Here is a 230,686-nt window from a genome sequence, read left to right as displayed (position 1 = left end):
GGAGATAATTTCCAAGCAGTATTAATGAGTAACGGTATTCGTGAAATGAAACGCTTTATTAAAAAGGTTCATAAAATGAAACGTAATATTAATAATTCGGCTTATTTAGGTGATTTATTAGTTACAGGATACTCTGTTTTTAGTAGAAATAGAATGTTTGGTAACATGATTGGTAAAGGCTATACTGTAAAATCTGCACAAATGGAAATGAGTATGGTTGCTGAAGGATATTATGCAGCAAAAAGTGCTTATGAAATTAATCAAAAAAATGGTGCAAAAACACCTATTATCGATGCTGTTTATAATGTACTATACGACAAAAAAGAAGCGAAAGATGAGTTTTTAAAGTTAACAAATAGATTAGATTAGTTGTTGTTTGCATTTATACAAATAATCCTTCTTAATAAAAAGAAGTCAACCCATCAATCGCTTCTAAGATTGTGTTGTGTTAGGTTTTGTTAAAAACAATGCAATAGGAACAAATTTAATTTAAAAATCTGATTAGCAAAGGTTTTTGTAAGATATCTTACAAAATTTTAAAAATAGAAAAATTTTACTGTTCGTTATATTTTATTTACATTTGTTTAAAATTAAACAAAAAATGAAAACAATTCAAGAAGCTGTAGAAATAACGATAAGGAAAACTCCTTTTATTGAGGAAGCTTTAAATGAAAAGTTAATTAATGTATCTTCTTTAGCAAGGGTTGTGTTACCAGAAGTTTCTAAATTACTAAAAAAAGATATAAAAGTAGGCGCTGTTATGATGGCTATAAACAGGTTATCGCCAGCAAATGAATTAAGAGTACGTAAAAACATCAAAAAATTAGCGCTTGATCTTGGTGATGTTATAGTTCGTTCGGATTTATGTGATTTTACTTTTAAAAATACACCATCTTTATTAAAAGAAATTGCTAAAATTTTAAGTAAATCTGCCGATAGTAATGATTATTTTTTAACGGTTTCTCAAGGAATTTTTGAAACAAATATCGTAACGAGTAAAAATTTACAACATTTTGTTGAAGAAATTTTTAAGAAAGAAACGTTAATTAATAACGTAAACGATTTAGCTTCTATAACAATTAAGCTTCCAAAAGATAATTTGGAACAATCTGGAATATATTATTTTATTTTAAAACAATTTGCTTGGGCTAATATCGCTGTACAAGAAGTAATTTCTACTACTCATGAAATGACAATTGTAGTAAAAGAGCAAGATGTAAATGAAACTTTTGCCATTTTAATGGATTTAAAACTGAATTAATAAAACATCATGGAAAAGAAAGATCCATACGCTTCCTTAAGAATTAAAGAGTTTAATATTTTTCTTTTAGTGCGTTTTGCGTTAGTATTTGCATGGTCTATGCAGTTTATTATTATCGAATGGCAAGTATACAGTATTACAAAAAACCCGTTATCATTGGGTATAATTGGCTTGATGGAAGTAATTCCGGCAGTTTCTATGGCACTTTTTGCAGGTCATATTGTAGATCAAAAAGAAAAAAGAAATTTATTAGCACTTTGTATTGGCGCTTTTTCATTAATAAGTTTAGGCTTGTTTTTTTTAACCTTACCAAGTTTTATAAAAGGCTGGGAAATAAACACTGTTTTATATGCAATTTATGGATTGGTATTTTTTGGAGGACTTTTACGTTCGTTTTTTGGTCCAACTATTTTTTCATTAATAGCGTTGATAGTTCCAAAAAAACTATATCCTAATGCAGCAACTTGGAGTAGCTCTACTTGGCAAATGGCTTCAGTATTAGGGCCAGCTTTTGCCGGGTTTACCATTTCATGGATGGGAGTTCATTGGTCGCTTTGTATTGTTTTTGGTTTGGTATTATTTTCATTTTTGATGGTGTTTTTTGTGAAGAAAAAACCAATTTTAAATCCAAAAATTGGCGAGCCAGTATTAAAGAGTTTAAAAGAAGGAATCAGTTTTGTTTTTAAAACAAAAGCTATTTTAGGAGCCATTACTTTAGATATGATTTCGGTACTTTTTGGTGGTGCAGTAGCTTTGTTACCTATTTATGCACAAGATATTTTAAAAGTAGGCCCTGAAGGATTCGGAGCCTTACGTGCTGCACCCGCCATAGGTGCTTTTTTAACGATGTTAGTTACTGCTTACATACCTATTAGTAAAAATGCCGGAATGAAGTTGTTAGCGGCTATTTTTGGCTTTGGAGTTTGTATTATCGTATTCGGGTTATCTTCTGTATTTTGGATATCAATTGTAGCGTTATTTTTTAGTGGTGTTACCGATGGAGTTTCAATGGTAATTCGTCAAACAATTTTACAATTGAAAACACCCGATCATATGCGAGGTAGAGTAGCTTCGGTAAATTCGATGTTTGTAGGTTCTTCTAACGAATTAGGTGCTTTTGAAAGCGGCGTAACGGCAAAGTTAATGGGAACAGTTACTGCTGTTGTTTTCGGAGGAACGATGACTTTAATTACTGTTGTAACTACAGGAATTATAAATCCGACATTAAGAAAATTAGATTTAACAAAGGATTTAGAAGAACATGAAAATATGGAGTAATGATTTATATACTAAGATATAGATTGTGAGTCTAATATATAACTTAGTATATTTCTTTCTACTTAACGGTTTTTTTATGATTGTATATTTTTTTCTTAATAAATAATTATTTTCTAGCCTTTACTTTTTAAATATTTTTTATCTGATAAAATCAATTTTTAAGTAAAGCACTGATATATTATAAGTTATTTTTAAAAATGTTAAATAAATGTTAACGAAAATAGGGATAACCCTATCTTAATTAGGGTTATCCCTATTTCTAATTAGGGTTATTGGGTATTGTAAGTGTTATAGTAGACTACTATTTTTGCATTATTATTAACCCATTTAAAATTAATGCAAATGAAAAAATTAGCATGTATTGCATTATTTAGTTTTGCAATGTTGGCAAATGCCACAGAAGGAAACGAAGTTGAAACAAACAACTCTAAAGAAGTAAAAATTGAAAAAAGTGTTTCTAAAAAAGTAGAAAATACAAGTACTACGGAAGAAGAAGATTTGTCTCAAGGATTTGGAAGTCAAGCAAACGGATGGTACGCTAAATATAGAAATGATGGATATTCTCATAGAGAAGCTAGACCTTTAAGAAGAGTATGGGTTAGAAAGTGTAGAGGTAATGGACCTGGTGGAATGTGGCATATTTTTTAATATTTATACTTCAAACAATAAAAGAGGTTGGTTTGTTTTTTATATCCAACCTCTTTACTTATAATTTATAAATGAATTTCAAAACATTACAACTATTTTTAATTCTTTGTTTACTAAATATTACTGTTTTTTCGCAAACTAAAAAACAATATGCTAAAGCTAAAGTTAGTTATGGTATAAAGATGTTCATAGACAAAAATCTAAAAAAACATAAAGTGTTATTGCAGTCATTCCCTGAAATGGCTCAAAAAATAGAGACAATAGCTTCTGAATTTGACTTCTCATTAGTTTTCAATGATTCTATTTCTATATTCTATTTAGAAAAAAAAATATTTTCTGATAATAGTGCGGCTAGCTTAGCAATTATACATTCAGGTTATTTTGGTCGAATTAAACAACTACCTAATAATTACATAACGGAAAACTTGCAAGAAGATTTTGGGAAATTTTTGGTATCTCGCCCATATAAAAAATGGAAACTGCATGATGAAACTAAACAAATTGGAGAATATTTGTGTTTTAAAGCTACAACCTTTCATACTACTACCAACTCCAAAGGCAAGGTGTTTAAACGTAGTTTTACAGCATGGTACACGCCACAACTACCTTATAAATTTGGGCCTGTAGGGTATGGTAACTTACCTGGTTTAATTATAGAATTACAAGGTGAACGTGCTACTTACGGTGTTAAAAAAATTGAGTTTTATAATGATAATACGAAGAAAAACCAAATGCCAAGGTTGAAGAAAAAGAAACTTATTACAGAAAAAAAGTTTGAAGAATTGGCTGCAAAAGATGAAAAACGTTGGCTAGAACGCAATAAATAAACTTTTTTTCTTATAAATAATGAATTTAAAAAGAGTATTAGTTTACAGCTTTATAGTATTTAGTTGTTCAATTTTAGCGCAAAATAAGAATATAGTTGTTAGTGGCTTTGTAACAGATGATAGTTTACAAAGTCCGCTAACACATGTTACGTTAATTGCTAAAGCTAAACAAGAAAAAATAAAATATGCGATATCAGATGCTAAAGGTTATTATAAACTTCAATTAAAAAAAGGTGTTACTTACAATTTAAGCATTTCACATCTTGGGTATACATCAATAAAAAAAGAAGTTTTTTTTTTAGAAAATAAGAATGATTATAATATTAAGCTAAACGCTAAAAATGAAAGTTTAGATGAAGTAATAATTGATTATAATTACCAACCAATTGAAAAAAAGAAAGATACGATTACCTATAACTTAAAAGCATTTACCAATGGTAATGAATTTAAGATGAAAGATGTTCTTAGTAAGTTGCCTGGAATAAAAATAGACGAAAATGTTATTAAAGTACAAGGTAAAACGGTAACAAAACTATTGGTTGAAGGAAAACCTTTTTTTAACGGTAGTACTAAATTAGCTATTGAAAACATCCCTGCTGATGTTATGGAAAAAATTGAAATTATATCTGATTATAAGGAATCTGAATTATTAAGAGATTTAGCTGATAATGAAGATTTGGCTTTAAACGTAGTTTTAAAAGAAAATAAAAAAGATTTTGCCTTCGGAGACATAGAAGCAAGTGTTAGTGTTGGATTAGATGAGTTTTATAGTTTGCACACTGCTTTATTTAAGTACAATCCAAAATCGAATATTAGTTTTATCGGTGATATTAATAATTTTAATAATAGTAGTTTAAGTTTTAGTGATTTATCACGATTAATTGGTGGTGCAAGCAACTTGTTTAAGAAAAGTAACTTATCTAATAGCTTGTTAAATTTTACATCAAATAAAAAAGAGAGATACGCATCTGTTACAAGATTTTCTGCTTTAAATTTTCGAAAAGAATTTAATGATGCGTTTAATATTTCTGGTTATACTATTTATTCAAATAATGATATTGTAAATAAATCAGCATCAATAAGACACTATTTTGGTGATACACCTATTACAGAAATTAGAAATGATTTTGGGAATACAGATAACAGTGCTGCAATAGTGAATCTAAAACTTGATTATAACCCTAATAGTTCTCAAAAATGGATTTATAATATTAACTACTTGAATAATAATTCTGATTATACAAAAACATCGGTATCAAGTTCAGAAAACACAAATCAGTTTTTCACAAATGTAGGTGGTAAAAGTGATAGTTTTTCGCAGAATTTAGAAGGGTACTTAAAAGTAAATGATAAGCATACAATGGGATTGGCTTTTCATCATAGTATTGGCAACTCAAAATTTACAGAAAACTGGTCTAGTAATTCTCCCATTTTAGAAGAATATTTACCATTAACAGAAGCAACAAATTATAGAATTAATCAAAAAAATAAGATAACATCTCAAAGGGTTAATATTATTTTAAAAGATTATTGGTTAGCTAGTAAATTTTATCATCTATTTTATAATATTGGGTTTAATTATAAAGAATCAAAAATAAAAAGTGATTTAAGTCAAGTTTTAACTGATAATTCTATTATAAATTTCCCAGAAATTAGCAATAATAATTTTTTAACACTTTCTGATTTAAATTTTGGTTTCGGAATAAAATCTCAGTTAGGAAAAGTTGAACTTACCCTAGAAGCTAAACCACATTATTATAATTTTAAACGTGCACAAATTAAAAATACTAATTTGTTTGTTGAGCCTAAATTTACTGCTAACTATAAAATAAATGATGATATAAACTTCGATTTCGATTATACATTTACTAATAAATACTTAAATGATTTAAGTTATTTAGAAAACTTAAAAGTAACAGGGTTTAATTCTGTTATACAAGGTAATCCATACCTTATAGATGAACGGTCACATAATTTTGGTATTTATTATAGTAATTATAAAAATATTGATGACTATTTTTTAGATGCATCTGTAGATTATAGTATTAATAACCCAGTAAAAAACAATAGTATAATTCAAAGTGGAATAAATCAATTAAAGACCCCTATTGTACTTAAATTACCTGAAGAGAGCTTAGGTTTTAATACAAATTTTGGATTTATGTTTAGTAAATCTAGTTTAGAATTTTCGATGGGTTTAGATTGGCTTAAAACCAATCAAATAATTAATAAAGAAATAAGTGCTATAAGTTCTTTTGAATACAATTTAAGTAGTAAATGGTTATTAAAATTGAATAAAAAAACACAACTGAATTTAAAGTATGAACACTCTACATATCAAGTGAATTCTGATGAAAATTCTCGTTCTACAGAAAACATCTTATCTTTAAATTTTGATAGTAAATTTTTAAATAATTTTATTTTTAAAACAGACTTCTCTACACATTTTATAGATGATTTTAGTAGTAAAACTCAAAATTATACGTTACAAAATCTATATTTAGGGTACGCAAAACCTAATAGTAAATTTTCTTATGGTTTAAATTTTAAAAACATCTATAATAATGGAGTAGTTGTAAGAAACTCTTTTAATAATAATATACTTATTTCTAATCAAGTTTATACGCTACCTAGTATATTTTTAGTTGAATTAAAATATAAGTTTTAAACAAAATTAATAAATCGTCTAAAATTACTTTTTTAGACGATTTATTAATTATTATTTATAACAGATCCTTTTTTAAGACATATCCATATAACTAATCTTAGTAATAAGATTTGATGTTTGATCAAACTCAATATTTATAAAACTATCACAGTCCTCACAAGTTGAATACAAAATACTCTTAGCGCCATTTCTACCAACGCTAAAAACAATAGCACCTAGTTTACTAATATTGTCTCCAATGGTAATACTTATGTCTTTTATAGCTAAAGTAGTATCGCTACCATTTACTTCAAAAGATTCTATATAAGGTTTGCTTTTTCCTAATGTAGAAAAATCAATTTTAACACCTTTAAAAACAAAATAATAATAAGACTCGTTTTCATCAACTTTATAAGAAGTTACAGCGCCTAATAGTGCTTCAACTTTAGGTTGATTTCCTTTAGTTTTTTTTAAATCAAGTAATTTGGCGCTATTTATTTTAAGATTATCAAAATCAGTATCAGATATAATGTTTACTGATTGAGCTTTACTAATTAAGCTTACGAATAGGAATAATACAACGATAATTTTTAGTTTCATCTTACTGAAATTTAGGGGATAAAAATATTTTATATATAAAAAAATATATAAGGGGGTGCAAAGATACAATAATATTATTAGCTGTAAATTATTTAAAATTTACAGTTAAATCAATCATAGCTTCTAGTTCTTGTCGTTGTTTTTCTGTTGCTGTTTCTGACCAATTAAAGTAAGTAACAAACTCATTTATAATATCATTTTTATAGGTGTCAACACTTGGTTTATCAAAAAATAAACGGCCAGTTCTACGCATAAAAAAGTCGGTTGGTGTACAAGTCATTTCATGTTGAATGGTAAACCAAACTTCTGCTTTTAATAAACGTAATTCTATATTTTCTTCTTTGATTTCATCAAACTTATCTATTATTATGTCTGTTTGTTTTCCGTAATTATGTACTAAATAGGCGGCATCCGTTTTTGTAAATCCGTAAGTTGTTAAGTTTTTATATACTTGATTGATGTATATATTTACCGATTTATAATTTTGAAATGGTCCACCAGCTAATATAATTTCTTCTGTTTGAATTGTGTCAAAGGCTGTTTCAAAACGACGTTTCATTTTTTTAGAAACCATATCAACAATACGCTCAGCCATTTTACGATAACCTGTTAGTTTACCACCAGCAATTGAAATCAATTTTGTATCAGAAACAAAAATTTCATCTTTACGAGATAATTCCGAAGCCGATTTTCCTTCTTCATGAATTAATGGTCGTAAGCCTGCCCATGAAGATTGAATATCATCTAAGGTTAAAGTTATGTTGGTAAACATATTATTTACCGCTTCAATTAAATATAAAGCATCTACCATTGTTGTTTCTACGGAGTCTTTATCTTGCTGAAAATTGGTATCAGTAGTACCAAAATAAGTTACTTTACCACGCGGTATTGCAAACATCATTCGTCCGTCAGGTACATCAAAATATACCGATTGTTTTACTGGTAATTTTTCATGTGCAACAACCAAATGAACGCCTTTTGTTAAATGTAGTCTTTTACCAATTTTAGAGTTGTTAATTTGTCGTAACTCATCTACCCAAGGTCCTGCAGCATTAACTACATACTTTGCTTTTATAGCATAACTTTCATTGGTGAAATTGTCGGTAACTTTTGCGCCCACTACACGTTTATTTTCATAAATAAACTCGTTGGCTTTTGTGTAATTAAGTATTTGAGCAGTGTATTGGCTAGCGGTTTTTAATACTTCAATGGTTAAGCGCGCATCATCGGTACGATATTCGGCATAATAACCTGCACCATTTAAAATGTTTTCTGGCAATAAAGGTTCTTTATCTAACGCTTCTTGTTTATCGAGCATTTTACGCTTATCATCACCTTCTACGGCTGCTAAAACATCGTATACTTTTAATCCGATAGAAGTTAGCCAAGAACCATAAGTTCCTTCGTCAATTAAAGGTAAAATCATTTTTTCTGGTACGACTAAATGAGGTGCTAATTTATGTACAATTGCACGTTCGGTACCTACTTCTTTTACTAACCAAAAATCGAATTGTTTTAAGTAACGTAAACCTCCGTGAATTAATTTTGTGGATTTACTTGAAGTACCTGAAGCAAAATCATTTTTTTCAATTAAGGCAACTTTCATTCCACGTGATGCAGCATCTAAAGCGATTCCTGCACCAGTAATTCCGCCACCAATAATTAAAAGATCAAATTCCGTTTCTTGTAATTCTTTTTGAATGTTTTTTCGGTTAAAAAAAGAGAAATTATTCATAGGTAGGTTTTTGTCTAACAAAAGTAAGAATAAAAAGGTGTAATTTTTGCATAAAAAAAGAGCTGAATAAATTCAACTCCTTACAGTTGTCCCCACAACGAATAAATAATTTACTGATTTAAACTTAGCCAGTTTGTATCAGCTTGTTTTTTTAGTTTTTCAGCACCTTCTTCTTGCCAAAGTTTTAATGTATTGGTTCCCCATGAATTATAAAATAAGTATAATTTATCATTTCTGATTTCAAAAGTTTTAGGATCAATACTTACTCTTTTATTTGTTTTTCCTATTGCGTAAGCACAGTAGCCACCGTATTGTGGAGTGTATTTTTTAGGATTTTTTTGAAACAATTTTAAATTTTCGTGTGAAGAAAATAAAAAAGTAACTCCATCGTAGTTTGTAGTATTTTTTTTATTTCCCTTTATTGCTTGGTTAGAAAAATAAGCAACAACATCATATCCGTTAGCTATTGTACCTTTTTTAGTATTGTATTGTTGCCCGAAACTTATTGTTGAAATAAGTAAAAACAACGCATATAAATTTTTCATCTATTATTTCTTTTTATATTTTAATGCTACCCAATTTTTATCTCCTTTACCTTGAAGTTCTTTTGTGTTTCCACTTTTCCAATCATCAAGTTTACTTGAAATCCATGAACTATAAAACAGGTATAGTTTACCATCTCTTATCTCATAAGCTTCGGCATCAATATACATTTTAGTATTTTTTACAGCTATAGCATAAGCACAATATCCGCCGTATTGAGGAATATATTTTATCGGATTCTCTTTAAAAGTGACTAAGTTTTTTTCTGAATAAAACTTAAATTTAGCACCATCATAAGTAGTTTGAAACTTCTTTTTTCCTTCTAAAGGTTTTTTATTTACAAAATAAGATACCACATCATAACCTTCAGCAACAAAGCCATTTTTAGTATTATAATCTAGCTGCTGAGAAAAAATTGCTGTTGAAATTACTATAAATAGTACTGTAATTAATTGTTTCATTAAAATTAGTTTTACCAGTAGTCGATAAATTAGTTAGAAAATTACAGCGGTATATTAAATCATTTTCAAAACATTCTTTTTAAATAAAAGCACAGAAATTAATGTCATTATGAAGCCTATTGTAACTAATATTCCCATTTTTGGGAAAATATCTATTATAGGTAAATTTTATAATGTAAAAGTAATAGGAAATAAAAGTAGCGCAATTAATGAATAACTGAACTGTTAAATATTAAAGATGAATTGTAATTAAGTTTATAAAACCATCAAATTACAACCTCTAATATCCGAATTATCAAAACGACCAATAATTTCTACTTCGTTATTTTGATGTACTTTTCCTAAATCTTGCGTAGCAATAAATGAACAAGAATTATAATTTGCGAGGTCAATAATATTAATTCCGCCCGATTTTTCTTTCGGTAAAATAGTTAAAGCATCTTCGGTATCTCGAATTAAAATTTGCATCCAAGGAGGACAATTAAAAACGCCAATACCTTTAGAATATGCTTGACTTAACAACTCGGTCATCCCATATTCTGAGTGAATTTTATCAATACCAAAACCTTTACTTAAAATGGCATGTAGTTCACTTCTTATCAATTCTTTTCTACGTCCTTTCATACCACCAGTTTCCATAACGATGGTATTTTTAAGGTTAAATTGATGCATTTCAATTAAATCTAACAAAGCAAAAGAAACGCCAATAAGTAATACTTTTTGTCCTTTTTTATCTAATTTGATGAGTTTTTTTGTTAATTCATCTAAATTATCGAGATAAAATCCACTTTCAGGTTGTTTCGATTTTTTAATTAAATCATCCACCATATAAACTAATGAAGATCCTTTACGTTCTAAATAATTTGGTAACAACGCCAAAACAACATAATCTTCTATGTTTCCATAAAAATGATTAAAGCCTTTTAAATAACTAGTTTCATACCACGATAAATCAGTTACTAAATGCTTACTTGTTATACTACCTGTGGTACCAGAACTAGAAAATGTTTCTTGAATTTCATCCGAAGAAGAAAGTACTTTTTTACTCTTAAAAAACTGAATTGGTAAAAAAGGAATTTGTTTAATAGTTTTAACATCTGAAGGATGTACATATAATAAATCACAAAAAGAACGGTATACTTTATTGTTTTTAAATTGATGTTTAAAAACCTGTAAAGCTACTTTCGTAAATTCTTCTGATGTTTGTATGTTAAAAATTTCGTTTTGCATTGCTAAACAAAAGTACTTTAATCTTTGATAGTTTTTAATCAATAAATCATTTTTATCAATCCTATAATCCGAAAAATATTTGTTTACTTTTAAACAAATAGTATTGTTTTTGTTTAATTTATTAATTTATAAAATTATTCGTAGTTTTGATCTTTAAATTTTAAACAACTAAAATTACAATATAAAATGGCAGATTTTGGTATCAAAGAAGCTTTAGCTCAATTAGGAGTAAAAGATATAAACGAAGGAACTTCTACAGGTTCTAATAACTTTTCTAACGGAGAAATTATTGAAAGTTACTCACCAGTTGACGGTAAACTAATCGGTAAAGTAAAATCTACTACAAGAGAAGATTATGATAAAGTAATGGAAACTGCTACAGCGGCATTTTTATCTTTTAGAGATATGCCTGCTCCACAACGTGGAGAAATTGTTCGTCAGTTTGGTAATAAATTAAGAGATTTAAAAGAACCATTAGGGAAATTAGTTTCTTACGAAATGGGTAAATCTTTACAAGAAGGTTACGGTGAGGTTCAAGAAATGATTGACATCTGTGATTTTGCTGTTGGTTTATCACGTCAGTTAAACGGACAAACAATTCCTTCTGAACGCTCAGGACACGTAATGAGAGAGCAATGGCACCCAATTGGTGTTGTTGGTATTATTTCTGCATTTAATTTTCCTGTTGCCGTTTGGGCTTGGAATACAGCTTTAGCATGGATTTGTGGTGATGTATGTGTTTGGAAAGGTTCTGAAAAAGCACCTTTATGTTCTATCGCTTGTCAAAACATTATTGCTGATGTTTTAAAAGAAAATAATTTACCAGAAGGAATTTCTTCTATCATTAACGGAGATTACAAAGTTGGTGAAATGATGACTACCGATACTCGTATTCCTTTAGTTTCTGCTACAGGATCTACAAGAATGGGAAGAATTGTTGGTGCAACTGTTGCAGGACGTTTCGGAAAATCTTTATTAGAGTTAGGTGGAAACAACGCAATTATTATTACACCAACTGCCGATTTAAAAGTGGTGGTTCCTGGTGCAGTATTTGGTGCTGTTGGAACTTGTGGACAACGTTGTACTTCAACAAGAAGATTAATTATTCACGAATCGGTTTACGATAAAGTAAGAGATGCAATTGTTGGTGCTTACGGGCAATTAACTATTGGAAATCCTTTAGATGAAAAAAATCATATTGGGCCGTTAATCGATCACGATTCTGTAAATACGTATTTAGCTGCAATTGAAAAAGCAAAAGCTGAAGGTGGAAAAGTATTAGTTGAAGGTGGAGTTTTAGAAGGTGAAGGTTACGAAAGCGGATGCTACGTAAAACCAGCTATTATTGAAGCTGAGAATCATTTTGAAATTGTTCAGCATGAAACTTTTGCTCCGATTTTATACTTAATGAAATATTCTGGAGAAGTAGAAAATGCGATCGCAAAACAAAACGGTGTTGCACAAGGATTATCATCAGCAATTATGACGAATGAAATGAAAGAAGCTGAAAAGTTCTTATCATATGCAGGTTCTGATTGTGGTATTGCAAACGTAAATATTGGTACTTCTGGTGCTGAAATTGGTGGTGCTTTTGGTGGTGAAAAAGAAACTGGTGGTGGACGTGAGTCTGGATCAGATGCATGGAAAGTGTACATGAGAAGACAAACAAATACTGTAAATTATTCTGATGAATTGCCTTTAGCGCAAGGAATTAAGTTTGATTTATAAGTCGATAATCGACATTTAATTATATTGAAAAGGCTTCACAATTTGTGAAGCCTTTTTTTAAAATTCGGGGTACTTTATTTTTCTAAGGCAGAAGCAATTATTTTATAAGATTCATGTGCCTTAGACATTTTAGCGTATTCTAAAGCTGTAAAATTTCCTTTATCGGATTTTGTCTTTAGTTTAGCGCCTTTTTTAATTAGTAATTTAACGATTGCTACTTTGTTATATCTAGCAGCAAACATTAACGGAGTTAAGCCTGTTGATTTTCTGTTAATATTGGTTCCGTTTTCAATCATCGCTTTAACAGCTTCGTAATTACCAGCTGTAATTAACTTACAAAAAGTACTAACTTTATAATATTCGGTAGTAGTTTTTACTGTTGTTTTGTTTATTTCTGAAGCTGAAACAGTTCCAAAAGATAATGCGATTGCTAATACTGTAAATACAAATTTTTTCATGATATTATGTTTTTTAAGATTCGGTTTATATCTAAAAAGACGACGATTAAAAAAAAACGTTTCAGTAAAAAGAAAGGCTTAACAAATATTTATGATTACTTCTTAAAATTTTATTAAATTAAAAATCAGTTATTTAAGTTTGTGTAAATTAGTTGATATTAAATTTAGGCAGTTAAAAAACCTGCAATCAAATTAGTCTCTTGGGTTGTTTTTGGTGTTTTAAAATCGAAGTATTTATGTAAAGGAATTTCAAATCCTTTGTAATTTAAATAATTATTTAAAGCGGTATTTAATCCTTCGCTATATAGGTGATGTTCTGCACCTGTGGGATCTTCGTGATACAAATCATTTTCAGCAAAACCTTTAAATTCTGGCCCAGTAATATTAATTTTAAATTCATCCGGATTTTTACCAACCGGGCTATGACTAGTACAAGCAAACATGTGCCAAAAAGCAGACTGAATACAATTATTTTGAAATAGTTGACGAACAACTTCTAAAGAATCAATGGTTTCTTGCGCTGTTTCGGTAGGAAAACCGAACATTAAATAAGCATGTACCATGATGTTTTCATCAGAAAAAGCTTTGGTTACTCTAGCAACTTGTCCAATATCTACCCCTTTTTTCATTTTAGCCAATAACCTATCTGAAGCAACCTCTAAACCACCAGTAACGGCAATACATCCCGATTTAGATAGTAAAGCACACAATTCTGGCGTAAATGTTTTTTCGAATCGAATGTTAGTCCACCAAGTAATATAAACCTTTCTTTCTAGTAACTTATTTGCTAGAGCTCTCAACATTTTCGGCGGCGCAGCTTCATCAACAAAATGAAAACCTGTAATACCTGTTTCTGAGATTATTTTTTCAATTTTATTCACTAAATCATCAGCGGTTGTATTTTGATAATTCCCTATATAATCTAACGTAACATCACAAAAAGAACACTGTTTCCAATAGCATCCGTGAGAAATGGTCAATTTATTCCATTTTCCATCAGACCACATTCTGTGCATCGGATTCATAACATCTAAAAACGATAAATACTTATTTGTTGGAAGTCCTACATAACTAGGCGCAGGTAAGTTTTTATGATGAAAAATGGTGTTTGGTGTTTTATCAGCATAAATAACTTGGTTATTTTTACAGATAAAAGTTCTTTCTAAACCATCTTCTTTTATTTTACCATCTAAAAACTCTGTGATTTTTAATAACGGACCTTCACCATCATCCAAAGTAATAAAATCGATAAAATCAAAAATTCTTGGGTCAGATAAGCGTCTTAACTCGGTGTTACAATAACCACCACCCATACCTATTTTAATGGTGGGATATTGCCTTTTTATAAACTGAGCACAACGTAAAGCTGAAAATAAATTACCAGGAAAAGGTACTGTAAAACAAACTAAATCATAGTTGTTTTTTTGTAGTTTCTCTTCTAATAAATACAACATTTCATCTTCTATTAAGGAAGTTTCATATTGTAAAAACTCGTTAATAGTATCGAAACTAGAGGCAGATCTTCCTAGTTGTTCTGCATAGCGTGTAAAAGAAAAAAACTCATCGACATTGGCATTTATATAATCACCTAATTCTTCTACAAAGAGTGTTGCAATGTGTTTGGCTTTGTCTAAAATTCCTAATTTTCCGAATTCGGTAGTTAAATCTTTATTTAGTTTAATACGCCTATGTCCATGCGGTAAATAATCTTTATGTACCATCTGATACGCTGCTGTAACTTCTTGCACGCGCAAATAATCCATCACAGAATCTACCTTATTTATGTATTCTTCTTTTTGTTTATCAACTAAAGGAAAATCACTATTACCAAGCATTTCTGCTTGCTTAAAAATTGCCTCTATAAATTCTTTGGTAAACACTGCAGTAAACAGCTCGATACTTAAATCCATTTGCGTTGCTTTTACATCTTTAGATTCTAAAAAACCTTTAATGTATGCGGTTGCAGGATACGCAGTATTTAATTGTGTAAAAGGAGGTGTTACTAAAAGCGTGTTTATAGACATAAATAATAAATAAAGCACAAAGATACTTTTTAAGGCAGTACTTTTTAGCTGATTTATTAAAACAGTTTTAACGTTTATAAAAAGGGTCTCTTTAAGCACGATGTTTAAATTTAAACAATTAGATTAAAATTGTTTGAAATTATTATTTATTACTTTTTTAATATTTTTATTGTGAATTATAGAATTTATTTTGCGTAATTAGCATTATAAACCTATTTTTAGTAATAATATGAAAAAATATTTATCATTTTTAATGATTTTTAGCCTCTGTTTATTTGTGCTAAGTTGCAAACAAGAGTTAAAAGAAAATGTAATAACTCAAGTAGATGAAAAAGATTTTACAAAACATGTAAATCCTTTAATTGGAACTAGTAAAATGGGACATGTTTTTCCTGGAGCAACTGCTCCTTTTGGAATGGTACAGTTAAGTCCTCAAACTAATTTTGAGGTTATGTTTAATGAAAACGGTAGCTACAATAGTAAAACATATGAATATTGTGCGGGTTATCAACATAAAGATTCAACAATTATAGGTTTTGCTCACACTAATTTTAGTGGAACAGGACATGCTGATTTAGGGGATTTTTTAGTAATGCCAACTACAGGGAAACTAACATTAGACCCATTAAAAACAAAAGAAGGTACTAAAGGATTTTATTCAACGTTTTCACATGATACCGAAAAAGCATCTCCAGGTTACTACAAAGTTAATTTAGATAGTTACAACATAAAAGCAGAACTAACAGCTAGCGAGCGTGTTGGTTTTCATCAATATACATTTCCTAAATCTACCGATTCTCATGTTATTTTAGATTTAGTGTACAATATCTATCATCATGATAATAAAAATGTATGGACATTTATTCGTGTAGAAAATGATAGCTTAATAACAGGTTACAGACAAACAAAAGGGTGGGCAAGAACCAAAAAAGTGTTTTTTGCGATGGAATTTTCTAAACCATTTAAAAGTTATGGTCATAAAAAATACAATAAAGAAACGTATGATGGATTTTACAGACGTTTTAAACAAAATGAAAATTTTCCTGAAATGGCAGGAAAAGATATAAGAGCTTATTTTAATTTTGATACAGAAGAAGGTGAAAAAATAAATGTAAAATTTGCTTTATCACCAGTAAGTACCAATGGAGCTTTAAATAATTTAAAAGAAGAAATTCCGCATTGGAATTTTGATAAAACGAAACAAGAAACTAAAGATAAATGGAATAAAGAGTTAGGTAAAATTGATGTAGAAACAATTTCTGAAAAAGAGAAAACTACTTTTTATACGGCTTTATATCACACTAATTTATCACCTATTTTGTATGAAGATGTTGATGGGAAATACCGAGGACTAGATCAAAATATACATACTTCTGATGGTTTTACGAATTACACCATATTTTCTCTTTGGGATACTTACAGAGCATTGCACCCATTGTACAACATAACACAACCAAATCGAAACAACGACATGATAAAATCGATGTTAGCACATCACGACCAGAGTGTACATAATATGTTACCAATTTGGAGTCATTATGCTAATGAAAATTGGTGTATGATTGGGTATCATGCAACTTCAGTTATTGCAGATGCATTAGCAAAAAACGTAGGAGATTTTGATGTAAATCATGCACTTAAAGCATCAACAAACACAGCCACGGTTCGTTATTTTGATGGTATTGGGGATTATATTGATTATAAATATGTTCCAGAAGATAAAAGCCATTCATCAGTATCAAAAACATTAGAATATGCTTACAACGATTGGTGTATTGCTCAAATTGCAAAAAAAGTTGGAAAAGCTGATGTAGAAAAAGAGTATTTAACAAGAGCTGAATATTATAAAAACGTTTATGATCCAACAATCGGATTTATGCGACCTAAATTATCTGATGGTACTTTTAGAAAAAATTTTGACCCAATGGATACGCACGGACAAGGTTTTATTGAAGGAAATGCATGGAATTACGGATTGTATGTTCCGCAAAACATTGATAAAATGATTGAAATGATGGGAGGTAAAGAAAAATTTAGTAAGCAACTAGATGAATTATTTACCACAGAAATAGCTGATAAATACATAGCAAACCATGAAGATATTACTCGCGACGGAATTATAGGAAATTATGTGCATGGTAACGAGCCAGGACATCACATTCCGTATTTATATAATTGGACCGGACATCCTAAAAAAACACAGCAAAGAGTTCGTATGATTATGGATACCATGTACGGAGATACTGTTGATGGTTTGTGTGGTAATGACGATGCAGGTCAAATGAGTGCTTGGTATATATTTAGTAGTTTAGGTTTTTATCCTGTTACACCAGGCTCTCCAAATTATGCAATTGGAAGTCCAAATATTAAAGAAGCTACTATTTATTTAGAAAACGGAAAAACCTTAAAAATTACGGCTCAAAATCAAAGTAAAGAAAACGTATTTGTAAAAAGTATAACAATAAACGGTAAGAAAATAACAGACAATGTACTTTCTCATGCTGATATTATAAACGGAGGACAACTAATTTTTGAAATGAGTAAAGAGTAATAAAACGAAATTATTTTGCACAAACGGTTATAAAAAAAACAACACTCAAAAGGTGTTGTTTTTTACATCAAAAATTAAATTAATTGCTATTATAGCAGCAATATTTATTGTATATCATTAAAAAAGCTATTATAGTAGCAGTTTTTAAAGTATAATTGTTATATTAGTATTCTAAACTAAGAGTACGATATGTGGGGATATGGAGATGAAAAATCGCCTAAAGAAATAATGATTCTTTTATCAAAAAGAGCCAGAGTTTTAAGGAAACAAGAAAAAATGTCTCAGAAGGAATTATCAGAAAGATCAGGAGTATCTTACGCTAGTGTTCGAAAATTTGAATCAACAGGTGTCATTTCTCTAGAATCACTTTTAAAAATTTGTGAAACTCTTAAACGTTTAACAGATTTTGAATCAATATTACTGCCAAGTGATATGAAACGGAAAAAAGAGTTATTTAATTATTAACTATGGCAACAACTAAACTTAATGTATACATACAGTTTTCTAAAGAAGAAGAGCTTATTGGTGAACTTGTTTTAGATGGTAGAGATATATTATTTAAATATAGTGATGCTTATTTAGAAGTAGGAAAAAACCTGTCTCCTAATCAATTAATGTTTAATGATACTCCTCAAACAACCAAAGAAAAACCATTTAATGGTCTTTTTGGTGTGTTTGCTGATTCTTTACCAGATGCTTGGGGATATTTGTTAATAAAGAAACGCCTTAGTACAAATCGAGTTGCTATTGAATCTCTTAATGCGTTAGATCATTTAACATTTGCAGGGAAGAACAGTATGGGTGCACTACAGTACAGACCAAGTGTAGCGTTAGAGCAAGAAGCTGTAGAAATTAATCTAGACAAACTAAAGGATAATATTTCTGAGGTACTTAGTGGAGAGAGTAGTGCCATAATTGATGATATGTTTGGAAGAGGTGGTAGCCCAGGTGGAGCACGGCCAAAAATTTATGCAGGATATAATCCGAAGACAGATTCACTCATTAGTGTTGTGGCTAATCTTCCGGAAGAATATGAGCATTGGATTATTAAATTTGCTGCGGATGTAGATTCGAAAGATATCGCCAATATAGAGTTGGCTTATTATAAAATGGCCTTAGATTCAGGAATTGAAATGTCTGAATGCAGAGTGTTTACTAGTAATTCTGGAAATAGTTATTTTGGAACCAAACGATTTGACCGTATAGGAAATGATAAACTTCATATGTTGTCAGCTGCAGGACTTTTTCATGATGATTACGAGCATAGTACCCTTGATTATGGGAATTTAATTTACCAAGCAAAGAAGTTAACAAATAACGCACAAGCTGCTGAACAAATGTTCCGTAGGGCTGTTTTTAATATTTTAGTACATAATCGAGACGATCATTCTAAAAATTTTGCTTTTTTAATGAATGCTGAAGGAGAATGGTCACTAGCACCTGCTTACGATTTAACTTTTTCATCTTCTTCACAAGGGTATCACAGTACATCTTGTGCTAAAAATTATGTAGATCCAGGAAAGAAAGAATTATTAGAGTTGGCAAGTGCATTATCAATAAAAAAAGCAAAGATAATTATAGATGAAATAAAAGAAGTTACCAATCAATGGAAACGATATGCTGTATTGTATGGAGTTTCAGAAGCTTCAACAAAAACCATTGAAGCTAGTTTAAAAACCATTCGTACGAGGTTTTAATTATATTTCACTTTACGCAACACACGCATTGCTTCTTTGTATTTTATATAGGCAGTTTTATCTTCTAAATTTTTAATATAATTTTTTATTTTTTTTAGCTGTTGAGGTGCGTCTAAAACCCCGTTTAAATAGCATATTAAATAGGAGGTAGGTAGTTTGTAAACGTTTTCAGATTCAGTTATCGAAAGCTGTTTATTATTCTCAATTTTGGTAATAATAGCATTGTTATTGTTATAAATATGATGTAAAATAGTTTTATCGTATTGAGGAGCTTCAAACAAAAATTCGGTTATAATATCATGTTTACCATTACCTTTAAAATGAATAATTGTTTTTTCTAACGGATAATGTTTTTCAGCGCCATCGATTCCTAAAACAATATATTCGGTAATTATAAACGATTGTTCATTGTAGCTAATCTGAACATCATCTAAGGCAGAAAAAAACAAACGAACTTGTTCATTTATCAATTCAATATCTACTCTAGTATAAAATATTTCATGGTTAATTAGTTTCTTTTTTCCAGCCCAACACAATACAAACTGCTCGTTAAACACTTTGTATTGCGGATTATATTTAGGCTTGTGATTGTTGATAAAATCAAAAACACCATCGAGAGTTAATTGTATATTGTTGCTAGCGTTTTTTTCGATTGCAGCTACAATAGTAGTATTTGCATCATTTAAGGTAAAATTGCCTTCAGAAGGCATTGAGTTACTTCCTCTGCGAAAAAAAATAGTGTTTTTACGGTATTTCCAAATATTTTTTAAAAGTGATGTAATTTTACTATTAGGATAAATAGTTACTAAACCTATTACTTTATGACGCGGCAAACGTGGAAAAGGAACATTTTCATATTCTATTTTTGGAGGATTGTTTAAGTAAGCGTTTATTAAATTCTGAATTTTACTATCATCATAAAAATCAACTCCTAAAATCTTATTTTCTTCATCTTTAACCCCAATAACAATGTATGAGTTATTACTAGGGTTTGAGTTAGATAAGGCACAAACATGTTTTATAAATTTAGCTTTTCCTTCTTTTGAATTTAAGGATAATTTTTGTTTTTTATCATAAAAACTATTTTCATCGTTATGAGAAAGAAGGTTTTTAATTAAAAGACGTTTGTTAATCACAATTTATGCATTTTTATTTATAATTGATGCGGTAGCTTGCGCGGTAGGATACACCACTAAATCTTCAATATTTACATGGTAAGGCCTGCTAATAACAAAGTAAATAATATCGGCAATATCTTCGGGTTGTAATGCTTTGTAGCCTTGGTATACGGTTTTTGCTCTTTCGGTATCTCCTTTAAAACGAACATCTGAAAACTCGGTTTCTACCAATCCTGGATGAATAGCAGAAACTCTAATATTGTGTTTGTTTAAATCAATACGCATTCCTTTATTTAAAGCGTTTACAGCGAATTTAGAAGCACAATATACATTTCCGTTAGGATATACGTCTTTACCAGCAATAGAGCCGATATTAAGAATAAATCCGTTGTTTCTATCAACCATTTGCGGAATTATTGCTTTTGAAACATATAATAAACCTTTTACATTTCCATCAATCATGGCATCCCAATCATCAATACTTCCGTCTTGAATACTACTTAACCCGTGGGCATTTCCTGCATTATTAATCAAAATATCAATATGCTTAAATTCATCAGGTAAATTACCAATGGCTTGTTGCACTTGTTCTTTATAACGAACATCAAATTGTAAGGTATGTACTTTTGTTAAGGTTGATAATTCTTGTTGAAGTTCTTGTAGTTTTTCAGTACGTCTTCCACAAATAATAAGGTTGATATTATTTTTAGCAAAAAGACGAGCGGTTGCTTTACCAATACCTGAAGTTGCTCCAGTAATTAAGGCTGTTTGTTGCATTTTTTGTTTTTTTATAAAGGTAAAATATTTTATGTTAAGCATATATTATAAAACATAAAAACCGCTCTATTTCTAGAGCGGTTTCCTTTAGTTGGCTACTACCCCAACCAAAAATCAACTAACCAAACTTTATTTTAAATATTTTCTATCAACGGTTTTACGTTGTATTTTAGTACGTTTTCTACTGTTATTCCTTACAGAAGATTTTGTAATACTTTTATTTTCGTTTTTTAAATATTGTACAAATCCTCTACCAGAAAAAGTGTACGTTGTTTCAGAACTTAGGTGAAATAATTGTATCCTTTCATCATTTATAACGCTTAACTCAAATTTTTCAGTATCTCCACCATCATAATTAAGTGTTAAAAGTTTTAAGTTGTTAATACCGTTATAATTAGCAACTTCATAACCACCTACATAATCCCAACTAATATTATCAATATTTGTGCCAAAAGCATCGTGTGATGAATAGAAAGTTACATCATTTTCTGGTGTAAATTGCAAAAAGTGTTCGTCATCAAATACATTTGGAGAACCTCCAGAAGTAGCTGTTCTTTCCCAACCTATATATTCTTGTAAGAAATATTCGATGTTGTCGTAAAACAACTTATCGTAATTGAAATTGCTTCTTTGATATCCGATTAAATAATAACTTACATTTTGCGATAAATCATCAATTCTAATTTCATCATCTGCTAATTGCACTACTTCAAAATTATAATTACCATCTAAATCATGATAAGTTTCTAACACGGTTCCACGAGGAACATAGTCACCTACAGCAATTCCTAACCCGTTACCAGTTTTACCAATATCAACAATATTGTTATTTGCATACATGGTTCCGTTTAAAAAAGAAACTGTAAAAGCTTTTGATAAAAACGAAACATCGCCACTACCAGTAGTTCTGTGATAATCAATATACCATAAGTCATAGCTTGAAATGTATTCGTTTAAAGAAAAATCTGTATCCTGAACCACACAAGACGTTAAAGCTATACTTGCTATAATTGTAAATAAGAGTAATTTTATACGTTTCATAAGCATTGGTTTTATGGTTATGATTACTCAATTTCAAAATACGTGCCAAAAACAAAAAACCACCTCATTATGAGGTGGTTTTTGTTAGTTTTGAGGTTTTGCTGTGGGCATAAAAACTCTTTTCTCTTTTTTAATATTTTTTATTTTATAATAATGAATTTTCTCATCTACTTTATAAGTAACTACGGCTTCATTTTCTTTTAGTTCAAAAGGAATTTTTACTTCATTTTTAGTAGTATTTCCATATTCTTTTACAGGATCACCATTTAAAACTAAGTCTTTTTTATCTTCACCTGTTGAGGTTTTATAACGAGCAGCAATGTAATTTTTATCCTGTTTTTGTTCAATTACAGCGGTTATAACTTTATTTTGAAAATACACTTTTTGAAAATCGACAGATTGGTTTTCTGTAAACTCAATCATTAAATTAAGTGTGTTGTTACCAGGTAAACCACCAGTAATATGAGAGTAAGATGCGGTGTTAACCGTAAAAGGAGGATTTGATTCTAGTTTCATGCTTGCACACTGTGTAAAGCTTAGTGCCAAAATTAAGATTCCGAATAACTTCATAATATTACTTTTTATTGTTTAAATTTAAATATTCAAGTAGTGTGCCAAGGTACAAATATATATAGAAATTAAGATGTTGAATTACAGTTATTGGGAATTAAAGGAATGGTTTACAAATGTAGATTTTACCATTGTTGGTAGTGGAATTGTAGGTTTAAATTGTGCATTGAATTTAAGAAGAAAATATCCGAAAGCTAAAATTATAATTTTAGAAAAAGGGATGTTGCCACAAGGAGCAAGTAGTAAAAATGCAGGTTTTGCTTGTTTTGGTAGTTTATCTGAATTGATAGATGATTTAAAAACACATAGTGAAGAAGAGGTTTTTAATTTAGTAGAAAAACGTTGGAATGGATTACAATTACTTCGTAAAAATTTAGGTGATAAAAATATTGATTTCCAACAAAATAAAGGATATGAATTATTTAATGATTCAGCGTTTTATGAAGAATGCTTAGTTGAAAAAAATAAAATTAACCAATTACTAAAGCCACTTTTTTCTTCGGATGTTTTTACGATTGATAACAATTTTTTTGAGTTTCAAAATATTCATCAAAACTATATTACCAATCAGTTTGAAGGGCAAATTGATACAGGTAAAATGGTAACGAAGCTACTTCAAGTAATTCAGCAAAGTGATATAAAAATTTTAAATAATATTACCGTTAAAAATTTTGAAGAAATTGGGAATAAAGTAGCTATACAAACCAATCAAATTAGCTTTTCCAGCAATAAATTATGTATTGCTACAAACGGATTTGCAAACCAATTACTCAATGAAAATGTACAACCGGCAAGAGCACAAGTGTTAATTACAAAACCTATAAAAAATCTTCACATTAAAGGAACTTTTCATTTAGATAAAGGTTATTATTACTTCAGAAATATTGATGATAGAATTTTGTTTGGAGGCGGAAGAAATCTCGATTTTAAAGCCGAAGAAACCTCAGAATTTGGAGAAACAACAATCATTCAAAATAAATTAGAAGAAATTTTAAAAACGACAATTTTACCAAACACTAATTTTGAAATTGAACATCGATGGAGTGGAATTATGGGCGTTGGAAGTCAGAAAAAAGCAATTGTAAAACAACTATCTAATAATGTTTTTTGCGGAGTTCGTTTAGGCGGTATGGGAATTGCTATTGGTAGTTTGGTAGGAAAAGAATTAGCAGATTTATTATGAAGGTAAAAGAAGAGTTATACGCACAATGCGTTACATATGTAAATAAAAGACTGCAAACAGTTGAAGAAATTATTTCATCAAATCAAAAAGCATTACAATCTGAAACAAAAAGTTCAGCAGGAGATAAGCATGAAACAGGACGTGCAATGTTGCAATTAGAAATGGAAAAAGCAGGGCAACAACTTAGCGGAATTACAAAAATGAAAGAGATTCTTTCTAAAATAAATGTTGATAAAGTTTCTAAGGTAGCACATTTAGGAAGTGTAGTTAAAACAAGTAAAGCGTCTTTTTTTTTAAGTATTAGCTCAGGTAAACTTATGGTTAATAATGACGTTTATTTTGCAATTTCTGTTTCGTCTCCAATAGGACGTATTTTATTAGGTAAAACAACAGGCGATGTTTTTATTTTTAATAATATTCAGCAAACAATAAATGATGTTTTTTAATTTAAAAGTAGGGTAAAATAAACTTAATCTGTTTTTATTATAGGAAAGGTTGCTACACCCTTCAAATGAAAAAGAGTTTTTATAACACACTATTATTTATATAAATAATAGTGTGTTTTTTATTAAAAAACTGTCTCATTAAATTTTAATGAAACTATTTTTTTTATTTTAATAGTTGATGAGTGATTTAAAAAAATGGATGCACCATTATAACTCACTTCAATTAACCAATAATTACCTTTAAAATACGTGTTTTTAACAATTGCTTTTATTATTGAGCTTTCAACAATTTTTATTTGATGCGGATATAATAATACTTTTTTATTGTTGATGAGAACCTCATTTACATCATCAAATAAAGCGGCTATATATTTTAACTTCGGATTTTTATATAAGTTCATTGGTATATCATTCGCAATTATTTGATGGTCTTTAATAACAATCATTTTATCAGCAAAAGAAAGTGCGTCATTACCATCGTGAGTGGCTATAATACAAGCAATATTTTTTTTCTTTAAGTAGGTAAATAAGTTTCTACTTAGCGAATTTTTTTTAAAATTATCTATTTGTCCGAAAGGTTCATCGAGTAATAACAATTCAGGTTCTTTAGCTAAGGCACGAGCAATGGCAACGCGTTGTTGTTGACCACCGCTTAAGTTTTTTACTTTGATGTTGGCAAAGTCAGTCATTTCTATTACCCCTAATAACTCACTTGTTCTTTTTTCTGCTTCTTCTGGATAAAAACGAGATAGGAATTTTTTAATGTTTTCACTTACAGATGTAAATGGCATTAAGTCGAAATCTTGCGCAACGTATTTAAAAATATCGATACCGGGAACTAAATAATGCGCAGGCCCTAAGATTTTAAAATCATTCCAATAGATGTTTCCTTTGTCAACATCTAATAAGCCGTAAATAATTTTTAATAAAGTTGATTTTCCGCAGCCACTTTCGCCCATTATAGATACATGTTCTCCTTTTTGTAAAGAGAAATTGATGTTTGTAAGTGTTGTTTTTTCTTTAATATAAGAAAACGAAATATTGTTTACCTGTAGCATGATTGCAAAAATAGAGTTTCTATTGTTTTTGCGTTAGCGATTGAACGGTTTGTTTGAGCTCTTTTTTGAGGCACGAAAAAAAAGCGAGTAGTGAAAGCGCGACCGTTTACGGTAACGCCCAACTTGTCTATACAATTTTTTCGTGCCTCAAAAATCACTCGAAGTGAGAGGAATAAAAAAAACCGACACTTTCGTATCGGTTTTCTTTGATATAGTTTGTACAATTTTCCGTAAAGAAAATCATTACAGAAGACACTGCGTGTCTACCAGATTCTAACTCTTTCTTCTGGTTTTAAATACATTTTATCACCTTCTTTAACATTAAAAGCTTCATAGAAAGCATCAACGTTTTTAAGTGGCATATACGCTCTGTATTGGCCAGGAGCGTGTGTATTTGTCATGATTAAGTTCTTTAAAGCTTCATCACGCATTTTTGTTCTCCAGATTGTTCCCCAAGAAAGGAAAAAACGTTGGTTTGCAGTATAACCATCGATATCAGCTGGTTTTCCGTTCTTTTCTAAGAAAATTTGTAAACCTTCGTAAGCAGCTTGTACACCACCTAAATCACCAATATTTTCACCTAAAGTAAATTCACCATTTAAGTGCATGCTATCAATAGCAACAATATCGCTGTATTGTTTTACTAATTGCTTACCAATTACAGCAAATTTTTCAGAATCTGTATCAGTCCACCAGTTTTTAAGATTTCCATCGCCATCAAAACGAGCACCAGAATCATCAAAACTATGAGAGATTTCGTGACCAATTACTGCTCCGATACCACCATAATTTACAGCTTCATCTGCTTTGTAATCGTAGAATGGAGGTTGTAAAATTGCAGCTGGAAAAACGATTTCGTTGTTTACAGGATTAAAGTAAGCGTTAACAGTTTGAGGAGACATTCCCCATTCTGTTCTGTCTACAGCTTTTCCTAATTTCTCCATGTTTTTGTTATAATTCCACTTCGTAACGTTTTTAGCGTTTTCGAAATAAGAACCACCATTTTCTAATCCTTTTACTTGTAATTCAGAGTAGTCTTTCCAAACATCAGGATAGGCAATTTTAACCGTTAACTTGTGTAACTTTTCTAATGCTTTTGTTTTAGTCTCAGCACTCATCCATTCTAAACCAGCAATACGCTTTTCGAAACCTAACATTACATTGTCGATCATTTCTTTTGCTTTTGCTTTTGCTTCTGGTGGAAACATTTTATCAACATATAGTTTACCTAAAGCTTCACCAACAGCACCATTTAAATTACCTAAAGCACGTTCGTTTCTTGGGCGTTGTTGCTTTGCACCACGCATTTCTTTACTGTAAAATTCCCAATTAGCAGTTTCTAAATCGGTAGATAATAAACCAAGAGAATTGTTAATAGTATTCCAACGGAATAACAATTTAATATCTTCTACAGAACGAGCATCTAAAATTCCGCTTAATGCTTTAAAGTATCCAAGATCGGTAACAATTATTTTCTCAAGATCAGTAACACCAATACCTTCTAAATGTGCAGCCCAATCAATTGCAGGAGCTAATTCAGTTAATTCAGCAACCGTCATAGGGTTATACATTTTACGTGTATCTCTACGCTCTTCTTTTGTCATCATTGGCTCTGCTAAACTTTTTTCGAAAGCAACAATAGTAGCTGCGTTCTTTTTAGCGGTAGCTTCATCATCACCAAAAGTCATTAATGTTTTAGCAATAAACTCTTGATATTTAGCTAATTTGTCTGCAACCTTAGCATCCATATAATAATCACGAGATAAACCTAAACCACCAGCACCCATATAACCTGCGTATTGGCTACTGTTTTTTAAATCGTTATAAACGCCAAAACCATAAAAACCACCACCACCGTAAGGTGCCATGTTTGTAATGTAGTTTTCTACATCTTTTTTAGTTTTAATTTCTTCAATTTTAGCTAAAAAAGGCTTAATTGGCTCGGTACCTTGCTTGTTTCTAGCAACAGTATCCATTATAGTTTCGTAATAGTTTACTGCTTTTTCTTGATCAGAATCTATTTCATTTCCCTCAGCGTCTTTTACCTTCGGAAAATCTCTTTCTTGAATTGCATCATTTAAAATAACCAATACATCAGCATCCGTTTTTTTACGTAATTCACCAAAACCACCCCAAGAAGTTCTGTCAGCAGGAATCTCGGTTTTGTCCATCCAAGTTCCGTTTACATATCTAAAGAAATCATCTGTAGGTTTAACAGAAGTATCCATGTTTTCAATAATAATTCCCTGAGATTTTTTCTCTTCAGGTTTACTTTCTGTTTTACACGAAGCAATTGCTATGGAAGCAACTGCAGTAGTAAACAGCATTTTGTGAATGGTTTTCATTGTGTTTAATTTAGATTGATTTATGTATTAGTAGCTATAACCTTTTATCTGTTACAGTTTTTAACTCTTAATTTTAGATTTTGGTGGATTCGGTAACTGATCAAATCCCATATTAAATAGGGTAAATCCGAAAATATCAGCATACTGCTCTATTGTTTTTGCAACCGGTGTTCCGGCACCATGACCAGCATTTGTTTCGATACGAATTAATACCGGATTTTCTCCTTGTTGTTTGTCTTGTAACTCGGCAGCAAACTTAAAACTATGCGCTGGTACCACACGATCATCATGATCACCAGTAGTTACCATTGTTGCTGGGTAAGCTACATTTTTAACATTATGTACAGGAGAATATCCTTTTAAATAATCGAATATTTCTTTGCTTTGTTCTGCGGTTCCGTAATCGTACGCCCAACCTGCTCCCGCAGTAAATGTATGATAACGTAACATATCTAATACACCAACGGCTGGTAAAGCTACTTTCATTAAATCTGGTCGTTGGGTCATTGTTGCTCCGACTAATAATCCACCGTTTGATCCACCACGAACGGCAAGAAAATCTGATGAGGTATATTTTTGGTTGATTAAATATTCAGCTGCAGCAATAAAATCGTCAAATACATTTTGCTTTTTTAATTGTGTTCCGGCATCGTGCCATTTTTTACCGTATTCACCACCACCACGTAAATTAGGTACAGCATACACACCGCCTTGTTCCATCCAAACAGCGTTTGCTATACTAAAACTAGGAGTTAAACTCACGTTAAATCCGCCGTAACCATATAAGATAGTTGGATTTTTACCGTTTAATTCTAGTCCCTTTTTATAGGTGATAATCATCGGAACTTTTGTTCCGTCTTTCGAAGTATAAAATATTTGTTTGCTTTCATAAGCATCACCATTAAAAGAAATGGCAGGTTTCCAATAAACAGCATACGTTCCTTCTTTCGGATCGAATTTGTAAGAAGAACTTGGTGTGTTGTAGTTTGTAAATGAAAAATACAATTCTTTAGCAGTTGCTTTTCCGCCAAAACCACCGGCAGATCCTACGCCAGGTAATTTTACTTCACGAATTAATTTTCCGTCATAATCATATTGTACTACTTTAGAAACCGCATCTACCATATATTTAGCAAAGAAATAACCTGCCCCTGTTGACGGACTTAAGACGTTTTTTGTTTCAGGAATAAAATCTTTCCAATTTTCAGGAGTTGGATTAGAAATATCTACAGTAACTACTTTTTTATTAGGCGCATTAAGATTGGTTACCAAGTATATTTTAGAGCCAATATTATCTATCGGATAGGTATCACTATCTGTATGATCTAAAATTGTTATTAATGAACTATCAGGCTTAGAAAGCTCTTTAAAAAACAATTTATTTCCAGATGTTGATACACTTGCTGTAATTACAAGGTAATTGTCGTCTTCAGTAACACTACCACCAACATAACGATGTTTTTCTTGAGGAGTTGCTCCAAAAATAATAGCATCTTCTTTTTGTGCTGTTCCTAATTTATGATAGTATAATTTATGTTGATCTGTCTTAGCAGATAATTCACTTCCTTTTGGCTTATCGTAACTAGAATAATAGAAACCTTCGTTTTTGTACCAAGAAATTCCAGAGAACTTTACATCAATTAATGTATCACCAATAATTTCCTTACTCTTGGTATTCATAACAATTATTTTACGCCAATCGCTACCACCTTCAGAAATTGAATAAGCAACTGTTTCACTGTTTTTAGAAAAACTAACAGCGCCTAATGATGTTGTTGCATCTTCAGAAAACGTATTTGGATCTAAGAAAACCTCTTCCTTACCTTCTTTATCTTTTCTATATAAAACATATTGATTTTGTAATCCGTTGTTTTTATAAAAATAGGTGTATTCGCCTTCTTTAAAGGGAGTCCCTATTTTTTCGTAGTTCCATAATTCAGACAAACGATTTTTTAACTGCTCGCGATATGGTATTTTACTTAAATAATCAAAAGTTACTTCATTTTCAGCCTTAACCCAATTTTCAGTTTCTGTACTTCTGTCATCTTCTAACCAGCGATAGTTATCGGTTACTTTTGTTCCGAAAAAATCATCTACTACAGGTTTTTTAGTCGTTTCTGGGTACTTCACAGCAATTGTGTTTTTAGGTTGGTTTTCTTGTTTACAAGACACTAAAATAGCACTCGCACAAAGAATCGAAAAAAGGATTTTTTTCATGGTATAAAAATTAGTTAATTCTTTCAAAGTTAGCAGAAAAAAGTATGAGACTCCAATTTTTTAAGACGATTTTAACACTAAATAACCTTCTTGTAATTTATAAGGAATAAAAACGACTACCTTTAAGCTTGAGAATTTTCAAGTAAATAATTAATATAAACAGCATGACAGAGAATTTAACAAAAGCAACTTTTTTAGAAAAAGTATTTAATTTCGAAGAGAATAAAGAGTGGAAATTTGAAGGAGACAAACCAGCATTAATTGATTTTTATGCAGATTGGTGTGGACCTTGTAAAACTTTGGCTCCGATTTTAGAAGAATTGAGTAAAGAATACGAAGGTAAAATTGATATTTATAAAATTGATACAGAAGCAGAACAAGAATTATCTGCCGCTTTCGGAATTCGTAGTATTCCTTCAATGTTATTTTGTAAAGCGGGTGAACAGCCTCAAATGGCAAACGGAGCATTACCAAAAAAACAAATAGAAGAAATTATAAAAGATGTTTTAAAGGTAGAAAAATAAGCCTAAAAATAAATTGAAAAAGTGATGTGAAAACATCACTTTTTTTATGCAAAAAAACCAAAACAGGAAACTCAGTGATTATCACTACTCAAGCATATTTTTTAATTTTAAACTCTTGTTTTTAAACGATTTGTGCTTTTGTTGTAAAGACGCTCTTTTGTGCTTTTTTTTCAATTTGTTGAAAACTTCAAGGGATTTGTGAATAAGTAAGGCTTTCAGTTTTTAGTAATTTTTTGAATCTTTGTTAACCCTCTAGAAAATAAAAATAACATTAAAATTTAGCACAAATATATAATGGCTTTCATCGAACCAATTTTACAAGAAAACAAAGATAGATTTGTAATTTTTCCAATTCAACATGACGATTTATGGGAGTGGTATAAAAAACAACAAGCTTGTTTTTGGACCGCCGAAGAAATCGATTTATCTGTAGATGTTATAGATTGGGAAACGAAGTTAACTGACGATGAACGTTATTTTATTAAGCATGTTTTAGCTTTTTTCGCTGCTTCTGATGGAATAGTAAATGAAAATTTAGCAGAAAACTTTGTAAACGAAGTTCAATATTCTGAAGCAAAATTCTTTTATGGTTTTCAAATAATGATGGAAAACGTGCATTCTGAAACGTATTCGTTATTAATAGATACATATGTAAAGAATGATGCAGAAAAAGATAAATTGTTTAAGGCAATTGAAATTTTTCCAGCGATTAAAAAGAAAGCAGATTGGGCATTAAAATGGATAGAGTCTGATTCGTTTGCAGAACGATTAATTGCTTTTGCAGCGGTTGAAGGTATTTTCTTTTCTGGTTCATTTTGCTCTATTTTCTGGTTAAAGAAGAGAGGTTTATTACCAGGATTGGCATTTTCTAACGAATTAATTTCTCGTGATGAAGGAATGCATTGTGACTTTGCAGTTCATTTACACAATCATCACATGGTAAATAAAGTACCTAAAGATCGTATTCGTGAAATTATTTTAGATGCTTTAAATATTGAAAGAGAATTTATTACAGAATCTTTACCTGTAAGTTTAATTGGTATGAACGCTAAATTAATGACACAGTATTTAGAGTATGTAACTGATAGATTATTATTAGAATTTGGATGCGATAAAGAATATGAAGCTACAAATCCGTTTGATTTTATGGAGATGATTTCATTAGAAGGAAAAACAAATTTCTTCGAAAAAAGAGTTTCTGAATACCAAAAAGCAGGAGTATCATCAGGTGGTACTGGAGACATTAGTTTCGATGCTGATTTTTAAAAAGAATAACACTACTGCTAACCCCTACATGCGGTAAAATTTAACTAAAAACATGTAGGTGTTTTTAGTTAAATATAGTTTCCAAAAAGAAACAAAAATATTTTAACATGTAAGAATCACTTAAGTGTAAAACCTAGGTGACTCTATAAACCAAATTAAAACCAAGAGTAATAATATGTATGTAGCAAAAAGAGACGGTAAAAGAGAGCTTGTGATGTTTGATAAGATCACAGCGAGGGTTAGAAAAATGTGTTACGGATTAAATAAAATTGTTGATCCAGTAAAAGTTGCCATGCGTGTTATTGAAGGATTATATGACGGTGTAACAACATCAGAATTAGATAATTTAGCTGCTGAGGTTGCTGCGACACTAACTACTGCACATCCTGATTATGCAAAATTAGCTGCAAGAATTGCCGTATCTAATTTACATAAAAACACCAAAAAATCGTTTTCAGAAACGATGGTTGATTTGTACAAGTATGTAAATCCTCGTACAGAAAAAGAATCTCCTTTATTAGCAGATGATGTGTATGATATTATCATGAAAAATGCTGATAAATTAGACTCTACTATTATTTATAGTCGTGATTTTAATTATGATTATTTTGGATTTAAAACCTTAGAGCGTTCTTATTTATTAAAGTTAAACGGTAACATTGTTGAGCGTCCTCAGCACATGTTAATGCGTGTATCTATTGGTATTCATAAAGAAGATATTGACGAAGCAATCGCTACATACGAGTTAATGAGTAAAAAATATTTTACCCATGCTACGCCAACATTATTCAACGCAGGTACACCAAAACCACAAATGTCGTCTTGTTTTTTATTACAAATGCAAGATGATAGTATAGAAGGTATTTACGATACACTAAAACAAACTGCTAAAATTTCGCAATCTGCAGGAGGTATTGGTTTGTCTTTACATAATATTCGTGCAACAGGAAGTTATATTGCCGGTACCAATGGTACATCAAACGGAATTGTACCAATGTTAAAGGTATTTAATGATACTGCACGTTATGTAGATCAAGGAGGAGGAAAACGTAAAGGTTCTTTTGCGATGTATTTAGAGCCTTGGCATGCTGATATTTATGATTTTCTTGATTTAAAGAAAAATCATGGTAAAGAAGAAATGAGAGCGCGTGATTTATTTTACGCAATGTGGATTTCTGATTTATTTATGGAACGTGTGCAGCAAGATGCAGATTGGACGTTAATGTGTCCACATGAATGTCCGAATTTATTTGATACTTACGGAAAAGAATTTGAGCGTTTATATACAAGTTACGAAGCTGCCGGAAAAGGTAGAAAAGTAATTAAAGCACGTGATTTATGGGAGAAAATCTTAGAGTCGCAAATTGAAACAGGTACACCGTACATGTTATATAAAGATGCTGCTAACCGTAAATCGAATCAGAAGAATTTAGGAACTATTCGTTCTTCAAATTTATGTACTGAGATTATGGAATATACTGCCAAAGATGAGGTAGCAGTATGTAATTTAGCATCCATAGCAATACCAATGTTTGTTGGTGAAGATGAAAACGGAAACAAGTTTTTTGATCATAAAAAATTATTTAAAGTAACTAAAAAAGTAATTAGAAACTTAGATACGGTAATTGATCGTAACTATTATCCAGTAATTGAAGCAGAAAACTCTAATGTTCGTCACCGTCCTGTAGGATTGGGTATTCAAGGATTGGCAGATGCTTTTATTATGTTGCGTATGCCATTTACATCTGATGAAGCTAAAAAGTTGAATCAAGAAATATTCGAAACCTTATATTTTGCATCTGTAACTTCATCTATGGAGATTGCAAAAGCAAAAGAGCCATATTCAACATTTAAAGGTTCGCCAATGTCTCAAGGAGAATTTCAACACAATATGTGGGGAATTAAAGAAGACGATTTAAGTGGTCGTTGGGACTGGAATGCTTTGCGTAAAAAAGTGATGGAACACGGTGTTCGTAACTCATTATTAGTGGCACCAATGCCTACCGCATCTACCTCTCAAATATTAGGAAACAACGAAGCTTTCGAGCCTTATACATCTAATATTTATACACGTAGAGTATTATCTGGTGAGTTTATTGTAGTAAACAAGCACTTATTAGAAGACTTAGTAGAGTTGAATTTATGGGATAATAATATGAAAGAAGATATTATGCGTGCAAACGGATCTATCCAACATATTGATATTATTCCACAAGATTTAAAAGATTTATACAAAACAGTTTGGGAAATGAGCATGAAAGATATTATCGATATGGCGCGTCATAGAGGTTATTTTATCGATCAATCTCAGTCTTTAAACCTATTTATGAAAGACCCTGATTATGCAAAACTAACTTCAATGCATTTTTATGCTTGGAAAAGTGGTTTAAAAACAGGAATGTACTATTTACGTACAAAATCGGCAGTAAATGCAAAGCAATTCACCTTAAACATCCAAAAGAAAGATGCTGTAGTTGAAGAAGAAAAACCAATGAGTGCTACAGAATTTAAAGCCATGGTTGATGCTTCTAAAAACGGAGCACCAGACGATGATTGTTTAATGTGTGGGTCTTAAACCAAAATTAAATTAAAAGTTGATAAAGAGAAGTCGAAAAGGCTTCTCTTTTTTTTTGAAGCTATTTCCAGCTTTCTGCACTCGCTTTTTTTACCAGAAATTTGGCAAAAAAGAGCTCAAACAAATGCCTCAATCTGGGCTAAACACATTTAAATACTTTTCGTAAATTCGCCCAACTTGTCATTCCTACATAGGCAGTGATCTTATCTTAAATAAAGCACATAATGAACTGGGAACAACTCCTTTCTTTAAAACGTTTTGGTGATACACAAAAACGCGAACGCATATTACAAGACGAAACGCGCTTAGGCTTTGAAGTAGATTTTGATAGAATTATATTTTCATCAGCCTTTCGTAGCTTACAAGATAAAACACAGGTAATTCCGTTATCAAAAACCGACTTTGTTCATACCCGATTAACACATAGTTTAGAAGTGTCGGTTGTTGGTAGAACCTTAGGAAGACGCGTTGGTAAAGTGTTGTTAGAACGTCACCCCAATTTAGTAGAATTAGGATATACTTTTAATGATTTCGGAGCCATAGTTGCAGCAGCATCCGTAACACACGATATCGGAAATCCGCCTTTTGGGCATTCAGGAGAAAAAGCCATCGGAGAGTATTTTAAAACCGGTAACGGATTAAAATATAAAGAGCAACTTACCGAAAAAGAATATCAAGATTTAATAGATTTTGAAGGAAACGCTAACGGATTTAAGATTTTAACCGAAAATAATCATGGTAGCGAAGGTGGTTTGCGTTTAAGTTATGCAACTTTAGGAGCATTTATGAAATATCCTAAAGAATCATTGCCTAAAAAACCAACAAAACATATAGTTGATAAGAAATACGGTTTTTTTCAGTCTGAAACAGCCGCTTTTTTAGATGTAGCAACTGATTTAGGTTTACAGAAAAAAGAAAGTGACGGAATATCCTATTACCGTCATCCATTAGCATATTTAGTAGAAGCTGCTGATGATATTTGCTATACAATTATCGATTTTGAAGACGGAATTAATTTAGGGTTAATTGATGAGGATTATGCTTTAGAGTACATGATTAAGTTGGTTAAAAATACCATTGATAGTAAAAAATACCACTCATTAAAATATACAAAAGATCGTATTAGTTATTTAAGAGCCTTGGCAATAGGCGTTTTAATTAACGAAGCAGTTGACATCTTTTTAGAAAATGAAGCAGCTATTTTAAATGGTAGTTTCGAAAAATCATTATTAGATAAATGTAAATACGAAGCACAAATTAACGATATCATTAAAATAAGTGTAGAAAAAATATACCGTAGTAAAGATGTTATTGAAAAAGAAGTAGCTGGGTATAAAATTATTGCAGATTTATTAGATGTTTTTGTAACCGCATTAAACAATAAGTATAACGGAACACAATCTAACTACGATACACTGGTGTTGAATTTACTTCCTGATGAATATCAGCAAGAAAAAACCGCACTTTATGATAGAGTTATGCAAATTTGTAGTTATGTATCTGGTTTGTCAGATAGTTTTGCAATACGATTATTTAAAAAAACAAAAGGAAATATTGCGTAATTACGTGTTAAAAAGTGTTAAAATATGGATATAATCTATATTTTAGCTTTTTTTTTAAATTAGTTAGGGTAATTTTAACACTAACTGTTATATATCATAAATAACTTTATCATGAATAAAAAAATACTATTTGTTGGCTTACTTATTTTGTTAGTCGTAGGTGGTGTTGTTTTTAAATCGCTAGATACTAAAAGTATCAATGTCGAAGAATTAAGGAAACAACACGCAGAATTTTTAAGAAATCACCCTTTTCAGAAGACAGGAAGACTTCCTAAAAAAGAAAGAAAAGCACAAGGTTTACCTCCTAACGCATACTTTGAGCAAAAGTATTTAAATGAAATAAACCCAACTACAGGAAGAACTCATCAAGAAAATATTTTAAAAATTCAAAGAAGGTTAAATAGTTCGAGAACGAGTAGAAAAGCACCAGGAGAAATTGGTAATAATTGGGTTGAAAGAGGACCTGATAATGTAGGGGGGAGAACAAGGGCTTTATTGTTTGATCCAAATGACTCATCAAACGAAACTGTATTTGCAGGAGGAGTAAGTGGTGGTTTATGGAAAAACACTAAAATATCAGATTCAAATTCTAAATGGGTTCGGATAGGAATTCCAGAGAATTTAGCAGTTTCGTGTATTGCCGCAGATCCAAATAACTCACAAATTTTTTATGTAGGTACAGGAGAATCATATGTGAATGGAGATGCGAACGGAGATGGGTTATGGAAATCTATTGATGGAGGAGTAACCTGGTCTAAAGTTTTTGGAGGTATCACAGGAGATTCATTTTTAGATTCAAACTCTAAACTAACAATAACAATTCCTTCTAGTATTTCAGGAGAGTATAAAACAATTTTAACTTCAGCTTTTGGAGCTAATTTAACTTCACCAATAACGCAAAATTTAATTTTGGTTGATGATGGTGTAGCTACAAAAGAAGATGGCTGTGAGGCAATTACTAATTTTTCTGCCTTAGCAGGTAAAATTGCAGTAATACAAAGAGGAACGTGTAATTTTTCAAAAAAAGCTAAAAATGCGCAAGATGCAGGAGCAGTAGCGGTAATAGTTGTTAATAATCAAAATACAATTCCATTTAACATGTCGGGAGGAGATGAAGGTAATTTAGTGACAATTCCTTCTGTAATGATAAGTAAAAAAGATGGAGAAATTATAATTAATGCATTAGCTTCAACTGGAATTACAGGAACATTAACTAAAACAAATGAAAATGCTACAAATATTACAATTGTACCAGGTATCCAACATATTAATGACATTGTTGTTAGAAATAATGCTGGAAATTCAGAAGTTTATATTGCAGCCGGAGAATCAGCTTACGCAGGAGCTACATCTTTAGGAGGAGATAGTTATGGTGTTTACAAATCGATTGATGGGGCTAATTTTTCAAAACTAAGCATTCCAAAAACAGCATCTGGTAACGAGCATGAACCTAATAATATGGAAATATCGGCAGATAATTCTATTTATTTAAGTACAACAAAAAGTGATACTTTTGGTGATGGAGGAGGTGTTATATTTAAATCTACAGATGGTATTACTTTTGACGAAGTATATAAAGTTTCAGGTGGATTAAGAACTGAAATAGCAGTATCACCAACGAGCCCAAATACGGTATATGTATTGATTCAAATGATTTCATCAGGATCTCCTGTTAAAATATTTAAAACAATAGATAATTTTACAAGTATTTCCGTTTTACCATTACCAAAAGATGTTGATACTGGGATTAGCGAAAAAGATTTTACAAGAGGGCAAGCTTTTTATGATTTATTATTAAAAGTTGACCCTAATAATGAAAATGTATTATATGTTGGAGGAATTGATCTATTCAAATCTGTTGATGGAGGTGATTCATGGAGTCAAATATCAAAATGGTCGAATAATAATGATCTACGAAATTTAGCAGTATCTACTGTTCATGCAGATCAACACGGGTTAGCATTTGCATCCTCTAATAAGATGGTTTTTGGTAATGATGGAGGAGTTTATTTTTCAGACGATTCAGCAGTAAATATTTTAGCAAGAAATAATAATTATAATACTTTACAGTTTTATACAGTAGGAGTAGCTCCAACAACCGCGTTTAACGGAGATGAATACTTCATAGCAGGAGCACAAGATAACGGAACTCAATTAGTTCAAGAAGCTAGAATAGGAATAAACAGTTCTATTGAAGCAGCAGGAGGTGATGGAGCTGCTAGTTTTTTTGATACAGATGGAACAGATCAATATTTTATATCTAATTATGTTTACAATCAAAGTATTGTTTTGTATAATTATAAAACAAATAGTAGAATTACAATTAATAATGAAGATTTTGCATCTGGAGATTTTATCAATCAGGAAGAATTAGATTCAAACTTAAATATTTTGTTTTCTAATTATTCTAGCGGAGGTGAGTATATTGTAAGAAGATACTCAAATTTATTAGGAACAATTGCTAAGAATGATTTAACGAATTCGTTGTTAGATAATCCTCCGTCAACATTAAAGGTATCCCCTTATACAACAGGGTCAAGTAAGTTGTTTTTAGGATTAAAAAATGGAAAACTACTAAAAGTAACAAGTGCTAATATAAATGTTGGACTTTGGACAGAAATAACTGGCCCTGAATTTTTAGGTTCAGTTTCTGATATTGAGTTTGGTGAAAATGAAGATCAAATTTTTGTCACAATGCATAATTATGGAGTGATAAGTGTATGGTATACTGATAATGGAGGAGCTAATTGGGTTAGTAAAGAAGGTAATTTACCTGATTTACCTGTAAAAGCAATAATGCAAAATCCTTTAAGCCAAAATGAAGTAATTATAGGTACAGATTTAGGTGTTTGGAAAACAAAAAACTTCAATGCAACGTCACCTACCTGGAGTTTATCACAAAATGGAATGAGTAATGTACCTGTTTTAGATTTAGATTTAAGAGATGATAACATTGTTTTTGCAGCAACTTATGGTAGGGGTGTTTTTTCAGGTAAATTTACATTAGAGTTAGATCCTGAGGGAGATGATGATTTAGATGGTGTTTTAAACAAAAATGACAACTGCCCAACTACAGCGAATGCAGCTCAAACTGATACAGACCGTAATGGTGTTGGAGATGTTTGTCAAGATACAGATGGTGATGGGATTATCGATATCGATGATAATTGTCCATTAATAGCTAATCCAGATCAAAAAGATACCGATATGAATGGTGTTGGAGATACTTGTCAAGATTCAGATACTGATGGTGTTATGGATGATGTAGATAATTGTATTAATACTATGAATGCAGATCAAGCTGATACTAACAATAATGGGATTGGTGATATTTGTGATACTAGTTATTTAAATCAAGATAATATATCTATTCAAACTACATCAGAAACATGTGTTAATCAAAATGATGGTAAAGTTACTATAAATGTAAAGCAAACATTTGTAAGCTATACGCTAACTTTAATAGGAGATGGAATAAATGAAACAAAACAATTAACATCAACATCATATGCTTTTGAAAATTTAGCACCAGGTGATTACGAAGTATGTGTTGAAATTAATGATAAAAACCATAAGCAGTGTTTTGAAATAACAATTACTGAAGCAAATACTATTTCTTTAAGGTTAGCTAAAAATAATCAGTCTAAAGATTATACGATAAATGTAAATTCAGGAACTGCACCTTATAATGTCTTTTTAAATGGAGATTTAGTTAATACGTTTAATAAATCAACTTTTAATGTTAGCTTACAAGGAAAAGGGCTTATTGAAGTAACTACAGCAAAAGCTTGTGAAGGTAAATTTACCACAACCATCGATAATGTTTTCTTAAGAAATAACCCTGTTATAGAATCTATAGAGCTTTTAGTACCATTAGAAACAGCTTTAAATGTTAAAGTAACTGTATTTGATGTAACCGGTAAAGTTGTATTAAATCAGAAAATCGAAAGACAAGGAAATCAATTATCAATTCCGTTTAGTAATTATAAATCGGGTATTTATATCCTAAAATTAGGAAATGATAAGACGAACACTTTTAAAATATTAAAAAAATGAAAAAAGTAATAAAATCAATCATGTTATTTTCATTACCGTTATTCGTTGCTTGCGGTGGCGGAAGTAGTAAAAATGAAAAAATAGTAAATGATGCACCAAGCACGGTTAATTTAGAATATCCAACAGAAAATTTATTATGTATAGATAATACGATTGTTTTTGATTGGACAGATGCTACAGATGCAAATAATGATGCTATTCGATATAAAGTAGAGTTTTCTAATAGTAGAGACATGGCTATTATTGTTAAAACAGAAACAGCTAACTCTTCTACAAAATCAATTAATTTAGATAAAGGAGTTGCTTATTATTGGAGAGTAACAGCAGTAGATAGTAAAAACGAAGCAGGCCTACCATCGTCAGTAAATGCTTTTTATACAAAAGGCACAGGAGAAACCAATACAGCTCCTTTTATGGCAGAACAATTAAGTCCTGCTGAAGGAAGCTCTATAGATGCTGGAATCATTAATTTAACATGGAAAGGAGCTGATTCTAATACATCAGATACTTTAACATATGATGTGTTTTTTGACGAAAATACTGATCCAGAAAAAGTAACAACAAATTCAATTACTGAAGAATTATATGAAGTAACTGTTGAAACTGGTAAAACGTATTATTGGAAAATAAATACTATCGATAATTCAGGAGCCAAGTCTATCGGACAAGTTTGGAGTTTTACTGTAAACTAGGATTAACCTTTAAATAAAAAAACCTCAGATTATATATCAATCTGAGGTTTTTTTTATTTAAAACGGATATCTTTTAACGTCTTTATGTTGCCATAAAAGATTGATAATACTCCATTTGTCATCAAGTTTTATTAAGTGTAAATACTCTACCCAATTATCAGAGTATAATTTAACCGTTGCTATTCTGTGATAAACATCTAATATTTTAATTTGATTACTTGGGTTAGGAGGAAAACGAGTATTTGATTTATTCCAATTTGCAGCATTTTCAAGCATTCTTTTTTTAGGAATGGCTGTAACTACTTCTTTTCTTAATTCTCTACTATAACCTACCGTTACTTTATTTAAGCTATCATTCATAACCTCTTGCATTAAATTAGGTTTTAACTCTTGCAGAGCAATTAAATAACCCAAAGAAATTCTTTTAATTTCTAAGCTGTCTTTTTTTGAAGCTATTTTGCTTAACGATATGTGTTGATTACTAGCAATATCTCTTCCTCGTAAAAATTTCATATTAGGATCGTAATGACCTTGTTTAATATAATTTCCCAACTTATCATATTCTTTGACACCAATAGAAAGACCAAACTGATTCATTACCAGTTTGTTATTTTCATCATGATAAGTATACTTTATATGGTTGCCGTTTTTATCATAGGTGTCTTGATACGAAGCAACATCACCAGAATTATTTACAATTTCTAAATTTTCATTTAAATTATAATTACCTATTGGTGATCCGTCTTTTCTAAAGGTCATCCCTGTAACACCAAATTCAAAATAATTAGAAAGATTTCTTGGTTTATTATCTAAACCAAATCTTTTTTCAACTACCATTTTATGTTTTTTAAACCATTGGTAACGGGCTATTTGCCAATTAGATTCCATTGGTTTGTCGTTAATATCAAAAAACTCAAGTTTAGTATAATTCCCTTTTTTATCAACAGTAAAAACTTCTTTATAAACCTGACGATCATTGGTTATTCTTTTTCCGTTTTTATCTAAAAAAACTCTAGTTTCTGTATTATTTTGGTAAGTAATTATTGTTTTGTATGCACCGATTGAAGCTAACGGATGCCTTCTTTCAGTAAAATAATGATTGTTTGTTATTTCAACAAGTTGATTAGCATTATTGTATGTAAAAATATAATGCGATGTGTTTTTGGCTGTTACAGCATTAATGGGATAAGTTCCGGTTAATTTTATATAAGGCGAAACATGATTGTACCGTAAATGTCTAAAATAATTATTGGTGCTTTGGGCTAGTGTAATACTGGTAATACACAGTGTAAGTAACGAAATTGTTAATTTTTTTAAATTCATTTTTAATTGTTTTTTTGATTTAATGCTCTTTCCTTAGCTTCAAGTTTTGGCAATATTTTTAAATATGCTTCTACATCCCAGGTTAAGTTCCATCTGTTTAAATTTTCTTGCATAGAATTTAAACCCATTTCAGCTCTTCTTTTATCTACGTTTCTAGCATCGTCTAATGGTAAAACATATGGTTTTTTATTTTCTTTGCTCATTGCTAACTGCGTTCCATACAGTTGTTTTTTTCCTTGCCCTAAAACCAATCTATCATAAAACATCGCATACTGTCTTTTGGGTAGCCAGTTCTTTTTTAAAGCTTCCTGAATCATTGATAAATACTTAAGTTTTACTTCTTGATTTCCATGTTGAATAACAAGAAAAATTGTTAAAGTACCTCTTGCACCAATTTTTTCTTTGTTAGGCCATCCTTGTGTATCTAGTATTTTACTAACTTTAAGTAGATTGATGGAATCTTTGTGTAAAATTTCTTTCCAAAAAATACGCATTTCTTTAGAGTCTCTTCCATATTTTTCCTCTTTACTTCTAATTTGACTTCTTGTGCTTTGATCATCAAAATAAATTTTGTCTAAAATTGTAACCAACTCTTTATCATAATTTTTTTCAATTTTTTGTTTAGTTTTTTGCATTATAGTAATCAACTCATTCCATCTTTTATCGGCTCTAATATTCTTTAAATCATTATCGTTTTTTAAGTGATTAATGTCGTACCAGTTTAAAGTATTTACTGCAATAAATAAATGTTTATAGGCACCATTTAAATTGTTAGCTAAAGCATAAATACATGCTGCGTTGTATCTGTCATTTAAGGGCGCATTTGAATTAATTTTAAATGCTTTTTCATAAATTTTTGCCGAGGCTATAAAATCTTTATCTAAACAGAGTTTCCACCCTTTTTTAATCAATTCTGAATAAATTTTTTTATTTTTCTGGGCATTTAAATTCGAAAAATTTACTACTACAAACAGCAGTATTAAAGTATAGGTCTTCATTTTTTTATTTTTAAAAATCAAACGAATCTAGAAAAATGAATGGTTGTTTTATTTCTTTGTAGACTTAATGGGTAAAAACGTTGATAGAAACTTCTTTTTTATCTTTTAAACGATTAATTTGCTTTAAAAAACTATTTAACTCTACTTTATAGGCCTTTGTCTATTAAAAGAAGCAGCGATAATTTATTTTTTTAAGTTTGAAGTAAAATGTGGAGGTAGCAAAAACGTAATTTTAGCGTTCGCATAAATTGTATATTTAATATTGATGAAAAAAATTATATCTACAAGTATTCTACAAAAAACAATCTTTTGGGTTGTTATGTTTATCTACCTGTTAAGCACTTATTGGTTTAAACAACACGACAAGTTATTTGTGGTGCAGTATATTGCGTTTAAAGTATTTTTGCAGTTTTTATTTAGCATTTTTACCTTTTACCTTCTAATTCCGTATTTTTTAAATAAAAAACGAATTGCTTTATTTGTAGTTGGAGCTTTAATGGTTATTTACTTATTACGATTTTTTTATATCGTTGTTATTATCAATTATTTTGAAGTTTATTTTCCTGAAATTTATAAAATGCGACCACCTTTTTTATTGTGGGATCGATTACTTTCTTTCATTTCTTTTATCAATAATATAATGTGGATTGTTTTTCCTTCAATCATATTAATTGCTATAAAATATTATCAAGATCAAAAGGATATTATTGCTTTAAAGGAGCAAAAAAAATCGACCGAGCTTAATTTACTTAAGCATCAATTAAATCCACATTTTTTATTTAATACGTTAAATAATTTATATGCATTGGCATTAAAAAAATCAGATAAAACACCAGAAGTAATTGCCAAACTTTCTGAGATTTTAGATTATATATTGTATCAATGTAAAGATAAATATGTGCCTATTGATAAAGAAATAGATTTGTTAGAAAACTACATCGCTTTAGAAAAGGTTAGGTATGGAAATAGAGTAACAGTTGTTTTTGAAAAAAATAATATTCAAAATGTAAAAATAGCACCATTAATTTTACTGACTTTTGTTGAAAATGCTTTTAAACATGGTATAAGTCAAGAATTAAATAAAGGGACTATTGACTTATATTTATCAGCAACAACAAAAGAAATTACCTTTAAATTAAAGAATACAAAACCAAAATCATATCAAGGAAGAGAAGATGTTGAAAAGCATTCAATAGGTATGAAAAACACCCAAAAACAATTAAATTTATTGTACCCAAATAGTGGATATTCTTTGAAAATTAATAATCAAGAATTAAGTTATCATTTAGAATTAAAATTAACAGCACATGAAAAAGTATAAATGTTTAATTGTTGATGATGAAGAATTAGCGAGAGAGTTAATTACTACGCATTTAAATCAATTACCAGATTTTGAAATTGTGGCTGTTTGTGCATCTGCAATAGAAGCTAGTAGTGTGTTAAAAACAGAATCGGTAGATTTAATGTTTTTAGATATTGAAATGCCTGTTTTAAAAGGTATTGAATTTTTAAAAAACTTGGCCAACAAGCCTAAAGTAATATTTACAACCGCACACAGAGAATACGCTATTGAAAGTTACGAATTAAATGTGGTTGATTATTTATTAAAACCCATTGTTTTTACTCGATTTTTTAAGGCGATAGAAAAATTTTTAGATACACAAACGATAGAGAAACCTGTTAATAAAAAGGAAGAAACTACACACATGTTTGTTCAAAGTAATAAAAAAAACATCAAGGTTTTATTTGAAGATATTTTATATATAGAAAGTATAAAGGATTATATCAGAATACATACGTTAGCATCTAAGTTGGTAATTAAACATGGTATTTCTGCCTTTGAAGAAAAATTAGACAACCGTTTTATAAGAGTGCATCGTTCTTATATTGTAAACTCTCAAAAAGTAACTGCGTATACAAAACAAGATGTAGAAATAGATAAAATTGAAATTCCGATAGGTGATTTGTACAAAAAGAAAGCACTAGAAAGATTAAAACTATAAAAGGAATACTAAATTTAGTATTCCTTTTTTTACACTTTTTTATTCGGTCACCTTATAATTCCCTGGTGTAAATTGAAACACTTTCATTAAACGTGTCCATGTATTTATTTGAGATATAGCCAAGGTTAAGTAGCATATTTCTTCTTTTGAAAAGAATTTTAACAACGGATTATAAATTTCATCAGAAATAATGCCTCGTGACAATTTTGTTAAAGCATCAGTAAACTTTAAAACAGCTCTTTCTTTATCTGTAAAATACGGAGTTTCTTCCCAAACACATAATGATGATAATCGAAGTTCGGTTTCACCTGTTTTTTTGAGCTCTTTATAGTGCATGTCTACACAATATGCACAACCGTTTTTTTGTGCTACTCGTAATCTTATAATTTCAAGTAATTGCATGTCTAAGGTTGAACTTTCAATAAAGTTTTCAATTTCTCGTAAATTTTCAAACATTCCTTTTGGGATGTCTTTATAAGCTATTCGTTCCATAATATAAATTTGTTTTTTATTATAGTACAAAGGTATTTTACAAGCTAATGAAGTTTCCTTAAGGTATCTTAAGAAATTAATTTTGACTCCCTTTTTTTCTAATTTCACTCAAGTATTCTGGTGTAATGTCCAGATAAGAAGCAATCATATATTGCGGAACTCTTTGGGCAAAATCTGGTATTTGAGCTACTAAAATAAAGTAACGCTCTTTGCTGCTTTTTTTCATGTAAATTTCATCTTTACGTTGAAGCGCAATCAATGTGTTTTCTGCAATGATTCTAAAAACACGTTCTAGTTGAGGAACTTTTACATATAAATCTTCTAATTGCGTGTTTGTAATTTGAAGTACTGTAGTTTCTTCTATCGCTTGAATTGAGTTAATTGTAGGTGTTTTATTTACAAAGCTATCTAAATTGGTAATCCACCAGTTTTCAATTCCAAAAGCACTGATGTTTTCATTGCCATTTTCTTCCACTCTAAACTGACGTACAAGCCCTTTTAGGATAAAATACTTGTATTTACAAATATGATTTTGTTCGATTAGAAATTGTTTTTTCTGGTAGATTTGTTCAGTGCAAGTACTATAAATGAGTTCAATTTCATGGTCAGTAAATTCAGCATAACGTATTAAGTATTTTTGTAATTGCTCCTTCATTATAAATATTTACTATTACAAAGGTGCTTAAAATTTATTCAAACTCCATAACCTCACCATCTTTTGGTATAAAGGTTTTTTCAATAAGTTGATGTTTCGTTAATTCTGTTTCTAGTTGTTTTCTAGTAGTAGGGCAGTGGTTAACCGCTTCTAAATGATTAGCGATAACAAATTTGGGTGAATTTTTAACAAATTTAGCAATATCTTTTAAGGTCATTAAAAGCGGTTTAAAAATATCTAGTTGCGCTGTTCCGCTTGCTACAACACTAATATCTGGTTTGTATGTTTTCAACACTTTATCAACATCATTGGTATAAATAGTATCAGCACTTATATAAATTGATTTTTCATTTTTAAGATTGATAAAAAAACCCATAACGTTGCCCATAGGCTTGGCAACAAACCCATAACCGTGTTTTGCTGGAATACCTTCAATTGTTCCGCCAAGAAAATCGGATTGTTTCCAATATGCCACAGTTTGAGTTATATTTAAACCTCTTTTTACAAGTGTTTTTTTATCTTTTACACTACAAATTACTGGAATACTCCTTTCTTTTAAAAATGCTTCAGCCGCTTTATCTAAATGATCTGGATGTAGATGTGTAATTAAACAATGTGTGGTTTTGTTCACGATTTCCATCGCGTTATTTGGTAAATCGAGTATCGGGTTTCGTAATGGTTTAAATCTAAACAATGTAAATGGCGGACCAGCAGTTCCTTTTTTTCCTAACATTGGATCTACTAAAATAACTTTATCATTAGCTTCAATAACGAGTGTAGCATTTCTTACATGATGTATTTTCATAATTATATTATTTAAGACACAAAATTGAAAAAAGAAAGATCAGTATCCATTGATTCAAATCAAGAAATGCGTTTTCGTATTCTGCTTAAGGTTTCTGGAGAAATATTTAGATAAGAAGCGATGTGATATTGTGGAATTTTTTCTAACCAATCTGGCTTGTAAATAAACAATTCTTTATAAAGCTCATCAGCAGTTTTAGTAATTCTGTTATATTCTAAAAGCTCTTTGTGTTTTAATAATTTTTGAAAAGATAAATCGATAAAAGACTTTCCACATTCATATTTTTTTAAGAGATCTCCAAACGCATTTTTATCAACAACAAGAAGTGTTACTTCAGTTAATGTTTCTTGATTTTTTTTGGTTTTTAAATCGTTATTAAACGAAGATAAATCGGTAATAAATTGTGGTTTGGTATAAAAATTAATGTTCGTTTCTTTTTCTGAAGTAGCAAAATACTCTCTTATAACGCCAGAATTTAAAAAACGAAGTTGTTTTTCTTCAGTGTCAGCTTTTAATATTTGTGTACCTTTTTTTATAGTTTCTTTTTTAAATAAACAAAGCAACTCTTTTAATCCATTTTGATTTAAAGGATATTCTGTTTCAAAAAAATTAGATATTTCGTTAAAATCACTCATAGATACTGTTCTTCTTAAGTTTTCAATGTAGCAAATTTAGGTTTTCAAAAGTAAAAAATAATACAGGTTTTTACTTTTGAAAAATTAACTATTTTATTTGGAACAATCATTCTGTTATCTATATATTTGCAAACGGAACGATTGTTCTGGTATTGTTTAAAACATAAAAAAAATAGAAATTATGAGTAATTTAAATGGAAAAGTAGCTGTAGTAACTGGTGGAAATAGTGGTATTGGTTATGCGTCTGCTAAAGAATTAAAAAGCAAAGGTGCTACCGTAATTATTACAGGAAGAAATGCCGAAAAAGTAGCAACAGCAGCGCAAGAATTAGGAGTAAAAGGAATTGTTGCAGATGTAAACGCTATTGATAGCTTAGTGGCATCAGTAAAAAACGATTTTAATAAAGTAGATGTGCTATTTGTAAATGCAGGTATTTTTGCTCCGGCACCAGTTGGACAAATAACAGAAGAAATGTTTGATCATCAAATAGGAATTAATTTTAAAGGAGCCGTTTTTACTACTGAAAAGTTTTTACCTATTTTAAATGATGGGGCATCAATTATAAATTTGTCATCAATAAATGCCTATACAGGTATGCCAAATACTGCAATTTATGCAGCGTCAAAAGCAGCATTAAATTCATACACACGAACGGCAGCTACTGAGTTAGCACCAAGAAAAATCAGAATTAATTCGGTAAATCCAGGGCCAATAGCAACGCCAATTTTTGGAAAAACAGGCATGCCAGAGGAGCAATTAAACGGTTTTGCAGCAACCTTGCAAAATCGCATACCTTTAAAGCGATTTGGTCAACCAGAAGATGTTGCCAAATTAGTATCGTTTTTAGCAAGTGACGACGCATCATTTATTACAGGAAGTGAATATAATATTGATGGTGGAACGAATGTAAATCCGCTAGTGAGTTAAATTTTTTTATTATTTTTTGGAATGATGATTCCAATAATTTTATCTTTGTGGAAGTGTTTTACGCTTCCACATTTTTTATATATGCCAAGAGTTAAGTTATTTGATGAGAATGAAGTTTTAATCAAAGCAATGAATTTGTTTTGGAAACAAGGATATGCTGCAACTTCAATTAATGATTTAGTGAGCCATTTAGGTATTAACAGAGCTAGTTTGTACAGTACTTTTGGTGATAAGGATACGTTATTTAAAAAAGCGTTTCAGTATTACAGAAAAACAGGAATTGAAGGTTTAAGACAATTTTTTAAAAATCATGAAAATGTAAAAGAAGCATTTTCTAAATTATTTGAAATAGCCATTGATGAGGCAATTTGTGATGCTGATAAAAAAGGTTGTTTTGTAGTAAATACAACAACAGAATTGGTACCTGGAGACCCAAAAATTCTTAAAGTATTAGAAGAAAATAAAAAAGAATTAGAAACAGTATTTTTTGATTTTTTAAAAAAAGGAAAGGATGCAGGGCAATTAAAATCTAATCAAGATTTAAAAATATTAGCATCTCTATTATTTACTATTTATAGTGGACTTCGAGTAGTTTCTAAAATTAACCCTGATAAAAAAGAATTAATAAGCTCAATGAATTTAGCTTTAAGTTTATTGAATTAAAATATATATAATAAGAAACGCAAATCGATAATATTTGCGTTTCTTTAATTAAAAAATTACTCTTTCCAGTTTTTAAAACGATCAAGGAATAAATAAGATTCAACATATTTTCTATGTTCAGGGCTACTCATTTTTTCTACTAATTTTAGTGCTGAAATATAACTAACTAAGTTTCCGTTTGATGACAAAAATTTACCATCTTCAACATAAGCTATTTTAGTATCGTCTTGTACCAATAAATTAGGGTAATCCTTTTGTAATTGTGTTCCACCACCAATCCAAGTTACAATCTTTTTACCGTCTGCAATACCAGATTTTCCAATTAATTGTGCGCCACCGCAATTACTTACCGTATAGGTTGTTTCCTTGTTCTTTTCTATTATAAAATTTACAAGTTTTTCATTGCGTACTTGTGAGTACATATCGTAACCACTAGGAACTACTAAGGCAGTTAATTTTGGCACGTTATTAAAAGTATAATCAGGTAAAATTCTTAAACCTTCTTCTGTGGTAATGGCATTTTTAGTTTGTGCAATTGTAATTACATTAAAAAGTTGTTTGCCGTTTTGACTATGTTTTGCAAAAACATCTGAAGGAGCTGTTATTTCTGTTTGTAACACACCGCTATAAATTAAAAGACCAATGGTAGGTAATTCAGATTTAAATGGTTTTAAGTGTTTTGTTAAAGTATCAACATGTACTTCAGTTGTGTTCGAATTAACAATAGCTGTTTTTTTATTTAGGTTACAGCTACTTAAAACGATACTGCAAAGTAATATGAGTATTCCGAATTGTTTCATAGTTTAAAATTCTAAATCTGCAACTAAATCAAATTCATCGTAAATAGCTTTGTCTTTTAAATTATCGAAAAAACTTGTAGAACCGTATTTCACATTAAATTTTGAGCGATCAATTTTTAAAGATACACTAGCTTTATTTCCATAAACAGAAAGTGTAAATTTAACAGAGTTTGTTTTTCCTTTAATAGTAAGATCTCCAGTAACTTTGTAAGCATTTTTTCCAATACTTTTTACCTTTTTAAACTTTAAAGTTGCTGTTGGAAATTTTTTAACTCCAAAAAAATCATCTGATTTTAAATGCCCTTCCAATTTACCTTTGTATTCTCCGTCTAAGTCGGTATTATTAATAGATAACATATTAATAACAAATGCTCCTCCAGTTAATTTATTGTCATTAAAGTTTAAATGACCCGATTTTATTGCAATAGTTCCTTGGTGCGATCCGGTAACTTTGTAGCCTTTCCAGATTACATTACTTTTATTAACGTTAATTTCCTTTCTTTCTTTTTTTATAGTTGTAAAAGAAAAAGTTAAAAGAGCCATAAAGGCAATAGTTGCGATGTTTTTTATTGATTTATTCATTTTGTTTTTTTTAAATTGTTAGTGTTATAGTCTAAGCTCCGTAATAAAATTTTTCTTTAATTATTTTTCCGTCCCTCCAGTTTTGTACGGCAACTTGGGTGTAGTTTCTAATTCCCCAATCTTTGTGAGTATAATCAAAATGCCATTCAACCATGGTGGTGTTTTCGCCGATAGTTACTTTTAAAGGTTGTGCACCTCTAAAATCGGTAATTGCAGCAAAAAATTCTTCTTCGCGTTGTCTGTTAGCTGCTTTTCCTTTAACAATTGGGTTGTCGTTTTCTTGCATTACAACATCGTTATGATAAAATTCATCAAAAGCTTTTAAGGCTTTTCCTTGTAAAATCATATCGTTAATTGTGCTAATTTTTTCTAATAATGTATTCATCTTTTGTGTTTTAAATATGATGATACAAATGTCTAAAACAAAACATTTTTAGAAAATGAAGTAGTTTATGAAATGATGTTAAACTAGATTAACATTTATTGATTTTGAATAAGCTGACTTTTAATTTTACTTAAAAATTCTTTGGTGATTCCTAAATAAGAAGCAATCATATATTGCGGAACACGTTGTTCTATTTTAGGATAGGTTTCTTTAAAGAGAAGGTATCTTTCTTTTGCGGTAAGACTAAAGTTACTAACAATACGTTTTTGTGAAGCGACTAAGGAGCGTTCAATGATTTTTCTAAAAAACCGTTCTAACTTTGGAATTTCGATATAAAGTTCTTCAATAATATCGTAAGAAATCTGAAAAAGTTCAGTATTTTCAATACATTGTATATTATAATCGGCAGGGGTTTGGGTTATAAAACTACCCATATCAGAGGTCCACCAATCTTCAATAGCAAACATTACAATATGTTCTTGCCCTTCATCATCAACATAAAAAGTTTTGGTACATCCAGATAAAATAAAACATTCTGTTTTACAAACATCACCTTGTTGTACAATATATTGATCTTTAAGATATTTTCTGCGAACTATTTTAGAAAGTAACAAAGCTTCTTCATCCGAAGTTAAATCGATATATTTATTGATGTAACTTAATAAGGATGTAGTGTGCATTGTTTTCAATTAAAAAAAAGTAAAGATAGCATAGAAAAGAAAGTAATAATGAGATTGTAAAATATATTTTTACAAATGGCTGTAATAAATTTAAAAAGTAGCCACTAACCTATAAAACCTAACATTGAGCAGCGATTTTTATAACATATCAATTTTACCTTATGCAGGCATTATTATAAAGCTATGCAGAGCGTACACCAATTCGCAAGAAGATTTTGAAGATTATTATCAAGAAGTTTGCTTACAGATTTGGAGAAGCAAAGATAATTTTCGTGAAGAATCGCAGTGGAGTACTTGGGTATACCGAATTTCATTAAATGTTTGTTTGACATTATTAAAGAAAGACAAAAAGAAAGGACATCAGTTTACTTCGGATGCACTTCCGAATGAATTAACGGAAGATAATTTTGCTTTTTCTGATGAAAATCTAAATGAATTATACCGTGCAATACGACAATTATCTGAAATAGATAGAGGGGTTATCTTATTGTATTTAGAAGAAAAATCATATAAAGAAATTGCCGAAATTATGGGAACAACAACCAATAATATTGGTGTTAGAATTAAAAGAATAAAAGAACGCTTAAAAAAGATATTAGATGGAAAAATCAATTGAAAATATTTGGAAAGAAGGGTTTCTTAAAAAAGATGCATTAATAGCTCCAAAAATAAATAACCTTTACAATCAAAAATCAATTCATATTATTGATAAGTTTAAAAGAATGTTTAAGATAAACTTGATTGCAATTATTGTTTTTTCATCACTATTTTTAATAATATCTTTTTTTATAGGCATTCCGTTAATGGGTATTATTTTTTTTATGGCACTTAGTATACTCGTAGTTATAAATAAAAAATTATTAAACGAGTTAGAAGAAATAAATAAAGGTGTTAGTAGTTATGAGTACTTAAAAACGTTTAATAGTTGGATAAATAAACAAATAAGAATAAACGAAAAAATAGCTGCCTTTTTATATCCAATCATATTTATGTCATTCGTTATCGGATTTTGGTTTAAAGACGCCGATGGTATGTTTTTAGGAAAAAGATTGGTAAACGAAATCGTTTATGGTTTTCCAGATGTTTATCTTGTGTTCGGAATACCTTTATTAGGAATCGTAATTGTAATTATTATTTTAATTCTGCTAGCTACCTTTGGTGGTAGAATTTATAAGTGGGATTTAAATCTGGTGTACGGAAGAGTGTTTAAAAAACTAGAACAATTATTAGCAGATATGGAACATTTAAATAGTTAAAACGAAAAAATAATTACGATCTCCTGTAATAAATTTTGTTTTAAGCCACTAATTAAGAAAACATTAATTATTATGACTATTCAAGAAGCTTCAATTTTTTTAGAAAATTTATCTGTCAAATCTTCCAACAAATCAGAAATTAAAATTTATGAAAAGTTTCTTCATATTTTATCAAAATTAAAAGAAAGAACTTTTTCAGATGAAGAAATAAAATCGATAGAAAATAAACTAGCAAATTTAAAGTTGGCTTCAAATCCGCAGAATAAAAAAAAGTATTTTAAAACTGCGCTTAATACTTTCGAAAACTATTTAAAAGAAACATTTTCATTAACACCTAAAGGATATTACACGAACAGATACATGGGTTTAGGTTTGTCATTCGGATTTTTATTTGGAATTGCTATTTTATCAAATTTAGAACGCTCTTTAGGGATTTCTTTAGGATTAATTGGCGGAATGCTTGTTGGCTCAATTATGGGTAAACAAAAAGATACACAAGTAAAAGCAGCAGGAAAGATACTTTAAGATAGTATTAAAGTAAAGCTATCTTTTTCAAAAAAAACAAAATTATTTTTTAAACATATCACAGCTAAATTATACTTGGCTAGGATAATTACATTCAAAAACTTAACAATTATGAGACTATTTATTGCAATTATATTTTTTATTACGGTAACAATTACAAGTGTGTTTTCGCAAGACGTTTCGGGAACTTGGAACGGAATAGCAAAAAGAGGAACTAAAGAAATCACATTCGTTTTTAACATAACACAACACAATAACACCTATTCAACCACAATGAGTGTTCCTACATTTAGAGTTTCGGGTATTAAACCTACAAAAACAACTTTTGTAAATGAGAAGTTAATAATTAATGGTTCTAATGTTGGAATGTATTATGAAGGTATTTATAATAAAGAAGCAAAACAATTTGAAGGAACTTATAAAGAAGGTGGAATAGAGATGGCCTTACATTTAAAAAAAGGAGCCATAAAAATTGAAGATTCAAAAAGGCCACAAGAACCTGTTAAACCTTATCCTTATTATGAAGAAGTAGTAGTTTTTAATAATAAAGAAGCTAAGGTATCTTTAGCAGGTACACTAACTTTACCAAATAAAAATGGAAAATTTCCAGTGGTTATTTTAATTAGCGGAAGTGGCCCACAGGATAGAGACGAGAGTTTTATGGGACACAAACCTTTTTTAGTACTTTCAGACCATTTAACAAAACAAGGCATTGGTGTTTTACGTTTTGATGATCGTGGACACGGAAAATCTACAGGAGACTTTGGAAATGCAACAACTGAGGATTTTTCGAAAGATGTATTGAGCGCTATTACCTATTTAAAAACAAGAAAGGATATTGATGCGAAAAAAATTGGTTTAATTGGTCATAGTGAAGGTGGTATTATTGCACCTTTAGCGGCTAATAATTCCAAAGATGTTGCTTTTATGGTGTTGCTGGCTTCTACTGGTATTTCTGGTACAGAATTATCAGTAATGCAGTCTAAAACATTAAGACAGTTTCCTGTTAAAGATGAAGTGGCTTACGAAAAAAACACAAGAAAAGCCATTGCCATTGTAACGTCTAATAAAAGCACATCAGAAATTAAAAAAGAGTTAACGGCTCATTATAATAACTTTATACGACCAATATTAACGTCTTTAAATGTACCAGAAAAAAATATTAATGCATTTATAAAAAATCAATTAAAAACAAGTTTAAAGCCTTGGTCGCGTTACTTTTTACAATACAATCCAGCAGATGAAATTGAGAAATTAAAAATTCCAGTTTTATCCTTAAATGGAAGTAAAGATACTCAGGTAAATGCTAAGATAAATCAAGAAGGAATCCGAAAAGCATTAATTAAAGGAGGAAATAAAGCATATAAAATAGTAGAATTAGAAAATTTGAATCACTTTTTTCAAGAGTGCGAAACTGGGAGAATGGATGAGTATAGAAAAATAGAACAAACCATTTCACCAAAAGTATTAGAGCTTGTTTCAAGCTGGGTTTTAAATGTAGTGAAATAATATCTATATAAATTTATAAAACAATTGAGTTTTTACAAGGTATTATTGTATTGTTAAAGCTTAACAATAACTTTACGTAAGGTGTTTTTGTTAAAAATTTTAAAAAAAGTATATTCGCTTTGAAATCAATTACTAAAAACTTAAATTTTTATGAAAAAACTTACATTATTACCACTTCTTGTGGCGCTTTTATTTATTGGAGCTTGTGGAAGCGAGAAAAAATCGGAAGCAAAAGAAACAACAGCACCAGTAAAAGAACAAACAAGTACACAAGTTACAACTAAAACATCTGCAGCAACCTTTAATTACACGCCAACAAAACCAGTTAATGGTACTCTAAAAGGAGTTGTTGAATTAGGTGCTTCAGGCTTTAATTCTTTTATTGTAAATGTAGACAAAGACAATAATTACGAAGTAAAAAGTAAGGAGTTTGGTAATAGTCTTATTATCGAGGGAATGACAAATGTTAACGAAGTTACTAAGAAATTAAAGGATTATATTCAAAAAATTGTTGAGTTTGGTGTAAAAACAGACGATATTCATTTTGTGGTAAGTTCTGGAGCAAAAATATCTGATACTTCTAAAATTATCATAAGAGAGCTTAAAAATTTGGGGTACGTGGTAAATGAAGTTACAGCTGAAGAAGAAGGTATTTATGCTTTAAAAGCAGTTTTACCTAATGAATTTAAAAGTATTGCTTATGTAGTTGATATAGGTTCAGGAAATACTAAAGTTTCTTATTATGAAGGAAATGAAATTGTTGGAAAAGACTCATATGGAGCGAAATATTTTCAAAATGATACAGCAGATGAACTTGTTTATAAGGAAGTTAGATCAATTGCTGCTACAATTCCAAAAGGTAAAAAATCATTGTGTTTTATTATAGGAGGTGTGCCTTTTAATATGGCTAAATCTATAAGAAAAGAAGCAAATAGATTTACAATGTTATCAACAGATATCGATTCTTATAAAGATGTTGTAACAAAAAAAGGTAAAAAGGTAGAGAGCGGACTTAATATATTTAAAGCAATAGGAGATGAAACAGGTTGTAAAAGATTTGTATTTGATTGGGATGCTAATTTTACAATAGGATTTTTATTATCTTTAAATGATAAGGAATAATAAACATTATATATAAAAACAAAAAGACGCTTGATATCAAGCGTCTTTTTTTGTTTTTATTAACAAAAACTTTCGTTAAAATTCCGCATATTTGTAGCTATGCGAATTTATCCCATAGAAACAGGTAATTTTAAATTAGACGGTGGCGCTATGTTTGGCGTAGTTCCAAAATCAATTTGGCAAAAAACAAACCCTGCCGATGATAAAAACATGATATCAATGAGTATGCGTTGTATGCTTATTGAAGATGGAAATCGATTAACTTTAATTGATACAGGAATCGGAAACAAACAATCCGATAAATTCTTCGGATATTATTATTTGTTTGGCGATTTTTCTTTAGACGTTTCCTTGGCAAAACACGGTTTTCATAGAGATGATATTACCGATGTTTTTTTAACACATTTACATTTTGATCATTGCGGAGGGTCTATTCAATGGAATAAAGATAAAACAGGATACGAGCCAGCATTTAAAAATGCTCGTTTTTGGAGTAATCAACGTCATTGGGATTGGGCAGTAAACCCAAATCCACGAGAAAAAGCATCATTTTTACAAGAAAACATACAACCAATTAAAGAAAGCGGACAGCTTAATTTTTTACACTTAAATGCAAAAGATTATGTTGGTTTTGATGTATTGTTTAAAGATGGACATACCGAAAAACAAATGCTACCTAAAATACAATATCAAGATAAAACTATTGTTTTTATGGCCGATTTATTACCAACCGCAGGTCATTTACCTTTACCGTATGTGATGGGCTACGATACCAGGCCACTATTAACATTAAAAGAAAAAGAAGCCTTTTTAAATGAAGCAGCTGATAAAGAGTTTTACTTGTTCTTAGAGCACGATGCTTACAACGAGTTGATTACAGTAAAGCACACCGAAAAAGGAGTACGATTAAAAGAGAGTTATAAATTTACAGATATATTTAATTAAGATAAAGATTATGAGAGTTTTGAAACCCGTATTTTACTCAGCAATTGCAATTACTACATTAGTAGGTTGTTCATCAGTAAGTAAAGTGGCAGTACCAACAGGAAGTAATACTGTGGTAAATATTTCAGCAAAAAAAGCTGAATTAACAGCTTATGAAAAAGATAATTGGCAACATTTAGATTTAGCTACAGATACTATTCCAGGAATGAGTGTTAATAAAGCTTACGAGTTTTTAAAAGGAAAAAAAGGAGTTGAAGTTGTTGTTGGAGTAGTAGATTCTGGTACCGATTTAAAGCACGAAGATTTAGTAGATGTTGCTTGGGTAAACACTAAAGAAATTGAAGGAAACGGGATTGATGATGACAAAAATGGGTATGTTGATGATATTAACGGATGGAACTTTTTAGGAAGCTCTTATAAAGAACATTTAGAGTACGAACGTATTTTAATGAATCCTTCTGTTGCTGATGCAGAAACTTTAAAAGAAGTAAAAGCATTTCAAAAAACAAAAGTAGATGCAGCTAAAAAGAATGCAGCCCGTTATAAAAAAATGTTAGATGGAGTAACTATGGCTGATGCAGCTTTAGCAAAACATTTTGGAAAAGCAGATTATACAAAAGAACAAGTATTAGCTTTAAAAACTACTGATGTTGCTTTAACAAAGGCTGCTGAAGGTGCAAAACAAATGTATGGTTTTGGATTAAGTTCATTAACACAAGCAAAAGAAGAATTAGCTAAGTTAGTTAAAACTGCGAATGCAACAATAAATGGAGATAACTTAAAAACAGATTACCGTACTGTTGTAGGTGATAATGCTTATGATATTAACGATAAGCCTGGTTATGGAGATGCAAATATTGGGCATTCAGAAAAAGGAGAAGCACACGGTTCTCATGTTTCTGGTATTATTGGTGCTACGCGTAACAATGGTAAAGGAATGAATGGTGTTGCCAATAATGTAAAAATGATGGCAGTACGTTCAGTTTCTGACGGAGATGAGTATGATAAAGATGTTGCTTTAGGTATTCGTTATGCGGTTGATAATGGTGCAAAAGTGATAAACACAAGTTTTGGTAAAGCTTTTTCACCTAATAAAGAATGGGTTTACGATGCAATTAAATATGCAGCTTCTAAAGATGTATTAATTGTAAACGCAGCAGGAAATTCAGGAGAAAACATCGATGTAGACAAAACATTTCCAAACGATGCTCCAGATCAATTAACAGAGGTTTCTGATAATTTCTTAACGATTGGTGCAATGAGTGCTAATTATAATGAAAAATTACCAGCAGGTTTCTCAAACTATGGTAAAGTAAATGTAGATATTTTTGCTCCTGGAGTTCAAATACACTCAACTTTTCCTGACAATGCTTATAAGAAAATTAGTGGAACATCAATGGCTTCTCCAGCAACTGCAGGTGTAGCGGCATTAATACGTTCTTACTATCCACAGTTATCTGCAAGCCAGGTAAAGCACATTATTATGAACTCAGGTACGAAGATCGATTTAATGGTTACAAAACCAGGATCTACGTCTAGAGCAAATCCAGCAGGAGATTTAGTTCCTTTTGCAGATTTATCGGTTTCTGGTCGTATTGTAAACGCTTACAATGCAGTTTTAATGGCTGATAGAATGGTAAACGGAAGAAAATAAAAACAGAATACTATTTAAAAAAAGGGCATTATTTTGATGCCCTTTTTTTGTTATAATAACAACCTATGCAGTTAGAGTTTGATAAGCAAAAAGAACAATTAAAAATTAAAGATGAGGTGCCATCTCATTCGAAATTAGTAATCGTATTAATGTTAGTTAATGCACTTAATATGGGAGTTCAATTGTTTTCGATGCGTTATTATAAAAATGAATTTCTTTTTGTTTTGATGCTTATATTGGCAATAGTATCAGTAGTTGCAGTATTTTTTTATCTCTTTAAAAGATCTTGGAAAACTAATTACAATCTTTCAGAAATTGAAGGGCTAGAGGTTAAGAAAGTTTTAGGAAGAGAACGTGTATTTTTAAAATTACACAACGGAAAAAAACGAAGCTTTACGATACTAAAAAATGAAAACGAATTAAATAACTTAAAAAACACCCTAACCACAATAGGAATTAAATCAATTTAATATGAAAAAAATAATATTAGGGCTTTCATTATTATCGATAGTTTCTTGTGCTGCTACTAGTACAACAAACAACAATAGTGTAGCGAAAGTACCAGTAAAAAAATCAACAAGTCAAAATTATTGGCAACAACATGTTGATTATAAAATGGATATTGATATGGATGTAAAGACATTTCAATATAAAGGAACGCAAAAATTGGTGTACACAAACAACTCGCCAGATGTTTTAAATAAAGTGTTTTATCACTTGTATTTTAATGCCTTTCAACCAAATTCTCAAATGGATGTTCGTTCGAGAAACATTAAAGATCCGAGTAGTAAAATTGCAGATAAAATTGTAAAATTATCTCCGTCTGAAATAGGATATATCAAAGTAAACTCATTAAAACAAAACGGAGCAGTTGTTAAGCACGAAACTGTTGGTACAATTTTAGAAGTTACTTTAAACAAAGCAATTCAACCAGGAGAAAGTGTAACTTTTGATATGATTTTTGATGCACAGGTGCCAAATCAAATTCGTCGTTCAGGACGTAATAATGCAGAAGGAGTTGCTTTATCTATGGCGCAGTGGTATCCTAAAATGGCCGAATATGATTTTGAAGGATGGCATACGCCTCCTTATTTAGGTCGTGAATATCACGGTGTTTGGGGTAATTTTGATGTTACTTTACATATCGATAAAAACTACGTAGTTGGTGGTACAGGATATTTACAAAATGCACAAGAAGTAGGGCATGGTTATGAAAACAAAAAGAAAGCTTTAAATATTCCGTCAGGAGAAAAGTTAACTTGGAATTTTACAGCGCCAAACGTACACGATTTTACTTGGGCTGCAGATCCAGAATATAAACACGATATGTTAACGATGGATAACGGTATCGATTTACATTTCTTATACAAGAAAACATTAGACGCTAAATATTTAGAAAGCTGGAAAAAATTACAGCCTAAAACTGCTGAATTAATGACTTACTTCAGTGAAAACATAGGGCAATATCCATACAAACAATATTCAGTTATTCAAGGTGGTGATGGCGGAATGGAGTACGCTATGAGTACTTTAATTACAGGGAAACGTAGTTGGGGAAGTTTATTTGGTGTGACAGCTCACGAAATGGCACATACTTGGTTTCAGTTTTTATTAGCTACAAACGAAAGCAAACACCCATGGATGGATGAAGGTTTTACAACTTATATTTCTAACAAAGCAGGAAATGAAATTTTAGGTAAAAAAGCTGGAAATCCACATACAGGATCGTATAGAGGTTATAATTATGTAGTAAAAAATAATATAGAAGAGCCATTAACTACACATGCAGATAGGTATCATACAAATACTGCATACGGAATTGCAAGTTATTCTAAAGGAAATATCTTCTTGTCTCAATTAGAATATATTATTGGAGAAGAAAATGTTGCAAAAACATTAAAAAAATATTTTAACGATTTTTCTTTCAAGCACCCAACACCAAATGATATTAAACGAACTGCTGAAAAAGTTTCAGGAATTCATTTAGATTGGTATTTAAACGAATGGACACAAACCATACATACGATTGATTATGGTGTAAAAGCTGTTTCAGGTAAAGAAGTTACTTTAGAGAGAATTGGTCAAATGCCAATGCCTATAGATGTTGAGGTTACTTATGTTGATGGAAGCAAAGAAGCGTTTAATATTCCTTTACGTATGATGCGTGGTGAAAAACCAACCAAGGCAACTAAAATTGCAGATTGGACGTTTGCACACCCAACATATACATTTACAACTTCAAAAGAAGTAAAATCTGTAGAAATTGATCCGTCAAAATTAATGGCAGACATCAATCAAGAAAATAACTCGTTCGGAAAATAATAAGTAGTACAAAAGGTAAATTAAACTTGTTGCCTATTTTTAAGTATTAAAATTTACGGACTGTCAGTTCGAGAGATTTTAAGAAGTGCTAACGGAATAAAATTGTATCGAGAACCAGTTTTGTTATAAGGATCTATAACAAATTCTGGATAACGAATTGTAATTTTCAACGTCATTCTGAATTTATTTCAGAATAGCATAATGTTGATAGGTTCTAATAATGAGAACCTGAAGCAAGTTCAGGTTGACGAATTGTATTTGATGTGATAACTAATTTTCAACGTCATTCTGAATTTATTTCAGAATCACATCATACGGATTGATAATTATTTAACGAAAGATATTTAGATTGAAAGCGAAAACTCTATAAAGGGTTTTCGCTTTTCTTTTTTTGGATAAAATTTTCCGTAATTTTGCACTTCAATTTCAACAGAAGATGTCAGAAGAAAAAAAATCATTGAATTTTTTAGAACAAATTATTGAAGAGGATATTGCAAACGGATTACCAAAAGAAAATTTACGTTTTCGTTTTCCGCCAGAACCTAATGGATATTTACATATCGGACACACAAAAGCAATCGGAATTAGCTTTGGTTTGGGTGAAAAATACAATGCGCCAGTAAACTTACGTTTTGACGACACAAATCCTGCTAAAGAAGAGCAAGAGTATGTAGATGCCATTAAAGAAGATGTTACTTGGTTAGGGTATAAATGGGCAAATGAATTGTATTCATCTGATTACTTTCAGCAATTATACGACTGGGCTGTTTTATTAATAAAAGACGGTAAAGCGTATATCGATAGTCAATCTTCTGAAGAAATGCGCGCTCAAAAAGGAACACCAACAAAGGTTGGAACAAATAGTCCTTTTAGAAGCAGATCTGTTGAAGAAAACTTAGATTTATTCAGCAGAATGAAAGCTGGTGAGTTTGATGAAGGAACGCATGTTTTAAGAGCTAAAATAGATATGGAATCGCCTAATATGTTATTACGTGATCCGTTAATGTATCGTATTTTAAAGAAAACACACCACAGAACAGGAAACGACTGGGTTATTTACCCAATGTATGATTGGACGCATGGTGAGAGTGATTATTTAGAGCAAATTTCACACTCTTTATGTTCTTTAGAGTTTAAACCTCATAGAGAATTATACAACTGGTTTCGCGACAATGTGTACGAATACAGTAAAACAGAATTTCCAAATCCGCCAAAGCAACGCGAGTTTTCTCGTTTAAACTTAAGCTATACTATTATGAGTAAGCGTAAGTTGTTAACTTTGGTAGAAAAAGGAATCGTAAACGGATGGGATGATCCAAGAATGCCAACAATTTCTGGGTTAAGAAGACGTGGTTATACACCAGCATCAATCCGTAATTTTATAGAAACGGTTGGCGTATCAAAAAGAGAAAACATTATTGATGTTTCGTTGTTAGAGTTTAAAATTCGTGAAGATTTAAACAAAACTGCAAACAGAGTTATGGGAGTTTTAGATCCTGTAAAAGTAATTATTGATAATTATCCTGAAGATAAAGAAGAGATTTTAATTGCAGAAAACAATCCTGAGGATGAAAATTCTGGCACTAGAATTATTCCTTTTGCAAGAGAAATTTATATCGAAAGAGAAGATTTTAGAGAAGAAGCAAACAAGAAGTTCTTTAGATTAAAATTAGGAAAAGAAGTTCGTCTTAAAAATGCTTATTTTATTACTGCAACAAGTTGTGAAAAAGATGAAAACGGAGAAATTACGGTAATTCACTGTACATATGACCCGAAAACAAAATCGGGAAGTGACACAGAAGAAAGCAAGCGAAAAGTAAAAGGAACCTTACATTGGGTATCTGTAAAACACGCTGTAAAGGCTGAGGTAAGAGCATACGATCGTTTGTTTTTAGATGAAGCTCCAGATAACCATAAAGACAAAGATTTTATGGAATTTGTGAATCCTAATTCATTAGAAAAAATTACTGCTTTTGTAGAGCCAAGTTTACAAACAGCAAAAATTGGTCAACAATTTCAGTTTCAACGTTTAGGATATTTTAATGTAGATGATGACTCTACTGCCGAAAACTTAGTGTTTAATAAAACAGTTGGTTTACGAGATAACTGGGCAAAAAAGAACTAAATAAAAAAACAATATTTTTAATTTTAACACGCTATAGTTTTATAAAACTATAGCGTGTTTTTTTATACTAAAAATCCATTTTTAATTTTCGATAGAATATGTATCTTTACTGATTAAGGGAAGTTAGAATAAAAAAGTTTATCTAGCTGAAAATCAATAATAAAAAAGTGTTTTTTGATACTGGAAACTTCAGGTTTAAAAAGCGCTTGTAAAAATATACTATATTATGAGTTGTAACAGTTGTTCAACCAGCAAGGACGGCGTACCTAATGGATGCAAAAGCAATGGAAATTGTGCGTCAGGTACCTGCGGAAGTGGAAATAAATTGGCCGTTTTTGATTGGCTATCAAATATGACTTTACCTACTGGTGAAGCTCCATTTAATATTTTTGAAGTTCGATTTAAAAACGGACGAAAGCATTTTTATAAAAACACCGAAAAATTAACCGTTTCTATGGGTGATGTGGTGGCGGTTGAAGGTTCATCTGGTCACGATATTGGTATTGTTGCTTTAGCGGGAGAGCTTGTAAAAGTTCAAATGAAAAAACGAAAAGTAGCAGTAGATAGTGAAGAAGTAAATAAAATTTATCGAAAAGCGACACAAAAAGACATCGATATTTGGCATGCCGCCAGAGATAAAGAACAAGAAACTCAACGAAAGGGAAGAGAAATTATTAGTCGATTAGAACTAAAAATGAAACTTTCGGATGTTGAGTATCAAGGAGATGGTACAAAAGCTACTTTTTATTATACAGCTGATGAACGTGTAGATTTTCGCCAGTTAATTAGAGATTTAGCAGGAACTTTTTCTATTCGTGTAGAAATGAAACAAGTTGGTATGCGTCAAGAAGCAGCTCGTTTAGGAGGTGTTGGTTCGTGCGGTAGAGAGCTTTGTTGCTCTACTTGGCTAACCGATTTTAGAAAAGTAAATACCGCAGCGGCACGTTATCAACAATTATCACTAAACCCTTTAAAGTTAGCAGGGCAATGTGGTAAACTAAAATGTTGTTTAAACTTTGAGTTAGATACTTACTTAGATGCTTTACAGAGTTTTCCGAAGCAAGATAAAATACTAAAAACAGAAAAAGGAGATGCCGTTTTTGTAAAGATGGATATCTTTAAAAAAATACTTTGGTATACATATAAACACGAAAGTTTTAAGTGGTTTCAATTATCATTAGATCAAGTTCAAGAAATTATTGAATTGAATAAAAATAATGAACTGGCTTTACCGTTAGATGAGTATGAGTTAGAAATAGTTACAGAAGCTGTTGTTGATTTTGAAAATGTTGTAGGACAAGATAGTTTAACTCGTTTTGATGCACCAAAAAAATCTCGTGGTAATAATAAAAAACGCCCACAAAGAAAACCAGCAAACAAAAATAGAAGTGTTGGATCTCCTGAAACAAAACCAAAAAGAAGGCCTCAAAGAAATCCTGTAAATAAAAGTGGTGGTGTTCAATCTGCTGATGAAAAATCTAATAAAAGTCCTCAAAGAAAACCAGTACGTAAAGTGGTAAATAAGGATGCTGATAAAAAAACGGTAGCTACTAGGAAACCAAAACCAAGAAATGCTCCTAGAGTAAACAACCCGAAATCAGAAAGTGAAAAGAGCGATACAAACGTTCAATCTCAAAATAAAAAACCGAACAATCAGAAGAGAAGAAATAACAATCAGAGAAGAAAAAAGCCTAATGAGGCTAAAAATAACGAAAAAAAGAATGAAAAAGAATAGTATATATATCCTCTTTTTAACTGTTTTTATAATTACGTCGTGTGATGCTAAAAGAGTTTTTGACGAGTATATTACGCTACCAAAAAACTCTTGGAATAAGAGTAATACGGTTGCGTTTACTTTTCCTGTAAAAGATTCTATAAACAAGAGAAATCTTTTTATAAATCTTAGAAATAATAAAGATTACGAGTATAGTAATTTGTTTTTAATAGCTCAAATAAATTTCCCTGACGGACAAGTAATTATTGATACTTTAGAGTATGATATGACTGATGTTACAGGTGAATTTTTAGGAAAAGGACTTTCAAGTATTAAAGAAAATAAACTTTTTTATAAAGAAAACATCATATTTCCAAGAACAGGAGAATATACATTTAAAATTAACCAAGCCATGAGAAAAAATGGTGAAATTGCAGGAATTGAAGAGCTTAAAGGAATTTCTGAAGTGGGATTTAGAATTGAAAAATTACAATAATGAAAGAAAAAACAACAACTAACTTTAGTAAATATATCAAATGGTTTTGGGGTGTCATATTAGGAGGTTTCCTTTTACTGGGATTACTATTTTTACTAGCTTCTTGGGGCGTTTTTGGTGAACTTCCGACTTTTGAAGAGTTAGAAAATCCTAAAGAAGATTTAGCAACAGAAGTTATCTCTTCTGACGGAAAAACATTAGGAAAATATTACATAAAAGCAAATAGAACTCCAATTCAATATAAAGATTTACCTAAAAATTTAATAAAAGCATTAGTTGCTACAGAAGATGAACGTTTTTACGAACATTCTGGTATAGACTTTAGAGGTTTGGCGAGAGCAGTTTCAAAACTAGGAACTGAAGGAGGAGCAAGTACAATTACACAGCAGTTAGCCAAAAATCTTTTTAATAAAGGGGGAGCAAGTAATAAAATTAAAAGACTTACTCAAAAATTAAAAGAATGGGTATTGGCAGTAAAATTAGAGCGTCAATACACCAAAGAAGAAATAGCAACGATGTATTTAAATACGCAGGGATTTCTTTTTAGTGCAACTGGTATTCGTTCTGCGGCACGTATTTATTTTGGTAAAGAACCTATGGAGTTAGATTTACAAGAGTCTGCTATTTTAGTAGCTATGTTAAAAAACCCACGACAGTTTAATCCTCATAGAAAAATATCAAGAAATAAATCGTTACAGCGCAGAAACGTGGTGTTTGCTCAAATGGCAAAAAATGATGTTATTACAGAGAAAGAAAAAGACTCATTACAAAAATTGCCTTTAAAAATAAATTTCACACCAGAAAGTCATAGTGATGGATTAGCAACTTATTTTAGAGAAAACTTAAAGCAACGTTTAAAAAAATGGGCTAAAGAAAATCCGAAGGACAATGGAGAGTTTTATAATATTTATAAAGACGGATTAAAAATACATGTTACAATTGATTCTCGTATGCAGCGATATGCAGAAGAAGCGAGTAGAGAACATATGGCAAACTTGCAATCTTTTTTCTTTAAAGAACAAAAAAGAAATAAAAATGCCCCTTTTTATGATTTAGATAAATCACAGGTTTTAAATATTTTAAAACGTGGTAAAAGAAGTTCAACGCGTTATAAACGTTTAAAAGCAGCAGGTAAATCAGAAAAAGAAATAGAAAAGTCTTTTAATACAGATGTTGATATGCGTGTTTTTTCTTGGAAAGGAGAACGTGATACGGTAATGACACCGTATGATTCTATTCGTTACTATAAACATTTCTTACGTTCAGGTTTAGTATCTATAGAGCCACAAACGGGTCATATTAAAGCTTGGGTAGGAGGTATTAATCACAAATATTTTAAGTACGATGCTGTAGAGCAACAAAAAAGGCAAGTAGGTTCTACTTTTAAACCTTTTGTATACGCAACAGCAATCAACCAGTTAAAAATGTCGCCTTGTGACAAGTTACCGAATGTTTTATATACGATTCCGAAAGAAAAATATGGTATGCCAGAAGATTGGACGCCTAAAAACTCAGATAATAAATACGGAGGAGAGTTAACATTAAAAAAAGCATTAGCAAATTCAGTTAATGTGGTGTCAGCTCAATTAATTGATAAAGTTTCTCCAATAAATGTAGCACGTTTAGCGGAGTCAGCAGGAATAAAATCTAAAATTGAAGCAAATCCGTCAATTGCTTTAGGTGCGGTAGAATTATCGTTGATAGAAATGGTAAGTGCGTATTCAACTTTTGCAAACAAAGGATTACGTGTAAGTCCGATGATGATCACTCGTATAGAAGATAAAAACGGAACAGTTTTACAGGAGTTTGTACCAGAAACAAAAGAAGTTTTAAGTGAAGAATCGGCATATGTTGTGTTAGATTTAATGAAAGGGGTAACAACAGGTGGATCAGGTATTCGTTTACGTTTACTGGGTAAATACCCAGATTATATTACTGGACATCCTTATAAATTTACAAATCCAATTGCCGGAAAAACAGGAACAACTCAAAATCAGTCTGACGGTTGGTTTATGGGAATTGTACCTAATTTAGCAACTGGTGTTTGGACAGGTGGTGAAGACAGAGCAACGCATTTCGCTGGAATTGGTAAAGGACAAGGAGCAGCAATGTCGTTACCAACATGGGCGTTATTTATGCAAAAATGTTATGCTGATAAAACATTAAATATTAGTCAAACAGATTTTGAAAAACCTTCGCAAAAACTTTCAATAGAAATTAATTGTGCCAAGGTAAAAGAAGGTGAAGAGACAGAAGGAGATAACCCTTCAGAAGAAGAAACAGATTTTTAATAGGCATCTGTTTTATAAGAGGGTTGAATATTTTTTTTAGCATTAAACAAACAATTACAATGATAAATAAAAAAGTAAATAACGTACAAGAAGCTGTTGCAGGTGTAAAAGACTCTATGACTTTTATGTTAGGAGGTTTCGGTTTATGCGGAATACCAGAAAATGCAATTGCTGAGTTGGTAAAATTAAATATAAGAAATGTTACCTGTATTTCTAACAATGCAGGAGTAGATGATTTTGGACTAGGTTTGTTACTTCAAAATAAACAAATTAAAAAAATGATTTCTTCTTATGTAGGAGAAAATGATGAGTTTGAACGTCAAATGTTATCTGGTGAGTTGGAAGTAGAATTAACACCACAAGGAACTTTAGCTGAAAAATGTAGAGCTGCACAAGCAGGTTTTCCAGCGTTTTATACACCAGCAGGCTACGGAACAGAAGTAGCAGAAGGAAAAGAAACTCGTGAGTTTGATGGAAAAATGTATGTATTAGAGCCTGCGTTTAAAGCAGATTATGCCTTTGTAAAAGCATGGAAAGGAGATACAGCAGGAAATTTAATTTTTAAAGGAACAGCGCGTAATTTTAATCCGAATATGTGTGGTGCAGCAACGATTACAGTTGCAGAAGTAGAAGAGCTAGTGCCAGCAGGAACATTAGATCCTAATCAAATACATATTCCAGGGATATTTGTGCAACGTATTTTTCAAGGAGAAAAATATGAAAAGAGAATTGAGCAAAGAACTGTAACTCCTAAAGCGTAACAAAATGGCATTAAGTAAACAACAAATAGCACAAAGAATAGCGAAAGAATTACAAGATAAATGGTACGTTAATTTAGGTATCGGAATTCCGACTTTAGTAGCAAATTATATACCTGAAGGAATAGAAGTGGAGTTTCAATCAGAAAACGGATTGTTAGGTATGGGACCTTTTCCTGTTGAAGGAACTGAAGATGCCGATTTAATAAATGCAGGTAAACAAACCGTTACTGTTTTAGATGGTGGTTCTATTTTCGACTCAGCAACTAGCTTTTCTATGATTCGTGGTAAACACGTTCAATTAACCGTTTTAGGGGCGATGGAAGTTGCTCAGAACGGTGATATCGCTAACTGGAAAATTCCAGGAAAAATGGTAAAAGGAATGGGTGGCGCGATGGATTTAGTTGCGTCAGCAGAAAATATTATTGTTGCTATGATGCATACCAACAAACGTGGCGAATCTAAAATATTAAAAGAATGTTCTTTGCCTTTAACAGGTGTTGGTTGCGTTACCAAAGTGGTTACCAATTTAGCGGTATTAGAAGTTAAAGAAGGTGCTTTTCATTTACTAGAAAGAGCTCCAGGTGTGTCGGTTGAAGAAATTCAAGAAGCTACCGCAGGAACTTTAATTGTAAACGGAGAAATTCCTGAAATGAATATTTAGGATGAAGTTTTTAGCTAAAAACAGCTTTATTGTAGTTTTTCTAGTAGTACTTCTTGTAAGTGCAATTCTAGATAAAGTATTTAATATTGAAAGTTTAGGAATCAGAATAGCTGTTTCTGCTTTTTTTGCAGTACTGGTTTCTCCTAGGAAAAAGAAAATACAAACTGAGTCTGGAGAGAAAACTCAAATTACTTGGTTTTTTCTAAAAAAGCCTATTATTTTAGATTAAATGATACAATTAATAAAGAAAATTCACAGAATTATTTATCCTCTTTTAGCAATCTTTTTTTTACTGATTTTAGATAAAGTATTTCATGTAGAGCCAAGTTGGGTTCGAATGGCGTTAGCAATTGCTTTAGGATATTTTTTATCACCAAGAAAAAAAATAATTCAAACGCAAACAGGAGAAAAGAAACAGCTAACGTGGATTTTTCTTAAAAAACCAATATTTTTAGATTAATGAAAATAATCTCATACAACGTAAACGGAATTCGTGCCGCATTAAAAAAAGGATTCATCGATTGGTTGCAGGCTGCAAATCCAGATGTAATTTGTATTCAAGAAACCAAAGCACATAAGGAACAGTTAGATGTAACGGAGTTCGAAAATGCTGGTTATCCTTATCATTATTGGTTTTCAGCACAAAAAAAAGGCTACTCATCAGTAGCTGTTTTTTGTAAAGAAAAACCAAATCATATTGAATACGGAACGGGAATTGAGTCGATGGATTTTGAAGGGAGAAATTTACGTGTAGATTTTGATAATGTTTCGGTAATGAGTATGTATTTACCTTCAGGAACTAATGCTGCAAGATTGGATTATAAGTTCAATTATATGGATGAAATCTTAGCATATGCCGCTAATTTAAGAAAAACGATTCCGAATTTAGTGATTTGCGGTGATTATAACATTTGTCACGAAGCTATTGATATTCACAATCCTAAAATGAAAGGAGTTTCAGGTTTTTTACCCGAAGAACGAGAGTGGTTAACTAAATTTATAGACAGCGGATTTACAGATAGTTTTCGTTATTTAAATCCAGAAAGACAAGAGTATTCTTGGTGGAGTTATCGCGCAAATTCTAGAGCCAATAACAAAGGTTGGCGTTTAGATTATGCGATGGTTTCAGAGCCGTTAAAAGAAAAAATTTCAAGAGCCTATATTTTACCCGAAGCAAAACATTCGGATCACTGTCCGATTGTGGTTGAATTAGATATTTAAAATAAAAATATGCGAAACCTACTAATACTACTTTTTTTTACAACATCAATTTTTGCACAGCAACCTGTTGATAGTATTTTGATACCTAAAACAATTGTTGATTCAACTTTGGTTGCCATAGATTCTATCAAAATAAAACAGGCAGAAGAATTATATTCTGATGCAGATTTAAAAATTATTGATAGTTTATTGATTGAAGAAAAGTTTAATTCATCATTATTTGATAGTATTCAATATGTGATTAACGATAAAGATATTATAGGTAATACAACTACCATTCTTTCTTCAGATTTATTAAAAAAAAGGTTAACAGATTTAGATTTAAAAACGCCATTTCACTTAGCTTATAATCCGTCATTAGAAAAAGTAATTAATAGTTACCTAAAACATCGCAAAAGATATTATCCGGCATTAATGGCAAAGGCGCAATATTACTTTCCGATGTTCGAGCAGTACTTAGATCAGTTTGATGTTCCGTTAGAAATGAAATACTTAGCGATTGTAGAATCTGCTTTACGTCCCGCAGCTCGCTCTAGAGTGGGCGCAACAGGTTTATGGCAATTTATGTATGGTACAGGAGTTCAGTTTGATTTAAAGGTAAATTCGTATGTTGATGAGCGCCAAGATCCTGTAAAAGCAACAATTGCAGCGTGTAAATATTTAAGTCAGTTATATAGAATTTTTGGTGATTGGGATTTGGCTTTGGCAGCTTATAATTCGGGGCCTGGAAATGTTTCAAAAGCAATAAAACGTTCAGGAGGTTACCGTAATTATTGGAATATTCGTCCGTTTTTACCTCGCGAAACCGCAAGTTATGTGCCTGCATTTTATGCAACTATGTATATTTTCGAATATGCCGAAGAACATGGAATTTATCCAGAACCACCTAATATTTTTCATTTCGAAACCGATACTGTTCGCGTAAAAAGAACGGTTAGTTTTGATCAGATTTCAGAAAAAACAAAGATAGATTCAGAATTGCTATCTTTTTTAAATCCGTCTTACAAATTAGATATCATCCCTTATGTAAAAAATAAAAATTACGCAGTTCGTTTGCCTCGAAAAAATATGATTGATTTTTTGGATAAAGAGAAAGAAATTTATGTTTTAGCGAATGAAGATGAAAGTAAAAGAGAAAAACCTTTACCTAAGTATTTTGAGATGGATAAACGCATCCGTTATAAAGTGCGTAGCGGTGATTATTTAGGTAAAATAGCAAATAAGTTTGGAGTAAGAGTTAGTGATATAAAACGTTGGAACGGTATGCGTAACCATCGTTTAAAAATAGGGCAACGCTTAAGTATTTATCCGAAGAAAATTGGCGTTTCTAAAAAAGTTTCTAAAAAAAAATATAAGGTACCAACTGGTAAGCATGATGTTTATGTAGTACAAAATGGAGACTCATTGTGGACAATCTCTAAAAAATATCCATCAGTTTCTATAGAGCAAATTAAAAAGTGGAACAATATTTGGAGTGTAAAAAGTCTAAAACCAGGAATGAAACTTAAAATTTTTAAGAGCTAAAATCAACGTTTAAAAACTACAAACTATGAAAAAAACAATAATATTACTTGTTTTGGTACTTTTAACAATATCATGTAATACAGGTAATGGTAAGGATGGTTACACTTTACCTACCTCTAATGGTAACACTAACAAAATAATGGTGGTTACAAAAGGGTTAGATTGGGAAGGAAAAATAGGAGATCAAATTCGTAAAGTTTTTGGAGAGCATCAAGTAGGTTTACCACAGCCAGAAACCTTATTATCGGTTAGTCAAATAGATCCGGTAGGGTTTAGTAGTTTTATGAGACATGGAAAAGCTATTTTAATCCTTAAAGAAGGTCAAAAAGAAGGCATCACTGTTGAGAAAAACAGGTATGCTTCTCCGCAAATTATAGTGCATGCCACGGCTAAAAACGAAGCAGGAATATTAGCTCTTTTAAGTAACAGAGGAAAAGAAATTATTAAGTTATTTAAAGAGGAGGATATTAGGTTTACTCAACGTATTTTTAAAAAGCATCGTATAGATGAAACCAAGTTCAAAACTATCCAGAATATAGGATTATCATTAGATATTCCTAAAAGGTTTAGATTGGTTGAAGATACAGGTGATTTTATTTGGTTTCGTCAACGTTTAAAAAGCGGAATCGCGAGAGGAGATGGAACTAATAATATTTTAATATACAGCGTTCCTTTAAAAGATGAAAACACGGTTGCAGATAATATTACTGCGGTACGTGATACCATTGGTAAAAAACACATACCTGGAAGTAAAGAAGGGATGTACATGATTACCGAACAAGCATACACGCCATTTACTTTTGATGCAGAATTGGATGGGAAAAAAGCGTACGAAACTCGTGGTAAATGGGAAGTTAAAAATGATTTTATGGCTGGACCGTTTATAAATTATACGATCATTGATAAGAAAAATAATCGGTTGGTTATTTTTGAAGGCTTTACCTACGCACCTTCTGTAAATAAGCGTGACTTTTTGTTTGAATTAGAAGCAATTGCAAAATCGATGAAAATAAAATAGTTAATTACTTAGATAAAAATTAGTGAAAACCAGTAAATTTATTTTGCTGGTTTTTTTATGAAAGCATCCAAAAACAAAAAACACTACTTAGATAAGTAGTGTTTTTTTATAACTTCATTAATTGATTAATCCCCCAATTTACCAATATGATTTCCTTGTGTATTATGGTGCAAATATGCGACTAAAATATATTTTAAAAAGAGGTTTATGTGTAAACGGTGCGAGTTTGTGTGTAGATGGTTTTTGTTTTGTTGTTTTAGGTATATTTCTCGTGCTTTAAGTCGTGTTTTTACATTTTTTTGGTTTTAGTATTGATTAAATATCTGCTATATTTGATATAAAAATATTACTTTATGTTAAAAGCTGTAATTGTTGATGATGAACCTAAGGCAATACAAGGTCTTACTTGGGAATTGTCTAATTTTAATAATGATTTAGAAATTATACAAACATTTACAGAAGCCGAAAAAGCAATAAAGTATATTAATGAAAATCCAATTGATTGCCTTTTTTTAGATATTGAAATGCCAACCATGGATGGATTTCAATTACTTGAAAAGCTAAATAAAAAAGATTTTGCAATAGTTATTACCACAGCTTATAATGAATATGCAATAAAAGCTTTAAAAAACGAAGCTATAGATTACCTTCTTAAACCTGTAGATTCAGATGATTTAGAAGAAACAGTAAATCGAATTAAAAATCATCATTCAAAAAACCACAACAACGATAAGTTTGATCAAATACTAACAAAATTTAATAGGAAGTTTAATAAAAGAAAAATAACTATAAATACTGATGGAAAATTAATTTTCTTGGAAGAGTCGGATATTTTATTTGTTGAATCAGATGGAAATTATTCATCAATCCATACAGCCAATAATAAGAAGATTGTTGTAACAAAGAAGTTAAAGGAAATAAACTTATTACTCCCTGAAGATCATTTTTTTAGAATTCACAATTCATTTGTTATAAACTTAAATAAAATTAAAGAGTTTTTAAAGTCAGATGGTTATGTTGTTTTAGAGGATAATCATAAAATTCCAGTTTCACGTCAAAGAAAATCAGATTTTCTAGAAAAATTTTAATAATGAAAAACTTCCTTATAACAGTTCTATTTTGTTTGATTACAAATATTTGTCTTCCTCAGAAAAAGATGGATAGTGTAGCTTCTAGTATGTTATCTAAAAAGGAAGTGAATTACTTTTTGCTTCAGAAAAAATTTAGAAATTTTAGATTTACAGACTTAGAAATAGATTCTTTTTTATCAAAAAGTAAAAAAGCCAATTATAATTTAGGCATTATATACGCTAAAAATATTCAGGGAAGATCTTATCGGAATGTTACAGAATATGATAAGGCGATAGAGGAATATGATAAGGCTTTAGAATTAGCGATAAAAATAAGAAGTATAGAAGCCGAAGTGGTAACATTAAATCAGTTAGGAGTTGTATATAGACGTCAAGATAAAATTAGATCTGCTTTAAGTTACCATCAGCGAGTTTTAGAAATTATAGCTAAAATAAAAGCGCCGAGTAATGATATTAAAAAGAGTAAAAGTATTGCAATTAATAGTGTCGGTAATATTTATTTAACGCTAAAACAGTACGGAAAGGCTTTAGATAAATTTAACGAATCAATTGTTATTCAGGAAAAATTAAATGATATAAGAGGTTTAGCAATAAATCACCAGAACATAGGGTTTGCGCATGAAAACATTGGTGATTTAGATGTAGCGTTAAAGAGCTATAAAAAATCATTAGCATATAATACCTTAAATAAAGATCGTTTAGGTAAAGTAATATGTCATAATAGTATTGCAAATGTTTTAATAAAAAAAGGAGAGTATAACGAAGCATATACTTATATTATAGAAGTAGTTCCATCTATAGAAAAAATTGGAAATAAGTACTATTTGTCTGCGGTATACAATACATTATCGTTGGTACTTATAAAATTAAATAAATATAAAGAAGCTGAAGAATATTTAGATAAATCACTTAAAATAGGTTTAGAAAATAATACTCCATCGAGTTTAATTTTATCGTATAAACATTTATCTGAATTAAATCAAAAAAAAGCAAAATATAAAGAAGCATTAGAATATTATCATAAATCTATAGCGTTAGAAGACCAAGTATCTAGTAGTAATAATATTAGATATATGAATAGTCTTATAAATAAATACGACAGCGAGGTAAGTAGTAATAAGTTAAAGCATTTAGCAAAAGAAACCGAAATAGCTAAACTTAAATTATTAAGAAACCGTAATATTTTAATTATTGCACTGGTATCCATAGCTTTATTTGGGGTTTTATTATATTCAATATACAGACAAAGTTTATTAAAAAATGATAAACAAATTTTGCATTTGGAACAAGATGCTTTGCGAATTCAAATGAACCCTCATTTTTTATTCAATGCATTAAATTCTATTAAGTTATACATTATAAATAACGAGCAGAAAAACGCAGTCCATTATTTAAATAAATTCTCAAAATTAATTAGAAGTATTTTAGAGTCATCTTCAGTGAAAGAAGTTCCTCTTTCAGAAGAACTTAAAACGATGGCTTTGTATATGAGTATTGAAAATATTCGTTTTTCGAATGAAATTATTTATGAAGAAAACTTTAATCCTAATCTTAATTTAGAAACCGTTAAGATTCCGCCATTAATTTTACAACCTTTTCTAGAAAACTCTATTTGGCATGGATTATCTTCAAAGAAAGGAGAAAAAAGAGTTCAATTATCGGTTGATAAAATATCAGGTGATTTTTATCAGATTGAAGTAGAGGACAACGGAATTGGTCGTAAAGAGGCTTTTAAAATTAAAAGTAATAAAACCTTAAATAGAAAGTCGATAGGTATTGATTTAACGAAAGAAAGATTAGAAAATTTTTCTGAACAATATCAAGGAAATTATTCGTTGAGATATATTGATTTAACGGATGAAAACGGGAATGTAAGTGGAACAAAAGTATCTTTAAGAATACCTTTAGTCTAAAAATTAAATTTTAATTGTACCCATATCGGTTCTTTCATCTCTGTATTTAAATTGCTAAAAGAAATGCCGAGTAAACGAACGGAGTTTTTTAAAGATTCTTGATATAACAGTTCTTTTATAATCGGATAAAAATTTTGTTTATCCTGAATGTAATTATCAACAGTTTTACTTCTAGTTTGTTGTGTAAAATCGCTATATTTTATTTTTAAAGTAACTGTTTTTCCTTTCGTATTCGATTTTTTCATTCTGCGTTCTAACTCATCTGCTATTTTTTCAAGACGTTGTAGCATAAAAATTTCAGAAGATAAATTTTCATTAAAAGTAGTTTCAGCAGCTACCGACTTCCGAACTCTATTCGGTTTTACCTCGCTATTATGAATTCCTCTTACAATATTGTAATAATGTAATCCAGATTTACCAAACAAAATAGTAAGCTCTTCTAGTGTTTTTTTCTTTAAATCTAACCCTTTAAAAATGCCTAAATTATGCATTTTAGCAGCGGTAACTTTACCTACGCCATAAAATTTATTGACAGATAACTCTTCTAAAAACGGAACAACTTCATCAGGATTAATAGTTTTTTGACCGTTAGGTTTGTTTATGTCAGAAGCAATTTTAGCTACAAATTTATTGATAGATATTCCTGCGGATGCTCTTAATTTGAGTTCGTTCCATATACGTTCACGAATTTCTTTGGCAATTAAACTAGCTGATAAATTACTTTTTTTATTTTCGGTAACGTCTAAATAAGCTTCATCTAAAGAAAGTGGCTCAACCAAATCGGTATAATCGTAAAAAATTGCTCTAATTTTAGAAGAGATCTCTTTGTAACGATCAAACCTCGGAGGAACAAATATTAAATGCGGACATTTTTTTTTAGCTAACACGCCACTCATAGCCGATCTAACGCCAAATTTACGAGCTTCGTAGCTGGCTGCTGAAACTACACCGCGTATTTCATTACCACCAACAGCAAGAGGTTTGTTTCTTAAGTCAGGATTGTCTAATTGCTCAACCGAAGCATAAAAGGCATCCATGTCTACATGAATAATTTTACGATGTATTGGTTGAAGTGACATTTTTAGATGCTAAATTAGAATATAAAATTACTCATTTAAAAAGAAAAAGCACTCGAAAGAGTGCTTTTGATTTGAATTATTTTTTAAATTTAAGAACTTCAGATCGTCCTTTTTTAAATATTTTGTTACTATTTCCTTTTCCTTTTCTCAATTCTTTTTGTTCTTCAAAAGATAATTGAATTACTTCTTGACAATCGGTAGAACAAGTATTTTCAGTTTTTTTAGCACATTCATTGCATTGAATAAAAAGTAAATGACAAGCTTCGTTAGCACAATTTGTATGCTCATCGCAAGCTTTACCACATTGGTGACAGTTAGCAACTACATCATCAGTAATTCGCTCAGCTCTTCGGTGATCGAAAACGAAGTTTTTACCGATAAATTTATTCTCAACGCCTTCATCTTTTACCTGACGCGTATATTCTATAATTCCGCCTTCTAACTGAAAAACGTTTTTAAAACCTTTGTGTTTGTAATATGCAGAAGCTTTTTCACAACGAATTCCGCCAGTACAATACATCAATAAATTTTTATCTTCTTTATTATCCTTTAAGTCTTCTTCAATAATATCTAAAGAATCTCGAAAAGTATCTACATCAGGGGTAATTGCACCGTCAAAATGCCCAATTTCACTTTCGTAATGATTACGCATATCTACACAAACTGTGTTTGGATTCGCTAACATTTCATTAAACTCTATAGCATTTAAATGCACGCCTTTATCAGTAACATCAAAAGTATCATCATTTAAACCATCTGCCACAATCTTGTTACGAACCTTTACTTTTAACTTTAAAAACGATTTATTATCGTGTTCAACAGCAACATTTAAACGAATATCTTTTAAAAATGAAATTGCATCTAATTGTTCTTTCAGTTGTAAGAAATTCTCCGCAGGAACAGACATTTGTGCGTTAATTCCTTCGTAAGAAACATAAGTTCTACCAAGTACCTCTAATTGATCCCATTCTAGGAATAATTTATCTCTAAATAATTGTGGGTTTTCTATCTTAAAATATTGATAGAAAGAAATTGTTAAACGATCCTTACCGGCTTCGTCAATTAATGCAGCGCGTTCTTTTGCGCTTAACTTATTGTACAGTTGCATGCTATACTTTTTTTAGTTAGTCAAAATGTATGTTGATTTCTATAAAATCTTTGCAAATGTACTTCTTTTTTGATTTTTAATGTTTAAAACCACACTTTTTACTACAATTTGATGTTTTTTAAACTTTAACCAAAAATTTTAATAAAAATAGATACAACTAATTCAATTTTTTTAAACCTTTGTATTTGTATAGATTAAAGTTTATTAACACACTTAATATTAAAAAAATGAGAGTAGCAGTTGTAGGGGCCACCGGAATGGTAGGTAATGTAATGTTACAAATATTAGCAGAACGTAATTTTCGTGTAACAGAATTAATTCCTGTTGCGTCTGAACGTTCAGTTGGTAATAAAATTGAATTTAAAGGAACTGAATATACTGTTGTTGGTTTAGAAACGGCTGTAAATATGAAGCCAGATTTGGCTTTGTTTTCTGCAGGAGGTGAAACTTCTTTAATTTGGGCACCAAAATTTGCAGAAGTTGGTACAACAGTAATTGATAATTCTTCTGCTTGGAGAATGGATTCTACCAAAAAATTAGTTGTTCCAGAAATTAACGGAGATGTGTTAACATCAGAAGATAAAATTATTGCAAATCCTAACTGTTCTACGATTCAGTTAGTAATGGCATTAGCGCCTTTGCATAAAAAATACACGATGAAACGTGTGGTTATTTCTACCTATCAATCTGTTTCAGGAACCGGTATAAAAGCAGTACAACAATTAGCCAACGAAGAGGCTGGTATTGAAGGTGAAATGGCTTATCCTCATAAAATAGGAAGAAATGCTTTGCCACATTGCGATGTATTTTTAGAAAACGGATACACTAAGGAAGAGATGAAATTGGTAAAAGAACCAAAGAAGATCTTACGTGATGCTTCTTTTTCTGTTACAGCAACTGCAGTTAGAATTCCTACTGCAGGAGGGCACTCTGAAGCTGTAAACGTACAGTTTAAAAATGATTTTGATTTAAAAGAAGTTCGTGATATTTTAGACAATACAAACGGAATTATAGTACAAGATGATGTAGCGAATAATTTATACCCAATGCCAATTACTGCACATAATAAAGATGAAGTTTTTGTAGGACGAATTCGTAGAGATGAATCTCAAGAAAATACTTTAAATCTTTGGGTTGTTTCTGATAACCTTCGTAAGGGAGCCGCAACGAATACTATACAAATAGCGGAATATTTAGTTGCTAATAATTTGATTAAAGAATCGATTACGGTTTAAAAAATGTATTTTTATATTATTACAGTCCTGTGTTATTCATTAGCACAGGATTTTTTATTTTTGAGGTATGAATAAAGAGCAAATTATAGAAAATACAATAACCTTTGTAAAAGAAAGATTACAAGGTGCAGAAGGAGGACACGATTGGTTTCATATAGAGCGTGTGTATAAAAATGCTTTATTAATTGCAAAAGATGAAACGGTGGATGGGTTTATAGTGTCATTAGGTGCTTTGTTACATGATATTGCAGATGCTAAATTTTATAACGGAGATGAAACTGTTGGGCCAAAGTTAGCGCGTGAGTTTTTAGAAGGTCAACAAGTTAACGAAGAGATTATTATACATGTAGAAAATATTATTCAATATATTTCTTTTAAAACAAGTTTGGCAAGCGGAGAAAAATTTAGTTCACCAGAACTAAGTGTAATTCAAGATGCAGATAGGTTAGATGCGATTGGAGCGATAGGAATTGCTCGTTGCTTTAATTATGGCGGATTTAAAAACAGGGCTTTATATGATCCTGAAATTGCTCCTAATTTAAATATGACAAAAGACGAGTATAAAAAATCTACTGCACCAACAATCAATCATTTTCATGAAAAGTTATTACTTCTTAAAGATAAAATGAATACTCAAACAGGAAAAAAAATAGCTTTAGAAAGGCATAATTATATGCAAAGTTTCTTACAACAATTTCATGATGAATGGAACGGAGTAAAATAAATATATTTCAATGTTTTGTTTAAAAAAAATACTTTATGGTAAATTTTTTAAATAAATGTTGTGTATGTGTTAATATTGTATATATTTACAGTATGATTTGATAATCCCCCTGTTATTAATGATTCCCCTTAAGAAATAAAGCATTTAGATTTTAAAACCTAAATGCTTTTTTTTATGATTAAATTTAAATTTTTATTCCCCAGGAAAAATTGGTTTTCTTTTTTCTAAAAAAGCAGTAGTTCCTTCTTTAAAATCTTGGGTACCAAAAGAATCACCAAATTCAACAATTTCAGTTTCAAAACCATTTACGCCATCTTTAAAATTGTCGTTTACGGCTCTAATTGCTGCGCTAATTGCTACAGAAGAATTACGCATTATTTTACTAGCTAACTTTTCTGCTAAAGGCACTAACTCATCTTGGGTTACCACATGGTTTACTAATCCCCATTGTTTGGCATCTTCTGCAGAAATCATTCCAGCAGTCATAATTAATTCCATGGCTTTTCCTTTACCAACTAATTGAGGTAAACGTTGCGTACCACCGTAACCAGGAATTACACCTAAAGACACTTCTGGTAATCCCATTTTTGCATTGTCTGATGCTATTCTAAAATGACAAGCCATTGCTAATTCTAATCCGCCACCTAAAGCAAAACCATTTATGGCAGCTATTACAGGAGTTGCTAAGTTTTCAATTAAATCAAATAAAGATTCTTGCCCTAGTCTAGCTAATCTAGCTCCTTCTTCTACAGAGAAATTTGCAAACTCAGAAATATCAGCACCTGCTACAAATGCTTTTTCTCCACTACCAGTAATAATGATTGTTTTTACATTGATATCATCTTCTAAAGTTTCAAAAGCAGTACTTAATTCTTCAATTGTAGCACTGTTTAAAGCATTTAATTTTTTAGGTCTGTTAATGGTAACTGTTGCTAATCCGTTAGTAATAGATACTAAGATGTTTTCGAAATTCATTTGATTAAGTTTTAGGTAAAATTACGGTAAAAACAGTTCCGATATCTTCTTTTGATGTAAAGCTGATAGAGCCGTCGTACGCTTCAATTATATTTTTTATCATAGCTAAACCTAAGCCCATTCCGCTTGTTTTGGTGGTGAATTTAGGTTCAAAAATTAATTCTTTATTTTCATCAGTAATTCCTTTTCCGTTATCAGAAACGGTAATTTTCACGTTATTTCCATCAGAAGTTACTTTTACTTCAATTTTAGGATTTGGTTCACTTTTTTTAATTGCTTGTGTTGCATTTTTTATCAAATTAGTTAAAATTCTTATCAATTGGGTTTTATCTAAGTTAGCAAATAGCTCGCTTTCTTGCGGAATGTAATGTATGTAATCTTCAGAGAAAATATCTAAAGAATGTTTAACAACATCAACAACATCTAATTTTTCTCTACGTTGAGTAGGCATTTTCGCAAAATCGGAAAAAGCAGAAGCGATAGAACTCATTACATCAATTTGTTGAATTAATGTTTCGCTATATTCAGACATCTTTTCTTTAATCTTCGGATCTTCAGGATTAAATCGCCTATCGAAACTCTGTACAGAAAGACGCATTGGTGTTAGCGGATTTTTTATTTCATGCGCTACTTGTTTTGCCATTTCTCTCCAAGCTTGTTCACGTTCACTTCTAGCAAGTTTTACGGCACTTTCTTCTAATTGATCAATCATATTATTGTAAGAATCAATCAAAGAATTTATTTCTGAACTAGCAGAATTCAAGGTGATTTTTTCATTACGCTGATTTAAACGTGTTTCTTTAATTTTTTCAGAAATCGTTTGAATAGAGCGTGTAATATAGCTTGATAAAAAATAAGCTAACGAAATAGCGATGATAAACATTAATAGATAAACTAGTAATAAGCGAGATATAAATTCACGTAATTCGTGCTTTTGTTCTTCGTTATCCTGTGCTATTTGTAATTTTAAAATACCAATTCTTTTAAAACGTGTATCGTTTATGTAAGTGTAAGAAGATTGGTAGGTTATTCCTTTTTCATCTTTGTCTTTTATAACTTTATGATTAGAGTTATTAGCAAGTTCTACAATGATTTCTGAAGCTAAGTTTTTACCTTCTTTTTTATCAAAATTATAAGGAATAGACGATTTTAAAAGTAGCCCTTCCATATCGTACATAGATATGGTAAGTTTATGCACGTAGGCAATATCATAAATACGATCTTGAAAAATTTTAGCTAAATTATTAGTAGTAACCGCATAGGTTGTCTTGCGTTTTAACTCAATTTCAATATCTTGTTTTGTAGCACTTTCTTTTCTGTTAAAACGTAGCGTATTATAATCGTCTGTTTGTTCACCATATTGAAATATGGTAACGCTAATAATTAAAATTGATGCTAGTAACACCAATAATATCATGGAAAGGAAGATTCTAATTCGGAGTGATATGTTTTTAATTTTTAGCAAAATTATAATTTTATTTTTTCTTCTTTAGTATGTAATAAACGTGTTAGTTTTATAGATAAATCTAACAAAATTATTTTAGCATTTCCGTTTCTTTCAATATGATATTGAGCATCACCTACTTCCTTTTCAATAACCAAAATATTTGTACTATGAATAAACGGTGCAAATTTTGATAATTGAAAGTTGGCAGATTTTGTTTCTAAAAAAACTAAATCTGGTGTTCCGTAATTTAGTAGTAATGCTTGCCTGAAAAATTGTAAGCAATATTGTAAAAATTGTTTTTGTGTTTCTCTACCCGATTTTGAAATAACTTCAGACCAACCAATTAAATCTTGAATTACAGCAGCATTTCCTTTGGCTTTAAAGGCAGCACGAATCCAAGTAATAAACCATTCTTCAAAAATTAAATCGTTAGAATTGTTATTTAAAATATGTAATGCTTTGTTGTAATTTCCTTCAGATTGATGGGCTATTTTAACTGCTTCGTTTTCTGTAATGTTTTCATTTTTAACCAAAGTATTGGCAATATCAGCATCACTTAAAGAAGGAAAATTTAATGCCTGGCAGCGAGATTTTATGGTATTTATAATCTGCCCCTCACCTTCAGTAATTAATAAAAAAATGGTTTTGTTTGGCGGTTCTTCAATCAGCTTTAATAATTTATTGGAAGCTGCAATGTTCATCTTTTCAGCCATCCAAATAATCATCACTTTAAATCCACCTTCGTATGATTTTAACTGTAATTTTTTAACAATATCCTGAGCTTCATCAACCCCAATCTGACCTTGTTTATTTTCTACTCCAATATGTTTAGACCAATCAAAAATGCTTCCGTAAGGCTGTTTTTCAATAAAACTTCTCCAATCATTTAAAAATAAATTACTAACAGGATGTTTTTTTACTACATCGTTTGTGGTTACGGGAAAAGCAAAATGCAAGTCGGGATGTTGTAATTTATTACATTTTATATTACAAGCTTCTTCGTTGTTAGATGATTTACATAGCAGAAATTGTGCATAAGCAATAGCCATTGGTAAAGTACCTGAACCTTCTTTACCAATAAAAAGTTGCGCATGTGGTATTCGGTTATTTTCAGCAGATTGCTGTAAGTGTTTTTTAATGTGTTCTTGCCCTATGATTTGATCGAAAGTCATGCAACAAATATAAGATTTCAAATACAGAGAACAACCAATAAAAAGAAAGATGAGATTGTTAAGGTCTTATTGTTTAGAATGGTTCTATTTTAGTATCTTTGCAAGCCAATTTATACTTGATATTTTGAATTCAATTGCAACTTTACTTATCGGAGAACGCGGAATTATATCTGAAGAATGTTTAGATATCATCCCTTTAAAATTATTAGAAATGGGCTGTTTACCAGGAACCGAAGTAAAGTTATTACAAGTTGCTCCTTTTAACGACCCAATTTATATTTGTGTTAACGGAAGTCATTTAGCAATACGAAAAGAAACGGCAAGTAAAATTGTAATTACCAAAATATAACTGATGAGTAAGCGTATTAAAGTAGCTTTAGTTGGAAATCCGAATACCGGAAAAACATCATTATTTAATCAATTAACAGGTTTAAATCAAAAAGTAGGTAATTACCCAGGTGTAACGGTTGATAAAAAACAAGGAATCTGTAAAATATCAGCGCAAACCTCGGCAATTATAACCGATTTACCTGGAACTTATAGCATAAATCCAACATCGATTGATGAAAGTATTGTTTTAAAAACCTTATTAAATTCTCAAGAAGACGAAAAGCCAGATGTTATTGTGGTGGTTGCTGATGTAGAGAATTTAAAACGAAATTTATTACTATTTTCTCAAATTCAAGATTTAGAAATTCCTACAATTTTGGCCTTAAATATGGCTGATCAAATGCAACGAAAAGGAATTACAATTGATGTTGAAAATTTAGAAAAATCATTACAGACAAAAGTAGTTTTAATATCAGCAAGAAAAAATGAAGGAGTAACTGCTGTAAAAAAAGAGATAGAGAATTATAAAGATTTAAAAACAGCTTCGAACTTTAAAGAAATTACCACTAAAATTGATGCAGCTTACTTTAATGAATTACAAAAAATAAATGCTAATTTTTCATCGTATGAATTATGGATGATGCTAACAAAACAGCATACATCTTTGCTTTCTGATGATGAAAAAAAACAACTAGAATTGTTTGGAGCTAATGCTGCTAAGCAGAAAAAATATCAGCACAAAGAAACAATTTACCGTTATCAGAATATCAATTTAATTTTAAAGGAAAATTATACTGTTGATGCTTCTAAGGCAACTGATTTAAGAGCAAAGTTAGACAAGGTTTTTACTCATAAAATATTCGGTTATGTTATTTTCTTCGGATTATTATTGTTGATTTTTCAATCTGTTTTCGATTGGGCATCTACCCCGATGGATTTGATAGACGGTTTATTTGCAAATATTGCTGAGTTTACAAAAGCAAATTTACCAAACGGAATGTTTACCGATTTATTAACCGAAGGAATAATTCCTGGAATTGGAGGTGTTGTTATTTTTATTCCGCAGATAGCCATTTTATTTTTATTCATAGCTGTTTTAGAAGAAACTGGCTATATGAGTAGAGTGGTTTTTTTGATGGATAAAGTAATGCGTCGTTTTGGAATGAGTGGAAAAAGTGTAATTCCGTTAATTTCGGGTACCGCATGTGCAATACCAGCAATAATGGCAACACGAACTATTTCTAGTTGGAAAGAACGATTGATTACCATATTAGTAACGCCATTTACAACCTGTTCGGCACGTTTACCGGTGTATGCAATTTTAATTGCTTTAATAATTCCTGATACTAAAATTTTCGGAATTTTAAGTTTACAAGGACTAACGTTATTGGGGTTATACGCTCTTGGTTTTGCTGCTGCAATTATTGGTGCCTATATTTTACATAAAACATTGAAAATAAAAAACACGTCGTTTTTTGTAATGGAAATGCCTAATTATAAATTACCATCAGTTAAAAATGTGTTTTTCGATGTGTTAGAAAAAACGAAAGCTTTTGTTTTTGGAGCAGGTAAAATAATTTTAGCCATCTCAATTGTATTGTGGTTTTTGGCATCAAACGGGCCTTCATCATTTAAAAATGCAGAGAAAAGTGTAACAGAAAATATTGCAAATCAGCAATTATCAGCAACCGAGTTATCACAAAAAATAGCTTCTGCTAAATTAGAGAATTCTTATATAGGTATTGCAGGAAAAGCAATTGAACCAGCAGTGAAACCATTAGGATACGATTGGAAAATAGGAATTGGGTTAATAGCTTCGTTTGCTGCAAGAGAAGTGTTTATTGGTACGTTGGCAACGATTTATAGTGTTGAAAATAACGAGGAAGATATTTCAACAATTAAAGAAAAAATGGCCGCTGAGATAAATCAGGAAACTGGCGAGAAGCGTTTTAATTTTGCAACAGGAATGTCTTTATTGCTGTTTTACGCCTTTGCGATGCAATGTATGGCAACTTTAGCGATTGTTAAAAGAGAAACTAAAAGTTGGAAATGGCCAATAGTACAATTGGTGGGTATGGGAATATTGGCATATTTATCGGCATTTGCAGCATATCAAATACTAAGTTAATGCAAGAAATTATTACATATATAATAGTAGGTTTGGCGGTGTTTTTTTTAGTGAAAAAATTCTTTATTAAAACTAAAAAAAGTCAGGGTTGCAGTACTGATTGCAATTGTTCTTAATAAAAAAACAATATTTTATTTTTTGCAGCACATTATACATTTAATGTATTTTTGTGGTATTGTAATTGATAGTTAGTTAAAATTATAATTGATTTAAAATTTAAATATGAAAAAAATACTTTTAATAGCTGTTATTTTTATCAGCGCATTAGCACAAGCCCAAAAAGAAGTTAAAGTTGATATTTTAGATGCATTAGCGTTAAAAACGATAGAAGTATCTTATGAACATTACACAGCTAGTCGTTCATCGATAGGAATTTCAGCATTATTTAATTTTGAAAAAAAATCATCTGATTTTAGATACAATGAAGAATGGATGATTACGCCATATTTTCGTCATTATTTTACCGACAATAATAATTGGAATTATTTTGGAGAAGTTTTTTTAGGTATTAATAACGGAATCAAAAACAATAATGAATATACAGATGGTGCTTTAGGTATTGCTTTAGGTTCTAAATATATTTCTGGTGGTGGTTTTGTTATTGATGTATATGGTGGTTTAGGAAGAAATATGCTTACTTCAGAGTCTCGCTCAGTAGTACCAAGAGTGGGAATTAATTTAGGATATCGATTTTAATCGCCACAACATAAAATATTTCAAAAGCTTGCATTATGCAAGCTTTTTTGATGCTAACATATTCGTTAAAATATAAACTATAACTGCGGGTAATACCCATCCTAAATGCTGATTTGCTAAGGGAATTAGATTCTTAATTTCGGTTAAATAATTTTTATCAATAAAAAATTCTAAAAAATCTGGAATGCTAAAAATAAATGTAGTTATAACAACTACTTTAAAAACTAGCGCAGAAGCGTATTTGTTAGGAATAACATTTAAAATAATTAAAACGATGGTAATCGGGTAGATAAACATTAATACAGGTAAGGCAATGTTTATAATATCACGTACATCAAACTGCCCAACTATAACACCTAATACACAACCAATAATAGCTGTTGTTATGTAGGTTTCTCGTAAATTATTTGTAATGCCTTTTATATAATCTGCTGTTCCTGTAATAATACCTACGGCTGTTGTAAAGCATGCTAAGCTAACTAACAGACTTAAAAAAGTGGTACCAATATTACCAAGAGTTTGAGTACTTAAGGTAGTTAAAACTTCTGACCGAGTGGCTTCATTGTTAAAAACTGAGTTGAACAATGCACCGTTGTAAATAAGTCCTGCGTAAATAATTAAAAGCCCTAATCCTGCGATAAATCCTGCTTTGGTAATCAGGTCTTTTTTAACTTTAAAAGAAGTTTTTTTATTAAAATTTAACGAAACGACTAAAATACCACCAACAACAATAGCTCCAATAGCATCAAAGGTTTGATATCCTTCTAATAACCCGCTAATGAAAGGTGTTTTAATGGTAGACGGAATCATTGTTCCAGGAGTAGAGAATATTCCAATAAAAATAATTGCTAGTAGAATTAAGATAATTAATGGGGTTAGAAATTTTCCTAGTAAATTTAATATTTTCGATCTATTGATTACAAAAATAAAAACCAATCCAAAATAAATACTACTTGTTATTAATGAGTTAACATTAAAATAAGGTGCAATTGCCATTTCGTGGGTAACCGAAGCTGTTCTTGGTGCTGGTAAAGCAATTGAAATTGTGTATATGATAAGGCAATAAACAGTACTAAAAAGTGGTGATACTTTTTTACCAAAATCATATAAAGTTCCTTGTAATTTTGCGTGTGCTAAAATTCCTAAAATAGGTATGAATACAGCGGTAATAAAAAAACCAATTGTTACCCAACTCCATAAATCTCCAGCATTTTTACCTAAAAAAGGCGGTAGAATTAAATTTCCAGCGCCAAAAAACATAGAAAACAAGGCAAAACCAGTAATACATATATCTTTTGTTTTATTCATTTGTGTTGGTGGTGTTTTTAATGATAAGAAGGATAAAATTTATAGCTAGGTATATAAGCGCAATTGAAATTAGAGTAAATTTCATAAAAGCAAAATAGTAGGCGGCTAAGGCCCATAGTTTATTTGTGCTACCCAATAACAATTGTATCAAACAGGTATTTTCGATAGCATCAAAAATAGCCGTAAAAAATTGTGAAAACAGTAAGATAAGTCCCACTTGATAAACCGGTTTCCCTGTCCAAAGTATTTTATTAAGTTTGTGAATTAACAAGGCTATCAATGGTGGGTAAATCATCAGAAATAAAAAGTCTAATCCCAAACTAATCCCTGCATTAATTTTTGCTTGTGTATTCCAAGAGTTTAAAATAGCTTCTGATACTTGCATGTCTTTTGCTAGTTCGAAAGATAATATTCCGTTTTTACAAACATCATTTATTAAATAATAATCGATGTTTAACATGCTAAATAATATACTAGTGGTAGCAATAGCAAGAAAAAAAGTAAGGTTTTTTTCTGCTTTTGTTGATAGTAAAGAAAAAGGTGATGTTAGCATGCTTTTACAATAAATACTAGCGAAAGATACATATTTTTGCAATATGCAAAAGGTTATCACTTATAAAAATAGTAAAATAGCATATTCAGACGTAGGAAAAGGAAGTGCTGTGGTGTTGTTACATGGTTTTTTAGAGAATTCGACAATGTGGAAAGGAATCACTGAAGAATTGTCTAAAAAAAATCGTGTGATTTGTATTGATTTATTAGGGCATGGAAGTACCGCTTGTATTGGTTATGTACATTCGATGACCGAAATGAGTGAAGCGGTAAAAGAAGTACTTAATTTACTTCGACTAAGAAAATTTTATATGATTGGCCATTCAATGGGTGGATACGTTTCCTTAGCGTTTGCAGAAAAACATTTAGAAAACATAAAAGGTTTGTGTTTGTTAAATTCAACAGCACAAGCAGATTCTGAAGAACGAAAAAAACTGCGTTTAAGAGCCTGTGAAATGGCACAAACTAATTATGATAATTTAGTAAAGATGTCTATTTCAAATTTATTTACAACTAAAGCACGAGCAAAATTCCCGAAAGAAATAGTGCAAATAAAAACAGCAGCTTTAAAAACTAGCGTTCAAGGTTATATTGCAGCAACAAAAGGAATGCAGTTAAGAGAAAATAAAGAAGCTGTTTTACAAACTATTGATAAACGATTGATTATTGCAGGAATTCACGATCCGATAGTAAGTTATCAATCGATTATAGACGAGTCAAAACGAACAAATACCCCTTTACAAGAACTTTCTAGTGGTCATATGAGTCATGTTGAAGACAGTGATAAATTGATAGTCTCTTTAAAGAAATTTATTAAAGGCTAAATATTTTCTGTTTCTTTGTAGTATAAAAAAAGATACTTATGAAAATTCACCACCTAGCTAAGGAAAAATCTATTTTAAATAAATTTTTAGCAGAAATAAGAAATGTAGCTGTTCAAAAAGATTCGATGCGTTTTCGTAGAAATATTGAGCGAATTGGCGAGGTTTTAGGATATGAATTAAGTAAAAAATTATCTTTTAAAAACAAAGATATTAAAACACCTTTAGGAGTAAAAGCTATTGAAACTCCGGTTAACGATGTCATTTTATGTTCAATTCTTAGAGCAGGATTACCGTTGCATAACGGATTGTTAAATTATTTTGATGATGCAGAAAATGCTTTTATATCGGCATATCGTCACCATCCGAATAACGATGAAGAATTTGAAATTGTTGTTGAGTATTTTGCATCGCCTTCAATAGATGGTAAAACGTTATTATTAGTTGATCCTATGTTGGCTACAGGTAGATCTTTAGTAGCCGTTTATGAAGCAATTAAGAAATATGGAACACCAAAAAAAATCGAAATAGTATCAGTTATAGGTTCCGCAGAAGGGGTTAAATATATCAAAGAATTTTTTCCAGAAAATACTGATTTATGGATTGCTGATATTGATGAAGGGTTAAATGATAAAGGCTATATTGTTCCTGGTTTAGGTGATGCAGGTGATTTGGCTTACGGACCCAAAATGTAAAGTTATATCAGTTTTATTAGCACCGAACCAATCAATAGTAAAAATAATATGGCATCAGAAATCCATTTTTTTTGAAATAACTCTAAGCCATTTGCTAATATTATTGCTGTAGGAAAAAATAAGAATAACAATTCACTTCCAGTTTTATCATTTATTAAGAGTACAATAAACACTGAAATAACAAAATGAACTACCACTAAAATCCAGTTTTTCCTAAATGTATTCAAAACTGCTAATGCTTTTGGGCTTTTTAATATAATTGAAAAAAAGACAAAAATAGCCATGAATATAATTGGTAGTATATAGTTAATATTTAAATATAATTCTGTGTTGTAGGCGAAGTTCCAATCAAAAAGAAGGTAGAAATCAGCTATTTTATCATACCAAAAACAATACGTAAAAAACAAGAAAATAACACTTCCAAAGCCAATTACAGGAATTAATAATGTTTGATACGTAAAGTGGTGATGTAAATAAATTGAAACATAAAGCAGCGCCCCAAATAGTGCGGTATAAGGTTCAATTAAAAAAGAAATACCAAGCCATAAACCACCATCAAATAATTTATGAAAAGCATTTTTTGATGATTGTAAACTATATACTTTACGCAAAAAAAGCAATACTGTTAAGCAGGCGTAAAATGTTTTATTAATAGCAATAACATCAGTGAAAAATCCAATAAGTATTACAAAAAATAAAAAGGCAAAAGAATTATCGAAAGTCAATTGATTTTTTGCAATAATAAAATTGAAAACAGCAAAAAGAACCACAAAGCCAAGCAATTCTTTAAAGAGATTAAAAGATAATTCTTTAGAAAGAGAGCTGATAAAAAAGTAGCTTAAAAACAGTGCGAATAGCACTATGAAATTAACAGGTTTTGATTTACCGAAAAAATTGGCTAACATACTTTCTTTTTATACTTTTGCAAACGTAAAGATAATCAAGTTATGTTAGGATTAAATATTTTTAGATTAATTGGAGAATTATTTGAGTACATTTTAATTCCATTCAAATGGTTGCGACTAGAAGTTGCTAAAGGAGATTATGGATGGTGGACATCAAATGCTGTAAACTGGCTATTTGTATTGGTGTTAATCGTTTTATTTGGGTACTGGATGTGGCAATCGGCAACTTTCTTAAAAGAAGGAACTGAAGATTAAGCTTAATTTAGATACACATTGGGAAGCAAAAATAAATTAAAACGTTTCAAAGAAAATGAAACGTTTGCTAACGTACTTCAGCCTACAAGAGAAGAAGTGGTTGGTGATTTTTCTTTAAAAGGAAAATGGCATACTTTTTTTAAAAACGACAACCCTATTGTTTTAGAGCTTGGTTGTGGTAAGGGAGAGTATACGATTGCTTTGGCAGAGAAAAATCCAAATAAAAATTTTATTGGTATTGATATTAAAGGAGCTCGTTTTTGGCGTGGTGCAAAAACCGCAATAGAAAACGACATGCAAAATGTTGCCTTTATTAGAACACAAATAGAATTGGTAGATTATATTTTTGCCGAAAATGAAGTTGATGAAATTTGGATAACATTCCCAGATCCACAAATAAAATTCCAACGTACAAAGCATAGAATGACCAATTCAGTATTCTTAAAAAAGTATCACCATATTTTAAAAGAAGACGGAATTATGAACCTAAAAACCGATAGCGAATTTATGCACGGTTATACGTTAGGTTTAATACATGGTGAAGGGCATGAAATTATACACGCCAATCATAATGTATATACAAATGAAGGAGCTCCAGAAGAAGTAACTTCTACCCAAACTTTCTACGAAAAACAGTATTTAGAGGTAGGGAAACCAATTACTTATATTCGTTTTAAATTAAATTACTAATTTTACTCGGTGAGTAAAAATCAAAATTTTTTCGAAAGAGTTTACAAGGTAGCAAAGCTAATTCCATACGGAAGAGTAACAAGCTACGGAGCTATCGCAACTTATTTAGGTGCTGCAAAATCTGCAAGAATGGTTGGTTGGGCAATGAATAAATCGGGCCTGCAAGATGTACCTGCGCACAGAGTTGTAAATAGAATTGGTTTGCTTACAGGAAAACAACATTTTGACGGAACTAATTTAATGCAGCAGCTTTTAGAAAATGAAGGAATTGTTGTAATTGAAAATCAAATCCAAAATTTCGAAACCGTTTTTTGGAATCCGATAAGCGAACTTCTGCCTGAAGAAGAACTTTAGCGTGTAAATGAATGCGTATTATCTTCGGTTTTTTGATTAAAAATATGTCATAAAATAGAATTATCACTTCATAAATAATCACAATCTAACTCCCTTTATTTTCTGACGTCTAAAACGTATCTTTGCAGTTAGGTATTAATTAATTTAATTAAACACTCTAATGAGTTTTAAAAAACAAGATATATACAAAGCGTTAGAAACTATTACTGCACCAGGAGAAGGTAAGAGTTTAGTTGAAAACGAAAACATAAAAAACATCGTTACTTTTGGTAACGAAGTAATTGTTGATGTAACAATTTCAAACCCATCTTTACAGGCTAAAAAGAAGGCAGAAGTAGAAATTACGAAGGCAATTCACGAAAATGTTGATAAAGCAATCGATGTAAAGGTGAATGTAAAAGTTGAGGTTAAGGAAAAAGAAAATCCGAATGAAATAAAAGGAAAATCAATTCCTAATATCCAAAATATTATAGCAATAGCGTCTGGTAAAGGAGGTGTAGGTAAATCTACAATTACCTCTAACATGGCAGTATCTTTAGCTAAAATGGGCTTTAAAGTTGGTGTTTTAGATGCTGATGTTTATGGGCCATCTCAACACATAATGTTTGATGTTGAAAAAGAAAAGCCTTTAGCGGTAAAGGTAGACGGGCGTTCTAAAATGAAACCTGTTGAAAATTACGGCGTAAAATTATTATCACTAGGTTTCTTTACAGATCCTAATCAAGCAGTAATTTGGCGTGGACCAATGGCTTCAAAAGCATTAAATCAATTAATTTTTGATGCAGATTGGGGAGAATTAGATTTCTTATTAATCGATTTACCTCCAGGAACAGGAGATGTGCATTTATCAATCGTACAAGCAGTTCCAATTAACGGAGCCGTAGTGGTAAGTACACCGCAAAACATCGCTTTAGCAGATGCTAAAAAAGGTGTTGCAATGTTTAAGCAAGAAAGTATTAATGTACCAGTATTAGGTATCGTAGAAAACATGGCGTATTTTACACCAGAAGAATTACCAGAAAATAAATATTACATTTTTGGTAAAGGAGGTGCTAAAAATTTAGCGGAAGATATCGAAACTAGTTTCTTAGGTGAAATACCATTAGTGCAAAGTATTCGTGAAGCAGGTGATGTAGGTCATCCAGTGGCATTACAAGAAAACACTCCTTTACAAAAAGCATTTACAGAGGTAACCAAAGAAATGGTTTCTCAATTATTAAAAAGAAATGCTAATTTGCCAGCTACCGAAGTAGTTCGTATTACTACAATGAGCGGTTGTAGTACTAAATAGTTAAAAAATTATGACAGCAACAGAAATAAAAGATAACGTAGAAAAAGCTTTAGAAGAAATTCGTCCTTTTTTAATAAGTGACGGAGGAAACATTAAGTTATTATCTATCGAAAATAATAAAGTAAAAGTTCAGTTAGAAGGAGCTTGTAGTGGCTGTACAGTAAATCAAATGACGTTAAAAAACGGCGTTGAGGCAACCATAAAAAAATATGTTCCATCAATAGAAGAAGTAATTAATGTAGCTTAAAACTTGATTTTTATCAGGTTTTAATAACTATAAACTTATTATTTTTGGGCGTTCGAGCGCGCTTTCGCTACTCGCTTTTTTAAAAATAGAAAAATATTTTTAAAAAGAGCTTAAACAAACCGCTCAATCACTAACGCATATATTCCTGTCTTTTTTTTAAAGACAGGAATATCAGTATAAAAAAGAAAATTCTTGTCATTAAAATGATACAAACAGATATACTAATTATAGGAGCAGGTCCAACAGGATTGTTCACCGTATTTGAAGCAGGATTATTAAAATTACGTTGTCATTTAATTGATGCATTGCCGCAACAAGGAGGGCAATGTTCAGAAATTTACCCTAAAAAACCTATTTACGATATACCAGCGTATCCAGAGATTTTAGCAGGCGATTTAACCGATAAATTAATGGAACAAATTAAACAATTTGAACCAGGATTTACATTAGGAGAACGCGCTGAGACAATCGAAAAACAAGAAGATGGTAGTTTTATAGTAACCACCAATAAAGGAACAAAACATAAAGCTCCAATTGTAGCAATAGCAGGTGGTTTAGGAAGTTTTGAGCCACGTAAACCACCAATTCCTAGTATTGCAGATTATGAAGATAAGGGAGTTGAATACATGATTAAAGAGCCAGAGCTTTACCGCGATAAAGATGTGGTCATTGCAGGAGGTGGAGATTCAGCTTTAGATTGGTCTATTTTCTTAACAGATGTAGCTAAATCGGTAACTTTAGTACACCGCAGAAATGAGTTTCGTGGAGCGTTAGATTCTGTTGATAAAGTACAAGAATTAAAAGATACAGGTAAAATTAATTTAGTTACACCGGCTGAGGTTAAAGGAATTGTTGGTGAAAATAAAGTTGAAGGTGTTTTAATAGCACCAAAAGATCAAGAAGAGTATACTTTAAAGTGTGATCATTTTATTCCGCTTTTTGGATTATCGCCAAAATTAGGACCTATTGCAAATTGGGGATTAGAAATTGAAAAAAATGCCATTAAAGTAAATAATGCGTTAGATTATCAAACAAATATTCCTGGTATTTATGCGATTGGAGATGTAAACACATATCCAGGAAAATTAAAGTTGATTCTTTGTGGCTTTCATGAAGCAACGTTAATGTGTCAAAGTGCTTTTCAGCGAATATTTCCGGATAAAAAATACGTAATGAAATATACCACAGTTGGTGGAATAGATGGTTTTGATGGTACGCGTAAAGAAGCTCCGAAGGCAGTGGTTAAAAAAATAGAATAATATTTTAGTTAACTTTAGCTGGCTTATAAATAGATAAAATTTTGACGTTAATAGATTACATAGAACAATTATCACAAGATAAACTCTTGTATTTTGCATTTCCAATATTTTTTGTTTCGATGTTGGTAGAGTATCAAATATCAAAAGAAAAATACAATGCAAAAGACACAGGGATATCAATTTTAATGATGATTTTCTCTGCAATTGTTGAGTTTTTTCCTAAGGTAATAGCTTTCGTTATTTTCTTCTATTTACACGAGTTAAGTCCGTTAAAAGATATTGTAGGGCGACAATGGTGGGTGTGGATATTACTGTTTTTTGCAGATGATTTTGCCTATTACTGGTTTCATCGTTTAAACCATGAAGTTCGGTTGTTTTGGGCAGGTCACGTACCGCATCATTCATCAATTCATATGAATTTAGGCACCGCTTTACGTCAAGGGGTTGGTGAGCGTATTCATAAATTTTTCTTTTGGATATGGATTCCTTTATTAGGTATCGATCCATTAATGATGTTTGTAATGATGTCTGTAAGCTTAATTTATCAATTCTTTGTACACACCGAATTGATAAATAAACTACCAAAACCGATTGAGTTTATTTTTAATACGCCATCGCACCATAGAGTACATCACGCATCTAACATTCGCTATTTAGACTGTAACCATGCAGGGGTTTTAATTATTTGGGATCGTATTTTTGGTACTTTTTCAGAAGAATTAAAAGATATAGAACATCCCGTTTACGGTTTAACAGTAAATATTGAAACGTATAATCCGATAAAAGTAGCAACACACGAATATTCGGCAATTTTAAAAGATGTAAAAAGAGCACGTAAATTTTCTGATAAATTGAATTATATTTTCAACTCACCGGGTTGGACGCATGATGGGGAAGATAAACGAGCAAAAACATTACGTAAAAAAATGAATCTGTAATATGGAACAAGATATCACCCTAAAAATAACTGACAGAGAAGGTGTTTTACACGAAATTCAAGCGCCAACAGATATGGCAATGAATTTAATGGAAGTTGTACGTTCATACGAATTAGCGCCAGAAGGTACAATTGGTATTTGTGGTGGTATGGCAATGTGTGCATCGTGTCAATGTTATGTAAAATCAGATCATAAATTACCAGAAATGGGAGATGATGAAGATGCAATGTTAGCGGAAGCTTTTTATGTAGAAGATAATAGTCGATTAGGTTGTCAATTAGCAATAACTCCAGCACTCGATGGTTTAGAGGTTGAATTAGCTCCGGAGAGTTAAAAAATCTAACATTCTTTTCTGTATATTTGTAGAACAAGCAACTAAAAGTTCTAACAATGTATTTAGACTTACTATCACATTTAAAATTTTTGATAAAACGCAATCCCGAATAATTAATGGAATAATCTATCAATGTTAAAATGTAGCAATATTTATTTGTTACATTATTATATTAATTTATTAAACTATTAAGCAATATGCCTTTTTATCATAAGTTAGGAAATATTCCACCCAAAAGACATACACAATTTCGTAAAGAAGACGGAAGTTTGTATTACGAACAATTGTTTGGTACGATTGGTTTCGACGGAATGTCTACTAATTCATATCACGAACACAGACCTACAATGGTCAAAGAAATTCGCAAACAATATTCTGTTGCACCAAAAATAGCCAAAGCAAATAATATTCAATCATATCGTTTTCGTGGATTTCAAGTAAAGCCAGAAAACGATTATCTAGAAAGTAGAAAAGTAGTTTTAACAAATGCTGATTGTAATATCATCTTATCAGCACCAAAAAAATCTACTACAGACTATTTTTACAAAAATACCGATGCTGATGAGGTAATTTTCATTCATAAAGGAACAGGAAAATTAAGAACCCATCTTGGTAATTTAGATTTTAAATACGGAGACTATTTAGTAATTCCACGTGGAATTATTTATAAATTAGATTTTGATGATGAAAACAATAGATTGTTTATTGTTGAATCATACTCGCCAGTATACACACCAAAACGTTATAGAAATTACTTTGGTCAATTATTAGAACACTCACCATTTTGTGAACGTGATTTAAGAAGACCAGAAGAACTAGAAACGTATAACGAATTAGGAGATTTCTTAATTAAAGTAAAAAAGCAAGGCGAAATTATTGAAATGGTCTATGCCTCACATCCTTTTGATGTAGTAGGTTATGATGGATATAATTTTCCGTACGCCTTTTCAATTCACGATTTCGAGCCAATAACAGGTCGTATTCATCAACCGCCACCAGTGCACCAAACCTTCGAAACAAACGCATTTGTAATTTGTAGTTTTGTGCCTCGTTTGTACGATTATCACCCAAAAGCAATTCCAGCGCCATACAACCATAGTAATATCGATTCTGATGAAGTATTGTATTATGTAGATGGTGATTTTATGAGTAGAAACGATATCGATCAAGGTCATATTTCGTTACACCCAGCAGGAATACCACATGGTCCCCATCCAGGAGCAGCAGAAAGAAGTATCGGGCATACAGAAACAGAAGAATTAGCGGTAATGGTAGATACATTTAAACCATTGCAAGTTACAGAAGAAGCCATGAAAATTGCCGATGAAGACTATTATAAATCTTGGTTAGAGTAAAATAATTATTAGAAGCTATTTCCTGCTTTTCGCACTCGCTTTTTTTATTTAGAAAAAAATAAAAAAGAGCTCAAACAAATGCTTCAATCAGGGCTAAATTTGTTTGAATAAATAATGCTTTATCAAAGGAATCGCTAATTTATAAATATAAGACCTCACAGGTTTTTAAAACCTGTGAGGTCTAGAAAAGAATAAACACAATGAGTAAAAAAGAAATAAAATCAGTAAACTACGGTTTAGAAAAAATATTTGAAGGAGCAAAAGATTTCCTTCCATTACTAGGTACAGATTATGTAGAGTTTTATGTAGGTAATGCAAAGCAATCTGCACACTTTTATAAAACCGCATTTGGGTTTCAATCATTTGCCTATAAAGGCTTAGAAACAGGATCAAAAGATTCAGTAAGTTATGTATTAACTCAAGATAAAATCAAGTTAATTTTAACGACGCCATTAAACAGTAAATCACCTATTAACGACCATATTGTAAAACATGGTGACGGTGTAAAAATTGTGGCACTTTGGGTAGAAGATGCTAGAAAAGCATATGAAGAAACAATTTCACGTGGTGCAAAATCGTACATGGAACCAACTGTAGAATCTGACGAAAACGGAGAAGTAGTTCGTGCAGGAATTTATACTTACGGAGAAACAGTACACATGTTTGTAGAGCGTAAAAACTATAAGGGTACCTTTTTACCAGGTTTTCAAGAATGGAAATCAGATTATAACCCACCAAGTGCAGGCTTAAAATACATAGACCATATGGTAGGTAATGTAGGTTGGGGACAAATGAATAAATGGGTAAAATGGTACGAAGACGTTATGGGATTCGTTAACTTTTTATCATTTGACGACAAACAAATTCATACCGAATATTCAGCCTTAATGAGTAAGGTAATGTCTAACGGAAATGGGCGTATTAAATTTCCTATAAATGAGCCAGCAAAAGCAGCTAAACGTTCTCAGATAGAAGAATATTTAGACTTCTACGAAGGTGAAGGTGTACAACATATAGCCGTTGCAACCGACGATATTATTAAAACAGTATCTCAGTTAAAAGCAAACGGAATTGAGTTTTTACCACCACCACCACAAGCGTATTATGACGGGATTCCTGAGCGTTTAGGAGAGCACATGAGCATGATGAAAGAAGATATTTCTAAATTACAAGAACTATCTATAATGATTGATGCTGATGAAGAAGGATACTTATTACAAATTTTCACAAAACCAGTTGAAGATAGGCCAACATTATTTTTTGAAATTATTCAAAGAATGGGAGCTCGTGGGTTTGGAGCAGGAAACTTTAAAGCCTTATTTGAGTCTATCGAAAGAGAACAATTAAAAAGAGGAACTTTATAATTCCTAATGAATAATTATAGAAACATTAAATCACCATTTTCATAAGTCGAAAGATTTATAGAAATGGTGATTTTTAATACGAATGTTTATATAAAATATAATAATGAATAAAGAAGAGCTTTTACAAGCAATAGAAGATAAGTCTAAAAAACTAGGTGTTCCGTTAGAAACAATGTTAGGAGGATTGCTTCATAGCACACCTATAACGTATTGGGATTATATTCAAACCGATGCTTTGTTAGGATTGCAAATTCCTAGAACAACAGAAAAAGATGAAATGGTTTTTATCATGTATCATCAAGTAAATGAGTTGTTGTTTAAAATGATTTTGTGGGAAATAGATCAAATTTCACTTTCTAAAGAACTAATAACTGCAAATAAATTTTCTAAACATTTAATGCGTGTTAGTAGATATTTTGATATGTTATGCAATTCATTCACCGTAATGCAAGACGGAATGGATGTAGAGCAGTATTTAAAGTTTAGAAATACATTAGCTCCTGCAAGCGGATTTCAAAGTGCTCAGTATCGAAAAATTGAATTTGCATCAACAGAACTAATTAATTTAATTGACGCTCGTTACAGAGATACAATTGATAGAAGTTCGTCTTTTAAAAATGCTTTTGAGCATTTATACTGGCAAGCAGCAGGAAAAAATCATAAAACAGGAGAAAAATCGATCTTAATCCAGCTTTTCGAGAAAAAGTATATGGGAGATTTTATCGATTTTATGGAAGATTATAACGACTGTAATTTATCAACTAAATTTAAACAATTGCCAGAAGAAGTTCAACAAAATAAAGAACTAATCGAAGCAATGCGTCATTATGATTATACTGTAAACGTAAAATGGGTAATGGCACATTATAACGCTGCGGGTAAATATTTAGGTGGTGGCGATAAAGATTTAGAAGCAACAGGAGGAAGTAATTGGCGTAAATATATGCACCCAAAATATCAACGCAGAATATTCTTTCCATATTTATGGAGCGAAGAGGAATTAAAAAATTGGGGAACATTTTAACCTTAATTAATAATACTAAAAAAGCTGTTTGATTTTAAAATCAAACAGCTTTTTTTAGTTTGGAACAATAATTGTCTTACTTTTTTCATAAGTTTGAATACTATGAAGAAACAGCTATTTTTTATTTCCGTATTATTTTTTACCATAATTACTTTTGGTCAAGAGAAATCACCCGTTTTTAAAGATGGAGAGTGGTTAAAATTTAAGATGAGTTACAGTGGTTTTTTAAAAGCAGGTAATGCTACTTTATCATTAAAAGAGAAAGAATTAAATGGTAAAAAAGTATTGCATGCTAAAGCTAAAGGGTGGACTACAGGAATGATTAAGTGGTTTTTTAAAGTAAATGATGATTACCAATCATATTTTGATAAAGAAACCGGTAAGCCATATTTATTTAAAAGAAAAATTAATGAAGGAGGATATAAAAAAAATAAGCAAATAGCTTTTAATCAACAGAAAAACACTGCCTACATTCAAGACTTTCTAAAAAATAAAAACAAAACTGTTGAAGCGGTAAATGTACAGGATATGATTTCTGCTTTCTATTTTTTAAGAAAACACGACTTAAAAAAAATGAAAAAAGGAGAAGAAATAAAAATGAATATGTTTGTTGATGGAGAAAGTAATCCGTTTAAATTGCGGTTTTTAGGTTATGAAACACTAAAAACAAAGTTTGGTAAAATAAAAACTCAAAAATTTAGACCTTTTGTACAGGCAGGAAGAATTTTTAAAGCAAAAGAAAGTGTAACTGTTTGGATTACTGCAGACGATAATAAAATACCTATAAAAATTAAAGCCTCTTTATCTGTGGGATCTCTTCGTGCGGAGTTAGAATCTTATAAAGGATTGGCAAACCCTTTTGAAATAATTTTTAATTAAAATAGAATAAGTTGTTTACTTATTGTTAAAGTATAATAAGCCATTGTTTTTATTTGTATTTTTGCCAGTAAACTCAATTTTAAATAACTTTTTCTTGAAAAAAATAGTCCTTTTACTCCTTGTTTTTTGTTTTATATATTCATGTAAAGAAGAAAAAAAAGAGATCGTAAAAACACCTGTAAAGATTGAAAAACCAAAACCTGTTTATGTTTTTGGTTTTAATTTAGATAATTATAAGGTAGTAAATGATACCATTAAAAGCGGAGAAAGTTTTGGAGTTATTTTAGATAGGCACCACGTCATGTATCCGAAGATTAATGAAATAGCTACAAAAATTAAAGACACTTTTGATGTAAGGCGAGTTCGATCAGGTAAAAAATATACAATTCTTACTTCAAAAGATTCACTTCAAAAAGCGCAAGTATTTATTTATAAACACAATAAAGTTGATGCAACAATTATCAATTTTAAAGATTCTATTATTGAAGCCTATAGGGTTAAGAAAAAAATTAAAGTAATAGAAAAAGAAATTGCTGGAGAAATTTTTTCAAGCTTATCTGTTACGATGGATAGTTTAGGTTTAAAACCAACGTTAACAAATACTGTTGCCGATATTTATGCATGGACACTGGATTTTTACCGCCTTCAAAAAGGAGATAAATTCAAGTTAATTTATGAAGAAAAGTTTATTAACGACACTACTTTTGTTGGTTATGGAGAGGTAAAAGCAGCTGTTTTTAATCATGGAGGTGAAGATTTATATGCTTATAAATTTGTAGGTGATTCTATTAGAATGATTCCAGAATTTTATGATGAGAAAGGAAATATGCTTCGTAGAGCTTTTTTAAAATCACCAATTAAATTCCAATACCGTATTTCATCAAGATATAATTTAAAAAGAAGAATAGCACATTATGGTTATAGAGTTAAAGCTCATAGAGGAACCGATTTTGCTGCGAAAAATGGAACGGAAATTATGACAACTGCTAGTGGAACAGTTACCGAATCTACAAGAAAAAGAGGTAATGGAAATTATGTAACGGTGAAGCATAATAGTACTTTTACAACCAAATATTTTCACATGAAGAGGAGGAAAGCAAAGGTTGGAGACTTTGTAAAACAAGGAGATGTTATAGGTTGGGTTGGTTCAACAGGTAGCAGTTCTGGAAATCATGTGTGTTATCGTTTTTGGAAAAACGGAAAACAAGTTGATCCTTTTCGAGAGAAACTTCCTTCAGCAGAACCTTTAGACCCAAAAATTAAACCTGCATATTTTGAATTTATAAAGCCGTTAAAAAAACAATTAGATAGTATTAAATCACCTAAAAAGGCCACTCTTTATATTCCTGTAGTCGAAAAAGAATTATTACCTACACATTAATTATGCCTTTACAAAACATAAATCCAATTCAAACCGAAGCGTGGAAAAAATTAACAGACCACTATAGTGAAGCAAAGGAGTATGAATTAAAAACGCTTTTTCGGGAAGATAAAAAAAGAAAAGAACGGTTTTCTATTTGTTTAGAGGGGATAAAAGTTGATTATTCGAAAAACCATATCACTCAAAAAACAATTGATTTACTGATTTCCTTAGCAGAAGAAACGAAGTTAAAAGATGCTATCGATAAATATTTTTCAGGAGATAAAATTAATGTAACTGAAGATAGAGCGGTGTTGCATACTGCTTTGAGGAGTAATTCAAACGAACCTATTCTTGTTGATGGAAAAGATGTAAAGCCTAAAATACAAGCTGCTTTAAGAAAAATGAAAAGCTTTAGTAATAAGGTGATTTCAGGGAAATGGAAGGGCTTTACTGGTAAACCAATTACAGATATTGTTAATATCGGTGTAGGAGGATCAGATTTAGGGCCTAGTATGGTGGCTGAAGGACTACGTTTTTATAAAAATAAATTAACCTCACACTTTGTATCTAATATTGATGGAGATCATGTGTCCGAGATCTTAAGTAAGTTGAATCCTGAAACAACTTTATTTGTAATAGTTTCAAAATCATTTACAACAGATGAAACGATAACGAATGCAAATACGATTAGAAACTGGTTTTTAAAATCCGCAATTGTTTTTGATGTAGCTAAACATTTTGTAGCTGTATCTTCTAATATTGAAGAAGCTATTAATTTCGGAATAGATAAAAAAAATATTTTCCCAATGTGGAATTGGGTAGGAGGTAGATTTTCCTTGTGGTCAGCAGTAGGCCTGTCTATTAGCTTATCTATTGGGTATGATAATTTTAAGGAATTATTAAACGGAGCCGAAGAAGTTGACGAGCATTTTAAAACAGCTGATTTTGATAAAAATATTCCCGTAATATTAGGGTTGTTAAGTGTTTGGACGAATAATTTTTTTGGATGTGAAACTGAAGCAATTCTACCATATAGTAGCTATTTAACGAAATTTCCAGCATACTTACAGCAGGCGATTATGGAAAGCAATGGTAAAGGTGTTGATAGAAATGGTAAAGAAATAAATTATCAAACTGGAACAATTATTTGGGGTGGAGCAGGCACGGATATGCAACATGCTTTTATGCAATTAGTACATCAAGGAACAAAATCATTACCAACAGATTTTATTGGTTTTGAAGAGTCTTTACATGGATTAACGGCACATCATAAAAAATTAATGGCTAATTATTACGCTCAAATGGAAGCTTTAGCTTATGGTAAAACGAAAGAAGAAATACATTTAGAGTTAAAAACTGAAGATAAATTAGCTCAAATAAACCAATTACTACCTTATAAAACTTTTAAAGGTAACCGAACAAGCAATTCACTTCTCTTTAAAAAACTAACACCAAAGTCTTTAGGAATGTTGATTTCTACTTATGAGCATAAAATTTTCACACAAGGTGTTATTTGGAATATTTATTCTTTTGATCAATTTGGTGTTGAATTAGGTAAAGAACTTGCTAAAAAAATATTAATTACTCAATAAATGTGTTTTTTTTATGCGGCTTTTTCTTTTTTTTTGTTAAAACAATGTTAAGAAATTTAACATTAAGTTAATATTAACAGAAAGGAAAAACAAGACCTTTGCCCTGCATTTAATAACAATTAAATTAAACAATGAAAAATTTTAAAAATGTTTTACTGATAGCTTTGTTCTTTGTAACAGCTACAGTTTTAGGACAAGGGGTTACAACTTCATCTGTCGGGGGTAAAGTTATTGACAATCTTAACGAACCATTACCTGGAGCTAACATAGTGGTAGTTCATGTGCCGTCTGGTACAAAATACGGGGCCTCAACTAATTTTGATGGACTTTATAGAATCTCTAATATGAGAACTGGAGGTCCTTATCAAATTACAATTTCGTTTGTAGGATATGCAAACTTTCAAAGAGAAGGATTGTTTTTAAATTTAGGGGTTTCTGAAAAAATAAACGCTAAATTACAAGAAAACGCTAATGTTTTAGAAGAGGTTGTAGTTACATCTTCATCTAGTACTAAAGACGGTTCTGAAACAAAAGTATCTAGAAAGCAAATTGCTTCATTACCAACACTTTCTAGATCTGTAGCTGATTTTGCAAGGTTAACACCTCAGGCTCAGATTAGTGGAGATAATTCAATCTCGATAGGAGGGCAGAATAATAGATACAATGCTATTTATTTAGACGGAGCTGTAAATAATGATGTTTTTGGTTTGTCAAGTACAGGAACTAATGGAGGTCAAACAGGTGTAAGCCCAATTTCATTAGACGCTATTGATCAATTTCAAATAAATATTGCTCCTTTTGATGTAAGACAATCAGGTTTTGCAGGAGGATCAATAAATGCGATTACTAAATCAGGAACAAACAAAACTCAAGCATCTGTTTATTCTTTTTTTAGAAACGAAAAGTTTGCAGGTAAAACACCAGTAGATATTGCTGGTAATAACGAAAGAAAAAAATTAGAAGAATTTACAGCTTTAACATATGGAGCTAGAGTAGGTGGAGCAATTAAAGAAAATAAATTATTTTATTTTGTTAATTACGAAAGACAAGATAATGAAACTCCAAGAGCTTTTTTTGTAGATAATTATTTAGGAAATTCTAGTGCAACAGATTTAAGTAATCTATCGCAATTTATTACAAATGAATACGGTTATAATGTTGGTGGATATGAAAGTGCGATTTCATCTTTAAAAAGTGATAAATTAATTGCTAAAATAGATTGGAATATTAATGATAATAATAAATTATCATTAAAGCATTCTTATGTAAAGGGTGTAAATAATAACGCTAATTCATCATCTACAAGAGGGATTAGTTTTTCTAATGGAAACCAAGTGTTTGAGTCAATAACAAATACATCTACATTAGAATTAAATTCTACATTTGGAAATAACTATTCTAACAATTTAGTTGTTGGGTATACGAGTGTTTCAGATGATAGAGGTTTTAACGGTAACCCTTTTCCTAATGTGAAAATTAGAGATGGTGGAGGTAGTATCTATTTTGGTTCAGAAGCTTATTCTACAGCAAACTTATTAGAAACAGATGTATTAACAATTACAGATAATTTCGAAATTTTTGCAGGAGCTCACAAAGTAACAATTGGTACTCACAATGAATTTTCATCTGTTAACAATGTTTTCTTTGGAAGAAATTATGGTTACTATGAATTTGCAAACGTAAATGACTTCTTAACAAAACAAAAAGCGATAAGATATCGTTTAGGTTATTCTTTAATTGGAGGAAATGGAGACACATCAGAAGGCTCAGCGAAATTTAATTCGTATCAATTAGGTCTTTACTTTCAAGATGAAGTAACTGTTTCTGATAAATTTAAAGTAACTGCAGGTTTGCGTTTTGATGTTCCTTTTTGGGAAAACGGAAGAAATAACCAAGATTTTAACACAAGAACTGTTGGTTTATTGAAAGCGGCAGGAAAAGATTTAAAAGGAGCTAGAGTAGGTAAAGGAATTAATTCTAAATTACATATCTCTCCTAGAGTTGGTTTTACTTGGGATGTTAAAGGAGATAGAAGCACTAAAATTAGAGGTGGATTTGGTATTTTCACATCTAGAGTGCCTTTAGTTTGGCCTGGTGGAGCATATAATAATAATGGTGTAACTTCAGGAGCTGTAGATAACCAATCTAGATATGGAGATTTTATTCCAGATTTTAATACAGATGTTAATTCTCAGTTTAAAGATCCATTACCAGGATCAGGAACTACAGGAGGTAATGTAGATTTATTTGCGGCAGACTTTATGTTGCCACAAGTTTTTAAAGTAAACTTAGCGGTTGATCAAAAATTACCAGCTAATTTTAATATTTCTGCAGATTTTATATGGAATGAGAATATAAGAGCTATTCAATATGAAAATATTAACTTAGAAGGACCACAGTTTTCTACTACCGAACCAGGAAGTAGACCAAATTATGGAGGTGTAAGAGTTGATAATAACTATAGGGGCGTATATTTAGCTTCAAATACAAGTGAAGGACATTCTTGGAATTTTGCTACAACATTAAGTAAAAATTATTATTCAGATTTTATTGATGTAAGAGCACAAGCATCTTATTCTTATGGAGATTCTTATGTAGTTAATGACCCTACATCTTCTCAAAATAGTTCTCAATGGTCTAGAGTTGAAAACAGGAATGGAGCAAATGATTTAGGTTTGTCAAGATCTGATTTTTCTCAAGGGCATAGAGCACTATCTAACGCATCTATAGATTTAAAATGGAATAAGTCAAATAAAACAACTTTAGGTTTATTCTATGATGCTAGTCAGGGTAATGTATTTAGTTATGTTTATGATGATAGAGGAGATTTAGCTGATGATTCAGGTCAATCTAACTCATTAGTTTTTGTACCAGCAGATGCTAGTCAAATTAATTTAGTTGATGACGGATCTTTCACAGCAGCTCAGCAATGGACAGCTTTAAATAGCTTTATCGAAGGAAATGATTATTTAAGAAGTAGAAGAGGTAAATTTTCAGAAAGAAATGGAGATAGATCTAAATGGAGTCATGTTATTGATTTAAAATTCGCTCATGAATTTAAGTTAAGTGGAAAGAAAAATTCTCATGCTATTGAATTAACTGCTGATATTTTTAATTTCACAAACTTATTAAACAAAAATTGGGGTAAGAGATATTATTCAGGAAGCTATAGTGCTGTTCAGTTAGTGAAATTTGAAGGCTTTGAAGCTGATGGTACAACACCAACATATTCTTACGACCCATCTGCAGAAACGTCTTTAAATAGATCAGATGATAGTGGATTAAATTCTTCTAGATGGCAAATGCAATTAGGTGTTAGATATAAATTTAACTAATTTATATAATATTTAATACAATATTTCTAAAACCACCTCAATCGAGGTGGTTTTTTTATGCATAAAATTAGTACATTTACCCAAGTTAAAAACGAACAAATCATGATAAAAACATTACACTCTTACTGGGCATACCTTGTCGTAGCAGTATTGATTTTTACGGTACTAAATGCGGTTATCGGTTTACTACAGAAAAAAGAATTTACTCATAAAGAATTCCGATTAGGTTTATTTAGTTTAATAACAACTCATATTCAGTTATTGTTAGGTTTCTTAGTGTATTTCGTAGGAGGTTTTCAAAAAGGATTAGGAGAAATGAAAGATGCACCTGTAAGACTTTTAGCTTTAGAACATCCATTAATGATGATTTTAGCCATTGTATTAATAACGATAGGATGGTCGAAACACAAGAAACAGGTAAAGAGTGAAACGAAGTTTAAAACGTTTACAATTTTTTACGGAATCGCATTACTACTAATCTTATCAAGAATTCCTTGGAGTAATTGGTTTTAATTAGAAAATATAGTCCCGCTTTCGCGGGATTTTTTATTTTTGTTGACTATTAAATATATAATAATGAAATTTTTAAGTTATATTATATCATCAATATTCGCATTGGTGTTTTTTTCACTACTAGTAATCTTTCATCCTTTACAGTGGTTGGGGCTAAAAATGTTTGGCCAGAATGGACATCAGCATGTAGTGGATATTATGAATTGGTTTTTAATCAAATCATTATTAATTTTAGGAGTTCGTGTTCAGGTTGAAAATGAACAAGAGCTACCGGAAAACACTAGTTTAATATTTGTAACGAACCATCAAAGTACTTTTGATATACCACCTATTATTTGGCACTTTAGAAAACACTTTCCGAAATTTGTATCTAAAAAAGAACTAGCAAAAGGAATACCAAGTATATCGTTTAATTTACGACATGGAGGCGCAGCTTTAATTGATAGAAAAGATGCAAGACAAGCGTTAACCGAATTGGCTAGTTTTTCAAAAAAAATAAATAAAAACAAATGGTCTGCCGTTATTTTTCCTGAAGGGACGAGAAGTAGAACAGGTAAACCAAAGTCATTCTCAATAAATGGCCTAAAAATGATAACTAAATACAATCCAGAAGCTTATATTGTTCCGTTAACAATTAACAATTCGTGGAAAGTTTTTAAGTATGGTAAATTTCCGTTAGGATTGGGAAGTCCAATAAAAATTAAGACCCATCAACCAATAAAGATAGATAGTTTACCGTTTAATGAATTAGCGCTTACTGTTGAAAAAACAATAAAAGACGCGATATACTAACAAACAACACTAAATAATATATTATGTCATTACAAAACATCCGAAAGGAAGTAATGAAAACTCTCGAAAAGAATATCGATAGTTTCGTAGACAAGTTTTTAATACCTGCTGAAAAAATTTGGCAACCAACCGATTTTTTGCCAAACTCACAAAAAGATACTTTTATTACAGAAGTGGAAGAAATTAGAGAGTTATCTAAAGAATTAGATGATGATTTTTGGGTGGTATTAGTGGGCGATACAATTACCGAAGAAGCATTACCAACGTATGAATCTTGGTTATTAGATTTAGACGGTATTACACAGCACCCAGATAATGGTTGGGCAAAATGGATCCGTGCTTGGACAGCAGAAGAAAACCGTCATGGTGATACTTTAAATAAGTATTTATACCTTTCAGGACGTGTAAATATGCGTGAAGTAGAAATTACTACGCAACATTTAATTACTGATGGTTTTGATATTGGTACAGCAAGCGATCCATATAAAAACTTTGTATATACCAGTTTTCAAGAATTAGCAACATACGTTTCACATTTAAATGTGGCAAAAATTGCAAAGAAAAAAGGACATAAAGCGTTAGCAAAAATGTCAAGAATTATTGCAGGAGATGAAATGCGTCATCACCAAGCATATACTGAATTTGTGAGGCAGATATTTAAAATTGATCCTAGCGAAATGATGTTAGCGTTTCAATACATGATGAAACACAAAATAGTAATGCCTGCAATGCATTTAAGAGAGTCTTTTGGTGCAAAAGGAAGTTTGTTTGATGATTTCTCTACGGTAGCCCAAAGAGTAGGTGTATACACTGGTTTTGATTATGTTGATATTCTTAAAAAATTAAACGAAACTTGGGAGATTGATAAGATTACAAACTTAACTCCAGAAGCAGAAAAAGCGCGTGATTATTTAATGAAATTACCAGACAGAATGTATCGAATTACAGAACGTATTGTAGTTCCTGATACTAAATTTGAATTTAAATGGATGATTCCATCATAAAAATATAGTTGAGTAACGTCATTGCTAATAAAATGAAGCATTTTTTATAAATTGCCTTATTATATGTTCTTCGCAATGACGTTATTTTTTATTGAAAAGTAAAAAGATCTTTATCATCTAAAAACCGAAACTTAGCACGAGTTTTATGTTGCGTTTCTTTATCTAATTCAATAATTAAAGAGATTTCTTCTGCTGTATTTTTAGCTAAACACTTTCCTAACATGTCATATGTAGCAGAATTACCGTTGTATTCATAACCGTTAGCATCCGTACCAATTCTGTTTACACCAATTGTGTAACTCATATTTTCTATGGCACGGGCTTTTAAGAGCGCATTCCAAACTTCAATTCTTGGTGTAGGCCAACTAGCTACATACAATAGTAAATCGTAATTAAGAGTGTTTCTTGCCCAAGTAGGAAAGCGTAAGTCATAACAAATTAGCGGACAAATCTTCCATCCTTTATAATCAATTAGACTATTTTTATTACCAGGCGTGAACGTTTTATGTTCGTTAGCAAGTGTAAATAAATGTTTCTTGTCGTAAAAATCAATTTTACTTGAAGGATGTACAAAAAGTAATCGATTGTAATAATTGTATTCTTTATTAGCATCTAAACACGGTTCTTTAATAATAATACTACCAACAATTGCTGCTTGTTTTTTGTTAGCTAGATCTTGCATCCAAATAATAGTATCACCAGTCATTGTTTCAGCTAAATGCTGCGCATTCATAGTAAAACCAGTGGTAAACATTTCAGGCAAAATAATTAAGTCGATATCTAAAGGAAGTTTGTTTATTTTTTCTTCAAAATAATTTTTATTTTCAATCGGGTTTTCCCAAATTAAATTAGCCTGAATAAGTGCAGCTTTAAGTTTGTTTGTCGTATTCATTAGTAAAGAAATGAAGTTATTTATCCTCTCAAAAATAAGATAAATATTGTACTTTGGGTTGATTAAAAAACCGCTATGAATTCTTTTATTTCAGAAACTTTAGATACTATTTTACAAACCACCAAATCGTTTGAAAATGTTGTATTTGTCTTACCATCACAAAGAGCAGGAGTGTTTGTAAAGCAAACATTTAAAAATAAAATTTTAGCAGGTTTTTTACCTCAAATTTTAAATATTGGCGATTTTGTTGAAGAAATTTCTGAAATTAATAAAGCGGATTCAGTGCAACTGCTATTTCATTTTTATACGATTTATAAAGAAGTAGAAGAAAACCCAGATACGTTTGATGTTTTCTCTTCATGGGCTTTTACTGTTTTACAAGATTTTAACGAAATAGACCAACATTTAATTAATCCGAAGGATATTTTTGTGTATTTACGAGATATTCATCGTTTACAAAAATGGTCGGTAAAAGGAGAGTTTAAAGAAACGGAACTAATGAAAGATCATTTCTCTTTTATGGAGAAATTAGAGGAGTTTTATGCTGTTTTTTATCAATTTTTGATATCAAATAAAATAGGATATCAAGGTGTTTTATACCGAGAAGCAACTAAGAAGGTTGAAGCTTTTATCAATAAAAATCAGAACAAGAAATACTACTTCATCGGATTTAATGCTCTAAACACAGCGGAAGAGTTTTTGTTTCAAAAATTTTTATCCGCAGGAAATAGTGAGGTTTATTGGGATATTGATAAAACTTTTTACGAAGAAAATCATCAAGCGGGTAGTTTTCTTAGAAAGTATAAAAAGCAGTGGAAATATTATGAAAAAAACCCAATTCAAACGATAAAAAATTATTTCTCTGAATCTAAGAATATTCAGGTTATAGGAGCATCAAAAAATATTACACAAATAAAACATGCAGGAGAAATTTTATCAAAATTACCAAATCACAATAATACAGCCTTGGTATTAGCAGATGAAACATTGTTGCCAATAACCTTAAATTCGTTGCCAAAAAGTGTAGAAGCTATAAATATTACAATGGGATATCCTTTAAAAGATATTCCTACAACGAGTTTAGTATTGGCTATTTTTCAGTTATTCAACAATCAAGAAAAATTACAAAAACAAGATGTAAATCAGTTTTATCATAAAGATATTATTCGGTTTTTAAAAGATGCAGCGATTTATAAATTATTGCAATTAGATGAAGGTAAAAACATAGCTGATACTATCTCAGAAACTGTTGTTAAAGAGAATAATACATTTGTAAGTCAAGAGTATATTAATGGTTTTTTCTCTCCTTTAGAAGCAGAAATTAAAGATATTGTTAGCTCAATTTTTAATCAGTTTTCTACAATAGGAGAGTTTTTATCAAGAATATTACGATTAATTGATGTTTTAAAAGACAATGCAAACGATTTAGAAAAGGAATATTTATTCCGTTTTTACACGGCGTTTACACAATTACAAAACTTACATATTGAGTTTAACTACGTGCAGGATTTAAAAACATTACACCAATTTTTTAGGCAATTAATACAGTCTGAAAGTTTGTCTTTTCAAGGAGAACCGTTGCAAGGTTTGCAGTTGATGGGTGTTTTAGAAACACGAATGTTAGATTTTGAAAACGTAATTATAACTTCAGTAAATGAAGGAGTATTACCCGCAAGTAGCCAACAAAACACTTTTATTCCTTTTGATGTAAAAATTGAATTCGGATTGCCTACATATAAAGAAAAAGATGCGCTTTTTTCATATCATTTTTTTAGATTATTACAAAGAGCCAAAAATATTTTTATCTTATATAATACAGAACATGATGTTTTTGGAAGCGGAGAAAAAAGCCGTTTTGTTACGCAGTTAGAAATGATGCGAGACGATATTACTGAGAAAATAATTAGCCCTAAGGTAGTAACATCAGCCATAAAACTAAAAGAGATTCAAAAAGATGATAAAGTTTTAAAACGCTTAGAAGAATTGGCTAAAAAAGGAATTTCACCATCAGCATTAACCAATTATTTATACAATCCGATTGCGTTTTATAAACAGAAAATTTTAAAAATAAACGAATTTGATAATGTTGAAGAAACAGTTGCTGCAAACACAATGGGTACTGTAGTTCATGATACTTTAGATAAATTATACCAACCTTATTTTGGTAAATTTTTAAAACTGAATGATGTTCGTAAAATGCAAGAACAATCAAAAGAGTTGGTATCTTTTTATTTCTCTGAACATTTTAAAAACGGAGATGTATCTACCGGGAAAAATAGATTGGTTTTTGAAGTTGCAAACAGGTTTGTTGAAAATTTTTTGAATAAAGAAATAGAGTTGTTAAAGGATGAAAGTAATCAACTTAAAATTATTGAAACCGAGAAAAAAATATTCACAGAAATAATTGTTGAAGGTATCGATTTTCCGATAAGAATACATGGTGAAGTAGATAGAATAGACGAATTAAATGGTGTTACCAGAATTATAGATTATAAAACAGGAATGGTAGACGCAACCAAACTAAAGGTAACAGATTTTACAAACATTCGAGATTTAAAACATCATAAAGCAATTCAGGTAATGTTGTATGCATTTATTTATTGGCAAACTGAAAAAGCGACTATAAAAAATGGTTTTGAAGCAGGTATTATTTCGTTTAAAAACTTAAAAAGCGGATTTTTAAAAATGAATTTCTCGTCTAATTACCGAACTCCAGATAATGAAGTAACAGAAGAAAAATTAGAAGAGTTTATGACTGAAATAACAGCGTTTTTAAAAGAATTATACAATCCTGAAGTTGGTTTTATTGAACCAGCAGATTTGCCTTATTAACTAGAAGTTATTAGCTATATAATTAAGCTCGTCAACCTAAACTTGTTTCAGGTTCTCATAATAATTCGCAGAATTTCTATTAGCTGAGGCTCTCAAATAACACAAACTAAAGTTTAAGGATGCGCATTTACCCAAACTCCACCGTCTTCAAAATATTCTTTTTTCCAAATAGGAACAGTTTCTTTTAAAGTATCAATTGCAAATTGGCAAGCATCGAAAGCTGCTTTTCTATGCGGAGAAGAAACCGTAATAATTACAGGGACATCTTTTATTTGCAATAAACCTTCAGCATGATGGATGGCAATTTTTTTAATGCTGAATTTTTTTAAAGCTAACTCAGCAATTTTTTGCATTTCTTTAATAGCCATCGGTTTATAAGTAGAAAAATCTAATTGCGTAACGTTTTTATTTTGAGTAGCCTCTCTAACGGTGCCAACAAAAACAGATATTCCGCCACAAGCAGCATCTACTACAAAATCATAGCATTCTTGTAGGTTTAGCTTCTCTGAAGTTACTTTTATTGAAGTTGTTTCCATGTTGAATAATAAACTTTAACAAAGATATAAGTTTGAAAATGTAAATAGTATAAACGAATCGGATTTAAATATTTATTTTTGTTGACAACATATAAGAACACACCTTTTAACAAAACATATGAAAACACTCAACGATTTTAATTTCGAAAATAAAAAAGCATTAATACGAGTAGATTTTAATGTGCCTTTAAACGATAGTTTTGAAGTTACGGATACTACTCGAATTCAGGCAGCAAAGTCAACAATAATTAAAGCATTAGAAGATGGTGGTAGTTGTGTGTTAATGTCGCACTTAGGTCGTCCGAAAGGAAAAGAAGATCAATTTTCATTGCGTCATATTATAGCTAAAGTAACAGAAGTTATAGGAGTTCAGGTTAAGTTTGTAGAAGATTGTATTGGTGATAAAGTTACCGAAGCGATTGCAAATTTAAAAAGCGGAGAGATTTTATTATTAGAAAACTTACGTTTTTATCCAGAAGAAAAAGCAGGAGATGTAGCTTTTGCTGAAAAATTGTCAAAATTAGGTGATGTTTATGTAAATGATGCTTTTGGTACTGCACACAGAGCGCACGCTTCTACAGCAGTTATCGCCCAGTTTTTTGCTGAAAATAAATGTTTCGGAAATTTATTAGCAACCGAAATTGAAAGTATCAATAAGGTTTTAAATGATTCTGAAAAACCAGTAACCGCAATTTTAGGAGGCGCAAAAGTATCGTCTAAAATAGGTGTAATAGAAAATATTATTGAAAAAGTAGACCATATTATTGTTGGTGGAGGAATGACTTTTACTTTTATTAAAGCTTTAGGCGGAACGATAGGTAATTCGTTAGTAGAAGATGATAAATTAGAGTTGGCACTGTCAATTTTAAAATTAGCAAAAGAGAAAAATACCGAAATACATTTACCAGTAGATGCTGTTATTGCAGATGCTTTTTCAAATGATGCTAATACGCAAACAGTTGATACCACTAAAATTCCTGATGGATGGATGGGACTTGATTGCGGACCAAAAACTTCAGAGAAATTTGCAGCAGTAATAGCAAAATCTAAAACTATTTTATGGAACGGACCTTTAGGAGTTTTTGAATTAGAAAACTTTGCAACAGGAACTATTGAGCTTGGAAATGCAATTTCTAAGGCAACCGAAAACGGAGCATTTTCTTTAGTCGGAGGAGGAGATTCTGTAGCAGCAGTAAAGCAATTCGGATTTGGAGATAAAGTAAGTTATGTATCTACCGGTGGTGGAGCGATGTTAGAAATGTTAGAAGGAAAAACATTACCAGGAATCGAAGCGGTTTTAAAATAAAATGTCATTTCGAGCGCAGTCGAGAAATAGTTGTTAATTAAATTGATAAAATGAAGTACACTAAACTACCAAATACCGATATAAAAGTTTCTAAAATTTGTTTAGGAACCATGACTTGGGGAAATCAGAATACTGAAGTGGATGGACACGAACAAATGGACTATGCTTTAGAGCAAGGTGTAAATTTTTGGGATACAGCTGAGTTATATTCAGTGCCAGCAACGCCAGAAACTTATGGAGCAACAGAGAAAATAATTGGTTCTTGGTTTAAAAAAACCGGAAATCGTGATAAAGTAGTGTTGGCAAGTAAAATTGCTGGTGGTGGCGATTATACAAAACACATTCGTACAGGTGGATTTACCAAACAAAATATTATTGATGCCGTTGAAGGAAGTTTAAAACGCCTACAAACCGATTATATCGATTTATATCAGTTTCATTGGCCTTCACGTGGTGTAAATTGTTTTGGTGTTCGTGATTATCCGTATAAAACAGCAACCAAAGAGGCTGAAAATCATTTAGAGATTTTAGAAACAATGAATACTTTAGTGCAACAAGGAAAGATAAAACACATTGGTTTATCAAACGAAACGCCTTGGGGAACTATGAAATACTTACAAACAGCTGAGCAACATAATTTGCCAAGAATGAGTACTATTCAGAACTCATATTCTTTAATTCACAGGGGTTATGAGGTAGGAATGAGCGAAGTTTCTATGAGAGAAAACATTGGTTTGTTAGCATATTCGCCTTTAGCACAAGGAGTTTTATCAGGTAAATATTTAGATGGTAAAACGCCTGAAGGAGCAAGAGGAACTTTGTTTCCGAGGTTTATAGCTCGTTATATGAGCGAAGCTTCTTTAAAAGCTGTTAGAGAATATTTAAAAATAGCAGAGAAGCATAGCTTATCACTTGCTGAGTTATCATTAGCATACATAAATCAGTTGCCATTTGTAACTAGTAATATTATTGGAGCTACAAAAATGGGTCAGTTAAAGGAGAATATCAATTCTATTAATATTGATTTATCAGAAGAAATTTTAGCAGAAATAGAAGCAGTTCATAATTTAATTCCGAATCCTGCACCATAAATTTAACAGTGTAGTGTATTAAAATAAAAAAATCCGAAGTAATATTTACTTCGGATTTTTTTGTGCTAATTATTTATTGTGAAAACTACTCAACTATTTTAAGAGCGGTAGCTTTAAATCTATCATTTTCTAATTTACCGGTTACCTCTACTTTCCTGACAACATTACAAAAACCAATTTTCTTGTCATGTGCATCACCAAAATCATCAATATGAGCACCGTCTACAAAATAGGCTTTATCATCAATTTTAATGGCTAAATCACATCCGTTCTGGCTTTCTAAACCAAATTTACATTGTCCGCAAGAAGCATCAGCTATAAACGTTTTTTCTTTTGGTTGTGAGCAAGCTACTATTCCTAATAAAAATATAAAAAGTAAATTTTTCATGTGATTTTTAAATTTTGAGATTAATATCCTATTTTTTTACGAACTCTTTGTAAAACATCAGTAGCAACTGTACGAGCTTTTTCGGCGCCAATAGCAAGTGCTTCGTCAATTTCATTACGGTTTTCCATATAATGATTGTACTTTGTGCGAACGTCAGCAAATTTATCGATAATTAGTTCGTATAAAGCTTGTTTAGCATGACCGTAACCATAATTACCACCTTCGTAATTTGCACGCATTTCAGCAATTTGAGCATCCGAAGCTAGTAATTTATATAAAGCAAAAACATTATCTGTATCCGGGTTTTTAGGATCTTCAAGTGCTTTACTATCCGTTTGGATTCCCATTATTTGCTTGCGTAGTTTTTTATCAGACAAGAAAATATTGATAAAATTATTTCTAGATTTACTCATTTTTTCACCATCAGTTCCAGGAACCAATTTGGTGTTTTCGCTAATCTTAGCTTGCGGTAAAATTAAAGTATCTCCCACTACATTATTTAATCTACTCGCTACATCACGAGACATTTCTAAATGTTGTAATTGATCTTTTCCTACGGGAACAATTTCTGCGTCGTATAATAAAATATCGGCAGCCATTAACATCGGGTATGAAAATAAGCCACTGTTAACATCTGCCAAACGATCTGCTTTATCTTTAAATCCGTGTGCTAATGTTAAACGTTGGTACGGAAAATAACAACTTAAATACCATGATAATTCTGCCACTTGGGGAATATCACTTTGGCGATAAAAAACAGTTTTGTTAATGTCAATTCCACATGCAAGCCAAGTAGCTGCAACACTGTAGGTGTTTTCTCTTAATTCGTTACCATCTTTAATTTGTGTTAAAGAATGCATATCTGCAATAAAGATAAAAGCTTCATTTTTAGAGTCATTTGCCATTGCAATGGCAGGTAAAATTGCTCCTAATAAATTACCTAAGTGTGGAGTTCCAGTACTTTGCACTCCTGTTAAAATTCTTGACATATGTCTGTTTTGAAAAAATTATGTAGGCAAATACCTACGACTACTTGATTTAAGCAAAAATAAGCTTAAAATTGTTCAAAGAAAAGAAATTACTACATTCGCAGCTATGAAATATTTACTTTTTCCTTTCCGCTTAATTTGGCGCATTTGGTTTTACTTATTGATGATTACTTCGATACTAGTTATGTCTCCTTTTATATTGGTGCTTTTGTCTGATGAAAAATATTATGGCTCTTTTTGGAAGCTAATGAGAGGATGGTCGTATTTTTTAATTTACGGGATGGGTTTCATGTTAAAAATCGATAGAGAACAAGAACTTGATCGTGAAAAAAGTTATATATTTATAGCAAATCATGCCTCTTTACTAGATCCTTGGATTATGATTGCATCGAGTAAAAATCCGATTTTATTTGTTGGTAAAAAGGAATTGGTAAAATTACCAGTTTTCGGATTTTTCTATAAAAAAGCTGTTATTATGGTTGATAGAAAAGATCCTGAGAGTAGAAAAAAGGTATACGCTCGCATAAAAAAACGATTAGATAAAGGATTAAGTATTGCAATATTTCCCGAAGGATTAGTGCCAACAGAAAATGTGGTTTTAGCACCTTTTAATAACGGAGCATTTAGTTTAGCAATACAACATCAAATGCCAATTGTGCCGCAATTATATTTTGATGCGAAACGTTTTTTTTCTTGGGATTTCTTTAAGGGACGCCCAGGTGTTTTTAGAGCAAAACAATTAAATTTTATTGAGACAAAGGGGTTAACAATGGAAGATAAAGATGCTTTAAAAAAACAATCTTTTGATTTGTTATATAATGAATTAGCTAATGATAAGTTGTATATGAAAGACACAAACCGACCAAACAATGAGCGAGAATTTAAATCACCTTTATAGTAATACTGAGGAAAAATTAAATGTGTTAACACATGGTTTTGGCTTATTGCTAGGTATAATAGTTTTACCTTTTATAGTTTTAAAATCATTAACATATCAAGAGTTTTGGCAAACAATTAGTTTTGTTATTTACGGATTAAGTTTAATCATCTTATATGCAGCATCTACTTTTTACCACGCTGCTAAAAAACCTAAACTTCGTCGCAAACTTAATATTTTTGACCATGCTGCTATTTATGTTTTAATAGCAGGAAGTTATACGCCTTTTTGTTTAGTAGTTTTACCAGAACAAACAGGTTGGTATATGTTCATTTTTGTTTGGTTATTTGCGCTAGCAGGAGTTATACTTAAGCTTTTTTTTACAGGTAGGTTCGATAAATTATCAACGGCATTATATTTAATAATGGGATGGCAAGTAGTTTTTTTAATAAAACCGTTAATGAATAATTTGTCGTACGACGGATTATTTTATTTAATAGCTGGAGGTGTTTTTTATACCATTGGCGCAATTTTATATTCGATTAAAAAAGTGCCATACAACCACGCTATTTTTCACGTTTTTGTGCTTTTAGGAAGCTTTAGTCATTTTTGGGCAATTTATAAATACATATAGTTTTTACCATTTAGAAAAAGGAAGTTTACTTAAGTTTGAATTGTAATATTTAACGATTCCTGTAACTTCTTTTCCTAACCAATTTGGCTTAGAAAACTGTTCGTTTTCATTTTCTAATTCTATTTCGGCAACAACCAAACCTTTATTTTCACCTAAAAAATCATCAACTTCATAAGTATGGTTGTTTTCTTTTATTAAATAGCGGTATTTTTCAATAATTCCTTCTTCACATAAATTAAATAAATCTTGGGCTTCTTTTAAATCTATTTCTTTTTCCCATTCAAATCGGGTAGTTCCGCTTTTGTTAGAAGCTCCTTTAATAGTTAAAAAACCGGTGTCGTCTTTTATACGAACTCTTACTACGCGTTCTTTTTTAGAGTTTAAAAAACCTTGCTTGATGTAACTTTTTTTATAAGCTACTTGTTTGTACTGATCAGAAATTACCAAGAATTTTCGTTCTATTTCAAAAGTCATAAGAAGTTAAATCAAATTTGTACGAATGTATCATTTTTGTAGTTATTATTAAATATCTTTGATACTATTAATTATATAAAACTTCAATTTAATGGCGTTAATTACAACCAAAGCAATTGTTATTAGTGCTATTAAGTACAGCGATACAAGTTTAATTGTTAAGTGTTTTACATTAGAAGATGGCATTCGATCTTACATGATAAGAGGTGTATTAAAATCAAGAAAAGGAAAATTAAAAAAAGCCTATTTTCAACCATTAACGCAATTGATAATTGAAGCAAATCACAATAATAAAAACTCATTAAATTCGATAAGAGAAGCGCAAGTTATTCATCCTTATGAGAGTATTTACACTTCGGTAATAAAGCAATCGATTGTGTTGTTTTTATCAGAAATACTTTCGAATATTATTAAGGAGGAAGAAAAAAATGAAGTGTTATATGAGTTTATTGAAACTAGCTTAATTTGGTTAGATACTCATGATGCCATTGCTAATTTTCATTTACTTTTTTTATTAAATTTATCTAAGTTTTTAGGTTTTTATCCAGATGTTTCAGAACCAACTAAAATGACCTTTAATTTACAAGAAGGACGATTTACTGATGCATCTTATGAAAAACTTGTGGTTACTGGCAACGAATTAATTCTTTTTAAAAGACTGTTAGGCATAAATTTTGATGCAATAAATACAATTTCGTACAATAAAAACGAAAGGCAAGTAATCCTTAGAGTTATAATTCGATATTTTGAATTACATTTGGAGGGTTTTAAAAAGCCAAAATCATTAGATATTTTAGAAACCGTGTTTAGTTAACAGATGAAGCAAGTTATTACCCTATTTTTTTTACTGACAATCACCACTATTTTTTCACAAAACCTTACGATAATTGATGCCGAAACAGGTAAAACAATCGATGGAGTTGCAGTGTTTAATAAAAACAAAACAACATCAGCAATTAGTAATATTAACGGAATTGTAAATGTTTCTGAATTTAAAAACAAAGAGATTCTTGTTTTTTCGCATGTTGGATATGCGGATTTCCAAGAAACAAAATTGGCTTTAAAACAAAACGAATATCAAGTTTTTTTATCAAAACAATCAGAGCAATTAGATGAAATAGTTGTGTCTGTTTTTAAGAGTAAAGCAAAAGCGAATCGTATTGCAGAACAAATAGCAGTAGTTTCATTAAAAGATATTCAAAAAGTATCTCCACAAACATCAGCAGATTTATTAGCTACCATTCCGGGAATTAAAGTTCAGAAATCACAATTTGGCGGCGGAAGCCCTGTTTTAAGAGGAATGGAAAGTAACCGTGTTTTATTGGTTGTTGATGGTGTTAGAATGAACAATGCAATTTATAGAAAAGGGCATTTACAAAACTCGATAACTGTAAACCCTACTTTATTAGATAGAACAGAGGTTGTTTTTGGACCATCATCGGTTATTTATGGTTCTGATGCACTAGGTGGTGTGATTCATTATTATACAAAAACTCCAAAACTGTCTGAAGAAAATAAAATTAAAGGAAGTAGTTTTTTAAGATACAGTTCAGTAAACAATGAAGTTACCAATTCGGTATCGGCAGAATTACAACTTAAAAATTGGGCATCGCTTACTAGCATAACACATAGTAATTTTGGTGATTTAAAAATGGGTAAAAATCGTTCTCATGGTTTTGATAATTGGGGAAAAACGTTTTTTTATTCTGATAATTTAAAAGGAAATTATACTGAAAATCCAACGAAAAATGAAGATGTGAATCTGCAGAGAAATACAGGTTTTAGTCAAACAGATTTTTTACAGAAATTTTTTATTCCGCTATCAAAAAAAACCGATTTAAAAGTAAATATTCAATATTCTACATCATCAGATGTGCCAAGGTTTGATAAGTTAAGTGAGCTTAAAAGCGGAGAATTAAAGTTTGCAGAATGGCATTACGGACCTCAAAGTCGTTTTTTAGCTTCTTCTCAATTAGAAATCAATCCGAATAAAAAATGGTTAGATAGAGGAACAATTACTGCTGCTTATCAGAATATTGAAGAAAGTCGTATTCAAAGAAAATTCGGAAGTTTAGAAAGATCATATAGAAAAGAAAATGTAAATGTTTTTAGTGTAAATGGAGATTTTACGGTTCCGTTAGCAGAAAAACGTGATTTAGGATATGGTTTTGAAGTTGCTTATAATGATGTAAAATCTGATTCTTATGGTAAAACATTAAGAATAAATAATAACGAAATTGTAGGTTTTGAAGGTGATTTTTCGGTGCAATCTCGATACCCAGATGGAGGAAGTAGTTATTTTAGTTCGGCAATGTATTTGGATTATCGCCAAGATGTTACGCCAAAATCAACCTTAAACACAGGTATACGATTAACGAATACTCAGTTAGATGCTAAATGGATAGATGAAACATTTATAAAGTTACCGAGCAGTACTATTAATTTAAATAATACAGCACTTACCGCAACCATTGGTTATGTGTATAAACCTGTTAGAACTTGGCAATTAAATGCGGTGTTGTCATCAGGATTTCGCTCGCCAAATATTGATGATGTAGGTAAGGTAAGAGAAAAAAATGGAAAGGTTACTGTACCAAACATTACGCTGAAACCTGAGCATGCTTATAGTGCAGAAGTTGGATTTCAGAAGTATTTTAATGATAGAAAATTTAGAATTGGTGCAAACGTATATTATACATTGTTAAACAATTATATTTATCGCGAAGCCTTTGAATTAAACGGAAGCCCTACTGTTTCGTACGATGGAGAAAATGGTGATATTGTAGCAAACGTAAATAAAGGAACTGCTTACATTACGGGAGCAACAGTAAGTTATCAAGGAAAATTACTTGAAAACTGGAGTACTTCAGGATTTTTAACCTATACAAAAGGAAAAGCGTACGATACAAATTTACCAATGTCATCAATTCCGCCATTATTTGGTCGTTTTGAATTGAATTATTCAAACAATAAGTTTGAAGGAGGAGCCAATTTTGTGTTTAATGCGAAAAAAGATATCACGGATTATAATTTAGATGAGGGAATTGATAACCATCAGCAAACACCAATTGTAAATGAAGTTGCAACTGAAGATGTTGATAAATATTACGGTACGCCTAGTTGGATGACAGTTGGTTTACATGCCAAATATTCTGTAAACGATAACATAACAATACAAACACAGCTTACCAATTTATTGGATGAGCATTATAAAGAATTTGCTAGTGGTGTTTCTGCGCCAGGGCGAAATATTTCAGTTTCAATACTAACTAATTTTTAAAAACACACAGATGATTAATTTATTTAAAATAGTAAGTTTATTAGAGGGAGTTTCTTACTTATTATTACTTTTTATAGCAACACCAATTAAATACTTACAAGGAAACCCAGAATATGTAAAAATGCTAGGAATGCCTCATGGGTTGTTATTTGTAGCTTATATAATTATAGCAATTATGTTAAAATTTGAACTGAAATGGAGTAGTAAAACATTCGGTATTGTTTGTTTATTATCAATCTTACCTTTCGGAACTTTTTTTGTTGGGAAGTATTTAAAATAAACACAAAAAATGGTGTCTGTAATATTCATTTTTAAATAGAATAAAGAATCGTTATAAGCGATTTAAATAAAAACCTCAGAATTGAATATCAATTCTGAGGTTTTTTTCTAAACTTACACACTTCAAATGAAGTGCTTTCTTATTTATATACTCTTGTTTTAAAAATAAAATGTAAGCTATTAATTACTCCACAGCAACAAGTTTAAACCAAGAACTTGCAAACGATGCTACTTCTGTCTTATAAACCCATTTTTCTAAAACTTCTTCTTTAGTTGCTTCTCCATAATTTACCCATAAACCAGTTTCTTCATTAAAATTAAGTACCTTAACTGTTTCTGGAGACATCGGTAATAAATCCGCGCTAATATCAAATTCCATTGTAGCTGTATGCCCTTCTTTTATATCTAGCCTATTTTTTTCAGCATCCTCTAATTTAACATAAACAAAACCGTAAGTATTACCATCATCAAATGTATTATTATGCCCAGGAGCAATGCTCTCAATTGCTAAATTAAAAGGAGCTATATGATGAATTACAGGATACATAAACCCAGTAAACGAGTTTCCATCCTCATAACTAATATTTCCATTTATCTTTAAAGTAAAACCTGTAGGAAAGTGCACCTCACTATCGCCTCCACTACCTAATATAGTGGCTAAATGATCTTTTAATAGTGTAAAATTAACGGTGTTACTTTCTTCTAAATCAACAATCATTTTCATTCCATTTATATAATCGTCTTTTCTTGATTTAATGTATGCGTAATCTGTTATTAAGTTAACGTTATTCAATACAAAGTTTCCATTAGTATCTGTCATTGTTGTATCATCACCTATAATTATAGTTGCGTTTTTTATAGGTGTATTTAAATCATCTACTACTGTACCTTTAAAGTTTTTTGTTGTAACAGTAGGAGGAGTATCATTATCACTTGAACTACATGATGCGAATAATAAAAGACAAATTGAGAATAGAGGGACTAGTTTTTTCATTTTAATTTGAGTTATTTGTTTTTAGTTAAATTTTAATCATAACTTACATTTACTTGTTGATAGTCTGATAGTTGTAGCGTTGGTATATTTTGATCGTTTTTAATTTTTATACAAGGTAAATTAGGATTTCTGTCGGTTAATAAATAATCAAGATTATCAAAATTACTTACATCTAAATCTGTTAAAAAATTTTCGAAAAGAGATAAATAGTACAGCTCTTCTTTTTCTCCTAAAATGATACTTGTTAACTTGTTGTTTGAAACATTTATAGCTTCTAATTTTAAATTGCTCGAAAAATCAATGTTTTCCATTTTATTAGTCAATAAAAAAACTGTTTCTAAATTAGGTGCTTTACTTACATCAAAATAAACCAAATTATTATTACTCATTAATATGTTTGTTACGCTTGAATTATCAAGAGTAAATTCTTCAAATAGATTTTCTGATAAGTTTACCCATTTTAAATTTTTAGCTTCGGATAAACCTGTAATATTTTTTAAATCGTTAGCCATTAAATGCAAAGTATCTAGCATTGTATTGCTACTTAAATCAATATTTTCAAGTCTATTACCTATGGCGTAAAGTCTCTTTAATTTTGTAAAGCCCTCAATACCAGATAAGTTTTCGATCATTTCTGACGAGCTTGGGTATGATAAATCTAGATACTCTATTTCTTTAATATCAGATTGAAGAACTTGCTGATTTACAACACCATCAGAATCAATACCTTGTTTTATTAATTCTGTTTCAAAATTTACATCGGGTATGTGTATAAATTTACTTATTGGAGTTTCTTCTATATCATCTTTTTTTGAACAAGAAATCATTATGATTCCTACTAATATCATCGTTGTAAAAAGGTGTTTTATTTTCATTTTCTAGTTATTTTTTAATTAGTTGCCAAATCATATTAATTATTACACATATTCGTTCAATTTTATATTTTTTCTATAAATTTCTCTAGGATAATCAGACATTCTAACGGTATCTTTTTGCAATTCTGTTAATGCGTTTTTTGCTATCCATTTTGCTGATTTACTTTCTAGTTTTAAAATATCATTGGCAACTTCTATCGTCATTTCATTTAAATCGATATTTCGTTTTCCAATATTTCTTAACGACCAGTTCACCGCTTTTTTAACATACAATCTATCATCAGTTGCTTGTTGAATAATAATCGGAAAAAATTGCTCAAAAAACTCATTACCCGTTTTTTTATCAGCCATACAATAGGATGCCAAAATTGCAAAACCAGCTCTTTTTTCAAATTCAGCTTTTCGGTTAGTCCATTCTAATATTTTAGCCAATGCAAAATCACTTTTAGCAAATAATCCCATAGAAAAACTGTCGCAAATTTCCCAGTTTTCAAACGTTACCACCCATTTTTCCATTAACGTTTCAGTAATATCTTTTGGATTGAAAATTTTACTACATAAAAGACGTGCTTCGTAAATTCCGCTATCAAATAACTGTAATGCTAATTCATTATTTGTTCCAATTTCTTTGGCAATCATTTTTAATTCTTTGTGATAAATTCCTAAAGAATTATTTGCTACAATTCCGAATTTCTGCTCTTTAAAAATGATTTTTTCAGGATCTTGTAAATCGTATAAACATTGTATGATTTCGTTATAATCCATTTATTTCTATGGCTTGTTTTAGATAATAAGTAACTACATTCTTATCAAACTCTTTTACTGGTAAAACCCGAATTGCTTTTCCTTTTCCTGTAAGAAAACCTAATTCATCTTTCATTTTTGCGCCTTTTAAAAACCCAAAATCAATACCATAAGGCATGGTTCTTAAATGGCAAATTCCACCATTTTTATTAGCATACGTTGTAATACGCTCTTTTTTTGTTTCTGTAATTCCTTCAAAAGACAAAAGAAATACTCGTGCTTTTAAAAAAAGTTTTTTGTGTTCTGACTTTAGGTCCTTATCGTATTGCATTGCTTTAACTTTAGAAAGTTAAAATTATACTTTATCATTTTTAATTTATGTGCTAATCTTGCTATTTATTATGGAATTAAGAATTTAGCGAAATAAAGATATCTACTTCAGCATTTAATGGGTTTTGTGCTGCTGCTCCGTACACTTCAAAATCGGCGGTGTAACTCCTGTCTAAATCTGTGTTCCAAATAGTATTCCATTTCTCGTAAACAGCTCCTTTAGTTAAATCTCCTTTTGCTGTAAATTTTTTATATGATGAAGCTTCTATAGTTATTGCCACGAAACCTTCAGGAATTTCATCAATATTATTTACTCGGCATCCTAAAATTGTAGTATACGGCTTGGTATAATCACTTTCATAATCGGTATATATTGAATATATATCGGATGCTGTTTTATTCGGAATTTTTTCTAAAATACCTTCAGTCATAAAAGTGTTCCATAATGCGCCAATATCTTTGGCGGCTTGATTATTTTCATTGGTTGTTCTTACTGCAATACCAATTATTTTAAATGCTTCTAATTCTTGTTTCATAGTTTATTTTGTTATTCTTTATTTTTAAAGACCTAAACGATCCATTGCTTCTTTTTCATAACGACTGTCTTCTGCTGGATAACGTAAAATTGAGGCGTATTTTTTTGTTTGCTTTGCTAATGCCCATAAAAGACTTTCGCCTGCAGGAATTGTTACAGGAGTTTTAGTATAAATAGAATCTTTGTAAGCTTTTTCTGCATTAACAATCTCCCAGCCATTTTTTTTAAAGTGTTTGATTAAATCATCAATAAACAATGCTGATGTTAAATTATGATGCAATAATATATTGTGATGAATTTGTCTTCCTGTTAGCTTTTTTCCTAAAGAATTATAATATTCAGCACGATTAAAAAGGTGTTTTAAATAGTAATTTCTATATCCTGAAATATCGCTTTGCGGATTTTCTTTTAAACGTTTTACTAAACGCTGATTAATGTACCAATCAGAAGCATCAACAGTTACATGGCCTATTTTATATTCTTTTTCTTTTAAAAAAGCTCTAAACCCATCTCTTTTTTCAATAGTATTGCCTTCTTTTAAATACGGAAATCGGAATAATTTTGTGAAATTTGAATACTTGTTAATTAAAGAATCATTTTTTAATAGTTCTTGTTTAAAACGATTTAAACTTACTTTTTTACTATTAAAATACGGATGAGAATACGTGTGATTTGCGATTAAATGCCCCGCATCATTCCAACTTTTTATAATTGTTTTTCCTGCTTCATTATCTAAGTTTTTTCCTTTAACAAATAACACTGCTTTTACATTTTCTGCTGCCAGTTTACCTAGTAATAATTGATTCCAATCAGCATTTTTATACCCCGGAAAATCTTGTGTAGCACCATCATCAAAAGAAAATGAAATTTTAGGTTTTTCTATTTTATGTTGATTTTTGCATGCTGATAGCATCAAAAAACTACAAATTAAAAAACTATATAATAATGAAAATCGGTTCATTTATAATCTAATTAAGAATTTTTAATAGTATTAACAATTAGAGTATTATCAACCGAACTCTGTACGTGTTTAGACTGCTCTAATAAAATCACTTTTTTTAATGATGGAAATATTTTTTTGGCTCGTTTTATCATTTTTTCACCAGGAAACATTAAGTCATTTTTAGCTGCAAAAAGTGTTATTGGTATTGTAATTACTTGTGCAGCTTTTGTACTGATTACAGGAACGGGTGTAAAATCCATTGTAAAATGTAAAAACACTTCTGATAAAAACTGTATAGCAAAATTGTCTTGCTCGGTAAATAATTCTTTTAAAAAACGCTGTACATACTTCTCTTTTTTTGTTTTCATATAACGTTTCATCGGAATAAAAACTTTAAACAACGCTTTTAATGGATTTCCATTTACAATATACGCAGGGGCTGTTAAAAAAACTTCTTTTATATTTTCTTGTTTAAACGCTAAAGTTTTTAAAATAACCAATCCGCCAAAGGAAAATCCGGCAAGCGATACATTTTTTAAATGTAAGGCATCAATTACTTCGTGCATCCATTTTCCGTAATCATCGTTTTTCATCGACAACTTAGTTTCGGCACTTTTATTAGGCTGCGCTAATACATCAATAGCAAAAATCTGGAAGCTTGATTCTAACCCTTTATAGGTTTCTAAGCTAATTGGTGCACAGCCATTAGAGCCATGCACAATTAACATCGGGGGACTTGACGCATTGCCTGTTACAATAACATTTGTTTTTCCGAAAGAAGTAACAACTTCTTTATACTGATGCTTAATATTTAAACTTCTTAATTTTTCATTATATAAGTTTAATACAGCTATTTTACCTTTTATCGATTTATAAAGTGAGCTCATTTTTAAAATTTAGGACAAGTTTACTAAAAATAACGAATACCTCTTTTTTAACGATGTAAAAGAAATGTTAATTTTTTTATTTTAAAGATTGTAATGGCTAATTACAATTTGTTGAAAGTTGTTGATATGATGATAAGTTTACAGTAAGTATCGTTTGTCCTGTAGCTATTTTAATACAGTTTAAATCAGGATTTCTATCTATTCTTAAATCAACCAATTCGTTTAAATTACTCACATCAAAATCTGTTAATAAATTACTTGAGCAGTATATATATTTTAACTTTTGATTATTCTCTAAGTTTATTGTTTTTAACTTATTTGACGAGAATATTAACACTTCTAATAAAGGGTTTTTACTAAAATCTAAAGCTTCAATTTTATTTAATGTTAACAGAGCTGTTTCTAAATTAGGAGCTTTATCTACATTAAAAGAAACCAAATCATTATCACTCATTAAAATATTTTTTACGCTAGCATTATCAATTGAAAATTCGGTAAAATAATTGTATGATAAGCTTAGCCATTTTAAATTTTTAGCTACTGATAAACCTTTTATTGATGTTAATTTATTAACCGATAAATTTATCGTATCAAGTAAGACATTAGTACTTAAATCAACCGAAGTTAGCTTATTACCAGCTACATAAAGTCTTTTTAAAGCTGTAAAAGCTTCTATTCCTTTTAAATTTGCAATTACCTTAGCGCTTGAATTATTTAAGTTTAATTTTTCAACATTTATAACATCACTTCTAAGTATTTTTTGATTGATAATTCCGTCAGAATCAATTCCTTTTTCAATTAATTTTTCTTCAAATCTAGCGTCTGGAATATCAACGTAAATACTTTCAGTATTTTCATCAATACTATTTTCTGAACATGCTAAAATTAATAGCCCTAAAACGCATACACTAAGTGTATAAATAACTTTTCTTTTCATTTTATTGGTGTGCAAATTTCTATTAAAAAACCATTATTATCCTTTAAATATCCTACGTGTTGCTTCCATGGTTTTTCTTGTATATTCTCGTAAACTAACGCTCCATTATCAATTGCTTTTTTAAAATCAACTTCAATATTTTCGGTTGTAAAAACGAGTTCTATTCCAAATGGTTTTCCTGAAGGAGTACTCTTTATAAATCCTTTTTTTAAATTAGATTCTCCGAGTATTATGGATGCAAAAGCTATTGTTGTTTCTCCCGAAATTAATTCTCCATAATCTTTTTCAGGAGTAATAAATTTGCGTTTAAATCCGAAACATTTCTCATAAAAATTAACTGTTTTTAAAACATCATTAACATATAAAATGGTGTATGCATATTTCATTTTAACTATCTTTTTTTAAAGTAAAACTGGTTGTTAACCCTACACAAAAATTTTGTGGAAGTTTTTCTACTCCAAAAATTGCTCTAGAATGTTGTCCTTTTTCTTCTAAAATATCAACAAATAAATCTGAAGCTCCATTTACCACAGCAGGTGAGTCATCCCAATTATCTCCCGATTGAAAATAGGCATCTATATGGTTAAGACCTTCTATATTATCAAAACCAACTTTTGCATTAACTTGTGCTAACACATTTAAGGCACATAATTCCATTGCCTTGTATCCTTCTGCTGTTGAAATTTCATTACCTAAACGACCTTGGTAAAGGTATTTTTCGTTTATAATAGGAAATTGAATTGCTATATATGCAATTTTCCCTCTAATATTAACCGAAACGTAACTTCCACCTGGTGTTGAAATTTCGGGTAATTTTAAATTCATTTTTGCTAATTTTTCTTTTAAATTCATACTTATTTTAATTTTTCACTAAATTCACTCATTTTATTTAACCACTCTTTTTTGAAGCTATCACTAGAGCCTGTAATTGTTGAAATATAGATGACCTCAACAGGGCTTACTCCACAATATTCTAACACACCTGTTTTAAACTGATGTAATACTGGTTGTTTCATCACTTCTATATCGTATTTTTCTGGTGTATCAGAAGTAATATAAACACTTGCCGATTTACCTTTTAATAATCCTACAGGCATTTCTTTACCTTCTTCAAATTCAAACATAATTCCGGGTAGAAAAGTTCTATCAATAAAACCTTTCATTAAAGCTGGTAAGCCAGCCCACCATACAGGAAAAAACCATACAATATGCTTTGCATTTTTTATTTTGTCAATAGCTTCTTTTAAATCACTCTCTAGCTCCGTTTTTTTACGATAACCATACTCTAAATTTGGATTAAAATTTAGCTCTGAAATATTGATTTCAGAAATAGTAATTTTTGTTTTATTTAATCCTTCTTTATATGCTTTTGACAATGCATAATTATAACTTTGCTTATCTGGATGTCCATTAATTATTAAAACTTGTTTCATGATTTGTTCTTTATTTTTATACAAAGAACATTACAATACTGTTTTTTAAAAAGGACATTTGTCTAATTCGATATCGATTTTCTTATGCGACTTAAATGCCGTTGTGTTATCCCTAAATAAGAAGACAAATAACTTAGAGGAATTATCTGTAAGTATTCAGGATCGTTTGTTAGTAAATCTCTATATCTTTTTTCGGCTGTTTCTTTTTGTAAGATAAAAATTCTTTTCTCCATTTTTATATACTCTTGTTCAGCTATAAACTTAAAAAACTTAAGCCAATTAGTACTCGAATTTTCTAATTCTAAAATCTCTTTTCTTGAAATGGTATACAATTCAACATCGGTTAATGCCTGAATGTTTTCTACTGTTTTAGTTTGAGATAAAAAAGAAGAATAAGCACTCACAAAAGAGTCAGAAAAAGTAAAACAATACGTTACTTCTTCTTCTAAAGAGGAATAATAATACGATCTAAACATACCAGAAACTACGAAGGCTATTTCGTTGCATATTTTACCTTCTTTTATAAAAAAATCACCTTTATGTACCTTCTTAGAAACGACTTTACTTTCAAATAAATCGATTTCATTGTCTGATAAAATGTCAAATGATTTTAGATATTCTTTCATGGTTTTAACTTAAAGATGATGTACTATAAATTACAGGCATTTTACCTTTCCATTTTTTCCAAAGTTCATTTTTGTTAATTAAACTCGCCATAAAATGAGCTACGTTAATTCTACTAACTTTACCTGCATTAAAAATAGCACTTCTTGTTGGTGAAGGGTGAATTTCATAATCGGTAACTTCATTTTCATTAATCAATCCATCGGGTCTAACAGCAGTCCATTCAATATATGTATCATTTTGACCAATTTGGGTACGTAAATAATCTGCCGCTTTTTCATTATCAACATGTGGAGGCAATAATAATCGGAGCAAAGAGATCACCAATCTTTGGGCTATAGAAATAGGCTCGTTTAAGTCGCGGTTTCTATTCCCTGTTGTATTCATTAAAACAAATTTTACTGGCTGATTTGGGTTGTTATTTTTTACCGCATCACAAAGTTTTTTTACCGCATCTGTAACCAACCTTCTTGGTTTTCCGTAAATTCCTTTCCAACTCAATGTGTGTCCTAAACACGAAGCAATTGCACTACAATCGGCAACGATTAGACTCATTTTCTCATCATTTAACTCTAAAATATTTGCATGAATAATTTCTATATCAGAACTATTTTTCCAAAATTCAGGTATTTTTTTAAGTGACCTAACAATTACTTTTACCTTGTATTTTTGCGCTAAAAGTTGTGCTACTAACTTTGACCCTGTTGCGCCACTTGCACCTACTACTAAAGTTTTCATAACTATTATTTAAGCAGTTTATTTAAATTAGTATCAGTTAAATTCTGAACATTTCTCGTTATTTTTTCAATATCCCAATTCCACCATTCCAATGCTAAAAGTTGCGCTATTTTTTCATCAGAAAATCGTTTTTTAATTTCCTTAGCAGGGTTACCTCCAACAATTGTATATGGAGGAACATCTTTTACAACGGTAGCATTAGTAGCGATGATAGCACCATCGCCAATAGTTACACCTGCCATAATTGTTGCATTGTAACCAATCCAAACATCATTACCAATATTAATGTTTCCTTTTTGCGGATAGGTTTTTCCTTCCATCGCATTTTCCCAACCGTTTCCAAAAATTGCGAACGGATAGGTAGAAATACTGTCGGTTAAATGATTTGCTCCATTCATAATAAACTTTACATCAGAAGCTATCATACAAAACTTACCAATAATTAATTTATCGCCTGTAAAATCGAAATGATATTTTACATTTTTTTCAAAGTTTTCTACATTTTCAAAATCATCATAATAGGTATAATCGCCAACAATAATATTCGGGTTTTTAATGATGTTTTTTAAAAAACAAAGTCGATCGTAATTAGCTAATGGAAATTTTGTATTTGTATCTGGTCCTGTCATAATTTTATTTTAGTGTTTGAAGCGCTTTAAGGGTAATTTCTTTTCTAGCTTTTATAAATAAATTTGGATCTGTACTTTTATTAGGTTCAATGTTTGTTGCAAAAAAATATACTTTTTTATTCTTTTCAAGATATCCAACAAACCATCCGTTTCTTTTATCACTTCTAACAGATAAACCCGTTTTTCCTCTTAGCTTAAAATTTTCTTTATCATCTATAAGCATCATTTTTTTCATAATAACCTCCGTTCTTTTAGAAATAGGAAGTTTCGATTCATAAAGTTGTTTTAAAAAATCAATTTGTTGAAATTGATTGATTTTAGAATTTCCTTCTAACCAAAAATTATCAATGGTAGTTGCATTAAAATCCATGTTGCCAAATTCTAATTTATCAAGAAGGTTTTGCATTCTTTTTACACCTACTTTTCTTGCTATTTCTTGATAACAAGGCACACACGAATAATGAAATGCTTGTTTTAAAACTAAATTTTGTTCCCAAACTTTATACGCTCTCTTCTCTCCATTCCAAGCAAATAATGTGCTGTCATTTTTAACAATCCCTAACTCTAAGGCAATAATAGAGTTCGGAATTTTAAAAGTAGAGGCTGGTAAACGACCAATTGTTGCCCAATCAAAATCATTTGAATAATAAGTATCCTTTTTAAAATCATAAATTAGTACAGCTCCTGTTACATTTTTATCGTTTATAATTTTTTGAAATTCAGGTTGTACTATTTTCTTAATTTCAACATTAACAATTTCTTTTCTTTTGTCTTCAATTTTATTTTTACAAGCACTTATTACTAAAAGTACTATTAATAGATATGCAATGCTTCTTATTTTAAATACTTCCATTAGCTGCCGTTAAAATAATTGGTTTTTTATCTGTAATTAAAATAGTGTGTTCGTGCTGTGCTACGTAACCACCTTTATTACCAACTAAGGTCCAACCATCATTAAGTTCAATAGCTACTGAAGATTTTGTAGCGATAAAGGTTTCAATGGCAACAGTAGAATTTTTTTTGAAGCGCTCTCTGTTACTTTTAACTCGGTAATTTAAAATATTTTCTGGCGCTTCATGTAAACTTCTTCCAACACCATGACCTGCTAAATTTTCAATTACTTTAAAGCCTCTTTTTTTAGCTTCTGTTTCGATTACATGACCAATGTCAGCAATTTTAACGCCATCTTTTGTACTATTAATCGCTTTCATTAAGATTTCTTTTGATGCGTTAACTAAAGGTTGATGTTTATGAATATCTTTTCCTAAAACAAAAGAACTTCCGTTGTCAGACCAAAAGCCGTTTAACTCGGCAGAAACATCAATATTTATTAAATCACCATCTTTTAAAGTAATTTTTTTCGATGGAATTCCGTGCGCTGCAACCTCATTTACACTGATACAAGTATACCCTGGAAATCCGTAAGTTTCGTAAGGAGCTGATTTTGCGCCGTAACTTTTTAATATTTGAGCACCATAATCATCTAATTCTTTGGTAGACATACCCACTTTTGCATAATTTTTCATTTTTTTAAGCGTAGTTCCTACAGCTTCGCTAACTTTTTGCATTCCTACTAATTCTTCTTCTTTTGTAATTGACATTTCTTTTTCTTTTTTAAACTAATTCAATATATGCTGATGTCCCGCCTGATAAATCTTCATTGAGCCAATTCCATTCAAATTTTAACTCTAATTTACCTGATGGATTCTTTGAAATAATTCCTTTTGATTCACCAGCCTTAAGGTTACCATCTTTAGTTAAGCATTGAAATAAAAGTTCTACTCTCGAATCACCTACTTGCTTACCAACTATAAAACCTTCTTCTATTTCGCCACCTTTATAAGTTCCTCTTATAATATTTTGATATTGAGAATAGTAAAAAACTGTTTCGCTAGAAGACAGTCCTTTTTTATTTTCAACAGCTATAAACCTCTTGTTATTTAAATTCAATTTTCTTTATTATTTATAGTATCAATAATTAATTTTAACGCTTCTTTAGCCTCTTTCATAACTGGTAATAATGGCCAAATATGAGGCATTTTTTTTCCTATAATTATATCAACTGCTATTTTTGATTTCTTAATTTTCTTAACTGCCAATAGTTGATCTGGATAGGTAATGTCGTTTTCAGCTAAAAACAATATTGTCTTCGGAAACTTATCAAAACTTCCATAGATTGGAGAAATTATTTCATTTTTTAAATCGGTATTTCCAGCACACATTTTCTTGGCGCTTAACACTCCTTTTTTTGATAACATTGGGTCTTTTTTATCAATAATAGCAATTGTTTTATTAGACATTGTTGCATCCATTACAGGAGAAATCAGAATAATTTTATTAGGTAAATCTTTATTTTCTTTAATTAAACGTTGAGTTACTGCTGTTACTAAAGTGCCTCCTACCGAATCGCCAATTAACGTTATTTGAGCACCTTTATAACTCTCTAATGCTTTTTCATATATTGCATCAATATTTTTTGATATTTCTGTAATTTTATGTTCTGGTGCTTTCGGATAATTACACATCCAAATGGTTAAATTTGTATGTTTTGATATTTCATGTAAAGTATCCCAATGATGTTTTGCTGGCCCAGAAATAAAAGCACCTCCGTGAATAAATAGCACTAATTTACCTGACGATTGTTTTGATTTTATTTCGGTAATTGAAGTTTTACTGATTTTAAAACTTCTTATTTTTTTATTTTTAAAAGAACTTGTTTTAGGATGATACACATTTTCTCTCCTAATTTTTTTATAATCTATAGGCTCGGTATTAAACGTTTTTTTAATGCCTTTTAATTTTAAAACGAATAAAATAATATGATACGATAAACTATGTTTCATTAACTTTATTTTAAATAAAAGACGAGCCTTTTATTAATTAGTTACACAAAGTTAAAAATTATTACACTGTCATATTAATTTTTGTGATGAACCAGTAATTAACGTACATAAATAACCGAAAAAAAGGTACAAACAATGAATCTCTATTTATAAAAAATACCTTTTTAAGGTTAAATAGATATTAAAATTTTAAAAATAAATATCATTATTGAATATAATTCTTAATTGAAAAATCAGCTTGGAAACCTAATTTTAAATACAAGCCTTTACCCATTTCGGAGGCTTGTAAAACCATGAATTCGTTGTTGTTTTCGATTCCTTTATTAATCAATGCCTTCATAATTTCATTAGCATATCCTTTTCTCCGATTTTCTGAAGGAATCCCTACTGAATGTGCTCCTATAATTTTATCAGTTTCATAAGTTAACGCAGTTCCTACAGGTTTATTTCCATCAAAAGCTATGTAATAGTTTACCTCTTTTAAGGTGTTAATTACCGTTTTATCACCAATTACATATCCGAAAGATTTTTGAAATAATTCAGCCCAAATTATTGCTTCTCTTTCGTTTGAAACAAGTAATAGTTTAAAATTCTCATTTAACTCATAAGATGTTTCTAATTTTAAAGACATACCTACTTGTTCGAACTTTAATTTGAAATCATTGGCTACAAAAAGCTGTGTATTATTATTCGGATAATAATCCCAAATAGGAATGGTAATATCCGAAGAAATGGTAGCCATTTTTTCTTTAATTTCAATCATATTTTCTTGGCTCATTTTTTTATGAAACCATAATCTATTTGGCCATTGTGTATCTTTAACTTCAGCATATTCAAATTCGGAGAATTGATGATACCCATTAAAATAGGTGCCAACTGTTTTCCACAACTCAGTTAAATTTTCAATATTTTTTTGTTGTATATTTTCTTCTTCTTTCATTTCAAATTAATTAATAATATTCCTGATAACATTATAAGTACCCCCACAATTCTTTTAATTGTTATTGGTTCTGTCGGTAAATTTAACCATCCAAAATGACCTGCAATTACAGAAAATGCCAATTGACCAAATAAGCCCAACGATATCATTGTTGAAATGCCTAATTTAGGAATGGTATAATAATACAAACTGATACCGATTACGCTAAGCAAACCACCTGTAAACCATAAATAAATTGGAATTTGTTTGATTATTTCTGTTGTAGGTAAATTTTTGGAACTTATCATAATAAAAGCAATCGCAAAAACTGTACTACTAAAAAAAGCTGCTACAGATGCCATTAATGGATTTTTTAATAACACTCCTAAATTAGAATTTAAACCTCCTTGAGCTGCCAAAAAAATACCACCAATTACAGCGAGTAATGATAAGCTGTATTGATTCATATTTCTTGAAATAATTCTGTTAATGGTTTTCTAATTTTTGTACGATGCTGTGTATGATCATTTTCAGCTCTATATCCTATTGGTGCAATAGCAGCCGCAGATAAGTTTTGTGCGTCTAATCCTAAAATTTCATTGTATTTTTCAACCTCAAAACCTTCCATCGGACAGGCATCAATTTGTAATTCTGCACAGGCGTTTAAAAGATTTCCTAGCGCTAAATACGTTTGTCTTCTTGTCCAATTTATTTTCTCATCTGAACTCATTTCATCAATTTTACTTTTCATAAAATCGCCATATCCTTCTAAGTTTTTAACAGTTATTTGTTGTGCATTTGCTGTTAATTCTAAAAATGCATCTACATCTTCATTTTTAGGTTTTGTATAATTACAAAACACTAATAAGTGAGAAGCATCTGTAATTTGGTTTTGATCCCAAGAGGCCGGTTTTAATTCTTCTCTTATTGCTTTGTTTTCGATAATTAACACCTTATACAGTTGTAATCCGTAAGAGGAAACGGAGAGTTGTACTGCTTGTTTTATTTTTTCTATATCTGTAAGAGAGACTTTTTTTGTCGAATCAAAAATTTTGGTAGCATAGCGCCAATTTAAATGTTTTATAAGTTCCATAATAATCTTGTTTTATAATGATAAGACAAAATTAAGAGGAAGTTAAATTGTGCACATCAACATATGTTGATGTGCTATTTATTTTTTAAATCTTTTCTAATTCGGCTTAACTGTGTAGGTGTAATTCCTAAATGAGCTGCAATATGTAATTGTGGTATTCTTTGATCGATATTTGGGTGGTTTTCTAGTAATGTTAAATACCTATCCGTAGCGTTTTCCATAACCAATGCTACTTCTCGTTGTTCTTTATCTACGATCCAATTTTTTTCTAAATAAGCAATATAAAACTCTCTAAGATCAGTATTTGTGTCAATAAAATGACGGTATTTTTTATAATTTAAACTGATTAAAACAGTTTCTTCCAATGCTTCTAATGTGAAATTTGAAGGTGTTTTTTTTAAATACGAAACCGTTGATCCTGCAAAATCATTTTCTAAAAAAACATTTTTATTGTAAATATTACCATCATAATCGGTTACATAAGCTCTTAAAGCACCTTTGCAAATAAAATGAATTTGTGAAGCGGTTTGTCCGTTACGCAATAACACTTCTCCTTTTTTAAGTTCTTGAAAGGTAACAATGGAAGCTATGAATGATTTTGAGTTTTCTGAAATAGGAGCATAACTTTCAAACTTTTTAAAAAGATGTGCGGTGTATTGTTTTTTGTCAATTGGCATTTATAATTCTTTTAAACTTAATTGATACTTTTTTAAATTAACATCCATTTGTTTTTTTGCTAATTTAATAGCTTTTGTATAAACTTGCTTTGCGTGTTTCTTTTTTCCTAGTTTTTTATAGGCATTTCCTAAGCTGTTATAGATAAGAGCCGATGTAGGGAATTTAACAAGATATATATTATATAGCTCAGTCGCTTTTTTTAATTTATGTCTTTGATTTACAATAATAATTTTTCAGCTTTTTACTATGGTAATAATTTTTTAAAAACCAATAAGTATAAATGTTTTTAACACACCTCACTAACAACTACAAACCAATTGATTAATTATTATTTTTTTTAACGAATAGTTTCCGGATCATATTATTTAATAACATTGGCTCTATATTTATAATACCAAATCAAAATTCAATTTTTCAAATTCAATTCCGTTTACAATAATGGAAACTTGATGCTTACCAATATGAAATTTACGTGTAGTAATTATTTTAAAAGATTGTTTTCTAATTATTGATGTAGCTGAGTTTTCGGCATATACTTTTTCACTAATTTTAAATACTTTTTTAGCTAAGGTTCCGTTTGCTTTTTGATAATACAAACCATATTCTAAACGAATTTTAGCAGCAATAATATCGGTATTTAAAAGGTGAAATGAAAACATTAAAGCCTCTCCAATTTTTACATTTGGAGTTTGAATTTTAAAATTTTTGATCTTTATTTTATCAATAGTACCAAAACCAAATAAGGTCATTATCTCTTGATTGCCTTCTTTTAACAAAGTTCTACTAGCATGTTTTAAAAGTTTGTCAACCTCAACCGTTTTTCCTTGCCAGTTTTTAACAATATCAATTACAATTACTGTATTGTCTTTTGATATATCGTTTAAATTATTCGCCACACTTCTGCGTACAGATTCTGAAACATCGTTTTTTAAGTTTTCAAGAATTGGAAGAATTTCTGATGGATTTTCTTTTAAAACAGGAATCGCCATTGCCCAAGGTAGCCTTGGTCTACAACCTTCAGTAGCAAGCCTTCTAACCATTGCATGCTTATGGTTAGACCATTCAAATAACTGTGGAATCATAGTAGATGAATAATTAATTATGAAAGGTCTAACAGCAAACTCACAACTTGTAAATTGCGTTATTCTCTCAAAAGATTTTACTGAAATGGTATAATTATCCAATCCGTAAACTTCAATAAAATCAGGAAAAAACATATATTCAATACTTTTTTCGCTGATATTATTTTTTTCTAATTGATCAATTATTTTTAAAATAAAATTTACATTTTTCTCGTAATCTTCGAATAAATGATTTTTTAAAACAACAGAAATATGTCGCATTCGTTGTTTTAATTCTTTGTTATCCCAATCAATATCAAAAATATGTTGAAGAAATGATTGTGTATCAAAATCAGGAATTACTTGTTCAATAACCTTAGTAAATTGATTAAAAAAATATTGATTATAAATGTTCTTAAATAATTCCGCCATTAATTTTTGTAATTTTGAAGCAAAACTACCAAATACATTGATGTATACCACACTTTAAAATGAGTAAAACCAAAGAAAAAATACTAAACACCTCTAGAATTTTATTTAATGAATTAGGATATAGCAATGTTACTATTAGAATGATTGCTTTAAAACTAAATATGAGTTCAGGTAATTTAAATTATCATTTTAAAAAACGTGAAGACATTTTAGAAGCGCTTTATTTTGAAATGGTTGCCACTTTTGATGAACGTATTGCCAATTTAGAGCAACAAATACCCACTTTAAATAAAATGCAAATTGATATTAAGTTGAGTATGGAAAGAATGGTTGATTATACTTTTTTTTGGAGCGATTTGTATAATTTACTTTCATTAAATGAAAAGATAAAAATACATTTCAATACCGTTTACATCCAAAGAAAAAACGGACTTGATTTTGTATTTAATCATTTTATTGATATACAAATTTTAAAACCTTTTGAGTTTAAAAAAGAACGTGAATTTTTAGTTGAAAGAATGATTAATTTCGGCAATACTTGGTTATATGCTTCATCTATATATAAAAAAGAAGCATTTACAAACAAGTATATTAATAAACAAACAAATAGTTTAATGGCTTTATTATATCCGTACTTAACCAATAAAGGTAAAAAAGAGTTTCAATTACTTGTACCAACTTTTTTGGATAAATAGTTTTTATAAAAAATAAAAACCTCAATTTCAATAAAGAAGTTGAGGTTTTTTTGAGGTGTCTAGCGGATTCGAACCGCTGTACATGGTTTTGCAAACCATTGCCTAGCCACTCGGCCAAGACACCTTTTTATTGATTTAAGACTGCAAATTTACAGTTTTTATTTTTTAACGCAAGCTTTTTTTAACTTTTACGCACATCTTTTAATACAATTACGACTTCGGCAACATTACCACCAATTGGCGGATTGATTTTAGCAACGCTAACTTCCGCTTCCTCAACCAATTGTATCTCGTTAAAAATTCTATCAATAATTCTTTGTGCAACATGCTCTAATAATTTAGATCGAATTGCCATTTCTTCTTTTACAATATGATTTAAGTGCACATAATCAACAGTATCAGTAAGTTCGTCAGTTTTTGCTGATTTTTGTAAATCTGCTTTCACTTCTATATCAACTCTATATTCCGAGCCAATTTTAGCTTCTTCTTCTAAACATCCGTGATTTGTAAATAATCGGATGTTGTTTACGCGTATAATTCCCACTTTAAAATTTATTAATGATTATTTATTCATCAATCTGAAACAAGTTCAGATTGACGAATAAAAACCAAGTATTATCAATAACAAAAATACTCTTTTTACTTTATTTTAAAAGTTTGTTCGCTATTATTAATTACAACTTTATAAGTTCCTTTTGGTAAATAATAAACCTCGTTTTTAGCTTTTTTAATTACTGCGTTTTCATGTTTTTTAGTGTATGATTTTCTTCCTTTTTTAGAAAAAGAAACATCGTACACCACTTCATTAAATCCTTTATCAATAGTTACTTCCATCGAATTTACTAAAATATCTTTCGCATAAATTTTCACCACAGTTTTTCCTGATGAATTACTATAAAACGGAATCGTTACTTCTGGAGTGTTTGGTTGTAACCACTTGCTCCAAGAGCTTCCCCAAGAACCTCTTTTTCTGATGTTTTTAATAGCAAATATCGCTTCTTTACTCTCAAAATCTTGTAAAGAAGTTACATCAGCTTTGTACAAACTACGCCCGTGTGTTCCTACAATTAAATGTTTTGCTGTTGATTGTATTACTAAATCATGCACCGCAACATTTGGTAATCCGTTGTTAAAAGGATGCCATTTTGCTCCGTTATTAAACGACACATATAATCCGTTATCAGTACCTAAATACAAAATGTTTTCTTTCTTCGGATCTTCTTTTACCACGTTTACTGGTGATGTTGGAATGTTTTTTCCAATGTTTTTCCATGTTTTTCCAAAATCATCAGACATATATACATAGCTTGTAAAATCATCAAATCGATATCCATTTAACGTTACATACACACGTTCTTTTTTATGCTTTGATGCAATTACACGACTTACCCATAAATTTTGTGGCAATGTGTTTGATATTTTTTCCCAACTTCCGCCAGCGTTTTTACTAACATGCACAAATCCGTCATCAGAACCCACATATAACAATCCGAATTGAAACGGACTTTCAGAAATTGATGTTAATGTTCCGTAAGCAACATTTCCTTTTTTTCCGCCTTGCGTTAAATCACCTGAAATTGTTTCCCAAGTATCACCTTTATCTAATGATCGATGTAATTTATTTCCTCCTAAATATAAAATATCTTGATTGTGTTTTGATAACTGAATTGGAGTTTGCCAGTTAAATCGATAAGGTGCCTCGCCCAACGTATGTTTTGGCTGAATATATTTCTGACTTCCTGATGCTCTATCAATACGGTAATAATTTCCAAACTGATATCCTGTATATACAATATTCGGATTACGATCATCAACTGCAACTTGCATTCCATCGCCACCCATTAAACTTTCGTATGGATTTTTACCTGTTTGTTTCCAGCGCTTATCCATTTTTGCGTTGTTATTTGCAACCCAAACTCCGTTGTCTTGCAAACCTCCGTAAACTTTATAGTTTTTCTGATTATCAGCATATACGGTATAAAATTGCCCAACAGCAGGTTGATTTGCTTTTATCCAGCTTTCACCATCATCGTATGAAATATTTAATCCACCATCATTTCCTTCTACTAAATGCCCTTGTTTATTAGGGTTTACCCACAATGCTTGATGATCGGCATGTACGTTTTCTTTACTGATAGATGTAAATGTTTTTCCACCATCTTTCGATTTTAAAATTGGCACACCCAATACATAAATTCCGTTTTCATCTTGCGGATCTACACGAACTTCACCAAAATAATATCCGTAAGAATAATATAAATCATCTAAATAACCTTCGTGTGTTTTTTTCCATGATTTTCCGCCGTTAGTTGTTTTAAAAACCTCAGCCCCAATTACTGGTGTGTCAAATAACAAGGTATTCGCATTTTCTAAATATTTTGCTAAATCAATTGGTTTTACTGATCCTGCACGTACCATTTGCTTTACATTTTCGGCACGATATTTTTCTTGAAAACCATTCATTTTCAAATACGAATTCAATTTTTTATCCTTTAAATTCAAAAACGCATCCACTGTCATGGTTTTAAAATCGTCTTTTGTTAAAGCATTTGATGTTTTCTTTTTCTTGGTATCTTTTTTTCTTCGGAATTGACTATCGTGAAAAGCATATACGGTATTTTCATTAAAAACCGCTAAACCAATTCTCCCAACGTTGTCTCCTTTCGGAAAACCATTATTATCAGAAATTTTTGCCCAAGAATTACCTGCATCTGTAGATTTATAAATGGCAGAATTTTTTCCGTCGCCATCAAAATTCCAAGCTTTACGTTCGCGTTCCCAAGCAGCGGCATATAAAACATTAAAATTATTCGGTGCCGGTTGTACATCTATAATTCCAGTGTTTTCATTAATAAATAAGGTTTTATTCCATGTTTTTCCGCCATCCGTAGTTTTAAAAATTCCACGTTCATCATTTGAAGAATATAAATGTCCTATTACACCAATAATAACTTCATCTGAATTATTTGGATTGATTAATATTCTACCAATATGATGAGAATCTGTCAAACCAACGTTTGTCCAAGTTTTACCTTTATCTGTCGATTTTAAAATTCCGATTCCAGCATAACTAGAGCGAGAAGAATTATTTTCTCCGGTTCCTACCCAAAGTGTTCCGTTTTTCCAATCAACAGCAATATCACCGATATTTTGTGTTGGCGAACTATCTAAAACTGGTGTAAATGTTGTTCCGTTATTGTTCGTGTACCACAATCCGCCAGAGGCGTAACCCACATAAAATTCAGTAGTATTTTTAGGGTTTACATCAATATCAACAACACGACCACTCATAACGGTAGGGCCAATATTTTTAAAAGCAATGTTTTTAACAATAGATGTTTCTGTTAAAGCTTCTTTTTGGATTAATGCTTGCTGTGTTTGTTGAGCCTTGGTAGGCTCTTGTGCTACTGTAGCCAATGTAAAAAGGGCCACAAAAACGGTAAGTATAGTTTTCATTATTGTTTGTTTAGAAGTGATGAAATTACTGCAAGTAAATCCGAAATCAAAAAAATTAACAAAATATTGGTTTTTAGCTTTTTAAAACCCTCTTTTTTCATTCAAAAAAAAGGTTAGATTTGTAATATTAAGAACACAAATGCTATGACTATTTTTATTCTTTCTGTTAGTGATCAAATATATTCAACCCAAAGAATATTTAAAGAAGCTAATCGCCGTGGACATACCGTTAAAATTATAAATCACTTAAAATGTTCTATTAAATTATCTGATGGAAAGCCCGAAATAATTTACGAAGGTGAAAATATTATTGATATTCCTGATGTAATAATTCCTAGAATTGGCGCTTCTTCTACACGTCATGGGGCAGCAGTTGTTAAGGAGTTTGAATTAAACGGGGTTTATAGTACAGCTACATCTTTAGGTATTTTACAGTCTCAGAATAAGGTTCGCACATTACAAATTATGAACCGAAAAAATATTCCGATTCCTGATACTTTATTTTCTGTAAATCCAGAAAACATAGGTGAACAAATAGATTTATTAGGTGGAGCACCAATAATTATAAAATTACAAGAAGGTACACATGGGGCTGGTGTTATTTTAGCCGAAAGTAAAAAATCAGCAAAATCGATTATTGACACAATGTATAGTACCAATGCAAACATTTTGCTACAAGAATTTATACAAGAAAGTAATAGCGAGGATATTCGTGCATTTGTGGTTGGCAATAAAGTAGTTTCGTCTATGAAGCGAAAAGGATTAGATGATGATTTTCGATCTAATATTCATCAAGGCGGAAGTGGTTTTAAAGTAACTTTATCTGAAGAAGAAAGATCAATAGCTATAAAAGCTGCAGAATATTTAAGCTTACCGATTGCAGGAGTTGATTTAATACGTTCAAAAAGAGGTTCTTTACTAATTGAAGTTAATTCGACACCCGGTTTGCAGGGAATCGAAGCGTATACGAAAGATAATATTGCCAAAGCAATTATTAAATATTTAGAAAATGTTTTTTCATTAAAGAACTCATGAAACTTATTAAGCTAGGTATTATACCTAGCTATCGAATAAATTTAGTACTGTAAACTGTTATTAATGACTGGGTGTTTATCTCTTAAAGACACTTTAACTTATTGATTATATTTGCTTTATTGATATCTTTTCACTTTCTTTAGTTTCTATTAACTATTAAAAACTAAAAAACATGGGATTAATTATTAGCTTATTAAGTGGTGCTATTGGAGGTAATCTTGCGGGTATTTTATTAAAAAAATTCTCATTAGGTACTTTATGGAATTCTGTTGTAGGAATTTTAGGAGGAGGTCTTGGAGCTCAATTATTAGGCATGTTAGGTATTGATATTTCGGGCATTATTGGAAACATTGCTGCGAGTGGTGTTGGTGGTGTAGTATTGCTAGTTATTGCTGGACTTATTAAAGGTGCAATGAAAAAATAATTTTGAATTATTAAACAAATTAAGACGTCTTAATAGGCGTCTTTTTAATTTAGATACTTCCTAATAAATAGCAGTACCTTTGCATCTTCATAGAAACACTCTTTTTAATAGTGTTTCTAAAATAATATATATGACATTTAAATCTTTAGGATTATCTGATGCGTTATTAAAAGCCATCAAAGAAAAAGGATACGATACCCCATCACCAATACAAGCAAAAGCAATACCACATATTTTAGATGGAAAAGATGTATTGGCTTCAGCACAAACAGGAACTGGAAAAACCGCTGGTTTTACATTACCTGTTTTACAATATTTATCAGAAACAAAACACCCAAAATACAGACCTGTAAGAGCTTTAGTTTTAACACCAACTAGAGAATTAGCAGCGCAGGTTTACGATAATGTAAGAGAATATAGTACATATTTAGATATAAGATCTACCGTAGTTTTTGGAGGTGTAAAAGCGGCAAGTCAAATAAAAACATTGCGTCAAGGCGTTGATATTTTAGTAGCAACACCTGGTAGATTATTAGATTTACACGATCAAAAAGCAGTATCATTTAAAAGAATAGAAGTACTTATTTTAGATGAAGCAGATAGAATGCTAGATATGGGTTTTGTTAGAGATATTAACAAAATCATCAGTTTTATGCCTACAAAGCGTCAAAACTTACTGTTTTCTGCAACTTTTTCTAAAGAAATTAAAAGGTTAGCAGAAGGTATTTTAAGAAATCCCGTTTCTGTTGAAGCTGCTCCGCAAAACTCAACTGCCGATAAAGTTTCTCAAAAAGCTTACGCGGTAGATAAAGGTAAAAAGACTGAAGTTGTTATTAATTTAATAAAAGAGGGTAAATGGAGTCAGGTTTTAATTTTTACAAGAACCAAACACGGAGCTAATAAATTAACCGAAAAGTTAGTAAAAGCAGGGGTTTCTGCTGCTGCAATTCATGGAAATAAAAGTCAAGGTGCACGTACAAAAGCATTGGCAAACTTTAAAAGTAACTCTATTCGTGTTTTAGTAGCTACTGATATTGCTGCTCGTGGTATTGACATTCCGTTATTACCACACGTTATAAATTTTGAATTGCCAAATGTACCTGAAGATTATGTACATAGAATTGGTAGAACTGGTAGAGCAGGAGCTAAAGGAGAGGCTATTTCTTTAGTTTGTAGTGAAGAAACTGAATATCAAAAAGAAATAGAGAAAATACTAAAGCAAAAATTAAAGACCGAAGTTATTGAAGGTTATGAACCTACCGATACTGCGGGACCAAAAAGAGCTGCTACTCAAAAGAAAAAATCTGGAAACGGAAAGAAAAAAGGGGTAGGCGCTACTCATAGAGGTGCTACTGAAGGAGCTAGGAAGCCTAAAAGAATTCGTCCTAGCGATCCTTCAAGAAGAAGTGACGGAGCTCCAAAGAAAAATAGAAGAAGATAAAATTTAAATGAATTTTTCTTCTTACATAGAAAGTATATTAAAATCTCAGAAGCTTGAAAGTCAAGTTTCTGAGATTTTGAGTTTTTTTAAACCACTAACATTAACTAAAAATAGTTTTTTAGTTAAAAAAGGGAATGTTTGCAAATACTTTTGTTTCATAGAAAGTGGAATTTTACAACACGCTATCGAAATATCCGAAGAAGAAAAAACCACCTATTTAGCTTTAAAAAACTCGTGTACTTCTGCCTTAAAAAGTTACCTGCAAAAAATACCATCACGCAAAAACATTAAAGCTTTAAGCGATTGTAATTTACAAATACTTTTGGTAGATGATTTTAAATATTTGTTAGAGAACAACGCTGCTTTTCATCAATTCTATTATAATTTAATTGAAAATCAGATTTTTTTAATTGATGATTATCGCATCGATTTACTTACACTTAGTCCAGAAGAACGCTACAATAAACTACTAACAAACGAACCTAAGCTATTACAAGAAGTTCCGCTACATTACTTAGCTTCTTTTTTAGGAATTTCTACCAGGCACATGAGTAGAATTCGAAAGAATATAAAATAGCGCCAAATGGCTAATATTTGCATAGTATCTTTTCTTATTTTTGAAGCACGTTTATCACTTTAATTAAACTTATTATGAAATACAATACAATAAATCGTGACTTATTTATAAAAAACCGTAAAAACTTTATGGCGCAAATGAAGCCAAATAGTTTAGCTGTTTTTAATTCTAATGATGTATATCCGGTAAGTGCTGATAGTATGCTTCCGTTTGAACAACATCGCGATATCTTTTTTTTAAGTGGTGTAGATCAGGAAGAAAGTATCTTAATACTGTTTCCTAATTGTCCGAAAGAAAACTTACGCGAAGTGTTATTTTTACGCGAAACAAATGAGCATATTGCAGTTTGGGAAGGTGAAAAATTAACGAAAGAAAAAGCATTAGCAACAACAGGTATTAAAACTGTTTTTTGGTTGCAAGATTTAGAAAAAGTAGTCGCAGAAATGATGGCACTTGCTGAAACTGTTTATATAAATACGAATGAACATTATCGTGCTACTGTAGAAACAGAAACAAGAGAAGCTCGTTTTACAAAATGGTTACTAGCAAAATATCCAGCACATTCGGTAGCTAAAAGTAATCCTATTTTACAACGTTTACGCTCATTAAAAGACCCAATAGAACTAGACTTGCTACAAAAAGCCTGTGATATTACCGAAAAAGGTTTTAGACGCGTGTTAGATTTTGTAAAGCCAGGTGTTTGGGAATATGAAATTGAAGCTGAATTTATTCATGAGTTTATTAGAAATCGCTCTAAAAAATTCGCGTACACACCAATTATTGCTTCTGGTAACAATGCCAATGTATTGCATTATATAGAAAACAATCAACAGTGTAAAGCAGGTGATTTAATTTTGATGGATGTTGGTGCAGAATATGCAAATTATTCTTCTGATATGTCAAGAACTATTCCTGTTTCTGGTCGTTTTTCTGACAGACAAAAAGCAGTATATAAGGCTGTAAATCGTGTAAAGAACGATGCAACAAAATTATTAGTGCCAGGAACTATTTGGGCTGATTATCATGTTGAAGTGGGTAAATTAATGACTTCAGAATTGTTAGGTTTAGGCTTATTAGATAAAGCTGATGTACAAAATGAAGATAAAAATTGGCCAGCGTATAAAAAATACTTTATGCACGGTACTTCGCACCATATGGGCTTAGATACGCATGATTACGGATTATTACACCAACCGATGGAAGCTAATATGGTTTTTACTGTTGAACCTGGTATTTACATACCTAACGAAGGTTTTGGTATTCGTTTAGAAGATGATGTAGTTATTCAAGAAAAAGGAGATCCTTTTAACTTAATGCGTAATATACCTATTGATGCAGATGAAATTGAAGATATAATGAATAAGTAATAGTTTAAAATCCTTTAGTGAATTACTAAGGGATTTTTCTTTATTAAAAAAAGATTTATTAACCTATGTAAACGTTTTAGTTATAATACCGTACTATATTTGTAGTGTTGTTATGTATAGCATACCCCTATATGTTATAACCCCCTAAAATAATAACATCCCCTTAAAAAACAACCCTTAACTTGTGTGTTATGGGTTTTTTTTATGCTTGTTTTTTAAAGAACATGATTCTTCTATTTTATCTCATCAAAAATAACGTGTCGTGTTTAGATGAATCATGGATATCTTAAAGTGATTGATTTTATGATAAAAATATTTTTTTAAATACATACAATTAAAAAACGATTTATTAACCTATGTAAACGTTTTAGTTGTAATATCACACTATATTTGTAGTGTTGTTATGTATAACATACCCCTATATGTTATAACCCCCCTAAAATAATAACATCCCCTTAAAAAACAACCCTTAACTTGTGTGTTACGGGTTTTTTTTATGCCTGTTTTTTAAATAATAATTCTTTGACCTTAGTTTTAACCAAATACAAGAATATTTTTGACTTAAAATTAAATGAGTTTTGCGTAGCAGTTATTTATGTATTGTTTTACTTTTTTTAGTGCTATTACAGTCTCACAATCTAATTAGAAATAATTTAAAAAACTTTCGTATCAAAAAATGGGTTTTATTCCACCCTTTTAAACTAATGATTTCTAAAGAAGTCTATAGAGTAGCCGATTCAATTAAAATAACCTTTATTAAATAGCGACGATTTTAGTGCACAAATAGCTGTCTTTCCTCATGCTTTTTGGGATGATAGAAATGTTATCCACGTTAGAAAAACAAGTTGTTTTAACTTTGTCAGGTAAATAATGAAAAAAATAATAGAAAATAAAATTCCTCAACTTAAGTTTCTCCTATCCTAAAGAAAGGCAGTTTTCTCCTCATAAAAACACCCCCAAATAGTGTCTAACTTTTTGAGGGCAGTTTATAATTGTGAGATTTTTTATGAACTAACAGTTAAATAGAAAATTATTTAACTGTTAAAGTATATTGAGGTGTTGGATTTAAAGGGCAAAAATATACATATTCACCTTTTTTTAAGGTTACTTTTTTTGAAGTAGATTTTGCATTGTTTTTTACCAAAGAAGTAACATAGGCATCTTTAATGTGATTTTCTGCTTCTACTTTTCCTTTAGGTGCTAATACAAAGCCAACATCGTGACCTACATTATTATTAGAGATTTCAAAAATATAAGTTCCTTCACTTAATGTTAATGATTTTTTAGTGAACTCACCCTTTACTTGTTCTAAAGATATTTTTTTTGCTTGTTGAGCGTTTGCTTGAAAACTAACACTTAATGCTAATACTAAAATTGCGATAATACGTTTCATTTGATTGGGTTTTATAATTATATATTTATTTAAGGAATGAGATTTACTATAACTAATTTGTCATAAATAAACTTTTCAAATTTTTATTAAGCTTTTACTGTAAACTTACCAGCTTCTACACTTGGAAAATCAACTTCTGTATTTGCGATATGGTTTACATAGTTTGTTAATGTATTAGAAACTACGTTTAATACGATTTCTAAAATATCACTATCATTATATCCAGCTATTTTTGCTGCTGCTATTTCATCAGAACTTACAACACCTCTATTCTTAGTAACACTTTGTGCAAAATTTAAACCCGCTTGTACTTTTTCATCAGTAGCTAAACCTTGTCTGTTTTGTTCCGTTTCAGCATCGGTTAAACCATTCATTTTACCAATTGCAGTATGTGCAGATAAACAATAGTTACATTCGTTTTCTTCAGCAATTGCCAATGCCAACTGCTCTCTAAATTTATTTGAGAAGTTTCCACTTGCAGTTAATTCCCCTAAACTTAAATAGGTTTGTAATGTTGCTGGTGAATTACCAAATACTTTAATTAGGTTAGGAATAAATCCTAATTTGTTTTGAACGGCATCAAATAATTCTTTGGATTTACCTGTTGTTGTTTCTGGATTTAATGTTTTAATTCTCGTACTCATCTTTGTATGTTTTTAAAATTATTATTTTGTTTCTTCACAATTACACATTTCTCTTTCAGGAAATTGCTCATTGTATTCTTGATATCCCCAACAATTTGGGCATTGATTATTTTCTGTTGTTTTCATAATTTTATCTTTTAAATTAACCGTAAAAACCATTGGCTAATAATTATGGTACAAAGATGCGATGAGAAGAAGGTTTTAAAAATGGACAAAGGTTCTTATAACTTGGACATCAAGGAAAACACATGTAAACACTAGGCTAATTGGAACTCAGTTGTGTTGTGAGCTTTTTAATAATTATAAACACATGTTAATGTGGGAATTATAAAATGCCCATATATTTGTAATGTTATTACATGTAATGCACCCCCTATATATTGCACCCCATAAATAATAACATCCCCTTAATGAAAAAATTCTTACTCGTAGCCCTTGTGTGTTACGAGTTTTTTTGTTTTATATTTAAAGGTGTTTATGTTTTTTGATCTTGCTGAAATTGTTTTGGAGATTGCCCTGTCGCTTTGGTAAAAAAACGTGAAAAATAAGCCGGGTCATTAAAACCTAAATCGAAAGCAATATTTTTAATGGCTTCTGTAGAGTAGAGTAATTGACGTTTTGCTTCAATTATAATTCTATTTTTAATAAAGTCACTCGGAGTATCAGTTTTTGTTTTTTGAAAGTGCTTTGTTAATGACTTTGGAGAAATTCCTAAACGATTTGCGTAATCAGTTACACTATGTAATTTTTTAAAATTCTGCTCTACTAACAAACTAAAATCTTTAAATAACTTAGTTTCTATATCTTCTTTTACAACATGATATTCTTTTCGTATGCGAACGGAATGTATAATAAACTGCTTTAAATAGGCTTGTAACATATCATATTGGGCAGTTTCTGTATTCTCGAATTCATCTATCAAATTGTCAATTATCAAACTTAATTTTAAAATATCCTTCTCATTTGGTTTTACAAATGGGGTTTCATACACATTATTAAATAATACCCCATTACAGGCAATTTCTGAATCGTGCGTTTGAATACAATAAAAATCTTGAATAAAACTTAATTGATAGGCTTCACTAATCTTTTCAGAATCTACCGAAAAAACTTGCCCTGGTGATAAAAAAAACAAAACTCCACCATCAAAAGAATACGATTCGAAATCAATATTATACGTTCCTGTTCCTTCTTTAATCCAAAAAATTTTATACACACTTATTTGTTGTGGTTTATTTACCACACAAGCTTTTTCAAATGCTACAGTTTGCAATGAAAAAATATCTTGATATTTATAAGTCCTTATATCTTGAATGGCCATTGTTTTACATAGTTTTATTCTTGGTCGAAAAAATACAATTAGCTAACAGAAACTAAACTATATTTGAATTAAAATATAAACTATTTTAATGCGGGATTATTTATTTATCGGTTTACTGTTTTTTAGTACCATTTTAGTCTCACAATCTAATTGGAAGCAATTCAAAAAACTTTCGCCTCCAAAAAAAATATGGGTTTTATTCCATCCTTTTAAGGCAAATAAAGCACTGATGGTTTCTAAGGAAGCTTATAGAATAGCCGATTCAATTAAAAAATCACCTTTATTAGATGGCGACGCTTCTGGCGGACAAGTAGATGCCTTTCGTCATGCTTTTTGGATGGCGCTTTTACAGCAAAAAATAGGTAAGAATGCAGCTCGTTCTTTAGGTAAAGCACATGAAAAAGAAAACTATAAAACGTATAAAAAACATAAACTAGAAGATGGAATTGTACCTGATAAAATAGCGTCAACGATGGATTTATTTAATAATAACATCGGGTTATATCTTACTAAAAAAGGGATAAAAACTTCTAAAAAAGGATTAATTTATCGTGTTATAAATGCCATTCACGCTGGGGAATTAAGAGTTCTTAAAAAAGATACTATAGGTAATTTTTTAACCTGTGATAATAAACCGATATCTAAGGAATTTTTAAAAGGAAAATGGGAAAATAATAAATGCTTGGTAAATTCTAATTATAAACAATAAATGCAAAAAGTATATTTTATTTCTGGTACCATGTGTACAGTAGATTTATGGCAATTCGTTTTTCCTAATTTAAAAAACGTAACACCTGTTCATATTGATATTACTTCTGCAACATCTTTTGATGAAATAAATAAAATAATTCTTTCCAAAATTAATGCCCCTGCTATAATTGTAGGGTTTTCTTTAGGTGGGTTTTCTGCATTAAACTTTGCAGTTCATTATCCTGAAAAGATAAAAAGACTAGTAATTATTGCCGCAGATGTAAACGGATTAAATGAAAAGGAAATTCAATTACGAAAAAGCACCATTGATTTTTTAGAAAAACACACCTATAAAGGGATATCAAAACAAAGAATTCAACAATTTTTACACCCTCGTAATCACAAAAACGAAACAATTATATCAGTTATAAAAAAAATGGATACTGATTTAGGTAAATCCGTTTTAATTCGTCAATTAAAAACCACATCTTCTAGACTAAACATAGCTAAACAAGTTTCTGAACTACATACACCTATAATATTTATTGCTGCTGAAAACGATCTATTTGCTTCTGCTACAATTTTAAAAGAATTCGCTAATAAAATACACAAAGGAAAGTATCTTTTTATTAAAAATTGTGGACATATGATTCCTCTAGAAAAACCAAAAGAGCTTGCCACCTTGCTAAGTTTAATTTGATTTTCAATTTTTTTCTAATAACTTCGTTATTGCTTACATAAACCATAGAACATAGCTAACAAAAGATATTAATGAGCGGAATAAATTCATTCATACTAATTATTATATACGGTGCTCTAATTTTGCTTTCATTTCTATTAATCATAAATCCATTAAAAGTTAATAAAAAAGCAAATTTATGGTTCGGCGTATTTCTTTTTTTATGGTCTACTTTTTGGCTTGAGGAAATATTTATTCTAACAAGTTTTAATCCACTTAATAATATACCCTTAATACCGCTTCGATTCTTTCAGTTTCTAACACCTTTGGTCTTTTATTTTAGCATCGAATATTATTCAAATCCAGATTTTAAATTCAAAAAAAAGGAACTCATATACACTATCTTACCTTTCACATTCCTTATTGGTTTAATTTTTCAAAATTACAACAAACACAATACCTTAATACCTTCTTTATTAAGTATACTCATTATTATTCAGGCACTATATTTCACTATATATTCTTACATAAAGATTCAACATCACAAAAAGAGTATTCGCTTATTCTCATCTAATACAAACGAAGTAGATCTTAAATGGATAGAGTATATTATTATTGCTATATTTTTACTTAGTATTTTTATCGGGATTTACAATTTAGCTTTTAATGGAGAATATTTAAATGTAATGGCCAATATTGTATCGATACTAATTATATTTTTTGTTGCCTCTAATACACTTAAGCAAAAAGAAATTTTTCTTTTAAATGAAAAAGAAAGGAATCTTATTATTAAAACCGAACAACAACCCACACCAAAAAAAAGGAAAATTATTTCAGATGAAAATTTAGTACTTACCAAATCTAAACTTATTGATGTTATGGAAAATAAAAAACCTTATCTCGATACAGAATTAACGCTGGTAAGCTTAGCTAAATTGATAAAAATTACTCCTCATCAACTTTCATATGTAATTAACGTAGGGTTCAATGAAAATTTCTTTTGGTTCGTTAATAGATACAGAGTTCAAAGAGTAAAAGAACTACTTTTAAACAAAGACTACAACCATATATCTATTCTTGTCATTGCTTATGAATCTGGTTTCAACTCTAAGACTTCATTCAATACTACCTTTAAAAAAATTAGCGCTCAAACACCTTCTGAATTCAAAAAAAGTAGTTCTTCTTTATAAACACGCACCAAAAAAACACATCAACAACTTAAAAAACAACTGATTACGATCGGGTTGAAAATTGGTTCGATTAGATAACTCAGAACATAAAAAACTAGCAGTCGTACTAATTTTGTAACTCACATAAATTACGACTCAGAATGCATAAGTATATTTCAGTGCCCTTCTTTTTGTTTTTATCACTTATTTTAAATGCCCAAAGTTTAACACAAAATATTAAAGGAAAAATAGTAGACACTTCCTCTCAACAACCAATTCCAGGTGTATCAATAGTACTTCTTAATACAGATCCAGCCATAGGAGTTGTTTCTGATTTTAATGGAGCCTTTACTATTAAAAACGTTCCCATTGGTCGATATGATTTAGAAATATCTCACATAGGCTATGAAGCAATTATAAAACCAGAGGTTGTTGTTACATCATCTAAAGAGGTTATATTATCAATTGGACTTACCGAAAACGCCTACTCCCTAGATGAGGTAGTTTTAAAACCAAAAGTTGTTAAAGAAAAACCAATTAATAAAATGGCAACAGTTAGTGCTCGAATGCTAAGTGTTGAAGAAGCAAATAGATACGCAGGAGGGTTTGACGACCCTGCTCGCTTAGCCTCTTCTTTTCCGGGTGTTTCTAGTAGCGTTGGTAATAACGCTATTGTAATAAGAGGTAATGCTCCAAAATTTTTACAATGGAAAATTGAAGGAATAGAAATACCAAACCCTAATCATTTTGCAAATTTAGGTGTTTTTGGTGGTGGTGGACTAACAGCTTTAAGCAGTAATTTATTAGCAAATTCTGATTTTTACACAGGTGCTTTTCCTGCAGAATACAATAATGCGTTATCTGGTGTTTTTGATATTAGAATGCGAAAAGGGAATAATTCAAAACATGAACACAGTATAGAGGTTGGTGCTATTGGGCTCGATTTTGCATCAGAAGGCCCCTTAACAAAAAGTAATAACTCTTCTTACTTAGTAAATTACAGATATTCTACACTAGCGTTAATGTCATCGCTACTTCCAGAAGATGCTAAAGGAACAAACTACCAAGACTTATCTTTTAAATTAAACTTTCACACCAAAAAATCTGGTAAATTTTCTGTTTGGGGAATTGGCTTGCTAGATAAATCGGGAAGTTCACCAAAAACTAAAGTAAATGAACGTAACTATTATACAGATATTGAAAAACAAAAAGCAAAACAATATATGGGTGCGTTTGGAATAAATCATAAAATTGTATTTAAAAATTTGGCTTATTTAAATACGACTTTAGCAGTATCAACAAATGGTCTAAACTTAAAAACCGATAGACTTGACAATGCATCAATATTACAACCAAAAAACAAAATAGATAATAGTAATTATAATATTACTTTTAAATCTTTCCTTAATAAAAAATTTAGTTCAAAACACACAAACAAAACAGGTGTTACCATAAGAGGTTTAGGTTATAATATAGATTTAAAAGAAACTGATGATAGCACCAATAATCTAAAATCCATAGTTTCAGAAAATGGTTTTACCTCTTTAGCCTCTGCCTATACAAACTCTTCTTTTTCCTTAAAAAAATGGAAAATAAACGCTGGTATAAATACGCAATTATTTACGTTAAATAATAATTTTACAATTGAACCTCGCCTTGGTTTAAGTTATCAATTAAACGAAAATAATAAATTAAGTTTTGGTTACGGACTACACAGTAGAATTGAAGCCTTGAATATCTATTTTGCAAATACAATAAACTCAACCTCTTTACAAGCTAACAAAGACTTAGATTTTTCAAAAGCACATCATTTTGTATTGGCATATGATTGGAACATTACAGAAAAGTTACATTTAAAAATCGAAGCATATTATCAACATCTCTATAACATTCCTATTATTGAAAATAGTACAACCTCACTTTTAAACTTACAAAGCGATTGGTTTATTAATGATACTTATATTAATTCAGGAAAAGGGAAGAATTACGGGCTAGATTTAACGCTAGAACAATATATTAACAATGGTTTTTACTATTTAATATCTGGTGCTGTTTTTAATTCTAAATACAAAACGGATTCTGAAAAATGGTATAACACTCGTTACAATAAAAACTACTTATTTAATGCTTTGGTTGGTAAAGAGTTTAGAATCGGAAAGCATAAACAAAATTTACTTGGTGTAAATTTTAAATTAAGTTATCAAGGTGGTGATAGACATTCTATTATTGATAATGCCGCTTCTTTAGATAAAAAAGATGCCATTTACAATGAAACAACACCATTTACTGAACAAACTAAAGCTGGATTCATATCACATTTTACTGTTAATTATGAATGGTACAAAAAGAAAACAACACAAAGACTATCACTAAAAATTCTTAATGCAACAAACTTTAAAGAATACCAAGGACATCGTTATAATCTTAAAAGTAATAAAGTAGAAGAACACAGAGAAGCTTTATTAATTCCTAATATAAGTTACAAAATATCATTTTAAATTAATTAATAAAAACTAAAAAAGAATAAAACTATTTAAACCCATTCTAAATATTTAATAAAACAATTCGCAAAATTTGTGCAAGTAGTACGTACCCCTTAAATTTGTGTTATATATTTAATATAACAAACAAAATAATGGGATTATTAAAATCTTCTATTGGAAGAAAATTTGCCATGGCACTTTCGGCGTTCTTCTTGATGTTCTTTTTATTACAACATTTTGCAATAAACATCACCTCAATTTTTCCTGACAACGGAGCAACATTTAACAAGTTATCTCATTTTATGGGAACCAACCCGTTAATTCAATATGTTATGCAACCAGTCTTGATTATTGGTGTAGTGTTTCACTTTGTAATGGGATTCATCTTAGAATTAAAAAATAACAGTGCTCGTAAAATTAGTTATGCGAAAAATAACGGTGCAGCAAATTCTACTTGGATGAGTAGAAATATGATTTGGTCTGGTATCGCAATCTTAGCATTTGTAGTATTACACTTTATTGATTTCTGGTTTCCAGAATTAAACACCAAATTTATTCAAGGAGATATGTCTGGTCTTATCGACCCTAATGTTGCTGATAGCGGACTTAGATACTTTGAAGAATTACAACACAAATTTGTAAACCCTATTAGAGTAGGAGCTTATATCTTAGCATTTGTATTTTTATCGATGCATTTATTACACGGTTTTACTTCAGCTTTCCAATCGGTTGGAGCAAATAACAAATACACTAAAGGATTGAAAACATTTTGTAAAGTGTATGCAATTGGTATTCCTGTAGGATTTATCATCATTGCTTTATTTCATCATTTCAATCATTAATACGAAACAAGTATGGCTTTAGATTCAAAAATACCAAAAGGTCCATTAAAAGATAAATGGACAGATTATAAAAATCATATCGATTTAGTAAATCCGGCTAACAAACGTAACATTGATGTTATTGTAGTTGGTACAGGTTTAGCAGGTGGTTCTGCTTCAGCAACTTTAGCTGAATTAGGCTACAACGTAAAAGCATTTGCATATCAAGATTCTCCTCGTAGAGCGCATTCAATTGCAGCACAAGGAGGAATTAATGCAGCAAAAAATTACCAAGGTGATGGAGATTCTTTTTACCGTTTATTTTATGATACTGTAAAAGGAGGAGATTACCGTTCTCGTGAAGCAAACGTACACCGTTTGGCAGAAGTTTCGGCAAATATTATTGATCAATGTGTAGCGCAAGGAGTTCCTTTTGCTCGTGATTATGGTGGTTTGTTAGACAACCGTTCATTTGGTGGAGTATTAGTTTCTCGTACTTTTTATGCAAAAGGACAAACGGGTCAACAATTATTATTAGGTGCTTATTCTGCAATGAACCGTCAAATTGCTCGTGGTAAGATTGAAATGTTCAATCGTCACGAAATGTTAGATGTTGTTTTAGTTGATGGAAAAGCTCGTGGAATCATTGCTCGTAACTTAGTTACTGGTGAAATTGAACGCCATTCTGCACATGCTGTTGTTATTGCTACTGGTGGATACGGAAATGTATATTTCTTATCAACCAACGCAATGGGATCAAACGCAACTGCAGCTTGGAAGATTCATAAAAAAGGAGCATTTTTCGCAAACCCTTGTTATACACAAATTCACCCAACTTGTATTCCTCGTTCAGGTGATTATCAATCAAAGTTAACGTTAATGTCTGAATCATTACGTAATGATGGTCGTATTTGGGTTCCTAAAAACATGGAAGATGTATTGGCTATTAGAGAAGGTCGTAAAAAACCAACTCAATTAACCGAAGATGAAAGAGATTATTATTTAGAAAGAAGATACCCTGCATTTGGTAACTTAGTACCTCGTGATGTTGCCTCTAGAGCAGCAAAAGAGCGTTGTGATGCTGGTTACGGTGTAAATGCTACTGGTGAAGCTGTTTATTTAGATTTTAAATCGGCAATTGACCGTTACGGAAAAGAACAAGCTAAATTACAGCATATTACAAATCCTTCGGATGCAAAAGTATACGAATTAGGACAAGCGATTGTTGAAGCTAAATATGGAAACTTATTCCAGATGTACGAGAAGATTGTAGATGAAAATCCATATGAAACTCCAATGATGATTTACCCTGCGACCCACTATACAATGGGTGGTGTTTGGGTTGATTATAACTTAATGACAACTGTTGACGGATTGTATTGTATTGGTGAAGCAAACTTCTCTGATCACGGTGCTAACCGTTTAGGAGCTTCTGCTTTAATGCAAGGTTTGGCTGATGGTTATTTCGTGTTACCTTATACTATTGGAGATTATTTATCTGATGACATCCGTACCGGAAAAATATCAACAGATTCAAAAGAGTTTGAACAAGCTGAAAAAGAAGTTAAAGAACGTGTAGATTTCTTCATCAACAATAAAGGAGAACATTCAGTAGATTATTACCACAAAAAATTAGGAAAAATTATGTGGGAAAAATGTGGAATGGCTCGTAACGAACAAGGTTTAAAAGAAGCAATGGCAGAAATTAAAGCTTTACGTGAAGATTTCTGGAAAAACGTAACAGTTCCTGGAGATGCTAACGAAATGAATCCTGAATTAGAGAAAGCTGGTCGTGTGGCTGATTTCTTAGAATTAGGAGAATTGTTTGCAAAAGATGCTTTAAATAGAAACGAATCTTGTGGTGGTCATTTTAGAGAAGAGTCTGTTGAATTAGACGGCTTACAAAAAGGAGAGGCAAAACGTAACGATAGTGATTATGCTTACGTTGCTGCATGGGAATATAAAGGAGAACCTGCAGAGGCAGTTTTACACAAAGAAGAATTAGAGTTTAACGATATTGAACTAAAACAACGTTCATACAAATAAGAAGATATTATGAATTTAACACTTAAAGTTTGGCGTCAGAAAAACGCAAGTGATAAGGGAAAGATGGTCGATTACCAAGTAACCGATATTTCTGAGCATATGTCTTTCTTAGAAATGATGGATGTACTTAACGAGCAAATAATCAACAAAGGTGATGAGCCTGTTGCTTTTGATCATGATTGTCGTGAAGGTATTTGCGGTATGTGCTCAATGTACATCAACGGTGAAGCACATGGTCCTGATAGAGGTGTAACTACCTGTCAATTACACATGCGTATGTTTAAAGATGGTGATACGATTACGATCGAGCCATTTAGAGCAGCTGCATTTCCTGTAATTAAAGATTTAGTTGTTGATAGAAGTTCTTTTGAACGTATTCAGCAATCTGGTGGATATATTTCTGTAAATACTTCAGGAAATACCCAAGATGCAAATTCAATTCCAATTCCTAAAAAAGATGCCGACGACGCAATGGATGCAGCAACTTGTATTGGTTGTGGTGCTTGTGTTGCAACTTGTAAAAACTCATCGGCAATGTTATTTGTTGGAGCTAAAGTAAGTCAATATGCATTATTACCACAAGGACAAGTTGAAGCTACAGATCGTGTTTTAAACATGGTAGCTCAAATGGATGCTGAAGGTTTTGGTAACTGTACAAATACAGGAGCTTGTGAAGTTGAATGCCCGAAAGGAATTTCATTAGAAAACATTGCTCGTATGAATACCGAGTTTATAAAAGCTAGTTTAAAAGGATAAACCCTTTTTTATATAAAATTAAAAATCCCGAGTTTTCACTCGGGATTTTTTTGTTTAATTTAGCATTGAATTTATTTCAACAATTATGAAAAAAGCCCAATTTTTAATTATAGGTATTTTAGTTGTATTTGTAGTTTCTTGTAAGTCAGAAAGTCAAGGAGAAACCCTTTCTACACCTACTATAAAACATGAATTTACAACCGATTTAATATTAAATGATATTAAAGTTTTGTCTTCAGATGAATTTGAAGGTAGGAAAACAGCTACTCAAGGAGCAAAAAAAACCCAAGATTATATAAAAGAACGCTTCGAAAACTTAAATGTGTTACCGCTTCTTGAAGATTTCGAGCAAACTTTTACTTTCGATGGAGGAACAAGTTATGAAGCTGTTAATATTTTAGGCCTTATAAATGGTACTGAGCATACTGATAAATACATTATATTATCTGCACATTACGATCATTTAGGTACCGTGAATGGTGAAATTTTTAATGGTGCTGATGATAATGCTTCGGGAGTTGCCACCTTATTTGCATTTGCTGAGTATTTTAAAAATAATCCTCCAAAACATAATGTTATTTTAGCTTCTTTTGATGCAGAAGAGCTGGGTTTAAAGGGTGCTTACTACTATGCCGATAATCCTGTAATTGATTTAGATAAAATAGTTTTAAATTTAAATTTTGATATGATTTCCAGAAGTGATAGTAAAGAATTATTCGCAGTAGGAACTCGTTATTCTCCAGTATTAAAAGAAACAATCTCTTCATTTGATAATATAGGAGAAGTTAAACTACTCATAGGACATGAAGGTTTAGATAATTCAGAAAATTGGACAAACTCTAGCGATCATGCAGCGTTTCATAAAAAAGACATTCCATTTATATATTTTGGTGTACCAGATCACCAAGATTATCATAAATCTACCGATGTTTATGAAAACATAGATCAACAATTTACATTAGATGCAGTACAAACTTTAATAACCGTTTTCACTAAATTAGATGCTAAGCAGTTGTAATTTTAGTAATCTATTATTTCACTTAGTAAAAGGTAAATTAAAATTATTAGATTTATTTTAAGATCATACTATAAGTTCATCAAAACAAGATAAAAAAATATCGAGTGAAAACTCGGGATTTTTTTATTTAGAAGCAATTGCATTTTTTTCTGCAACAAACCCTTTAATTTTTATTCGCGTTCGTTTTATTTTTGCATTTGATATGATGGTAAACATTTTAGAAAACCCGCCTATTCTATTAGTATCATAAGTAACCTCTATACTCCCATTTTTACCCGGCATAATTGGCTTTTCTGGTTTCTTTGGCACGGCACAACCACAAGTGGATGCAACTTGTTTTATAATTAAAGGAGCGTTGCCAATATTAGTAAACTCAAAAACTCGTTTCTTTTCTGATCCTTGTGTTATTTTTCCATAATCTATGGTCGTGTTTACAAATTTAAATTCTTGTGCGTTGGCAGCCATTGTTACTAAACAAACAGCGATTAATGTTAAAATTGATTTCATCTATTTTGGATTTTAGTGTTATATTCTTATTTCTAAATTTCATGCATGAAATTAGATTACTTTTTTAATCTTTTCAATCATTGATAGCGCATTGACGTCATTTGGTTTTAATTGTAAAACCTTATTATAATTCTTTAATGATTGCTCATAATTTTTAATAGTAAAATAAGCTTCTCCCAAACTATCGAAAACACTGTATTTGTATGGATACATTTTAGTGTTTAGTTGAAAAACAAACAATGCTTTTTCTGTATTTTTAGATCTAAGTAATTTATAGCCATATGTATTTAATTCTCTACTTCCTTTAGTAAATTCAGAAAATGAAATAACTAAATTATTTTCATTTTTTTGTAGCTCCTTTATGGTTTTTACTTTCATTAAAGCATGTAATCGCTCAACAACAATATAATTAGGGGTGTAATTTTTACCGTTAATAATAGTAAGTATATCACGTTCGAAATCTTGTTTTGGGGATTCAACAATTCTACCAATTTCTTTATCATTTTTATAAAAAATAAAAGTAGGAACACGGTGAATATTTAATCCTTTTTCTTCTCCGTTTGGTGATGCTTTATAAGCTTCGGGTTTTTTATCAACAGCAATCATCGACAACTTATTAGTATTAAAACCAACTTCATCTATTACTTTATAAAATTTCGGAATTTCTCTTTTACTATCGCCACACCAGCTTCCGTAAAAAGCTTTAATTGTATAATTTTGAAGAGATTTTTTTAATTGACGAACTACTTTATCGTTCGTTAAATATTGATTGTAATTTTCTTGAAACCAAGAAAAATCATCAATATTAAAAGCATTTTTATCAGTTTTACCTAATAACATCAATGTGCCTTTACTGTCTTTTGTTGTGTTATTAATCTGTTGTCCGAAAGCAACATTAATAATTAACAAGAATAGTATTATAGTTGATTTTTTCATTTCTTTAAGTTTTACTCAAAAGTCTTTATTTCTTACATCTAAAAAAAATCAGAAGTATATACATCTAAAAAAAGGGTATCAACTGCAATAGCGCATTAAAAAGCGGCAGTATGTACTTTGTAAATAACCTTTGGTACCTATAATTTTGTCGAATGGCTTAATTTTAGTTACTTACAATCAACTATGATCAAACTAAACAGAAAGCACAGCGCAGAGCTCTTAATACACGTACTTTTTTGGGTGTTATTTACATTTGTTTCACTATTTGTTTTTACACCTTATTACTGGGCTGAAAATCCGTTTTTACAGTATTTTTTCATCCTTGTTGTTATCGTTTATGTAAACAATCAAATTTTGTTACCTTTTTTCGTGAAAAAGAAATGGTATCTATTCTATAGCCTCATTTTTATACTCATCTCGTTTTTAGCAACACAACTGTATTGTTATGTTTTTGCGCGCTGCGGATGTTCGATTATGAAATGTTTAAGTGATTATTTGTGGCAGACTTTAACACCACTTTTATTTTTCTCTTTTATATGGATGTTATTTCGATACATAGATCAATCAGAAAAAGTATTGAAAATAGAACAGGAAAGAACTGAAATGGAATTAAAATTCTTAAAATCACAGATAAATCCGCATGTATTATTTAACAACCTAAATACAATTTATTCGTATGCGATTGAGAAACCAGACAAAGCACCTGATTTGATTTTAAGATTGTCAGACAACTTAAAACACGTGCTGTACGAAAGCAATGCTGAAAAGGTAAATCTTGAGAAAGAAATTAAGTTTATAGACAATTACATCGCTTTTCATAAAATTAGAACAGAAGGAATCAAACAAATTAATTACCAAACCTCAACAGATAATGCACGTTATGAAATAGCACCGTTATTGTTAATAACCATTATAGAAAATGCTTTTAAGCACAGTATTTTTAATAGTGTTATTGATATAAATATTAAGGCTGAAGAAAATAAACTAACCTGTAGTTGCGAAAATCATTACCATGAAAAATCTATACAAAGCACAGCTGCAATTGGCCTAGATAATCTTAAAAAACGTTTAGATTTATTATACAAAAACAAGTATGAATTAAGTATTAATGATACTGGTATTTTTAAGGTGTTGCTAGTTGTAAACTTAAATTAATTAGGTATGAATTGTATTATTATAGAAGACGAGCTTCCGGCACAAAATATTGTGAAGAGTTATATACGTAAAATTCCGGATTTAGAATTAAAAGCTGCTTTTCAAACAGCAATTAGTGCGAATGAGTTTTTAAAAAGCAATACAGTTAATATTATTTTTTTAGATATTAATTTACCTGATATATCAGGATTAGATTTTATAAAAACAATTAAAAATCCGCCGAAAATAATTATTACAACTGCCTATCCTGATTATGCAGTATCTAGTTTTGAATTAGATACAATTGTAGATTATTTAGTAAAGCCTTTTTCTTTTGATCGCTTTTTAAAAGCAGTAACAAAAGCTGAAAATCAAGTAAGCAATATAAAAGTTAAGGATAGGGAAGTTATATACTTAAATATAGATAAAACCATCCATAAAGTATATTTAGAAGAGATATTGTATTTAGAATCTGATAGAAATTATGTTACTTTTTTTACTATTGATAGAAAACTAACAATTATAGATTCTTTAAAAAATTGGAAAGATACTTTAGACGCCCGTTTATTTTTACAAATTCACAAGTCGTATGTTGTAAATTTAAAAAAGATAGAGAAGTTTACAGGAACTAACTTATTTATTAAAAATAAAATTCTGCCTATTGGCAGAACTTATAAAAAAGAACTATTGATTAGCTTAAAAGCTAACCAATAGTTCTTTTATCGTGTACTTTGGTTGGAATGTTATTATTCCATTCGGTTAATATATCAGTAGCTACACTCGCTCCGCTACCGGCTGCAATTGCAAATTGACTTCGCCAACCGGCTAAAGTTCCACAAACATATAAATCTTTTTTAATTACGTGATTAAAATTGCGTAATTGTATTCTGTCTTTCATCACATTAGCCCTCATATGTGGTTCTATATATTGCTCTAATCCATTAATTTCAAACGGCTTAGCGTAATTTAATGCTATAACAACCGATGTGCTATAATATTCGTTTTTATTGGTGATTATTTTATAGCCTTTGTCAGCATCTAAAACGGTAATAACTTTTTCGTTTTCAATTTGAGATACTTGAGGATATTGATTTTTTAATTGTTCTTTTCCTTGAGTTAAAATATCACTTCCTAAAGTAGCTTCAGGTAAACCTAAAACATTATTAAATAAGGCATCTTGTAAATGAGAAGCACGTTGGTGCATTAAAATACCAATTTTTTTATCTTTAGCATACTCTTTTTTATGAGCAGAACCTAAAACCAATGCACATTGCATACCCGAAACTCCACCGCCAATAATTAAGCAATCAAAAACCATTTATGCTAATAAAACTTTTATGTTTTCTGCAAATAACCTTACTGCAATGGCTAATAAGATAACTCCAAAAATCTTTCTAATAATTTTAATTCCGTTATTACCAATAAATTTTTCAATTTTTGGAGATGTTTTTAATACTATATATATAACTATTACATTTAGTAAAACAGCAATAATTATATTTGTTATATGAAACTCTGCACGTAAAGAAAGTAATGTTGTTAAACTACCAGGACCTGCAATTAATGGAAATGCAAGCGGAAAAACAGTTGCGGTTAATGTTTCTTCATCGTCATCATCTTTATATAAAGTGATTCCTAAAATCATTTCTAAAGCAATAAAAAATAAAATAAACGAACCCGCAACAGCAAAAGAATGCACGTCAACACCAATTACACTTAATAATTGTTTTCCTACAAATAGAAATAAAATCATAATAAAACCAGCAATAACAGATGCTTTCTCAGACTGTATATGTCCAACTTTTTTACGTAAGTCAATAATAATAGGAATATTTCCAATAATATCAATCACCGCAAACAATACCATAAAGGCAGTAAAAATTTCTTTGAAGTTAAAATTCATAATATTTTGTTTTTCAGCTGCAAAATTATACAAGTAATGTTACAATCTAGTATTTTTGCATCTAAATTTTATGTGAAGTTATTGTTAACTTCCAACTTTAAATATATTTTATGTTTCAATTAGGAAAAACCATCGTTTCAGAAGACCTTATCGATAAGGATTTTGTTTGTAATTTATCTGCCTGTAAAGGAGCTTGTTGTATTGATGGAGATGCTGGTGCGCCATTAGAAAAGGAGGAAACAAAAATTTTAGAAGAGATATATCCTAAAATTAAACCTTTTCTTCGTAAGGAAGGTATTGAGGCAATTGAAAAACAGGGCGTATGGATTACTAGTGATTTTGGAGAATTAGAAACGCCATTAATTAATGATGCAGATTGTGCTTATGTTATTTTTGATGATAAAAATACTGCATTATGTGCTATTGAAGAAGCTTACAACCAAGGGATTGTAGATTGGAAAAAGCCTGTTTCTTGTCACTTATACCCAGTTAGAGTTAAAGATTACAGTGAGTTTTCGGCTGTTAACTATGACAAATGGGAAATTTGCGATGATGCTTGTTCTTTAGGAAAAGAATTACAGGTACCTGTTTACAAATTTGTAAAGCAAGCACTGGTTAGAAAATTTGGTCAAAATTGGTATGATGAATTAGAACAAGTAGCAGAAAAAAGAAATAGCTAAACATAGCTTTAACAGCGGAGTAAATATTTATTTTATAATCAAGCCTGTACTTTTTTAATTGCAGGTTTCTTTGTGTTATTTAGTAGTGTAAAGTTTAAAAATAAACAAAAAAATTAAACATGTTTAATTTTTTGTTTTTAACATGAAATCAATAAACTTTAGTAAACACGTTATAAGTCAGTAGTTAGGGAATTTTTTAGTGTTTTATTGATAAAAATCAGGGTTAACTCTAAAGCGAAATAGGGTTGACCCTTAAAGCGTTACCCTTTTTTAAATAAATAAGTATTATGTTTGAGATGTAATAAAATAGTTGATCACTTTTTATTATTTGCTAGCTAGTAAAAAGAAGAAGGATGTTTATAAATTGCACGCATTTTTCTTTTAAATTTTTAACGTTAAAACGGTCTTATTTATAAAAATAAGACAATATGTAAGCTTCTATTATTTAAAGAAGCCGTGAAAATTAATTAACAAACTTAAATTTTTAAAAAATGAAAAAAGTAATTTTAGCAGTAGCAATGGTTTTTGCTACAAGTGGTTTAGTGAATGCGAAAACTTTAGATATTAAAGCAGCCGATTGTACAAAAGATGCTTGGGATTTCGGAACTGAAACAGGTGGAGGTGATGAAGAAGAAGAATACGATAACACTGATGCGTATTTTGAATATTTCTGTAATGATGACGGATCATATAAAGATGAATGGTCCACTATTTTTTAATAAAAATACAAAAATAGGGAGTATTTCTCCCTATTTTTAAATTAAAAACTCTTATGAATTATAAATTATTATTTATTTTAATTATTTTTTCTTTAAACATAAATGGTCAAGTAAAATCAGGTATAATAACTTATCAAAAAGAAAAATTGAATACTATTTTTACTGAAGGTAAGAAAGAAAAACTTGGTATTAAGAAATATACAAAGTTTTCAAAAATTGAAAAGACCACAAAAAAAGCTCATAAATTATTAAATTTTTTCCTAAAATTTAATAAAGAAAAAAGCTTATTTAAAGTACAAGACTTAATGTATACGCCTAAAGATAAATTTCTAAGATTCTCGATAGGAGCAGAAGGTAAAGGATTATATTATAACTCTTTCACAGAAAGGCTAAGAGAGAGAAATACTTTTGGAGAAATTTTCATTATAAAGTACGAAAGTTTAGAATGGAAGTTGAAAAATGTGTCAAAAAAAATTGGAAACTATATTTGTTATAAAGCAGAGACCATAGAAAAAGTTAAAACTAGAAATGGAATTATAGATTATAAGATAGTAGCATGGTATACACCAGAAATAAACGTGTCATTTGGGCCCATAGGTTTTTCAGGTCTACCAGGTTTAATTCTAGAATTGGAAAGAAATAATGTAAGGTATTTTTCCACTAATATTATTTTGAATCCACAAAAAAAAATAGCGATAAAAAAACCAAATAGAGGTAAGTTGATAACTGAGGAAGAATATAGAGACATGCTTATAAAATCAAGAAAGGACTTTAAAAAACTTTATTAAAAACGCTAAATGAGAATTAAAATAAAAACCAAGTGGAGTAGAAAAAATAAGCGATGAAAAGTATCAAAAATCAATAAGAGAAGCATTTAAAAAGGTATTAAAATAAGTATTAGCTTAGTTTGTATGAAAACAATAGCATTAACCTTATTATTTATAACAACAACACTATTTAGCCAAAAAAACAGTGGTGTTGTTTTGTATAAAGTAGTTTCAAAAAAAGAAGTAAACTATAAAAAAATAATAAAAAAAGGGAGGTTAACTTCTTTTTTTAAAGGCAAAGCTGCGTTTGAACTAGTATTTAAAGAAGATAAATCACTGTATAAAAGAAAGGTTAAGTTTAATAAAGAAGGCGAAAGAGAAAAAATTAATTTTTTTGAAATTGTTGGTGGTAGTGATGCTATTTTTTACAATGAAAAAGGAAAAACCATAAAGTCAGTTAATGAATATGATGAAGATTTTTTAGTAACATATGTGCCAAAACAATGGCAAATTACGCAAGAGTATAAAAAAATAGGAGGTTATGTATGTTACAAGGCGATTTCTAAAAATAATAGGGTAGTATGGTTTACACCTAATATACCTTTAAGTTTTGGTCCGAAAGACCTTAACGGATTACCAGGTTTAATTTTAGAAGTAGAAATAGGTAAAATAAGTATTGTAGCATCTGAAATTGTATTTAAAGAAATTTCTGATAAACGAATTAAAAAACCAACAAAAGGAATGCCTATAACTGAAAAAGAATATTCAAAAAAATTAAGAGAGATAGCCAAGAATATTGGGTTTTAGCAACCTCTGTTTTCATAACTTTTTTTTAAGTTAAGTGTATAAATTCCTATATAAATAATTTATATTTAAATAAACTTGTAATCTTTTAATTATGAATTTGTTTGTTGTATTTAATGATGTAAAGTTTAAAAACAAACAAGAAAGCTAAATATGTTTATTTTTTTTATTTTATTTAAAAAGAGCATTTTTTTTTGAGTTTTCCTTGAAAAATATAAATCATTAATAACGAGTAGTTAAGGTTGTTTTCTTTAACACTTTTTTAATAAAAAATTAGGGTTAACCCTAATTCCAAATAGGGTTAACCCTTAAAACGTTAACATTTTTTAAAATACAAAGATTTAGTTTTGAGATGTAATAAAATAGTTGATCACTTTTTATTATTTGCTAGCTAGTAAAAAGAAGAAGGATGTTTATAAATTGCGCGCATTTTTCTTTTAAATTTTTTAACGTTAAAAGTCTTCTTTGTATAAAGAAGAAAGTAAAAACTTATTTCTACATATAGAAGTAGAAATTAATTAACAAAACTTAAATTTTTAAAAAATGAAAAAAGTAATTTTAGTTGTAGCAATGGTTTTTGCTACGAGTAGTTTAGTGAATGCGAATGATTCATCTTTAACCGTAAATGATGATTGTATGCATGCCGCCTGTGGGTTTGGAACAAGGTTAGGAGGTGGAGATGAATATAATGAATGGTATTGGACAAATGCTTATTTTGATTCATTTTGTAATGAAGATGGTTCGTATAAAAAACGTTTTAATTAACTCTACGATTAATAAGACAAAGAAGAAATTCTTTGTCTTTAATACTATATTATATGATTAAAATAGTTAGATTTTTTTTTGTAGCATTTTTGTTTTTTAATTTATCAGTGAGTAGTCAAATAGATAATGGGGTTATTGAATATAAAAAAACTTGGACAAAAAAGATTATTAATAAGAAAAAACAGAAAGAGTCTTTAGAGACTTTTAAAAAGTTTTCTATAATAGAAGATAGGATAAATAAAGCTCAAAATAAATTAACATTTAAGTTGATATATTCTAATAATGAGAGTTTATTTAAAGTTGAAGAAGAAATGTTACTTGGAGATGATAAATTTTTGAATATGTCTATAGGACCCGATGGAAAAGGAGTTTTCTTTAATTCGAAAACACTTAGCTTGAAGCAGTTAGATGCTTTTGGGGAATTGTTTATAATATCTAAATTAAAGGATAGATGGACTATAACAAATGAAACAAAAAAAATAGGGATATATAATACTTTTAAAGCTTTTTTGACTGAAAAAATTAAAACAAGAAATGGGTTTAAAGAAATAAAAGTCATTGCTTGGTTCACGCCAGAGATAAATGTACCATTTGGTCCTATAGGTTATTCTGGATTACCTGGGCTAATTTTAGAGTTGAATAAAGATAGATTGAAATATTATGCAACAAAAATAGATTTTGCACCAAAAGAAAAGATTATTATTAAAAAGTTTAAGAGAGGTAAGAAGGTCAGTTATGATGAGTTTTATGACATTGCAATTGGAACTATGAAAAACCATAGAAAGTAATTATTTACTTAGATTGTTATAATAACTAAATTAGAATGCCTCAACTAATAAAATCATTATTAGTTGAGGTTTAAATCATTAAAAATGAAAGAGTACACATTAATATTTTTGCTTTTTATAACAATAAGTATTTATGCCCAAAAGGATAGTGGAATAGTATTATATAAAGTCTTATCTCGTAAAGAGGTTAGGGTATCTAAAATTATTGGAAAAAATAACAGCAAAAACTTAAGGTCTTTTTTTAAAAAACCTGCTGAGTTTGAACTATCATTTAAAGGTGATAAATCTTTATATAAGAGAAAGGTTAAGTTTAATAAAGATGGCGAAAGAGAAAAGGTAAATTTCTTTGAAATTGTAGGTGGAAGTGACGGTGTTTTTTATTGTGAAAAAGGAAAAGTTATAGAGTCTACTAATGAGTATGATGAGTCTTTTTTAATAGAATATGATTCTGATGTGTGGAAAATTACACAAGAGAGTAAACAAATAGGAAAGTATATATGTTATAAAGCTATTTCCAAAAATAATAGAATAGTTTGGTTTACACCAGAGATACCTTTACAATTCGGGCCAAAGCAACTAAAAGGTTTACCAGGTTTAATTCTAGAAGTAGAGATTGGAAAAATTAGTATTATAGCTTCAGAAATAACGTTTAAACCTATTGATAGTATCAAACAAAATTTTAAAGGAACTGTAATTTCAGAAAGCGATTATAGAAAGAAAATAAGTGAAATGGCTAAAAGTATTGGATTTTAATATATAATTGTATTAAAAAAAAATGAAAAAGAATTATATATTATTTTATTGTATAGTATTCACAACAATACTTTCAGCTCAAAACACTTTACAAGGCAAGGTATTTTATACAGTTTCATTAAAACCATTTACTGAGAAGTATTTAGATTCAATGTTTATAAAGCTAAAGACTATAAAATCTGTACAGCCTAGTGTTAGAAAAATGTTTAAAAACAGTAAAGATGTTACTGGTATTTTAGAATTTTCTAAAAATGAATCTTTATATCAAGTTGAAAATAAAATGAAAAACAACGGTAGTAAAGGTAAGAATATGACATTATCAATAGCAGGAGGGAATAACATATATTATGCAAATTTTATAAAAAAAGAGTACTTTAAACAGCTTAATCGTGAAGAACTCTTAGTAGGTTTACCACAAATTAAATGGACAATAACTCAAGAAACTAAAAAAGTAGGTGATTATACATGTTTTAAAGCTGTTTCATATAGAAAAACAAGAAAAGATAGACCTTCTGTAAAAACAACAGCGTGGTTTACACCTGTAATACCTGTAAGTTTTGGACCTATTAACTATTTTGGTTTACCAGGATTAATTTTAGAAGTTTCTTATAAAAATACAAGTATAAAAGCTACAAAAATTATTTTGAACCCTTCTAGTAAAATAATTATTAAAAAACCAAGGAAAGGAAAACGAATGACACATGAAGAGTATCAAGAAATGAATAGGAATTTTTTTAAAAATCTAAGAAAATAGAATAATAATGTTAAAAAGAATCGTATTCACGGCACTAATTTTTATAATTGGTATTAATAGTTATGCTCAAACTATTGTTTTTAAAGGTTCAGTGAAAGATAGTTTACAAAATCCGTTATCGTATACCAATATTATAGCAAAGCCCAAAGATGTTACTAAAAACATGAGTTTTGCTATTACAGACGAGCAAGGTCGCTACCGCCTAGAGCTTACTAAAAACAAAGCGTATACCATAAGTATAAGTTATTTGGGTTATGAAAAAATTGAGTTTGAAATAACACCAGCTACAAATAGTACAAAAGATTTTGTGCTAAAAGAAGCTAAAAATCAGTTAGACGAAGTGGTTATTGAACTCCCCGTAACGGTAAAGCAAGACACCATTATTTACAATACGGATAAGTTTGTAAATGGTAGCGAACGCAAGCTTAAAAATGTACTTAAAAAACTACCCGGTGTTGAGGTTGATAAAAACGGAGGTGTAACGGTACAAGGAAAAAAAGTAACCAAGTTATTGGTAGATGGTAAAAAGTTTTTTGGTGGTGGAACTAAATTAGGGGTAGAAAATATTCCTGCGGATGCGGTTGATAAAGTAGAGGTAATTGACAATTACAATGAAGTTGCTTTTTTAAAAAATGTATCAGATTCTGATGAAATGGCAATGAATATTAAATTAAAAGAAGATAAAAAACGTTTTCTTTTTGGTGATGTTGAAGCCGGTAAGGGAAACGAGAATTTTTATAAAACCAATGCAAACTTATTTTATTATTCGCCAAAAACGAATGTAAACTTTATAAGTAACTTAAATAATATTGGCGAAAAAACTTTTACGTTTAAAGATTATATGAATTTTCAGGGTGGCATTAACGCAGTTTTTAACGGTAATTTTAATTGGCGAGGTGGCGATTTTTCACAATTTTTAGAAAACAAAGATGTTTTGCAAAGCGTACAGCGTTTTGGCGCTTTAAATATTACAAAAACGGTAGCTAGTAAGTTAGATATTTCTGGGTATGCCATTTTTTCTCATAATAATACCCAAAGTTTTAACCAAGCAACCAATCAATACACTACTTTTTTAGAAGAAAAAGAAAGTAAAACATCCTCAAAAAATATATTGGCTATCGGTAAGTTTAATATAGAATATACGCCCAATAACAAAGAACAATGGTATGTAAGAACGCAGGTTAAAAAATCAACTGTAGAAAGAGGTAATTTAACCAATACGGCTATAAATAATCAACTAGATAATATCAATACAAATAAAGAAAACGATATTTGGTATGTAAATCAGAATATAGAATGGCACAAAGATCAGTCTGAAAAACATACGTTTTCAGCTACGGCAAATTACACGTTCGATAAAAATAATCCAACTACTTTCTGGAATGCTTCACAATCGTTTTTAGATAGGATTAAACCAATTATTCAGCCTTTAAATACCAATCAAGCTTCTTTAAGAATTAACCAGTTAAATGAAAACGAAAAGCATCATTTGCACACCGTTTTTAAAGATTTTTGGGTGTTAAATAATGACAATCATATTTATACAACGATTGGAAATACACATCAGCAAGAAAAATTTATCAGTAATGATTTTCAATTGTTGGATGATGGTACCGAAAACGACTTTTCATCAAACGGATTTAACAATACTACGGTTTTAAAGCACAACGATTTTTTTGCGGGTGTTCATTATAAATTCAGAACGGGAATATTTACTTTTAAACAAGGTGCATATGCACACAATTATAATTGGCGCGTAAACCAATCAACATCAATCAAAAAAAATAAATGGGTGGTTTTGCCAGATTTTTTAATGAAGATAGAGTTTAATAAATCAAAGAAAATTCAACTGAATTATGATTTAAAAACTAATTTTTCAAATGCTTCTAAATTGGCAAGTCGCTTTTATTTACAATCTTATAACTCGGTATTTAAAGGAAACCCTAATTTAGAAAACGAATTGTATCATTCGGCACGTATTCGTTACAGTCGTTTTAGTTTATATCGCGGATTAATGTTGTTTGCAAATGCAAATTACACCAAAAGAGTAAAAGGATTTAGAAGTGCTGTAAATTTTGATGGTGTAAATCGTTTTTTAACGATTGATATGTTAGATAATCCGAATGAAAGTTGGAGCGTTAGAAGTTCGTTACGAAAGAAAATTAAAAAAATACGATATAATTTAGAAGGTAATTATAAGGCTTATAATTTTAAACAAAGCATCAATAATAATTTTGTAACCAATAAAAGTAACGATTACGGTTTTGATGTTGGTATTGAAACCTTGTTTGATAATTTTCCAACTATAGAAACCGGTTTTAGAAAAAGTATCGGTAAATATACTTCAAGTAATTCAACATCTAAATTTGTAACGAACGAACCGTATGTAAATATAGATTACGATTTTTTAGAGGGATTTGTTTTTAATTTTGATTACACACATTATAATTATCAAAATAAAGCCCAAAATATTGATAATAAATACAACGTTGCTAATGCAGTGTTATCGTATCAAAAAGAAGATAGTCCGTGGATGTTTAAATTAACGACTCAGAATTTATTCGATACTACTTTTAAACAAAACAACAGTTTTTCTGATTATTTAATAACCGATTCTAAAACCTATATAATGCCAAGAGTTGTATTATTTAGTGTTGGGTATAAATTGTAAAACATACAATTATCCACCGCTTACTGGCGGAATAATGGCAATTACATCGTTTTCTGTAATAATAGTTTCATCAGTTGCATAACTTTCGTTAATAGCAACGGCATAAGCACTCATGTTTTTTAACTTCGGATGTTGTGTTACAAGTAGTTCTTTAAAAGCTGTTACATTACAATTAACAGGAAGTACGACCTCTAAAGAAGTACTTCCTGTTAAGTCTGTAGCAATACCAAAAAGTAATACGTTTATCTTCATAAACGTAAAATTACAATTTAATTCCGAATAGCACTCTGTTTTCGTTTTTTCCGTTAAAGTTAGATCGGGCAAAATCTACACGTAAAAAACGCCATTTTCCAAAGCCAATATTATCTAAACCAACCGCAAATTCAGAATATGGTTTGTTACCCGCTGTAAACAATCCTTTTGCTCCAGTTACTAAATGAAAGTTTAATTTATTTAACAATGGAATCTTACTTAATAGAGCACCTTTAAAATTGTATTCTCCATGTAACTCTCCGTATTTATCATTGGTGCTTAACTGATAATAAGGCAACATGTAAAAGTTGTTTAAATAATTATCATTAGGCGCAATTAATAAGCGATTTCCGTTAAAATGGGCATAATCTATAAACGGAATATCTTTTTTCTGTAAAAATAAACCTCCTTTTGCTTTATATTTAAACTCTCCCCAGTTGCTTAATGCTATTTTTTGAGATAATTGTGAATACACTACATCTGAATTCCATTCAGAATTACCTGACCCAAAATTCTTTTTATAACCGATAAATAAAGATGGATATTTATTACTGCTCACATTGTATTTTCCGTTAGGATATGATAAGTATTTTTGATCGAAATTAATGGTAGTTCCTAAGGTAAACGACCACATTTTATGCGGTGTAAAAGCAGTAGAGAAATTAGCAGGATTTTGTGGATTGTTAGATGTATAATCAGCATCTTTTTTCGGAAACATTACATAATCTGTAGTATTGAATAATGGTTTTCTATCTGCATATTCTAAAGCAGATGACATGTGAACACCGTTGGTTATTTCTCTTGAAAAAGAAACTTTCGCAAATGATTTTTCGTAAATTTTCATGTAATTTCTTTCAAATAGCACAGAGCTAATAGTATTCCAGAATTTTGAAATAGGTTGTTTTGCATTAAATTGAGTGGTTGTAATACCTCCATTAATTGTTAAAACAGGATTGGTAATATTGTTCCATTTGTAAGAAAAATATCCAGTTGGTCTTATTTTTTTATCAGAAAAACCATAATTAAAATTCGTACCAATATTAAAACGCTCTCCTTTTTTATTGATAGATTTATAATAGTTTAGTCCTACGGAAGAGTTCCATCCTTGTACGGTATTAAAATTTATACTTGTTATAGGCGATGAAAAGCTAAGGCCCCATTTATTATAAGTATCGTTGTAAGAATAACCAGAAAGAATATTTAAAGGTTTAAACTTATTTTGTTTTACATCAATAGAATCTAAATATTTTTTAGATTTTCGTTTTGTTTTAATGCTGTCTTTTAATTTATAGTCAGAAACTTCTTCATTAGTTAAGGTAACAGGGCGAATTTTAGTCCAATACAAGCTATCTTTTTCAGTAGCATTTTCTGCAAAAGATAAAATTTCGCTACCAAAATATTTTTTAGTGTAATTTGGAGTGAAATTATAGTTTGAATAAGCCGCAGAAAAACGACCATTAAAATTAAAACCAAACATACCAGCCTTAAAGTCGATTGTTTGCGTAACGGGTATCCAAGCGTTGTTTTTAAGTGAGTAATTATAATTTTGTTTAATACGAAGAGAATCTATCATTGGCATGCTTACTTGTGCTCCTGTAACAACAACATCAGCACCATAAATTGCCCAATCATCTTCTACAATATAAATAAATCCGCTAAAAACACGATCGTTTTTTCTTTTTGGAAGCAACTTTATTTTACTGATTAACTTATTGTTTTTATCATAAAATGTTCCTGCTAATTTATAGTTATAATATCCAAAAGCACCGTTTGCAATTGGCGAAATCATTTGAGCATCTGCTAAATCAAAAGAGTTTTCGTAAAGGTTAAAATTCACTTCTTTTGCTTGATTAAAGCTAATTCCGTTATCGCTACCAGAAACTTTTGAAGCGATAATATGTTCTTTAAAATTGCTAGGTTTTTTTTGAAACGAAATTTTAGAAATTGTTTCAGAAAGATATACAATTCCGCTTCTTGTTGAATCTAAACCACCACCCATATCACCAATTTCTTGCCCTAAGAATTTTTTTGGTAAATCTTTTACTTTAAATAATCCACGAGAATAAAAATCAGCTTTGTACTCGGAAAATTTATCGGTGTTTTTACTTTTGTTGGCAATAACATTCCTAATAATTTTATTAGCTGGGTTTTCATCCGAAGAAATTAAAACTTCATCTAATGTAACTTTTTCTTCAGTAAGTATAACGTCTAAAACAAAAGGAAAAGAAGAAATAGTAACTGTTTTTTTTACTGTTTTATAGCCTAAAATTTGATAAACAACAGTGTGTTTTCCTTTTTTAGTTAAGGTTAATTCATAGTCTCCATTATCGTTTGTAGTAGTTCCGGTAATAGAATTTTCTAGATAAATACTAACAAAAGATAGTGGTTGCTTATTGGTATTTGTTACTTTTCCTTTCATTTGAGCAAATGAAAAGGTGGTGCTTATTAAAAGTAAAAGAGTAGTTATTTTCCTCATAGTTAGTTTTTTAATGCAAACATAAAAGAAGACTTATGTAAAGTGTATTTAAAGAATGTTAAATAACTTACAAAGTCTTCTTAAATTATAGACAGGGCAAATAGTAAAAAGGTTGCCTGTGAATTTAATTACCTTTTTTTTTCTTTTTGCTAAATAACCCACCTAAAACATCACGTATTTTTTTCTTTTTATCGCTAGCTGCTTTTGTAGTATCTTTCTTTTTGCTAGGTAAAAATTTACTTAACGTATTAGAAACTAATTTATCTTTTTGTTGTTTAATTAAGGTCTGACTTAGTTTTGTTACCGAAGAAGATAAATCTGTTTTTACAGATGGATTAGACATATTACCTGTAATATTAGCCGTTATTGGTACGGTAACATTCTGGTCATCGGTACTTAATTTTGATAGTAAACCTTGTACATCGTTCCCCAAATATTTGGCAGGCACATCTAAAGTTAAATTGTAATTCATATTCTGGTCAAAACTATGACTTCCGCCAACGTTTATGTCGATGTCTTTATATTTTAACTTAAAAGGTTTTACAACTACGTTTCCTTTGTCAAATGATAAATGAGTTTTAACATCAGATAAATCGAGATCATTTAAATTAAGAAACGATAATTTATCGGTTAATAAACTCAATGATTTTGTTTTCTTCGGATTTATCTTAGTGGTTAATAATTCGGCAAAAGCTTTACCTGTAAGAGAAGTTAAGTTTGGTGTAAAGTCAGAATTTAAAGCGCCTGATAAATTAATATCTGAATTTAATTTACCATTCATAGCACCCACAATAGGCCCTAGTGATTGCAGTAATTCTAAGCTAGAAAAAGATTCAGCAATATCAAACGATTTTATGCCTAATTTCATATCGAAAATAGGTTTTTTGTTTTGAGTATTAACTTCTCCGTTTAAAGCAATTTGACCGTTAAAAATACCTACCGTAACGTTTTGTAAAATTGCTTTTTGATCTTTTATAAATAAGGTACCTTTTACATTCTTTAAAGCTAAATTATCGTAATGTACCGTTTTTGCATCGGCTAAAAGAGTACAATCTAAAAATGCAGGGATTTTGAGTAAAGTTTCATTAGTGTCATCTTTAGGAGTAGTGTCTTCTTCTTTTTCTTCAGTTATTACTGAAGTATCTTGCATAAAGTCGTTGATATGTAAATTGGTTGAATTTACATTTAATTTTCCTTGTAATTTTTTATCAGAAAGTAAAAACCCGAGTAAATTTTTAAGAGTACCATTGGCATTTAAATCACTTTTACCTGTAGTTGCGCTAAATTTAGTTAAGGTAATTACACTTGGTTTAAAATCTACAGCTGCTTCTTTAATATGAAAAGCATTTATAAGATCATCTGAAGAAAACACAAAATCGTTAACTTGTATTGTTCCATTATTTTTTATGCGATTTACAGCACTATTTTTAATAGCATTCATATCGAACTGAGTGCGTAAATTTGCCTTTAAAATACCGCTTAATTTTTGTTCTAAATTAACAGGATATGCTTGGTTAATTTTGGCAAGATTTAATGTTCCTTTTATGGTTACATCTAGTTTAGGGTTGGTTGTTATGTTGTGAGCTGTGGCTTTACCAGAAAAAGTATCTTCATCAATTTTAAATGAAAGATTGTTAATGCTCGCAAAAGTGTTTTCTAGTTTACCTGTGGTGTTTTTTACCTGGGCATTAATGTTAATGTTTCTAACAGTTTTAGGTAAATCAGGATATTTAAATGAAGCATTTTCAGACTGCACAACAATATCTAACTTCGGAATATGCGTTGCATCTAAAATTCCGTTAACTTTTCCTTTTACACTAAAGCTCCCTTTCGTAGTAACATTGGCAATACTTTTTGTGTAAGCTTGCGGAATTAAACCTAAAAAGTTTTTAAAATCTGATGAAGGTGTTTTAAAGCTAAGGTCAATTTCTTGATTGGTGTCGTTTAATTGTACATAACCATCAAAAATTAAGGGCAACTCATTTAGTTTTAATTCATTTTTTAAGAACGAAAATTTATTGTTAACTAAATCCATTCCTAAAATAGCATCGAGTTGTAATTTTTGATTTTTAGCGTATGAATTTCCATCCATAGCAAATGAAATATCGGTAGTTGTTTGGGTGTCTAACTCTGTATTTGATTGTGAGAAATCACCACTTCCAGCATGATTGAAATTGGTTAATTCAAGCGCAATCTTACCTTGTTTGTCATTGTATTTTATAGCTGCATTGGTAATTGCGTATGAATTGATAGATAACCCAAAAGTAGAAGGCGCTTCATTAGTTGTATCTGTAGTTGTTTCAGACGGAATGGTAATATCGTAATTGGCATTTCCTTTTTCATCAACAAGTACGTTTACTAAAGCATTATCAATCGTAAAAGAATGAATACTTAATTGCCCTGACGAACTTTTAAGTAAGTCGGTAATTTTTAATTTTAATAAAATGTCTTTTGCAAAAACTAAAGTATCTCCTTTAAACGGCGCATTATTTATAACTGTTACGTTAGATAGTTGTACGGATGCATTTGGGAAATTTCTAATTAAACTTAGGTTGGCATCACTAAAATCTACCTGAGCATTTACGTTGTTGTTAACGGTAGTTTTTACTAAGTCGATTATTTTATCTTGAAATAAAAGAGGGATGCTAATTAATAGGATAAAAAAAACAAGTACTACACCTAATAGTATTTTATAAATCTTTTTCATATGCGTAAATTGGAGTTAATAATATAGAAAACAAAGGTCTGTATTTATTTGTAAATAAAAACAGAAAGGAAAAAGAAACTTTTTTGAAGATTTAGCGCAAAAAAAAACAGACTTAGAAGAAGTCTGTTTTTAATATTTTATTTAGGATTAGTATCTCCGAAGAAGAACCAATTTACACCTTTTTTCAGTTTTGTAGGTGCATCACCTGTGAGTTGTAATTCTTTTTTAGATTCACCTTCAAATAAATCAACAACAAAATCGTCGTAACTTTTACCAACTTCTTCTTTTAAGTAAGCTTTAAAATAAAGTTCACTAGCTACTTCGCTTTTTGCTTGTTCAATATCTAAAAGTGTTTTGTATAAAGGTTCAATCTTATCAACAACACTTTTTGGTAATGCTTTTCTTCGACCTGTATATCCTACGATTTTTCCTTTTTCATCTTTATCGATTGTAAAATCGGTAATAACCCAGTAATATCTACCGCTACGAGTAAGATTTTTAACGATGGCATGGAAATTTTTTCCTTGTTTTAGGTTTTCCCACAATACTTTAAAAACTACTTTCGGCATATCAGGATGCCTAATAATATTGTGAGGCTCACCTATTAATTCTATTTTATTGTATTCAGAAGCTGCTTCAAAAGCATCGTTCATATACAATATAGTTCCGCTAGCATCAGTTTTACTACTGATAATTTGTGTTTTGTCCCACTTAATTTCTTCATTAAGAATTTGCTGGGGGCGTAATGGGTGGCTTGACATAGTTTGTTTATTTTAAACGCGAAAATAATTAAAAAGCCATGTAGTTAAATTAACATATGTTAATTATTTAGGGTCTGTATCTCCAAAAAAGAACCAGTTTAACCCTTTTTTAAACGTACTTCCTTCCTTTTTTTGGTTCAAAGATTCTTCTACAAATAAATCAAGAACAAATTCATCATAACTTTTGCCAATTTCTTCATTTAAGTAGCCTTCAAAATATAATTCACTTGCTTTTTCACCTTTTAGATTTTCAATATCTAAGAGTGTTTTGTATAAGGGTTCAATTTTCTCAATAATACTTTTTGGTATCGATTTTCTTCGACCTGTATATCCTGTAACTTTTCCGTTTTCATCTTTATCAATGGTAAAATCGGTAATCACCCAATAGTATCTACCAGTTCTTGTTAAGTTTTTAACAATTGCATGGTAGTTTTCTCCTTTTTTAAGTGCATCCCATAAGGCTTTAAAAGCAGCTTTTGGCATATCAGGATGTCGAATAATATTATGTGGTTCGCCTATTAGTTCAATGGCAGTATATTCACAAGCTTCTGTAAATGCACTATTGGCATAAATAATTGTTCCATGAATGTCTGTCTTACTAACAATTGTTTGCGTTTTATCCCATTTTACTTCTTCGTTGATAATTTTTGTTGGAGGAGTTTTCATATCTTTTTAGTTTAAAATCATAGCAAAATTATGAAAGCTATTATTTTCAAAAAATGATTTTAGTCATGTTTTAAAGTTTTAACTAAATAACAAAAACGTATATTTGTAAGTTCAAACAAACAACAACGAACCTATGAGTGACTCTAGAAAAAGGCGTGAAGCTTTACTATATCATGCCAAGCCAAAGCCAGGTAAAATAGCAGTAGTACCTACTAAAAAGTATACTACACAACACGATTTATCGTTAGCGTATTCTCCTGGGGTAGCAGAGCCTTGTTTAGAAATAGCAAAAGATAAAGATAATGTTTATAAATATACAGCCAAAGGTAATCTAGTAGCTGTTATCACCAACGGAACAGCAGTATTGGGTTTAGGAGATATTGGGCCTGAAGCCTCGAAACCTGTAATGGAGGGGAAAGGATTATTGTTTAAGATTTTTGCTGATATTGATGTTTTTGATATTGAGGTTGATGCTACGGATGTTGATAAATTTGTAGAAACAGTTAAAGCAATAGCTCCTACTTTTGGAGGGATTAACTTAGAAGATATTAAAGCTCCAGAAGCTTTTGAAATTGAACGAAGGTTAAAAGAAGAATTAGATATTCCTGTAATGCATGATGACCAGCATGGTACAGCAATAATTTCAGCAGCAGCATTAAAAAATGCAATAGAAATTATAGGTAAAGATATTGCTACTGTTAAAATTGTAGTAAACGGAGCAGGAGCAGCTGCGATTTCTTGCACACGATTGTATTTAAAATTAGGTGCAAAAAGAGAAAATGTAGTGATGTGTGATAGTAAGGGAGTTATCAGAAAAGATCGCGATAATTTAACATCACAAAAAGAAGAATTTGCTACCGATAAAGACATCAATACTTTAGAAGAAGCAATGCATAATGCCGATGTTTTTATAGGTTTATCAAAAGGAAATGTCGTGAATCCTGAGATGTTATTGTCGATGGCTAAAGACCCTATTGTTTTTGCAATGGCTAATCCAGATCCTGAAATTGAATATCAATTAGCAGTTGATACGCGTGATGATATTATCATGGCAACAGGAAGATCAGATCATCCTAATCAGGTAAACAATGTACTTGGTTTTCCATTTATTTTCAGAGGCGCTTTAGATGTTAGAGCGACCAAGATTAATGAAGAAATGAAAATGGCAGCGGTACATGCTTTAGCAGATTTGGCAAAAAAATCGGTGCCTGAGCAAGTAAACATTGTATACGACGAAGTAAGTCTTTCATTTGGTAAAGAATATATTATACCAAAACCATTTGATCCAAGATTAATATATGAGATTCCGCCTGCAATTGCGAAAGCAGCAATGGATTCTGGCGTAGCCCAAGAACCAATTACAGATTGGAATGCGTACCGTGAAGAATTAATGGATCGCTCTGGTACCGGAAGTAAAGAAATTCGTTTACTTCACAACAGAGCAAAAAAAGCACCAAAACGAGTGGTTTTTGCAGAAGCAGATCATTTAGATGTGTTAAAAGCAGCACAGCGAGTTTATGATGAGAAAATCGGAATTCCTATTTTATTAGGGCGAAAAGATGTTATTTTAGAATTAAAAGAAGAGCTAGGTTTTGATGCCGAAGTTGTTATTATTGATCCTAAAACAGATGAAGAAACCGATAGAAGAAACAGGTATGCTGAGACTTTTTGGAAAACAAGGCAACGTAAAGGTATTTCTTTTTTAGAAGCCCAAAAATGGATGCGTGAGCGTAATTATTTTGCCGCGATGATGGTAAATACTGGTGAAGCAGATGCTTTAATTACAGGATATTCCAGGTCGTATCCATCGGTTGTAAAACCAATGTTAGAGTTAATAGAAAAAGAAAAAGGTGTTACTAGAGTTGCAGCAACAAATATGATGTTGACCAAGCAAGGGCCAATGTTTTTAGCCGATACAACTATTAATATCAACCCAACAGCTAAAGAATTAGCAAAGATTAGTCAATTAACATCGGGCTTAGCAAAAATGTTTGGAATGAAACCACATATTGCTATGCTAGGTTTTTCAAATTTTGGTTCATCAAAAGCTGAAAGTTCAATAAAAATAAGAGAAGCAGTTTCGTACATACATCGTAATCATCCGAATGTAATTGTTGATGGAGAGTTACAGGCAGATTTTGCTTTAAACCCAGAGTTGTTAGCAAAAGAATTTCCTTTTTCTAAACTGAATGGTAAAAGAGCAAATATTTTAATATTTCCAAATTTAGAATCAGCAAACATTACTTATAAGTTAATGAAACAGGTTGATGGCGTTGAGTCTATTGGGCCTATTTTATTAGGAATGAGCAAACCTGTACATATTTTACAATTAGGAGCAAGTGTAGATGAGATGGTAAATATGGCAGCAGTAGCAGTTGTAGACGCTCAAAATAAGGGAAATAAAAACTAAGTTTTTAATACTAAATAATTTGTCTACATTAGACAAGTAGAAATTTAATAGAATGATCACACAAATTAAGGGGAAACTTGTGGAGAAAAACCCTACTTATGCAGTAATAGACTGTAATGGAGTAGGATATTTATTACACATTTCTTTACATACGTATTCTTCGTTACCAGATGATGAAAATGTGTTGTTGTACACGCATTTATCTGTAAGAGAAGATGCACATACATTGTATGGTTTTTTTACTAAAGTAGAACGGGAAATTTTTAGATTACTTACCTCTGTTTCAGGAGTCGGACCAAGTATTGCAAGAACAATGTTGTCATCAATGACATCTGAAGAAATACAACAAGCAATTGCTTCAGAAGATGTAAAAACAATACAATCTGTAAAAGGAATTGGCGCAAAAACGGCACAACGTGTTATTGTTGATTTAAAAGATAAAGTTTTAAAGGTTTTTGATTTAGATGAAGTTTCAATTGCTCAAAACAATACAAGTAAAGAAGAAGCGTTATCTGCATTAGAGGTTCTTGGGTTTGCACGCAAGCAGGCAGATAAAGTTATCGGAAATATATTAAAAGAAACACCTGATGCTAGTGTTGAAACACTCATAAAACAGGCGTTAAAAAATTTATAAAAGGGGTTGAAAAAAACAATTATCAATACATTACTTACAACACTTACTTTACTGGTAAGTGTTGTTTCGTTTTCGCAAAGTACTTCTAATAATAACGGAAATACTGTTAAGAAAGATACTATTATACCTTTAAAGTATAATTTTAATAGCAATCAAAAAGGGAGTCTTTTCTTAAATAATCCAACGGAAAAAATCATAAGATATGATAAAACGATAAACAAGTTTGTGTTGGTAGAGAAAATTGGTGATTACTATATTGGTACCCCTATTTTTATGACTCCTGAGGAGTATAATAAGTATCGGTTAAAAAATGATGTAAAAGATTATTTTAAAGAAAAAATTGATGCAACAAACTCTAAGAAGAAGGGAAATAAAAGTGCTAGAAAAAATTTACTTCCAAAATATTATGTAAACTCTAAGTTTTTTGAATCTGTTTTTGGTGGAAATGAAGTTGATGTAAACCCTACTGGTCAGGTAAATATAAAGCTTGGAGGGATTTATCAAAAAAATGAAAACCCTCAAATATCTATAGAAAATCAAAGTAGTTTTACGTTTGATTTCGATCAGCAAATAAGTACAAGCTTACAAGCAAAAGTAGGTAAACGATTAAAGGTAACGGCAAATTACGACACGCAATCTACTTTCGATTTTCAGAATATTATCAAATTAGAATATACGCCCACCGAAGATGATATTATAAGAAATATTGAAGCTGGTAATATTAGTATGCCAATTAAAAACTCATTGATAAATGGGGCACAAACGTTATTTGGTATAAAAACGGAATTACAGTTTGGTAAAACATATGTAACGGCTGCATTTTCACAACAAAACTCACAATCTAAAACAGTTATTTCAGAAGGAGGGGCAACGATAGAACAATTTGAATTCCGTGCTTCTGATTATGATAACGATCGTCACTTTTTTTTAGGACAATACTTTAGAGAAAACTATAAAAAAGCATTAGATAATTATCCTTTGGTAAACAGCCCAATCAATATAACAAGAGTAGAGGTTTGGATTACCAATAGAACTCAAAATGTAACAGATTATCGTAGTATTGTAGGACTTGCCGATTTAGGAGAATCTAAAGATGCAAACAAGGTTGATCCTACAGATATTACTACAATACCTGGAGCAATTTCAGTAAATTCTAAAATATTACCATATAACGGCGTTAACAATTTAAGCTCATTATTAACTACAACTACAGGTGGTATTAGAGATGTTGCTTCGGTGGATAATGCGATTGGAAGTATTGTTACACAAGCACGTCAGGGGTTTAACTATTCATACTTACAAAATGCACGAAAACTACAATCAAATGAGTTTAGAGTGCACCCACAATTAGGATTTATCTCTTTAAATAGAAGATTAAATGACGGAGAAGTTTTAGCAGTTGCTTACGAGTATACAGTCGTTGGAGCATCTAATGGAGAATCAGTATTTAAAGTAGGTGAATTTTCTAATGATGGTGTAGTTGCTCCAGATAATTTGGTAGTAAAGTTATTACGTAGTGAAATTTTAAATACAGTACGCCCAGGAACGGGAGGTACTTCTGGTACACCAGCAGAAGCGTTTCCTACATGGCGTTTAATGATGAAGAACGTATATGCCTTAGGTGCTTTTCCTTTACAACGTGAGGGGTTTCGTTTTGAATTATTGTACCGTGACGATGAAACAGGAACGTTACAGAATACCTTGCAAAAAGCCTTAACACCAGGAATAACAGACAAGCCGTTATTACGTATTTTAAATTTAGATAAACTCGATCAAAGTCAATATACAGTGCCAAACGGTGATGGTTTTTTCGATTATGTAGACGGAATTACAGTGAATTCTGAAAGAGGTTATGTGTTGTTTCCAGAACCAGAACCTTTTGGAGTTGATTTAAGAGATGAACTTACCGATCCTTCAGATCAAGATAAATACCTTTTTGAAGAACTGTATTTAACCACTAAAATTCAGGCAAAAAATGAATATCAGAATAAAGATAAATTCTTTTTAAAGGGATATTTTAAATCAGAAACAAGCAGAGGTATTTCTTTAGGAGGGTTTAATATACCAAGAGGTTCGGTACGAGTAACTGCTGGAGGAAGGCAGTTGGTAGAAGGTATTGATTATGTGGTAGATTACCAGTTAGGACGTGTACAGATTTTAGACCCAGGATTAGAGGCTTCTGGCGTGCCAATTAGCGCAACTACAGAGAGTAATAACTTGTTTAGTCAACAGAGAAAAACGTTTATAGGTATTGATGTAGAACATCGTTTTTCTGATAAATTTACTTTAGGAGGAACTTATTTAAACGTAAGTGAAAAACCAATTACACCAAAAGTGAATTTTGGCGGAGAACCTATTGATAATGTAATGTTAGGTTTAAATCTAGATTACTCAGCTGAGGTTCCTTATTTAACAAAATTAGCCAATAAATTACCTTTTGTAGAAACTGACGCTCCGTCTAATGTATCTGTAAGAGCTGATATGGCATATTTATTACCAGGATCGCCAAGCGGAATTAATGTTGATGGTACCGCAACTTCTTATTTAGATGATTTTGAAGCTTCTCAAATTCCAATAAACCTAAGTTCACCACAACAATGGTTTTTAGCAAGTACACCAGATAATTATAATGATGTTATTGTAAATAATAATCCAGATCCTTTATCATATAATTTTTCGAGAGGAAAAATAGCTTGGTATAATGTAGATCAATTATTTTATGGTAGCGGAAATAGACCTAGTAATATTGATGAAAATGAGTTGTCAAGAAATGAAGTTCGTCAAATACGTTACAATGAATTATTTCCAAATACCGATTTAGATATTACACAGCAAAATTTAGTACGTACTTTAGATTTAGCATATTATCCATCGGAAAGAGGACCTTATAATTATAATCCAAACGGAAGTTCAGTAACTCCAGAAGAACGTTGGGGAGGAATTATGCGACCATTAACAACTAATAATTTTGAACAAGCGAATGTAGAGTATATTCAATTTTGGTTGATGGATCCTTATGAGAATTACTCAATCACACAAGCAGAAGGATTATCAGCAGGAGTAAATCCTCAAGATTTAAGTAACCAAGTAGGGAAGTTATTTATTAATTTAGGAAATATATCTGAAGATATTTTAAAGGATGGTAGAAAACAGTATGAAAATGGTTTACCTATTGATGGAAATAAAATAGACGGAACAAATGTAAATGAAACCGCTTGGGGTAATACACCAATAAATCCATCAATTTTATATGCTTTTGATTCAAGTCCTGGCGCTAGAATAAATCAAGATATTGGTTTAGATGGATTGACGGATGAAGATGAAAAAATAAAATTTCCGGCGTTTGCATCTTTAGATGATCCGGCAGGAGATAACTTTCAGTATTTTAGAGGAGGGTCTTTAGAAAATTCAAATCCGTCGGTTTTATCAAGATATAAAAACTTTAACGGTACGCAAGGAAACTCACCAACAGCAAGTCAATCAAACGAATCTTATCCTACTTCATCAACAACATACCCCGATGTAGAAGATATCAATAAAGATCAAACAATGAATCCCGTAAGTAGTTATTTTGAATACGAGGTTTCATTAAATAAAAACGATTTACAGTTAGGACAGAATCATATTATAGATGTAAAAAGTGAGCCAATTTCGTTAGCAAACGGAACATCTAGAAATACAACTTGGTATCAATTTAGAATTCCGGTAAGAAATGTTGTTGATGCTCAGAAAATTAACGGAATTACCGATTTTAATAGCATCCGTTTTATAAGAATGTTTCTTTCGCAATTTAAAATGCCAGTTGTTTTAAGATTCGGAGAATTAGAATTGGTAAGAGGAGATTGGCGTAGGTATACAAAAACGTTACCACAAACAGGAGTGCCTGTAAGTTTAGACAATACACAGCTTAATAATTTTGAAGTAGGTGTGGTTAGTATTGAGCAAAATCAAGAAATTTACAAACTGCCTCCAGGTATTCAACGAGAACAATTACAGGGAACAAACAGAATTCAGCGACAAAATGAACAGTCTGTTACTTTAAAAGCTACAGATTTACCTGCTGATGAAGCGCGAACTATTTTTAAAAATATAAATATTGATATGCGTAGGTATAAAAAACTACGTATGTTTTTACATGCAGAAAAGCCAACGACTGCAAGTACCCAAGATGGCGACATGGTAGCTGTTATTCGTTTTGGAACAGATTTAAATGATAATTATTACGAAATTGAAAAACCGTTAATTTTATCAACATCAAGAGCTACTTCATTAGATGTTTGGCCAGAAGCAAATAATTTAGAGGTTCCGTTACAAGAATTAGCAAATTTAAAAATTGAAAGACCAACGGGTGCCGGAACAAATATTACTGATATTTTTTCAGCAACAAGTTCTAATGGATTAAAAATATCAGTAAAAGGAAATCCTACATTAGCGCAAGTAAGAACTGTAATGTTAGGAATGAAAAACGTATCGAATTCAGATAAAACAGCAGAAATTTGGTTTAATGAGTTACGCGCCGTAGGTTTTGATAATAAAGGCGGTTGGGCAGCTGTAGTAAATGCAGATGCAAATTTAGCAGATGTTATGGATCTTTCTTTAGCAGGAAGAATGTCTACCATTGGTTTTGGTAATGTTGAAGATAGAGTACAGCAAAGAAGTATAGAAGAAATTAAACAATATAGCGTTGCAACTAATGTTCAGTTAGGTAAAATGATGCCTAAAAAATGGAGCATGCAAGTGCCGATGAGTTATACTTATGGTGAGGAATTTAGAGATCCTAAATATGATCCTCAGTTTCAGGATGTCGCATTAGAAGATGCCTTAGGTAAAAACCCGAATAGTAAAAACGCACAAGATTATACACGTAGAAAAAGCATTAGTTTTATCAATGTAAAAAAGAATAAGAATCCTGAAAGCAAGAAGAAACCGAAATTTTACGATGTGGAAAATTTATCAGTTTCGTATGCGCATAATGAAGAATTTCATAAAGATTATAATATTGAAAAGTTTGAAAATAAGAATGTAATGGCAGGGGCGAGTTATAATTTTAACTTTAAGCCTTTTGTTATCGAACCTTTTAAAAAATCGAAAACTTTTAGTAGTAAATACTTGCGATTTATAAAAGATCTTAATTTTAACCCGGTACCAAAAACGATCGCACTTAATTCTAGAATTAATAGAAATTATAATTCGCAACAATCAAGAAACTTAATTGAAGGGTTAACAGCTCAGCCAGAATTAATTCAACGTAGATTTATGTTTAATTGGGACTATACGATTGGTTTCGACTTAACAAAATCATTGCAGTTAAATTTCAATGCTACAAATAATCATATATATGATAGTTTTGGAAATGATGAAGATTTAGAAATATACGATCAATTTTTTACGATTGGTAGACCCGATAATTATCATCAAAAATTAAATGCAACCTATAAATTACCTCTTAGCAAGTTGCCATATTTAAGCTTTTTAAGTGCGGATTATGGATATAATGCTGATTTTGATTGGAAAGCTAGTTCACAAAGTAGCTTGGAATTACCAAACGGACAAAACATAAATTATGTAGATGTTGTTGGTAATATGATACAGAATGCAAACACACATAATTTTAATACAAATATAGATTTTGGACGTTTTTACAAAACGTTAAAACTAGATAAGTTGTTGTTAAAAGGAACCAAAAAGAAAGTTGCGAAAAAAGGAGCAGCCACTTTAGGAGCTAAAGCATCAAAACAAAAAGCAAAATTAAAAAGAAATGCTTCTTTTGGTCATAAAGTGATGAAAGGAATGTACGACGTATTAACATCAGTAAAAAGAGCTAAAATTAGTTATACTGAAAATAACGGAACGTTGTTACAAGGATATAAACCATCAGTAGGTTTCTTAGGGAGAAATAATTACGGAGGAGGTTCGGCACCAACTTTAGGATTTGTATTTGGTAGCCAAACAGATATTTTAAATAGAGCTATTGAAAACGGATGGTTGGTAACAAGAACAAGTCAAACAGACGATAATCAACCTTATTATAGTAAGAATTACGGTAAAACAAAATATAAAAAATTAGATTATAATATTTCTGTAAAACCTTTTAAAACCTTAACAATTGATTTAATAGGAACCCGCATTAAAACAAGTAATCTAAATCAACAATTAGATGTTATTTCAGATGGAAATGGAGGTTTTGAACAAGATCCGAATATTAAAGCCTTTGAAACAGGTAATTATAGTATCAGTCACTTTATGTTAGGTACTGCTTTTACAGATAGTGAAGAATTATATGAAACGTTTTTAGCTAATAGAAGCATAATAGCTAATAGATTGGCAACGACAAACCAACCTGTCGGTGGATTTAAAGAAAGCGGACAACAAGCAATGTTACCAGCATTTATTGCCGCATATTCGGGTAATAGCGCAAGTTCGGTAAGTACCAATATTTTTAAAAATATTCCAATCCCTAACTGGACATTGCGTTTTAATGGGTTCATGAAAAATAAATGGTTTAAGAAGACATTTTCTTCTTTTACATTGTCTCACGGGTACAAATCGTCTTATACGATAGGAAATTACACTAATAATTTACAATACGATTCAACAACACCTACAACAAATACAAATACTTCTGGTAATTATCAGCCAGAACTATTACTTTCGTCGGCAACTTTAATTGATGAATTTTCACCATTGATAAAAGTTGACTTTAGAATGAAAAATTCATTTTCATTTAAAGGAGAAGTAAGAAGAGATAGAAGTTTAACGTTAAATTTTAATAATAATACGTTAACAGACATTAAAGGAACAGAATATGTTGTTGGATTTGGATATAAAATTAGAGATGTTAAATTTGTAACCCGATTTACTGGTAAAAAAGAAACGTTAAAAGGAGATATTAATTTAAGAGCAGATATTTCATTAAGAGATAATTTGACTTTAATACGAAGTGTTGATAAAGAAAATAGTCAGATAACAGGAGGGGAAAATTTATTTGGATTAAAATTTATAGCAGATTATAATTTAAGTAGTAATTTAACAGCGTCGTTTTATTATAACCATCAAACGTTTCAATATGCGGTGTCAACTACGTTTCCGAGACAATCTATCAATGCCGGAATCAATATAATATACAATTTAGGAAATTAAAATAAACACAATAAAAATAGTACAATGAACATTCCATCAGAATTAAAATATACAAAAGACCACGAATGGGTTAAGATAGAAGAAGGTGTAGCTACCATTGGTATTACAGCTTTTGCACAAGGAGAATTAGGTGATATCGTGTATGTAGATGTTGATACTTTAGATGAAACTTTAGATATTGAAGAAGTTTTTGGTTCAGTAGAAGCAGTAAAAACGGTATCAGATCTTTTTATGCCTTTATCAGGAGAAGTAATTGCTTTTAATGAAGCGTTAGAAGACGAACCAGAACTGGTAAATTCTGATCCTTACGGAAAAGGTTGGATGATAAAAATTAAGCTATCAGATGATTCACAAATAGCAGATTTATTAAGTGCTGAAGGATATCAAGAACTTATTAAAGCGTAATTTAAAAGGAATAGCAATACTTATTACCATTAGTATTGCTATTTTAAGCTTAGTAAAAATAGGAAAACAACCAATTCAACTAAATAATTTAGATAAATACGAGCATGTCTTTGCTTATTTTGTTTTAAATTTAATTTGGTTGTTGGCTTTAAAAAAAACAAAGATCAATGAATTTCTTATTGTTTTTTGTTGCTTTTTTTACGGCATAATTATTGAAGCTCTTCAAGTTACAATAACATCCTACCGATCAGGTGATGTTTTAGATATTGTAGCAAACACGACGGGTATTTTAATAGCTTACATTATTTACTTTCTTTTTTTAAGAAAAATGTAACTATTTAAAGAATTAGCTTGTAAAAGTTAAAATAATTTAATTAAATTAGCGAACTATTAAAAAATATTTAGGATGGAAATTAAGAAAAATCCAAAGTCAAACTTAGAGAACTATAGTAAACTGTTTATGCAGTTAGGTTTGGTTTTAGCTTTATTTGTAACGTATATTGCAATTGAGAATAAGACATACGATAAGGAGTATGGAGATTTAGGAATGGCTAACATGGCTTCAGAAATTGAAGAAGAAACTATCGAGCTTCAAATTGAGCCACCAAAGCCAAAACCAAATACACCACCACCACCAGCACCTGAAAAAATTGAAGTTGTAGAGGATGAAAAAGAAGTAGAGGAAACTATTATTGAATCTACTGAAACTGATGAATCTGAAGCTGTTGAAGTAGAAGATATTGAAGAAGCTGTAGAAGAAGAAGTTTTTAATGAAGATGTACCTTTCGCTATTATTGAAGAAGTGCCTATTTTTCCAGGATGTACAGGAACAAAATCACAAAAGAAAGCTTGTTTAAATAAGAAATTACAAAAGCACGTTCAGCGTTATTTTGATTCTGAATTGGCAAACGAGTTAGGCTTAGCACCAGGTAAAAAGAGAATCTATGTTCAATTTAAAATTGATAAAGATGGTTCTATTATAAGTGTAAATGCAAGAGCTCCTCACCCAAGATTAAAAAAAGAAGCTATTCGTGTAGCTAAAAAAATACCTAAAATGAAACCAGGTAGACAAAGAGGTAGAGCAGTAAGAGTAGGATATACATTACCTATTACTTTTAATGTAGAGTAATTTTATATAAAAATATATTTTAAAAAAGCAATCCATTTTGGATTGCTTTTTTATTGGCACACTTCTTGGTTTTAACATAGTATTAACTTAAATCTTAATAACTATGAATGCTCAAAAGAAAAATCCAAGAAAACAATTAGAAAAATTTTCATCAATTTTTACACAGCTAGGTTTAGTACTTACCTTATTTATTGTTTTTGTTTCCTTAGAACATGAAACTGAAAAAAAAATAGGAGATATATCTATTCCATATAATAATTCGGTGGAAACAGTTTTTACATTTTCACACCCTATTGTAGTGAAAAAGGTAGAAATAAAAGTAAAAACGGTAACTAAAAAACAAGTTTTAAAAGCAATTGCACTTCCAAAAATTGTAAAAAATACAGATATAGCAATTGAAACAGTAGTTAAACCAGCAGAAGAAAACAAAACAATTGTTAGTGAACCAATAACAAAAAAAGTGATAGATAAGCCGGTAGAAAACACGATGTCTATCAATAGTGTTCAAACTGCACCTGTTTTTAAAGGTTGTGAAGGATTATCTGAAGTAGAGAATAGGAAATGTTTTGAACGTAAAATTAAACAACATGTTCAACGTTATTTTAATGGAGAAATAGCGCAAGATTTAGGATTAAGATCTGGAAAATATAAAATTTTCACTCAATTTATAATTGACAAATCTGGAGTTGTGTCTGATATAAAAATTAGAGCACCACATAAACGATTAGAAAAAGAAACAAACAAAGTAGTAAATAAAATTCCAAAATTTACACCAGGTAAGCAAAATGATAAAACTGTAAAAGTAAAATATACTTTGCCAATTACTTTTAATGTAGAATAAATTTAAAAACTCAACTATTTAAGTTGAGTTTTTTATTTTTGTTTTATGAACACAACGAAACCTTATTTTGCACACGAAACAGCAGTAATAGATAATAACAGTAAAATAGGTGCAGGAACCAAAATTTGGCACTTTAGCCATATAATGCCCAATTGCAATATTGGGGACTATTGTAATATTGGCCAAAATGTTGTGGTTTCTCCAGAAGTAATTTTAGGGAATAATGTAAAAGTTCAAAATAACGTATCTATTTATACAGGTGTTATTTGCGAAGATGATGTTTTTTTAGGCCCATCAATGGTTTTTACAAATGTAATAAACCCTAGAAGCGCTATAAAGAGACAAGATCAATATTTGAAAACCGTTGTTAGAAAAGGCGCTAGTATTGGTGCAAACGCCACCATAGTTTGTGGTAATGATATTGGAGAGTATGCCTTTGTAGGTGCAGGAGCAGTAGTAACCAAAGAAGTGTTTCCTTATGCATTAGTTGTTGGTAATCCATCCAAGCAAATAGGTTGGGTTAGTGAATATGGTCATCGATTAAATTTTAATGAAATTGGTGAGGCTATATGTGTTGAAAGCAACCAAAAATACAAGTTAGAAAATAATAAAATAGTAAAAATGTAGCTAACCCTTGTTTCTTTTAAAAGATTAATTTGTTTTTAAGAAGTAACTTCTCTATATTTGAGAAGTGGTTGCAAGACCACATTCTTTTTCATAGCAATTTTTCCCACTTGATTTTTATTAAGTGGGTTTTTTATGAACAGCTCCCAAATTAAAAAACCGTAAACGATTACATATTCTAAAGCAACAAACCAAAGGTTTTCTTTCCAAGGTTGATTTGCGTATGCTTGATAACTAAAAATAATTACGATACTCCAAATTACAGGGAATCGATATTTTGTAAATAGTGATAAAATTAAAAGTGTAGCAATATACCAAGGATGCATTGTTGTTGTCGTAAAATAATAAAATGATAAGCCAAAGAGCATGGCTGTTAGTAATTGTGTAAACGATTTATTATTTCTGATAAAAGTGATAGCAATTAAGAATAAAATGGTTAAAAACGGCATTATTTTACCGATTACAGCAATTTCATTATAGCCTCTAAATAAATAACCAATTTCTCGAGCAACATAATAAAAACTAGCGTTAAATTCAAAATTTCGAAACCATAATCCTACAGAATTAGAATAGTTAGCAATTAATTCTGATGAGTAAAAAGGAAGAAATAATAAAAGTGTAACGGCTATAACTACCAGATAAAAACTGATTAATTTGAATAATTCTTTTGGACGAAACTTAAACCCAATCCATGTAATAATTTTTTTGTTATTTGTTTGTAATGGTCTTATAAACCATTGCAAAAATAATGGTAAAAATAGTAAAGGAACTAATTTTACAGATACAGAACAAGCTAATAGTAGTGCTGCCCAAATCCATTTTCGTTGTAGTAGTTTATATAAACTCCACACTAAAAAGAATAACATTACAGGTTCGAAATGTAGGTTACCAGTCATCTCGATTATTATAAACGGATTTAAAGCATACAAAAAGATATTTTGAACTGGTAAATTAAGTTTTTCGAGTAATTTTTTTCCGAAGTAAAGAATTCCTACATCAGCAAAAATTATAATTATACGCATTACAAGTACACTACCTAAAATACTTTTGTTTGCAAAAATAGCCGCGATTAAAAAACACAACTGATTTATAGGCGGATAATTGGTGTAATGACTTCCGTTCATTGCACCCATTCCTTTGTATAAATCAATAGCTTGGTTTACAGGGTATGTTTGTTGCTCTATAAATGTTTTTGGTAGTGATAAATACGGGTTTAAGCCTTCTAAAATCATTCTACCATCCCAAATAAATCTATAAAAATCTTGCGATAAATTTGGAATTGCAACAAGAAAAATCAATCGAAACAAAATTGAAAGACTAGCTAAAAGTATAAAATTATTTTTATTGCTTTTCCATAAAAAGTAAGTGATCAGAAATAAAGAAAACCACAAAAAAAGTAAATTCGAAAATTCAGTTCTGTCCAAAAAATAAGCAAAGCAAAAATAAAGAACACTACCAATAAAAGTTAGTAGTAACGAACTGTATTTTTTCCAATAAAACATTAGGCTTTAGAAAAAAGTGATTTAAAGAAAACGTATCCAAATCCGATTGTTAACATCAAGTGAAAAGGAAATAATCCGAAATCTCCATCTTGATTACCAACAACAAAAGCACTATACATACCGAAGATAAAATACAATGTTAAAAACCCTTCAATAATAACATTTAAAGAAACTTTTGTTTTCACATATTTATTGTTTTTCCAACCGTCTTTAAGGCTTTTTATATTAAACTTTGGCGTACGAACAAATTCACTTTTCTTGCCAAAATGACCTTCTAAAACAGCAATGGTATTGTGTAAAGAAAAGCCCATTACAATGGTGAAAAAAGTAAAGAAAGCACCTATGTATTTAATGAAATTTTTAAATCCTCCGCCATTATTTTTTTTATACATAAACCAATAACAGATAAAAAATATGATAGAGCTTAAAACGAAAAAACTCATCATGTAAAAGAAAGGTCTTAAATGGGCGTATTCATTTTTGATGTATAACATCGGAATACTTAAAACAGCAACTAAAAAAATACAAGTAAACATAGAGCTGTTTAATAGATGTAAAAGTCCGTGAATTTTAGTTTTTGCAGAAACGTTTTTATTTGTAATGATCTGCTTCCCCATTTTCTGAAAATTCTCGGCACCACCTTTATTCCAACGAAATTGTTGGGTTCGTGCAGCACTTATCACAACAGGTAATTCTGCAGGAGTTTCAACATCTTCTAAATATTTAAACTTCCAGTTTTTAAGCTGTGCTCTATAACTTAAATCAATATCTTCCGTTAAAGTATCTCCTTCCCAGTTTCCGGCATCTATAATACATTCTTTACGCCATGCACCTGCTGTTCCGTTAAAGTTAATGAAATGACCTTTACTATTTCTACCAACTTGTTCTAAAGAAAAATGAGCATCTAAGGCAAATGCTTGAATTTTAGTTAAGGTTGAGTAATTTCTATTAATATGCCCCCAACGTGTTTGTACAACACCAATTTCAGGGTTTTTAAAATATGGAATCGTTTTTTCTAACCAATCTTCTTGTGGTAAAAAATCAGCATCAAAAATAACTATGAATTCTCCTTTAGCAATAGCTAATCCTTCTTTTAAAGCTCCAGCTTTAAATCCTTGACGATTTTCTCTTCGGATGTGTACAATGTCTAATCCTTTTTTTTGAAGTTGAGCAATATGTTTTGCAGTAGAAATTACTGATTCATCTGTAGAATCATCTAAAACCTGAATTTCTAATTTATCATTCGGATATTTAATTTTTGCAATGTTGGTTAACAAACGTTCCATTACATATAATTCGTTAAAAACAGGCAATTGAATAGTTACAAAAGGAATTTCTGCAGGTTTAGAGAAATCGAATTTAGGAGAGTTATCTTCTTTTTTTTGCGCCTTTAGGTAATTAAACAATAAGTTTAATTGTGCCAAAGCATACATGAAAATTAAAATTAACGAAATAGCATAAACCACTATTATAATATACTCTACTATCATTATTTAAAACTGTATTTAAATATCCAACTTAATATTTTAACGCCCGCTAATATACTACCTTTTACAGTTCCTGAAACTTTTGAAACACCAATTCTGTTTCTGTATCTCATAGGAATTTCAGTATAGGTGAATTTTTGTTTTAATGCTTTTAATTGCATTTCTACCGTCCATCCATAGGTTTTATCTTTCATGTTTAAAGCTAATAATTTATCATATTTAATAGCTCTAAATGGCCCTAAATCGGTAAATTTTGCGCCAAAAAATAAAGACATTAAGAAAGTAGCCAACCAGTTACCAAATATTTGTTGAGGTGTCATGGCGCCATTTTCTCTTAATTCTTTTACACGTGATCCGATTACAAAATCGATATTATCGTTTATAATAGGATGAACAAGTTCGGTTAATTGCTCAGGATAATCAGAATAATCACCATCTAAAAAAACAATAATATCGGGTTTGTTTTTTTGTTCAGCAATATAATCCATCCCTTTTAGGCATGCATAGCCGTATCCTTTTCTGGTTTCTTTTAAAACGGTAGCACCTGCATTCTTAGCATTCAGTTCTGTAGCATCTGTAGAATTGTTATTGATAACAATTATTTCATCTACAATTGATGGAATATCGTTGATAACATTGGCGATAGAATCTTGCTCGTTATAAGCAGGGATAATAACTTTAATTGATTGATTCATTTATCTTAAATCGAACAAATTATTTTCTTTTTTAAAAGAAGCTAAATCTGTCCATTCTTTTATTTTTTTTCCTTGTTGATATTTTTCTGCTTTTACCAATTCTTGTTGATTGTAGCGTAAACAATATCCGTTTTTCTGATTGTCTTTTAATTGACATTTGTGATTTATAAATCCATCAATATCATAAAATAACCACCACTTACTTTTTTTACCGAGAACAAAATGACCTTCTTTTTCTAGCGTTCCATTCTTGCGGTAAAAATACCAATATTTTGTGGAGCGATTCTCTTTAAAATTCCCTTCTTTCTTTAAGTGTCCGTTTTTATAATAAAACTTCCAATAGTTAGTTTTAAAGGAGTTTTTTATCCAGCCCTCTTCTTTTAAATTACCGTTATCAAAATATTTTTTTTGATATGTTTTCTGTGAAAAAACGACAATTGATATAAAAAAACAGAGAAGAAATAGTTTATTTTTCATTCACTAATTCCATTAAATCAACATCATTTCCTAATAATATTTCTGTAGGATTTATTCTTCCTTCTTCTGGTCCATTTTCTAATTTTAAAACACCTCTAGGACAAACAGCAGAACAAATTCCGCAACCTACACAGCTAGAACGTACAATGTTCTCTCCCTTTTGAGCGTAAGCTCTCACATCAATTCCTTGCTCACAATAAGTAGAACAGTTTCCGCAAGAAATACATTGACCACCGTTTGTGGTAATTCTGAATCGAGATTTAAAACGTTGTATGAAACCTAAATATGCTGCAAGCGGACAACCGAAACGGCACCAAACTCTGTTACCAAAAATCGGATAAAATCCTGTTCCAATAACTCCTGCGAAAATAGAACCTATAAGAAAACCATAAATATCTTGAATTGTTTGTGTTTTAATACCTAAAACTTGGTCCGTACCATAAAAGAAGGTGTATAAAGCAAAACCTGTCATTACTAAAACAAAAACAAGTACAGAGTGAATTACAATACGCTCTACCTTCCAAGAAAGTAATGTTTTACTTGAAAGTTGTCTGTAAGGATCTCCTAAGGTTTCAGCTAAACCACCACAACCACAAACCCAAGAGCAATACCATCTTTTTCCGAAGAAATAAACCATTACTGGTACAACTACGATTGTTAAAACAACACCCCAAACTAAAATAAATAATCCAAAACCACCACTAGCTAACAATTCATCTAAATTCCATTTAAAAAAGAAATCATAATCTAAAGGAAATGCATTTTTAAAATCATACCAAGGTTTTTCGAAACGCACTAAAATTTCTGGAATTAAAAAAGCAAACACAATTTGAAAGAATAAAACGGATGTTGTTCTTAAAACTTGATACTTATTATGACGATATTTTATATACATTCTTACCGCCATAACAGTCATAACTACACAATATAAAAAACCATATAAAAACCATTGACTTGCCGGATTACCGCTAATAAATTTGCTAATTGGATCGACCAAATACACCCAGTTTACAATAAAATCTGGATAAAAATAAAGGAGTATATAAAAAGTAACTAAAAAGATAAAAGCAAACCAACCAATCCAACCACGATTAGTAGCTGCGTTTAAAAATATTCCATCATTTTTTATACCTGGTTTTCCTAATAAAACAACATCAGGAACAATAAATAGTAATGCACCAAGAATACCTAAGCCAAAAGTTAAAAACCATGCTAAACCTGTGTTTTCAATGGCAAATCCTTTACCAGCTTTTTTAGCAAGTGCAAAACTTAAGCTATGTGGTTTTCCAAAGATTTTATATTGAAATTGTTTTCCTTTTTTGTCCCAGTTTTTTTCAGCATCATACTTGGTTATAAGATTATCATAATAATCATTAGAATTCTTGTATGCTTTTATAACGCGATTCGAAAATTTGAAAATGTTTAAATTTTCTGAAGTTACAACAGCTTTCTCTAGCTCGCCTTTTATGATAGTACTTTTATAATTTTGTTCTTTTAAAAAAGTATCTAATTCCGCTTGTTTTAAGCTGAAAGACCCCGTAAAAATAGTTGCTATAAAGAAGGTTAATCCTACTAAAAAGATAATTAATCCTGTTTGTTTTAGATGTTTCAAAATAATGATAAGGTATTATAGTTTTTAATTCAAAAAATAGCTAGACGTTAAACATCAGTTAGCGACTAAATATTCTTTTCCAACTTCTCTTTTTTGATTGAATATTAGTGTTGTTTTCTAAGTTAAACTTAGTTACAATTTCATGTTCATATAAATTGTAAAATTCAGGGTCGAAATTGGCATCAGCTAAATATTCTAGTACGTGCTTGATAGCTCTTTTTTCCGTTAACCATTTATCAAAAATTTCATGACGCATTCTAATACCAAAAGTATTTATCCCTAAGAATAGCTGTGTGTTTTTATCAAAAGAAATGGTAATACATTTGTTCTCTTTTGGATGCTGCCACTGAAAATAAGTTTCGTTCTCTTTTTTACTTCGTTCACTAAAAACCCAACCATAGGTTTGGTATTCGATATCTAAAAATTTTGCAGAGTTAAACCAATGCCCAGGTTTGTAAGCTGTTTTATTATCACAAATAGTTTGTGCAACAGTTTCTCCCATCATTCTTCCTGTGTACCAAACTGCTTCTATGTTCCTGCGCTGACCAATAGCTTCATGTTGTTCTGCGCAATCGCCAATTGAATAAACATCTTTTATATTCGTCTCTAAAAAACGATTCACTAAAACTCCGCGATTTGTATCAATTCCAGAATTTTTTATAAAATTGATATTTGGCGTAACACCAGCCGTTAAACCAACGATATCACAAAAAATTTCTTCACCAGTTTCTTCAATGATAATAGATTTTACGTTTCCGTTTTCATCAGACTTAATTTCTTTTAAATTAGTATTTAAACGTAAATCTATATGGTGCTCTTTTATGTGCTCATTAATCATCACAGATTCTTGCGCAGGCAAAACACCATTCCAAAAACTAGTTTCACGGACTAAAAAAGTAACAGGAATTTTTCGACTTCTTAACATTTCTGCTAATTCTATGCCTATTAATCCACCACCAACAATTACAGCTCTTTTACAAGTTTTATTATCAGGAGCATATTTTTCTAGATTTTCTAAATCTTGTTTATGGTACATTCCCATAACGCCTTTTAAATCTTGACCAGGCCAACCAAATTTATTGGGTTTAGAACCTGTTGCTATAATCAATTTATCATAAGATAAAGTTTCTCCATTGCTGAAATCTAATTTTTTATCTGATGAATTTATATTAGCAACAAAACCTTTTTTAAGTTCTATTCGGTTTTTTTCCCAAAACCAAGACTCATAAGGTTGTGTGTGTTCAAACTTCATATGCCCCATGTACACATACATTAAAGCTGTTCTTGAAAAAAAGTAGTCGGTTTCAGAAGAAACAATAGTAATTTTTTTATCAGATAATTTTCTGATATGCCTTGCAGCCGTAACACCAGAAATTCCATTACCAATAATAACAACGTGTTCCATAAAAGTTGATTTGCAGTTAGGTCGTTGTTAAAGTTAAGAACTTAATAATGTAAATAAATTTAGAATGATTTTAAATAGTGTAAAATCGTAAGTAGTGGTAAAATAAATCGTCTTTATATTTAATTATAAAATAAGAAGGATGAAAAATAAAATGATATATTTTGTTGCAGTTGTGTTGTTTAGCATTGCGCAAGGAGTTTCTCAAGATAAAGAAAATGAGAAGAGTAATATTCAAACGTATACACCATCAAAATTGTTAAATAAAGGGCAATGGGATATTAAATGGGGGAATAACTTATATACGGAAACAAAATTTGCTGATGAGAATGGAAGTTCAAAATCAAAATTAAGAGAAAACTTTTTCACTTCGTCTGTTGAAGTTTTTACAGGAGTTTCAAACAACAACCGTTTTAATGTTGGTTTTTTAGCAGAATTTAGATCCAATACAATTGGAGGCAGACAAGCCTTGTCTGTTTTTAGTTTAGAAAACGGAATAACAGAAAGAAAAGGGATTACTTCTATAGCACCAGCAGTTAAATTTCAACCATTTAAAAGTATAGGAAATTTTTCTATTCAATCAGCAGTTCACATCCCTTTAGTTGCTGTTGAGCAAGATGTAAATGGTGTTTATTTAGATCAATCTTCATGGATTTTTCAAAATCGTTTTTTCTATGATTATACTTTTGAAGGAGATAAATGGCAGCTTTTCACAGAACTTAATACAGAGTATAGTTTTGGAGATACTAAAAGTTACGCAAACAACACTTACTTATTTGTACCAAGTATTTTTATGAGTTATTTCCCAACGAATAAATCAACTGTTTTAGGTTTTGTTCAGCATTCAGAACGTTTTGGCGATTTTACACAAGATTATACTGCTTTAGGTTTTGGTGGAAAATATCAAATAACTAAAACATTAAACTTAGAAGCGCTTTATAGTAATTTTGTAAGAGGAACAAATAACGGATTAGGACAGAGTTTTAATATTGGTGTACGCGCATTGTTTTAAAAAAGACTAATTTAGGAGTTATGAAAATACCTAAAATTCTTTTGATTTGCCTCATATGTTTGTCTTGTAAAAGTCAAACAAAAAAAATAAACGGAATTAGTTTCGTGGCCTCTTCGGATAAGATAACAGAAAAACATATTTCTCCTGTTGTAAAAGTTTCTGCTAATTATGTTGCGTTAATGCCTTTTGGTTTTATTAAAGATTTAGCATCTCCAACAATAATTCATAATACAAACCGACAATGGTTTGGCGAAACTGAAAACGGAATTATTCAATATGGAGAAGAGTTTAAAAAAAGAAATATTAAACTGATGATAAAACCTCATATATGGGTTTGGAAAGGAGAATTTACAGGTAACATAGCCATGAAATCAGAAGAAAATTGGAAGGTTTTAGAAGATTCATATGAAGATTTTATATTAACATACGCAAAAACAGCACAAAAACTAAAAGCAGATATTTTTTGTATTGGTACCGAATTAGAACAATTTGTTAAAAACAGACCTCTTTTTTGGGGAGAACTAATAAAAGAAATCAGAAAAATTTATACAGGAAAACTTACCTATGCTGCCAATTGGGACGAATACAAAAGAGTATCTTTTTGGAACGATTTAGATTACATAGGGATTGATGCTTATTTTCCTTTAAGTGATAAAAAAACACCAACTATAGCAGATTTTGAGAAAGGTTGGCAAATTCATAAAAACGAAATACAAAAAGTTAGAAAGAAAGTAAATAAACCTGTTTTGTTTACCGAATACGGTTACAGAAGTGTCGATTTTACAGGAAAAGAACCGTGGAATTCAGATAGGGTTATAGAAAAGGTGAATCATCAAAACCAGAAAAATGCAATGCAAGCTATTTATAATCAATTTTGGAAAGAAGATTGGTTTGCAGGTGGTTTTATTTGGAAATGGTTTCATAAACACCAAAAGGTTGGCGGAAAAAATAATAACAGATTTACTCCACAAAATAAACCAACGGAAGCGTTAATTAAAAAACTATATGCGAAATAAAATAATATTCATTTTAATTATAGGTGTTAATTTTAGTTTGTTTTCGCAAGAAAACAATATTCTTGATTTAAAAATTAAAGGGTTAAAAAAAACTAAAATTTCATTCATAAAAAAAATCCTAGAAACTAAAAAAAATACACTTTTAGATTCTACTTTATTAAGTAAAGATATTATTCGTTTAAAACGTTTGCCTGCAATTTCTCATGCTTCTTTTCAGGTGTTTCATTCACACAAAAACGAGTACAATGTTTTAATAAATGTTGTAGAAAACCACACCTTAATACCTGAGTTTAATCTCTGGATAGTTACTGGTGATAAAACAGCATATAAGATTGGAGTTTCTGATTACAATTTTTTAGGGCAAAATATTACTTTAGGTGGGTTTTATCAAAATAATGGCTTTAATTCTTATGGTATTAATTTTAGAGCACCAACATTATTTTCTAGCAAATGGGGATTAGCTTTAAATCATCAAAAATGGATAAGTGAAGAGCCTTTATATTTTGATAAAAAAACAGCAAATTATAAATATCAAAATACGTCATATGAAGCGCTTGCTTTGTATCAAATAAATTTTAAAAATAATCTCCAATTTGGAGTGAATTATTTTAAAGAAAAATATGATTATTTATCAGGAAGTATTTCGGCTGAAGTTCCATTGAAATTAGATGTAAATAAGTGGTTATTTAAAACAATTTATACATTTGATAATTTAAATTATCAGTATCAATATGTAAACGGATTTAAGAACGAATTATATGGTCAGTATGTAATTTCTGAAAACGAATATCAGAATGATTTTTTAATTTTTTGGAATGATTTTTTGTATTATAAACGGGTTGGTGAAAACGGAAATTGGGCGAATCGATTGCGAATAGGATTATCTTCAAATATAAAAAGCCCATTTGCACCATTTGCATTAGATAATAATGTGAATTTAAGAGGTGTTGGTATTTTGGTAGACCGAGGTACAGGAAGTATTGTTTTAAATACAGAATATAGACATACAATGTATGAAAATAACTGGTTAGCAATACAAGGAAACACATTTATTGATGCTGGTACTTGGAGAAATCCAGGAGGGAGTTTAAGTGATTTTGTAAAAGAAAAAAATATGCAAATTTATTCGGGAGTTGGATTGCGGTTTATCAATAAAAAAATATTTAATGCTATATTTAGAATTGATTATGGTTACGGTTTAACCAAAAATGCTTCTAAAGGACTTGTATTCGGAATAGGGCAATATTTTTAATAAATATTTTTTTTGAAATTACTTTTCATTTAATGGGTAAGCTTCTTGTTTAATAAAAGTTGATGGGAATTTTTCATCTCCTTCAAAACCAATTTCAATATCTCTACCAGAATTCGGAATATAATTGGTTTTAAAAATGTAGTCCCAAATACTTAAGGTAATTCCGAAATTTACACCTGTTTTTCTATTTTCGGGTAATTCTTTTGCATGGTGCCAAATATGCATTTTCGGATTGTTTAAAATGTACTTTAAAAAACCATAATCCCAATTAATATTAGCGTGGTTTAAATGCCCGATAGTAATGTTGAAAAAATGAACAGCAGCAACATCCTGTGCTGTGAATCCGCCCATGATTGCTAACGGAATATATTTCATAGAATTATAGAGTACAGGTTCCATCCAGTGGTATCGTAAATGCGCTGCAAATCCCATTTCTTTTACAGAGTGATGTACCTTGTGAAATTTCCATAAGAACTCATATTTGTGTAATAATGTGTGCGTAAACCATTGCACGAAATCTATAATAATAAAAAAGGTAAAAATTCGTGCCCAAAAAGGAAATTCATTAATGTTAAACAATTGAAAGTTGGCTATTGATAGATCAAAGACACTTAAAAGATCATTAAAAAGTTGTGCAGTTGTGTTTGATAAAGCAATTAAAATAAATAGATTTAATAAAAAAAAATTAAAAAACATATAAAAAACATCTAACCAAAAATCTTTTCTAAATATTGATTGATTTTTTCGCCAAGGAAAAACTATTTCTAACACCCAAACAACTAAAGAAATAACAATTAATCCGTAAAAATAATTCTCCCAATTCAGTTGCATTAAAACAGTTTGCTTTAAATAGTTCCAATAATCAGAATAAGAATTTTTTATGATATCAAAGTATTTATTCATTAGATAGTAGTGTTGTTGAAAAGGACGAAATAAATGTAATAATTTTATACGATTGTTTCTAATATTTTAAAAATAATTGCGCTCATAAATGCCGCAACAGGTAAGGTAAGTATCCAGGATAAGATAATTTTTCCAATTATTTTATAATCTGCTTTTTTGGTAACAGTTCCAATTCCAAAAAGAGCACCAACAGAAACGTGAGTTGTAGATACTGGTAATCCATGAATACTTGCTGTAGTTACTAATAAACCAGTAATCATATTGGCAGTAAATCCTTGACCTGAATTCATTTTTGTAATTTTTTTACTCATGGTTTCTCCTACTTTTTTAGCATTTAGCAATCCGCCTAAAGACATAATAATGGCCACAGAAATCATACTCCATTTTATATTAATTGTATTGATGATGATTAATAACCCTACAATTTTAGGCGTATCATTTAGGCCTCTAGCAAAACTTACAATTCCAGAACTTATATAGTGTAAAAAGTCTAAAACTTTTGGAGAGCTTATTCCTAGTAAAGCTGGTTTTTCTTTATTTAAAGAGGATATTCTTTTTCTAAAAAACTTAAATAATAAATACGCAATCAAACTTAAAACGGCTGCCATTAATGGGCTAACAACTAAAGGGATTAAAAAAGTATTTCCTAGTTTTTCAAAATTAAACTCAGAGCCAACAGCGATAACTCCAGCTCCAAATAATCCTCCAACTAAACTATGTGTAGTTGATATTGGCATTCCTATTTTGGTTGCTCCAAAAACAGTAATTGCTGCTCCTAAGGCAATTGCAATTGCAAAAATTGGAGTTTGTATTAATTCATTTGGAACTAATCCTTTTCCTGAAAAATTCTTTACTAATTCTTCTGCTAAGAAAATTGCAGCAACAGCACCCGAAAAAGTGGTAATTGTTGCCCAATTAATTGCTTTTTTATAATTAGTAATTCCTGCGCCAAATAAAGTAGCAACACCTTTAAAGTTGTCATTAGCGCCATTACTATAAGCTAAAAAGCAAGCAGTAATAAAAAGAAGAGATAAGATCATTTAATAAGAATTTTTAGTATTCTAATTTTGACGATGAACTTATTTTTTACTTACAGATTTAAATAGAAAAAACCGTCAAAAATTTCATTTGACGGTTTTTATGTATGTGTTAAAAAGTGAAAATTACTTTTTATTAAGGTCTTTAATATATTTATCTAAAGCCATAGTCATAGAAGGTGTTTCAGGAGTTGGCGCAGCGATATCTACACGTAAGCCTCTATCTTCAACAGCTTTAATGGTTGAGTTTCCGAAAACAGCTATTCTTGTCTCGTTTTGTTTGAAATCAGGAAAATTTTCAAATAAACTATCAATTCCAGAAGGGCTAAAAAATACTAAAACATCATAAAAAACATCTTCTAAGTCAGATAAATCACTTACCACAGTTTTATATAAATCTGCACGTTTCCAATCAACACCTAATTTATCTAGCTCAGCAGGGATTAATGGTTTTAATTTATCCGAAGATGGTAATAAGAATTTCTCGTCTTTGTGTTTTTTTATTGATTTTATTAGTTCTGGAAAAGTTCTGGTACCAACATAAATCTTTCGTTTTCTGTACACAACATATTTTTGTAAATAAAAAGCCACGGCTTCAGATTGACAAAAATATTTCATAGAATCAGGAACTGTAAAACGCATTTCTTCAGCAATTCTAAAAAAATGGTCAACAGCATTTCTGCTTGTTAAGATAATTGCGGTGTAGTTGTTTAAGTCAATTTTTTGAGACCTAACTTCTTTTCCATCAATACCTTCAACATGAATAAAAGAGCGGAAATCAATTTTTACTTTTTGTTTTTCAGCTAAATCAAAATAAGGAGAAGTTTCCGTCTTAGGAGCTGGTTGAGAAACTAAAATAGTTTTTACTTTCATGTGTTTTTCTCTTTACGTAGTCATTGTTATTTTATAAGCAATCAATAGCGGTGCTATTTCAAGGGTGCAAAAGTACAAAATAAAATAAAATAACTTGCGCATAACTATTCTTTTGTTATTCTTTAAAATTAAAAAAGCCCTGAAAACAAATAAGATACCAAAAATAGTTAGTAAAAATGTATTACTATTAAATGTGTATTGATGTACAATTATCGCAGGAAATAGCCATAAACTAAGGCTTTTTAAGTAGCCTGATTTTACAACCAAAAAATACTTTAAAATAGTTGAAAGACCTAGTGTATTAGTTATAGTTACGTTTATGAAATGTTTAATAGAGAGGTATAAAATAACAACTGAAAATACGATTAAATAGTTTATAAAGTTATGTTCATATGGTGTAAAGTTTACAACCAAGAACAAAAACAATGAAATTATTATTGAAGAAAATAAAAAAAACAATAAATTAAAAGGTTCATAAAAAGAGGTGTTATCTTCAACTTTCTTTTTGAAAAAACCAGAGGTAAGAAAAGCGAAAAGATATCCTAATAATCTATTTGGTTTCAGTAATTTTAGGGTTGCTAATAAAACAACAGCAAATATAATTACTAAAGTAATCCAATTATTATCAGTTATAACACGTTCTATTGCTTGCAATTGTACCTTTTTATGCATTTATTTAACACAAAATTAGTGATTATTTAGTGTATATTTGCCTAGTTTTAGATGAAAATTACATGAAATCAGACGCTTTAGTTATAATTCCTACTTATAACGAAAAAGAAAACATAGCGGCTATCATACAAGCAACTTTTAGTCAAGAAAAAGAGTTTGATATTTTAGTTGTTGATGATAATTCCCCCGACGGAACAGCAACCATCGTAGAAAAGTTACAAAAAGAATACCCTAACAAACTTTATATAGAAAAAAGAACAGGTAAAAATGGTTTAGGAACTGCTTATATCCATGGATTTAAATGGGCAATAAACAAAGGGTATGATTTTATAATAGAAATGGATGCTGATTTTTCTCATAATCCAAACGATTTAATAAAATTATATGAGGCATGTAAAAATAATGACGCTGACGTTGCTATAGGATCTCGTTATTCTGTAGGGGTAAATGTGGTTAATTGGCCTATGAGCAGAGTGTTATTATCATATTTTGCATCAAAATACGTGCGATTAATTACAGGAATGCCAATACACGATACCACAGCTGGTTTCGTATGTTATAAAAGAGAAGTTTTAGAAACTATTAAATTAGATAAAATTAAATTTATAGGATATGCTTTTCAGATAGAAATGAAATTTAAATCGTGGAAACATCAATTTACTATAAAAGAGGTTTCTGTTATATTTACTGATAGAATTTTAGGAGAATCAAAGCTGAGTTCTGGTATTATAAAAGAAGCAGTATTCGGAGTTATAAAAATGAGATTAAAAGGTTTACCAAAATAATTATGAAGTCATATTTAATAAAAAATGCAAATATCGTTAACGAAAACAAGGTTTTTAAAGGCGATGTTTTAATTGAAGGAAATTATATTAAAGAAATTTCAACAGAAATTTCAGTAACTTCAAATGTTGAGGTTATCGATGCTGAAGGAAAATATTTAATTCCTGGTATGATCGATGATCAAGTACATTTTCGTGAGCCAGGTTTAACTCATAAAGCAAATATAGCAACCGAAAGTAAAGCGGCAATTGCGGGTGGAATTACATCTTTTATTGAAATGCCAAATACGGTGCCACAAGCAACCACTCAAAAATTATTAGAAGATAAATTTAAAACAGCTTCTAAAACATCGTATGCAAATTACTCGTTTATGTTTGGTGGAACGAATGATAATTTGGATGAATTATTAAAAACAAATCCTAGAAATGTAGCAGGAATTAAGTTGTTCTTAGGTTCATCAACAGGAAATATGTTGGTTGATAATGAAGAAGTTTTAGAGAAGATATTCTCATCAACAGATATGTTAATTTCTGTACATTGTGAAGACGAAGCAACGATCAGAAAAAACACGGAAGTATACAAAGCAAAATATGGCGATGATATTCCGTTAAAATACCACCCAGTTATAAGGAGTGAAGAGGCGTGTTATTTGTCTTCATCAAGAGCTATTGAATTGGCAAAAAAAACAGGCGCAAGGTTACATGTCTTTCATTTATCAACAGCAAAAGAAACACACCTATTTAGAAATGATATTCCGTTAGAAGAAAAGAAGATTACGGCGGAAGTTTGTGTACATCATTTATGGTTTACAGATAAAGATTACGATACAAAAGGAACACATATTAAATGGAATCCTGCTGTTAAATCTCAAAAAGATAAAGATGGTTTATGGAAGGCTTTACTAGATGATAGAATCGATGTAATCGCAACCGACCATGCTCCGCATACGCTAGAGGAAAAAGATAATGTGTATATGAAAGCACCAAGTGGCGGGCCATTAGTGCAACATGCAATACCTGCAATTTTAGAAAAAGTAAAAGAAGGTGTTTTGTCAATTGAAAAAGCAGTTGAGAAGATGTGTCATAATCCAGCAAAACTATTTAAAGTAGAAAACCGCGGTTTTATTAAAGAAGGATATTTTGCTGATTTAGTATTGATAGATACAGATGATAGTTGGACAGTTACAAAAGAAAATATTTTATACAAATGTGGATGGTCTCCTTTTGAAAATGTAGCGTTTTCAAGTAAGATAACGCATACTTTTGTGAATGGAAATTTAATGTTTGCTAACGGAGTTTTTGATGAGAATACGAAAGGAAAACGATTAGAGTTTAAAATATAGATGAAAAAACTTATTTACATACTTATTGCTTCGATTAGTATTTCTTGTACCTCAAGTAATACAATTTATAAAGAACCAAAAACTTTAATTCCTAAAGATTCTATGGTTGCGTTATTAACTGATATGTTTATTGCATCATCTGCTAATAATGTTAAGAATAAGTTTTTAAAGAAAGAAAAAAACTATATGATATTGGTGTACGAAAAGTATAAAATAGATAGTACACGATTTGATATTAGTAATAAGTACTATGTTTCTAAAACAGAAGAATATACCGATTTGATTAAAAAAGTAAAATCGAATATAGACTCTATAGAATTGTTTTATATCGGAAAAGATAGTTTAAATAAAAAAAGAAGCATAAAACCAGAAAAAGTAGAGCTGTTAGAAGAGATAAAAGAAAGTAAAATTGTTTTTAAAGATAAATTAATTGAATTAAAGAAACGTAAATAATTATGCGCCTAGATTTTTACAAATTTGAGTGATAGTTTTATTGATTAATTCGAATTTAAAATTTAATTCTCTTTTTATTTTTTCTGATGAATAGTAAGATTTATTATGAGAGGCCTTTGCTGAATTTTTAGTTAGCAAAGGTTCTTTTTTTGTTAAAAAAGTTACTACCAAATCAATCCTCCATAAAAAAGAAGTTATTAGTTTTCCTACTTTTACTGATGGTCTTTTTTTATCTAATCCATCTGCGATAGCAACTAAAATATCTTTAAATGATTTGTTTTCTGACACCAAAACAAAACGTTCGTTTTTAATATCAGAGTTCATCAATAAAATCATTGATTTCACCACGTCTTGTACGCCTACAAAACCAGTTATTCCTTCAGTATAAAACTTTAATCCATTATTTATTTGCGTAAATAATTTACCAGATCCTTCATTCCAAAAACCACTTCCTAATATTACTCCCGGATTCAGAATTACAGCATTTAATCCTTCTTGACTGCCTCGCCAAACTTCCATTTCAGCTCCATACTTTGTAATAGAATATCCGCTATTATTGTCTTCATCAGACCATTCATTTTCTTCGTCAATAGGTTTACCGTTTATAGAATTTCCAACAGCAGCAATTGAACTTACAAAACAAAACTTACCAACTTTAGCATCAATAGAAAGATTAATCATATTTGCTGTACCTTCAATATTTACCTGACGCATTTGTCTATAATCTTTCAGGTTAAAAGAAACCAAAGCTGCACAATGATAAACGCTCGTTATGTTTTTAAAAACAGGAATTAGAGAAGGTACTTCGGTAATATCAGCCTTAACCCATTCTATTTTAGCAAAGAAGAGCTCAACATCATCTGTATAATAAGAAAATATTTTTTTGACGTGTTCTTTCTTTTTTTCCGTTCTATAAATAGCACGTATTGTATCATTTTTTTGAGTTAAATGATATAATAAATGTGATCCTACCAATCCTGTTCCTCCTGTAACTAAAATCATATAACGAAAATAGAATTTTTTGAACGATAAATGTATCTTTGTCTCTTTAAAACTCATAAAAATGACCAAAAATTTAGTAGAAGAATTACGTTGGCGTGGAATGATTCACGACATGATGCCAGGAACAGAAGAGCAATTACAAAAAGAAATGACGGCGGCATATATTGGTTTTGATCCAACCTCTGATTCATTACACATTGGTAGTTTAGTACCTATTATATTACTTGTACATCTTGAAAAAGCAGGGCATAAGCCAGTTGCTTTGGTAGGAGGAGCTACGGGAATGATTGGTGATCCGTCAGGAAAATCAGACGAACGTAATTTACTAAATGAAGAGGCGTTAGCTAAAAATGTAGACGGAATTAAAAGAACTTTAGCACGTTTTTTAAATTTTGATAGCGATAAAACAAATGCTCCTTTATTGGTAAATAATTACGATTGGATGAAAGATTTTTCATTCATAGAATTTGCTAGAGACGTTGGTAAACGTATTACGGTAAACTATATGATGGCTAAAGACTCTGTAAAGAAACGTATTTCTGGAGATTCTAATAGCGGAATGAGTTTTACAGAATTTACATATCAATTAATTCAAGGATATGATTTTTACCATTTGTATAAAAATCACAACTGTTTATTACAAATGGGTGGTTCAGATCAATGGGGTAACATAACTACTGGTACCGAGTTGGTTCGTAGAATGAATGTAGGTGAAGAAGCAAAGGCGTATGCAATGACTTGTCCGTTAATTACAAAAGCAGACGGATCGAAGTTTGGAAAATCAGAAGGAGGAAATATATGGTTAGATGCAGCTAAAACATCGGTATATAAATTCTACCAATTTTGGTTAAATACTTCGGATGAAGATGCAGAAAAATATATTAAAATATTTACATTTTTAGATGAAGCAAGTGTTAAAGAATTAATTGAAACACATAAAGAAGCTCCTCATGAAAGAGCACTTCAAAGAAAATTAGCAGAAGAAGTTACAACATTCGTTCACTCTAAAGATGAATTAGAAAAAGCAATTGCGGCTTCTAATATTTTGTTCGGGAAATCAACTTCAGATGATTTAAAAGGATTAGATGAACAAACATTTTTAGATGTTTTTGATGGTGTACCGCAAGCGGAAGTTTCTAAAGAAGATATTTCAGAAGGTTTATCAATGATAGATGCTTTATCAGGAAAAACTAGCTTTTTAAAATCTAATGGAGATGCAAAAAGAGCGTTAAAAGAAAATGCCGTTTCGGTAAATAAAGAAAAGGTAAAAGAAGATTTTACAATTACAGTAAAAGATTTAATTGCTGATAAATACGTGTTATTACAACGCGGAAAAAAGAGTTATTTCTTATTAAAAGTAGCGTAATTAAGAAGCTATTTTAATATCAAAAGTTAAAGGGCATCGCTTACAGTTGATGCCTTTTTTTTGGTATTTATTACAACACTTATTTTTTGGTTTTATACAATTTGATGTGCAAACAGAAGAGCATATAGTTTCTTGTTGCATTGATACAACAGGAATAGCCTTTTTATTTTGAGTATAAAATATGATCATGATTGGTGTAATTCGGTGCAAATATAATACTTTATTTAGAATAAATTAAAATAATATTTAATGTGGTTTTTTTTCTAAAAAAAGATAGTTAAACTATCTTTGCCTAATCTATTTTAAAAATAAGTTTTGCTGCAAAAAATAAGCGTTTATTTTTTTATTCTACTTTACATGGTTGCTATGCTTAGGCCAATTGCACCGTTTGTTGAATATGCAGTAAATTATGATTATATATCAAAAGTATTATGTATTAATAAAGATAAGCCAGCACTTCAATGTAATGGTAAATGTCAATTAATGCAAAAGATAGAACAGCAACAAGAAGATGATTTTAAATCATTAAGCATTGTCATAAAAGACTATCCAATAGGCTTTGTGGAGTTACTCTCTGTACGTGCAAAAAACAGTTTTAATAGGTGTGTAAAAAAAACATACTCTTATGCAAAAAATTATTCCTTTCTGTTTTTAGCAACCATTTTTCATCCACCAAATTTTTAAGTTTTACATACAAATAATTAAGAGTATAGTTTAAAATTAAACTGTACAAAACAATAGTGTAAAATTTTTAAAAAAAATAAACTGATGAAATTATCAAAAATCATTTTTATAGGAACTTTTATGTTCTTATTTCAAGTAGTAAACGCACAAAAAATAACATCACAGAATAACGAATGGAAATCCAGTAGGCCAGATGGGCATGCTCCAATCAGTGTAATGGGAGATCATTACCATAAAAAAGGAGGTTTAATGTTTTCTTACCGATACATGAATATGTATATGAAAGGATTACAGCAAAAAGGTACTGCTATTACTAATGATGCAGCTCACAATGCTGGTTATATGGTAACGCCTTTAAGCATGCCAATGAATATGCATATGTTAGGTATTATGTATGCGCCAACAGATAAAATAACTTTAATGGCGATGGCAAACTATATTACTAATGATATGGATTTGCAGATGAGAATGATGGGGATGAAAACTAAATTTTCAACAGCATCATCTGGTTTTGGAGATTTAAAATTAGGAATCTTATATAAATTCATTAATAAGAACCGTCAATCTTTACATAGTTTGGTAAATATATCTATTCCTACAGGAAGTATAGAAGCTATAGATGAAACACCAATGTCTTCTCCAAATGAAATAATATTGCCTTATCCAATGCAGGTTGGTAGCGGAACTTATGATCTTGATTTAGGGTTGACATATTTAGGTCAAATGAATCAAGTCTCTTGGGGTTCTCAATTAAAAGCTACTTATCGTTTTGGAAGAAATAAATATGATTATTCTTTAGGGAACCGTTACAGCTTAAATTCTTGGTTTGCTGTAAAAACAACCGATTGGCTTAGTATTTCGGCACGAATGGAAATCTTATCTGTAGCTAAAACAAATGGTGAAAATCCAAATTTAACACCTATGATGGTTACTACTGCAAATACTGAAAATTCAGGGGGTAATTATATAAATACTGGATTAGGATTTAATGTATACGCATTTAAAGGTACTTTAGAAAATGTTCGTTTTGGTTTTGAATATGCATTACCTGTTTATCAAAAATTAAATGGAATTCAGTTAGAACAAAAAGAAACAATAACTTTAGGTTTACAATATTCAATGTAGTTTTTGATATGAGAACTACGAATGTCTTTGTTGTTTTTTTGAATTTATGTACTATTATTAATAGTAACTTTCTGTAAGGATTTGTAATTTTGAAGACGAAACATTAATAAATTAAATTTAAAATATTTTAAAATGAAAAAAAGAATAGTAGTATTAGCAATGTTAATGATAGCTGTATTGTTTTCTACAGAAGCAACAGCTCAAAATTTTAAAGGATTAGATAAAAGTCCTATGGATGCAGCAGCATATCCTGATAATTATAGAGTTTCAGATAAGTTAGTAAAAGTTATTTATAGCCGTCCTAAGTTAAAAGGAAGAGCTTTGTCTAAGCTAGCTCCCGCAGAGAAAGTATGGAGAACAGGTGCTAATGAAGCGGCAGAAATTACGTTTTATAAAGATGTTAATTTTGGAGGTAAAGATGTAAAGGCAGGAACTTATACATTATTTACAATTCCGGGAACAACTGAATGGACAGTAATTTTAAGTACTGCTAAAAATGTTTGGGGTTCTTATTTTTATAATGAAAATGAAGATGTTTTACGTGTAAAAGGAACAGTTTCTAAAGCAACTAAATCTACTGAAGCTTTCTCTATCATTTTCGAAGGAGAAAACAATAATGCAACTATGTATTTAGGTTGGGGTAACGTAATTGTTTCTGTACCTGTTAAAGGATAAAAATAATCGTTACAATTATAATAAATAGGTTTAAAAATCACATGATTTTTAAACCTATTTTGTTTTTAAAGAATTCAATTTTCTTTGAAAAAAGAAATAAAAATAGTATTTAAAATAACCGTAAATTTGCAACTTCTTAAAAAGAGACAAAATGCAATATAATCATCAAGAGATAGAAAAGAAATGGCAACAATTTTGGGCAGACAACCAAACATTTAAAGCCAGTAATGAATCGGAGAAACCTAAATATTATGTCTTAGATATGTTCCCTTATCCGTCAGGAGCAGGTTTACATGTTGGGCATCCTTTAGGATATATTGCATCAGATATTTATGCACGTTACAAGCGTCATAAAGGTTTTAATGTATTGCATCCGCAAGGGTATGATTCTTTTGGTTTACCGGCAGAACAATATGCAATTCAAACGGGGCAACACCCTGCAAAAACTACGGAAGAAAATATTACAACCTATAGAAGACAGTTAGATACTATCGGTTTTTCTTTCGATTGGTCTCGTGAAGTACGTACTTCTAGTCCTGAGTATTATAAGTGGACACAGTGGATTTTTATTCAGCTTTTTAACTCTTGGTATAATAAAGATACCGATAAAGCAGAAGATGTTAAAACATTAATTTCTGTATTTAAAAAATCAGGAAACGCAACAGTAAATGCTGTTTCAGAAGAAGATATTACTGTTTTTTCTGCGGATGAATGGAAAGCATTTTCAACTACAGAACAAGAAGCAATTTTGTTGCAATATCGTTTAACATATTTGTCGGATACTGAAGTAAACTGGTGTCCTGAATTAGGAACGGTATTAGCAAACGACGAAATTATAAATGGTGTTTCAGAGCGTGGTGGTCATCCTGTTGAGCGTAAGAAAATGACACAATGGTCTATGCGAATTTCTGCATATGCACAACGTTTATTAGATGGTTTAGAAACAGTCGATTGGCCACAGCCTTTAAAAGATAGCCAAACAAATTGGATTGGTCGTTCGCAAGGAGCAATGGTAACTTTTAAGGTAGATGCTTTAGAAGCGCCAGAAGCTGGCGTAAGATTATCTTATAAAGAGTTAGAGGCGTTAAAAGAAATGCGTTTAAACCTATCGAAGGCAGAAGAAGTACTTTGGAATGAATTAAAAAATAAAAAAGGAGCAGCAAAATTCAGAAAAAAATATACCATTGGTACATTTTTAGTAGATTATGTATGCTTAGCAAAAAATATAATAGTGGAGTTTTCTGGTAAAGAAGACGAAGCAAAAAGAGATGCTTATTTTGCGAGTGAAGGATTTCATGTAGTGCGTTTTACAAATGATGAGGTGTTAGAAAATGTTTTAGGTGCTGTATCTAAAATTAACAACACAATTCAGTTTGCAAAACCTATTGAAAAAACAACTGTTGAGGTTGTAGAAACAGCAATAGCAAACGATTATAAAATCGATGTTTTTACTACCAGACCTGATACTATTTACGGAGTTTCATTTATGACCTTAGCTCCAGAGCACGAATTAGTAGCTAAAATTACATCCGAAGGGCAACAAAAAGCCGTTTACGATTATATTAAAGCAACAGCAAAGCGTTCTGAAAGAGAACGAATGGCAGATGTAAAAACAATTTCAGGAGTTTTTACAGGTGCGTATGCTTTACATCCGTTTACGGGAAAACAAATACCAATTTGGATTGGAGATTACGTGTTAGCAAACTACGGTACAGGTGCTGTTATGGCGGTTCCTTGTGGTGATCAGCGTGATTATGATTTCGCAAAAAAATTCGGATTAGAGATTCCTAATGTTTTTGAAAATGTAGATATTTCTGAAGCGGCACATGCAGATAAAGAAGGAACTAAAATTGCAAATTCTGATTTCTTAAATGGTTTGTCGTATAAAAAAGCGATGAAATTAGCGATTTACGAAATGGAACAAAAAGGTTTTGGTTTTGGTAAAATAAACTATCGTTTACGCGACGCAGTATTTAGCCGTCAGCGTTATTGGGGAGAACCTTTTCCTGTATATTATAAAGACGGAATGCCTCAAATGATTGATGCTAAACACTTGCCAATCGTTTTACCAGAAGTAGAAAAATATTTACCTACAGAAGATGGGAAACCACCTTTAGGAAATGCTACAGAATGGGCTTGGGATTCTCGTGCAAAGAAAGTTGTATCGAATGATAAGTTAAAAAATAAAACAGTATATCCGTTAGAACTGAATACAATGCCAGGTTGGGCAGGTAGCTCGTGGTATTTTAACCGTTATATGGATTCTACTAACGATGGTGAATTTGTAAGCAAAGAAGCTGCTGATTATTGGAAAGAAGTAGATTTATATATTGGTGGTTCTGAGCATGCAACAGGACATTTATTATATGCTCGTTTTTGGCAAAAATTCTTGTTTGATAAAGGAGTTGTTCCTGTTGATGAGTTTGCAAAAAAACTAATCAACCAAGGAATGATTTTAGGAACATCAGCACTTGTTTATGAAGCATTATTTGACGGAAAAAAGAATAATTTATATATTTCATCTGATTATTTTCAAGGAGAAAATCAAATACAAGAAATAGCAGCAGATGATAAATTATGGACTCGTTTAGATAAAAAACTAAAAGAAGCAGGTTTAACTGCTGAAGCTGAAAAATCGTTAACATACAGACCTATTCATATTGATGTAAGCACGCTTGAAGGAGATGTAAACGTAAATATTGATAAGTTAAAAGCTTGGAGAAGCGAATTTGAAACAGCAGAATTTGTTTTTGGAAGAGACAAACAATTTGTGTGTCATAGAGAGGTTGAGAAAATGTCGAAATCTAAATACAATGTTGTTAATCCAGATTTAATTTGTGAAGAATTTGGTGCAGATGCATTGCGTTTATTCGAAATGTTTTTAGGGCCTTTAGAACAAACAAAACCTTGGAAAACATCAGGTATTTCAGGTGTGTATTCTTTCTTAAAGAAATTATGGAAATTATATATTGGCGAAGAAGGAGTGCTTGTTACTGCTGCTGAACCAACAAAAGAAGAGTTAAAAGTTTTACATAAAACAATTAAAAAAGTAGAAGAAGATATTGAGAATTTTTCATTCAATACCTCGGTTTCTACCTTTATGATTGCTGTAAATGAATTAACTGCTTTAAAATGTAATAAACGTGCTATTTTAGAACCTTTATTAGCATTAATTTCACCGTATGCACCGCATATTGCAGAAGAATTATGGAGTCAGCTTGGGCATGAAGGTTCAATAGCAACTATTGATTTTCCTAAGTTTGAAGCTTCTCATTTAGTAGAAAGCTCTAAAACGTACCCAGTTTCTTTTAACGGTAAAATGCGTTTTACTCTAGAATTATCTTTAGATTTAAGTAAAGATGAAATTGAAAAAATAGTAATGGCTGATGAACGTACGATTGTACAATTAAAAGGGCAAGAACCTAAAAAGGTAATTATTGTGCCAGGAAAAATTATTAATATTGTAGGATAAAAGATAAAGTTAATTACAAAAAAAGAAGACTTTTTAAAATTTTAAAAAGTCTTCTTTTTTTGTTTAAAACAGTTTAGTATGGATTTTTATGAAACATTAGGTTTATTAGCAGCCACATTAACAACAGCTTCATTTTTACCACAAGTTTATAAAACATGGAAAACAAAGTCTACTGAAGGATTATCTTTAGTAATGTACTCCGTATTTTTTATAGGTATTGTATTATGGTTAATATATGGAATTCATTTAAAAAGTATACCTATGATTTTAGCAAATAGTGTAACCGCTATATCATCACTATTTTTAGTTATTATGAAAATTAAATACAAGTAATTTTAAGGTGTCTTTAATATATTTTAAATTATAAAAATAAACGTAATGAGTAAGATATCGTTAAAAAGCACTTGGCTTTTTTTACTAATTCCTATCGGAATTATATTTTTTGTTGTAATACCAGAGGTCGATAAAAAACACGAAAGATATAACAACAATCAAATAGCATTAAAAAATGATATTTATACTTTAGATTCATTACAACAGTTAAAAAACCCAACTAAAAAAGATAAACATTTACTTCAAAAATTAGAAATCACCGTACCAATTCATACAAAGATTTATGGTGGTGAGAAGTTTATGTTTTATAAAATAGGGGGAATGTTACTTGTTTTTGTATTTATGGGAGTAGGTATGGTTGCGACAAATTATATTTCTAATAAAAAGAAAACTTCGTCTAAAAATAAACAAGTAGATTTTGTTTTTGAAGACCCTACAGCTGATGTAATAGGGCAACAAATATCTTGGAATGCTCTAGAGAGTTCTGCTAGTAATTTTCCAAGTGAAGTGTTTAAAAAAACAGCACAAGGGTACAAAATAACCGCTAGCTCGTTTACTAAAGTATTTGCTTGGAGTTTTTTCTTAATGGGTTTAAATTATGTAACAATTTCATTTTATGAGTACTATCAAATTTATGATATTCCACTTACTTTTATGAAAGGAGGAAAATTGTTTTTTACTTCTGGCGGCCCTTTTTTATTAATAGGGTTGATTTTACTATTTATGTTTTCTCCAAAAGTATTTATACATACTCGAAAAAGAAAAATTATTTTTGGTGGTGAAACATTGCAATATCAGGAAGTATATGCTTTGCAGGTATTAGAAAAATTTTCGTCGGGAGGTAGTTCTTCAGGCGGTTATTTTTCATATGAGTTAAATTTGATAACCAATAAAGGAGATCGATTTAATTTACTAAACCATGGAGACAAGATGTATATTTTAAGTGATATGATGAAAATTAGTAAGCTTTTAAAAGTGCCAGTTTGGAATAACGGAGTTGTATAATTACGTTTACATAAACTTTTAGTAATTTACACCCAAAATATAAAGGGGTCTGTGAATTTTTTATCTTGTACAAAGCATGCTTTAAATGTTAAATACTTTTATGCAGTTAATGAAATATCAAACGATGTTTGGCAACAATTAAACTGTACAGAAAACTTATATTATCACCCGAAATATTTAGAAGCATTACAACAAAACAATCCAAAAATACAGTTTGGTTATATTGTTTTATTTGATGAAGATAAAGCAGTTGCAATAGCAACTATTCAAATAGTAGATTTTTATTTAGATAGTGTTCAAAACGATATGCAATCTGTCGTAGAATGGATAAAATGTACTGGAAGAAAATTAAGAATACTATCTCCAGAAAAACCTTTTAAAATACTTACCTGCGGAAATACATTTGTAAGCGGTGAACATGGAACGTTTATTAAAGATGACCAGAATAAAAATGAAATCATTCTAAAAATAGCGAAAGCAGTTATCGATTTTACTAATTTAAAACCTCAGAATAAAGTTGATTTCTTTATGCTAAAAGATTTTGAAAAAGAATCGTTGTTTATTACTGATGATTTGCATGAAGAAGGTTATAATTCGTTTAATGTAGAACCGAATATGGTATTGCATTTAGAAAATGATTGGCATAGTTTAGATGATTATTTAACCGCTTTAAAAACTAAGTTTAGAGTAAAAGCAAGAAAAGCATTAAAATTGAGTGCATCGTTAAAAACTGAAGATGTTACTTCAGGTAGACTTAAAGATTTATTGCCAGAAATGAAAGCGTTGTATAAAACGGTTTCTACTAAATCGAGTTTTAATTTAGGTGATTTCAATGTCAAAACGTATAAATCATTAAAAGATAATTTAGGGGATGCTTATTTTTTAAGAGCTTATTGGTTAGAAGATAAGTTAGTAGGTTTTTTATCAGGAATTTTTAATAAAGATTCATTAGATGCTCATTTTGTTGGAATAGATTACACCAATAATAAAGAATACGCTATATATCAACGCATGTTATATGATTACATTTCTTTAGGAATACAAAGAAAAGTTAAAACTATAAACTTCGGGAGAACGGCAAGTGAAATAAAAAGCTCGGTAGGAGCAGTTCCGCAAGATTTAACTATTTATTTGCGACACAAAAAAACAATTACAAATCGTATTTTAAGTCTGTTTTTAAAACGAATTCAACCATCAGAATTTAAACAAAAACATCCATTTAAAATAAAACAATAGCAAAGTTAATTTTCAATAATGAAAAACACTCAAGAACTATTAAAAATACTAACCTTAAAAGATATAGGTAATAACAATTTTAACGGAATCAGCAAAGATATTGGTAGTCCAAATGTATTTGGAGGTCAGGTTTTAGCGCAATCATTAAATGCAGCTTATAGAACGGTTAAAGAAAGTCGTATTTTACATTCCTTGCATTCTTATTTTTTAGAAGCAGGGAATTTAGAATTACCAATAACTTATAATGTGCAGGTTATTCGTGATGGAGGTAGTTTTTCTACCCGACGCGTAACTGCACATCAAAATGATAAAACAATTTTTATTTTATCGTGTTCTTTTCATAAAAAAGAAGAAGGGTATGAACATCAAATGCCAATTAAAAAAGGGATAAAAAAACCCGAAGAGTTATTTAGTTGGACAGATATGTTAGCGCAATTTGGTGATTTTTTACCTAAAAAGTTAAAAGCATTTTTAAGTGTTGAAAGACCAATTGAGTTTAAACCTGTAGAAATTGTAAACCCTCTTGATATGAAAGATTTACCACCATTTGTTGATGTGTGGTTTAAGTTAAAAGGAGATCCTGTTGATTTATCTTTAGCGTTAAAACAACAAATTCTTACCTATATTTCTGATTACAACATTTTAACAGCCTGTTTAAATCCGAATGCGAGCATTGCTAATTTTGGTAATACTCAAATGGCAAGTTTAGATCACTCAATGTGGTTTTATCGTGATTTTGATTTTAACGATTGGATGTTGTTCTCAATCGAGAGTCCGAATACCTTTGGAGCACGTGGCTTTGCTTGTGGTAATATTTATACAAGGGAAGGTAAGTTAATAGCTTCTGTTGCACAAGAAGGTTTAATGCGCCCAATGAAAAACTAAATTAATTTTGCCTAATTATAAATAATCGATACTAAGTAAATTATCAAAAATACCTGAACAATAAATTTATTGTTCAGGTATTTTTGATTTATATGTTTTTCCTATAGCTTATTTTGTTGCGGTATTTATTAGGGAGTTAGCATGTAATTGAATAAAAAGAGTCTTTTGGTATTGCAAATTTTAATTTAAACTAAAATAACTTACATGGGTGGCTTCATATAGTGTTTGGCTAAATGCTAGGTTTATTGATACTGCATTTTATTGTATTTAAACAGTTATATAATAATATTGCAAGTCGTTATGGTAATCATGTACTAAATAAGGTTGCTTAATGAATAATAATTCTTTTTTTAATAGTAACTTGTTGTTATCTAGTAGGTAACTTGTGTGATAGATTTAAAAAATTTATTTTTTTTTTGAGTGATTTACTATAAAAAAAATGTATCTTTTCCGTATAAAGCAACTTTACAACCATTTATCAACAGTAAATGGTTGTTTAAATTATCTTAAATTCATAAAGATGACTTGTAATGTATACTTACAGTAATAATTGAAACAAAAATATTTTTAATCTTTATAAACCATTTTATCATGAGAAAATTATTATTTACAATTGCAGCTGTAGCATCTTTTACAGCTATGAGTGCACAAACAGGAACAGTAACAATAACAGGAATAGCAAATGCTGTTGAACTTCCAGGAGATAATGTTACGACTCATACTGTTACAGTAGATTTGCCATCTATAGCGATTATCGATGTTCATTCAGTAGCTGCTACTGGAACACCAACTGGTGAAGTAAGTGACATCACATTTTCAATAGCAGCTACAGATGTTAATGAAGCTGGTTTATTTATGAATGTAGCTAATATTCCTTCTGCAAAAGTAAGAGTGAACCATACATATGTACCAACAGTAGCTAGTAGTGATACTGTTATTACTGTTGAATTAGATGCGGCTATACCAGGTTTTAATCTTAATTTAAAAAGTGGAGTAGACTCTGGAGCTATGGTAGGAGAGCCGGGTGACCTAGTAATCTTAGATTTACCGATGGTGCCAACAACAGCGGTTACTGTTAGAAATGGTATTTTAGCTTCATATACCTTAGATGGCCCTACTAACGGAACAGAATTAGAATATTACTTGACAGAAGATACAACGACTTTTGGTGGTCTTGATGCAAGTGGTACTGGAGTAATGCAGTCTACTTTAACTTATACTATTAGTGCACTTTAATTAAATGCATCTTTTAAAAAAGCAGATCTGTGTGTATAGATCTGCTTTTTAAATAAGTCACATTATATGACTAAATAGTGAACTTATATATTCAATAAAAGCAATAGTTATTAAACAACTTATACATGAAGCCAATTATATTCTTACTTAAAGGTTCTTTTTTATTGATAGCTTTAACTTTTCTTCCGATTAGACATCTAAATGCTCAAGAAATTTCTATCCAAGGAGGTTTAATGAAAGTATTTAGTGCCAGACCAGGCGATGTTATTAAAGGACATGTAATATTGGTTAATCCGACAGAAGAAGAGGTTGTCGTTAAGGTAAGCCTTAAAGATGTTCAGTTTGATTGTAGCGGTGGTTTTAAGTTATTAGACGATTATGATTTAACACACGGAGGTTCTCAGTGGGTATCAGATGTAGAGTCAGAGAAGTTTATTTCTGCAAAAACAAAATACGATTATCCATTTACCATTACAGTGCCAAATACAAAAGGGCTTCAAGGTTCTTTTTTAGCAGTATTAAAAGTTCAAAACCCAGATCCTAAAAAGTTAAATTTAGCTAAAAATATTGTTGGTTTAACATCTAAAACTAATTATGTAATAGGTATACTAGTGCATGTAGATAAGACACCTGTATTTGATCTTAATTTTGAAAACATGGATTTAACATACCATACACTTCAAGACAATCAAATTAAAAAAACACTAAGTATCACATTAAGTAATACTACAAATTTTGCTTATAAAACAACACTAAATATGGAAGTGTATAACACAGCTGGTGATTTAGTATTAGAAAAAAAATCATTAAACAAGCATATATATGCTGATTCGTGCCGTGATATTTATTTAGATTTATCAGTTTTAGCATCAGGTAATTACCAATGTGTATTAACTGCAGAAGCGGATGGTGAGTTTGTAGGGACCAATCTGTCTTTAACTATAAAATAAAAACGTTTTTTTATTAGATAAATTTAAAATACATTTTATTTTCATATCCCTATCTTAATATTTCAATCTCATTATGAAAACTATATATAAACTACTTCTTTTTTGTTTGTTTCTTATGAGTTGTGATATGGTGAACTATAAAAAAAAAGGTAACGTATTTAAAAAAGATACAGTTAAACCAGTTATAGTAACACCACCTGTTAAATCTTCATTAGCAATAAAACCAGACCAACAAAATGTGCAAGAAGCTGCACCAGAGCTGGTATCTAAATCTACCACAAAAACCAAAGTAACAAACGTTGTAAAGCAACCGTTATCTCAGAAAAGTTTAGGTAAAAATCCTTATGAATTAAGGATTAAAACACTGAAGAATAAGGATGATTTTAAAGATGAATTTGGCTTAAAAAAAGCTGCTATTAAAAATGTAGCAAAACTACAAATCAATAATAGCTACGATCCTTATATAGAAGAAACTATTACAACCACTACTACTGTTAACACAACGGTGGTTAGAAAAGTGTTAAAGAACGGTGATGGTAGTATGTTAGAAAATAAATTATCTGAAGGGGAAATTACTAAAGTTAACCAAGTAAGTTCAGTACCAACATTACCTCAAGTAAATGCTAATTTAGCAAAGGTAAACAGTTCTGCTAAAAGGAGCAGCGCAAAAAAAACACGAGTAAAGGTAAGTGAAAAAATAGGTTTTAATATGAAAAAATCAGAAGATATTAAACAGCAACTATCGAAAGCACAATTACAGCAATTAAAATATGTTAAGTTACCGTTCAATTTATATATAAACCCGTTATATAAAAAGAATATATATAAGTCAGATACGAAGCATACTTTGGTTATAGAAATTGAAAAATCGGGAGTAGCGGAGTTTGATTTTAATTTTGAAGTATTATTGCCAGAAGCTTGGTCGTTAATTTCTTTAACACCATCAGCTAAATTAAAAGGAGCTTCTAAAAAATTAATTTTCTTAACTTTTAATATTCAAGGTAATGCAGCCCCAGGTAAGCAACAAGTACAGTTGTTTGTAAAAAATAATAAGAAGGCTGTTGTTAAAACAAAAGTTTTAAACTTTAAAGTTGCAAAAAATTACAGTTTAGAGGTGTTTAATATTTCTGCACCAGAGTATGTGAACGCCGGACAGATTGTTGAAACAACTTTTGGGGTAAGAAATATGGGAAACACCATGCACGCGATTAATTTAGAGTCTACAAATAGTATTGAAGGGAGTTTAAATAGGAATTTAGCTCCAGATTCACTTATGTTGATAACGGTAACAGAAAAAACAAATAAACGTTTAAATAATATTTCTCGTATTTATATGGAGCTTATGGTTGTAAGTGAAGGAGATAATACAAAAAAGCGTAGCTTTAAAGAGGTGCGTGTTATTCCGAAGCGCATCAAACAAAAAGATCCTTATTTAAGGTTTCCTATGGAAGCAAGTTTGTTGTACAATAGTTACACACGAAAGAAAGAACATTATTCTACATTGTCAGCAGAGTTAAGAGGTAACGGGTATTTAGATGAAACAGAAAATCATCATTTAAATTTTACTTTTAGAGGGCCTAAACAATTAAATTTACGTCGTTTTGGAACAGCAGATCAATATAGTGTAATTTATAAGTACAAAGATTTAACTACGGTTTATTTAGGAGATCATGGGTATCGTATAGATCGTTTAGGATTTTCTAGTAGATATGGTATGGGGTTTAGGTTAGATCAAAGAATAAACGATTTAACGTTAACAGCTTTTTATTCTAAGCCACGATTAAATGCTTTTAATAGTCAGGCTGTATATGGGGCAAAAGCACAATATAAAATTAATAATGATGTAAATATAGGGGTGTCTTTGTCTCAATCAAAAAAAGAAAAAGGTTATGTAAACGATGTTGACTTTCAAAACTTATCTAACGAAGGTCAAATAATAACCTTTAACGGAAACTATATTAAAAAAGGAACTCGTATTGCTTTAGAATCCTCTACTAGTTTAACAAAAGAAAGTGTTAATACGGCTAATTTTTTAAGTGTAAATCAGCAGTATAAAAATTGGAATTATAATGGAAATATTACCATTGCCGATAAAAAATATTATGGATCGCTAAAAAATAGTATCCGTTTTAATAGTTCGTTGGGATATCGCTATAAAAAATGGTACGCTAGAGTAGGGGCTCGTATCTCTAGAGTTAATGAAAATTTAGATACGCTGTATTACAACAGCCAGCCTTATACAGAAAATTATGACGCTTCATTAAATTATCGTTTAAACAGAAAACACCAGTTTAGATTGCGTTTAACTAAACGTGAAAGAGAAGATCAAATGAAAATTAAAAACTACCACTATAAAGAATATGGGGTAAATTATAATTATCGTTTTTTTGATAGAAAATATTCTTATGGTATAAATGGTGCTGTTAATAATACAAAAAATTTATTAGCCATAAATTCTGATTACAGAAGAACGTATAATAACGCTGTTAATGGATCGGTAAGTGTGTTAAATAATTTTAGAGTTAATGGTAATTTTAGCCATTCATTTACGAACCGATACGGAAACTCTGATTCTAACAACCATTATTTTGGTTATGGTACAGGTGTAGGGTATGTGTTAAATTCTTATTTTTCTGTAAACACAAATTATAACAGTGGTTTTAGCCCTGAAGATAATTACCTGGTGCAAAATAATTTTACGTTTAACATGCAGGCGCAAATACACAACCGCCACTTTTTAGAGATACGATCTAATTATTACCAGAGGCCAGGAAGTTTTAATGATAAAGAGTTATTTGCTTTTGCAAAGTATACTTATAGGTTTGGTGTACCGCTTAAAAAAGTAATTAACCAAGGTGGTATTTTAGGTAATGTAAATAGTGAAGATGCGAGTATAAATGTAGCTGATATTCAAATCGTAGCAGGAGGTGTTACCGTGGTAACAGATGAGTATGGTAACTTTGAATTAAATAACTTAAATGTTGGGTTAAATTATATAATCGTAGTAACGTCATCATTACAAGATGATGTAATGACTACGTCTAAAATACCATACGAAGTAACGGTAGTTGCAGATGAAATGAGTGATTTAAACATTATTCTAATGAAGACAGGTGGGCTTAAAGGACAGTTGCAATTACAAAGTAGAAAACCATATCGCTTAAAAGCATATTTAAAAATATTTAATGATAACTATACCTATAACATAGCAACACGTACAGATGGTAGTTTTCAATTAAATACGCTAGCACCAGGTGTTTACAATGTTAAAGTTATTAATATGGTGCAAAAAAATGAGTTATTTACCATTAATAATAATTTTAAAGTAGAAGTCATAAGCGGAGATGTTGTTAATAAGGTGTTTGCTTTAAAATTAAAAAAACGAAAAATAAAGTTTAAATCTAATAATTTTAATATAGGAAACTAATGAGAATTATATTACGCACCATATTATTACTACTAATAACCAGTTTTACAAATACATTTGCTCAGGTTTCACCACCCAATACAAGTTTGGTAGCTGTACCAGTTGTTGTTCAGGATGCCGAAGTGGATATCGATTTTGCTATAATCGATTTTAATGAAACCCCGGTAACTGGTGGCGCTAGTAGTTTTATAGAAGCAGGTTTGGCATTTTCAGGTGGAGGTAATACCATGTGGGTAAATTACACGTATAGGCAAAATGGTAATTCTCCCAGTACAGCATCTATAGATGTTGAAGTTAGTGGTTTAGACCCGTCAGTTACTTTTACGTTGGTACCCATGTTAAAAGCAGGAACAGCAACAGGAACAATGATATCAGGAAATCAAGTATTAAGCAATGGGACTTTCTCCAATTTTATAACCGGTATTACCGAAGGGTTTTCTGGTGATGGTATAGGTAATGGTTTTCAGGTGTCATATTTAATAGATAATCCAAATAATGCAGATTTAAGCGGTATTACGGTAGCCTATATAATTAAATACTAAATAAAGAGCACATGGCAATAAATAAAAACATATTAATTTTAGTGATAATAATCTTTGTTGTTGGGATGCAAGGTGTTTTAGCGCAGTTAACAGGTGTCATTCCCGGCACATTGTCAGTTAAGCCAAGTTTTGGGACAGCCTCAAGCGGTGAAGGTTCGTCTTCAGCCCAGTACAGTTTGCAATATCAAACAAAAGCAACAAATACTCCTCTAGAGGCTGGTTTAGATGCGGGCTTAGTAGATGTATCTCAAAAAGCTTATCTAGATTTTAAGTTAGATTCACAAACGGTGCTTGTTATTTTGAATGTTGATGACGATGTTATTTGTATGAGTAATTTGTATGATTATGATGTATACATGTCAACACAAGATTTTCCCCAGACAAATTTAAGTGATGTAAAGATAGAGGCAAGGGTTGTTAACTCTAGCGGAACCATATACCCTTCAACGTTACCAACTCCAGGACTATCAGGGGCAGTGTTGGGTCTTCTTGGCTTATCTGCTCTAAATCAAACAGTTTTTGATGCTTATGAAGCAGCTGTTATTGGAAACGCTGTTACTCCGGCACAAGGAGGAAGTTGGATTCAACTTTCAGATGAATCTCAAACACCAATTAAAGTGTTTTCTTTTAGAGGGTGTCGAACAGATTTGGAGGTTGAATTTAAATTTACTATAAATAATGTGATTTATAGTGTACCTGATTTTAAACTAAATTATTTTGTGGTAGCTACAGATTTA

At 30.4% G+C, this 230,686-nt stretch carries 218 protein-coding genes and 1 tRNA gene (2 of these 219 only partly in view); 131 read left to right on the top strand and 88 right to left on the bottom strand.

Annotated features, from left to right (window positions below; genetic code table 11):
* The 6 genes from N2251_RS13850 to N2251_RS13825 all read left to right on the top strand — a co-directional run.
* Nucleotides 1–369, top strand: the final stretch of a protein-coding gene (locus N2251_RS13850; RefSeq protein WP_260587331.1) for an NAD(P)H-dependent glycerol-3-phosphate dehydrogenase. It extends 627 nt beyond the left edge of the window; 369 of the gene's 996 nt are visible here — the last part of the coding sequence; the start codon falls outside the window, past its left edge; it ends in the stop codon at nucleotides 367–369.
* 232 nt (nucleotides 370–601) lie between these two features.
* Nucleotides 602–1,261 (top strand): hypothetical protein, encoded by a 660-nt coding sequence (locus N2251_RS13845; protein ID WP_260587330.1) that lies wholly within the window; start codon nucleotides 602–604, stop codon nucleotides 1,259–1,261.
* Nucleotides 1,262–1,270: 9 nt separating this feature from the next.
* Nucleotides 1,271–2,539, top strand: coding sequence for an MFS transporter (locus N2251_RS13840; RefSeq protein WP_260587329.1), 1,269 nt, complete (start codon nucleotides 1,271–1,273; stop codon nucleotides 2,537–2,539).
* Nucleotides 2,540–2,881: 342 nt separating this feature from the next.
* The gene (locus N2251_RS13835) at nucleotides 2,882–3,187 is read left to right on the top strand and encodes a hypothetical protein (RefSeq protein WP_260587328.1); all 306 of its coding nucleotides are present in this window, start codon (nucleotides 2,882–2,884) and stop codon (nucleotides 3,185–3,187) included.
* A gap of 71 nt (nucleotides 3,188–3,258) precedes the next feature.
* The gene (locus N2251_RS13830; protein ID WP_260587327.1) at nucleotides 3,259–4,014 is read left to right on the top strand and encodes a GLPGLI family protein; all 756 of its coding nucleotides are present in this window, start codon (nucleotides 3,259–3,261) and stop codon (nucleotides 4,012–4,014) included.
* Between the two features lie 19 nt (nucleotides 4,015–4,033).
* Entirely contained in the window at nucleotides 4,034–6,682 is a 2,649-nt protein-coding gene (locus tag N2251_RS13825) for a carboxypeptidase-like regulatory domain-containing protein (RefSeq protein WP_260587325.1), read from the top strand.
* Between the two features lie 72 nt (nucleotides 6,683–6,754).
* On the opposite strand, the gene N2251_RS13820 is transcribed toward N2251_RS13825, so the two are convergent.
* The 5 genes from N2251_RS13820 to N2251_RS13800 all read right to left on the bottom strand — a co-directional run bounded on the left by N2251_RS13820 (nucleotide 6,755) and on the right by N2251_RS13800 (nucleotide 11,230).
* Nucleotides 6,755–7,261, bottom strand: coding sequence for a hypothetical protein (locus N2251_RS13820; protein ID WP_260587324.1), 507 nt, complete (start codon nucleotides 7,259–7,261; stop codon nucleotides 6,755–6,757).
* Nucleotides 7,262–7,349: 88 nt separating this feature from the next.
* Nucleotides 7,350–8,996: a glycerol-3-phosphate dehydrogenase/oxidase gene (locus N2251_RS13815; protein ID WP_260587323.1), complete on the bottom strand. Its 1,647-nt coding sequence runs from the start codon at nucleotides 8,994–8,996 to the stop codon at nucleotides 7,350–7,352.
* 110 nt (nucleotides 8,997–9,106) lie between these two features.
* On the bottom strand, nucleotides 9,107–9,541 hold the full coding sequence (locus N2251_RS13810) for a YHS domain-containing (seleno)protein (protein WP_260587322.1): 435 nt from the start codon (nucleotides 9,539–9,541) through the stop codon (nucleotides 9,107–9,109).
* Between the two features lie 3 nt (nucleotides 9,542–9,544).
* Nucleotides 9,545–10,000, bottom strand: a complete 456-nt coding sequence (locus tag N2251_RS13805) for a YHS domain-containing (seleno)protein (RefSeq protein WP_260587321.1) — start codon at nucleotides 9,998–10,000, stop codon at nucleotides 9,545–9,547.
* A 255-nt stretch (nucleotides 10,001–10,255) separates the two neighbouring features.
* Nucleotides 10,256–11,230 (bottom strand): LuxE/PaaK family acyltransferase, encoded by a 975-nt coding sequence (locus N2251_RS13800; protein ID WP_260587320.1) that lies wholly within the window; start codon nucleotides 11,228–11,230, stop codon nucleotides 10,256–10,258.
* 186 nt (nucleotides 11,231–11,416) lie between these two features.
* On the opposite strand from N2251_RS13800, the gene amaB reads away from it, so the two are divergent.
* The gene (amaB, locus tag N2251_RS13795) at nucleotides 11,417–12,958 is read left to right on the top strand and encodes an L-piperidine-6-carboxylate dehydrogenase (RefSeq protein ID WP_260587319.1); all 1,542 of its coding nucleotides are present in this window, start codon (nucleotides 11,417–11,419) and stop codon (nucleotides 12,956–12,958) included.
* A 74-nt stretch (nucleotides 12,959–13,032) separates the two neighbouring features.
* Here the strand turns inward: amaB and N2251_RS13790 are convergent, their stop codons facing one another.
* Entirely contained in the window at nucleotides 13,033–13,416 is a 384-nt protein-coding gene (locus N2251_RS13790) for an ankyrin repeat domain-containing protein (protein WP_260587318.1), read from the bottom strand.
* 164 nt (nucleotides 13,417–13,580) lie between these two features.
* Complete coding sequence (locus N2251_RS13785; RefSeq protein WP_260587317.1) at nucleotides 13,581–15,440, bottom strand: B12-binding domain-containing radical SAM protein; 1,860 nt, start codon at nucleotides 15,438–15,440, stop codon at nucleotides 13,581–13,583.
* A 229-nt stretch (nucleotides 15,441–15,669) separates the two neighbouring features.
* On the opposite strand from N2251_RS13785, the gene N2251_RS13780 reads away from it, so the two are divergent.
* The 3 genes from N2251_RS13780 to N2251_RS13770 all read left to right on the top strand — a co-directional run bounded on the left by N2251_RS13780 (nucleotide 15,670) and on the right by N2251_RS13770 (nucleotide 19,688).
* The gene (locus N2251_RS13780) at nucleotides 15,670–17,991 is read left to right on the top strand and encodes a GH92 family glycosyl hydrolase (RefSeq protein ID WP_260587316.1); all 2,322 of its coding nucleotides are present in this window, start codon (nucleotides 15,670–15,672) and stop codon (nucleotides 17,989–17,991) included.
* A 189-nt stretch (nucleotides 17,992–18,180) separates the two neighbouring features.
* Entirely contained in the window at nucleotides 18,181–18,456 is a 276-nt protein-coding gene (locus N2251_RS13775; protein ID WP_260587315.1) for a helix-turn-helix domain-containing protein, read from the top strand.
* 2 nt (nucleotides 18,457–18,458) lie between these two features.
* On the top strand, nucleotides 18,459–19,688 hold the full coding sequence (locus tag N2251_RS13770) for a type II toxin-antitoxin system HipA family toxin (protein WP_260587314.1): 1,230 nt from the start codon (nucleotides 18,459–18,461) through the stop codon (nucleotides 19,686–19,688).
* Here the strand turns inward: N2251_RS13770 and N2251_RS13765 are convergent.
* The 4 genes from N2251_RS13765 to N2251_RS13750 all read right to left on the bottom strand — a co-directional run bounded on the left by N2251_RS13765 (nucleotide 19,685) and on the right by N2251_RS13750 (nucleotide 23,140).
* Nucleotides 19,685–20,824 (bottom strand): ATP-binding protein, encoded by a 1,140-nt coding sequence (locus N2251_RS13765; protein WP_260587313.1) that lies wholly within the window; start codon nucleotides 20,822–20,824, stop codon nucleotides 19,685–19,687. The genes N2251_RS13770 and N2251_RS13765 overlap by 4 nt on opposite strands.
* 3 nt (nucleotides 20,825–20,827) lie before the next feature.
* Complete coding sequence (locus N2251_RS13760) at nucleotides 20,828–21,583, bottom strand: SDR family NAD(P)-dependent oxidoreductase (protein ID WP_260587312.1); 756 nt, start codon at nucleotides 21,581–21,583, stop codon at nucleotides 20,828–20,830.
* A gap of 129 nt (nucleotides 21,584–21,712) precedes the next feature.
* On the bottom strand, nucleotides 21,713–22,624 hold the full coding sequence (locus tag N2251_RS13755) for a hypothetical protein (RefSeq protein ID WP_260587311.1): 912 nt from the start codon (nucleotides 22,622–22,624) through the stop codon (nucleotides 21,713–21,715).
* Nucleotides 22,625–22,708: 84 nt separating this feature from the next.
* The gene (locus N2251_RS13750; protein WP_260587310.1) at nucleotides 22,709–23,140 is read right to left on the bottom strand and encodes a hypothetical protein; all 432 of its coding nucleotides are present in this window, start codon (nucleotides 23,138–23,140) and stop codon (nucleotides 22,709–22,711) included.
* 130 nt (nucleotides 23,141–23,270) lie between these two features.
* Here N2251_RS13750 and N2251_RS13745 point away from each other — a divergent pair, with 130 nt between their 5' ends.
* Together N2251_RS13745 and N2251_RS13740 are read left to right on the top strand one after the other, a co-directional pair.
* Complete coding sequence (locus N2251_RS13745; RefSeq protein ID WP_260587363.1) at nucleotides 23,271–24,377, top strand: NAD(P)/FAD-dependent oxidoreductase; 1,107 nt, start codon at nucleotides 23,271–23,273, stop codon at nucleotides 24,375–24,377.
* Entirely contained in the window at nucleotides 24,374–24,823 is a 450-nt protein-coding gene (locus tag N2251_RS13740) for a GreA/GreB family elongation factor (RefSeq protein ID WP_260587309.1), read from the top strand. Before N2251_RS13745 ends, N2251_RS13740 begins: the two co-directional genes overlap by 4 nt.
* A 122-nt stretch (nucleotides 24,824–24,945) precedes the next feature.
* On the opposite strand, the gene N2251_RS13735 is transcribed toward N2251_RS13740, so the two are convergent.
* The 3 genes from N2251_RS13735 to N2251_RS13725 form a co-directional block, all read right to left on the bottom strand.
* The gene (locus N2251_RS13735; protein ID WP_260587308.1) at nucleotides 24,946–25,881 is read right to left on the bottom strand and encodes an ABC transporter ATP-binding protein; all 936 of its coding nucleotides are present in this window, start codon (nucleotides 25,879–25,881) and stop codon (nucleotides 24,946–24,948) included.
* Nucleotides 25,882–26,144: 263 nt separating this feature from the next.
* Nucleotides 26,145–28,226: a M13 family metallopeptidase gene (locus N2251_RS13730; protein WP_260587307.1), complete on the bottom strand. Its 2,082-nt coding sequence runs from the start codon at nucleotides 28,224–28,226 to the stop codon at nucleotides 26,145–26,147.
* A gap of 60 nt (nucleotides 28,227–28,286) precedes the next feature.
* Nucleotides 28,287–30,443 (bottom strand): prolyl oligopeptidase family serine peptidase, encoded by a 2,157-nt coding sequence (locus N2251_RS13725; RefSeq protein ID WP_260587306.1) that lies wholly within the window; start codon nucleotides 30,441–30,443, stop codon nucleotides 28,287–28,289.
* Between the two features lie 164 nt (nucleotides 30,444–30,607).
* Here N2251_RS13725 and trxA point away from each other — a divergent pair, with 164 nt between their 5' ends.
* The 6 genes from trxA to N2251_RS13695 all read left to right on the top strand — a co-directional run bounded on the left by trxA (nucleotide 30,608) and on the right by N2251_RS13695 (nucleotide 41,118).
* The gene (trxA, locus tag N2251_RS13720; RefSeq protein WP_260587305.1) at nucleotides 30,608–30,967 is read left to right on the top strand and encodes a thioredoxin; all 360 of its coding nucleotides are present in this window, start codon (nucleotides 30,608–30,610) and stop codon (nucleotides 30,965–30,967) included.
* A 294-nt stretch (nucleotides 30,968–31,261) separates the two neighbouring features.
* Nucleotides 31,262–32,233: a ribonucleotide-diphosphate reductase subunit beta gene (locus N2251_RS13715; RefSeq protein ID WP_260587304.1), complete on the top strand. Its 972-nt coding sequence runs from the start codon at nucleotides 31,262–31,264 to the stop codon at nucleotides 32,231–32,233.
* Nucleotides 32,234–32,408: 175 nt separating this feature from the next.
* The gene (locus N2251_RS13710) at nucleotides 32,409–34,808 is read left to right on the top strand and encodes a ribonucleoside-diphosphate reductase subunit alpha (protein WP_260587303.1); all 2,400 of its coding nucleotides are present in this window, start codon (nucleotides 32,409–32,411) and stop codon (nucleotides 34,806–34,808) included.
* Between the two features lie 224 nt (nucleotides 34,809–35,032).
* Nucleotides 35,033–36,370, top strand: a complete 1,338-nt coding sequence (locus N2251_RS13705) for a deoxyguanosinetriphosphate triphosphohydrolase (RefSeq protein ID WP_260587302.1) — start codon at nucleotides 35,033–35,035, stop codon at nucleotides 36,368–36,370.
* 111 nt (nucleotides 36,371–36,481) lie between these two features.
* On the top strand, nucleotides 36,482–40,426 hold the full coding sequence (locus tag N2251_RS13700) for a thrombospondin type 3 repeat-containing protein (protein ID WP_260587301.1): 3,945 nt from the start codon (nucleotides 36,482–36,484) through the stop codon (nucleotides 40,424–40,426).
* On the top strand, nucleotides 40,423–41,118 hold the full coding sequence (locus N2251_RS13695; protein ID WP_260587300.1) for a fibronectin type III domain-containing protein: 696 nt from the start codon (nucleotides 40,423–40,425) through the stop codon (nucleotides 41,116–41,118). Before N2251_RS13700 ends, N2251_RS13695 begins: the two co-directional genes overlap by 4 nt.
* Before the next feature lie 57 nt (nucleotides 41,119–41,175).
* Here the strand turns inward: N2251_RS13695 and N2251_RS13690 are convergent, their stop codons facing one another.
* Nucleotides 41,176–42,441, bottom strand: a complete 1,266-nt coding sequence (locus tag N2251_RS13690; protein ID WP_260587299.1) for a nuclear transport factor 2 family protein — start codon at nucleotides 42,439–42,441, stop codon at nucleotides 41,176–41,178.
* Nucleotides 42,442–42,443: 2 nt separating this feature from the next.
* The gene (locus N2251_RS13685; protein WP_260587298.1) at nucleotides 42,444–43,439 is read right to left on the bottom strand and encodes a DUF6624 domain-containing protein; all 996 of its coding nucleotides are present in this window, start codon (nucleotides 43,437–43,439) and stop codon (nucleotides 42,444–42,446) included.
* Nucleotides 43,440–43,704: 265 nt separating this feature from the next.
* Between N2251_RS13685 and N2251_RS13680 the strand changes: the two genes are divergently transcribed.
* Nucleotides 43,705–44,760 carry a sensor histidine kinase gene (locus tag N2251_RS13680; protein ID WP_260587297.1) on the top strand — a complete coding sequence of 352 codons (1,056 nt, stop codon included), beginning with the start codon at nucleotides 43,705–43,707 and terminating at the stop codon, nucleotides 44,758–44,760.
* Entirely contained in the window at nucleotides 44,747–45,442 is a 696-nt protein-coding gene (locus N2251_RS13675; protein ID WP_260587296.1) for a LytR/AlgR family response regulator transcription factor, read from the top strand. The genes N2251_RS13680 and N2251_RS13675 overlap by 14 nt, the downstream gene beginning before the upstream one ends.
* A gap of 39 nt (nucleotides 45,443–45,481) precedes the next feature.
* Here N2251_RS13675 and N2251_RS13670 read toward each other — a convergent pair whose 3' ends face one another.
* The 4 genes from N2251_RS13670 to N2251_RS13655 all read right to left on the bottom strand — a co-directional run bounded on the left by N2251_RS13670 (nucleotide 45,482) and on the right by N2251_RS13655 (nucleotide 48,029).
* Entirely contained in the window at nucleotides 45,482–45,934 is a 453-nt protein-coding gene (locus N2251_RS13670; RefSeq protein WP_260587295.1) for a carboxymuconolactone decarboxylase family protein, read from the bottom strand.
* A gap of 76 nt (nucleotides 45,935–46,010) precedes the next feature.
* Nucleotides 46,011–46,589 carry a Crp/Fnr family transcriptional regulator gene (locus N2251_RS13665; RefSeq protein WP_260587294.1) on the bottom strand — a complete coding sequence of 193 codons (579 nt, stop codon included), beginning with the start codon at nucleotides 46,587–46,589 and terminating at the stop codon, nucleotides 46,011–46,013.
* Between the two features lie 34 nt (nucleotides 46,590–46,623).
* Nucleotides 46,624–47,394 carry an MBL fold metallo-hydrolase gene (locus N2251_RS13660; RefSeq protein ID WP_260587293.1) on the bottom strand — a complete coding sequence of 257 codons (771 nt, stop codon included), beginning with the start codon at nucleotides 47,392–47,394 and terminating at the stop codon, nucleotides 46,624–46,626.
* 59 nt (nucleotides 47,395–47,453) lie between these two features.
* Nucleotides 47,454–48,029, bottom strand: coding sequence for a Crp/Fnr family transcriptional regulator (locus tag N2251_RS13655; protein WP_260587292.1), 576 nt, complete (start codon nucleotides 48,027–48,029; stop codon nucleotides 47,454–47,456).
* Nucleotides 48,030–48,210: 181 nt separating this feature from the next.
* Here N2251_RS13655 and N2251_RS13650 point away from each other — a divergent pair, with 181 nt between their 5' ends.
* Together N2251_RS13650 and N2251_RS13645 are read left to right on the top strand one after the other, a co-directional pair.
* Nucleotides 48,211–48,957, top strand: coding sequence for an SDR family oxidoreductase (locus N2251_RS13650; RefSeq protein WP_260587291.1), 747 nt, complete (start codon nucleotides 48,211–48,213; stop codon nucleotides 48,955–48,957).
* Between the two features lie 21 nt (nucleotides 48,958–48,978).
* A complete protein-coding gene (locus N2251_RS13645) occupies nucleotides 48,979–49,620 on the top strand; it encodes a TetR/AcrR family transcriptional regulator (RefSeq protein WP_260587290.1) in 642 nt (213 codons plus the stop codon).
* Nucleotides 49,621–49,676: 56 nt separating this feature from the next.
* On the opposite strand, the gene N2251_RS13640 is transcribed toward N2251_RS13645, so the two are convergent.
* The 4 genes from N2251_RS13640 to N2251_RS13625 form a co-directional block, all read right to left on the bottom strand.
* Nucleotides 49,677–50,420 (bottom strand): DJ-1/PfpI family protein, encoded by a 744-nt coding sequence (locus tag N2251_RS13640; protein WP_260587289.1) that lies wholly within the window; start codon nucleotides 50,418–50,420, stop codon nucleotides 49,677–49,679.
* A gap of 3 nt (nucleotides 50,421–50,423) precedes the next feature.
* Nucleotides 50,424–51,002, bottom strand: coding sequence for a YceI family protein (locus N2251_RS13635; protein ID WP_260587288.1), 579 nt, complete (start codon nucleotides 51,000–51,002; stop codon nucleotides 50,424–50,426).
* A 31-nt stretch (nucleotides 51,003–51,033) separates the two neighbouring features.
* The gene (locus N2251_RS13630; protein ID WP_260587287.1) at nucleotides 51,034–51,387 is read right to left on the bottom strand and encodes a SnoaL-like domain-containing protein; all 354 of its coding nucleotides are present in this window, start codon (nucleotides 51,385–51,387) and stop codon (nucleotides 51,034–51,036) included.
* Between the two features lie 95 nt (nucleotides 51,388–51,482).
* Complete coding sequence (locus N2251_RS13625) at nucleotides 51,483–52,067, bottom strand: Crp/Fnr family transcriptional regulator (protein ID WP_260587286.1); 585 nt, start codon at nucleotides 52,065–52,067, stop codon at nucleotides 51,483–51,485.
* Between the two features lie 124 nt (nucleotides 52,068–52,191).
* Here N2251_RS13625 and N2251_RS13620 point away from each other — a divergent pair, with 124 nt between their 5' ends.
* The 9 genes from N2251_RS13620 to N2251_RS13580 all read left to right on the top strand — a co-directional run bounded on the left by N2251_RS13620 (nucleotide 52,192) and on the right by N2251_RS13580 (nucleotide 61,400).
* The gene (locus N2251_RS13620) at nucleotides 52,192–52,683 is read left to right on the top strand and encodes an RNA polymerase sigma factor (protein WP_260587285.1); all 492 of its coding nucleotides are present in this window, start codon (nucleotides 52,192–52,194) and stop codon (nucleotides 52,681–52,683) included.
* Nucleotides 52,667–53,323 carry a hypothetical protein gene (locus tag N2251_RS13615; RefSeq protein WP_260587284.1) on the top strand — a complete coding sequence of 219 codons (657 nt, stop codon included), beginning with the start codon at nucleotides 52,667–52,669 and terminating at the stop codon, nucleotides 53,321–53,323. The genes N2251_RS13620 and N2251_RS13615 overlap by 17 nt, the downstream gene beginning before the upstream one ends.
* 72 nt (nucleotides 53,324–53,395) lie before the next feature.
* The gene (locus N2251_RS13610) at nucleotides 53,396–53,848 is read left to right on the top strand and encodes a hypothetical protein (protein ID WP_260587283.1); all 453 of its coding nucleotides are present in this window, start codon (nucleotides 53,396–53,398) and stop codon (nucleotides 53,846–53,848) included.
* A 111-nt stretch (nucleotides 53,849–53,959) separates the two neighbouring features.
* The gene (locus N2251_RS13605) at nucleotides 53,960–55,357 is read left to right on the top strand and encodes an alpha/beta hydrolase family protein (protein WP_260587282.1); all 1,398 of its coding nucleotides are present in this window, start codon (nucleotides 53,960–53,962) and stop codon (nucleotides 55,355–55,357) included.
* Between the two features lie 150 nt (nucleotides 55,358–55,507).
* The gene (locus tag N2251_RS13600; protein ID WP_260587281.1) at nucleotides 55,508–56,479 is read left to right on the top strand and encodes a hypothetical protein; all 972 of its coding nucleotides are present in this window, start codon (nucleotides 55,508–55,510) and stop codon (nucleotides 56,477–56,479) included.
* Between the two features lie 99 nt (nucleotides 56,480–56,578).
* Complete coding sequence (locus N2251_RS13595) at nucleotides 56,579–57,424, top strand: MBL fold metallo-hydrolase (protein WP_260587280.1); 846 nt, start codon at nucleotides 56,579–56,581, stop codon at nucleotides 57,422–57,424.
* 10 nt (nucleotides 57,425–57,434) lie between these two features.
* Nucleotides 57,435–59,078 (top strand): S8 family peptidase, encoded by a 1,644-nt coding sequence (locus N2251_RS13590; protein WP_260587279.1) that lies wholly within the window; start codon nucleotides 57,435–57,437, stop codon nucleotides 59,076–59,078.
* 65 nt (nucleotides 59,079–59,143) lie between these two features.
* A complete protein-coding gene (locus tag N2251_RS13585) occupies nucleotides 59,144–59,548 on the top strand; it encodes a DUF2101 family protein (protein WP_260587278.1) in 405 nt (134 codons plus the stop codon).
* A gap of 1 nt (nucleotide 59,549) precedes the next feature.
* Nucleotides 59,550–61,400: a M1 family metallopeptidase gene (locus tag N2251_RS13580; protein ID WP_260587277.1), complete on the top strand. Its 1,851-nt coding sequence runs from the start codon at nucleotides 59,550–59,552 to the stop codon at nucleotides 61,398–61,400.
* A gap of 53 nt (nucleotides 61,401–61,453) precedes the next feature.
* Here the strand turns inward: N2251_RS13580 and N2251_RS13575 are convergent, their stop codons facing one another.
* The gene (locus tag N2251_RS13575; protein ID WP_260587276.1) at nucleotides 61,454–61,576 is read right to left on the bottom strand and encodes a hypothetical protein; all 123 of its coding nucleotides are present in this window, start codon (nucleotides 61,574–61,576) and stop codon (nucleotides 61,454–61,456) included.
* Between the two features lie 260 nt (nucleotides 61,577–61,836).
* Between N2251_RS13575 and N2251_RS13570 the strand changes: the two genes are divergently transcribed.
* The 13 genes from N2251_RS13570 to N2251_RS13510 all read left to right on the top strand — a co-directional run bounded on the left by N2251_RS13570 (nucleotide 61,837) and on the right by N2251_RS13510 (nucleotide 76,215).
* A complete protein-coding gene (locus N2251_RS13570; protein ID WP_260587275.1) occupies nucleotides 61,837–63,525 on the top strand; it encodes a glutamine--tRNA ligase/YqeY domain fusion protein in 1,689 nt (562 codons plus the stop codon).
* Between the two features lie 226 nt (nucleotides 63,526–63,751).
* Nucleotides 63,752–65,260, top strand: a complete 1,509-nt coding sequence (locus tag N2251_RS13565) for a PSP1 domain-containing protein (RefSeq protein ID WP_260587274.1) — start codon at nucleotides 63,752–63,754, stop codon at nucleotides 65,258–65,260.
* Nucleotides 65,247–65,735: a gliding motility lipoprotein GldH gene (locus N2251_RS13560; RefSeq protein ID WP_260587273.1), complete on the top strand. Its 489-nt coding sequence runs from the start codon at nucleotides 65,247–65,249 to the stop codon at nucleotides 65,733–65,735. The genes N2251_RS13565 and N2251_RS13560 overlap by 14 nt, the downstream gene beginning before the upstream one ends.
* Nucleotides 65,735–68,026, top strand: coding sequence for a transglycosylase domain-containing protein (locus N2251_RS13555; RefSeq protein WP_260587272.1), 2,292 nt, complete (start codon nucleotides 65,735–65,737; stop codon nucleotides 68,024–68,026). Before N2251_RS13560 ends, N2251_RS13555 begins: the two co-directional genes overlap by 1 nt.
* Before the next feature lie 59 nt (nucleotides 68,027–68,085).
* On the top strand, nucleotides 68,086–68,787 hold the full coding sequence (locus N2251_RS13550) for a CoA transferase subunit A (RefSeq protein ID WP_260587271.1): 702 nt from the start codon (nucleotides 68,086–68,088) through the stop codon (nucleotides 68,785–68,787).
* Between the two features lie 4 nt (nucleotides 68,788–68,791).
* The gene (locus N2251_RS13545; RefSeq protein ID WP_260587270.1) at nucleotides 68,792–69,448 is read left to right on the top strand and encodes a CoA transferase subunit B; all 657 of its coding nucleotides are present in this window, start codon (nucleotides 68,792–68,794) and stop codon (nucleotides 69,446–69,448) included.
* A 1-nt stretch (nucleotide 69,449) separates the two neighbouring features.
* On the top strand, nucleotides 69,450–69,677 hold the full coding sequence (locus N2251_RS13540) for a hypothetical protein (protein ID WP_260587269.1): 228 nt from the start codon (nucleotides 69,450–69,452) through the stop codon (nucleotides 69,675–69,677).
* Nucleotides 69,678–69,908 carry a hypothetical protein gene (locus tag N2251_RS13535; protein ID WP_260587268.1) on the top strand — a complete coding sequence of 77 codons (231 nt, stop codon included), beginning with the start codon at nucleotides 69,678–69,680 and terminating at the stop codon, nucleotides 69,906–69,908.
* Nucleotides 69,908–70,669 (top strand): exodeoxyribonuclease III, encoded by a 762-nt coding sequence (locus tag N2251_RS13530; RefSeq protein WP_260587267.1) that lies wholly within the window; start codon nucleotides 69,908–69,910, stop codon nucleotides 70,667–70,669. The genes N2251_RS13535 and N2251_RS13530 overlap by 1 nt, the downstream gene beginning before the upstream one ends.
* A 9-nt stretch (nucleotides 70,670–70,678) precedes the next feature.
* Complete coding sequence (locus N2251_RS13525; protein ID WP_260587266.1) at nucleotides 70,679–72,193, top strand: lytic transglycosylase domain-containing protein; 1,515 nt, start codon at nucleotides 70,679–70,681, stop codon at nucleotides 72,191–72,193.
* A gap of 25 nt (nucleotides 72,194–72,218) precedes the next feature.
* Nucleotides 72,219–73,211: a DUF4837 family protein gene (locus N2251_RS13520; protein ID WP_260587265.1), complete on the top strand. Its 993-nt coding sequence runs from the start codon at nucleotides 72,219–72,221 to the stop codon at nucleotides 73,209–73,211.
* A 353-nt stretch (nucleotides 73,212–73,564) separates the two neighbouring features.
* Nucleotides 73,565–74,299 carry a LytR/AlgR family response regulator transcription factor gene (locus N2251_RS13515; protein ID WP_260587264.1) on the top strand — a complete coding sequence of 245 codons (735 nt, stop codon included), beginning with the start codon at nucleotides 73,565–73,567 and terminating at the stop codon, nucleotides 74,297–74,299.
* A gap of 68 nt (nucleotides 74,300–74,367) precedes the next feature.
* Nucleotides 74,368–76,215 carry a tetratricopeptide repeat-containing sensor histidine kinase gene (locus N2251_RS13510; RefSeq protein WP_260587263.1) on the top strand — a complete coding sequence of 616 codons (1,848 nt, stop codon included), beginning with the start codon at nucleotides 74,368–74,370 and terminating at the stop codon, nucleotides 76,213–76,215.
* Here N2251_RS13510 and dinB read toward each other — a convergent pair.
* Entirely contained in the window at nucleotides 76,212–77,294 is a 1,083-nt protein-coding gene (gene dinB, locus N2251_RS13505) for a DNA polymerase IV (RefSeq protein WP_260587262.1), read from the bottom strand. The two genes, N2251_RS13510 and dinB, sit on opposite strands and share 4 nt — an antisense overlap.
* Nucleotides 77,295–77,370: 76 nt before the next feature.
* Nucleotides 77,371–78,402, bottom strand: coding sequence for an oxygen-dependent tRNA uridine(34) hydroxylase TrhO (gene trhO / locus N2251_RS13500; RefSeq protein ID WP_260587261.1), 1,032 nt, complete (start codon nucleotides 78,400–78,402; stop codon nucleotides 77,371–77,373).
* A 227-nt stretch (nucleotides 78,403–78,629) separates the two neighbouring features.
* Here trhO and N2251_RS13495 point away from each other — a divergent pair, with 227 nt between their 5' ends.
* A complete protein-coding gene (locus N2251_RS13495) occupies nucleotides 78,630–79,637 on the top strand; it encodes an aspartate-semialdehyde dehydrogenase (protein ID WP_260587260.1) in 1,008 nt (335 codons plus the stop codon).
* Nucleotides 79,638–79,704: 67 nt separating this feature from the next.
* Nucleotides 79,705–80,361: an HD domain-containing protein gene (locus tag N2251_RS13490; protein WP_260587259.1), complete on the top strand. Its 657-nt coding sequence runs from the start codon at nucleotides 79,705–79,707 to the stop codon at nucleotides 80,359–80,361.
* A gap of 192 nt (nucleotides 80,362–80,553) precedes the next feature.
* Here the strand turns inward: N2251_RS13490 and N2251_RS13485 are convergent, their stop codons facing one another.
* From N2251_RS13485 to N2251_RS13475, 3 genes are read right to left on the bottom strand one after another with little or no spacing between them, the layout of a single operon-like run.
* A complete protein-coding gene (locus N2251_RS13485; RefSeq protein ID WP_260587258.1) occupies nucleotides 80,554–81,336 on the bottom strand; it encodes an enoyl-CoA hydratase/isomerase family protein in 783 nt (260 codons plus the stop codon).
* A 4-nt stretch (nucleotides 81,337–81,340) separates the two neighbouring features.
* Entirely contained in the window at nucleotides 81,341–82,753 is a 1,413-nt protein-coding gene (locus N2251_RS13480; RefSeq protein ID WP_260587257.1) for a sensor histidine kinase, read from the bottom strand.
* Nucleotides 82,754–82,803: 50 nt separating this feature from the next.
* Nucleotides 82,804–83,955, bottom strand: coding sequence for a DNA polymerase III subunit (locus N2251_RS13475; RefSeq protein ID WP_260587256.1), 1,152 nt, complete (start codon nucleotides 83,953–83,955; stop codon nucleotides 82,804–82,806).
* A 124-nt stretch (nucleotides 83,956–84,079) separates the two neighbouring features.
* Here N2251_RS13475 and N2251_RS13470 point away from each other — a divergent pair, with 124 nt between their 5' ends.
* The 4 genes from N2251_RS13470 to N2251_RS13455 all read left to right on the top strand — a co-directional run bounded on the left by N2251_RS13470 (nucleotide 84,080) and on the right by N2251_RS13455 (nucleotide 87,109).
* Nucleotides 84,080–84,304: a FeoA family protein gene (locus tag N2251_RS13470; protein WP_260587255.1), complete on the top strand. Its 225-nt coding sequence runs from the start codon at nucleotides 84,080–84,082 to the stop codon at nucleotides 84,302–84,304.
* 3 nt (nucleotides 84,305–84,307) lie between these two features.
* Nucleotides 84,308–86,413 (top strand): ferrous iron transport protein B, encoded by a 2,106-nt coding sequence (gene feoB, locus N2251_RS13465; protein WP_260587254.1) that lies wholly within the window; start codon nucleotides 84,308–84,310, stop codon nucleotides 86,411–86,413.
* A complete protein-coding gene (locus N2251_RS14070) occupies nucleotides 86,335–86,529 on the top strand; it encodes a FeoB-associated Cys-rich membrane protein (protein ID WP_512701094.1) in 195 nt (64 codons plus the stop codon). The genes feoB and N2251_RS14070 overlap by 79 nt, the downstream gene beginning before the upstream one ends.
* A 106-nt stretch (nucleotides 86,530–86,635) precedes the next feature.
* On the top strand, nucleotides 86,636–87,109 hold the full coding sequence (locus N2251_RS13455; protein ID WP_260587252.1) for a DUF3575 domain-containing protein: 474 nt from the start codon (nucleotides 86,636–86,638) through the stop codon (nucleotides 87,107–87,109).
* A gap of 33 nt (nucleotides 87,110–87,142) precedes the next feature.
* Here the strand turns inward: N2251_RS13455 and brnQ are convergent, their stop codons facing one another.
* A complete protein-coding gene (brnQ, locus tag N2251_RS13450) occupies nucleotides 87,143–88,417 on the bottom strand; it encodes a branched-chain amino acid transport system II carrier protein (protein WP_260587251.1) in 1,275 nt (424 codons plus the stop codon).
* The gene (locus tag N2251_RS13445; protein ID WP_260587250.1) at nucleotides 88,410–88,970 is read right to left on the bottom strand and encodes a hypothetical protein; all 561 of its coding nucleotides are present in this window, start codon (nucleotides 88,968–88,970) and stop codon (nucleotides 88,410–88,412) included. The genes brnQ and N2251_RS13445 overlap by 8 nt, the downstream gene beginning before the upstream one ends.
* Nucleotides 88,971–89,013: 43 nt before the next feature.
* Between N2251_RS13445 and N2251_RS13440 the strand changes: the two genes are divergently transcribed.
* Entirely contained in the window at nucleotides 89,014–89,793 is a 780-nt protein-coding gene (locus N2251_RS13440) for an alpha/beta fold hydrolase (protein ID WP_260587249.1), read from the top strand.
* A 38-nt stretch (nucleotides 89,794–89,831) separates the two neighbouring features.
* On the top strand, nucleotides 89,832–90,485 hold the full coding sequence (gene upp / locus N2251_RS13435; RefSeq protein ID WP_260587248.1) for a uracil phosphoribosyltransferase: 654 nt from the start codon (nucleotides 89,832–89,834) through the stop codon (nucleotides 90,483–90,485).
* Nucleotides 90,486–90,487: 2 nt separating this feature from the next.
* Here the strand turns inward: upp and N2251_RS13430 are convergent, their stop codons facing one another.
* Entirely contained in the window at nucleotides 90,488–91,390 is a 903-nt protein-coding gene (locus N2251_RS13430) for a DUF6427 family protein (RefSeq protein ID WP_260587247.1), read from the bottom strand.
* A 42-nt stretch (nucleotides 91,391–91,432) separates the two neighbouring features.
* Between N2251_RS13430 and N2251_RS13425 the strand changes: the two genes are divergently transcribed.
* The 18 genes from N2251_RS13425 (at nucleotide 91,433) to N2251_RS13340 (ending at nucleotide 109,979) form a co-directional block, all read left to right on the top strand.
* Nucleotides 91,433–91,645, top strand: coding sequence for a DUF6341 family protein (locus N2251_RS13425; protein ID WP_260587246.1), 213 nt, complete (start codon nucleotides 91,433–91,435; stop codon nucleotides 91,643–91,645).
* An 18-nt stretch (nucleotides 91,646–91,663) separates the two neighbouring features.
* A complete protein-coding gene (trmB, locus tag N2251_RS13420) occupies nucleotides 91,664–92,335 on the top strand; it encodes a tRNA (guanosine(46)-N7)-methyltransferase TrmB (protein ID WP_260587245.1) in 672 nt (223 codons plus the stop codon).
* A gap of 9 nt (nucleotides 92,336–92,344) precedes the next feature.
* The gene (locus N2251_RS13415; RefSeq protein WP_260587244.1) at nucleotides 92,345–92,689 is read left to right on the top strand and encodes an MGMT family protein; all 345 of its coding nucleotides are present in this window, start codon (nucleotides 92,345–92,347) and stop codon (nucleotides 92,687–92,689) included.
* A 160-nt stretch (nucleotides 92,690–92,849) separates the two neighbouring features.
* Nucleotides 92,850–93,980 carry an Mrp/NBP35 family ATP-binding protein gene (locus tag N2251_RS13410; RefSeq protein ID WP_260587243.1) on the top strand — a complete coding sequence of 377 codons (1,131 nt, stop codon included), beginning with the start codon at nucleotides 92,850–92,852 and terminating at the stop codon, nucleotides 93,978–93,980.
* A gap of 10 nt (nucleotides 93,981–93,990) precedes the next feature.
* Nucleotides 93,991–94,227: a NifU family protein gene (locus N2251_RS13405; RefSeq protein WP_218771730.1), complete on the top strand. Its 237-nt coding sequence runs from the start codon at nucleotides 93,991–93,993 to the stop codon at nucleotides 94,225–94,227.
* A 203-nt stretch (nucleotides 94,228–94,430) separates the two neighbouring features.
* Complete coding sequence (locus tag N2251_RS13400; RefSeq protein ID WP_260587242.1) at nucleotides 94,431–95,486, top strand: NAD(P)/FAD-dependent oxidoreductase; 1,056 nt, start codon at nucleotides 94,431–94,433, stop codon at nucleotides 95,484–95,486.
* 41 nt (nucleotides 95,487–95,527) lie between these two features.
* The gene (locus tag N2251_RS13395) at nucleotides 95,528–96,424 is read left to right on the top strand and encodes a sterol desaturase family protein (RefSeq protein WP_260587241.1); all 897 of its coding nucleotides are present in this window, start codon (nucleotides 95,528–95,530) and stop codon (nucleotides 96,422–96,424) included.
* A gap of 1 nt (nucleotide 96,425) precedes the next feature.
* Entirely contained in the window at nucleotides 96,426–96,758 is a 333-nt protein-coding gene (locus N2251_RS13390; RefSeq protein ID WP_260587240.1) for a 2Fe-2S iron-sulfur cluster-binding family protein, read from the top strand.
* A gap of 197 nt (nucleotides 96,759–96,955) precedes the next feature.
* Nucleotides 96,956–98,113 (top strand): homogentisate 1,2-dioxygenase, encoded by a 1,158-nt coding sequence (locus N2251_RS13385; protein ID WP_260587239.1) that lies wholly within the window; start codon nucleotides 96,956–96,958, stop codon nucleotides 98,111–98,113.
* Nucleotides 98,114–98,313: 200 nt separating this feature from the next.
* Nucleotides 98,314–99,477, top strand: a complete 1,164-nt coding sequence (gene hppD / locus N2251_RS13380) for a 4-hydroxyphenylpyruvate dioxygenase (RefSeq protein WP_260587238.1) — start codon at nucleotides 98,314–98,316, stop codon at nucleotides 99,475–99,477.
* A 103-nt stretch (nucleotides 99,478–99,580) separates the two neighbouring features.
* Complete coding sequence (locus N2251_RS13375) at nucleotides 99,581–100,501, top strand: tryptophan 2,3-dioxygenase family protein (protein WP_260587237.1); 921 nt, start codon at nucleotides 99,581–99,583, stop codon at nucleotides 100,499–100,501.
* 102 nt (nucleotides 100,502–100,603) lie between these two features.
* Nucleotides 100,604–101,380 carry a DUF3108 domain-containing protein gene (locus N2251_RS13370; protein WP_260587236.1) on the top strand — a complete coding sequence of 259 codons (777 nt, stop codon included), beginning with the start codon at nucleotides 100,604–100,606 and terminating at the stop codon, nucleotides 101,378–101,380.
* 94 nt (nucleotides 101,381–101,474) lie between these two features.
* Nucleotides 101,475–102,761 (top strand): peptidoglycan DD-metalloendopeptidase family protein, encoded by a 1,287-nt coding sequence (locus N2251_RS13365; protein WP_260587235.1) that lies wholly within the window; start codon nucleotides 101,475–101,477, stop codon nucleotides 102,759–102,761.
* Nucleotides 102,762–102,763: 2 nt separating this feature from the next.
* On the top strand, nucleotides 102,764–104,335 hold the full coding sequence (pgi, locus tag N2251_RS13360; protein WP_260587234.1) for a glucose-6-phosphate isomerase: 1,572 nt from the start codon (nucleotides 102,764–102,766) through the stop codon (nucleotides 104,333–104,335).
* Between the two features lie 131 nt (nucleotides 104,336–104,466).
* Nucleotides 104,467–107,670 carry a TonB-dependent receptor gene (locus N2251_RS13355; RefSeq protein WP_260587233.1) on the top strand — a complete coding sequence of 1,068 codons (3,204 nt, stop codon included), beginning with the start codon at nucleotides 104,467–104,469 and terminating at the stop codon, nucleotides 107,668–107,670.
* 102 nt (nucleotides 107,671–107,772) lie between these two features.
* A complete protein-coding gene (locus N2251_RS13350) occupies nucleotides 107,773–108,183 on the top strand; it encodes a hypothetical protein (protein ID WP_260587232.1) in 411 nt (136 codons plus the stop codon).
* Between the two features lie 63 nt (nucleotides 108,184–108,246).
* Nucleotides 108,247–108,975, top strand: a complete 729-nt coding sequence (locus N2251_RS13345) for a lysophospholipid acyltransferase family protein (protein WP_260587231.1) — start codon at nucleotides 108,247–108,249, stop codon at nucleotides 108,973–108,975.
* Between the two features lie 23 nt (nucleotides 108,976–108,998).
* A complete protein-coding gene (locus N2251_RS13340) occupies nucleotides 108,999–109,979 on the top strand; it encodes an acyl-ACP desaturase (RefSeq protein WP_260587230.1) in 981 nt (326 codons plus the stop codon).
* A gap of 88 nt (nucleotides 109,980–110,067) precedes the next feature.
* On the opposite strand, the gene N2251_RS13335 is transcribed toward N2251_RS13340, so the two are convergent.
* Nucleotides 110,068–110,871: a nitrilase family protein gene (locus N2251_RS13335; RefSeq protein ID WP_260587229.1), complete on the bottom strand. Its 804-nt coding sequence runs from the start codon at nucleotides 110,869–110,871 to the stop codon at nucleotides 110,068–110,070.
* Between the two features lie 75 nt (nucleotides 110,872–110,946).
* On the opposite strand from N2251_RS13335, the gene N2251_RS13330 reads away from it, so the two are divergent.
* Nucleotides 110,947–113,703, top strand: a complete 2,757-nt coding sequence (locus N2251_RS13330) for a PD-(D/E)XK nuclease family protein (protein ID WP_260587228.1) — start codon at nucleotides 110,947–110,949, stop codon at nucleotides 113,701–113,703.
* A gap of 113 nt (nucleotides 113,704–113,816) precedes the next feature.
* Here the strand turns inward: N2251_RS13330 and N2251_RS13325 are convergent, their stop codons facing one another.
* Nucleotides 113,817–114,239: a molybdenum cofactor biosynthesis protein MoaE gene (locus tag N2251_RS13325; protein ID WP_260587227.1), complete on the bottom strand. Its 423-nt coding sequence runs from the start codon at nucleotides 114,237–114,239 to the stop codon at nucleotides 113,817–113,819.
* Nucleotides 114,240–114,357: 118 nt separating this feature from the next.
* Between N2251_RS13325 and N2251_RS13320 the strand changes: the two genes are divergently transcribed.
* Nucleotides 114,358–115,545 (top strand): phosphoglycerate kinase, encoded by a 1,188-nt coding sequence (locus tag N2251_RS13320; protein ID WP_260587226.1) that lies wholly within the window; start codon nucleotides 114,358–114,360, stop codon nucleotides 115,543–115,545.
* A 50-nt stretch (nucleotides 115,546–115,595) separates the two neighbouring features.
* Entirely contained in the window at nucleotides 115,596–116,636 is a 1,041-nt protein-coding gene (locus N2251_RS13315) for an NADP(H)-dependent aldo-keto reductase (RefSeq protein ID WP_260587225.1), read from the top strand.
* An 85-nt stretch (nucleotides 116,637–116,721) separates the two neighbouring features.
* On the opposite strand, the gene N2251_RS13310 is transcribed toward N2251_RS13315, so the two are convergent.
* Nucleotides 116,722–117,024 carry a DUF6370 family protein gene (locus N2251_RS13310; RefSeq protein ID WP_260587224.1) on the bottom strand — a complete coding sequence of 101 codons (303 nt, stop codon included), beginning with the start codon at nucleotides 117,022–117,024 and terminating at the stop codon, nucleotides 116,722–116,724.
* A gap of 20 nt (nucleotides 117,025–117,044) precedes the next feature.
* Nucleotides 117,045–118,013 (bottom strand): tryptophan--tRNA ligase, encoded by a 969-nt coding sequence (gene trpS, locus N2251_RS13305; RefSeq protein ID WP_260587223.1) that lies wholly within the window; start codon nucleotides 118,011–118,013, stop codon nucleotides 117,045–117,047.
* A 106-nt stretch (nucleotides 118,014–118,119) separates the two neighbouring features.
* Between trpS and N2251_RS13300 the strand changes: the two genes are divergently transcribed.
* A complete protein-coding gene (locus N2251_RS13300; RefSeq protein ID WP_260587222.1) occupies nucleotides 118,120–118,911 on the top strand; it encodes a lysophospholipid acyltransferase family protein in 792 nt (263 codons plus the stop codon).
* Nucleotides 118,883–119,524, top strand: a complete 642-nt coding sequence (gene trhA, locus N2251_RS13295) for a PAQR family membrane homeostasis protein TrhA (RefSeq protein ID WP_260587221.1) — start codon at nucleotides 118,883–118,885, stop codon at nucleotides 119,522–119,524. The genes N2251_RS13300 and trhA overlap by 29 nt, the downstream gene beginning before the upstream one ends.
* A 3-nt stretch (nucleotides 119,525–119,527) precedes the next feature.
* Here trhA and N2251_RS13290 read toward each other — a convergent pair whose 3' ends face one another.
* A complete protein-coding gene (locus N2251_RS13290; protein ID WP_260587219.1) occupies nucleotides 119,528–119,998 on the bottom strand; it encodes a CYTH domain-containing protein in 471 nt (156 codons plus the stop codon).
* 91 nt (nucleotides 119,999–120,089) lie between these two features.
* Here N2251_RS13290 and recO point away from each other — a divergent pair, with 91 nt between their 5' ends.
* The 3 genes from recO to N2251_RS13275 are packed head-to-tail and all read left to right on the top strand — an operon-like array spanning nucleotide 120,090 to nucleotide 123,558.
* A complete protein-coding gene (recO, locus tag N2251_RS13285) occupies nucleotides 120,090–120,812 on the top strand; it encodes a DNA repair protein RecO (RefSeq protein ID WP_260587218.1) in 723 nt (240 codons plus the stop codon).
* Nucleotides 120,813–120,815: 3 nt separating this feature from the next.
* A complete protein-coding gene (locus N2251_RS13280; protein ID WP_260587217.1) occupies nucleotides 120,816–123,278 on the top strand; it encodes a TonB-dependent receptor in 2,463 nt (820 codons plus the stop codon).
* 10 nt (nucleotides 123,279–123,288) lie between these two features.
* Entirely contained in the window at nucleotides 123,289–123,558 is a 270-nt protein-coding gene (locus N2251_RS13275) for a DUF3817 domain-containing protein (protein ID WP_260587216.1), read from the top strand.
* Between the two features lie 183 nt (nucleotides 123,559–123,741).
* On the opposite strand, the gene N2251_RS13270 is transcribed toward N2251_RS13275, so the two are convergent.
* From N2251_RS13270 to N2251_RS13160, 24 genes are all read right to left on the bottom strand, one after another.
* Nucleotides 123,742–124,551, bottom strand: a complete 810-nt coding sequence (locus N2251_RS13270) for a carboxypeptidase-like regulatory domain-containing protein (protein WP_260587215.1) — start codon at nucleotides 124,549–124,551, stop codon at nucleotides 123,742–123,744.
* A gap of 32 nt (nucleotides 124,552–124,583) precedes the next feature.
* Nucleotides 124,584–125,426 (bottom strand): leucine-rich repeat domain-containing protein, encoded by an 843-nt coding sequence (locus tag N2251_RS13265; protein WP_260587214.1) that lies wholly within the window; start codon nucleotides 125,424–125,426, stop codon nucleotides 124,584–124,586.
* 42 nt (nucleotides 125,427–125,468) lie between these two features.
* Entirely contained in the window at nucleotides 125,469–126,191 is a 723-nt protein-coding gene (locus N2251_RS13260) for a DNA alkylation repair protein (protein ID WP_260587213.1), read from the bottom strand.
* Nucleotides 126,181–126,501 carry a hypothetical protein gene (locus tag N2251_RS13255; protein ID WP_260587212.1) on the bottom strand — a complete coding sequence of 107 codons (321 nt, stop codon included), beginning with the start codon at nucleotides 126,499–126,501 and terminating at the stop codon, nucleotides 126,181–126,183. The genes N2251_RS13260 and N2251_RS13255 overlap by 11 nt, the downstream gene beginning before the upstream one ends.
* A gap of 76 nt (nucleotides 126,502–126,577) precedes the next feature.
* On the bottom strand, nucleotides 126,578–127,036 hold the full coding sequence (locus tag N2251_RS13250) for a GyrI-like domain-containing protein (RefSeq protein ID WP_260587211.1): 459 nt from the start codon (nucleotides 127,034–127,036) through the stop codon (nucleotides 126,578–126,580).
* A gap of 24 nt (nucleotides 127,037–127,060) precedes the next feature.
* On the bottom strand, nucleotides 127,061–127,948 hold the full coding sequence (locus tag N2251_RS13245) for a polysaccharide deacetylase family protein (RefSeq protein WP_260587210.1): 888 nt from the start codon (nucleotides 127,946–127,948) through the stop codon (nucleotides 127,061–127,063).
* Nucleotides 127,949–128,007: 59 nt separating this feature from the next.
* Entirely contained in the window at nucleotides 128,008–128,865 is an 858-nt protein-coding gene (locus N2251_RS13240) for an alpha/beta fold hydrolase (RefSeq protein WP_260587209.1), read from the bottom strand.
* A 97-nt stretch (nucleotides 128,866–128,962) separates the two neighbouring features.
* Nucleotides 128,963–129,802, bottom strand: a complete 840-nt coding sequence (locus N2251_RS13235; protein WP_260587208.1) for a leucine-rich repeat domain-containing protein — start codon at nucleotides 129,800–129,802, stop codon at nucleotides 128,963–128,965.
* Nucleotides 129,799–130,188, bottom strand: a complete 390-nt coding sequence (locus N2251_RS13230) for a VOC family protein (RefSeq protein ID WP_260587207.1) — start codon at nucleotides 130,186–130,188, stop codon at nucleotides 129,799–129,801. The genes N2251_RS13235 and N2251_RS13230 overlap by 4 nt, the downstream gene beginning before the upstream one ends.
* 1 nt (nucleotide 130,189) lies before the next feature.
* Nucleotides 130,190–130,654: a RidA family protein gene (locus N2251_RS13225; RefSeq protein ID WP_260587206.1), complete on the bottom strand. Its 465-nt coding sequence runs from the start codon at nucleotides 130,652–130,654 to the stop codon at nucleotides 130,190–130,192.
* A 2-nt stretch (nucleotides 130,655–130,656) separates the two neighbouring features.
* A complete protein-coding gene (locus tag N2251_RS13220; RefSeq protein ID WP_260587205.1) occupies nucleotides 130,657–131,235 on the bottom strand; it encodes an NAD(P)H-dependent oxidoreductase in 579 nt (192 codons plus the stop codon).
* A gap of 62 nt (nucleotides 131,236–131,297) precedes the next feature.
* The gene (locus N2251_RS13215) at nucleotides 131,298–131,861 is read right to left on the bottom strand and encodes a Crp/Fnr family transcriptional regulator (protein WP_260587204.1); all 564 of its coding nucleotides are present in this window, start codon (nucleotides 131,859–131,861) and stop codon (nucleotides 131,298–131,300) included.
* A 4-nt stretch (nucleotides 131,862–131,865) separates the two neighbouring features.
* Nucleotides 131,866–132,597: an NAD(P)-dependent oxidoreductase gene (locus N2251_RS13210; RefSeq protein ID WP_260587203.1), complete on the bottom strand. Its 732-nt coding sequence runs from the start codon at nucleotides 132,595–132,597 to the stop codon at nucleotides 131,866–131,868.
* Nucleotides 132,598–132,602: 5 nt separating this feature from the next.
* Entirely contained in the window at nucleotides 132,603–133,226 is a 624-nt protein-coding gene (locus N2251_RS13205; RefSeq protein WP_260587202.1) for a CatB-related O-acetyltransferase, read from the bottom strand.
* Between the two features lie 4 nt (nucleotides 133,227–133,230).
* Entirely contained in the window at nucleotides 133,231–134,064 is an 834-nt protein-coding gene (blaOXA, locus tag N2251_RS13200; protein ID WP_376741011.1) for a class D beta-lactamase, read from the bottom strand.
* A gap of 1 nt (nucleotide 134,065) precedes the next feature.
* The gene (map, locus tag N2251_RS13195; protein WP_260587200.1) at nucleotides 134,066–134,827 is read right to left on the bottom strand and encodes a type I methionyl aminopeptidase; all 762 of its coding nucleotides are present in this window, start codon (nucleotides 134,825–134,827) and stop codon (nucleotides 134,066–134,068) included.
* 13 nt (nucleotides 134,828–134,840) lie between these two features.
* Nucleotides 134,841–135,176: an avidin-fold protein gene (locus N2251_RS13190; RefSeq protein WP_260587199.1), complete on the bottom strand. Its 336-nt coding sequence runs from the start codon at nucleotides 135,174–135,176 to the stop codon at nucleotides 134,841–134,843.
* A complete protein-coding gene (locus tag N2251_RS13185; protein WP_260587198.1) occupies nucleotides 135,173–136,069 on the bottom strand; it encodes an alpha/beta hydrolase fold domain-containing protein in 897 nt (298 codons plus the stop codon). The genes N2251_RS13190 and N2251_RS13185 overlap by 4 nt, the downstream gene beginning before the upstream one ends.
* Nucleotides 136,070–136,274: 205 nt before the next feature.
* Nucleotides 136,275–137,009 carry a GNAT family N-acetyltransferase gene (locus N2251_RS13180; protein ID WP_260587197.1) on the bottom strand — a complete coding sequence of 245 codons (735 nt, stop codon included), beginning with the start codon at nucleotides 137,007–137,009 and terminating at the stop codon, nucleotides 136,275–136,277.
* Nucleotides 137,006–137,455 (bottom strand): DMT family transporter, encoded by a 450-nt coding sequence (locus N2251_RS13175; protein ID WP_260587196.1) that lies wholly within the window; start codon nucleotides 137,453–137,455, stop codon nucleotides 137,006–137,008. Before N2251_RS13175 ends, N2251_RS13180 begins: the two co-directional genes overlap by 4 nt.
* Complete coding sequence (locus N2251_RS13170) at nucleotides 137,452–138,081, bottom strand: NAD(P)H-dependent oxidoreductase (protein WP_260587195.1); 630 nt, start codon at nucleotides 138,079–138,081, stop codon at nucleotides 137,452–137,454. The genes N2251_RS13175 and N2251_RS13170 overlap by 4 nt, the downstream gene beginning before the upstream one ends.
* 74 nt (nucleotides 138,082–138,155) lie before the next feature.
* Complete coding sequence (locus N2251_RS13165; RefSeq protein WP_260587194.1) at nucleotides 138,156–138,758, bottom strand: Crp/Fnr family transcriptional regulator; 603 nt, start codon at nucleotides 138,756–138,758, stop codon at nucleotides 138,156–138,158.
* Entirely contained in the window at nucleotides 138,759–138,902 is a 144-nt protein-coding gene (locus tag N2251_RS14030; RefSeq protein WP_376741010.1) for a hypothetical protein, read from the bottom strand.
* A gap of 243 nt (nucleotides 138,903–139,145) precedes the next feature.
* A complete protein-coding gene (locus tag N2251_RS13160) occupies nucleotides 139,146–140,303 on the bottom strand; it encodes a DNA alkylation repair protein (protein WP_260587193.1) in 1,158 nt (385 codons plus the stop codon).
* 8 nt (nucleotides 140,304–140,311) lie between these two features.
* Between N2251_RS13160 and N2251_RS13155 the strand changes: the two genes are divergently transcribed.
* Nucleotides 140,312–140,947 carry a TetR/AcrR family transcriptional regulator gene (locus N2251_RS13155; RefSeq protein WP_260587192.1) on the top strand — a complete coding sequence of 212 codons (636 nt, stop codon included), beginning with the start codon at nucleotides 140,312–140,314 and terminating at the stop codon, nucleotides 140,945–140,947.
* Between the two features lie 53 nt (nucleotides 140,948–141,000).
* On the opposite strand, the gene N2251_RS13150 is transcribed toward N2251_RS13155, so the two are convergent.
* The 3 genes from N2251_RS13150 to N2251_RS13140 all read right to left on the bottom strand — a co-directional run bounded on the left by N2251_RS13150 (nucleotide 141,001) and on the right by N2251_RS13140 (nucleotide 144,403).
* Nucleotides 141,001–141,071, bottom strand: a tRNA-Cys gene (locus tag N2251_RS13150).
* 57 nt (nucleotides 141,072–141,128) lie between these two features.
* Nucleotides 141,129–141,491: a dihydroneopterin aldolase gene (folB, locus tag N2251_RS13145; protein ID WP_260587191.1), complete on the bottom strand. Its 363-nt coding sequence runs from the start codon at nucleotides 141,489–141,491 to the stop codon at nucleotides 141,129–141,131.
* A gap of 95 nt (nucleotides 141,492–141,586) precedes the next feature.
* Nucleotides 141,587–144,403, bottom strand: a complete 2,817-nt coding sequence (locus tag N2251_RS13140) for a VPS10 domain-containing protein (RefSeq protein ID WP_260587190.1) — start codon at nucleotides 144,401–144,403, stop codon at nucleotides 141,587–141,589.
* A 144-nt stretch (nucleotides 144,404–144,547) separates the two neighbouring features.
* On the opposite strand from N2251_RS13140, the gene N2251_RS13135 reads away from it, so the two are divergent.
* The 5 genes from N2251_RS13135 to N2251_RS13115 all read left to right on the top strand — a co-directional run bounded on the left by N2251_RS13135 (nucleotide 144,548) and on the right by N2251_RS13115 (nucleotide 149,247).
* Nucleotides 144,548–145,438, top strand: a complete 891-nt coding sequence (locus N2251_RS13135; protein WP_260587189.1) for a RimK family alpha-L-glutamate ligase — start codon at nucleotides 144,548–144,550, stop codon at nucleotides 145,436–145,438.
* Nucleotides 145,439–145,610: 172 nt separating this feature from the next.
* The gene (locus N2251_RS13130) at nucleotides 145,611–145,862 is read left to right on the top strand and encodes a hypothetical protein (protein ID WP_260587188.1); all 252 of its coding nucleotides are present in this window, start codon (nucleotides 145,611–145,613) and stop codon (nucleotides 145,860–145,862) included.
* A gap of 130 nt (nucleotides 145,863–145,992) precedes the next feature.
* Nucleotides 145,993–147,303, top strand: coding sequence for a DEAD/DEAH box helicase (locus tag N2251_RS13125; protein ID WP_260587187.1), 1,311 nt, complete (start codon nucleotides 145,993–145,995; stop codon nucleotides 147,301–147,303).
* Between the two features lie 76 nt (nucleotides 147,304–147,379).
* The gene (locus N2251_RS13120) at nucleotides 147,380–147,880 is read left to right on the top strand and encodes a Crp/Fnr family transcriptional regulator (protein ID WP_260587186.1); all 501 of its coding nucleotides are present in this window, start codon (nucleotides 147,380–147,382) and stop codon (nucleotides 147,878–147,880) included.
* Nucleotides 147,881–147,954: 74 nt separating this feature from the next.
* A complete protein-coding gene (locus N2251_RS13115) occupies nucleotides 147,955–149,247 on the top strand; it encodes an aminopeptidase P family protein (RefSeq protein ID WP_260587185.1) in 1,293 nt (430 codons plus the stop codon).
* A 1,030-nt stretch (nucleotides 149,248–150,277) separates the two neighbouring features.
* Here the strand turns inward: N2251_RS13115 and N2251_RS13110 are convergent.
* The 3 genes from N2251_RS13110 to N2251_RS13100 form a co-directional block, all read right to left on the bottom strand.
* Entirely contained in the window at nucleotides 150,278–150,640 is a 363-nt protein-coding gene (locus N2251_RS13110) for a cupredoxin domain-containing protein (protein ID WP_260587184.1), read from the bottom strand.
* An 86-nt stretch (nucleotides 150,641–150,726) separates the two neighbouring features.
* Nucleotides 150,727–151,284, bottom strand: coding sequence for a carboxymuconolactone decarboxylase family protein (locus N2251_RS13105; RefSeq protein WP_260587183.1), 558 nt, complete (start codon nucleotides 151,282–151,284; stop codon nucleotides 150,727–150,729).
* 475 nt (nucleotides 151,285–151,759) lie between these two features.
* A complete protein-coding gene (locus tag N2251_RS13100) occupies nucleotides 151,760–152,605 on the bottom strand; it encodes a helix-turn-helix domain-containing protein (RefSeq protein WP_260587182.1) in 846 nt (281 codons plus the stop codon).
* 88 nt (nucleotides 152,606–152,693) lie between these two features.
* Here N2251_RS13100 and N2251_RS13095 point away from each other — a divergent pair, with 88 nt between their 5' ends.
* The 8 genes from N2251_RS13095 (at nucleotide 152,694) to N2251_RS13060 (ending at nucleotide 162,267) form a co-directional block, all read left to right on the top strand.
* Complete coding sequence (locus N2251_RS13095) at nucleotides 152,694–153,314, top strand: DUF6973 domain-containing protein (protein WP_260587181.1); 621 nt, start codon at nucleotides 152,694–152,696, stop codon at nucleotides 153,312–153,314.
* Nucleotides 153,315–153,995, top strand: a complete 681-nt coding sequence (locus tag N2251_RS13090) for an alpha/beta fold hydrolase (protein WP_260587180.1) — start codon at nucleotides 153,315–153,317, stop codon at nucleotides 153,993–153,995.
* Between the two features lie 71 nt (nucleotides 153,996–154,066).
* Nucleotides 154,067–155,164: a helix-turn-helix domain-containing protein gene (locus tag N2251_RS13085; RefSeq protein WP_260587179.1), complete on the top strand. Its 1,098-nt coding sequence runs from the start codon at nucleotides 154,067–154,069 to the stop codon at nucleotides 155,162–155,164.
* Between the two features lie 140 nt (nucleotides 155,165–155,304).
* Entirely contained in the window at nucleotides 155,305–157,641 is a 2,337-nt protein-coding gene (locus N2251_RS13080) for a TonB-dependent receptor (protein ID WP_260587178.1), read from the top strand.
* Between the two features lie 134 nt (nucleotides 157,642–157,775).
* Complete coding sequence (locus N2251_RS13075) at nucleotides 157,776–158,468, top strand: succinate dehydrogenase cytochrome b subunit (RefSeq protein ID WP_260587362.1); 693 nt, start codon at nucleotides 157,776–157,778, stop codon at nucleotides 158,466–158,468.
* A 12-nt stretch (nucleotides 158,469–158,480) separates the two neighbouring features.
* Nucleotides 158,481–160,493 carry a fumarate reductase/succinate dehydrogenase flavoprotein subunit gene (locus tag N2251_RS13070; protein WP_260587177.1) on the top strand — a complete coding sequence of 671 codons (2,013 nt, stop codon included), beginning with the start codon at nucleotides 158,481–158,483 and terminating at the stop codon, nucleotides 160,491–160,493.
* A gap of 9 nt (nucleotides 160,494–160,502) precedes the next feature.
* Nucleotides 160,503–161,249: a succinate dehydrogenase/fumarate reductase iron-sulfur subunit gene (locus N2251_RS13065; RefSeq protein WP_260587176.1), complete on the top strand. Its 747-nt coding sequence runs from the start codon at nucleotides 160,503–160,505 to the stop codon at nucleotides 161,247–161,249.
* Between the two features lie 85 nt (nucleotides 161,250–161,334).
* On the top strand, nucleotides 161,335–162,267 hold the full coding sequence (locus N2251_RS13060) for a M28 family peptidase (RefSeq protein ID WP_260587175.1): 933 nt from the start codon (nucleotides 161,335–161,337) through the stop codon (nucleotides 162,265–162,267).
* 123 nt (nucleotides 162,268–162,390) lie between these two features.
* Here N2251_RS13060 and N2251_RS13055 read toward each other — a convergent pair whose 3' ends face one another.
* Together N2251_RS13055 and N2251_RS13050 are read right to left on the bottom strand one after the other, a co-directional pair.
* Complete coding sequence (locus N2251_RS13055) at nucleotides 162,391–162,774, bottom strand: DUF1573 domain-containing protein (protein WP_260587174.1); 384 nt, start codon at nucleotides 162,772–162,774, stop codon at nucleotides 162,391–162,393.
* Nucleotides 162,775–162,825: 51 nt separating this feature from the next.
* A complete protein-coding gene (locus tag N2251_RS13050) occupies nucleotides 162,826–163,710 on the bottom strand; it encodes a thioredoxin domain-containing protein (protein WP_260587173.1) in 885 nt (294 codons plus the stop codon).
* Nucleotides 163,711–164,286: 576 nt separating this feature from the next.
* Here N2251_RS13050 and N2251_RS13045 point away from each other — a divergent pair.
* Together N2251_RS13045 and N2251_RS13040 are read left to right on the top strand one after the other, a co-directional pair.
* Nucleotides 164,287–164,865 (top strand): sensor histidine kinase, encoded by a 579-nt coding sequence (locus tag N2251_RS13045; protein ID WP_260587172.1) that lies wholly within the window; start codon nucleotides 164,287–164,289, stop codon nucleotides 164,863–164,865.
* 6 nt (nucleotides 164,866–164,871) lie between these two features.
* Nucleotides 164,872–165,558, top strand: a complete 687-nt coding sequence (locus N2251_RS13040; RefSeq protein WP_260587171.1) for a LytR/AlgR family response regulator transcription factor — start codon at nucleotides 164,872–164,874, stop codon at nucleotides 165,556–165,558.
* Here N2251_RS13040 and N2251_RS13035 read toward each other — a convergent pair.
* Nucleotides 165,548–166,162, bottom strand: a complete 615-nt coding sequence (locus N2251_RS13035; RefSeq protein ID WP_260587170.1) for an NAD(P)/FAD-dependent oxidoreductase — start codon at nucleotides 166,160–166,162, stop codon at nucleotides 165,548–165,550. The genes N2251_RS13040 and N2251_RS13035 overlap by 11 nt on opposite strands.
* Nucleotides 166,163–166,747: a MarC family protein gene (locus tag N2251_RS13030; RefSeq protein ID WP_260587169.1), complete on the bottom strand. Its 585-nt coding sequence runs from the start codon at nucleotides 166,745–166,747 to the stop codon at nucleotides 166,163–166,165.
* Between the two features lie 110 nt (nucleotides 166,748–166,857).
* Here N2251_RS13030 and N2251_RS13025 point away from each other — a divergent pair, with 110 nt between their 5' ends.
* From N2251_RS13025 to N2251_RS12985, 9 genes are all read left to right on the top strand, one after another.
* The gene (locus N2251_RS13025; protein ID WP_260587168.1) at nucleotides 166,858–167,427 is read left to right on the top strand and encodes a DUF3109 family protein; all 570 of its coding nucleotides are present in this window, start codon (nucleotides 166,858–166,860) and stop codon (nucleotides 167,425–167,427) included.
* 491 nt (nucleotides 167,428–167,918) lie between these two features.
* Nucleotides 167,919–168,146, top strand: coding sequence for a hypothetical protein (locus N2251_RS13020; RefSeq protein ID WP_260587167.1), 228 nt, complete (start codon nucleotides 167,919–167,921; stop codon nucleotides 168,144–168,146).
* A gap of 53 nt (nucleotides 168,147–168,199) precedes the next feature.
* Nucleotides 168,200–168,934: a GLPGLI family protein gene (locus tag N2251_RS13015; protein ID WP_260587166.1), complete on the top strand. Its 735-nt coding sequence runs from the start codon at nucleotides 168,200–168,202 to the stop codon at nucleotides 168,932–168,934.
* 123 nt (nucleotides 168,935–169,057) lie between these two features.
* Nucleotides 169,058–169,720: a GLPGLI family protein gene (locus tag N2251_RS13010; protein WP_260587165.1), complete on the top strand. Its 663-nt coding sequence runs from the start codon at nucleotides 169,058–169,060 to the stop codon at nucleotides 169,718–169,720.
* A gap of 540 nt (nucleotides 169,721–170,260) precedes the next feature.
* Entirely contained in the window at nucleotides 170,261–170,482 is a 222-nt protein-coding gene (locus N2251_RS13005; RefSeq protein ID WP_260587164.1) for a hypothetical protein, read from the top strand.
* Nucleotides 170,483–170,535: 53 nt separating this feature from the next.
* On the top strand, nucleotides 170,536–171,270 hold the full coding sequence (locus N2251_RS13000; protein ID WP_260587163.1) for a GLPGLI family protein: 735 nt from the start codon (nucleotides 170,536–170,538) through the stop codon (nucleotides 171,268–171,270).
* Nucleotides 171,271–171,354: 84 nt separating this feature from the next.
* A complete protein-coding gene (locus tag N2251_RS12995) occupies nucleotides 171,355–172,023 on the top strand; it encodes a GLPGLI family protein (RefSeq protein ID WP_260587162.1) in 669 nt (222 codons plus the stop codon).
* 22 nt (nucleotides 172,024–172,045) lie between these two features.
* Nucleotides 172,046–172,777: a GLPGLI family protein gene (locus N2251_RS12990; protein WP_260587161.1), complete on the top strand. Its 732-nt coding sequence runs from the start codon at nucleotides 172,046–172,048 to the stop codon at nucleotides 172,775–172,777.
* Between the two features lie 7 nt (nucleotides 172,778–172,784).
* Nucleotides 172,785–175,448, top strand: a complete 2,664-nt coding sequence (locus N2251_RS12985) for a carboxypeptidase-like regulatory domain-containing protein (protein ID WP_260587160.1) — start codon at nucleotides 172,785–172,787, stop codon at nucleotides 175,446–175,448.
* 9 nt (nucleotides 175,449–175,457) lie between these two features.
* On the opposite strand, the gene N2251_RS12980 is transcribed toward N2251_RS12985, so the two are convergent.
* The 5 genes from N2251_RS12980 to N2251_RS12960 form a co-directional block, all read right to left on the bottom strand.
* Nucleotides 175,458–175,700, bottom strand: coding sequence for a MoaD/ThiS family protein (locus N2251_RS12980; RefSeq protein WP_260587159.1), 243 nt, complete (start codon nucleotides 175,698–175,700; stop codon nucleotides 175,458–175,460).
* A gap of 10 nt (nucleotides 175,701–175,710) precedes the next feature.
* Nucleotides 175,711–178,176 (bottom strand): DUF5686 and carboxypeptidase regulatory-like domain-containing protein, encoded by a 2,466-nt coding sequence (locus N2251_RS12975; RefSeq protein ID WP_260587158.1) that lies wholly within the window; start codon nucleotides 178,174–178,176, stop codon nucleotides 175,711–175,713.
* 124 nt (nucleotides 178,177–178,300) lie between these two features.
* Complete coding sequence (locus tag N2251_RS12970) at nucleotides 178,301–180,883, bottom strand: AsmA family protein (RefSeq protein WP_260587157.1); 2,583 nt, start codon at nucleotides 180,881–180,883, stop codon at nucleotides 178,301–178,303.
* A gap of 137 nt (nucleotides 180,884–181,020) precedes the next feature.
* Nucleotides 181,021–181,644: a PAS domain-containing protein gene (locus tag N2251_RS12965; RefSeq protein ID WP_260587156.1), complete on the bottom strand. Its 624-nt coding sequence runs from the start codon at nucleotides 181,642–181,644 to the stop codon at nucleotides 181,021–181,023.
* A gap of 63 nt (nucleotides 181,645–181,707) precedes the next feature.
* Entirely contained in the window at nucleotides 181,708–182,310 is a 603-nt protein-coding gene (locus tag N2251_RS12960) for a PAS domain-containing protein (protein ID WP_260587155.1), read from the bottom strand.
* A 133-nt stretch (nucleotides 182,311–182,443) separates the two neighbouring features.
* Between N2251_RS12960 and N2251_RS12955 the strand changes: the two genes are divergently transcribed.
* From N2251_RS12955 to N2251_RS12920, 8 genes are all read left to right on the top strand, one after another.
* Nucleotides 182,444–184,720, top strand: coding sequence for an NADP-dependent malic enzyme (locus tag N2251_RS12955; protein WP_260587154.1), 2,277 nt, complete (start codon nucleotides 182,444–182,446; stop codon nucleotides 184,718–184,720).
* Between the two features lie 52 nt (nucleotides 184,721–184,772).
* Nucleotides 184,773–185,354 carry a Holliday junction branch migration protein RuvA gene (gene ruvA, locus N2251_RS12950; protein WP_260587153.1) on the top strand — a complete coding sequence of 194 codons (582 nt, stop codon included), beginning with the start codon at nucleotides 184,773–184,775 and terminating at the stop codon, nucleotides 185,352–185,354.
* 6 nt (nucleotides 185,355–185,360) lie between these two features.
* On the top strand, nucleotides 185,361–192,494 hold the full coding sequence (gene sov, locus N2251_RS12945) for a T9SS outer membrane translocon Sov/SprA (protein ID WP_260587152.1): 7,134 nt from the start codon (nucleotides 185,361–185,363) through the stop codon (nucleotides 192,492–192,494).
* Nucleotides 192,495–192,518: 24 nt separating this feature from the next.
* A complete protein-coding gene (gene gcvH, locus N2251_RS12940; RefSeq protein WP_260587151.1) occupies nucleotides 192,519–192,899 on the top strand; it encodes a glycine cleavage system protein GcvH in 381 nt (126 codons plus the stop codon).
* Complete coding sequence (locus N2251_RS12935) at nucleotides 192,865–193,233, top strand: VanZ family protein (RefSeq protein WP_260587150.1); 369 nt, start codon at nucleotides 192,865–192,867, stop codon at nucleotides 193,231–193,233. Before gcvH ends, N2251_RS12935 begins: the two co-directional genes overlap by 35 nt.
* A gap of 72 nt (nucleotides 193,234–193,305) precedes the next feature.
* Nucleotides 193,306–194,028 carry an energy transducer TonB gene (locus N2251_RS12930; protein ID WP_260587149.1) on the top strand — a complete coding sequence of 241 codons (723 nt, stop codon included), beginning with the start codon at nucleotides 193,306–193,308 and terminating at the stop codon, nucleotides 194,026–194,028.
* Between the two features lie 103 nt (nucleotides 194,029–194,131).
* Nucleotides 194,132–194,869 (top strand): energy transducer TonB, encoded by a 738-nt coding sequence (locus N2251_RS12925; protein ID WP_260587148.1) that lies wholly within the window; start codon nucleotides 194,132–194,134, stop codon nucleotides 194,867–194,869.
* Between the two features lie 45 nt (nucleotides 194,870–194,914).
* Complete coding sequence (locus tag N2251_RS12920) at nucleotides 194,915–195,496, top strand: acyltransferase (RefSeq protein WP_260587147.1); 582 nt, start codon at nucleotides 194,915–194,917, stop codon at nucleotides 195,494–195,496.
* 35 nt (nucleotides 195,497–195,531) lie between these two features.
* Here N2251_RS12920 and N2251_RS12915 read toward each other — a convergent pair whose 3' ends face one another.
* Genes N2251_RS12915 through N2251_RS12890 form a run of 6 tightly spaced genes read right to left on the bottom strand, consistent with a single transcriptional unit; the run spans nucleotide 195,532 to nucleotide 202,671 of the window.
* Nucleotides 195,532–196,995, bottom strand: a complete 1,464-nt coding sequence (locus N2251_RS12915) for an MptA/MptB family glycosyltransferase (RefSeq protein ID WP_260587146.1) — start codon at nucleotides 196,993–196,995, stop codon at nucleotides 195,532–195,534.
* Nucleotides 196,995–198,485, bottom strand: coding sequence for a cellulose synthase family protein (locus N2251_RS12910; RefSeq protein ID WP_260587145.1), 1,491 nt, complete (start codon nucleotides 198,483–198,485; stop codon nucleotides 196,995–196,997). The genes N2251_RS12915 and N2251_RS12910 overlap by 1 nt, the downstream gene beginning before the upstream one ends.
* Nucleotides 198,485–199,177 (bottom strand): glycosyltransferase family 2 protein, encoded by a 693-nt coding sequence (locus N2251_RS12905; RefSeq protein ID WP_260587144.1) that lies wholly within the window; start codon nucleotides 199,175–199,177, stop codon nucleotides 198,485–198,487. Before N2251_RS12905 ends, N2251_RS12910 begins: the two co-directional genes overlap by 1 nt.
* The gene (locus N2251_RS12900) at nucleotides 199,178–199,654 is read right to left on the bottom strand and encodes a toxin-antitoxin system YwqK family antitoxin (RefSeq protein ID WP_260587143.1); all 477 of its coding nucleotides are present in this window, start codon (nucleotides 199,652–199,654) and stop codon (nucleotides 199,178–199,180) included.
* The gene (locus N2251_RS12895; RefSeq protein ID WP_260587142.1) at nucleotides 199,644–201,266 is read right to left on the bottom strand and encodes a 4Fe-4S binding protein; all 1,623 of its coding nucleotides are present in this window, start codon (nucleotides 201,264–201,266) and stop codon (nucleotides 199,644–199,646) included. Before N2251_RS12895 ends, N2251_RS12900 begins: the two co-directional genes overlap by 11 nt.
* Nucleotides 201,267–201,324: 58 nt before the next feature.
* On the bottom strand, nucleotides 201,325–202,671 hold the full coding sequence (locus N2251_RS12890; RefSeq protein ID WP_260587141.1) for an NAD(P)/FAD-dependent oxidoreductase: 1,347 nt from the start codon (nucleotides 202,669–202,671) through the stop codon (nucleotides 201,325–201,327).
* A gap of 139 nt (nucleotides 202,672–202,810) precedes the next feature.
* On the opposite strand from N2251_RS12890, the gene N2251_RS12885 reads away from it, so the two are divergent.
* The 3 genes from N2251_RS12885 to N2251_RS12875 are packed head-to-tail and all read left to right on the top strand — an operon-like array spanning nucleotide 202,811 to nucleotide 205,948.
* A complete protein-coding gene (locus tag N2251_RS12885) occupies nucleotides 202,811–203,680 on the top strand; it encodes a transporter family protein (RefSeq protein WP_260587140.1) in 870 nt (289 codons plus the stop codon).
* 41 nt (nucleotides 203,681–203,721) lie between these two features.
* On the top strand, nucleotides 203,722–204,696 hold the full coding sequence (locus N2251_RS12880; protein ID WP_446678067.1) for a glycoside hydrolase family 113: 975 nt from the start codon (nucleotides 203,722–203,724) through the stop codon (nucleotides 204,694–204,696).
* Complete coding sequence (locus N2251_RS12875) at nucleotides 204,686–205,948, top strand: BamA/TamA family outer membrane protein (RefSeq protein ID WP_260587138.1); 1,263 nt, start codon at nucleotides 204,686–204,688, stop codon at nucleotides 205,946–205,948. The genes N2251_RS12880 and N2251_RS12875 overlap by 11 nt, the downstream gene beginning before the upstream one ends.
* An 18-nt stretch (nucleotides 205,949–205,966) precedes the next feature.
* On the opposite strand, the gene N2251_RS12870 is transcribed toward N2251_RS12875, so the two are convergent.
* The 4 genes from N2251_RS12870 to N2251_RS12855 form a co-directional block, all read right to left on the bottom strand.
* Nucleotides 205,967–206,851 carry a sterol desaturase family protein gene (locus N2251_RS12870; RefSeq protein ID WP_260587137.1) on the bottom strand — a complete coding sequence of 295 codons (885 nt, stop codon included), beginning with the start codon at nucleotides 206,849–206,851 and terminating at the stop codon, nucleotides 205,967–205,969.
* Between the two features lie 44 nt (nucleotides 206,852–206,895).
* A complete protein-coding gene (locus tag N2251_RS12865) occupies nucleotides 206,896–207,891 on the bottom strand; it encodes an inorganic phosphate transporter (RefSeq protein WP_260587136.1) in 996 nt (331 codons plus the stop codon).
* 123 nt (nucleotides 207,892–208,014) lie between these two features.
* Nucleotides 208,015–208,761, bottom strand: coding sequence for a uroporphyrinogen-III synthase (locus N2251_RS12860; RefSeq protein WP_260587135.1), 747 nt, complete (start codon nucleotides 208,759–208,761; stop codon nucleotides 208,015–208,017).
* A gap of 12 nt (nucleotides 208,762–208,773) precedes the next feature.
* A complete protein-coding gene (locus N2251_RS12855) occupies nucleotides 208,774–209,433 on the bottom strand; it encodes a DUF4271 domain-containing protein (protein ID WP_260587134.1) in 660 nt (219 codons plus the stop codon).
* Nucleotides 209,434–209,495: 62 nt separating this feature from the next.
* On the opposite strand from N2251_RS12855, the gene N2251_RS12850 reads away from it, so the two are divergent.
* Genes N2251_RS12850 through N2251_RS12840 form a run of 3 tightly spaced genes read left to right on the top strand, consistent with a single transcriptional unit; the run spans nucleotide 209,496 to nucleotide 212,011 of the window.
* A complete protein-coding gene (locus N2251_RS12850; protein ID WP_260587133.1) occupies nucleotides 209,496–210,218 on the top strand; it encodes a polyprenol monophosphomannose synthase in 723 nt (240 codons plus the stop codon).
* A gap of 2 nt (nucleotides 210,219–210,220) precedes the next feature.
* Nucleotides 210,221–211,558, top strand: coding sequence for a dihydroorotase (locus tag N2251_RS12845; protein WP_260587132.1), 1,338 nt, complete (start codon nucleotides 210,221–210,223; stop codon nucleotides 211,556–211,558).
* Nucleotides 211,559–212,011, top strand: coding sequence for a DUF4296 domain-containing protein (locus N2251_RS12840; RefSeq protein WP_260587131.1), 453 nt, complete (start codon nucleotides 211,559–211,561; stop codon nucleotides 212,009–212,011).
* Here the strand turns inward: N2251_RS12840 and N2251_RS12835 are convergent, their stop codons facing one another.
* Complete coding sequence (locus N2251_RS12835; protein WP_260587130.1) at nucleotides 212,012–213,013, bottom strand: NAD-dependent epimerase/dehydratase family protein; 1,002 nt, start codon at nucleotides 213,011–213,013, stop codon at nucleotides 212,012–212,014.
* A 61-nt stretch (nucleotides 213,014–213,074) separates the two neighbouring features.
* On the opposite strand from N2251_RS12835, the gene tyrS reads away from it, so the two are divergent.
* The 14 genes from tyrS to N2251_RS12765 form a co-directional block, all read left to right on the top strand.
* Nucleotides 213,075–214,379 carry a tyrosine--tRNA ligase gene (gene tyrS, locus N2251_RS12830; RefSeq protein ID WP_260587129.1) on the top strand — a complete coding sequence of 435 codons (1,305 nt, stop codon included), beginning with the start codon at nucleotides 213,075–213,077 and terminating at the stop codon, nucleotides 214,377–214,379.
* A 366-nt stretch (nucleotides 214,380–214,745) separates the two neighbouring features.
* Nucleotides 214,746–215,063, top strand: a complete 318-nt coding sequence (locus tag N2251_RS12825; protein ID WP_260587128.1) for a hypothetical protein — start codon at nucleotides 214,746–214,748, stop codon at nucleotides 215,061–215,063.
* A gap of 84 nt (nucleotides 215,064–215,147) precedes the next feature.
* Entirely contained in the window at nucleotides 215,148–216,188 is a 1,041-nt protein-coding gene (locus N2251_RS12820; protein ID WP_260587127.1) for a transporter, read from the top strand.
* Between the two features lie 132 nt (nucleotides 216,189–216,320).
* On the top strand, nucleotides 216,321–216,863 hold the full coding sequence (locus tag N2251_RS12815) for a DUF2911 domain-containing protein (protein WP_260587126.1): 543 nt from the start codon (nucleotides 216,321–216,323) through the stop codon (nucleotides 216,861–216,863).
* 151 nt (nucleotides 216,864–217,014) lie between these two features.
* Nucleotides 217,015–220,335: a leucine--tRNA ligase gene (locus N2251_RS12810; protein ID WP_260587125.1), complete on the top strand. Its 3,321-nt coding sequence runs from the start codon at nucleotides 217,015–217,017 to the stop codon at nucleotides 220,333–220,335.
* A gap of 78 nt (nucleotides 220,336–220,413) precedes the next feature.
* Nucleotides 220,414–220,668: an SWEET family sugar transporter gene (locus N2251_RS12805; protein WP_260587124.1), complete on the top strand. Its 255-nt coding sequence runs from the start codon at nucleotides 220,414–220,416 to the stop codon at nucleotides 220,666–220,668.
* Nucleotides 220,669–220,713: 45 nt separating this feature from the next.
* The gene (locus N2251_RS12800; RefSeq protein ID WP_260587123.1) at nucleotides 220,714–221,673 is read left to right on the top strand and encodes a hypothetical protein; all 960 of its coding nucleotides are present in this window, start codon (nucleotides 220,714–220,716) and stop codon (nucleotides 221,671–221,673) included.
* Between the two features lie 51 nt (nucleotides 221,674–221,724).
* A complete protein-coding gene (locus N2251_RS12795) occupies nucleotides 221,725–222,909 on the top strand; it encodes a GNAT family N-acetyltransferase (RefSeq protein WP_260587122.1) in 1,185 nt (394 codons plus the stop codon).
* An 18-nt stretch (nucleotides 222,910–222,927) separates the two neighbouring features.
* Entirely contained in the window at nucleotides 222,928–223,794 is an 867-nt protein-coding gene (locus tag N2251_RS12790) for an acyl-CoA thioesterase (RefSeq protein WP_260587121.1), read from the top strand.
* Nucleotides 223,795–224,385: 591 nt separating this feature from the next.
* Nucleotides 224,386–225,030, top strand: coding sequence for a hypothetical protein (locus N2251_RS12785; RefSeq protein ID WP_260587120.1), 645 nt, complete (start codon nucleotides 224,386–224,388; stop codon nucleotides 225,028–225,030).
* A 125-nt stretch (nucleotides 225,031–225,155) separates the two neighbouring features.
* Complete coding sequence (locus tag N2251_RS12780; RefSeq protein ID WP_260587119.1) at nucleotides 225,156–225,980, top strand: hypothetical protein; 825 nt, start codon at nucleotides 225,156–225,158, stop codon at nucleotides 225,978–225,980.
* A gap of 127 nt (nucleotides 225,981–226,107) precedes the next feature.
* Entirely contained in the window at nucleotides 226,108–229,407 is a 3,300-nt protein-coding gene (locus N2251_RS12775) for a hypothetical protein (RefSeq protein ID WP_260587118.1), read from the top strand.
* Nucleotides 229,407–229,949 carry a hypothetical protein gene (locus N2251_RS12770; protein ID WP_260587117.1) on the top strand — a complete coding sequence of 181 codons (543 nt, stop codon included), beginning with the start codon at nucleotides 229,407–229,409 and terminating at the stop codon, nucleotides 229,947–229,949. Before N2251_RS12775 ends, N2251_RS12770 begins: the two co-directional genes overlap by 1 nt.
* Before the next feature lie 11 nt (nucleotides 229,950–229,960).
* Nucleotides 229,961–230,686, top strand: the 5' portion of a protein-coding gene (locus N2251_RS12765) for a hypothetical protein (protein ID WP_260587116.1). 21 nt of this gene lie beyond the right edge of the window; 726 of the gene's 747 nt are visible here — the first part of the coding sequence; its start codon is at nucleotides 229,961–229,963; its stop codon lies off the right edge, out of view.

Origin of the sequence: Tenacibaculum haliotis, assembly GCF_025215075.1 — a bacterium.
GTDB classification, from domain to species: domain Bacteria; phylum Bacteroidota; class Bacteroidia; order Flavobacteriales; family Flavobacteriaceae; genus Polaribacter; species Polaribacter haliotis_B.
The sequence above is the reverse complement of the archived record's forward strand: the minus strand, read 5'-3'. Positions and strand labels throughout refer to the sequence as shown.

What these genes read in the sequence shown, in the direction of transcription:
- N2251_RS12770 (WP_260587117.1), top strand. Translation starts at nt 229,407, where the DNA reads ATGAGAATTATATTACGCACCATATTATTACTACTAATAACCAGTTTT.
- N2251_RS12905 (WP_260587144.1), bottom strand. Translation starts at nt 199,177, where the DNA reads ATGAATCAATCAATTAAAGTTATTATCCCTGCTTATAACGAGCAAGAT.
- N2251_RS13105 (WP_260587183.1), bottom strand. Translation starts at nt 151,284, where the DNA reads ATGAGTACGAGAATTAAAACATTAAATCCAGAAACAACAACAGGTAAA.
- N2251_RS13555 (WP_260587272.1), top strand. Translation starts at nt 65,735, where the DNA reads ATGAAAGAAAAAACAACAACTAACTTTAGTAAATATATCAAATGGTTT.
- N2251_RS13480 (WP_260587257.1), bottom strand. Translation starts at nt 82,753, where the DNA reads ATGATATTATTGGTGTTACTAGCATCAATTTTAATTATTAGCGTTACC.
- N2251_RS12865 (WP_260587136.1), bottom strand. Translation starts at nt 207,891, where the DNA reads ATGATCTTATCTCTTCTTTTTATTACTGCTTGCTTTTTAGCTTATAGT.
- N2251_RS12820 (WP_260587127.1), top strand. Translation starts at nt 215,148, where the DNA reads ATGAAATTATCAAAAATCATTTTTATAGGAACTTTTATGTTCTTATTT.
- N2251_RS13440 (WP_260587249.1), top strand. Translation starts at nt 89,014, where the DNA reads ATGCAAAAGGTTATCACTTATAAAAATAGTAAAATAGCATATTCAGAC.
- N2251_RS12825 (WP_260587128.1), top strand. Translation starts at nt 214,746, where the DNA reads ATGCTTAGGCCAATTGCACCGTTTGTTGAATATGCAGTAAATTATGAT.
- N2251_RS13405 (WP_218771730.1), top strand. Translation starts at nt 93,991, where the DNA reads ATGACAGCAACAGAAATAAAAGATAACGTAGAAAAAGCTTTAGAAGAA.
- N2251_RS13700 (WP_260587301.1), top strand. Translation starts at nt 36,482, where the DNA reads ATGAATAAAAAAATACTATTTGTTGGCTTACTTATTTTGTTAGTCGTA.
- N2251_RS13000 (WP_260587163.1), top strand. Translation starts at nt 170,536, where the DNA reads ATGATTAAAATAGTTAGATTTTTTTTTGTAGCATTTTTGTTTTTTAAT.
- N2251_RS13730 (WP_260587307.1), bottom strand. Translation starts at nt 28,226, where the DNA reads ATGAAAACCATTCACAAAATGCTGTTTACTACTGCAGTTGCTTCCATA.
- N2251_RS13130 (WP_260587188.1), top strand. Translation starts at nt 145,611, where the DNA reads ATGGGATTAATTATTAGCTTATTAAGTGGTGCTATTGGAGGTAATCTT.
- N2251_RS13715 (WP_260587304.1), top strand. Translation starts at nt 31,262, where the DNA reads ATGGCTTTCATCGAACCAATTTTACAAGAAAACAAAGATAGATTTGTA.
- N2251_RS13735 (WP_260587308.1), bottom strand. Translation starts at nt 25,881, where the DNA reads ATGCTACAGGTAAACAATATTTCGTTTTCTTATATTAAAGAAAAAACA.
- N2251_RS13125 (WP_260587187.1), top strand. Translation starts at nt 145,993, where the DNA reads ATGACATTTAAATCTTTAGGATTATCTGATGCGTTATTAAAAGCCATC.
- N2251_RS13335 (WP_260587229.1), bottom strand. Translation starts at nt 110,871, where the DNA reads ATGAATACGACAAACAAACTTAAAGCTGCACTTATTCAGGCTAATTTA.
- N2251_RS13140 (WP_260587190.1), bottom strand. Translation starts at nt 144,403, where the DNA reads ATGAAAACTATACTTACCGTTTTTGTGGCCCTTTTTACATTGGCTACA.
- N2251_RS13780 (WP_260587316.1), top strand. Translation starts at nt 15,670, where the DNA reads ATGAAAAAATATTTATCATTTTTAATGATTTTTAGCCTCTGTTTATTT.
- N2251_RS13805 (WP_260587321.1), bottom strand. Translation starts at nt 10,000, where the DNA reads ATGAAACAATTAATTACAGTACTATTTATAGTAATTTCAACAGCAATT.
- upp (WP_260587248.1), top strand. Translation starts at nt 89,832, where the DNA reads ATGAAAATTCACCACCTAGCTAAGGAAAAATCTATTTTAAATAAATTT.
- trxA (WP_260587305.1), top strand. Translation starts at nt 30,608, where the DNA reads ATGACAGAGAATTTAACAAAAGCAACTTTTTTAGAAAAAGTATTTAAT.
- N2251_RS13060 (WP_260587175.1), top strand. Translation starts at nt 161,335, where the DNA reads ATGAAAAAAGCCCAATTTTTAATTATAGGTATTTTAGTTGTATTTGTA.
- N2251_RS13430 (WP_260587247.1), bottom strand. Translation starts at nt 91,390, where the DNA reads ATGTTAGCCAATTTTTTCGGTAAATCAAAACCTGTTAATTTCATAGTG.
- N2251_RS12970 (WP_260587157.1), bottom strand. Translation starts at nt 180,883, where the DNA reads ATGAAAAAGATTTATAAAATACTATTAGGTGTAGTACTTGTTTTTTTT.
- N2251_RS13035 (WP_260587170.1), bottom strand. Translation starts at nt 166,162, where the DNA reads ATGGTTTTTGATTGCTTAATTATTGGCGGTGGAGTTTCGGGTATGCAA.
- N2251_RS13545 (WP_260587270.1), top strand. Translation starts at nt 68,792, where the DNA reads ATGGCATTAAGTAAACAACAAATAGCACAAAGAATAGCGAAAGAATTA.
- N2251_RS13610 (WP_260587283.1), top strand. Translation starts at nt 53,396, where the DNA reads ATGACTATTCAAGAAGCTTCAATTTTTTTAGAAAATTTATCTGTCAAA.
- N2251_RS12790 (WP_260587121.1), top strand. Translation starts at nt 222,928, where the DNA reads ATGAAAAACACTCAAGAACTATTAAAAATACTAACCTTAAAAGATATA.
- ruvA (WP_260587153.1), top strand. Translation starts at nt 184,773, where the DNA reads ATGATCACACAAATTAAGGGGAAACTTGTGGAGAAAAACCCTACTTAT.
- N2251_RS13065 (WP_260587176.1), top strand. Translation starts at nt 160,503, where the DNA reads ATGAATTTAACACTTAAAGTTTGGCGTCAGAAAAACGCAAGTGATAAG.
- N2251_RS13330 (WP_260587228.1), top strand. Translation starts at nt 110,947, where the DNA reads ATGAATTCTTTTATTTCAGAAACTTTAGATACTATTTTACAAACCACC.
- N2251_RS13040 (WP_260587171.1), top strand. Translation starts at nt 164,872, where the DNA reads ATGAATTGTATTATTATAGAAGACGAGCTTCCGGCACAAAATATTGTG.
- dinB (WP_260587262.1), bottom strand. Translation starts at nt 77,294, where the DNA reads ATGTCACTTCAACCAATACATCGTAAAATTATTCATGTAGACATGGAT.
- N2251_RS12920 (WP_260587147.1), top strand. Translation starts at nt 194,915, where the DNA reads ATGAACACAACGAAACCTTATTTTGCACACGAAACAGCAGTAATAGAT.
- N2251_RS13740 (WP_260587309.1), top strand. Translation starts at nt 24,374, where the DNA reads ATGAAGGTAAAAGAAGAGTTATACGCACAATGCGTTACATATGTAAAT.
- N2251_RS13215 (WP_260587204.1), bottom strand. Translation starts at nt 131,861, where the DNA reads ATGAAAGAATATCTAAAATCATTTGACATTTTATCAGACAATGAAATC.
- N2251_RS13815 (WP_260587323.1), bottom strand. Translation starts at nt 8,996, where the DNA reads ATGAATAATTTCTCTTTTTTTAACCGAAAAAACATTCAAAAAGAATTA.
- N2251_RS12850 (WP_260587133.1), top strand. Translation starts at nt 209,496, where the DNA reads ATGAAATCAGACGCTTTAGTTATAATTCCTACTTATAACGAAAAAGAA.
- N2251_RS13685 (WP_260587298.1), bottom strand. Translation starts at nt 43,439, where the DNA reads ATGAAGACCTATACTTTAATACTGCTGTTTGTAGTAGTAAATTTTTCG.
- N2251_RS13135 (WP_260587189.1), top strand. Translation starts at nt 144,548, where the DNA reads ATGACTATTTTTATTCTTTCTGTTAGTGATCAAATATATTCAACCCAA.
- N2251_RS12965 (WP_260587156.1), bottom strand. Translation starts at nt 181,644, where the DNA reads ATGTCAAGCCACCCATTACGCCCCCAGCAAATTCTTAATGAAGAAATT.
- N2251_RS13785 (WP_260587317.1), bottom strand. Translation starts at nt 15,440, where the DNA reads ATGTCTATAAACACGCTTTTAGTAACACCTCCTTTTACACAATTAAAT.
- N2251_RS12980 (WP_260587159.1), bottom strand. Translation starts at nt 175,700, where the DNA reads ATGAAGATAAACGTATTACTTTTTGGTATTGCTACAGACTTAACAGGA.
- N2251_RS13455 (WP_260587252.1), top strand. Translation starts at nt 86,636, where the DNA reads ATGAAAAAAATACTTTTAATAGCTGTTATTTTTATCAGCGCATTAGCA.
- N2251_RS12800 (WP_260587123.1), top strand. Translation starts at nt 220,714, where the DNA reads ATGAGTAAGATATCGTTAAAAAGCACTTGGCTTTTTTTACTAATTCCT.
- N2251_RS12835 (WP_260587130.1), bottom strand. Translation starts at nt 213,013, where the DNA reads ATGATTTTAGTTACAGGAGGAACAGGATTGGTAGGATCACATTTATTA.
- N2251_RS13375 (WP_260587237.1), top strand. Translation starts at nt 99,581, where the DNA reads ATGAATAAAGAAGAGCTTTTACAAGCAATAGAAGATAAGTCTAAAAAA.
- N2251_RS13280 (WP_260587217.1), top strand. Translation starts at nt 120,816, where the DNA reads ATGAAGCAAGTTATTACCCTATTTTTTTTACTGACAATCACCACTATT.
- tyrS (WP_260587129.1), top strand. Translation starts at nt 213,075, where the DNA reads ATGACCAAAAATTTAGTAGAAGAATTACGTTGGCGTGGAATGATTCAC.
- N2251_RS13005 (WP_260587164.1), top strand. Translation starts at nt 170,261, where the DNA reads ATGAAAAAAGTAATTTTAGTTGTAGCAATGGTTTTTGCTACGAGTAGT.
- N2251_RS13770 (WP_260587314.1), top strand. Translation starts at nt 18,459, where the DNA reads ATGGCAACAACTAAACTTAATGTATACATACAGTTTTCTAAAGAAGAA.
- N2251_RS13230 (WP_260587207.1), bottom strand. Translation starts at nt 130,188, where the DNA reads ATGAAATATGCATACACCATTTTATATGTTAATGATGTTTTAAAAACA.
- N2251_RS13090 (WP_260587180.1), top strand. Translation starts at nt 153,315, where the DNA reads ATGCAAAAAGTATATTTTATTTCTGGTACCATGTGTACAGTAGATTTA.
- N2251_RS13725 (WP_260587306.1), bottom strand. Translation starts at nt 30,443, where the DNA reads ATGAAAAAAATCCTTTTTTCGATTCTTTGTGCGAGTGCTATTTTAGTG.
- N2251_RS13270 (WP_260587215.1), bottom strand. Translation starts at nt 124,551, where the DNA reads ATGAAAAAACTAGTCCCTCTATTCTCAATTTGTCTTTTATTATTCGCA.
- N2251_RS13710 (WP_260587303.1), top strand. Translation starts at nt 32,409, where the DNA reads ATGTATGTAGCAAAAAGAGACGGTAAAAGAGAGCTTGTGATGTTTGAT.
- N2251_RS13595 (WP_260587280.1), top strand. Translation starts at nt 56,579, where the DNA reads ATGCGAATTTATCCCATAGAAACAGGTAATTTTAAATTAGACGGTGGC.
- N2251_RS12990 (WP_260587161.1), top strand. Translation starts at nt 172,046, where the DNA reads ATGAAAAAGAATTATATATTATTTTATTGTATAGTATTCACAACAATA.
- N2251_RS13400 (WP_260587242.1), top strand. Translation starts at nt 94,431, where the DNA reads ATGATACAAACAGATATACTAATTATAGGAGCAGGTCCAACAGGATTG.
- amaB (WP_260587319.1), top strand. Translation starts at nt 11,417, where the DNA reads ATGGCAGATTTTGGTATCAAAGAAGCTTTAGCTCAATTAGGAGTAAAA.
- N2251_RS13265 (WP_260587214.1), bottom strand. Translation starts at nt 125,426, where the DNA reads ATGAAAATAAAACACCTTTTTACAACGATGATATTAGTAGGAATCATA.
- N2251_RS13410 (WP_260587243.1), top strand. Translation starts at nt 92,850, where the DNA reads ATGAGTTTTAAAAAACAAGATATATACAAAGCGTTAGAAACTATTACT.
- N2251_RS13350 (WP_260587232.1), top strand. Translation starts at nt 107,773, where the DNA reads ATGATAAAAACATTACACTCTTACTGGGCATACCTTGTCGTAGCAGTA.
- N2251_RS13020 (WP_260587167.1), top strand. Translation starts at nt 167,919, where the DNA reads ATGAAAAAAGTAATTTTAGCAGTAGCAATGGTTTTTGCTACAAGTGGT.
- N2251_RS13665 (WP_260587294.1), bottom strand. Translation starts at nt 46,589, where the DNA reads ATGAAGGAGCAATTACAAAAATACTTAATACGTTATGCTGAATTTACT.
- N2251_RS13690 (WP_260587299.1), bottom strand. Translation starts at nt 42,441, where the DNA reads ATGAATTTAAAAAAATTAACAATTTCGTTACTTACACTGTGTATTACC.
- N2251_RS13290 (WP_260587219.1), bottom strand. Translation starts at nt 119,998, where the DNA reads ATGACTTTTGAAATAGAACGAAAATTCTTGGTAATTTCTGATCAGTAC.
- trpS (WP_260587223.1), bottom strand. Translation starts at nt 118,013, where the DNA reads ATGTCAAGAATTTTAACAGGAGTGCAAAGTACTGGAACTCCACACTTA.
- N2251_RS13485 (WP_260587258.1), bottom strand. Translation starts at nt 81,336, where the DNA reads ATGAATTTCGAAAACATCTTAGTATCTATTACTAACGGATTAGCAACA.
- N2251_RS13170 (WP_260587195.1), bottom strand. Translation starts at nt 138,081, where the DNA reads ATGGAACTTATAAAACATTTAAATTGGCGCTATGCTACCAAAATTTTT.
- N2251_RS13790 (WP_260587318.1), bottom strand. Translation starts at nt 13,416, where the DNA reads ATGAAAAAATTTGTATTTACAGTATTAGCAATCGCATTATCTTTTGGA.
- N2251_RS13590 (WP_260587279.1), top strand. Translation starts at nt 57,435, where the DNA reads ATGAGAGTTTTGAAACCCGTATTTTACTCAGCAATTGCAATTACTACA.
- N2251_RS13275 (WP_260587216.1), top strand. Translation starts at nt 123,289, where the DNA reads ATGATTAATTTATTTAAAATAGTAAGTTTATTAGAGGGAGTTTCTTAC.
- N2251_RS13635 (WP_260587288.1), bottom strand. Translation starts at nt 51,002, where the DNA reads ATGAATAAATCAATAAAAAACATCGCAACTATTGCCTTTATGGCTCTT.
- N2251_RS13010 (WP_260587165.1), top strand. Translation starts at nt 169,058, where the DNA reads ATGAAAACAATAGCATTAACCTTATTATTTATAACAACAACACTATTT.
- N2251_RS12810 (WP_260587125.1), top strand. Translation starts at nt 217,015, where the DNA reads ATGCAATATAATCATCAAGAGATAGAAAAGAAATGGCAACAATTTTGG.
- N2251_RS12870 (WP_260587137.1), bottom strand. Translation starts at nt 206,851, where the DNA reads ATGAATAAATACTTTGATATCATAAAAAATTCTTATTCTGATTATTGG.
- recO (WP_260587218.1), top strand. Translation starts at nt 120,090, where the DNA reads ATGGCGTTAATTACAACCAAAGCAATTGTTATTAGTGCTATTAAGTAC.
- N2251_RS13155 (WP_260587192.1), top strand. Translation starts at nt 140,312, where the DNA reads ATGAGTAAAACCAAAGAAAAAATACTAAACACCTCTAGAATTTTATTT.
- N2251_RS13775 (WP_260587315.1), top strand. Translation starts at nt 18,181, where the DNA reads ATGTGGGGATATGGAGATGAAAAATCGCCTAAAGAAATAATGATTCTT.
- N2251_RS12785 (WP_260587120.1), top strand. Translation starts at nt 224,386, where the DNA reads ATGAGAAAATTATTATTTACAATTGCAGCTGTAGCATCTTTTACAGCT.
- N2251_RS13390 (WP_260587240.1), top strand. Translation starts at nt 96,426, where the DNA reads ATGGAACAAGATATCACCCTAAAAATAACTGACAGAGAAGGTGTTTTA.
- N2251_RS13355 (WP_260587233.1), top strand. Translation starts at nt 104,467, where the DNA reads ATGAAAAATTTTAAAAATGTTTTACTGATAGCTTTGTTCTTTGTAACA.
- N2251_RS13310 (WP_260587224.1), bottom strand. Translation starts at nt 117,024, where the DNA reads ATGAAAAATTTACTTTTTATATTTTTATTAGGAATAGTAGCTTGCTCA.
- N2251_RS13600 (WP_260587281.1), top strand. Translation starts at nt 55,508, where the DNA reads ATGAAAAAACTTACATTATTACCACTTCTTGTGGCGCTTTTATTTATT.
- N2251_RS12885 (WP_260587140.1), top strand. Translation starts at nt 202,811, where the DNA reads ATGAAAAATAAAATGATATATTTTGTTGCAGTTGTGTTGTTTAGCATT.
- N2251_RS13345 (WP_260587231.1), top strand. Translation starts at nt 108,247, where the DNA reads ATGAAATTTTTAAGTTATATTATATCATCAATATTCGCATTGGTGTTT.
- N2251_RS13525 (WP_260587266.1), top strand. Translation starts at nt 70,679, where the DNA reads ATGCGAAACCTACTAATACTACTTTTTTTTACAACATCAATTTTTGCA.
- N2251_RS13615 (WP_260587284.1), top strand. Translation starts at nt 52,667, where the DNA reads ATGGAAAAATCAATTGAAAATATTTGGAAAGAAGGGTTTCTTAAAAAA.
- gcvH (WP_260587151.1), top strand. Translation starts at nt 192,519, where the DNA reads ATGAACATTCCATCAGAATTAAAATATACAAAAGACCACGAATGGGTT.
- N2251_RS13385 (WP_260587239.1), top strand. Translation starts at nt 96,956, where the DNA reads ATGCCTTTTTATCATAAGTTAGGAAATATTCCACCCAAAAGACATACA.
- N2251_RS13340 (WP_260587230.1), top strand. Translation starts at nt 108,999, where the DNA reads ATGTCATTACAAAACATCCGAAAGGAAGTAATGAAAACTCTCGAAAAG.
- N2251_RS13225 (WP_260587206.1), bottom strand. Translation starts at nt 130,654, where the DNA reads ATGAATTTAAAAGAAAAATTAGCAAAAATGAATTTAAAATTACCCGAA.
- N2251_RS13750 (WP_260587310.1), bottom strand. Translation starts at nt 23,140, where the DNA reads ATGAAACTAGAATCAAATCCTCCTTTTACGGTTAACACCGCATCTTAC.
- N2251_RS13320 (WP_260587226.1), top strand. Translation starts at nt 114,358, where the DNA reads ATGAAAACACTCAACGATTTTAATTTCGAAAATAAAAAAGCATTAATA.
- brnQ (WP_260587251.1), bottom strand. Translation starts at nt 88,417, where the DNA reads ATGAATAAAACAAAAGATATATGTATTACTGGTTTTGCCTTGTTTTCT.
- N2251_RS12860 (WP_260587135.1), bottom strand. Translation starts at nt 208,761, where the DNA reads ATGAAAGTAAAAACTATTTTAGTTTCTCAACCAGCTCCTAAGACGGAA.
- N2251_RS12960 (WP_260587155.1), bottom strand. Translation starts at nt 182,310, where the DNA reads ATGAAAACTCCTCCAACAAAAATTATCAACGAAGAAGTAAAATGGGAT.
- N2251_RS13570 (WP_260587275.1), top strand. Translation starts at nt 61,837, where the DNA reads ATGTCAGAAGAAAAAAAATCATTGAATTTTTTAGAACAAATTATTGAA.
- N2251_RS13645 (WP_260587290.1), top strand. Translation starts at nt 48,979, where the DNA reads ATGATGATTCCAATAATTTTATCTTTGTGGAAGTGTTTTACGCTTCCA.
- N2251_RS13050 (WP_260587173.1), bottom strand. Translation starts at nt 163,710, where the DNA reads ATGAAAAAATCAACTATAATACTATTCTTGTTAATTATTAATGTTGCT.
- N2251_RS13565 (WP_260587274.1), top strand. Translation starts at nt 63,752, where the DNA reads ATGAGTTGTAACAGTTGTTCAACCAGCAAGGACGGCGTACCTAATGGA.
- N2251_RS12805 (WP_260587124.1), top strand. Translation starts at nt 220,414, where the DNA reads ATGGATTTTTATGAAACATTAGGTTTATTAGCAGCCACATTAACAACA.
- N2251_RS13055 (WP_260587174.1), bottom strand. Translation starts at nt 162,774, where the DNA reads ATGAAATCAATTTTAACATTAATCGCTGTTTGTTTAGTAACAATGGCT.
- N2251_RS13175 (WP_260587196.1), bottom strand. Translation starts at nt 137,455, where the DNA reads ATGAATCAATACAGCTTATCATTACTCGCTGTAATTGGTGGTATTTTT.
- N2251_RS12815 (WP_260587126.1), top strand. Translation starts at nt 216,321, where the DNA reads ATGAAAAAAAGAATAGTAGTATTAGCAATGTTAATGATAGCTGTATTG.
- N2251_RS12840 (WP_260587131.1), top strand. Translation starts at nt 211,559, where the DNA reads ATGAAAAAACTTATTTACATACTTATTGCTTCGATTAGTATTTCTTGT.
- N2251_RS13180 (WP_260587197.1), bottom strand. Translation starts at nt 137,009, where the DNA reads ATGAAAGAAGAAGAAAATATACAACAAAAAAATATTGAAAATTTAACT.
- N2251_RS13830 (WP_260587327.1), top strand. Translation starts at nt 3,259, where the DNA reads ATGAATTTCAAAACATTACAACTATTTTTAATTCTTTGTTTACTAAAT.
- hppD (WP_260587238.1), top strand. Translation starts at nt 98,314, where the DNA reads ATGAGTAAAAAAGAAATAAAATCAGTAAACTACGGTTTAGAAAAAATA.
- N2251_RS13705 (WP_260587302.1), top strand. Translation starts at nt 35,033, where the DNA reads ATGAACTGGGAACAACTCCTTTCTTTAAAACGTTTTGGTGATACACAA.
- N2251_RS12995 (WP_260587162.1), top strand. Translation starts at nt 171,355, where the DNA reads ATGAAAGAGTACACATTAATATTTTTGCTTTTTATAACAATAAGTATT.
- N2251_RS13510 (WP_260587263.1), top strand. Translation starts at nt 74,368, where the DNA reads ATGGATAGTGTAGCTTCTAGTATGTTATCTAAAAAGGAAGTGAATTAC.
- N2251_RS13575 (WP_260587276.1), bottom strand. Translation starts at nt 61,576, where the DNA reads ATGACGTTGAAAATTACAATTCGTTATCCAGAATTTGTTATAGATCCT.
- N2251_RS12875 (WP_260587138.1), top strand. Translation starts at nt 204,686, where the DNA reads ATGCGAAATAAAATAATATTCATTTTAATTATAGGTGTTAATTTTAGT.
- N2251_RS13550 (WP_260587271.1), top strand. Translation starts at nt 68,086, where the DNA reads ATGATAAATAAAAAAGTAAATAACGTACAAGAAGCTGTTGCAGGTGTA.
- N2251_RS13835 (WP_260587328.1), top strand. Translation starts at nt 2,882, where the DNA reads ATGAAAAAATTAGCATGTATTGCATTATTTAGTTTTGCAATGTTGGCA.
- N2251_RS13030 (WP_260587169.1), bottom strand. Translation starts at nt 166,747, where the DNA reads ATGAATTTTAACTTCAAAGAAATTTTTACTGCCTTTATGGTATTGTTT.
- N2251_RS13810 (WP_260587322.1), bottom strand. Translation starts at nt 9,541, where the DNA reads ATGAAAAATTTATATGCGTTGTTTTTACTTATTTCAACAATAAGTTTC.
- N2251_RS12780 (WP_260587119.1), top strand. Translation starts at nt 225,156, where the DNA reads ATGAAGCCAATTATATTCTTACTTAAAGGTTCTTTTTTATTGATAGCT.
- N2251_RS12890 (WP_260587141.1), bottom strand. Translation starts at nt 202,671, where the DNA reads ATGGAACACGTTGTTATTATTGGTAATGGAATTTCTGGTGTTACGGCT.
- N2251_RS13825 (WP_260587325.1), top strand. Translation starts at nt 4,034, where the DNA reads ATGAATTTAAAAAGAGTATTAGTTTACAGCTTTATAGTATTTAGTTGT.
- N2251_RS12910 (WP_260587145.1), bottom strand. Translation starts at nt 198,485, where the DNA reads ATGATAGTAGAGTATATTATAATAGTGGTTTATGCTATTTCGTTAATT.
- N2251_RS13300 (WP_260587222.1), top strand. Translation starts at nt 118,120, where the DNA reads ATGAAATATTTACTTTTTCCTTTCCGCTTAATTTGGCGCATTTGGTTT.
- N2251_RS13080 (WP_260587178.1), top strand. Translation starts at nt 155,305, where the DNA reads ATGCATAAGTATATTTCAGTGCCCTTCTTTTTGTTTTTATCACTTATT.
- N2251_RS13100 (WP_260587182.1), bottom strand. Translation starts at nt 152,605, where the DNA reads ATGGCCATTCAAGATATAAGGACTTATAAATATCAAGATATTTTTTCA.
- N2251_RS12955 (WP_260587154.1), top strand. Translation starts at nt 182,444, where the DNA reads ATGAGTGACTCTAGAAAAAGGCGTGAAGCTTTACTATATCATGCCAAG.
- N2251_RS13520 (WP_260587265.1), top strand. Translation starts at nt 72,219, where the DNA reads ATGAAAAAAACAATAATATTACTTGTTTTGGTACTTTTAACAATATCA.
- N2251_RS13840 (WP_260587329.1), top strand. Translation starts at nt 1,271, where the DNA reads ATGGAAAAGAAAGATCCATACGCTTCCTTAAGAATTAAAGAGTTTAAT.
- N2251_RS13445 (WP_260587250.1), bottom strand. Translation starts at nt 88,970, where the DNA reads ATGCTAACATCACCTTTTTCTTTACTATCAACAAAAGCAGAAAAAAAC.
- N2251_RS13495 (WP_260587260.1), top strand. Translation starts at nt 78,630, where the DNA reads ATGAGAGTAGCAGTTGTAGGGGCCACCGGAATGGTAGGTAATGTAATG.
- N2251_RS13800 (WP_260587320.1), bottom strand. Translation starts at nt 11,230, where the DNA reads ATGCAAAACGAAATTTTTAACATACAAACATCAGAAGAATTTACGAAA.
- N2251_RS13325 (WP_260587227.1), bottom strand. Translation starts at nt 114,239, where the DNA reads ATGGAAACAACTTCAATAAAAGTAACTTCAGAGAAGCTAAACCTACAA.
- N2251_RS13680 (WP_260587297.1), top strand. Translation starts at nt 43,705, where the DNA reads ATGAAAAAAATTATATCTACAAGTATTCTACAAAAAACAATCTTTTGG.
- trhO (WP_260587261.1), bottom strand. Translation starts at nt 78,402, where the DNA reads ATGCAACTGTACAATAAGTTAAGCGCAAAAGAACGCGCTGCATTAATT.
- N2251_RS13675 (WP_260587296.1), top strand. Translation starts at nt 44,747, where the DNA reads ATGAAAAAGTATAAATGTTTAATTGTTGATGATGAAGAATTAGCGAGA.
- N2251_RS12855 (WP_260587134.1), bottom strand. Translation starts at nt 209,433, where the DNA reads ATGCATAAAAAGGTACAATTGCAAGCAATAGAACGTGTTATAACTGAT.
- N2251_RS12985 (WP_260587160.1), top strand. Translation starts at nt 172,785, where the DNA reads ATGTTAAAAAGAATCGTATTCACGGCACTAATTTTTATAATTGGTATT.
- N2251_RS13755 (WP_260587311.1), bottom strand. Translation starts at nt 22,624, where the DNA reads ATGAAACGTATAAAATTACTCTTATTTACAATTATAGCAAGTATAGCT.
- N2251_RS13370 (WP_260587236.1), top strand. Translation starts at nt 100,604, where the DNA reads ATGAAGAAACAGCTATTTTTTATTTCCGTATTATTTTTTACCATAATT.
- N2251_RS13015 (WP_260587166.1), top strand. Translation starts at nt 168,200, where the DNA reads ATGAATTATAAATTATTATTTATTTTAATTATTTTTTCTTTAAACATA.
- N2251_RS13580 (WP_260587277.1), top strand. Translation starts at nt 59,550, where the DNA reads ATGAAAAAAATAATATTAGGGCTTTCATTATTATCGATAGTTTCTTGT.
- N2251_RS13255 (WP_260587212.1), bottom strand. Translation starts at nt 126,501, where the DNA reads ATGCAATACGATAAGGACCTAAAGTCAGAACACAAAAAACTTTTTTTA.
- N2251_RS13655 (WP_260587292.1), bottom strand. Translation starts at nt 48,029, where the DNA reads ATGAGTGATTTTAACGAAATATCTAATTTTTTTGAAACAGAATATCCT.
- N2251_RS13560 (WP_260587273.1), top strand. Translation starts at nt 65,247, where the DNA reads ATGAAAAAGAATAGTATATATATCCTCTTTTTAACTGTTTTTATAATT.
- map (WP_260587200.1), bottom strand. Translation starts at nt 134,827, where the DNA reads ATGTCAATTACAAAAGAAGAAGAATTAGTAGGAATGCAAAAAGTTAGC.
- N2251_RS13240 (WP_260587209.1), bottom strand. Translation starts at nt 128,865, where the DNA reads ATGAGCTCACTTTATAAATCGATAAAAGGTAAAATAGCTGTATTAAAC.
- N2251_RS13025 (WP_260587168.1), top strand. Translation starts at nt 166,858, where the DNA reads ATGTTTCAATTAGGAAAAACCATCGTTTCAGAAGACCTTATCGATAAG.
- pgi (WP_260587234.1), top strand. Translation starts at nt 102,764, where the DNA reads ATGCCTTTACAAAACATAAATCCAATTCAAACCGAAGCGTGGAAAAAA.
- N2251_RS12845 (WP_260587132.1), top strand. Translation starts at nt 210,221, where the DNA reads ATGAAGTCATATTTAATAAAAAATGCAAATATCGTTAACGAAAACAAG.
- N2251_RS13210 (WP_260587203.1), bottom strand. Translation starts at nt 132,597, where the DNA reads ATGAAAACTTTAGTAGTAGGTGCAAGTGGCGCAACAGGGTCAAAGTTA.
- N2251_RS13640 (WP_260587289.1), bottom strand. Translation starts at nt 50,420, where the DNA reads ATGAAACAATTCGGAATACTCATATTACTTTGCAGTATCGTTTTAAGT.
- N2251_RS13085 (WP_260587179.1), top strand. Translation starts at nt 154,067, where the DNA reads ATGAGCGGAATAAATTCATTCATACTAATTATTATATACGGTGCTCTA.
- N2251_RS12925 (WP_260587148.1), top strand. Translation starts at nt 194,132, where the DNA reads ATGAATGCTCAAAAGAAAAATCCAAGAAAACAATTAGAAAAATTTTCA.
- N2251_RS13540 (WP_260587269.1), top strand. Translation starts at nt 69,450, where the DNA reads ATGAAGTTTTTAGCTAAAAACAGCTTTATTGTAGTTTTTCTAGTAGTA.
- N2251_RS13605 (WP_260587282.1), top strand. Translation starts at nt 53,960, where the DNA reads ATGAGACTATTTATTGCAATTATATTTTTTATTACGGTAACAATTACA.
- N2251_RS13585 (WP_260587278.1), top strand. Translation starts at nt 59,144, where the DNA reads ATGCAGTTAGAGTTTGATAAGCAAAAAGAACAATTAAAAATTAAAGAT.
- N2251_RS13070 (WP_260587177.1), top strand. Translation starts at nt 158,481, where the DNA reads ATGGCTTTAGATTCAAAAATACCAAAAGGTCCATTAAAAGATAAATGG.
- N2251_RS12915 (WP_260587146.1), bottom strand. Translation starts at nt 196,995, where the DNA reads ATGTTTTATTGGAAAAAATACAGTTCGTTACTACTAACTTTTATTGGT.
- N2251_RS13205 (WP_260587202.1), bottom strand. Translation starts at nt 133,226, where the DNA reads ATGACAGGACCAGATACAAATACAAAATTTCCATTAGCTAATTACGAT.
- N2251_RS13260 (WP_260587213.1), bottom strand. Translation starts at nt 126,191, where the DNA reads ATGGATTATAACGAAATCATACAATGTTTATACGATTTACAAGATCCT.
- N2251_RS13425 (WP_260587246.1), top strand. Translation starts at nt 91,433, where the DNA reads ATGTTAGGATTAAATATTTTTAGATTAATTGGAGAATTATTTGAGTAC.
- N2251_RS13530 (WP_260587267.1), top strand. Translation starts at nt 69,908, where the DNA reads ATGAAAATAATCTCATACAACGTAAACGGAATTCGTGCCGCATTAAAA.
- N2251_RS13845 (WP_260587330.1), top strand. Translation starts at nt 602, where the DNA reads ATGAAAACAATTCAAGAAGCTGTAGAAATAACGATAAGGAAAACTCCT.
- N2251_RS13515 (WP_260587264.1), top strand. Translation starts at nt 73,565, where the DNA reads ATGTTAAAAGCTGTAATTGTTGATGATGAACCTAAGGCAATACAAGGT.
- N2251_RS13115 (WP_260587185.1), top strand. Translation starts at nt 147,955, where the DNA reads ATGAAATACAATACAATAAATCGTGACTTATTTATAAAAAACCGTAAA.
- N2251_RS13245 (WP_260587210.1), bottom strand. Translation starts at nt 127,948, where the DNA reads ATGCTATCAGCATGCAAAAATCAACATAAAATAGAAAAACCTAAAATT.
- N2251_RS13235 (WP_260587208.1), bottom strand. Translation starts at nt 129,802, where the DNA reads ATGAAAAGAAAAGTTATTTATACACTTAGTGTATGCGTTTTAGGGCTA.
- N2251_RS13660 (WP_260587293.1), bottom strand. Translation starts at nt 47,394, where the DNA reads ATGAAAATACATCATGTAAGAAATGCTACACTCGTTATTGAAGCTAAT.
- N2251_RS14070 (WP_512701094.1), top strand. Translation starts at nt 86,335, where the DNA reads ATGGCCAATAGTACAATTGGTGGGTATGGGAATATTGGCATATTTATC.
- N2251_RS13490 (WP_260587259.1), top strand. Translation starts at nt 79,705, where the DNA reads ATGAATAAAGAGCAAATTATAGAAAATACAATAACCTTTGTAAAAGAA.
- N2251_RS13185 (WP_260587198.1), bottom strand. Translation starts at nt 136,069, where the DNA reads ATGAAACATAGTTTATCGTATCATATTATTTTATTCGTTTTAAAATTA.
- N2251_RS13625 (WP_260587286.1), bottom strand. Translation starts at nt 52,067, where the DNA reads ATGCACACTACATCCTTATTAAGTTACATCAATAAATATATCGATTTA.
- trhA (WP_260587221.1), top strand. Translation starts at nt 118,883, where the DNA reads ATGAGCGAGAATTTAAATCACCTTTATAGTAATACTGAGGAAAAATTA.
- feoB (WP_260587254.1), top strand. Translation starts at nt 84,308, where the DNA reads ATGAGTAAGCGTATTAAAGTAGCTTTAGTTGGAAATCCGAATACCGGA.
- N2251_RS13250 (WP_260587211.1), bottom strand. Translation starts at nt 127,036, where the DNA reads ATGAAACAAGAATTAGAAGCATTTAAAATAATTGGTATTGCAGTAAGA.
- N2251_RS13670 (WP_260587295.1), bottom strand. Translation starts at nt 45,934, where the DNA reads ATGGAACGAATAGCTTATAAAGACATCCCAAAAGGAATGTTTGAAAAT.
- N2251_RS13820 (WP_260587324.1), bottom strand. Translation starts at nt 7,261, where the DNA reads ATGAAACTAAAAATTATCGTTGTATTATTCCTATTCGTAAGCTTAATT.
- N2251_RS13650 (WP_260587291.1), top strand. Translation starts at nt 48,211, where the DNA reads ATGAGTAATTTAAATGGAAAAGTAGCTGTAGTAACTGGTGGAAATAGT.
- N2251_RS12975 (WP_260587158.1), bottom strand. Translation starts at nt 178,176, where the DNA reads ATGAGGAAAATAACTACTCTTTTACTTTTAATAAGCACCACCTTTTCA.
- N2251_RS13535 (WP_260587268.1), top strand. Translation starts at nt 69,678, where the DNA reads ATGATACAATTAATAAAGAAAATTCACAGAATTATTTATCCTCTTTTA.
- N2251_RS13475 (WP_260587256.1), bottom strand. Translation starts at nt 83,955, where the DNA reads ATGACTTTCGATCAAATCATAGGGCAAGAACACATTAAAAAACACTTA.
- N2251_RS13630 (WP_260587287.1), bottom strand. Translation starts at nt 51,387, where the DNA reads ATGAATACATTATTAGAAAAAATTAGCACAATTAACGATATGATTTTA.
- N2251_RS13695 (WP_260587300.1), top strand. Translation starts at nt 40,423, where the DNA reads ATGAAAAAAGTAATAAAATCAATCATGTTATTTTCATTACCGTTATTC.
- N2251_RS13220 (WP_260587205.1), bottom strand. Translation starts at nt 131,235, where the DNA reads ATGAAACAAGTTTTAATAATTAATGGACATCCAGATAAGCAAAGTTAT.
- N2251_RS12900 (WP_260587143.1), bottom strand. Translation starts at nt 199,654, where the DNA reads ATGAAAAATAAACTATTTCTTCTCTGTTTTTTTATATCAATTGTCGTT.
- N2251_RS13315 (WP_260587225.1), top strand. Translation starts at nt 115,596, where the DNA reads ATGAAGTACACTAAACTACCAAATACCGATATAAAAGTTTCTAAAATT.
- N2251_RS12930 (WP_260587149.1), top strand. Translation starts at nt 193,306, where the DNA reads ATGGAAATTAAGAAAAATCCAAAGTCAAACTTAGAGAACTATAGTAAA.
- N2251_RS13760 (WP_260587312.1), bottom strand. Translation starts at nt 21,583, where the DNA reads ATGCAACAAACAGCCTTAATTACTGGAGCAACTTCAGGTATTGGTAAA.
- N2251_RS12775 (WP_260587118.1), top strand. Translation starts at nt 226,108, where the DNA reads ATGGTGAACTATAAAAAAAAAGGTAACGTATTTAAAAAAGATACAGTT.
- N2251_RS13095 (WP_260587181.1), top strand. Translation starts at nt 152,694, where the DNA reads ATGCGGGATTATTTATTTATCGGTTTACTGTTTTTTAGTACCATTTTA.
- N2251_RS13110 (WP_260587184.1), bottom strand. Translation starts at nt 150,640, where the DNA reads ATGAAACGTATTATCGCAATTTTAGTATTAGCATTAAGTGTTAGTTTT.
- N2251_RS13165 (WP_260587194.1), bottom strand. Translation starts at nt 138,758, where the DNA reads ATGCCAATTGACAAAAAACAATACACCGCACATCTTTTTAAAAAGTTT.